The organism is Comamonas sp. MYb69 (assembly GCF_037479315.1).
Lineage (GTDB): Bacteria > Pseudomonadota > Gammaproteobacteria > Burkholderiales > Burkholderiaceae_C > Comamonas.
In genome coordinates, this window is record NZ_JBBGZG010000005.1 from 1 (window position 1) to 226,582 (window position 226,582).

Sequence of the window (226,582 nt, forward strand, 5' to 3'; positions counted from 1 at the left end):
ACAGCCAAAACAATATCCTTGCCCCAATATGAAATTGGGGGAGCGGCAAACGGTAAAAAGCCGTGGCAGGAGTTGAGCCCTTATGAATACACGCAATACTGCAAAAAGTGGAGTAAAAATAAACTCAGCTGCACAGAAAATGATAGAGAGCCAGGTAAAGATGTGAAGTACCCAGCAGACTATATACCTATCGGCATATGGAAATCATCCGAACTTCCGCAAGGATATTCTTGTGATTCCCCACATTATTTTCCTGAAATGCAACGCGCTGGGTCTGCATCGACAGCCGATTTTACAGATTTAGCAGACATTGGCGCCAAAGTCCTAAGAAACAGAGTAGGAGCAAGAAAATGAGGATTGGAAAGTACTTTGTATTTATATTCTTTGCAGCTGCTCTAAATGTATCAGCAAAAATGAAAGATGAATGCGGGGCATTTTTTATAAAAAATGGTGTTATGGCAGCATTTCCAATTAAAAAAAATAGAGATAAATGGATATGGTATAAGAAGGAACGACCCGAATACGCGTGGATTGCTGAAACTGGATTCTATGAAAATGGAGTATTTAAAGGAAATGGCTTTGGGTTTATAGCATCTATTGGGTCAGCGAATTTGAAGAACACGCCAATGCAGCAAGGCACTCTCCAGGAGTTAATTGATTTTTCGGGGAAAAATGCTTTCTTAACAAAAGATTCTACATTTCATAACGTTGAATCATTAAATGATTTAATGATGTATTCATCCCAAATCTCAGCTAAAGTGATTGTCGGGGAATTCATAATGCTTGGTACACAAAATCCAGAGGCCGTTAGAATGGCAAAGCTGAAAAAACCTACCCATATGAAATTGCAGGCTATTCTTCCAGAAAGCATTGAATCATATATGTGCTATCCAGAAATTGAAAGCATTAACTAATGAAATTGAATTTCTAAAATTTTGCTTCCCTATTTATTTAAATATGTTGTTTGAGGTTTTCTCAGAATCTCATTCATCTTCCTTAAATTAATTAAGCTCTGCAAACTTGCGTCTATTCTTTGCGCGGGGAAAGATCGAATAATGAATTAAAATGCATTGCCAATAAATGTTTATTTTGCAGAAAAAAGAAATGCATTCTCCTTGCAGCGAAATTGTGTGGGTTTTGATAATATGTATCGAAATATTCGCGATTTTTTCGCTGTCATTGTTTCAATGCAAAAATGGAAGTTGGCTAGACGGCGAAGTTTGATTTTCGAAGGGGGATTCGGGTGCTGCGTGAGCTGGATGATTTGTACTTCTTAGCTCTAATTTTCGAAGTGCAATATGGAGTAAGTCTTTTGTATCTTTTGCAAAATGAACATTAATATATTTAAATCAATGTTTTATGTAATGGTGTTAATAATATTGTTGGATGGGTGTTCTAAAAGCACTTCAGAAGCTGAATTTATTAAAAAAGCTGAAGTTTTCCATAATAACTTCAATAATGATAGGCATGATATAAATTATGAAATATTAAAGAAAAATTCTGGTATGCCTGCGTCTAAAGACGACTATTTAAAAAACTTTTAGTTTTGTAAAGTCTAGACTGGGTCATTTGAAGAGTGTGAAGCTATTGAATGTGAATTTTTCTCAAACCACCTTCGCAGGTGAAAAATTGGTCAGAGTATCATTTGATAGCTATTTTGACCTTGGAGTGGCAAAGGAATTTTTTTATTTTTCTGAGTCGGGTGATTTGTATCGGCATGAAATTTACTCGAAAAATCTTCTTGATAATGAAATCTGATGTAGCTGAAAGATAGACTTCACATCTAAAGATTTTCACTAAGGGTCGGAGGTCCGAATCTAAAGCTATGGCTTCGCCTATCAGTGCGATAAATTATCTTTCGTCACGGTGGGGCGGAGTTTATGAATTTCTTGATGATTTTACGGCCCAAAAGGTCAAGGCTGTGTCTCAGGCATCCGCACACTATTTTCCATATAATCTTGTGTTGAACAAGGCAAGCCATTATGAAGTGGTTGAAAAAGACAAAGCTAAGGCTCAAGAGTTGTTCAAGCAAGCGCACGTTATGTACGACAAATCACAGGTAGCGCGCGATGGTATTTTGAGAACTTACTGATCGGCGCTTACACAGTGGCTGAAAATCTAGTAGTTGTTTAGACTGGATAAAAGTGCTATCAATAGGTGGATCAGGTTTTGTCTGGTTCATTTTTTCGCGCCTAGAATAAAGAGTTTTTGTTTGATTCGCGATTGAGTTCTGTTTTATTTAAAAAATCTCGAGATGCTGAATGTGCATCAGTAGCTCATTGCTCGCAATGAGTAGATATTTGAGTTAAGGGTATCAAACGCGTTAACCGCGAGTATTAACGGTATCATTGCTGTCGCCCAGAATTTTGCCAGCGCCTTGCTTAATCGGATATACGGGAGACTTAACCCGAATGCATGATGTCTTTAAAGCCTTCCGGGAAGCAGAAGGGGCCACTGCGCGCATATAGATTTGCGATAAGTAAAAAGCGCTGGTGTCGCATGCGGTGATGGCCGTCCATCCCCCGATCTGAGAGCGTGCAGACCCTCTACACGCTGGCATCCCGAGCAATCTATAGGTTGTTGGGCAGAATTCCCGCCGTTGGCCAGACGTGCGCACAACACGCGGTCGAACTGCGCAGACCGGTCGGTGCAATTGACGAGTTCCACCATCTGCGGTGGTCGTTTCATCGCCCAAGCGATGGCGCGGATGAGAGGCCCAAGCGTGGACTGCGAGTTGCTGGCGTAGCACACCTCTGCACCCCGGCAGCAACGCCGTCTGTCTCCAATAGGTTGAATTCTGGCAACAATTCATCCGTTTTTGCGCCATGTTCCCCACGAGTGACACAGGCGCTGGCACAATAGCGATTGTCTATAGATTTAATAAAATTCATAGAAAAATCACGATGAAAAGTTTCATTGCACTTATCGCGGCTTGGATGTTGTCTGGCTGTGCGGGGCCGGCGCCAGTGTTGCCCGCGCCTTACACCGTGGTCATCACTGCCGACGACCAGCTCAACCTTGACCGAAATGGTCAGCCCACGCCAGTGCAGGTCAAGATCTACCGGCTCAAAGGGGTGACGGCTTTCAACAGCAGTGATTTCTTCAGCATGTACGAGAAGGATGAGCAGATTCTGTCCTCTGACTTGGTGTCCAAGGAGAGCTTTATCTTGCAGCCTGGCGAAGCGAAGGTGTTGCTAGGAAAAGCGTTGGCCGAGGAGCGTGTGCTTGGCGTCTTTGTGGCTTACCGCGATCTGGACAGGGCGGTATGGCGCGGTATTGCACCGCTGCCGGCGCCCAAGGAGGCCGGGCGTTTTTCGGTCTTTCATCCGTCGTTTGAATCCTCCTACGTCAAGGTTTACGTTGGGCCCAACAAGGTTTCCGTGAGTTCCAACGTGACCGAGGTGCCTGTGCCCACCAGTGGGTCGGTGCCCAGTATGCCGGGCGGCATGCGGCTGCCGTTTTAACCAAGTCGGGTGCAACCATGTTTATGCGCAAGGTCGTTTGGTCGGAGGGCATGTTTTTGCGCCCTCAGCACTTTCAGCAGCAAGAGCGGTATCTGGAGTTTTTTTCGCATGCCAGGTCGCTCGCTGCTGAACCTTATTTCTGGGGGTTCCGCGAGTTGGTGCTGGATGTCGAAGCCCTGGCACTCGGAAAACTGGCCTTGCTCAAAGCGGTTGGGGTGTTCCCGGATGGCACGCCTTTCAGTTTTCCAGGGCAGGACTCGATGGTCGAGCCGCTGGAGATTGACAAGACATGCAAGGACGAGCGTATCTATCTGGCTTTGCCGATGCGCCGCCCCTTGGCGACGGAATTGAGCTTTGCCGACACCGGCGCATTGGCCCGCTATCTGGCAGAGGATGCGGAACTGGCCGACTCCAACGAGGGCGCGGTGGTGTTGGACGAGCGTTTTATACAGCCATCGATCGCCTACGGACAGAGCCGATTGCTGCATGCCATGGTCGACGATATTGCCGGCTTGCTGCAGCAGCGCGGTGAGGCCTTGGCGCAGCGCGTTTTGCAGCCCGGGCGGGGAGGCATTGCCGAGGTGGGTGATTTCATGATGCTGAACATCATCAACCGCTGGCAGCCCAAGATCACCCATCTGCGTGACCACAAGATATTGCATCCCGAGCGGGTGTATGGCCATTTGCTGGAACTGGCCGGTGAGCTGTCTACTTTTACGCGCGATGATCGCCGGCCAATGGCATACCCGGTCTATGACCATGATGCGCCGAGCCCGCCCTTTACCACGGTGGTGAATGACATTCGCCGCTCGCTGTCCATGGTGTTGGAGCAGAACGCCATACCGATTGAATTGCACGAGCGCCAGTACGGGGTGCGGGTCGGGGTGATTCCGGACCTGGGTCTGGTCAAACAGGCCAATTTTGTGCTCGCTGTATTTGCCGAGTTGCCCACCGATGTGGTGCGAACCCGCTTCCCCACGCAAGTCAAGATCGGCCCGGTCGAAAGATTCGCGACCTGGTCAATCTGCATCTGCCGGGGGTGCGCCTGCATCCCATGCCCATCGCTCCGCGCGAGCTGCCATACCACGCGAACTACAACTACTTCCAGCTCGATACCACCAATGAGCTTTGGGAACAGCTGGAGCGCTCGGGCGGTGTCGCGATGCATGTGGCGGGTGATTTTCCAGGGTTGCGTCTGGAGTTCTGGGCCATCAAGCCCTGATGGGCCGCAACGCAGGCAGCCGTGGCGCGCTGCAGCCAGCCTGGCGGCCAAGTATTTAACAAAGGGAAGCAGTGTCCAATCCCACTTCGTCCAATATCAACCAGATGTTTTCCGAGACAGGGGAGGCCGGTGCCAAGTCGTCTTCTCCCCATCCCCTGGCGGGCGACGCTCCGCTGGTGCTGGACTTGCCTGACGTGGTCAGTGGCTCCAACCCTTTGGTAGTCGCCGCCAATCCGGTCCTCAATCTGGTGCCGCAGATCAGAAACACGGCGCAGCTGAGCGATATCGCCAGCTTGCGGGAGTTCCTGATCAGCAAGGTGCACGATTTCGAGCGCAAAGCCCGAGAGCTTGGCGTTTTGCCGGAGACCATTGTCGGCGCGCGCTACTGCCTTTGCACGCTGATCGATGAATCGGCTGCGCAAACGCCCTGGGGCGGATCGGGGATTTGGGCGCGCCATAGTTTGCTGGTCACGTTCCACAACGAGACCTGGGGCGGGGAGAAGTTCTTTCAACTGCTCTCCAAGCTCGCGCAGAACCCGCAGCATTACCGCGAGCTGCTCGAGCTGATGTATTACTGCATTTCGCTGGGGCTCGAGGGCCGGTTTCGTGTGGTCGATAACGGCCGCGCGCAGTTGGAAACCTTGCGTCAGCGCCTCTGGACCATTCTGCGCGACCTGGGTGTAGGCAGCGATGATCAACTCTCGCCGCACTGGCGCGGCGCCCTCGGTGGCGGCCCGCAGCGTTGGCGGCTGATGCCCGTCTGGGTGGTGGCCTGTCTTGCTGCGCTGATCGGCTTGGGCTGCTACTTCTGGTTTTCGTTCGCCTTGGCGGGGCGCTCGGATGCGCTCTTCAACAAAATCAGCGGTTTGCAGCTGAACCGGCCTGTGGCCGCCACCCCCCGTCCGGGGCCTGCGAGATTCAGCAAGTTCCTGGAGCCAGAGATCCGCGAAGGCCTGGTCAGCGTGCATGACGAGGCCGATCGCAGCACGGTTGTGCTGCGTGGGGATGGGCTGTTTGCATCGGGCTCCAACACCGTGCTGCCCGCCTACCTGCCTGTTTTGCAGCGCGTAGCGGATGCCCTGGTGGCCGAGCGCGGCCATGTAACGGTCACAGGCTATACCGACAACGTACCCATCCGGACTGCGCGCTACCCCTCCAACTATGAGCTGTCGAAGGACCGCGCAGAGCAAGTCGTGGCGTTGTTGCGCAGCCGTGGCGTGGTGGCACAACGCGTGCAAGCGCAAGGCATGGGTGATGCACAGCCGGTTGCCGATAACAAAACCGCAGAAGGACGCGCCCGCAACAGGCGGGTCGAGGTCGTTCTTTTTGCGGCACCAACTGCAGGTGACCAGCAATGATGTACTGGATACGACGGTTTTTCGGCTTCTTGGCAAGCCGTACATTTTGGGTGCTGGTGGGCGTTGTTGCGCTGTCATTTTTTATCTGGTTTGCCGGGCCATTGTTCGCCTTTGCAGATTACCGGCCCTTGGATCCCGAGCGCATGCGCTGGTGGTGCATCGGCATTGTGGCTGCGCTGTATGTGCTGTGGCTGCTGGTGTCGTTCTGGCGTCGGCGCAATATCAACAGCTTGCTGCTTGACCGCATTGGCCAGGTTCGTGATGCCGTGGACGCGCAGCGCAAAAACGGTGATACCAGCGATGAGGTGGTGGAGCTGCAAGGGCGTTTTTCAGAGGCGGCCAAAACACTCAAGTCGCTGCGGGTCGAGGGCCAGTCGCGCAGCGGCATGGGCAGCAAGTTCATCTATGAGTTGCCCTGGTATGTGATCGTCGGTGCGCCGGGTTCTGGCAAGACCACCGCCTTGGTCAACTCAGGCCTGGACTTCCCGCTTGCAGGCCAGTATGGCAAGGCGGCGCTGCAAGGCGTTGGCGGCACACGCAACTGTGACTGGTGGTTCACGGACCAGGCGGTGGTCATTGATACCGCTGGGCGCTACACCACGCAGGACAGTGATGAATCCGTGGACAAACGGGAGTGGGAGGGCTTTCTGGGCCTTCTGAAAAAATACCGCCCCCGGCAACCCATCAATGGCGTGATGCTGACGCTGAGCGCCTCGGATCTGCTGACCCATTCGGAAGATGAACTCATCATTCACCTGACTGCACTGCGCGAACGCTTGAATGAGTTGCAGAATGCGCTGGCCATCGAGTTGCCCGTGTATGTATGGGTCACCAAGGTCGATTTGCTGGCGGGCTTCCATGAGTTTTTTGGGGGCTTCAGCAAAGACCAGCGCAACCAGGTCTGGGGTTTTACCTTTCCATACTCGGAAAAAGCCAAGAGCAACCGCCCCACGCCCGCGCTATTTGGCGAGGAATGGGCTGCGCTGGAAAAAGCGCTGTTCAGCGTGCAAGATGCGCATCTGGCCCAGGAGATGGACCAGCGCCGGCGCAACTACATCTATGCTTTTCCGCAGCAGTTTGCGGGTTTGCGCGGCAGGGTTGCCAAGGCCGTGGACTTTGTTTTTGCCGAATCGCGAATCATGCACCAGCCCCTGCTGCGTGGTGTGTACTTCAGCAGCGGAACCCAGGAGGGGACGGTCTTTGACCGGGTACTGGGCAGTTTGCGCAAAGCCTTTTCTTCGGCCGGCAGCGTGCCCGTGGCCCGCGCCCAGGATGGGGGCAAAAGCTATTTTCTGTACGACCTGCTGGTGAAGGTGATTTTTGCCGAATCCCATCTGGCGGGGCGCAACCTGATCTGGGAGCGCCGGGCCAAGTTTCTCAACTATGTAGGCTATGGCGCGTCGGTGGTGCTGCTGGTCGTTGCGCTGTCTGCATGGCTGATCAGCTATGGCAACAACAACGCCTATATCGACCATGTCAGCCAGAAGGCAGATGAGGTCTCCCAATCGGTGGATGCTTACAACAGCAACGCGGGCGATCTGGCGGGACTGATGGCGCTATTGGGCCAGGTGAAGGAAATAGGGGACATGCCCGCGTTTCCCATCACGCAGCCGCCGCTGGATTACCGCTATGGCCTTTTTCAAGGCGAGAAGGTGGCCGCTGCATCGCAGCTGGCATACCAACGCATGCTCGATAACGGACTGCTACCGGTGGTCGCCAAACGCCTGGAGGCGCAGCTTCAGCATCCCCCGGTCGATTCGCTGGAGTACCTGTATGAGGCGCTCAAGGCCTATTTGATGCTGCAGCAAAGTGCGCATTACTCGCCTGGCTTTTTGCAGCAATGGATGAGCAGCGACTTCAAGCGCTTTGTACTGCCCGATGCCGACCCCAAGACAGCTGCGAGCATCGACCGGCATTTGAGCGCTTTGTTTTCGAGCGACAAGGTGGTCAGCTCGCCATACCCGTTGAACGACGCATTGGTCAGCCAGGTGCGTGGCAGGCTTTCCACCTTGTCTACCGCGCAGCGTGCCTACTACCGTTTGCGCAGCCGCCTGCAACGTAATGAGCTCAGGGAGTTCAACATCCTGGATGTGGCGGGGCCCCAGGCCGCGAATGTATTTATTCGCAAAGGGGGCCAGCCGTTGAACCGTGGTGTTCCCGGTCTGTTTACCTACCAGGGCTACTGGGATCTGTTTGACAAGTCCGTTGGCAGCGTGGTCACCGAAGTGGCCGATGACGAAGGCTGGGTGCTGGGGTTGCCCGCGCCCAGCATCAAGACGCAGCTTGGCGATGCGGCCCGCGGCAAGCTGGTCCGAGAGGTGCGCATGCTCTATCTGCGCGAGTACCAGCAAACCTGGGCACAGTACATCCAGGATGTGCAGCTGATTCCAAGCGGTTCATTGCAAGCGTCGATTCAGCGCTTGAGCGTGCTGTCTGCACCCGATTCTCCGCTGCCTCTTTTCTTGCGTGGGGTCGTGCGAGAGACCACCTTGTTGCGTGAGGCCGAACGGGGGCAGCAGACCGTGGTGGACAGGGTCACGAAGGGCATCAAAAACACCCGTGACGACATCGAGCGCGTCATTGGCCCCGTTCCCGCCGCGCATAGCCGCAAGGAAGACAAGGACGAGCTGATCGTCGACCACTACTTTGAGCCCTTGCGCCGCCTGGTCGGTGCCCCAGGCGCGCAGACCCCTGGCAGCATGCCGATAGATGCCATTATGAAGACCTTGGACGAGTACTACGGAACCTTGATGGCGACGGATGCTGCCGTGCGCTCCGGCGGGATGCCACCACCGCCGGATGCGGCCATTCGGCTGAGGACGGAAGCATCGCGGCTACCTGCTCCATTGGCACAGATGTTAGGGGGCATTGCCACGGCGAGCAGCCAGCAGACCTCGAGTCTTGTGCGCAGCCAGATTGGCGCGAACCTCAATGCCACCGTGGGGGATTTTTGCCGCAAGGCAGTGGCCGGGCGCTATCCCCTCAACCGGGGCGCATCGGAGGATGTGACGCCCCAGGACTTTGCCCGGCTGTTTGGACCGGGCGGTTTGATGGACGATTTCTTCAACCGAACCCTGGCCCCGATGGTGGATACCACCACCTGGACCTTCAAGAAAAACATGGATGGAAGCCATACCGGTGGACATGGCTCGCTCAGCGCTTTCCAAAAAGCCAGTGTGATCCGGAATGTGTTTTTCGCAAGCGGGGAGGCGAGCCCCCGGTTGCGCCTGGAGATCAAGGTGGTCGAGTTGGATCCTTCTGTGTCGAGCATGGCGCTGGATGTAGATGGAACGGTGATTCGCTATGCCCACGGGCCACAGATCAGCCAGAGCGTGGTGTGGCCGGGCCCCCGAGGACGGCAGCAGGTGTCACTGCAGATTTCAGACAAATCGGGAGGCCAAAGTGCGCTGAGCACCGATGGCAGCTGGGCATTGCATCGGTTTTTCGACAAGCTGACGCTCGCGTCGGGTCTGAGGGCCGACTCCTTCACGGCGACCGCCACCGTCAGTGGCAAAAAAGTGGTGTTTGAAGTCCACACCAGCAGCGTACAAAACCCTTTCCGGCTGACCCAGATGCAGACGTTTGCCTGCCCAAGCCAGTTCTGAACAACGTCATATTCGAGGAGCGCAGAAAAGTGAGCTTCATAGGCACAGCATCCATCGACGTGGTTTGGGGCGGAAAGCTCCCAAGCCATGGTGATTTTGTGTGGAGCAATCCAAGGAGCCGCACCAGAGTGGCGCTGGAGGACTGGTTGCAGGCCGGGATGCTGCAAGGCCGCTCGCAGTTGGGAGATGCCTGGGTGGCGCAGCTGGCACAGGCACCGACCTGGAATCTGCTGCTCCCCCGCGCGATAGCAGGAGGTGACAAAGTGATTGTGGGCTGCATGGCACCGAGCGTGGACCGCGTAGGGCGCCGCTACCCCTTTGTGGTGGCCTATGCGCTTTCTGCGTCTGAGCTGATGACGTCAACAGCCGTGCTGATGGAGCTGCCAACACTGCTGAACATGACGGGGCATCAGCTGCATTCCGCGATCCAGCGCGCCTTGCCCCGAAGCGGCATGGACGAGCTCTGGGGCCATGTCATTGCGCAATGGCGTTCCGTATTTCCAGTGGGGGGAGATGCCGTCCCGGCCGCCGGGTCCGAGATCCTGGAGCTTCTGGCGGGTGACATCCATGTCGATAGTGAGGAGCAGCGAACTCGACCGGTCGTGCGTGGCACCTCGTATCCCTGGCCGGACATGGCCAAGTCACTGCGGGAGAAGGACTGCCCCTCATTTTGGTGGACCCACCCTGCAGGAGGCGCCCCGCTCAAAGCATTTTCTTATGAGTCCGGACTGGATGGAACCCTGATGACCTGGCTCGTTGGCCGCAATGTCCGCTGATCAAGCCAGGCTTGATCGTCAACCCTTGACAGAAGTACATGGAACCAGAAATGAATGAAGGCTTGCCGACGGCAGGCACGGCGATGAGCCTTCCGGTAGGAACCCGGATGGGCGAGTTTGAGCTCCTGGGCGTGGTCGGCGAAGGAGGATTCTCGATCGTCTATCTGGCTTACGACCATTCCTTGCAGCGCACCGTTGCCATCAAGGAGTACTTGCCCGGTGCGATTGCCTTCCGGGATGGGGCGGGCACCGTTCGCCCTCGCTTTGAAAAATACGATGCCACCTTCGGGACCGGCCTGCAGAGCTTTCTCAACGAAGCACGCATATTGGCCCAGTTCGAGCACCCCGCGCTGATCCGCATTCACCGCTTCTGGGAGCAGAACGGCACGGCCTACATGGTCATGCAGTACTGCAAGGGCAGAACGCTGCGCAAGGTACTGCAGGACGAGCCAGAAAGGCGCAGCCAGGAGCCATGGATTAAGCAGCAGGTGATCGCGCCGGTTCTGGATGCGCTACGCCTTTTGCATGCCCAAAACTATTACCACCGTGATCTGTCGCCCGACAACATCATGGTGCTCGACACGGGTGCGCCAATGCTGCTCGATTTTGGCGCTGCAAGGCAGGTCATTGGGGATATGACGCAGGCGCTCACGGTGATCCTCAAGCCGGGATTTGCACCGATTGAGCAGTATGCAGATGATGAATCCATGCGCCAGGGCCCCTGGACCGACATCTACGGTGTTGGTGCAGTCCTGTATTTTGTGGTGACGGGGAAGGCGCCGGTGGCGTCTGTGGCGCGGCTGGTAAAAGACCCGCTCAAAAGGCTCCATCTTTCGGCGGATTACCCCATCTCTGCCCCGTTTGCACAGGCCATCGACCACGCGCTGGCTGTATTCCCCAACCACCGCCCGCAATCCATCGACGATTTCCAGGAGGCGCTGAACCCAACATCAGGCAATTTGGATGCATTGCCCGCTGAGCCCCCGCTTGCGGGGGTGAGCGAGGTTATGGATGCAGTTGCTGCTGACCCGCCGGCGCAGCCCGGAGATGCTCTGGTAGGTACGGACCTCCGCACATCAGGCGCCCATGCGCATGCTGATGCAGCAGCCGGTGAGACGCTTCTGGGCAAGGATGCATCCAAGGGTAATGCCGGCCTGCCAACTACGGCCGCAGCCCCAAGCCCAGGGGTAGTAGGCAAGCCTGCAAGCATGCGATCCACTCGCCGCTGGCCCTGGATCGTCGCCAGTGTTGCTGGACTGTTGGTGGTCGGCGCTTTTGTGTCGTGGTGGACGACCCAAGAAGGCGATCCAAAAACCTATGCGGACACCGGCCAGGCCACGCTAAAAACAGATGAGGCTGTGCAGACTGATCCCTATAACAGTCCGCAGCAGGCCCTATCTGTGGCCCCAGAAATGGGCAGTGCGGATGGGGCAGGCAGTGCACATGGCGCAATGGCTGCCCATGCATCCCACCTGGATGAACAAGTGGCACCAGGCGCTTGGGCGGACACGCAGGCCATCGCAGTGAACCGGCAGCCAGTGGCTGGCGTGGAGCTGAGGAACCATGACGTTCTTCCGAACCCGCAAGAGGCGGCAGATGCCGAAAGGGCGAGCTCCGTAAAACCAGTTGAAATCGCTTTGTCTCCCTCAGTGCCCAAAGTCTCGGAGGGCACCGGTGCTGTGGCACTGCCGGTATCAGCCAACAGGACCGCTGAAACTCCGAATAGCCAAAATGCGGTAGTGCAGCTTTTGAATGAAACGATGCCCAACACAGCAAAGGGCGTACCCACGCATCCGGCTGTGGATGTTGAGAGAAAAACTACGACAGAAGCGAAACAGGATAAACCTGGGGCTTACATCAAGCTTTCAGTGCGGCCCTGGGGGCGTGTCATTATCGATGGGCAGGACAAGGGTATTTCCCCGCCGGTTGTGCGTATCTGGCTTGCTGAAGGAGAGCACCATATAAGCATTGAGAATGGTGAATTTGCCAAGTTCTCTCAATCAATCAAAGTGTCTGATAAAAAAGATATAACAATTTCTCATAAATTTTGAGTTCGTGAAGCTAGATAGGAGTTGATATGTCTATAGTTAAATATGTCTCAAGTGCTGGCGTGATCACAGGAATCGCGTTGGCGTTGGCTGCATGCGGAACCACCGAGGTACAACAGAACACCGAGCCGCAACCTGTTGTGGAAACTTCGCCGGTGGAAATGGCTCCCGCAAAGCCCCCTGAGTCGCGTGCCGCCCAAATCTCCAGCGACACCGATACATCCAACACTGGCGTCACTGCGGTAGAGCGCCGCTTTGCCGAAGGTTTATCGAAATACAATGATGGCCAGTATTCTGATGCCATCAAGATTTTCAGGGAACCGATTTTTAAAAGGGCATGGCCTGAACTGCAGGTGCGATCTTTGAAATATTTGGCGTTTAGTTACTGCGTTAATAACAACGCCAGCCAATGCAAGAGAACATTTGCTGAACTCATCAAAATTGAGCCTCATTTTGATTTGAATGATGCAGAGCGCGGTCATCCATTGTGGGGTCCGGTTTTTCAGCAAGCCAAAGCTGAATCGGGAAAGTTCAAGAAATAAAACCATAGGCCTTGATGGCGAAATCTCGGAGGGCTAGCCATCGCCTGTACTGCGAAATCGTTATCAAGGCTTTGAATTAAAAGCGGAATCACAAAAGAAAAAGGCTGCAAACCGAAGCTTGCAGCCTTTTTTGATTCATCAGCCTTTGGAGGCTATTGAATCGGTCATCTGTGGCGGAGAAGGCGGGATTCGAACCCGCGGTGGGCTATTAACCCACACACGCTTTCCAGGCGTGCGACTTAAACCACTCATCCACCTCTCCGCATGTTTTGTACGTTTTATGTCCTGTGGTGGCCAGGAAATAAAAAGCCAAGCGTGGACAGCTTGGCTGACAATTTCACCTGTTGACTGGCGGAGAGGGCGGGATTCGAACCCGCGGTGGGCTATTAACCCACACACGCTTTCCAGGCGTGCGACTTAAACCACTCATCCACCTCTCCAGTCGGTGAAGCGTGTATTCTAGCCTGAAATTTGGCGCCTTCCAGCAAAGCGGGGCCTTGTTTGGCAAAAATGCAGCGCGGCTCAAGGGGCACGTGCTGCATTTGCGTTGGCCAAGCGGTTACTGGCCCTTGCCGGTCTGGATCATGCGCATGGCCGAGGTGATCAGGCTGGAGACCTCGGTCATGTTGCTCGGGACGACCAAGGTGGTGGTCGCGTCGCTGGCCAGCTTGCCGTAGGCGTGCACGGCCTGCTCGGCCACCTTCAGCTGCACGGCTTGCTCGCCGCCGGGCTGGCGGATGGCGGTGGCAATGCGCTCCAGCGCCTGGGCGGTGGCATCAGCCACCGCAGTGATCGATGCGGCCTCGCCTTGCGCCTTGTTGATAGCCGCTTGCTTCTCACCTTCGGAGCGGGCGATGAAGGCCTCGCGCTCGCCGGTGGCGATATTGATCTGCTCCTGGCGGCGGCCTTCGGAGGCGGCAATCAGCGCGCGCTTTTCACGCTCGGCGGTGATCTGGGCTTGCATGGAGCGCAGGATTTCTGCTGGTGGCGTCAGATCCTTGATCTCGTAGCGCAGCACCTTCACGCCCCAGTTGAGCGCGGCCTCGTCGATCGCCGAGACGATCTGGGCATTGATCATGTCGCGCTCTTCAAAGGTCTTGTCCAGCTCCAGCTTGCCGATCACGCTTCGCAGCGAGGTCTGGGCCAGTTGGGTGACGGCCATGATGTAGTTCGATGAGCCGTAGCTGGCGCGCATCGGGTCGGTCACCTGGAAGTACAGGATGCCGTCCACCTGCAGCTGGGTGTTGTCGCGCGTAATGCAGACCTGGCTGGGGACATCCAGCGGAATTTCCTTCAGGCTGTGCTTGTAGGCGACTTTGTCGACAAAGGGAATGATGAAGCGCGGGCCGGGGGCCAGGGTGCCGGCGTAACGGCCCAGGCGCTCTTTGACCCAGGCGTGCTGCTGGGGCACGATCTTGACGGACATCGCAATGAAGATGATGGCGATGACAAATATGATGATGGCGACTTCCATGGGCTCTCCTCATGGACGCACTGCTTTGTGCAACGCGCCCGTTTTTTCAGTGACTGGCTGGGGGCGGGCCCCTGGCTCAAAGGTCCTGGCCATTACACCATTCGGGTGTGACGGGCCAGGCGGGGGTGTGGGGCATGGATTTGGCTGCGCTTGTTATGTTTGCCATGCCCAGGTGATTGGCATCTGGTTGACAGGAACCAGTGGTTAGTGCGCGGCGGGCTCGGTGGGTTCCACCAGCAGGCGGTTGCCCTCCAGCCGCACCACGCGGTAGGCGCCGGGCAGCGCAGGGTGTTGGCCCAGCAATGCAGCCGTCCAGGGCGCACCGCGGTAGCGCACCTGGGCTGTGCGGTCGGCCTCCCAGTGCTCAATCTGGACCTGTTCGCCAATGTCCAGGTGCATGTCCTGCTCGCGCTCACCGGAGAGCAACGAGCCACGGCGCTTTTGGCGCAGGTAGCAGGCCAGCACGGTGGCCGTGCCCACGATGGCGGCGACCAGGATCTGCACCACTTCGTTGGCACCCAGGTGCGCAGCGATGGCAGCGGCAGCCATGCCAATGGCGACCATCAGCAAATACAGCGTGCCGGTGAGCAGCTCGGCGACGACGGCCAGGCCGGTCAGCAGCCACCACACGGTTGACATCTCCATAGCTCCCTCCTTGTTCGATTAGGTTTGTTACCCGATTGTGCGATATGCCGACCAATTTTGCGGCAATTGATGCAGGATACATAAAAAGGGCGTGCAAATTCCGTACACTTCGCGCCTGTTTCGATTGTTTTAGTGAGGCCCGCCCCTGCGGGAACGCCCATGAAGTTTCGCTTTCCCATCGTCATCATTGACGAGGACTTTCGCTCGGAAAACACTTCCGGCCTGAGCATCCGCGATCTGGCACATGCCATCGAGGAGGAGGGCTTTGAGGTGCTGGGCGTGACCAGCTATGGTGACTTGAGCCAGTTTGCGCAGCAGCAAAGCCGCGCCAGTGCCTTCATCCTGTCGATCGACGACGAGGAGTTCCAGCTGGGCGGCGGTGATGACCAGATCGTGCACAACCTGCGTGACTTCATCACCGAAGTGCGCCGCAAGAACCCGGATGTGCCGATCTACATCTATGGCGAGACCAAGACCAGCCGCCACCTGCCCAACGACATCCTGCGCGAGCTGCACGGCTTCATCCACATGTTCGAGGACACGCCCGAGTTCGTGGCCAAGCACATCCTGCGCGAAGCCAAGAACTACCTCGAAGGCATTCAGCCGCCATTCTTCAAGGCGCTGTTGGACTATGCCGAAGACGGCTCCTACAGCTGGCACTGTCCCGGTCACGGCGGCGGTGTGGCCTTCTTGAAAAGCCCGATTGGCCAGATGTACCACCAGTTCTATGGTGAGAACATGCTGCGCGCCGACGTCTGCAACGCCGTCGAAGAGCTGGGCCAGCTGCTGGACCACAACGGCGCGATTGGCGAGAGCGAGCGCAATGCGGCGCGCATCTTCAATGCCGACCACTGCTTTTTTGTGACCAACGGTACCTCGACCTCGAACAAGATGGTTTGGCACCACACGGTGGCGCCGGGCGATGTGGTGGTGGTGGACCGCAACTGCCACAAGTCCATCCTGCACTCCATCATCATGACGGGTGCGATTCCGGTGTTCTTGAAGCCCACGCGCAACCATTTCGGCATCATCGGCCCGATCCATGAGAGCGAGTTCTCGCCCAAGACCATCGAAGCCAAGATTGCGGCCAACCCGCTGCTCAAGGGTGTCGATCCAAAGGCCGTCAAGCCTCGTGTGCTGACGCTGACGCAATCGACCTACGACGGCGTGCTCTACAACACCGAGACCATCAAGCAAAAGCTCGATGGCTACGTGGACAACCTGCACTTTGACGAAGCCTGGTTGCCGCATGCGGCCTTCCACCCCTTCTATGGCAGCTACCACGCCATGGGCAAGAAGCGCGCGCGCCCGAAACACTCGGTGGTGTACGCGACCCAGTCCATCCACAAGCTGCTGGCCGGTATCAGCCAGGCATCGCACGTGTTGGTGCAGGACAGCCAGACGCAAAAGCTGGACTTCAACCTGTTCAACGAGGCGTACCTGATGCACACCTCGACCAGCCCGCAGTACAGCATCATCGCCAGCTGCGACGTGGCCGCTGCGATGATGGAGCCGCCCGGTGGCACCGCGCTGGTGGAAGAGTCGATTCTCGAAGCGCTGGACTTCCGCCGTGCGATGCGCAAGGTCGACGATGAGTTTGGTGAGGACGACTGGTGGTTTCAGGTCTGGGGCCCGGAAGCCCTGGCCGACGAAGGCGTGGGCTCGGCCCAGGACTGGATCATTCGTGGCCCGGACGCATCGCGCAAGACCAAGGGCAAGAACGGCAAGGAGTTCGACAACTGGCACGGCTTTGGCGATCTGGCCGATGGCTTCAACATGCTGGACCCGATCAAGTCCACCATCGTGACGCCGGGCCTGGACCTGGACGGTGACTTTGACGAGACCGGCATCCCCGCGTCCATCGTCACCAAGTACCTGGCCGAGCACGGTGTGGTGGTCGAGAAGACGGGCCTGTACTCGTTCTTCATCATGTTCACCATCGGCATCACCAAGGGCCGCTGGAACACCATGCTGACCGCGCTGCAGCAGTTCAAGGACGACTACGAGAAGAACCAGCCGATGTGGCGCATCCTTCCCGAGTTCTGCCAGCAGCACAAGCGCTACGAGCGCATGGGCCTCAAGGACCTGTGCCAGCATGTGCACCAGCTCTACGCCAAGTACGACATCGCCCGCCTGACCACGGAGATGTACCTGTCGGACCTGACGCCTGCGATGAAGCCATCGGACGCGTTTGCGCACATCGCGCGCCGCAAGACCGAGCGTGTCGAGATCGACCATCTGGAAGGCCGCGTTACCGTGGGTCTGGTCACGCCATACCCACCCGGCATTCCGCTGTTGATTCCTGGCGAAGTCTTCAACAAGAAGATCGTGGACTACCTCATGTTCGCGCGTGAGTTCTCCAAGCTCTGCCCGGGCTTCGAGACCGATATCCATGGTCTGGTGGAGCTGGTGGACGAAGAAAGCGGCGAAGTGCGTTACTACGCCGATTGCGTGGCGCTGGACGCCAGCGACCAGGCCGTGCAAACCCAGGTGGTCTCTGCGCCGGTGGCTTCGTCCAAGAAGCGCAGCCCCATGCTGGAAGGCAAGGCGCCCGCCTCGTCGGCCAAAAAGCGCAGCACCGCTGCGACGAAGAAATCGCTCAAGGCAGAAAAGCCCATGGGTGATGCCAGCGAAGGTGTTGTGTCGCCCGTGGCCAAGACCCCGCAGGCAGCGCCCAAGCCACGCCGCGTGGCCAAGCCGCGTTCGCCCAAGGTCTGACCGGGCAGGCGAGTAGTGGCGGGGGATGTTGAGTCCCCTGCGTCACTCCCGCATCACCACGAAAGCAGCGCATACGCGCTGCTTTTTTTCATGCTCTTTCGTGGCTCAGGGAGTGACAGCAACATCGCCCGCAAGGGAGGGCGGCATGCCTTCTTCCCGCACGCGCCAGAAGGTAGCAAAGCGCGGTATGCCGCTGTCGTGCAGGCCGCGGTAGCGGTAGGTCACCCAGCTGCCAATGGCAGGTGGATCGCGGCGCTGCGCATCGCTCAAACCACTGCCCAGCTTGAAGTCGATGCCCTCGACCGTGCGGACCAAAAGGGCGCCGGTCATGCCTTCGTATTTGCCACGCCCGGGTGCATAGCCCATCACCTGGGCCTCGGCATCCTCATGCGGTTTGAGCTTGAGCACATCGCCGCTGCGCCCACTGCGGTAGACGGCGCTGGCCCTGTGCAGCATCAGCCCTTCACCCCCTTCGCGCACAATGCGCCGCATCTGTGCCATCAGCCGGGCCTCGTCGGTCTCTCGCCATTGCGGTGCAGCCTGTACCCAGGGTTGCTGCACGGCAGCCACAAACTGCGCAATGGCTGGCAGGCGCTCATTAAAACTGCCTGGTGCTGCGGGTGCGTCAAACACCATAAAGCGCAGGCCCTGCCAGTCTGCATCCGCAGGCACGGCTTTGCTGGTGATGGATTGGGCGTGGGCAAACTGGCCGCGCCCGGCCCATAGCTCGCCTTCCATCGGCGTTGCGGGCCAGCCGGCGGTGTACCAGGCGGGTGCGTTGATGGCGGTGCCTTGGCGTGTCGAGAGCGCTTGGCCATCCCAGTAGCCGCGCACGCCATCGTATTTCTCGCTCACCCAGTACTGCTGCAGATCCAGGCCACCGGGGTATTTTTGCGCAAGCCACAAGGCGGGTTTGTTGCTAGCCTGGGCCAGTGCCGCCCAGCAGCAGAGCAGGGCGGCCAGCCAGAGCTGGCGCCACCTGGGTGAGATATGGATATGCATGCAGCCCCCTCCAATAGCGACCGGGATGGTCGTCTATCTGCATGCTAGCGGCGGTAGTGTGAGGCTGTCACCCGCCGCTGTGGTTCTGCGCGGTAAGCAGATGTTGGGGCCTCCTGCTGAGGCCCCCCTTGGTTCAGTGGGGCCGCGATTGCAGGCGCGCGTACAGGCCGCCCAAGTCGATCAGCTGCTGATGGGTGCCTTGCTCGACCACCTGGCCGCGCTCCATCACCACCACACGGTCGGCATGTTCGATGGTGGACAAACGGTGGGCGATGACCAGGGTGGTGCGGCCCTGCATCAGGCGCGAGAGGGCTTCTTGCACCAGGCGCTCGGATTCGGTATCGAGCGCCGAGGTCGCTTCATCAAGGATCAGGATCGGCGCATCTTTGTACAGCGCCCGGGCAATCGCCAGGCGCTGGCGCTGGCCGCCAGACAGCTGGTTGGCATTGTGGCCGACGATGCTGTGGATGCCCTGGGGCTGGCGCTCGACAAAGTCCTGCAGGTTGGCGGCAGCCAGGCATTCGAGCAGGCGCTTTTCATCGATATCCTGGCCCAGCGCCACGTTGGCAGCGATGCTGTCGTTGAACATCACCACATCCTGGCTCACCATCGCAAACTGGCTGCGCAGGCTGTGCAGGTCCCAATCGGCCAGGGCCACACCATCGATGCTGATCTGGCCGTCGCTGGGTTCGATGAATCGCGGCAGCAGGTTGACCAGCGTGGTTTTGCCAGCGCCCGAGGGGCCCACCAGCGCCACCACTTCACCGGGGTGTATGGTCAGGCTCAGGTGGCGCAGTGCCGGGGCCTTGTCTTCGCCAAAGGCCACGCTGACATCCTGCAGCGCAATGGCGCCACGTGCTTGTGCGGTCTTGTAGCCGCCGCCTTGCTCGGCGGGGATCTCTTCGAGCAGGCCCAGGCCGCGCTCCAGCGCGGCAACGCCCCGGGTGAGCGGATTGGCCACATCGGCCAGGCGTCGGATCGGGGCAATCAGCATCAGCATGGCCGAGATAAAGGCCACAAAGCCGCCAACGGTCACATCCTTGGCATTGATGCCGGTGGTGCGGCTTTGCCACAGAGCGATGCAGATCACCGCCGACAGCGCAACAGCGGCCAGCAACTGGGTGAGCGGCGTCATCGCCGCCGATGCGATGGTGGCCTTGATGGCCAACTGGCGCAGCTTGCGGCTCAGAATCTGGAAGCGGCCGGACTGGCTGGACTGGGCGGCGTGGATGCGCACCATGCGGTGCGCGAGCACGTTTTCTTCGACCACATAGGCCAGCTCATCGGTCGCTTGCTGGCTGGCCTTGGTGATGTGGTAGAGGCGCTTGGAGAGCTTTTTCATGATCCACGACACGCTGGGCAGCAGCACGGCAACGATGAGAGTCAGCTGCCAGTTGAGGTAGAGCAGGTACATCAACAGCGCAATGACGGTGAAGCCATCGCGCGAGAGCATCAGCAAGGCCTGCACGATGAGGGTGGAGCCGTTTTGCACCTCATACACCACGGTGTTGGACAGCGCACTGGCCGACTGCTTGGTAAAGAGCCCCAGGTGCGCATCGAGCACCCGGCCAAAGAGGTTCTCGCGCAGGCGCATCATGCCGTCATTGGCGATGCGTGCCAGCGCATACTGGTTGATGAACTGCGCCAGGCCGCGGATGAAAAAGACGCCGACGATGGTCACCGGCACGGCCCACAGCGGCAAGGTGCCGCCGGTAAAGCCCTGGTCCAGCAAGGGCTTGAGCAAGGCCGGGATGGCGGGCTCGGTACCAGCTACAACGATGGTCGCGAGAATGGCGAGCACCCAGGTCCAGCGTTGGTAGCCAAAGTAGGGCGCCAGGCGCGACAGGCGTGCGCGCAGTGGCATCTGCGCAACGCTGCCAGCGGGTTTGGAGCCCTCGGTGCTGGCAGATGCCTCAGATGCACGTGCAGAAGATGGTTTTTCAGTTGTGGACATGTAGAGGTGATTCTAAAATGCACGGCTGTCGACGTTGGACGATAATAAAGAATTTGTGGGGTGTGTAACATCCTGCAGCCTTCAAGGCTTGTCATGCATAGCGCATTTATGATGGTCGGTAATGACTAAAACTCGCTTCCCATCTCTCATCTCGGAGGCGGCCAAGCCGCTATTCCATCGTCGTCACGTACTGGGAGCTGCGCTCGCAGCCCCTGCAGTTCCCGCCCTGGCGCAGTTCCGGGTTGAGATCAGTGGCGTTGGTATCAAGCAAATCCCCATTGCCTTGCCCAAGTTCCGGGGCGAAGATGCGTCGCCGCAAAAGATCTCTGCCATCGTGCAGGCCGATCTGATCCGCAGCGGTCTCTTCAAGCCCGTCGATGCATCGGGCGAGCAGCTGGACGAGAGCTCGCGCCCCGATGTGGCCAAGTGGTCGGCCGCCGGTGCCGAGTACCTGTCGGTGGGCAGTGTGAGCCGTGGCGCCAATGGCTTTGATGTGCGCTTCCGCTTATGGGATGCCGTCAAGGGCGCCGACATGGGCGGTCAAAGCTACAGCGTGCCGCAGGCCGATCTGCGCTTGGTCGCGCACAAGATCTCGGACTACATCTACGAAAAAATCACGGGCGAAAAGGGCGTATTCTCGACCCGTATCGCTTACGTGACCAAGGCCGGCCCCCGCTACACCTTGTGGGTGGCCGATTCGGATGGCGAGAATGCGCAGTCGGCACTGGCCAGCCCCGAGCCCATCATCTCGCCCACCTGGTCGCCTGCCGGCACGCAACTGGCCTATGTGTCGTTCGAGTCGCGCAAGCCCGTGGTCTATGTACACGAAGTCTCGTCCGGCCGCCGCCGCCTGATCGCCAATTTCCGGGGCTCCAACAGTGCGCCGGCCTGGTCGCCCGATGGCAGCACCTTGGCGGTGACCTTGAGCCGTGATGGCGGCTCGCAGCTCTACACCATCCCTTCGAGTGGTGGTGAGCCTCGCCGTCTGATGCAAAGCAGTGGCATCGACACCGAGCCCACCTATTCCAAGGATGGCCGCTATATCTACTTCGTCAGCGATCGTGGCGGTGCGCCGCAGATCTACCGCGTGGGCGCCCAAGGCGGCAGCGCAGAACGTGTGACGTTCAGCGGGTCCTACAACATTTCACCTTCCATCAGTCCTGATGGCAAGACACTTGCTTACATCACCCGCGCCGGTGGTGGATATAAATTGCAGGTGATGGATCTGGCTTCCAGCACCGTGTCGTCGGTGACCGACACCACGAGCGATGAAAGCCCCAGTTTTGCTCCGAACAGCCGACTCATCGTCTATGCAACCCGCGAAGGCGGTCGTGAAGCCCTCATGACCACGACGCTGGACGGCAAGATCAAGGCACGACTGGCAGGGCAGAGCGGAGACATACGGGAGCCCGATTGGGGCCCATACCAGCCCTAAGATTGGTTTTTGGCGAGTCAATTATTTTTATACGAGAAATTCGTTTCGGAGAGTTTTACATGTTGTCATTGAAGAAAGCTTCGCTGGCCCTGGTGGCCGCTGCCGTGTTGGCTGGTTGCAGCTCTGCGCCTCCGCTGGATAACGCACCTGTGGAAGACAAGGGTGCTGCTACCGCCGGTCAAGGCGCTGGTGCCGGTGGTGCTGGCCAAAGCACCGTCGGTGGTGTGGACCTGAACAACAGCGCAGCCAACGGCCAAGGCCCTGTCGGTGTTGCACGCATTGTGTACTTTGACTTCGACAGCTACTCGGTCAAGCCCGATGCGCAATCGATGCTGGATGCACACGCACGCTTCCTGAAGGCCAACCCATCGCGCAAGGTCATGCTCGAAGGCAACACCGACAACCGCGGTGGCCGTGAGTACAACCTGGCCCTGGGCCAAAAGCGTGCTGAAGCCGTGCGTCGTTCGCTGAACGTGCTGGGCGTGAGCGACAGCCAACTCGAAGCCGTGTCTTTCGGCAAGGAAAAGCTGGCTGCTGAAGGTAACTCGGAAGACGCGCACGCCCAAAACCGCCGCGTTGAACTGAACTACCGTTAATAGGGCTCCATGAACCTCACTCGCAGTACTCCCCGTTGGATTGCACTGGCCGCCTTGATGGCCTGTGCAAGCACCTCCCAAGCCGCTTTGTTTGAAGATGGCGACGCGCGTCGCGCCATCATTGAACTGCGCCAGCGTGTCGATCAGCTGACGCAAGGCAACAACCAAAATGGTGAGGACACCTCGCAAGTGCGTCGCAGCCTGCTGGATTTTCAATCGCAGATTGAATCCATGCGTGGCGAGATGAACAAGTTGCGCGGTGAAAACGAGACGCTGCGACGTGAGGTTGCCGATCTGAAGCGCGGTCAGACTGATTTGGCCAAGGGCGTTGAAGCCCGGCTCCAGCAGTTTGAACCCGTTTCGGTCACCGTAGATGGGCAGGAGTTCAAAGCCGATCCTGCCGAAAAGCGTGACTTTGAAGCCGCGCTTGGCGTGTTTCGCACCGGCAAGTTTGCCGATGCAGCCGGCGTGTTCAGCAGCTTCATCCAGCGCTACCCCAAGAGTGGCTATGTGCCATCGGCACGTTTTTGGCTGGGCAATGCGTACTACGCCACCCGCGACTACAAGCCCGCCATCGATAATTTCAAGCTGATCCTGGCCCAGGCGCCCGAGCATATGCGCGCGCCTGATTCGGCACTGTCCATTGCCAACTGCCAGATCGAGCTCAAGGACACCAAGGCCGCCCGCAAGACCTTGGAAGACCTGATTGCTGCCTACCCGCAAAGCGATGCGGCAGCGGCCGCCAAAGAGCGCCTCTCCAAGCTGAAGTGATATGAGTGCACCGTCTCCATCGGCGCCCGATCGGCAGGACGCCGAGGCGGACGTTGACACACAAAGGCGCTTTGGCGGCCTGGACCGCCTGTTTGGCGTAGCGCCTGCCGCGCAAATGCGCGCAAGCTGTATTGCAGTCATCGGCATCGGGGGCGTGGGCTCCTGGACTGCCGAGGCGCTGGCCCGCAGTGGCGTTGCCCGCCTGCGCCTGATCGATCTGGACAATGTGGCCGAGTCCAATATCAACCGCCAGATCCATGCATTGACCGACACCATTGGCATGGCCAAGGTCGATGCGATGCGCGACCGCATCCGCCAGATCAACCCCCATTGTGAAGTCGAGGTGGTGGAGGACTTTCTCACTGCCGAGAACTGCGCCGCATTGCTGGATGGCGTTGACGGCTTTGTCGACGCCTGCGACCAGGTACGGGCCAAGGCCGCGATGGCCAACTGGGGGCGGCGCAACCAGCGGCCTTTTGTCTGCATCGGTGCGGCAGGCGGCAAACGCCTGGCCTGGAAGGTGGAGCAGGCCGACCTGTCGCAGACCACGCATGACCCCTTGCTGGCCCAGGTGCGCTACCGCCTGCGCAAAGAATATGGTGCCCCCAAGGATGGCAAGAAGATGAATGTGGCCTGCATCTATAGCCAGGAGGCTGTTGCCGGCCCTGATCCCTCTTGCGCGGTCGATGGTGATGGCTCGCTGAACTGCCATGGCTATGGCTCGTCGGTGGCAGTGACGGCGACCTTCGGCATGTGCGCAGCCAGCTGGATTTTGGAAAAATTGGCGCATTCCCCAAAATGACAAAAAACCTACGCTATAATCTAAGTCTGTTGTGAGCAAGACCAGTTCTTAAGAATTTGTCAAGCAAACGCGGCGGGTCTTTAGCTCAGTCGGTAGAGCAGCGGACTTTTAATCCGTTGGTCGCGAGTTCGAATCTCGCAGGACCCACCAAATAAAATTTAAAGAAATCAAGCCCCTGTGCGAATAGCGCAGGGGCTTTTTTCTTGGTGGCTGATCCGCAATGCTCGGATCTATTGCGCAAGGCGTTTGCAGCGTTTGATCAGGCGTGTGACGCGGAAAAAAAAGCCACCGGCTGGGGTGGCTTGAATGCCCGCAGGGTAACGGGCGGGAGGGAGCTGTGCAAAGGGCTGATATGGTAGCCAGCCCGATGACTTCAGCTGATCCTATGCATGCGCTTGGGCAGGAGTTTGTCCCGGGTGTGAAGCACCATGTAACTTTTTGAAACTTTGGCAGTTTGCCCGAAGGAGCCCCGTCTCGCCTGTGCATGGGCAAGGTTGCCGTGTTCAATATGGGAAAGTGCGCTAAGCGGAGTCGTGGGCGCTTGGGCGCAGTCAGGAGGGGCAACTGGTACGAGCCCTTGTTCATGAGCATGCCACGCGGAGGGTGGGCGTTGCAGTCCATCGGCGGTATGGAACGGCCGTGATGGAGGCGCAGGGCTTTGCAATAGCCAAAGCCATGGGTGTGATGGCAAGACAAGGGTGCAGGCTTGTAGATATTGGGGCGCGCAAAGCGCCGGTCTGTGCAAGGTCTCCAAGCGCTGTCACCCCAGCGCAGCCTTGGTTACTTGAGGTCGTGCCGCCTCAGGGCATTCTGGGTGCGTCTGAAAAAGGGCAGGGCTTTGGATGGCTGGTCCAGATCGGTCTGCACAACATAGGCCTGCTGGGGGGGCGCATAGCGCTTGCCGGGAAACAGGCTTTCCTCTATTTTTCTAAAGGTTCTGGGGCCCACGCTGGGCATTTGCAGAAGCTTTTCCGGGTAGCTCTGGGCTACCTGTTCAATGGTGGTAATGCCATTTCTTGCGAGCACTCGCCACAAATGAGGCGGAAGCAAGCCTTGCAAGGTAGTAGTCGCATGGAACGATGGGTGTGCAGTGCTGGTATTCATCTCTCGCCATCCAACAAAGTGGAACTGAAACTCAGCAGCCGCCTGCACGCGGAGGTGAAGGGCTGCTGAGTTTGAAGCATAGAGAGAGTGCGTAACAATTGTTATCACTGAAAATAGTGAATTTGTTATTGCCGGCGCAGAAAGACGCAGCACGTCCGGGCTGGGATGGGCACTGCGGACGCAGTGTGGCTGTGAGCACGCTGGAGGCTTTGCGGCGCTTGCCCGCAACGACGGACCGTCCACCACCGGTGCTGCCCAGCCTAAGGTACAGGCCGGCAACCCGCTCAGCAGGGCGGTGCCTAAGGCTCCAGCCTGGCAGATCGGGAGAGCTGGTCGGTCAGGGTCAGCAGCGATGGGATTCTGTGCGCGCCCGCCATGCTGGCGACCCAGGCACTGGCTACCTGCGGGCTGACGCCGATCGCAGTCACAAACAAGGGACGCTGCGACTGGCCACGGCGCACTTGAACCACATCCGGGCAGGATGCAACCCCATGGAAGGCGGTCTTTGCGACGCCGATGACCGGAGCCGCGCCATCGAGGGCCTGGTAAAGGTGGGCACCCAGGCCGGCACGCTTTTCATCACCCAGCCACACATAGCCGTCGATGACGATGGCCTGGGGCAGTGAGGGTAGCGCTTGCAGAACCCTGAGCAAACAAGGAAGCTCGCGCTTGTAAAAGGCGCCAGGTTCATAGTCTTGTATGGCGTCGATGTGGGCGATGTAGTGGTGCAGCGCGGCTGGCGATGACCAGCTGCTCGCTGTGATGCAGGCCGCTTGCGCAGTTTGGCCCTGGTAGTGGACATCCAAGATGGCAATCATCGAACGAGCTCTTAGGTTGCGCTGCGACTATAGCTGATTGCTCGCATGCTTTGGATTGGCTTGAGCGCTGCGGAGCAAGCCCATCCCTTATCCCAGCTCCAGGTCCAGGCGCTGTTGGCCGTGCTGGTACAAGCGGTGCGAGGGGCAATAGGGCGACGATTGGGCGCTTGATCACTGCGGAAGTTCTGCATACCCTGGCCGCAAAAAAAGGCCACCCGAAGGTGGCCAGAGGCGCTGTAAAAAGCCGTTCCTGATCGCTCAGGCATGTTCATGCAAATATAGAGAGGGAGGGAGGATGGTGCATGAATCCGGCAAAATCATTAGATATATTCTATAGATTGATATAAATCGATTTTGCAAGGGTATTCCCTTGGATTGCAAAAAAAAGAGCCTGCGTTCAGCAGGCTCTCAAGGAATGACTAGCTAATACTTCGTTCTGGCACCCTCCCTATATCCATAAAATCATAAGCTATACCTATTGCCAGCGGGCCTTTGCAAAATAAACAACTGTCACGGCAAGCGTGTCAGAGTGTGAACTGGCGGCAGCGCAATGGCCGGCCTCGCGGACATTGGGCTGCTTTGTCCGCTGAGGCCAGCCATTCCGAGGCCCCTTGGCACATCCATGCCGGTGGAACTGGCTAGCGAGCCCTCGTGTACCCCTGGGTGGGTATCAGCTCCTCGGCCTGGCTTGCGCCACCAGCAAACACGGTGCTGGGCAAAAAATCAACCCAGCAGCAAGCTGCCTGCGTCCAGGGCAGGCGGTCGCAAAAGATCGTCGTTGACCCCCATGGCCAGGCTTGCGCGCTCGATGGCCTGCCAGAGGTTGGGGGGCATTTGCAGAATTTCTTCGGGGGAGCTGGACTGGTCAATCCAGGCGCTGATCTCGCCATGTTGGTCGTGGGTAAGCAGGTCCAGGCTCAGCATTTCGTCGATGGTTTTCATAAGGCTCAAGCGGTGTGCATGGCGAGATAACCGGAGTCACTCGCCCGTCGCAATCAAAAGGGAAATCCGGGCGGCGCGGAGAGAGGGCTAGGCCTGCTGCGAGTGCCAAGGAGGTGCTGCGGACGCAGGCTGGTATCCATGTGCTTGCGTGTCCGGGCTTCGGTTGCGTTGCGCTTGGGTGACCATGGAATCCTCCTTGAGCTATGCCCCACTGTAACCGGTTCCGGCTTGCGTGCAGGCGCATTGGCTGCCATGCAACACAATCGGAGGCAGCAAAGGCTGGGAGCACTGTCGCCAGGCGCGATACAGACCCTGCGTTAGCGCAGGGCGATGCCCATGAACGGGAGGCATTTCGCCCGACAATAGCGGCTGTAGAAAGATAAGGAAAAGCTGTGAGCCCTTCCCAAGAACATGCTGCGTTGATGGCCAGTTACCAAAAGCTGGTGGCCGAGGTGAACCAGAAAACGGCCCTGGTGCGTGTCGCATCGCTCAAAGGGCCTCAAGCCATGCGTGCTGCGATGGCGACTGCCGCAAAGGCTGAACGCCGGCGCGATGTGCTGGCCTCCAAGCTGGCAGCGCTCGGGGTGGTGGTGGGTGACTGACGCCAAACTGGCGCGTGCAGCCAAAAATCTGCCTGCGTAGGCAATGAAGGCGGTGCTGCGGCAAAGCACATAGGCGCTTGCCTTGGCGCAGCGATGCGCAAGAGCGGCATGAACCAGGCGCAGCAGACCGGCACTTGCGGCCAGCGCGCAATGCCCGCAGCGCTTAGGCTGGCGTGCAAAACGCCCGGTTGGGGTAGAGAATATCCGTGAGCACATGGTGTCCACGGGTCTGCAGCAGGTAGGTGCCTGGCCCGCCGTCAGCAATGGCCTGCTCCAGCAGTTGCAGAAATTGCTGGCGATGGTGGGCGTCATCGGGCAGCCAGGCAGAGGCGGCCACGGCGTTGTCCGCGCCGCTGCCTTTGGAATTGATCAACCTAATCTCTTTCATGTTGAACAATTCTCCATACGTGATTGACATTGTGCAAGCAGTTTTTGCTTGAGTTAGCAATGGTTAAAGAATCTCCGAATGAAAACATTCACATACTGTCAGGTTGTGGCAGCCCCATAAGCCCCTGTGTATTCAGCGTTTTTTGCGTTTTCTTGGTTTTTGATCAGCTTTCTGGGCAGTGATGATGGTGGTGGATTTTGATTGCGGATGTAACAATAAAATCTGTGGGCTGAACCCGCTATGCCGATCTTGGCTGGGCCTCAATGTGTTTGGGCAGCGCTGAATGCGCGCGCGGCAGGATTTTTCGCGCACAATGCTGCCTCTCGCAATGGCGTGCTTGTATTCTGGGCTTTGTGATGGCCGCTAGGCTGTTGGCAAGGGGGCAAGCACGCGGCGGATGCCGGGGTGCGCAGGGTTCCATCTGATGGATGCAAAAAATGCATCTAAAAGGAGAAGGGCTCAACCACTGCTTGCGGTGGCTTTAGAGGCATTTGCACACATTTGGTGCAAAGATGCCGATGGATGCCTCGCATAGGTGCAAAGGTCACTGTCTGCTAGCACATATGTGACATATTTGGCAATCCTTGGCATCCCTCTTGTGAGAGTTGGTTAGACCTATATGCTGTCTCCGCATCGCACTTGATAGTTGCTCTATTGGCAATGGTTGCGATCCATAGCTTGATTAAAAAAAGGATTCCGATATGAAGGTACCGTTTCGCCTCAACTCGATGGTGGTTGCATTTGGTTTGGCCGGCAGCATGCTGGCTGGCGCCGCCCAGGCTCAAAATATCAAGATTGGCGTGGTGATTCCTGCGACGGGTCCGCTGACCCAGTACGGCGACATGGTCAAGGAGGGTGTGGATACGGCGCTGGAGCAGATCAATGCCGCTGGCGGCATCAACGGCAACAAGCTCGAAGCGGTGATCGTTGACGACGCCTGCGAACCCAAGCAAGGCCCAGTGGCTGCCAACCGCGTGGTCAACGCCAAGATCCATTACGTGGTCGGCCCCGTGTGCTCGGGCGCTGCCATTGCTGCAGCTCCGATCTACAACAACGAAGGTGTGGTGGTCGTGACCCCATCGGCCACGTCGCCCGCACTGACCGAAGGCAAGAACTTCAGCTCGATCTTCCGCACCATTGGCCGTGACGACCAGCAAGGTCCTTTCGCTGCCAAGTTCATTGCCCAGAACGTCAAGCCCAAGAAGGTTGCCGTGCTGCATGACAAGCAATCCTACGGCCAGGGCATTGCCACGGCCGTGCGTGACACGCTCAAGGCCGACGGCGTGAACGTCGCGCTGTTCGAGGGTATCAACGCCGGTGACAGCGATTACTCGGCCGTGATCACCAAGCTGAAAAGCGCCGGCGTGGACTTTGTCTACTACGGTGGCTACCACCCAGAGATGGGCCTGCTGCTGCGCCAGTCGGCCGAGCAAGGCCTGAAGGTCCGCATCATGGGCCCTGAAGGCGTGGGCAATCCTGAAATCAACGCCATCGCCGGCCCTGCCGTGGAAGGCATGCTGGTGACCTTGCCTGCGGACTTCGCTTCCAACCCCAAGAATGCCGCCATCGTGAAGGCCTTCAAGGACAAGAAGCGCGATCCTTCCGGTTCGTTCCAGATGGGTTCGTACACCGCCGTGCAAGTCATTGCTGACTCGATCAAGGCCGTGGGCAATGATGGCGCCAAGGTGGCCAAGCACCTGCATACCGCAACCTTCGAAACCCCACTGGGCAAGCTCGCCTGGGATGCCAAGGGTGACCTGAAGTCCTACGACTTCCAGGTGTTCAGCTGGCACAAGGACGGCAGCAAGTCGCCTGCAACCAAGTAAGTGTTTGGCAAAAGCATGGCTCTAAAACATAGAGCCATGCTTTTTTATTTTGGCGGCCACAAGCGCCAATGGAATTGGGTTGGTACGGTATGAACGATTTTTTGCCCCAATTCATACAACAGTTGTTCAATGGTCTGTCACTGGGCGCGATCTACGCGCTGGTGGCCATTGGCTACACGATGGTGTATGGAATTATCGGAATGATTAATTTCGCCCACGGCGAGATTTATATGATTGCGGCCTATATCGGCCTGGTGACCTTGTCGGCCATCGGCACGCAAAGCGGGCTGCCGGTCTTTGTGGTGATTGGTGCCATGCTGCTGGTGGCCGTGGTGCTCACCGGGGTCTATGGCTATGTGGTCGAGCAGGTGGCCTACAAGCCCTTGCGCAGCAGCCCCCGTCTGGTGGCCCTGATCTCGGCCATCGGTATGTCGATCTTCTTGCAAAACTGGGTGGCCCTGGGCCAGGGTGCGCGCGATATGGCGGTGCCTTCGTTATTGCCTGGTGCATTCAACTTTCACATGGGTGATTTCGAGGTCTTTGTGCCTTACACCCGCGTTTTGATCATTGTGGTGGCCGTGGTGCTGATGGCCGCGCTGACCTTCTACATCCGCCACTCGCGCATGGGCCGCGCCTCGCGCGCCTGCTCGCAAGACATGCAGATGGCCAATCTGTTGGGCATTGACACCAACAAGGTGGTGTCGTTCACCTTCATCCTGGGCGCGGTGCTGGCTGCCGTGGGCGGCGTGCTGATTGCGCTGGCGATTGGCAAGCTCAACCCCTATATCGGTTTTGTCGCGGGCATCAAGGCCTTTACTGCAGCCGTGCTGGGCGGTATCGGCAGCATTCCGGGTGCGATGCTGGGCGGCGTGCTGCTGGGCATTGCCGAGACCATGGCTGCCGCCTATATCTCGTCCGAGTACAAGGACATCGTCGCCTTTGGTCTGCTGGTGCTGATCCTGCTCTTCCGCCCCACGGGCCTGTTGGGCAAGCCTGAAGTGGAGAAAGTCTGATGGTGAAAGCGAACATCAAGAACGCCATCATCTCGGCCGTGCTGGCCGCTTTGGTGGTGGTCCCCATCTTTGGCCTGCACCTGGAGCGCAAGGGCGGCCAGAACTACATTGAGCCGCACTGGAACCTGGTGATCTGGGGCTTTGTCATCGTGCTGGTGCTGCAGCTGGTCAAGCCACTGCTGGGTAAGCATATGGCCCGGGTGCAGGCGCCGCGCCTGCCCGAGGTCAGCGCCCGCATGCGCATGACATTGATGTGGCTGGTGATTGTGGCGGCCATTGCCTGGCCGTTTTTCAGCGGCCGCAACGCGGTCGATATCGCCACCCTGGCGCTGATCTATGTGATGCTCGGCCTGGGCCTGAACATCGTGGTCGGCTTTGCCGGTCTGCTGGATCTGGGCTTTGTCGGCTTTTATGCCGTGGGCGCCTATACCTACGCCTTGCTGTTCCACTGGGCCGGCTGGTCGTTCTGGGAAGCGCTGCCGCTGTCCGGCGCAGCCGCTGCCTTGTTCGGCTTTTTGCTTGGCTTTCCGGTGCTGCGCCTGCGCGGCGATTACCTGGCGATCGTGACCTTGGGCTTTGGCGAAATCATCCGCCTGCTGCTGGTCAACCTGGTGGACTTCACCGGCGGGCCGGACGGCATCTCGAGCATTCCCAAGCCCACCTTCCTGGGCTTTGAGCTGACCCGCTCGGCCTCGCAAGAGGGTGCGCAGACCTTGCAGCAGTTCCTGGGCATCGAGTTCAACACCATGCACATGGTGGTCTTTCTGTACCTGCTGGCGCTGGGCCTGGCCCTGGTCACCCTGTGGATCAGCAACCGCCTGATCCGCATGCCGATTGGCCGCGCCTGGGAAGCGCTGCGTGAAGACGAAGTCGCTTGCCGCTCGCTGGGCATGAATCCCACCAAGATCAAGCTCTCGGCCTTCACCTTGGGCGCCATGTTTGCCGGTTTTGGCGGTGCATTCTTTGCCGCGCGCCAGGGCATTGTCAGCCCCGAGTCGTTCAGCTTCATCGAGTCGGCCCTGATCCTGGCCATCGTGGTGCTGGGCGGCATGGGCTCGCAGATCGGCGTCGTCGTGGCCGCGATCCTGATCACGGTGCTGCCCGAGCTGGCACGCGAGTTCTCGGAATACCGCATGCTGATTTTCGGCCTGGTGATGATCTTGATGATGGTCTGGCGTCCGCAGGGCTTGTTCCCGATGAAGCGCCACCATGAAGAGTTGAAGCAATGACCGTAAACACGGAAAACGCAAACAGGGAGAAGTGTTTATGAGTCAAAGCATATTGAAGGTCGAAGGCCTGTGCATGCGCTTTGGCGGCTTGCTCGCGGTCGACCAGGTCGCGCTCGATGTCAAGCCGCAAGAGGTATTCGCCATCATTGGCCCCAATGGCGCGGGCAAGACCACCGTGTTCAACTGCATCAGCGGTTTCTACAAGCCCACGGCCGGTACCGTGTCGCTGGGCGGGCAGTCGATTGCCGGCCTTGCCAGCCATGAGGTGGCCAACCACGGCGTGGTGCGTACCTTCCAGAACGTGCGCCTGTTCAAGGGCATGACGGTGCTGGAGAACCTGCTGGTGGCCCAGCACCAGCAGATCAAGCGCAATCTGCTGTCGGGCCTGTTCAAGACCAAGGCCTACCGTGCGGCCGAAGAGCACGCCAAGGAGCAAGCGGCCCACTGGCTGGATGTGATGGGCCTGCGTGCCTTTACCAACCGCGAGGCGGGCAACCTGGCCTATGGCCACCAGCGCCGGCTGGAGATTGCGCGCTGCATGATCACCAAGCCCAAGCTGCTGATGCTCGACGAGCCCGCAGCGGGCCTGAACCCCCAGGAAAAGGTGGAGCTGCAGCACCTCATCGACCGCTTGCGCCGCGAATACGGCGTGACCGTGCTGCTGATCGAGCACGACATGAGCCTGGTGATGGGCGTGTCCGAGCGCATCCTGGTGATGGAGTATGGCAAGCCGATTGCACTGGGTGTGCCGGAGGTCATTCGCAATGACGAACGCGTGATCAAGGCATACCTGGGAGAGTCCTGATGCAGCCGATGTTGGAAATCAAGAATATCAGCACGCATTACGGTGCGATTTGTGCAGTCAACGATGTGAGCCTGCATGTCAATGAGGGGGAGATCGTCTCGCTGATCGGCAGCAATGGCGCGGGCAAGACCACCTTGCTGATGAGCGTCTGCGGCAACCCCTGTGCCACCACGGGCTCGATCAAGTTTGAGGGCGAAGAGCTGGTGGGCCAGTCCTCGCACCTGATCATGCGCAAGGGCATTGCGATCTCGCCCGAAGGCCGCCGTGTGTTCAAGGACCTGACGGTCATGGAGAATCTGCAGATGGGCGCGTTCTTCTTGAACAAGCAGGAGATTGCGCACGGTATCGACTATGTCTACGGGCTCTTTCCCCGCCTCAAGGAACGAGCCGAGCAGCGCGCCGGCACCATGTCGGGCGGCGAGCAGCAAATGCTGGCCATTGGCCGGGCGCTGATGAGCAAGCCGCGCCTGCTGCTGCTCGATGAACCTACGCTGGGGCTGGCGCCGCTGATCATTGCGCAGATCTTCGAGATCATCAAGGCCGTGCGTGAGCAGGGCGTGACCGTGTTCCTGGTCGAGCAAAACGCCAACCAGGCGCTGCAGATCGCCGACCGGGGCTATGTGCTGGAGACCGGCAAGGTCACCTTGGAGGACTCTGGCGTCAACCTGCTGCGCAACCAGGACATCCGCAAGGCCTACCTGGGCGGCTGATCCGCGCAGCTACCCAAAGCCAAAACCGCTCCTGGCTGCATGGCCAGGAGCGGTTTTTTATGGGCCGAACGCTGCTTTAGCGCTGGTAGTAGGCCTGGATGATGCGGCAGGCCTCATGCACATCGTCGGTGATGTGGAAGAGCTTGACGTTCTCGGGCGAGATGGTGCCGTACTCGATCATCACATCGAAGTTGAGCATGCGCGACCAGAAATCCACGCCAAACAGCACAATCGGCACGCCCTTGGCCTTGTGGGTCTGCACCAGGGTCAGCACCTCGAACAGCTCATCCATCGTGCCAAAGCCGCCGGGAAACACCACCAGGGCGCGTGCGCGCATCATCAGGTGCATCTTGCGCAGCGCAAAGTAGTGGAACTTGAAGCACAGCGCCGGCGTGATGTAGCGGTTGCCCGACTGCTCATGGGGCAAGGTGATGTTCATGCCGACATTGGGCGCATGCTCTTCGGAGGCGCCGCGGTTGGCCGCTTCCATGATGCCGGGGCCGCCGCCGGTGCAGATATAGAGGCGGTCTTCGAGCTTCTGGGTTTCGCTGAACTTGGCCACCAGGCGCGCAAAGCGGCGCGCGGCATCGTAGTAGCGGCTGGTGGTGACGGCGCGCTGCGCCACGGCAATCGCCTGGGCATCGCCCTGGGCCTGGGCGGCAGCCAGCAGTACCTCGGCCTCTTCGGGCGCGACAAAGCGGGCGCTGCCAAACACCACCACAGTGTTGTTGATGCCCTGGGCGGTCAGCTCCAGATCGGGCTTGAGCATCTCGAGCTGAAAGCGGATCGAGCGGGTCTCGCGGCGGCTCAGAAACTCGGGGTCGGCAAAGGCCAGGCGGTAAGAGTCGCGCTTGGCAGCCTGCTCTGGCGGCATGTCGGCGCCGAACAGGTTCCAGTCATGCGCCATGACTTGTTCGTCGAGTTGGGTGTTGGCGTCCATGGTCTTCTCCAGCTTTCACAATGCCAGTGCCCGGCAGGCACCAGCGTTCACAAAAAACACAAGCAGCGCAAGCGGGGCCTGCGCTGCTACTGAATATAGAGCGATTTGGGCATGCACTAGCGGCAATGCCTTAAAAAATACGCCTTAGGGATTCTCAGCGCCCGCCCCACAGTGCCTGGCCGGTTGCCAGGCCCAGGGCCGTCAAGGCCAGCGAGCCCAGCAGGTGCAGGTTGCACTGCAGCAGCGCCAGGCCGTAGCGCTGGGCCTGCAGCATCGAGACCGTCTCGGCAGAGAAGCTGGAAAAGGTGGTGAGGGCGCCCAGAAAACCGGTGATCAGCACCAGGCGCCAGACCGGGTCGATGCCTGGGGAGTTTTGGAACAGGGCCACCAGCAGCCCGATGGCATAGCCGCCCACCAGGTTGGCTGCCAAGGTGCCCCAGGGCAGCAAGGCATGGGGCTGGTTGAGCCAGCGGCCCAGTTGCCAGCGTGCCAGCGCGCCCAGGCAGGCGCCAATCGATATGCCAAGAACATTCCACATGGCAGGCAGCTTAGCAGGGCGCAGCTGCACTGCGTGAAAAATCGGTGCCAGGCCCGTGATGCTCACCAGCTCAGCGCGTTGGCACAATGTCCTGCCAGGCGGCATAGGCGGCCAGCACCGCAGCGCGTTGAACGGTATGCGCAAAAACCAGCGCGTCGCCCACCACCGTCTGGTCCGGAAACTCGGTGATCAGGCTCACGGGGGTCAGGCCGTGGTTGTCGACCTGCATGGTGCAGGGCGTGCCGTGCCGCAGCTCAAACGGTTGGCGGCCGGAATGGCGTTGGTACAGCGCCAATTGGCGGCGGTTGTATTCTGGCAAACCTGCCACCTGCAGCAGGGCCTGCGCCACCCGTTCGGCGAGAGCCTCTGCCTGCGGCTGCCAGTCTTCCTGGTAGCGCAGAATCAGGAAAAAGCCCTTGGGAATGGTCCAGAGGTCAAAGCCCTGCGGCACATAGCCGGACAGGGGTCGCGTCCATTCATGGGCCGGGTAGCCATGCAGGCTCAGGTGCAACTGCGCGCCACTGGCAGCAATCGCATCACGCCGCAGGGCGCCTTCGTACCAGGGGGCATGGTCGCGGTAGGCCAGGTCATCGCCCAGCGCGGTGTAGCGCGCTGCATGGTGCATCTGCTCGGGGGCATAGCGGCAGTACCACTGGTGCAGGTCGTAGCCGTCGGGGTTCTCGACAGGGATATAGGCAAAGTGGCTGTCCGCCCGCTGCGCCAGTGCCAGCGCACCACGCAGCGCGCCTGTCACGCCCGATATCTCGTTGGCATGCTGGCCGCCACTCAGCACCACCGGGTGCTCGCTGCCCTTTTTATAAGTGGCAGCAATGGGGCGGCCTTGCACGCTCTGGCCCTGGCAGGCGCTGCCATAAGCGGAAAACAGCGGCTGGACCAGCGCATCCATCTGGGCCAGGCTCGGCGCGCGCTGTAGCTGCGCTGCGGCTGCATCGGCCTGGGCCATGCTGTGGGGGCTGAGGGCAGCCGCAGGCAGGCCGTTATCCACCTCGGGCAAAGGCTCGCTCAGGGCCAGTGCGCGGATCTGCAAGCCCACCGTGGACAGCTCCAGCGGGTGCGATTGGGTGGCGATCCGGATGTCCGGCACGATCTGGCCCGGTTGCAGGCGGCGGTCACCGGCTGCGCGGCCTGACAGCTTTTGGAAATGCTCCAGCAGCGAGAAATACAGGTCCTCGTGCATGGCTTCGGGCGTGCTCATGGTCTCGTCCGTGCCGGCAATCGCTTGCTCAAAACCAGGCAGTTGCATGGCGATATGCAGGCGGCCAAAGAAGGGCTCGGTCTTGGGCCAGCCATGCTGCTCAATGGCCTGCATGGCTTGGGCATAGGCCGCTTCATAGTCGGTGAGTACAGCGGTATCGTGCACGATGCGCCCCTGGGCATCATGCGCCTGCTGCCAGCCGCAGGGGGTGATGCCGCTGCTGCCGTGCGCCGATTGGAAAGGCCGGTTGGGCGCGAACACCTGCAGGCTTTGTGTGCGCCCATCCTGGTAGCGCAGCGCCAATGTGTAGCTGCTGTTGTGCTGGCCGGCCTCCATCTGCAGCTCGACACCGGGCGGCAGCATCGCGGCCAGCGGGTAGGCCTCCAGCATGAAACGGTTGGCGGCGGCATCTGCATGCAGCGGGTAGTGCAGCTGCAGGCTTTGCAGCCCGGTGGTGTCCAGCTCTTCCAGCACCGCATGTACCAGCGGCTTGTAGGCGCTGCGGATGCGGGCGCGGATGCCTTGCTTGGCCAGTTGCTCTTCAGCCGCCCGGCGCGCATCCACGCCTTCAAAACACCAGAGCTGCCAAGCCAGCTCGGGCTGCGGATGGGCCAGGCGTTCAGCCAGCCATTGGCTGAGCGTGCGGTTGAGGGTGTGGGAGAGCAAAAGCGTCATGGCGGGGCCTGGGGTGTGGATGCGGGTGGTCCACCAGCATAGAACAAGCGCGCTGTTCCTGCTGTCCCCTGGCGCTTATTCCCCAATGCGCCTCGCCCGCCGTGGTGGCTTAGCCATCTATCGCCATCGCGGGCTCAGGCGTCGTTGCCTTCCGGGTTGGCCGAGACGATGCGGCTCAGGCTGGGCGGCACATCCTTGCCCATGCGCCGGTCGCGGAACAGTGCCGCACGCATCAAGAAGATATTGGTGATGGGGACAGCCACCGACAGCAGCACGGCGATCAGCAAGGTGTGAAAGCTGGGCTTGTGCGACTGCAGGCTGAAGTAAAAGACGGAGCTCCAGACAATCAGCCAGCAGCCGGCGCAGGCGATGATCGACGGGGTGTGCACGCGTTCGTAGTAGCTGGGCAGGCGAAACAGGCTGAGCGCGCCGATCAAGGTGATCAGGCAGCCAGCGAGCACCAGCACCGACACGAGAATCTGCACCCAGATGGGCAGGTCGATTTCCGTCATTCGATCACCTCCCCGCGCAGCAGGAACTTGGCCATGGCTGTAGAGCTGACAAAGCCAAACAGCGCGATGAGCAGGGCCGCTTCAAAGTAATTGACCGATGCATAGTGGATGCCCAGTACCAGCATGGCGAGCATGCCGATCAGGTACATGCAGTCCAGGGCCAGCACGCGGTCCTGGGCCTGCGGGCCCTTGAGCAGCCGGATCATCGCAAACAGCATGGCCAGCAGCAAGATGAACAGGGCTGCCGGCATGGTCCAGGCAAGAATGTTGTTCATTCAAAAATCTCCATGAGGGGCCGTTCATAGAAGGCCTTGATGTGGTCGATGACGCCCTGCGGGTCATCTGCCTCCAGCACATGCAGCAGCAGGATGGAGCGGTCACGCGATATCTCGGCCCAGGCGGTGCCCGGGGTGATACAGACGATCATCGCCAGTACCGCCAGACCATTGGGGTCGCGCAGTTGCAGGGGCACATGCACAAAGCCGGCGGGCTTTTTGCGGCTGCCCGGCATCAGCAGCAGGCGCAGCACGGCGCCATTGGAGCGAATCGAATCGGCCGCCACGCGCAGGCCCAGGCGGATGATGGTCAAGGGCTTTTTGATGCTGACCGAGCGGGGGCGCAGGCCTTGGGTCAGCACCGGGATCAGCAAGCCGAACAGCACGCCCAGGATGATCTGCCCGGGGCTGATGCTGCGGTTGAGCAGCAGCCACACCAGGCACAGCAGCACGGACAGCAGGGGGGCAGGGAAAAGGCGCTTCATCGCTCGCTACCTCCTGCAGGGGCTGCATCTGGCGCCGCTGTAAAGCCTGATTCAGGCAGCACGGTCGGGATCTCGGGCGCAACCACGGGCTTGGCCGTGGGGGAGGGCTTGGGACTGGTCTCCAGCACCGCGCGGATGTAGTTGCCGGGCGAGTGGAGGTTGTCGGCCGCGCGCTGGGTAAAGCGCATCACGCTGGCGCCATGGGTCACCATCAAAATGCAGCAGCCCAGCAAAATGGCCAGGGGCAGGCCTTCGATCACCTTCAGCTCGGGCGTGTTGCGGCTGATGCTGGACCAGAACTCGCGAATGCCGATGCGCACCAGGGCCGTCAAGGCCATCAGGCCCGTGGCGATCAGGATGGCCATGAACAGCCAGCCCAGCCAGCCGATCTGTGTGCCGGCCGACGAGCCCAGACCCAGCGGATTGAGCAGCGCCGAGAGCATCGCGAACTTGCCGATAAAGCCCGACAGCGGTGGCAGGCCGGAAATCACCAAGGTGCAGACCATGAACGACAGGCCCAGGAAGGCCATGGCCGCCGGAATGGCCCGGCCAATCAGCACTTCCTCGTCCTCGTCGAGGTTCAGGCCCTCGCGCGGCAACAGCTCTGCCGTCAAAAACGGCGCCTCCTCATCCTCAAAGCGGACACTGGCGCCGTCGGTCGTGCGCCAACGCTCAATCAGGTCGGTGACCAGGAACAGTGCGGCCACGGCCAAGGTGGAGCTGGGCATGTAGTACAGCAAGGCGCTGGTCATCAGGTTCTGGCCAAAGCCGGCAGCGGCGAGCAAGGTGCCGGCCGACAGAATGGCTGCATAGCCCGCCACATAGCCCAGGCGCTGCGTGCCCAGGATGGAGACGGCCGCGTACAGCATCGTGGCGAGCCCGCCCAGGATCAGCCAGGCGCTGCCAAAATGGGCCGAAGGCCCGGCCTCGCTGCTGAACATCAAGGTCCACAGGCGCACAATCGTGTAGATGCCCACCTTGGTCATCAGTGCAAAAATGGCACCCACCGGCGCGGTGGCCGAGCCATAGGCGGGCACCAGCCAGAAGTTCAGCGGCCAGACCGCCGCCTTGATCAAGAAGGCGGTCGCCAGAATGCCCGCTGCGGTATGCAGCAAGCCCCGGTCCGCGCTGCTGACGCTGGGGATGATGCGCGCCAGATCGGCCATGTTCAAGGTGCCGGTGATGCCGTAGAGCATCGACACGCCGATCAGGAACAGCGATGAGGCCGCCAGGTTGATGGCGATGTAGTGCAGGCCATGCTGCACCCGTGATTTGCCCGAGCCGTGCAGCAGCAAACCGTACGATGCCGCCAGCATGATCTCGAAGAACACGAAGAGGTTGAACAGGTCACCGGTCAGGAAGGCGCCGGCCAGGCCCATCATCTGGAACTGGAACAACGGGTGAAAATGCACGCCCACCCGGTGCCAGCGCGCGCCGGAATACACCACGGCGCAGAGCGCGACCACACTGGTGGTCAGCAGCATCAGGGCCGAGAGCCGGTCGAGCACCAGCACAATGCCAAACGGCGCGGCCCAGTTGCCCGAGAGGTAGACGCTCATCGAGGTGGCCATGCCATCCTGGTTGCTCCATTTGACCAGGGCCATCGCAATGACCAGGCCGATCAGGCAGGAGCTGATGTTCATCAGCAGTTTGGTGCGTTGGTACTTCTCGCCCAAGGTCAGCATCAGCGCTGCGGTCAGCATGGGCAGCAAAATCGGTGCCAGCAGCAGGTGCGGCATCAGGCGCTCAGTCAGCATCATCAGCGACATCAAGGCGCCTCCTGCACATCGTTGGACAGGGAGCCATCCACATGGTCAGTGCCCGTCATGCCGCGCGAGGCGAGCAGCACCACCAAAAAGAGCGCGGTCATCGCAAAGCCGATGACGATGGCCGTCAGCACCAGGGCCTGCGGCATGGGGTCGGCGTAATGCATCAAATCGGTGGGCACACCGGGCTGCAGTATCGGTTCGCGGTCGATCGCCAGGCCCACGCGGCCCATGCTGAAGATAAACAAATTGACCGCATACGACAGCAAGAGCAGACCCATGATGATCTGAAAAGTCCGTGGGCGCAGCAACAGCCAGACGCCGGAGCCGGTCAATACGCCAATGGCAATGGCCAGTACGATTTCCATTTGGTATTGTCCTTAGGGTTGAGAAGCGGAGTCGCTGCGCTCGCCTTGCTGGCGCTCGTGGAAGCGGAATCCCCGGACGGATTGGTGGGCAATGCTGGTGAGCATCAGCATGGTCGAGCCGACCACCAGCGAGAACACCCCAATATCAAAGAACAGCGCGCTGGCCACATGGATCTCGCCCACCACGGGCAAGGTCAGGTGCGCGGTGTGGCTGGTGAGGAAGGGGTAGCCAAAGTACCAGCTGCCCACACCCGTGCCCAGCGCAAACAGCAGGCCGGCGGCGATCCAGCGGCGCGGGTAGATCGGCAGATGCGATTCCACCCAGTGCGTGCCGGAGATGATGTACTGCAGCAGCAGGCCGATGGCCAGGGTCAGGCCGGCCACAAAGCCGCCACCGGGCTCGTTGTGGCCGCGCATGAACAGGTACATCGCCACAATCGCGGCAAACGGCAGCAAGAGGCGCACCAGCACCGCTGGCACCATCAGATAGCCGACAGCCGTATCGGTGGCGCTGCGCGGGTTGAGCAGGTCGGTCTGCAAGTCAGCCGGCAAAAAGCGCTGCTGCTCGGGCACATCCATGGCCTCAGGTGCGGGGCGGAAGCGGCGCAGCAGTGCATAGACGGTGAGCGCCACAATGCCAAGCACGACAATTTCACCAAAGGTATCAAAACCCCGGAAGTCGACCAGCATGACGTTGACCACGTTGGTGCCGCCGCCCTCGGGCAGGGCACGCTCCAGGAAGAAGGTCGAGGTGCTCTCCGGGAAAGGCCGGCTCATCATCGCAAATGACAGCCAGGCCATGCCACCACCGGCCAGCAGCGCAATCGCCAGGTCACGCCAGCGGCGCAATGTGACCAGTGCGCCATGCTGGGAGACTTTCTTGAGCTTCTTGTCGCGCTTGGGCAGCCAGCGCAGGCCCAGCAGCAGCAGCACCGTGGTAACCACCTCGACCACCAGCTGGGTCAAGGCCAGATCGGGTGCAGAGAACCACAGGAAGGTCATGCAGGTGGCGAGACCCGCGCCACCCAAGGTGACCAGGGCCGCCAGGCGGTGGTACTTGACCAGGAAAGCCGCTGCCAGCGAGCAGCTGATACCGATCAGCCACAAAATGCCAAAGGCGGGCGACAGCGGCTGCAGGCCCCGGTTGCCCAGTTGCAGGCCGTGGATCAGCAAGGGCAGGGTGGCGGTCAGCAAGGCGGCCAGCACCAGCCACAGCGCCTGCCACTGCCAGCGGCGCGTGCCCAGCCAGCGGCGCATATGGCGCGCGCCATTGGTGATGATCGCCATCACCGCCTGGAACACCCATTGGCCATTGACGCGGCCAACCAGCGGCGCATCATCGAGGTATTGCTTGGATCGCAACAGGCGCAGCAGCAAGTACAGCAGGATGCCCGCCAGCATCGCGATGATGCTCATCACCAGCGGTGCATTGATGCCATGCCACAGCGCCAGGCTGAACTCCGGCAAATTGCCACCCACCACCGGCGAGGCGGCTGCATCCAGGTAGCTGCCCACAGCCCAGGCCGGGAAAATACCCACCAGCAGGCAGATCAGAACCAAGAGCTCGACCGGCACGCGCATCCAGTGCGGCGGCTCATGGGGCTCATGGGGCAGATCGGTGGCCGGGGGGCCAAAAAATACATCGACCGTGAAGCGCAGCGAATAGGCGACGCTGAAAATGCCGGCCAAGGTGGCGGCCACCGGCAAGGCGGTGGTCAGAAACGGCGTGGTGTTGATGTACACCGTCTCGGCAAAGAACATCTCTTTGGACAAAAAGCCGTTGAGCAGCGGCACGCCGGCCATCGCCGCGCTGGCCACCATCGCCAAGGTGCCGGTGATCGGCATCATCTTTTGCAGGCCGGAGAGGCGGCGGATATCGCGGGTGCCGGATTCATGGTCGACAATGCCGGCGGCCATGAACAGCGAGGCCTTGAAGGTCGCATGGTTCATGATGTGGAACACGGCAGCGACAGCGGCCAGCGGGCTGTTGAGGCCCAGCAGCAAGGTGATCAGGCCCAGGTGCGACAAGGTGGAGTAGGCCAACAGCGCCTTCATGTCATGCTGGAACATGGCGATATAGCCACCCAGCAGCAAGGTGATGGCGCCGGCACCGCCAACGAGCCAGAACCATTCCTCGGTACCGCTCAGTGCAGGCCAGAGGCGGGCGAGCAAAAAGACCCCCGCCTTGACCATGGTTGCCGAGTGCAGATAAGCGGAGACGGGGGTCGGGGCTGCCATCGCGCGCGGCAGCCAGAAATGGAAGGGGAACTGGGCGCTCTTGGTGAGCGCGCCGAGCAGGATCAGCACCAGGGTGACGCGGTAGAGCTCGTGGTTGCGGATCTGGTCGCCTGCGGCCAGCACATTGTCGAGCTCATAGCTGCCCACAATGTGGCCCAGCAGCAGCACACCGCCCAAGAGGCACAAGCCCCCGGTGCCGGTCACGGTGAGCGCCATGCGCGCGCCCATGCGGGCATCCTTGCGGTGGTGCCAGTAGCCGATCAGCAGGAAGGAGAACAGGCTGGTCAGCTCCCAGAAGAACACCAGCTGGATCAGGTTGCCCGAGAGCACCACGCCCATCATCGAGCCCATGAAGGCCAGGAAGAACGAGAAAAAGCGCGGCACCGGATCGGCTTGCGACATGTAGTAGCGCGCATACAGCACGACCAGACTGCCGATACCCAGCACCAGGATGGAGAACAGCCAGGCAAACCCGTCCATGCGGAAGTGCAGATCCAGGCCCAGCTGGCCCAGCCAGGCAACGTTGTGGTGCACGACGCCGTTGTTCTGCGTTTCCGGGAAAAGCATGGCGACCTGAACCACACAGAACACCGCTATGGCCCCAGCCAGCGTGGACTCGGTGTTACGCGCGTTGGCAGGCAACAGCGCTGCAATTGCGCTGCCGATGAAGGGGAGGAGGATCAGGTATGAAAGTGCCATTTCTTTGTAAATTCTACAAGCTGGCCCGATCCCAGCTGCTACTAAAACCCGAGCAAGTTCAGGATATTGGTCATGGCTTATCGATAGTCAATACCCCATGTTAGTGACTGCAAATGCGCGAGCAAAGGTGTTTTCTTGATGCCTGTTTTGGGTATGCGCCCATGCATGCTTTGCATGAATAGCCCGGCGCTTGCCCATAGCACAACACTGCAGGCTTGCTGCAGTGTCGGGTGGCTGGTTCAGGGGGAGGTGATGGCGGCGCCGCAGGCCAAAAACACCGGTTGGGCGTGGCGGAAGCGCATATTGCGCCGCTGCTGGCGCATGGCTGCAGAGCGGTGCGGGCGGGGCTGGGCTGCGTGGGGTCCGGTGCCGTGGCATATCAGGGCTCCTGCGCCCCAGGGCAGGGCGTTTCCGCATCCTAGCAGAAGCAGCAGCGAAGTCCTATCGCTGTTTGGATAGGTTTAGAACAGGCGCTTACTGTTCTTCAACCCGGCGTGGCGGGTAGCTGTCCCAGGATTGGCAGCCGGGGCACTGCCAGAAATGCTGGCGCGCCTCAAAGCCGCAGGCAGCGCAGCGGTAGCGGGTGAGAGGCTTGGCGGCATTGTCCAGTGCGCGCTGAATGGCCGGGTGGTGCTCTTCGTGGCTGAGCGATTCCTGCGCGAGCCAGCGGCCGGCTGCAACCAGCGAGGGCTCATGGCGCAGGTGCTCGATGTACCAGTCGCGCCCCACCGGGCCCTCGGCTTGTTCCACGCCGGCAAATTCGTCCAGCTGCACCAGGCTTTGCATCACATCCAGCGATGGCGCGCTTTGGTAGTTGGCCTCCAGCAGCGCACGCACCTGGGGCTTGCGCTCGTCGCTCTTGACCAGCTCCAGCATCAGCGGTGCGACCAGGGGTACCGATGAGGGCGACACCGAGGCCAGCTCCATCAACGATCCCAAGGCCAGCGCGGGATGGCCGCTCTTGTGCTGCAGGTGGGCCAGCTCGATCCGGGGGCGCGGCGCGTGCGGAGCCTCGGACTGGGCTTGCTGCAGCAAATCCTGCGCGGCGTCGAGCTGTCCTTGTGCCAACTGGCCCAGCGCCTGTTCGCACAGGTAATGGGCAATGCGTACGCTGTAGTCGCCCTGGTTGTGGCTGTGCATCAGGCGCGCGATCTGCACGGCTTGGGGCCAGTCATGGGCGCGCTCATAGATCGCCAGGCGCGAGAGGCGTGCCTCATTCTCGTAGGGGGTGTTCTCCAGCCGGGCCAGCGCATCTTCGGCGCGGTCCAGCAGGCCTGCTTTCATGAAATCCAGGGCCAGCGCATGCTGGGCGCGTTCGCGCTCGGGCTTGCTGATGTCGGCGCGCGAGAGCAGGTGCTCATGCACGCGCACGGCGCGGCTGTATTCGCCCCGGCGGCGGAACAGATTGCCCAGCGCAAAGTGCAGCTCGGCGGTATCGGGGTCGTTCTGCACGGCCTCGATAAAGGCATCGATGGCCTTGTCCTGCTGCTCGTTCAAGAGAAAGTTCAGCCCCTTGAAGTAGGCCTTGGGGGCGCTGCGGTTCTCGCGGCGGATCTGGCGCAGATCAAAGCGCGAGGCCAGCCAGCCCAGTACAAACGCTGCGGGGAAACCCAGCAGGATCCAGGAGATGTCAAATTCCATGAGGTGGCAGCGGGGTGGTCTCGTCCGCAGGGGCGTTGGTGGAAGGGGTGGGCTCGCCCGCAGCGGTTTGCGCTGCCGCTGCACGCTGCGCGGCTTTGCGGTGCTTCCACCAGCGCGGCACCATGCCGATGATGCCGACAATCACGCCCGCGCTGAAGGCGAGCAGCACCACCAGAACCAGCGGCGCCTGCCATTGGGTGCCAAAAAACAGATGCACCACCACATCCCGCTGGTTATTGAGCGCAAATGCAAACAGGGTGAAGAAGATGACAGCTTTGAGCAGCCACAGCAGGTATTTCATGGCAGTGACAGGAATGGCTTGGGCGCCATTCTACGTGGATTCCCACGCCTGGCCTGGAAAAGCAAATGCCAGCGCGAGGCTGGCATTGGTCGAAAGAAGGTGACGAGCCTGACCCCGGCACTGGATCCACAGTTAGGGCTGCTTGGTTCCCCACCTGACCCGGTTGGCCGCTTCCCCATGCGAGGAGGCCCGTCAGCTGTCGATTGTACCTAAAGAATGGGACCCCCTTGGCCAAGCTGGCCAAAAAGTCCTTGTTCGCCTATGCGGCCAGGGCGCAGCGGCCAAAAGTATTGCAAGCTGCGCGCAGCCAGTGCCGCCCATGGCCGTGACTGACCGTAGAATGCGATGCTATGTCTTATCTTGTTCTCGCTCGCAAATACCGTCCGCGAAATTTCTCTGAAATGGTAGGCCAGGAGCATGTGGTGCAGGCGCTGTCCAATGCGCTGGTGCAGCAGCGCTTGCACCATGCCTATCTGTTCACGGGAACCCGGGGTGTGGGCAAGACGACGGTCTCGCGCATTCTGGCCAAGTCGCTCAACTGCACGGGCGCTGACGGCCATGGCGGCATCACCGCTGCGCCCTGCGGCGTGTGCCCGGCCTGTACCGAGATCGACAGCGGACGTTTCCCCGATTACACCGAGCTCGATGCCGCCTCCAACCGCGGCGTCGATGAAGTGCAGGGCCTCCTGGAGCAAGCGGTGTACAAGCCGGTGCAGGGGCGCTTCAAGGTCTTCATGATCGACGAAGTGCACATGCTCACCAATACCGCCTTCAATGCGATGTTGAAGACGCTGGAAGAGCCGCCCGAGTACCTGAAGTTTGTGCTGGCGACGACCGACCCGCAAAAGGTGCCGGTCACGGTGCTGTCGCGCTGCCTGCAGTTCAACCTGCGCCCGATGGCGCCAGAGACCATCCAGGAACACCTGGGCCGCGTGCTGGTGCAAGAGCAGATTGCGGCCGAGCCGCAAGCCTTGCGGCTGCTGTCGCGCTCGGCCCGTGGTTCGATGCGCGATGCGCTGTCGCTGACCGACCAGGCGATTGCCTTTGGTGGCGGCCAGCTGCAGGAAGCCAGCGTGCGCCAGATGCTGGGTGCCGTCGATTCCAGCCATGTGTTTCGCCTGATCGATGCGCTGGCGCGCGGTGATGGCGCCGAGGTGGTCGATACCGTCAACCAGCTGCGCCACCAGGGTCTCTCGGCCGCATCCACCCTGGAAGACATGGCCGTGCAGCTGCAGCGCATGGCCGTGTTCCAGGCCGTGCCGGACAAGGCCCAGGCCGCCGGCGCGCAAGACGATGCCGAGCAGCAGGAGCTGCTGCGCCTGGCCCAGCAGATGCCTGCGGACGAGACCCAGCTGCTCTACAGCATTGCGCTGCATGGCCGGGGCGAGCTGGGTTTGGCACCGGATGAATATGCGGCCTTGACGATGGCGCTGCTGCGGCTGCTGGCCTTCAAGCCTGCGGGCGCGGCTGAAAAAAAAACTCTGAATAGTGGGGCTGTGGCCCCGGTGGCTGCTGCGCCCAAGCCAGCAGCTGCGCCGATTGCTGCGCCTGCCGTGGCTGTTGCTCCGCCCGTGGTGGCGCCGGTTGTAGCATCTCCAGCGCCGCAGGTCGCCACTGTGGTGGATGCGCCCGTAGCCGTTGCGGCGCCTATTGCTGCTGCGCCATCGGCCGCCATTTCTGCGCCTGTTTCTGCACCGGTTTCAGCGCCCACTCCTGTGTTCGCGCCTGTGCCCACACCGGCACCTGTGACCGCTCCAGTGGCCCAGCCAGCAGCTCCGGCTCCGGAGCCTATCGCCGCCACGCCCACGGTGGAAGCCGTCAAGCTGCCGGTGCGTAGCGCAGAAGATTTGATTCCCGCACGCGCCGCTGCCACGGTGGCGCCTGCCGCAGTCGAGCCGCCGACCCCCGCCCAGACCGAGAAGGAGCTGGTGGAAGAGGAGCAGCCGCAGTCCCATGACGACGATGCCCCGTCCGAGCCGGACAGCGATGCCGAGGACGAGACCGCAGCGCCGTACTTTGACGAGGTACCGATGGAGGCCTATGCGGATGACGAGCCAGCAGCGCTGGCCGATCTGCCCGCTGCAGCGCCCGCCGCGCAGCCGCCCGCTGCAGCGGCCCCTGACCGTGCCAGCCTGATCGCCTTGCCGGTGCAAACGCCGCAAGCCAGTGAGCTGGACCGACCAGCGGCCAACTTTGGCGAGAACCTGGGCCGCGTGCCGCCCGAATTCGAGGACACCGAAGAGGGCCGATTCTGGAACGACACGGTTACCGGCCTGGTGCAGGCCGAAGCCATCACGGCGGTGGCGCGCCAGTTGGCGCTGCGCTCCCAGCTCATCAAGCGCGAGGCCGATGCCTGGTGGCTGCGGGTGGACCTGGAGTCGCTCGCCCAGCCCGGCACGATCGAGCGCCTGCGCACCGCGCTGGTGGCCGCCGGTCTGGTGGGCAAGATCGAGGTGTCGGTGGGCGCCGTGAGCGACTGCCCGGCGCGGCGCAAGGCCCATGCCGTGCAGGCCCGCCAGCGCGCGGCCGAGGACACCGTGCGCCAGGATCCCTATGTCCAGTCTTTGATACAGCAATTTGGCGCGAAAATAGTGCCCGGTAGCATTCAGCCTCTATGATGCGGCGTTCGCTGGCAGATGGGCCTCCCCGCCTGCCGCAGGTTTTTATACAAAAGGATTTTCCATGTTCAACAAAGGACAACTCGCTGGTTTGATGAAGCAAGCCCAGGCCATGCAGGACAACCTCAAGAAGGCCCAGGACGACCTGGCCAACATCGAGGTCGAAGGCGAGTCCGGTGCCGGTCTCGTCAAGGTGCTGATGACCTGCAAGCACGACGTCAAGCGCGTGACCATTGACCCCAGCCTGCTGTCCGAAGACAAGGACATGCTCGAAGACCTGGTGGCTGCCGCCTTCAACGCTGCCGTGCGCAAGGCCGAAGAGACCAGCAACGAGAAGATGGGCAAGATCACCGCTGGCATGCCAGGCCTGCCCGGCGGCATGAAGTTCCCGTTCTAAGCTAGTCACTTTGTCGCAAGCTTTTATCGTTACCAAGCCCTTGGCTGCTCTGCACGGCCAAGGGCTTGTCTGTCTGGTGCAGCTGCTGATGGGCCCTGGCCATGTCTGATACCGGCACCCTGGAGGCGCTGGTGCAAGCGCTGCGCCGCCTGCCAGGCGTGGGGGTGAAGTCGGCATCGCGCATGGCGTTTCACCTGCTGCAAAACGACCGCGAGGGCGCCGAGCTGCTCTCGCGTGCCTTGCACGAGGCCAGCAGCCGGGTGCAGCACTGCGAGCGCTGCCACACCTTTACCGAAAACAGCATCTGCGACACCTGCCTGGACGAAGGGCGGGATGCCGCGCGCCTGTGCGTGGTGGAGACCCCGGCGGACCAGGCGGCGCTGGAGCGCACTGGTGCGTACAAGGGCTATTACTACGTGCTGATGGGGCGCCTGTCGCCGCTCGACGGCATTGGCCCGCGCGACATCGGTGTGCAGCAATTGCTGCAGCGCGCGAGCGACGGCGTGGTGCAGGAGGTGATCCTGGCCACCAATTTCACTGCCGAAGGGGAGGCCACTGCCCATGTGATCAGCGAGGCCTTGCAGCGCAAGGGCATTGGCTTTACGCGCCTGGCGCGTGGGGTGCCTATCGGCAGCGAGCTCGAATATGTGGACCTGGGCACCATTGCCCACGCATTGGCCGATCGCCGCTAAGGCCTTGGTGACTGGCGCGGTCAGCGCCTTTTCCCAGTAATTCAGGGGTTTGCGCCGCCTTTGGCGCAGGGCCTCCCGCAGACTGGGAAATGGGGTTTTCCTGCACCGCCGGCAGGGCTAAATCCCGCTGTGGCGCCCGGCGCGCTGCTTGCGACCGATTACAATTCAATGCTGATCTTTATGGTTATTTATGCATTTCATGCATGAATTGACCCCGGTGCAGTCTCTGTTTTCCTGGATTTGCCCGCTTTTCTGTCTCGCACGCCTGCTTCTCTGGCCGCACCGTTGCAAAGATCATTCTCCGTTCTCGTTATTGCATCTAGCCGTGTTGCTGCCGGCTGTGCCTCGTGTTTTTTAGGATTTTTGCGTGCAATCTACTGCTGTATCCAAGCGAAATATTCTGGCCGCTGTCATTGGCAATGCGCTCGAATGGTATGACTTTCTGGTCTTTGCCTTCATGACGCCCATTGTGGCCAAGCTGTTCTTCCCCTCCAACCCCAACGATCCGGGCGATGACCTCAACCGCATCCTGATGACCACGGCCGTGTTTGGCGTGGGCTTCTTCATGCGCCCAGTCGGCGGCATTCTGCTGGGCCTGTACGGCGACCGCAAGGGCCGCAAGGCGGCGATGGTGATGGTCACCGGCATCATGGCCGTGGCCATTGCACTGATCACCTTTGCGCCCACCTACCAGGGTGTGGGCATCTGGGCGCCGATCTTCATCGTGCTGGCGCGCCTGCTGCAAGGTTTTGCCGCAGGGGGTGAGTTTGGCACCTCGACAGCTCTGCTGATCGAGCTGGCGCCCAAGGGCAAGCGGGGCTTTTACGGCTCCTGGCAGATGACGGGCCAGATGGCGGCGCTGCTGATCGGTGCAGCCGTGGGTACCTTGATCACCGACTTCTTTACCCAGGAGCAGCTGATGTCCTGGGCCTGGCGCATTCCTTTCGCCGTGGGCCTGTTGATCGTGCCGGTGGCCATCTATATCCGCCGCCATGTGGAAGAGCCAGAAACCTTTGTGAAGATGCAGGCCGCGCAAAAGGCCGGCACGGTCAAGCAAGTCGGTGTGCTGGAGATGCTGCGCACCCATGCACGTGAGACCCTGGTCGGCATGGGCCTGGTGGTAACGGCCACGGTGTCGATCTACATCACCTTCACCTACCTGGTGACCTATTCGACTGTCACCTTGAAGCTGCCGCTGCACGATACTTTCATGGTGCAGATGGCCGGCGCTGCGCTGATGGTGGTGCTGATGCCCTTCATGGGTGCCTGGTCGGACCGTGTGGGCCGCCGTCCCTTGATGATTGGCTCGCTGCTGGGTTATCTGCTGGTGCTGTACCCGCTGTACGCCTGGCTGACCGATGGCCCGACCATTGCCAAGCTGATGACCGTGCAGGTCGTTGTGTGCCTGTTTGTATCGGTGTTCTTTGGCGTCTTCAGCACGGTGATGGCTGAGCTCTTCCCCGCCAATGTGCGTTCAGTCGGCATGTCCATGGCCTACAACATCGCCGTGATGGTGTTTGGCGGCTTTGCCCAGTTCATCGTGACCTGGCTGATCAAGACCACGGGCTCGACCATGTCGCCTGCCTTCTATGTGATGTTTGGCGTGACCCTGGGTTTGATTGCGGCGTTCTTTATCCGTGAGCGCGCACACGACGACAACCTGGACGGCGAGATGGTCTGATCACCCGGCCCAGCACCCGCTGCGGTGTGGGCAACAGTGCCAAAAAAAAGCCCGGTGCTGCATCAGCATCGGGCTTTTTATCTGGGGGCTATGTAGCCTAGGCCAGCACGGGCAGCAAGGCCTGCCACTCCTGGGCCAGCAGGCACGCCGATGGGGCCAGCGCCCCGGGCAGCAGCTGGTTGGCGGTTTGTGCAACGCCCATGCCCAAAATATGGCCGAGCAGCAAGGCACCGGCCACCAGTTGCAGGTTGCCGGCGGGCACTTGCGGCCACTGCGCCTGGGCCTTGGCTGCCAGCTCTGCGCTCAGGCGTGGGTAGAGCTTTTCGCAGTGCTGGATCTGGGGCAGCTGCGGAATCTTGGCCGCCACGGCCTGCAGCATGGTCTCCCAGGCCTTGAGGTGCTCGGCCGGGTAGGCCTGGACCAGCTCGGGCAAGGACAGGTAGGGCGCGCGCGCCTCCAGGTTTTGCGACTGCGCCATGCGCAGCAGATTGAACAGCAGGGCGGGGCGGTGCTGCAGCAGCTCGACCAGGGTGGCGGTATCGGCCTTGTTGTTCAGCGCCTGAGCCAGTGCGGCGACATCGGCGGTGCTGGGCAGCACGACCCGGGCGGGAATGGGCTCGGGGCGGCTGACCGCATAGCCTTGGAGCAGATGGGCCTTGTTCTCCTGCGCCAATTGCAGCTGTGCAGCGGACTCGATCTTGTCGGCGATCAAGGTGGCCCCAGAGATGCGGCGCGCCCACTGCAGCATCAGTACCGCGCGCTCGGCAGACAGCACCGAGAAATCGATCTTCAGGTAGTTGACCAGGTCGTGCCAGGGCGCGTAGGCCGAATCGAGCACCGAATGGTTGAACGCGAGCGCAAAGCCCTTGGCACGCAAGGCTTCCAGCGCAGGGCGGCGTGCCAGTGCCTCTGACGATGCGGCATGGCCCAGCGACGGGATCTCCAGCACCACCTGGCTTGCAGGCAGCAGATTCAGATAGCTGCCGCGCAGGCTCTCGAACGTGGTGTTCAGAAACAGCAGGCCGTCGCCCAGCAAGGGGGCGGGCTCGATGTGCGAGAGCACGGCATGCGTCAGCGCCAGGTCCGATTCCAGCGTATGGGACGACGCGGTGCGTGAGCGGTTGAATATCTCGTGGCCGATGACGGCACCGTCGGCATCCTTGATCGGCTGCCAGGCAATGGGGGGTGCGGGTGACGTGAACACCATGGCAGCTGCCATGGAGGGGGGTGTTGAAGGAGGCGCGCTCGTGTGTTGCATGTACGGCTGAACCATTGCATGCATCAGTGGTGCCTCACCAGCAACTGGCGCAAGCAATGTCTGCATTTCGTTATCTCGGGATCGACGTGCATTGTCCTTCATATCAGGCATTTCACGCGTCTGTGGAGAGAGTGAACCTGCTGGTTTTGTAGCAAACTGCACACGCTTTTGGCGTATAAAAAGCGTCTGTTTGTTACAGTTGCCCCTGCAGCCAGTCCAACTCGCTCTGGCTGAACCCAGCTTCGCGGCGGGCAGACAGGTTGATCGGCGGGCGGGGGCGAGGTGCCTCGTAGTGGCTCACAAGCCAGCTGTAGTGCCGTTCCGGGTCCAGATCGCGCTGCGCGCAAAGAAATCGGTACCAGTGGTTGCCGATCGCCACGTGACCCACTTCTTCGCGCAGGATGATGTCCAGGATCGCGACTGCCTCCAGGGCGTCTGGCGCAGCCGTTTGTTGCAATTTTGACTGGATCTGGGGAGTTGCATCCAAACCACGGGCCTCCAGGGTGCGGGGCACCAAGGCCATGCGCGCAACGATGTCATCGGCGGTTTTCTCGCACATGGTCCACAGGCCCTGGTGCGCCGGGTAGTCGCCATAGTCATGGCCCCATTTGCGCAAATGGGCGCGCAGCAGCCGGAAATGCTTGGCTTCCTCGCCCGCCACCTGCAGCCAGTCCTGGTAGAAGGCCTCGGGCATGCCGCCATAGCGCCAGATCGCATCGAGCGCCAGGTTGATGGCGTTGAACTCGATATGGGCGATGGCGTGCAGCAAGATGGCGCGGCCCTCGGCCGTGGCGGGCGAGCGCCGGCCCATGGCGGTGTGGACCTTGAGCTCAGGCCTGGCCGGGTGGCCGGGCAGGCTGGTGCCCTCGGGAACAGCCAACTGCGCCTGGGGTGCTATTGAAATAGTGGCTCTTTGCGCATACATGGCAAGGGTGAGCGCGGATTTTTCCTCGGCATCGGCCACACACAGGGCCTGCAAGGCACATTGACGTAATTCCATCCCTACAATTATGAGGCTGGCGCCCCCATGGCGGCGTGCAAGGCAGGCATGGCCCGCGCTGCTGCGAGCACCAAGGGGGTGCTTGACCCAGAACCATAACCCGATGGAGACATGATGGCGAAATATGAACTCGATGGTGTGCAGCCGCAGGTTGCCGCCTCGGCATGGATTGCAGACAGCGCGCAGGTGATCGGCCGCGTGGAGATGGCCGCAGACAGCAGTGTGTGGTTTGGTGCCATCCTGCGTGGGGACAATGACCCGATCCGCATTGGCGAGGGCAGCAATATCCAGGACGGCAGTGTGCTGCACACCGACAAGGGCAAGCCCCTGGACATCGGCAAGCACGTCACCATCGGCCATAACGTCATCTTGCATGGCTGCACGATTGGCGATGCGTCGCTGATCGGCATGGGCGCCATTGTGCTCAACGGTGCCAAAATCGGCCGCCATTGCCTGGTGGGTGCTGGCGCGGTGGTGACCGAGAACAAGGAGTTTCCTGAAGGCAGCTTGATTGTGGGCAGCCCCGCCAAGGTGGTGCGCCAGTTGAGCCAGGAGCAGATCGAGGGGCTGCGGCGCAGTGCAGAGGGCTATATGGCCAATGCGCGGCGTTTCAAATCGGGTCTGCGAAAATTGCCGGATTGAGGCGCTGTGGCCCCGGGTGTGAAGCCCGGGCGCAGCAGGCCTGCATGTATTGAATTGGAAGATTACAGTGTCTGAACTGCATAAATTTTTGTTTGATGGGCTGCCCGTGCGGGGAGCCATTGTTCGACTGACCGATGCCTGGCAAGAGATCTTGCAGCGCCGCGCAGTCAATACCAGTACCGGCCCGTACCCGCTGCCGGTGCAGGAGATGCTCGGCGAGATGACCGCCGCCGGCGTGCTGATGCAGTCCAACATCAAATTCAACGGCGCGCTGGTGTTCCAGATCTCGGGCGATGGCCCGGTGAAGCTGGCCGTCACCGAGGTGCTGACCAACCTGAGCGTGCGCTCCACCGTCACGATGATTGGTGATCTGCCCGCCGATGCGACCTTGACCGATATGGTCAATGTGCATGGCAAGGGCCGCTGCGCGATCACCCTGGACCCCAAGGACAAGCAACCCGGCCAGCAGCCCTACCAGGGCGTGGTGCCGCTGGTCGATGTGGATGGCCAGCCGCTCGAGAGCATGGCCGCCATCTTGCAGCAGTACATGCGCCAGTCCGAGCAGCTCGACACTGTGCTGGTGCTGGCAGCCAACGACAAGGTGGCCGCTGGCCTCATCGTGCAGCGCATGCCGATCAAGGGCGAGGCCAATCTGGCAGCAGGCGCGCAGAACACCGAAGAGGTCGACCAGATCGGCCTCAACGAAGAGTACAACCGCATCGCCCACCTGGCGGCCAGCCTGACCCGCGATGAGCTGCTGAACCTCGACGTCGAGACCATCCTGCACCGCCTGTTCTGGGAAGAAAAGCTGCTGCGCTTTGTGCCCGAAGACGGCGAAGGCGGCCCGCACTTTGCCTGCACCTGCAGCCGCGAGCGCGTGGGCAATATGCTGCGCAGCCTGGGCCAGGAAGAGTCCGACAGCATTCTGGAAGAGCAGGGCATGATCGAGGTGGGCTGCGAATTCTGTGGCCAGCAGTACCGCTTTGATGCGGTCGATGTGGCGCATCTGTTTACCGAGCGCGGCAATGACCCGCCGGCCTCCAACCTGATGCAGTGATGCCGGGCGCCGCTGGCCGCGCGCTTAGCTGGCTGGCGGTGTGATCAGGCCCTGAAACAGGCGCAGCTCGCAATCGGGGTCGCTGCATTTTTCGCAGTTCCAGCGCGCACGCGCGCCTGGGTTGGCCTGGCGCAATGCCGTGCGCAAAGCCTGCAGGCCCGGCGCCAGGGGGAACCAGTTGCACAGTGCCGCAAGTGCTTCCTGCTCCCGCCGGTGCCCCTGGCTGAACAACAATTGAAACGCCTGCCCCTGGGCCACCAGGTGCAGGCGTGCTTGCATCAGCAGGGTCTGCGCCGGATCGGTTTGGCTGGCGCTGTCACGCATTGGTGGCGCCAGCAGCAGCACGGCGTCATGCCGCGCCAGGACAGCGGCTGGCATATCTGACGTTGGCGAGGCGGTGAGTTGCGCAAAGCTGCAGGCCTGCAGCACCCATGCCGGGGGCGATGCCGTATCGCCCTGTGCCAGATAATGCGCCAGTTGCTGCGCGAGTTGTGCTGCATCCTCACAAGCTGCCGAGGCCAGATAGACCGTCGGTGGCAAGCCCTGGGGGCTGGGCATCATGGCAGAGGAGGGCGTCGCAGGCATGGCGGCGATGATACGGCCAAAGCCGGGGGCGGGCGACAAAAAAGCGCCTCCGAAGAGGCGCTTGCTGGGGCTGGGGGCTGCACTGCTTTATTTGCGCGTGTACTGCACAAACACTTCATTGGGCTTGACCATGCCCAGCTCATTGCGGGCCTTGCCTTCGACCATGTCCATGCCCTGCTTGAGGTCGTTGACCTCGGTCTCCAGGCGCACGTTCTCGCGTGTGGCCGCTTCGTTCTCTGTTTTCTGCGTGGCGATTTGCTGCTTCATGTCCTTGACGTAGGGCACGCTGCCGCGCCCACTCCAGAGCTGGGCATGGATGCTGACCAAAATGGCCAGCAGCACAAAGGGAACAATGCGAGAGATCATGGCAAACAGGGCTCGAAAGGGCTGGCGGGGCAGGGCCTGAGGCCATGCCCCGCAGCAGGCTTAGCGCAGATTGTAGAAGGCGGCGCGGCCGGGGTACACGGCCACTTCGCCCAGGTCTTCTTCAATGCGCAGCAGCTGGTTGTACTTGGCCATGCGGTCCGAGCGGCTCAGCGACCCGGTCTTGATCTGGCCCGCATTCAAGCCCACGGCGATGTCGGCGATGGTGCTGTCTTCGGTCTCGCCCGAGCGGTGCGAGATCACGGCGGTGTAGCCGGCGCGCTTGGCCATCTCGATGGCGGCAAAGGTTTCGCTCAAGGTGCCGATCTGGTTGATCTTGATCAGGATCGAGTTGGCGATGCCCTTGTCGATGCCTTCCTTGAGGATCTTGGTGTTGGTCACGAACAGGTCGTCACCCACCAGCTGCACCTTCTTGCCTAGGCGCTCGGTCAGCACCTTCCAGCCATCCCAGTCGCCTTCGTGCATGCCGTCTTCGATGGAGATGATGGGGTACTTGTCGCACCATGCGGCCAGCATGTCGGTCCATTGCTCGGCCGTCAGGCTGATGCCGCCTTCGCCTTCGAGCACGTACTTGCCGTCCTTGTAGAACTCGGAGGCAGCGCAGTCCAGCGCCAGAGCGATCTGCTCGCCGGCGGTGTAGCCGGCCTGGTCGATGGCTTCGAGGATCAGCTGGATAGCGGCTTCATGGTTCTCGACCGATGGCGCAAATCCGCCTTCGTCGCCCACGGCGGTCGGCATGCCACGGCTGTCGATGATCTTCTTCAGAGCGTGGAACACCTCAGCACCCCAGCGCAGCGCTTCGCGGAAGCTCGGCGCGCCCACGGGCACGATCATGAACTCTTGCAGGTCCAGCGAGTTGTTGGCGTGGGCGCCGCCGTTGATGACGTTCATCATCGGCACGGGCAGCTGCACACCGCCCATGCCGCCAAAGTAGCGGTACAGCGGCAGACCGGCTTCTTCGGCAGCGGCGCGGGCCACGGCCATCGACACGGCCAGCATGGCATTGGCGCCCAGGCGGCTCTTGTTGTCGGTGTTGTCCAGGTCGATCAGGGTCTTGTCCAGGAAGGCCTGCTCGGCGGCATCCAGGCCCAGAATGGCTTCGGAGATTTCGGTATTGATGTGCTCGACGGCCTTGAGCACGCCCTTGCCCAGGTAGCGGCTCTTGTCGCCGTCGCGCAGCTCGATGGCTTCACGCGAGCCGGTGGAGGCGCCCGAGGGGACGGCCGCGCGGCCCATCACACCCGATTCCAGCAATACATCACATTCCACGGTGGGGTTGCCACGCGAATCCAGAATTTCGCGGCCAACGATATCAACAATTGCACTCACTTTAGAGCCTTTCAGAGATTGAGAAAAGGGTTGGTGCGCTGCAAACGGGTGGACTGCAACTGCACGGAATCAAGGGGTTTGGCAGGGCGATGCAGCGCTTAAACGCCTTCGACCAGCACCATGCGCATGATGGCAGCGCCGGCACGTGCCTCGCGCGCCTTGCTGTATTCGGGGGAGTCGTAAAAACGGCGGGCTTGCTCGCTGTCCTTGAACTTCAGGATCACGGTGCGGCCAGGGTTCCAGTCGCCCTCGATCACCTCGACCTTGCCGCCGCGCACACAGACCTCGGCGCCATAGGTTTGCATGGCGATGGTGCTGTACTTGCGGTACTCCTCGTACTGCTCGGGGTTGGTGACGGTGACCGATGCAATGATGTATGCGCTTGGCATTTAAGCTCCAAAATTGTTTTCCAGGAAACCGTTCTTCTTGGTGATGCTGTCCAGCGCCACCATGGTTTCGAGCAAGGCCTTCATGTGCTTGAGCGGCACGGCATTGGGGCCATCGCTCAGGGCGTTGCAGGGGTCGGGATGGGTTTCCATGAACACGCCAGCGACGCCCACGGCAATCGCTGCACGGGCCAGCACGGGCACCATCTCGCGCATGCCGCCGCTGGAGGTGCCATTGCCGCCGGGCAACTGCACGCTGTGCGTGGCGTCGAACACCACGGGCGCATTGGTTTCGCGCATGATGGCGAGCGAGCGCATGTCGCTCACCAGGTTGTTGTAGCCAAAGCTGGCACCGCGTTCGCAGGCCATGAAGCTGTCTTCGGGCAGACCCACTTCCTTGGCGGCAGCGCGGGCCTTGTCGATGACATTCTTCATGTCATGCGGGGCCAGAAACTGGCCCTTCTTGATATTCACGGGCTTGCCCGATTGCGCGACCGCACGGATGAAGTCGGTCTGGCGGCACAGGAACGCGGGGGTCTGCAGCACATCGACGATGCTGGCCACGTAGGGCACTTCGGCTTCGGTGTGCACATCGGTGAGGATGGGCACATTCAGCTCTTTTTTCACCTTGGCCAGAATCTCCAGGCCCTTTTCCATGCCGGGGCCGCGAAAGCTCGTGCCCGAGCTGCGGTTGGCCTTGTCAAAGCTGCTCTTGAAGATAAAGGGGATGCCCAGGCTGGACGTCATTTCCTTGAGCTGTCCGGCCACATCCATCTGCAGCTGCTCGGACTCGACCACGCAGGGGCCGGCGATCAGGAAAAACGGTTTATCAAGCCCGATATTAAATCCGCACAATTGCATGGACGGTGTTCCTTAAGGATGGGGTGAGAGCAAAGACGCCATGAAAAACGCAGCGTTGGTGGATGCTTTGTTTGTCATGGCTTCTGTGTGTGCCGCAGCGTGGCCGCAATTTTACTTGGCTGCCTGCTTCTTGCGATCGACTGCCGCCTTGATGAAGGCATTGAACAGCGGATGGCCGGCCCAGGGGGTGGACTTGAACTCGGGGTGGAACTGCACACCGATGAACCAGGGGTGCACCGCCTTGGGCAGCTCGACAATCTCGGTCAGGTGCTCGCGCTGGGTCAGCGCCGAGATCACCAGGCCCGCCTTGCGCAGCTGGTCCAGGTACTGGGTGTTGGCCTCGTAGCGGTGGCGGTGGCGCTCGGTCACTACATCGCCATAGATGCTGTGGGCCAGCGAGTCCTTTTGCACATCGGACGATTGCGCGCCCAGGCGCATCGTGCCACCCAGGTCCGAGTTCTCGTCGCGGGTCTTGATGGTGCCGTCGGCATCCTTCCACTCGGTGATCAGCGCGATCACAGGGTGGGGGGTCTGGCGGTCGAACTCGGTGGAGTTGGCGTTGTCCAGGCCCGCCACATGGCGGGCGTATTCGATGGTCGCCACCTGCATGCCCAGGCAGATACCCAGGTAGGGCACCTTGCCTTCGCGGGCAAACTTGGCCGTCGAGATCTTGCCTTCGACACCGCGCGAGCCAAAGCCGCCGGGCACCAGGATGCCGTCATAGCTCTTGAGCAGCTCGGCCGCATCGCTGTCATGGATGGTTTCCGAATCCACGTGCGTGATCTTGACGCGCACATGGTTTTGCATGCCAGCGTGCTTGAGCGCTTCGTTGACGGACTTGTAGGCGTCCGACAGCTCGACATACTTGCCCACCATCGCGATGGCCACTTCGCCCTTGGGGTGCTCGGTCTCGTAGACCAGGTCATCCCAGCGCTTGAGGTTGGCCGGTGGCGTGTTCAGGCGCAGCTTGTCGCAGATGAGGCCATCGAGGCCCTGCTCGTGCAGCATGCGCGGCACCTTGTAGATGGTGTCCACATCCCACATGCTGATGACGCCCCAGGACTGGACGTTGGTGAACAAGGAGATCTTGTCACGCTCTTCCTCAGGCACCGCATGCTGGGCGCGGCACAGCAGCGCATCGGGCTGGATACCGATTTCGCGCAGCTTTTGCACCGTGTGCTGGGTGGGCTTGGTCTTGAGCTCGCCGGCCGCTGCAATGTAGGGCAGGTAGGTCAGGTGCACAAAGGCCGAGTTGTTCGGGCCGAGCTTGAGCGACAGCTGGCGCACCGCTTCCAGGAAGGGCAGCGACTCGATATCGCCGACCGTGCCGCCGATTTCGCAGATGGCGACATCGACTGCGTGGTCGGTGCCGATGCCGGCGCCGCGCTTGACGTATTCCTGGATCTCGTTGGTGATGTGCGGGATGACCTGCACGGTCTTGCCCAGGTAATCACCACGGCGCTCTTTTTCAAGAACGCTTTGGTAGATACGGCCGGTCGTGAAGTTGTTGGTCTGGCGCATGCGCGTTTCGATGAAACGCTCATAGTGGCCCAGGTCCAGGTCGGTCTCGGCGCCATCGTCCGTCACAAACACTTCGCCGTGCTGGAAGGGGGACATGGTGCCCGGATCCACGTTGATGTAGGGATCCAGCTTGATCAGGGTGACTTTGAGTCCGCGCGATTCCAAAATCGCTGCAAGGGAGGCTGAGGCGATTCCCTTGCCCAGGGAAGACACCACACCGCCAGTAACGAAGACAAATTTGGTCATGTCTTTTAGGGAGGTGGGAAATTCTGATTATAAAGGCGTATGCCCGCCTGTGCGGACAGCTGCGGTAAATGGGCTTCAACGGCCACGGGTTTGCGGCGCAGCAACCGCCGCCAACATAGCCGCTCTGCCACTGCTCTCTTGTCTGCTGCAGTGCAGCGGCCGCGCTGTGCCTCTGCTACATTGGCGGGCATGAACCAGCTCCATGGAAAACATATTGTCCTCGGCATGTCGGGTGGCGTTGCCGCATTCAAGTCTGCCGAGCTGTGCCGCCGATTGACCAAGGCGGGCGCGACCGTGCAGGTGGTCATGACCGAGTCGGCCACCCAGTTCATGACGCCCGTCACCATGCAGGCGCTCTCCAACCGCCCAGTCTATACCTCACAGTGGGATGCGCGCGAGCACAACAACATGCCGCACATCAACCTGAGCCGCGAGGCCGATGCGATTGTCGTGGCGCCTTGCAGCGCCGACTTTATCGCCCGCCTGGTGCAAGGCCGCGCCGATGAGCTGCTGAGCCTGTTGTGCCTGGCGCGGCCCATTGATACCGTGCCCTTGATCCTGGCCCCCGCGATGAACCGCGAGATGTGGGCCCACCCTGCGACGCAACGCAACCTGCGCCAGGTGCAGGCCGATGGTGCCGTGGTGCTGGGCGTGGGCAATGGCGACCAAGCCTGCGGCGAGACTGGCGACGGCCGCATGCTGGAGGCCGCCGAGATTGAGGAAGAGCTGCAGTATTTTTTCAGTGCCAAGGCGCTGGCAGGCAAAAAACTGCTGATCACCGCCGGCCCCACGTTTGAAGCGATTGACCCAGTGCGGGGCATCACCAACCTCTCGAGCGGCAAGATGGGCTTTGCGATTGCGCGTGCGGCGCAGGCGGCTGGCGCCGAGGTCACGCTGGTAGCCGGCCCCGTGCATGTGCCCACGCCGCGTGGCGTGCGCCGCATTGATGTGCAATCGGCGCAAGACATGCTGCAGGCGGTGCTGGCCAGCGTTGAAGGCGCCGATGTGTTTGTCGCCACCGCTGCGGTGGCCGACTGGCGCCCAGCCCGCGCGGCGGATCAGAAGATCAAGAAAGACGGCAGTGGCGAGGTGCCGCAACTGGCCTTTGTCGAGAATCCGGACATTCTGGCCACGGTCGCGCAGCTGCCTCGCGCCAAAAGCGGTGCTCTGTACTGCGTGGGTTTTGCCGCTGAGAGCGAAAACCTGTTGGCTAATGCCCAGGCCAAGCGACTGCGCAAGCAGATTCCGCTCTTGGTCGGCAATATTGGCCCCGCCACCTTTGGCAAGGACGATAACGCCTTGCTGTTGGTGGATGCGCAAGGCCATAAGGAGCTGCCCCATGCCAGCAAGGCAGTCTTGGGCGAGCAGCTGGTCGCCGAGATTGCCAAGCGCATCGCGCGCTAGTCCGGCCACATGCTTCGCAGATTGCAGCCGCCAAGATGGGCGGCTGTTTGCTGTGCATCAGTTCAACAAGGCCAGGATCTCGGCGTGCAGTTGGCGTGGCAGGCGGATGCCTTGCTGCGCACTCAAAGCCCGCGCGGCATAGCGCCGCTCGGAGGGCAGGCGTGCCCCCTGGCCTTTGATCGCGGCAAACAGGGCCTCGGCACGCGCCTGGTGGCCGGGCCAGTCTTCGCCAGCAAAGCGTTCAGGGTCAAAAGCCAGCACCAGGTGGCCATGGCAGGGCATGCCGCCGGCACCGGCGTCCAGCGCCATCGATTCCTGGCTGCCCAGATCTCCAATCAGCATGCCGGCCATCAACTCGACCATGGTGGCCAGGGCCGAGCCCTTGTGGCCGCCAAAGGTGCGCATCGCGCCCTGGGCTACGGCGGCCGGGTCGGTCGATGGCTGGCCCTGCGCATCGATGCCCACGCCTTCGGGCAGCGGGGTGCCGGCGCGGCGGTGCAGGTCCAGATCGCCGCGCGCAATGGCGCTGGTGGCAAAGTCAAATACATAGGGGTAGGGGCCCGGCCGGGGCCAGCCAAAGGCAATCGGGTTGGTGCCAAACACCCCTTTGCTGCCGCCGGCCGGGGCGACCCAGGCATGGCTGGGTGTCATCACCAGCGCGGCCAGGCCTTGGTCGGTGAGCATCTCCACCTCCGGCCACAGCGCCGTGAAGTGGCAGCAGTGGTTGATCACCAAGGCGCCCATGCCCAGCTGGCGCGTGGCAGCCACCAAGGGCGGCAGGCCCACTTCCAGCGCCCAGGGCGAGAAGCCGCGCTGGGCATCGACCCGGGTGATCGCGCCTTGCGTGGGCTGCAGCAGAGGAGGGGCTTGCAGGTCCACCAGGCCGGTGCGGATGGTGTGGGCCGCGCTCAGGATGCGGTAGGCGCCATGGCTTTGGCAGGCATCGCGCTGGCCTGCGACCACGATGCGGGCGATGGCCTGGGCATGGTCTGCGCTCAAGCCCAGGTGCTGCAATACCTGCAGCGCCAAGAGGTGCAGGTCGCTCTCGCTGATCAGCAGGCAGTCTTCTTGTCCTTGATCCATTCTTTTGCCGCCTCAGGCCTTGCTGCGGGGAATGCGGCCCATCAGATAGAACTCGTCATTGGGCTGCATGCCGGCAAAGCTGGCCATGCGGTTGCTCAGGCCAAAGAAGGCGGTGATGGCCGCAATGTCCCAGATGTCTTCGTCATCAAAGCCATGGGTGTGCAGGGCGCTGAAGTCCGCCTCGTCAATCTCCTGCGAGCGGGTGCAGACCTTCATCGCAAAATCCAGCATCGCGCGCTGGCGAGCCGAGATATTCGCCTTGCGGTAGTTGACGGCCAACTGGTCGGCCAGCATCGGGGCCTTGTCGTAGACGCGCACCAGCGCGCCATGCGCGACCACGCAGTACAGGCACTCGTTGTGCGCGCTGGTGACGGTGACGATCATCTCGCGCTCGGCCTTGCTCAGGCTGCTTTCCTCGCGCTCCATCAGCGCATCGTGGTAGGCAAAGAAGGCGCGCCATTCCGCCGGGCGGCGTGCAAAGGCCAAAAACACATTGGGGATGAAGCCGGCCTTTTCCTGCACCTGGGCGATGCGGGCCTGGATGTCCTCGGGCAGGCTCTTGAGATCGGGCAGGGGGTAGCGCGCAGTTGCAGCCATGGTCATGTCTCCACAGGGTTGTTCTGCGGACCATCATAGAGGCAAGCCCTGCGCTGGGCCTGCCTGTTGGTGACTACTGCAGGGGATGGTCAGTTTGCGCTGAAAGGGCGGCCGCGCAGCTTGGTGCCGGGCGCAATGCCCTTTTGCTTGAACCAGCCCTGGTTCATCTCCAGCACATAGCGCACCGGCTTGCTCGAGCAGTGCGAGTCTTCCGTCATCGGCTGCATATCGGCCAGGTTGACGATGGTGCCGTCGTCACTGACAAAGGCGGCGGTCAGCGGCAGGATGGTGTTCTTCATCCAGAAGCACTGGGTGCCGGGGCGGTCAAACACAAAAAGCATGCCTTCGTTGGCCGGCATCTCCTTGCGGAACATCAGGCCGATTTCCTTCTCGCGCGCCGTCTGCGCCACCTGCGCATGGATGCGGTGCATGCCGGCTGTCAGCTCGGTGCGGGCCAGCTGCATCTGGGGCTCCCCGGTGGGCGCCGCCTGCTGCGCCGCAGCCGGCAAGGCCGCAGCCAGTGCGCAGGCCAGGGCCGATGCGGCAAGGCAGCGCTGAGCGAGGCGGGAAGAACGGATGGCCAAGGGGGTGGGGAACATGGTGGTCAGGACTCTCACAAAGCAGGGTGCACGAGATGTGCCGTGGCGGCGCAGCGCGCCATAGCCGGTTTTATACACCATGCCAGCCTTGCTGCGCGTCCGCTGTGCCATGCCCGGTGCCGGGATCAGATGTCACAGTTTGTGCAGCCGGGCCCGGCCGGTATTTGTCGATAGAATCGTTGGCGGTAACACATGCGCCTGGTGCCTGGTGTGGGGCTGGGCGAAGAATCAGATTGGGAGATTTGTGACAATGCGTGCTCAACATATCCAGCAACCCGAGGGCGGGCAGGCCATCACGGCCAATGCGGACCACAGCCTGTGCGTGCCCGACCAGCCCATCATCCCCTTTATCGAAGGTGATGGCGTGGGCCGCGACATCACGCCGGTGATGCGCAAGGTGGTGGATGCAGCGGTGGCCCAGGCCTATGGCGAGGCCCGCCGCATTGCCTGGATGGAAGTGTTTGCCGGTGACAAGGCAGTTGGCCTGTATGGCGAGGGCCAAAGCCTGCCCCAGGAAACCATGGATGCCATCGGCCAGTACCTGGTTGCCATCAAGGGACCATTGAATACGCCAGTGGGCGGCGGCATCCGCTCGCTCAACGTCACCCTGCGCCAAACGCTGGACCTGTATGTCTGCCTGCGGCCGGTGCGCTACTTTGAAGGCGTGCCTTCGCCGGTGCGCGAGCCCCATAAGACGCATATGGTGATCTTCCGCGAGAACTCCGAAGACATCTATGCCGGTATCGAGTTTGCCGCAGGCTCGGACCTGGCCGTCAAGCTGATTGCCTTTTTGCAGCAGGAGATCGGCTCGCAGAAGATCCGCTTTCCGCAAAGCTCGGGCATCGGCATCAAGCCCGTCTCGCGCGAAGGCACCGAGCGCCTGGTGCGCCAGGCCATCCAGTACGCGATCGACCATGACAAGCCCAGCGTGACCTTGGTGCACAAGGGCAACATCATGAAGTTCACCGAAGGTGCGTTCCGCGACTGGGGTTATGCGCTGGCCAAGAAGGAATTCGGCGCCGAGGTCATCGACGGCGGCCCCTGGATGCGCCTCAAAAGCCCCAAGGATGGCTCCGAGATCATCATCAAGGATGTGATTGCCGATGCCTTCTTGCAGCAGGTGCTGCTGCGCCCGGCCGATTACTCGGTGATTGCCACCCTCAACTTGAACGGCGACTACATCTCGGATGCGGTGGCCGCGCAGGTGGGCGGCATCGGCATTGCGCCGGGTGCCAATCTGTCGGACCGGGTCGCGGTGTTCGAGGCCACGCATGGCACGGCGCCCAAGTATGCGGGCAAGGACTATGTCAACCCCGGCTCGCTGATCCTGTCGGCCGAGATGATGCTGCGCCATATCGGCTGGAGCGAAGCGGCGGACCTGATCATTGCCGCGATGGAGGCCACCATTGCCTCCAAGCGCGTGACCTATGACTTTGCGCGGCTGATGGATGGCGCCACGCAGGTCAGCACCTCGCGCTTTGGCGATGAGATGATCAGCAATATGCAAGCTGCCTGACCTTCCACCGGTGGGGCGCGCATCTGGCCGCGCCCCGCCTCTTACCTTGTTGCCCATGGCCATGGACACACCGCACATCATCGACACTGCGCGCCAGGTGCTGGAGATCGCGGCGACGATTGCGTTTGCGCTGTCCGGGGTGATCAAGGCGGCGCACAAGAAGCTCGATGTCGTCGGCGTCTGCGTGGTGGCCTTTGTGGCCGCGTTTGGCGGCGGCACCTTGCGCGATTTGCTGCTGGACCAGCGGCCCTTTTTCTGGGTGCGGCAGGAGACCTTTGTCTGGGTGATCCTGGGCATCAGCCTGCTGGCCATCATTTTTTTGCGGCAGCGCCATTTTGCGCTGACCGAGCGCGCCATGCTCTGGCCCGATATGCTGGGTCTGGGCCTGTTTGCCGCGGTGGGCGTGGACATGGCCGCCGAGCAAGGGCTGCCCGCGCTCATTTGCGTGATGATGGGCGTGATCACCGGGGTGTTTGGCGGGGTGTTGCGCGATGTGATGTGCGGCGAGATCCCGCAGGCTTTCCGTGACCACCAGCCCTATGCGGTCTGCGCTTTTGTCGGCGGCTGGGTAGATCTGCTGCTGCGCAGCTCGCCCGTGCCAGAGATGGCGCCGATGCTCGGCTGCGTGTTCGTCACCGCCGGCCTGCGCGCGATTGCGCTGTGGCGGCATTGGCGGCTGCCGAGCTGGCGGGTGGAATAGGCAAGGTTGTAGCAAGAGGAGTTGTGCAGGCATGGGAAAAAAATTTGCATGGTCACTGCTGGCGCTGCTGGCCTTGGTGGGCGCCGCTGCCATCTGGTACCTGGCGGGCAAGACCTATGAAATCCGCATCAGCCAGGCGCAGCTCGAGCAAAAGCTCGCCGAGCGCCTGCCGCTGACGCAGCGCTACCCGCTGGTCTCCGTCACCATGGCGCAGCCCCGGGTGCATTTGAATGAGGACAGCGAGCGCGTCGACTTCGGGCTGAACATGACCGTCACGACCAACACGAGCGGCAGCCAGCTGCTGGGCGCGCAGATCGATGTGTCTTCCTCCTTGCGCTATGACGCCGAGCGCGGCGCGATCTTTCTGGACCAGCCGGTGATGGACAAGCTGGTGGTGCAGGGCCTCGATGAGCGGCGCACGGCGATGGCGCAGGTGGCGCTGGAGGCCGCCATGGCCTCGTACCTGGCCCAGCAACCGATCTACACGCTCAATGCATCGGACACGCGCCAGCGCGTTGCGCGCATGGCGGTGCGCGATATCAAGGTTGACAAGGGCGTGCTCGTCATCATTCTGGGCCTGTGATGCCGCGCTTTTTCTATATTCTCAAAACACCATAAATTAACAAAAATATATTCGTTTGAGTTTTAAGTACAAAAGTCCACAATTTGCTACATCACTTCATACAAACGGGTAGCAGAACATGAAACTGGGTGGATTGAAATCTTTGGTGGTTGCCGCAGCGGTGGTGGCCAGTGGTTCGGTGCTGGCACAAAACCAGCTGCTCAATGTCTCGTATGACGTGGCCCGCGAGTTCTACAAGGACTACAACACGGCCTTTATCGCCCATTACAAGAAGACCAAGGGTGTCGACATCAAGGTCGACCAGTCCCATGGTGGCTCGAGCGCCCAGGCGCGTGCCGTGTCCGAAGGCCTCGCCGCCGATGTGGTGACCTTCAACACCACGACCGACGTGGAGTTCCTCGCCGAAAAGGGCGTGGTTGCCAAGGACTGGGCCAAGAAGTTTCCCAACGACGCATCGCCCACCACCTCGACCATGCTGTTTCTGGTGCGTAATGGCAACCCCAAGGGCATCAAGGACTGGGATGACCTGATCAAGCCTGGTGTGCAGGTGGTGGTCGTGAACCCCAAGCTGGGTGGCAATGGCCGCTACGCCTATCTGGCCGCCTGGGGCCAGGCCCGTGAAAAGGGTGGGTCGGACGCCGATGCGCAAGCCTACATCAGCAAGCTGTACAAGAACGTGCCGGTGCTGGCCAAGGGTGGGCGCGATGCGACGGCCGCCTTCCTGCAGCGCAATGTGGGCGATGTGCTGATCACCTTTGAATCCGAAGTGGTCTCCATTGACCGCGAATTTGGCAAGGGCAAGGTCGATCCGGTCTACCCATCGGTGAGCATCACCGCTGAAAACCCGGTTGCCGTGGTCGAGCGCACGGTCGAGAAAAAGGGCACGGCCGAGCTGGCCAAGGCCTACCTGGACTTCCTCTACTCCGATGAAGGCCAGGAAATCGCCGCCAACCATGCGATCCGCCCCCGCAGCGAAGCGGTGCTGAAAAAGCACGCCGACGTGTTCAAGCCGATCAAGCAGTTCACCGTGGGCAAGTACTTTGGCAGCCTGGGTGAAGCGCAGAAGACCCATTTCAGCGACGGCGGCTATTTCGACAAGCTGTTCACCGAACCCAAGAAGTGATGAGCCAGCAGCAGCGCCCGCCAGCCGGGCGCTGACTGCGTATTTCCTGTAGATTTTTGCCGATCGGAATCCATGTCAGCTGCCATCACTGCCCCGGCCAACGCCGTGCCCAGTGCCAAACGCCGGAGTGCCAAACGGGTACTGCCAGGCTTTGGGCTCACCCTGGGCTACACCATTTTCTACCTCAGCATCATTGTGCTGATCCCGCTGGCGACCTTGCTGTTCAAGACCTTTGAGCTGACCTGGGACCAGTTCTGGACCACGATCTCCGCCCCCATTGCCGTGGCCGCCTACAAGGTCACCTTCGGTGCCTCACTGATCGCCGCGCTGGTGAACCTGGTGTTTGGCATGCTGATCGCCTGGGTGCTGGTGCGTTACAAGTTTCCGGGCAAGAAGATCGTCGATGCGCTGGTCGATCTGCCTTTTGCGCTGCCCACGGCCGTCGCCGGCATCTCGCTGACCGCCTTGCTGGCCGACAACGGCTGGATTGGCCAGTACTTTGCGCCGCTGGGCATCCAGCTGGTGTTCAACCGCGTGGGTATCGTGTTTGCGCTGATCTTTATCGGCCTTCCGTTTGTGGTGCGCACGGTGCAGCCGGTGCTGGAAGATTTTGAAAAAGAGCTGGAAGAGGCTGCCGGCAGCCTGGGCGCCTCGCGCTGGCAAACCTTTTACAAGGTGATCCTGCCCGCGATCGGTCCCGCCTTGCTGACCGGCTTTGCGATGGCCTTTGCCCGCGCGGTGGGCGAGTATGGCTCGGTCATCTTCGTCTCCAACAACATCCCGATGGAGTCGCAGATCACGCCTTTCGTCATCATGGCCAAGCTGGAGCTGCATGACTATGCCGGTGCCACCGCCATTGCGATGGTGATGCTGGTGATCTCCTTCGTGCTGCTGCTTCTCATCAACGGCCTGCAAAGCTGGCAGCGCAAGCGTGCGGGGATCTAAACCATGCCAACCATGTATCTCGTATTGATTGCCATCGTGGTGGTGGTGCTGGGCACGGTGCTGGCGCGCTACCAGTATGTGGCCCGCCATGTGCCCGAAGTGCAAAGCACCGTGACCGAGCCGCGCTGGGTGCGCTGGACCCTGACCGGTATTGCACTGACCTTCATGCTGCTGTTTTTGCTGCTGCCGCTGGTGGCCGTGTTTGTCGAGGCGCTGCGCAAGGGTTGGGACACCTATGTAGCAGCGCTCACCGAGCCCGATGCCTGGTCGGCCATCAAGCTGACCTTGATCACCGCGCTGATTGCGGTGCCGCTGAACCTGGTATTTGGCGTGGCAGCCGCCTGGGCGATTGCCAAGTTCGAATTCAAGGGCAAGGCCTTGCTGACATCGCTGGTGGACCTGCCGTTCTCGGTGTCTCCTGTGGTGGCGGGCCTGACCTATGTGCTGCTGTTTGGCGCCAATGGCTGGTTTGGCAGCTGGCTGGAGGCCCATAACCTCAAGGTGATCTTTGCCGTGCCGGGTATTGTGCTGGCCACCGTGTTCGTGACCTTCCCCTTCATCGCCCGGGAGCTGATTCCGCTGATGCAGGCCCAAGGCAATGACGAGGAACAGGCGGCCATTGTGCTGGGCGCATCGGGCTGGCAGACCTTCTGGCGTGTGACCCTGCCCAATATCAAATGGGGCCTGTTGTATGGCGTCATCCTGTGCAATGCGCGGGCCATGGGCGAGTTTGGCGCGGTCTCGGTGGTCTCGGGCAGCATTCGCGGCCAGACCAATACCATTCCGCTGCATGTCGAGATTTTGTATGCCGACTTTCAGTCTTCTGCAGCCTTTGCAGTGGCGTCGCTGCTGGCCTTGCTGGCGCTGGTGACCCTGGTGCTCAAATCGATCGCCGAGTGGCGTGCCGAGAAAGAGCACAAAGAGGCAGCCAGCCTGCCGCCCGAGCGGCCGCGCGATGACAGCGCAGCCACGGCATAAACACGGTATTTTCGAGGTCGGATATGAGCATTGAAATCCAAAACATTTCCAAGTCGTTTGGCAGCTTTAAAGCGCTCAATAACGTCAACCTGGACATCAAATCCGGTGAACTCATCGCGCTGCTGGGCCCCTCGGGCTGCGGCAAGACCACCTTGCTGCGCATCATCGCCGGTCTGGAGTCAGCCGACCAGGGCACCATCCAGTTCAGCGGTGAAGACACTACCGATGTGCATGTGCGCAACCGCAATGTGGGCTTTGTTTTTCAGCACTACGCGCTGTTTCGCCATATGACGGTGTTCGAGAACGTGGCCTTTGGCCTGCGCATCAAGCCGCGCAAGGAGCGCCCGAGCGAAGCCCAGATTCGCGAGAAGGTGATGAGCCTGCTTAAGCTGGTGCAGCTCGACTGGATCGCAGACCGCTACCCCTCGCAGCTGTCGGGCGGCCAACGCCAGCGCATTGCGCTGGCCCGCGCGCTGGCGGTGGAGCCCAAGGTGCTGCTGCTCGACGAGCCCTTTGGCGCGCTCGATGCCAAGGTGCGCAAGGAGCTGCGCCGCTGGCTGCGCCGCCTGCACGATGAGCTGCATGTGACCAGCATCTTTGTGACCCATGACCAGGAAGAAGCGCTGGAAGTGGCCGACCGCGTGGTCGTGATCAACAAGGGCCAGATCGAGCAGGCCGGCACGCCGCAGGAAGTCTGGGACAGCCCGGCCAGCCCCTTCGTCTACGGCTTTCTGGGCGATGTCAACCTGTTCCATGGCCGCGCCACCGGCGGGCATACGGTGGTGGAGGGGGGCGTGCAGATCGATTCGCCAGAGTTCGCCTCGGCCAACAATGCCCTGGCACTGGCCTATGTGCGGCCCCATGAGCTGGATGTGGAGCGCTATTCGCCCGGCCAGGAAAAAGACGCCGATGGCCGCCAGCGCGGCATCGTCGCCCAGCTCGACCGCGCGATTGTGGTCGGCCCCATCGCCCGTCTGGAACTTATTGCCATCGGCGGGCACCAAGCCCAGGGTGCCGAGGCTTCGAACAGCGACAAGCTCATTGAGGCGCAGATTTCTGCGCAGCAGTTCAAAGCCATGGGCCTCAAGGAAGGCGAGACGCTGGTGGTGACACCGCGCCAAGCCCGAGTTTTTCTCGATCAAGCAGCCAATATCTAGTGCCCTGACGCTCGCGCCTGCGGCTGAAGCTGTGAGACCCGGTTCTGCCCATGGGGCGGAGCCGGTTTTCTGGTTTCAGGCCCCTGCAGGTCTGTACGCGTAAGATGGCGGGGTTGGCAGCATAAGGACATGACTTGAACTGGATCTGGAACGCACCGCGCCGCACCTTGGCGCTGATTTTTGTGGCCTGTGCGGCCATGATGGCTTTTGGCATGTATTTGCAGCACGTGGTGGGGCTGGAGCCCTGTCCGATGTGCATCGTGCAGCGCTACTGCCTGATTGCGGTTGGTGTGCTGGCGCTGCTGGGCAGCCTGCGGCCCTCGTCGGCCGGCTGGTGGAAGAGCTTTGGCGGCCTGGCGCTGCTGTTCTCGGTCTTTGGCGCCTTCACCGCAGCGCGCCAAAGCTGGCTGCAATGGAACCCGCCAGAGTTCGCCACCTGCGGGCGCGACTTCTACGGCATGATCGAGAACTACCCGATCAGCCGCTCGCTGCCGATGATTTTCCGTGGCTCGGGCGATTGCACGGCCATCGACTGGACCTTCCTGGGTCTGTCGATCGCCAACTGGTCCTTCCTCGCCTTTGCCGCATTCAGCATCGTGCTGCTGCTAGCCTTGTTCAAGGCCAAGCGCTGAGCTGCTGCGATCTGCCGACCAACGCCCCTTTCTAGGGGCGTTTTTTATGGCCGATTTGGGTGGGTGACGGCTTGGCTGCCCTTTATCGCCAATGCGACTGGTGTGCGTGATAGCCAGCTTGTGCAGAAAAACGGCCGCACTAATATGCTGATCTGACAGGCATCGAGACAGGCCCGATGGCCCGGCTCATTACAACGAACAAGCAACAAGGAGATCGCATGATCAGCTATGACGTCACCGGCTTTGGTGAACCCCTGGTGCGCAGCGAGCGCCCAACCCCCGTACCGACCGGAGACCAGGTGCTGGTGCGCATTGAGGCCGCAGGCGTGTGCCACTCGGACCTGCACATCTGGCATGGCGAATACGACCTGGGCAATGGCAAAAAGCTGTCGATGGCCGACCGCGGCATGAAGCTGCCCTTGACCCTGGGCCACGAAATTGCAGGCGAGGTGGTGGCGATGGGCCCGGACGCCAAGGGTGTCGAGATCGGCAAGCGCTATGTGGTCTTCCCCTGGCATGGCTGCGGCGAATGCAAGGTCTGCAAGCGCGGTGATGAGAACCTGTGCCTGGCTGGCAAATCTATGGGCGTGTACCAAAATGGCGGCTACGCCGACCATGTGCTGGTCAACCATGCCTACTACCTGGTGGATATCGGCGACATGCCCGCCGAGCGCGCTGCGCCCTATGCCTGCTCGGGCCTGACCACCTACAGCGCGATCAAGAAGATCTCCCCCCAGGTGTTCAAGGACGAGAAGGTCGTGCTGTTTGGCGCTGGCGGCCTGGGCCTGATGGCCATCTTGCTGATGAAGGCCATGGGTGGCGCTGGCGTCGTGGTGGTCGAGCCCGATGCCAGCAAGCATGCGGCGGCATTGAATGCGGGCGCCGATGTCGTCATCGATCCCAAGTCGGCGGACTTTATCGCGCAGGTCAAGCAGGCTGCCGGTGGTGCCGTCTGGGCCATCATTGACTGCGTGGGCTCGAGCCAGACCGTGCAGCAGGGCATCGACATGCTGACCAAGGGCGGCCACCTGGTGCAGATTGGTCTGTTTGGCGGCCATGTGGATCTGCCCACCCCCACGCATGCGATCCGCGCCATTACCTACCAAGGCACCTATGTGGGCAACCTCGGTGATCTGCGCGAGCTGATCGCGCTGGTGCGCGACAAAAAACTGAGCCCGGTGCCAACGACCTGCATGCATTTCAGCAAGGCGTTCTCGGCGCTGGTGGCGCTGGAGCAAGGCAAGGCCGTGGGACGCCTCATGCTGACCCCCAATGAGGAGGCGGTGGCCTGATTCTCCGGCCGCTGAACCCGATTGCCACGGGCCAGGCCTTGGCCATGCAAAAAGTCCGCGAATGCGGACTTTTTTCGTGGAGCGGCAGGCGCTTATTCTTGCGTCTCCAGGGTCGGCACGGAGCCGGACTTGACGACGATCTGGAAAGGGCCAACGCTGACTTGGTCACCCGCATACAGAACCTGGCGCTTGACGCGGCGGCCGTTGACAAAGATGCCATTGGTGCTGTCATGGTCCTCGACCATCAACAGGCCAATATAGTAGCTAAAGGCCCCATGGTCGCGGCTGATGCTCGGGTCGCTCAGGAAAAGACCGCTGCTCGGACCTCGGCCGATGGCCGTGCAACCGCGTTCCAGCTGGATGGCGCGGGGAGGGGATTGCAGATCAGAGCGAACAAGGATTTCCGGCAACATGGTGAGCTCCTAGAGGAACTGGCTATTAAAAGGTCTGGGCGGATTATGCATCTATTATTCGCTCACAATTGATACACATTGCCAATCATTGTCATAGCTGCGGCCAATGCGCAAAAACTATGAAAAAAACCAAACAAAAACAAAGAATCTAAAAGATGGGTGGGCGATTGTAGGGGTTAGTACCCGTCCTCGGTGCCGGCTTTGTGGCAATCCCTACTGTTTTGCTCGGCGGCCTGGGTCTTGGTTTGGCCCCGGTCCTCGGTAGCTCAGCAGCGAGCACGCATCTGCTGCCTCGATAGGCGGGTGGACAAGCTTGATACTTACGCTGTGCACCATCCGCACCCTTTATCACCATGGCCCAGCAGCCCGCATATGCAAGGAATACGCTGTCCGATAACAGGCGGCTGTAAGCCTTTCCCCACTGCCTGACAAGTGGTGCACCTAACTTTTTCCGGCTCGTCCCACGCTATCGTTGAGCCATCCCAACGTTGCTTTGCAACATCACTGAAGGAAAAAGCATGAATAAGAACCAAGTTGCAGGTGCCGTCAAAGATGCGGCTGGCAAGGTCCAGCAAAAGGTCGGCGAGGCGGTCAACAGCCCCGAGCAGCAGGCCAAGGGCATTGCCAAGCAGGTGGAAGGCAAGACCCAGAAGGCAGCGGGCCATGTGCAAGAGGCGGTCAAGGACGCCGCCAAGCAATAAGGAGCTGACGATGAAATCCAAGTCTATTTTGATGCTGGGCGCATTTGCGGTCACGATGGCTGCAGGCTCCGCCTTTGCGCAGACGCAAGTGCCCGTCGCCGGCGGTGTAAAGCTGGGTGTGGAGCAGACCGAAATCCAGGCCGTTGCCACGGGTTGGAGCCTCAAGAAGTCGGTTCTCGGCAAGAGCGTCTACAACGAAGAAGGCAAGTCCGTGGGCAAGATCGACGACGTGATCGTTGCGCCCGACAAGGCCGTCTCTTATGCCATCATCGGTGCTGGTGGCTTCCTGGGCGTTGGCAAGCATGATGTGGCGATCCCTGTGGGCCACTTCCGCGTGCAAAATGACAAGATCACATTGCCGGGTGCGACCAAGGATGCGCTCAAGGCATTGCCTAAGTTTGAGTACGCCAAGAAATAATTGCTGCGTCGATGATCAGACATGAAAAGCCCCGAAAGGGGCTTTTTTGCATTGCATGACTCTTGCCATCTGACAGCTGCCATTGCCTGACCCATCGCTCCAGCCTTATCAGCGTTTTGGGATGCGATTTTTGGGATTGCGACTGCAGCCTGCCATAGGAGAATATGGCCTGCCCGACTGGGATCGAACCAGTGACCCACAGCTTAGAAGGCTGTTGCTCTATCCAACTGAGCTACGGGCAGATGCTTGATTGATGGAGGTGCCTGCCTTGATGGGCTTAACCTCAACCGAAGATTTGCGGAGCGGTCCGCACTGGTCATCTTTGCTTTTATGACTGGGCGTCATTATGCACTGAATCAACCTCTCCAGACTCGCCACAGAGGCGGTCAAGCCAAAAGAGGGAGAAGGGTTAGATGGCTATGCTTGTTGCTGCCAGCGGGCAGCTCGCCAGCTGGAAAAAGCAATGCCCGCAGTTCCAAAATACTGCGGGCATTTTCTACTCTGGAGGCAGCCATGCACCGGTCAATGTATAGCGCCCAGGGTCGAGTAGCGCTTATTCGGTCTCTTCGTAGACCAGCGAGGGGTTGTTCATCGACCGGGCCACATCGTTGAGGCTGGAGATGATGTGGTTGGCGAAAAAGCTGCTTTGCGTGTCGGGCTCCAGCGCCGCAATCGCCACATTGGCCAGCGACTGGTTCAGCGGCACGTAGTAGCTGCCTTCGGGCACATCGATGGCGACGCGCTCCAGGCCGACCTTGACGCGCTCCACGCTTTGCTGCCCTGGGCCCAATACATCGCTCTTGGCGCTGCTGCTGCGTTCTTGCTCCTGGTAGGTGTCGGCCAGCAGGTTGCCGGGCTCGGCCACGCGCAGCACCTGCAGGCCCAGCGCGCGCAGTTTGTCGACAGCGTCGGTGGCATTGCCCGCCAGCCAGTAGCCGCAAGGGCGTGCGCGCTTGGGGCCGGGGTTGAGCTTGACGGAGGAGTGCCAGTCCACTTCCTGCTGCATCTCCTCACCCGTTTGCGGGTCGAGGAAGACCACGCGGCGCTTTTCCGTGGTTTGTTGCGCCTCCAGCGTGAACTCGCCCCGGCAGGCCTGGGAGGCGATGTCGCGGTTCGCGTAGTTGCGCACCTGCTCGAGCTCCTTGGTGCGCTGGGCGGTGGTCTGCAGTGCAGAGGCGAGCGCCACATACTGGCTGTGTACGCGGCGCTGGATATGCGCGCGGCCAATGCCGACACCTCGCGTCTCGACCAGCATCGTCGCGGCGTTCTTGAGCGCGTTCACATTGCGGCCCGTATCGGGGCGCACACCGCCCATGGACAGCGACAGGTCCTGCGGGTCGCGGGTGGTGGTGTAGTACCAGTTGGTGCTCTGTCCTTGCTCGGTCAGCGCCTTTTGCATGGGCAGCAAATACCATTCGGTCGACGCCTTGGCGATGAACTCATGCACATTGGCGGTGGTCGGCGTTTGCAGCAACGCGTCATAGCGCTGCACGCCCTTGAACTTCTCCAGATAGCGGCCAGCCACGGTGAACTCATGGGCATCAAATACCGCAATGGGGCGGTAGATGCGGCTGAGCTTGGCCAGCGCCTGGGCTTCGGGCGTCTGCAGCAGCAGATGGTCGCGGTTCATGTCCAGGCCGTTGGCGGTGCTGCGCCGGCCAGCCGCCGCTCCATCGGGGTTGGCGCGGGGCACCAGCAGCACATTGATCTTGTCGAGCACCGATGCCAGTGGGCCTTGCTTGAGGTCCTGGGCCAGGGCCAGCAGCGCTTCGCTGCCGGCGGGCTCATCACCGTGCTGCTGGCCAACCAGCAGCACGGTAGGGCGCTGGCTTTGGTCCAGGTCATGCAAGCTGGTGCTGGCAGCGCGGGTCAGCAGCAGCGCCAAAATGGGCTGGCCATCCTGCGAGGTGCCGGCCGTGACCAGCTCGGCCTTGGTGCCGGACTGGCCTGGCGTGGCCAGTTGGCGCAGCCACTGGCCCAGCTCGGCATTGCTGGTGTAGGTGGTGCGGCCTGCGCTCAGTCCTGGCGTGGCGTAGCTGCGCTCGGGATCGGGAAATCGGGCAGCGACTTCGTCGCTCTCCTTCCATCCGCCCAGAGGGCTGCCTTGCAGCGGAACCGTCTCGACCGGGGTGGAGACCACGCCGGCGCTGCCGATGCCCGGGATCTGCACGGGGCTGGGGCCGCTGGCCGGTTTGGTGGTCACCGTCCCGGGCGCTGGCTGGCCGCCCGCGATGGGCGTGCTGTTCCAGGCTGGCAGCGGCGTGCTCGAGCAGGCCGACAGCGCGAGCGCTGCGGCGATGACAGTCAGGCTGGTCCAGCCTGGTATCGCGCGCTGGGTGGATGGGGATACTGCGTCGGGTTTCATCATCGTTGTTGTGCGTGACGAATCACGCCCCTCCTGAAAAATACGTTGCCATTATGCAAAGCCGCGTGGGGCTTTCACGTAGGATGGGTGCGAAACAATAAGTTTCCGTGCGTATCTTGAAACACACTGTGTCGGCGGCATTATCAGCCGCTGCGGTGCCGCCTGGCGGGCGGGTTCCTCGGAGGCCCCCAAGGGTTCAGCTGCGCGTTGCAGCGAGCTAGGCGCCGTCGTTCGACCGCTCGAATGTACCAGCCGAATCCAGGTCGGGCGATAAATCCCCGGCACTTGCGCCGGGTGTCGATGCCCGCATGCGCAGCAGCGCGCGCACAAAACCGTGGTCCGAGCGGCTGCGGTCGCGCCCTTCATGCAGGTGGTCGTTGAAGTAATCCACGCGGCGCACATCGCCCACGGCATGGCGGCTGCGTGGGTCGAATTCCTCGCTGACCAGAATCTGGTCGAGCACTGCGGGCGCCCCTTGGTGGATGTGGGAATAGGCCACATCTTTTTTCAGCGCGGCATCGCCCAGCAGATCAAAGGCATTGAACAGCGCACGATCGCGGGCCTTGCGGTCATAGGCCACTTCGGAGCTGGCAGAGATCATCTGCGTGGTGACGCTGTCGGGCGTGTCATTGAAGTCGCCCAGCACCACCAAGGGCATGCGCGTGTGCCGCAGCAGGTCGATTACCAGGCAGCGCAGCGCCGTGGCCTCCACGCCGCGCATGACCAGCGAGCGCAGGGAGGCCAGCGCGGCGATCTTGGGATTGTCGCGGTCTTCGAGCGGATTGCCATTGGCATCGAGCAGGAACTTGGGGCGCTTGGATTTGAGGTGGCAGGTCAGCACCGTGAGGATCTGGCCGCGCTTCATCTGCAAGGTGGCCACGAGCGGCGGGCGCTCAAAGCGGGTATGGACGCCCAGGCCCGGAATGGGCTGGCCCAGCCCGGCGGGAAAATCGGTGAACGAGCGCATGGCCAGTACCTTCAGCCGCGTAGCCAGCCCCACGCGCGGGGTGCCGCTGGCGCCAGACCGGCCCTCGCTGTTTTCTGCACCGGGCACGGCCGCATAGTGGTAGTGCAGGCCGCTGGCGGCCAGCGCCTCGCTGAAGGCCGCTTCGTCCCACACCTCCTGCACGGCCAAAATATCGGCGTTCAGCGTCTGAAAGCGGCCGCCCAACCACTGCACTTTGCGCTCGTACTGCGCTCTTGTGTAGGGCGCCTGGTTGGCGTAGAACTCCCGCTCGGGCAGCGCAAGATTGAGCACATTGCAGGTGGCGGCCGTCAAGGTGTCGGGAGCCAGGGCGGGCGCTGCAGGGTTGGCAGCGGAAGAGGGCATAGAAAAAGGCCGCATGAAACTCGCTTTCGAATGCGGCCTAACCCTAGCGGAATTGGGCGTCCAAATCAACTGCCATCAGCGATGGCGACAGAAATGCGACGGCCCAGAACGCTGTTGACGCGATTTATCGCGAGAAGGAGTGGTTGCGGCCACCTCGGCCGCCACCACCACCGCCGCCATTGCGGTTGCCACCGCCAAAGCCGCCGCGGCGGCCGCGCTCGGCCATGCTGTCCACGCTGGTGCGCATCGGATCGGGCTGGGCCGCGCCGCTGCGGCGGTGATCACGGCCGTCGACCGTGCCGCCAAACTGCGTGCCCAGGTGGGCATCAGCGCGTGGCTGGCGTTCGTTGTCCTGGCGCGGGCCGCGACCTGCACCGGCGCCTGCTGGGCGTGGGCCTTGCGATTGGCGCTGTGGGCCGCGTGCCTCAGTCGATGGGTGGCGTGGGCCTTGGCGGCCGTCGCGGCGTGGTGGGCGCTGCTCACGGCGTGCCTGGTCCATGCCTTCGCCGCCAAACTCTGCACCGCCTTCGGCGCGCTCAGCGCGTGGGCCGGGGCTGCGCTTGGCGCTGCCGCCGCGCTGGCCACCACCTGCGTTACCGCCACCGGGGCCGCGTGCTACCTTGTTGGTGCGCACGCGTTCCATCATTTCCTGGCGCGCAGCCTTGGCTGCTGCCTGCATCACATCACGGCCAGGGGCCTTGCCTGCGCCGCCCCAGATGGTCTGGCGGCCCATGGCGATGGGCTCGGCCTTCTCGCCTTCTTCGGGGCCAAAGCCTTCGAGCACCTGCACAGGAATGTCCTGCTTGGTAAAGCGCTCGATGTCCATCATGAAGCCTTCTTCATCCATGCACACCAGGCTCACGGCATTGCCTTCGCGGCCGGCGCGGCCGGTGCGGCCAATGCGGTGCACATAGTCTTCCGAGACATTGGGGATCTCGTAGTTGACCACGTTGGGCAGCTCGTCGATGTCGATACCGCGCGCGGCAATATCGGTGGCCACCAGCGCGCGCAGGTCGCCGGACTTGAAGCCTTCGAGGGCCTGGGTGCGGGCGCTTTGGCTCTTGTTGCCGTGCAAGGCCATGGCAGAGACGCCATTCTTGCTGAGGTATTCGGCCACATTGTTGGCGCCGAACTTGGTGCGGGTGAAGACCAGCACCTGGCTCCAGTTGTTCTCCTGCACGATGTGCAGCAGCACCTGCTTTTTCTTGCCGCGGCCCACGGGGTGGATCACCTGCTTGATGCGCTGCACCGTGGTGTTGCGCGGCGTCACCTGGATGGACTGCGGGTTCTTCAAGAGGCCATTGGCCAGCTCGCGGATTTCATCGCTGAAGGTGGCCGAGAACAGCAGGCTTTGTTTGTCCTTGGGCACCAGGGCCAGCACCTTCTTGACGTCGTGGATGAAGCCCATGTCGAGCATGCGGTCGGCTTCGTCGAGCACCAGGATCTCGACCGTGGACAGGTCCAGAAAGCCTTGCTGCTGCAGGTCGAGCAGACGGCCAGGAGTGGCCACCAGCACATCGACGCCCTTTTTGATGCGGTCGATCTGCGGGTTCATGCCCACGCCACCAAAGATGACGGTGGACTTGATGTCCAGATGCGTCGCGTAGAGGCGCACGTTTTCTTCAACCTGGGCCGCCAGCTCGCGGGTGGGGGCCAGAATCAGTGCGCGGATGGCCTTGTTGCCCCATTTGTTGCGGCTGCCTTCGGATTGGGTCAGGCGCTGGAGCATGGGCAGCGTGAAAGCGGCCGTCTTGCCAGTGCCCGTCTGTGCGCCGGCCAGCAAATCGCAGCCTTGTAGCACGAGCGGGATAGCCTGGGCTTGGATAGGGGTAGGCGTGTCGTAGCCTTGTTCGCGCACAGCCTGCACAATGGCAGGTGCCAGATTCAGTTCTTCAAAGTTCATTGGATCAGATGCGTCCAACCTGGACGCTGGGTATCGGCCTCGTCTAAGCAATTTTTTGGAATAATTGCAGCCAGTCAGGTAGGCAGATGGGTTCAAAGAGGGAGCCCGGAACTGTGTCCATCGTCCCCAGCATTAGCGCTGAAGTCCTAGGCAACTGGAGCCTTTGACTGCGGGTATTGTCGCATGCACCGATAATCCCAGGGTGGCCGCGATCAAAAATCGCATATTTTTTTACTGATTTACCAAAAGAACACATGGCTCAATACGTTTTTTCGATGAACAACGTCACCAAGACGGTTCCTCCGAAGCGACAGATTCTGAAGGGTATTTCTCTGAGCTTTTTCCCGGGCGCCAAGATCGGTGTGCTGGGTCTGAACGGTTCGGGAAAGTCCAGCTTGCTCAAGATCATGGCGGGCGTCGACAAGGAGTTCGAAGGCGAAGCCATCCCGATGGCGGGACTGTCGATTGGCTACCTGCCGCAAGAGCCCCAGCTCAACCCCGAGCACACCGTGCGCCAGGCGGTTGAAGAGGCGATGGCCGAAGTCAACAATGCCAAGGCACGCCTCGAAGAGGTCTATGCCGCTTATGCCGAAGAAGACGCCGACTTCGATGCGCTCGCTGCCGAGCAAGGCCAGCTGGAAGCCGTGATCGCCGCTGCTGGCACCGACTCCGAGCACCAGCTCGAAATCGCGGCCGACGCGCTGCGCCTGCCCGCCTGGGATGCCATCGTCGGCCAGCTGTCTGGTGGTGAAAAGCGCCGCGTGGCGCTGTGCAAGCTGCTGTTGTCCAAGCCCGACATGCTGCTGCTCGACGAGCCGACCAACCACTTGGACGCCGAATCGGTGGACTGGCTCGAACAGTTCCTGCACCGATTTACCGGCACCGTGGTGGCCATCACCCACGATCGCTACTTCCTGGACAACGCGGCCGAATGGATTCTGGAACTGGACCGTGGCCACGGCATTCCGTACAAGGGCAACTACTCCGACTGGCTGCTGCAAAAGGGCAACCGTCTGGAGCAGGAACAAAAGGGCGAGGAAGCCCGCGCCAAGGCCCTGAAGAAGGAGCTCGAATGGGTACGCCAGAACGCCAAGGGCCGCCAGGCCAAGTCCAAGGCCCGTATTGCCCGCTTTGAAGAGCTGAGCGATTACGAATACCAGCAACGCAATGAAACCCAGGAAATCTTCATTCCTGTGGCCGAGCGTCTGGGCAGCCGCGTGATCGAGTTCAAGAATGTCTCCAAGGCCTTCGGCGACCGTCTGCTGATCGACAACCTGAGCATGAACATTCCGGCGGGCGCCATCGTCGGCATCATAGGCCCCAACGGCGCGGGCAAGTCCACGCTGTTCAAGCTGATCGCCGGCAAGGAGCAGCCTGATTCGGGTGAGGTCGAGATCGGCCAGACCGTGAAGATGGCCTTTGTGGACCAGCACCGTGATGCGCTGGCCAATGAAAAGACCGTGTGGGAGGATATCTCCGGCGGTCTGGACATCATCAACGTGGGCAAGTTCCAGATGGCCTCGCGTGCCTATGCGGGTCGCTTCAACTTCAACGGCCAGGACCAGCAAAAGAAGGTGGGCAACCTCTCCGGTGGTGAGCGCGGCCGCCTGCACCTGGCCAAGACCCTGATCCAGGGCGGCAATGTGCTGCTGCTGGACGAGCCCTCGAACGACCTGGACGTGGAAACCCTGCGTGCACTGGAAGACGCCTTGCTGGAATATGCGGGTACAGTATTGGTCATTTCCCACGACCGCTGGTTCCTGGATCGCATTGCGACCCATATCCTGGCGGCGGAAGGGGATAGCCAATGGGTATTTTTTGATGGAAACTATCAGGAATACGAGGCAGATAAGAAGAAGCGGTTGGGAGAAGAAGGGGCAGCGCCCAAGCGGATGCGCTACAAAGCCCTGAAGTAAACCCACACCGTACGCCCGTCGCTTTCGCCAAGCGCCGGGCGTTTCAACTGGGAGAGGTGAAGCGTGGAGCAACGGGCCGTATCGGTATTTGACACCTGTCTGGAGCAGGCATTGCATGAGGCCGAGCCTTTGATGGCCGCCATGGGCAATGCAGCTTTGGCGTCTCTGGCTGCGCAGTTGTCGTCTTACAGCAACGCACAAGATCAACAATTGTTGCTGTACGCGCAATCCCAGTTGGCCAGCAAGAAGGCGCAGCTGCCGCTCGCCTACGCACTGCGCCTGCGCCAGGCCGTGTTTGCGATTGCGGAGGGCAAGCGCGAGGACTACCACGCGCAGATGAGCGGCCAGGGCCAGGCCGATGGCTTGCAGGAAGACCGCAACGCGCTGCGGGCCCAGATCGAATGGGGCCGCATGCAGATCAACCTGCTGCAGCAGACCGAGCAGAGCCTGACGGGTTTGGAGCGCGTCTACCGGCCCTTGCGCAAGATCACTCGCTACTGGCGCAATGGCAACCCCTTGCACCACACCGTCTACCTCGACAGCCTGCAGGCCACCTTGAGCGACGTGGAGATTTCTGCCGATGCAACCGCGCTGTTTCTGCCCGACATGGTGGGCGTCATGGCCGACCATCTGCAGACCAGCTACCAGCGCATCATGACCTTGGCGATGAACAGCTATGCCGAGCTGCTGGCCAAGGCCGAGCTCAAGCGCCGCGTCGCCAAAGACAACACCCGCAGCTTTGTGCAGCGGACCAAGACCTTGTTCGACATCCCCGCGCATTGCCCCGTGGGCGCCGTCCGGGCCTACAAAACACTGATTCCGGTGATGGAGCGCATGGCTGCGCAGGACAGCTCGTTCTGGACTGATGCCGACCACCCCGCCCGCATGCTGGTGCAGACCATTGTCGACAAGGCCACCGTGCTCAAGGAAGAGGGCCGTGCGCTGTCCGATCCGCAGTTCCCGCAGCTGGTGACCGAGACGGTCGAGACGCTGTCGGCCCTGGCCCAGCCCAGTGCGGCAGATTTTGCCCAGGCGCTCAGCCGCTTTGGCGTGCGGCTCAAGCCCCGGCTGTCGTCGGCGCTGCAGGATGTCGATGATTCGGGCTACTCCAGCAGCATGCTGCTGGAGAGCCAGTGGGGCGCGTCGGGCCTGATCAGCATCAGCCCTGAATCCGACTGGGCGCAACTGGCCCAGATGCAGGCAGAGCGCGAGGTGCTGGCGCAGCCCGCACCCAAGCCCGGCTATCAGCCCGAGCCTGCGCTGCAGCCAGCCCCAGCGCCGCTGGCAGCCAGCGCCGCCACGCCAGGCCCTGGCGCGTCTGCCAACCTGGAGCAGATCGAGGCCGAAGTGATGCTGCGCCTGGCCACCAGCTTGCACAGCTTTGATGTGGACCCGGCGCTGCTGGCGGCTTTGACGGGCGCCTGGCCCAAGGTGCTGCTGCAGGCGGCCGAGCGCTCAGGCCAGGACTCATCGCATTACCGCGCCTACCAAGAGGCGGTGGACGACGTGTTGGCGCTGGCAGGGGCCAATGCCAGTGCCAGCATGCACAGCGATGCGGACATGCTGATCCCCTCGCTGCTCACGCGCCTGAAGGCCGGCCTGACCAGCATTGGCTGGATGCCCGAGCGCATTGCGCCGGTGCTCACGGCCGTGGCCCAGATGGCGCCCAGCGCGCTGGTGGAGCTGCAAATGGTGCAGGAAGAGGGTCGCCATGCGGTGCCGGCCGTGGCCGCGCCATTGCCCGCTGCGGCGGCGGCCAGTGCCTTGTCACCTGCGCCAACCCCATCGGCCTGGGCGCAGCTGCCCGAGGCGGTGGACGCCATGGGCGAGGATGAGCCCGCCATCATCGTGACGGGCTCCATGCTCGATGCCCCCAAGCCCGACAGCGTGGGGCTGTGGATTGGCGGCAAGCGCCTGGAGGCCGGGGTCTGGCTGGAGTTCCTGGGCCAAGGCGGTGGCTGGGTGCCCAAGCAGCTGAGTTGGACCAATGCGCGCTCGACGATGTTCCTGTTTGTGGCCAGCGGCGGCGCGAGCCAATCGATCACGCGCCGCATGCTCGAGAAGCTGGCCCAGGAGCGGGCGGTACGGCCGGTTTGAGTGCTCGCGGGCAGAGCTCGCAACTGCCCAATCGCCAACCGCTCATCGCCTAAAGGGTATCTGGGTTTCAGGCCTTTTGGCCGTGGCACAATCTTCGCTTTCGGGGCACCAAGCCCCAGGGGCATGCAACCACACCAGGCTGCAGCCACCATAAGCCAATAAGCCAATCGCCTGGATGTGCTCAGCGTCCAGGTGCCAAGGAGACACCATGAGCCCATTCTCGCGCAGCCGCATTGCGGCCGCATGCCTGCCCTCGCGCCGCAACGTTCTGGCCGCCACCTTGCTGGGCGCCGCAGCCCTGCTGCCCCTGGCCTCGCAGGCCGCCGATCCCAAGAAGTACCCCGAGCGCGCCGTGCGTGTCGTGGTGGGTTTTTCTGCTGGCGGCACCACCGATGTGGTCGCGCGCATCATGGCCAAGGAGCTGACGGCCGAGCTGGGCCAGTCGTTTGTCGTGGACAACAAGCCCGGCGCCGGTAGCAACATCGCTACCGAGCAGGTGGCCCGCGCCGAGAACGACGGCTACACCCTGCTGTTTGTCGCGGTGACCAGCGCGATCAACCAGACCCTCTACCCCAAGGTGCGCTTTGACCTGGAAAAGGACTTTGCGCCGGTGGCCCTGGGCGCCAAGGTGCCCAATGTGCTGGTGGTCAACCCCAGCGTGCCCGCCAACAATGTGCAAGAGCTGATCGCCTTTGCCAAGGCCAACCCCGACAAGGTCTCCTACGCGTCTTCGGGCAGCGGCACCTCGATCCACATGGCAGGGGAGCTGTTCAAGCTGCGCACGGGCCTCAAGACCCAGCACATTCCCTACAAGGGCAGCTCGCCGGCACTCACCGACCTGATGGCAGGCCAGGTGCAGTTCATGTTCGACAACATGCCGTCGGCCTGGCCCCATGTGAAGGCCGGCAAGCTCAAGGCACTGGCCGTGACCACCACCAAGCGCTCGCCCACCGCGCCCGATCTGCCAACGATGGAAGAAAGCGGCATCAAGCCTTTTGATGTCTCGTCCTGGTTTGGACTGATCGCCCCGGCCGGCACGCCGCCTGAAGTGGTGGCAAAGCTCAATGCCGCGATGAACCGCGCCTTTGACAAGCCCCAGGTCAAGGAAGCCTATGAAAAGCTGGGCGCTGTGGCCGAGAAGAACACGCCCGAGCAGTTTGGCGCCTTTATCAAGTCCGAAGTGGCGGCCTGGGCGCCGGTAGTCAAGTCCTCGGGCGCGACGGTGGACTGAGGCGGTCCCCGCACCACTTCGCACAGGCAGCTTCGGCTGCCTTTTTTCTTGCCCGCGCCGCGCTGGGTGACGCCAGCAGGCGGTGGCCTGCGTTACAGTCCCAAGCTGGCACATCTCCACCGTTTTTCTCCCTCTGATGCAATCCTCCCCCGTCCATGCGATGACCCCCGGCCTGATGGTGATACACAGCAACCATCCGGAGGCTTTGCGGGACCTGGTCGTGGCCTGGATGCAGCGCTACCCGCTCCGGCCCCTGGAGAGCGAGACGATTCTGGTGCAAAGCAATGGCATCGCGCAGTGGCTCAAGCTGTCGATGGCCCAGCCGGTGGCAGAGGGCGGCTGCGGCATCACGGCTGCTGTCGATGTGCAGCTGCCTGCGCAGTTTCTGTGGCAGGCCTACCGGGCGGTGCTGGGCAAGCACGAGGTGCCCGAGATATCGCCTTTGGACAAGCAGCCGCTCACCTGGCGGCTGATGCGCCTCTTGCCCGATCTGCTGGCCCAGCCCGCGTTTGCCGCGCTGCAACGCTTTTTGGCCGAGGACCATGACCAGCGCCGGCGCTACCAACTGGCCGAGCGCATTGCCGATCTGTTTGACCAGTACCAGGTCTACCGCGCCGACTGGCTGCGCGACTGGGCTGAGGGCCGGGACCAGCTGCGCAGCGCGCGCGGCGACATCCAGCCGCTCGATGAAGAGCAGCGCTGGCAGGCGCAGCTATGGCGCGCGCTGCTGGACGATGTGGGCGCCGCCGGCATGGAGACCAGCCGCGCCGCTGTGCACCAGCGCTTTGTGCAGTACCTGCAGTCGCCGCAAACGCTGCCAACGCTGTCTGTCCCTCAGGCGCGCAACCCCGGCCTGCCGCGCCGCGTGGTGGTGTTTGGCATCTCGTCGATGCCGGCGCAGACCTTGCAGGCGCTGGCCGCCATCTCGCGCAGCTGCCAGGTGCTGCTGTGCGTGCACAACCCCTGCCGCCACCACTGGTCGGACATCGTGGCCGACAAGGATTTGCTGCGCCACCAGTACCGGCGCCAACAGCGCAAGGGCAGCATGCAGGGGCTCATCGATGACGACGACCTGCACCAGCATGCCCACCCGCTGCTGGCCGCCTGGGGCAAGCAGGGGCGCGACTACATCCACCTGATTGACGAGTTTGACCAGCCGGACCAGTACGCCTCGCTGCTGGGCCCCGTCAATGGCGGGCGCATTGACCTGTTTGGCGAGGCCGAGCCCAGCCACATGCTGGCCCAGTTGCAGGACGACATCCTGGACCTGCGGCCGCTGGCCGAAAGCCGCGCGCTGTGGCCGGCGGTGGACCCGGCGCAGGACGGCTCCATCCGCTTTCAGACCGCGCACAGCCCGCAGCGTGAGGTGGAGGTGCTGCACGACCAGCTGCTCGCCCGCCTGGGGGCCGATGCCAGCCTGCGGCCGCGCGACATCATCGTCATGGTGCCCGATATCCAGATCTATGCACCGCATATCGATGCGGTGTTTGGCCGCATCGCCCGCAGCGATGCGCGTTACATCCCCTATTCGCTGGCCGACCAGAGCCAGCGCGGGCGCGAGCCCATGCTGGTGGCGCTCGAGCATGTGCTGGCGATGCCCGAGAGCCGCTTTGCGGTGAGCGAAGTGCTCGATCTGCTGGCCGTCGATGCCCTGCGCCAGCGCTTTGGCATTGACCCGGACGACTTGGCGCTGCTGCAACGCTGGATCGAGGGCGCCGGTGTGCGCTGGGGCCTGGATGCGGCCCAGCGCGCCCGCATTGGCCTGGCGCAGGCGGGAGAGACCAACAGCTGGCGCTTTGGCCTGCGCCGCATGATGCTGGGCTTTGCGGTAGGCCGTGGCGAGGCGCTCGGAGATATCCAGCCCTATGACGAAATTGGTGGCCTCGATGCCGCTGCGCTGGGCGGCCTGGCAGCCTTGCTGCGCGCGTTGGAGCAAGCCTGCGATTTGTTGGCACAGGACCTGCCGCCCAGCACCTGGGTGGCGCGCGCCCGCGCGGTGCTGGCCTTGCTGTTTGACCCCCAGCAAGAGCATGAAAAGCTGCTGCAGATGCAGCTGATCCAGGGCCTGGAGCGCTGGCTGGGCCAGTGCGAGGCGGCAGCGTTTGATGAGGCCCTGCCGCTGTCGGTCGCGCGTGAGGCCTGGCTGGCCGGCATGGATGCCAGCAGCCTGAACCAGCGCTTTATGGCGGGATCGGTGAGCTTTTGCAGCCTGATGCCCATGCGCGCGATTCCGTTTCGCATGGTCTGCCTGTTGGGCATGAATGACGGCGCCTATCCGCGCCCGGTATCGGTGCTGGATTTTGACCTGATGCGCCAGCAGTACCGGCCCGGCGACCGCTCGCGCCGCGATGATGACCGCTACCTGCTGCTGGAGGCCGTGCTGTCGGCGCGCGAGCAGCTCTACATCAGCTGGGTGGGGCGCAGCATCCGCGACAGCACAGCCAGGCCGCCTTCGGTGCTGATCGGCCAGCTGCGCGACCATCTGGCCCAGGGCTGGCAACTGGCTGGTGCCCCTGCTGGCCTGACAGGCCCTGCCGCTGGCGAAGCGCTGCTGCGCGCGCTCACGCAGGAGCACCCGCTGCAGCCCTTCAGCCCACGTTACTTCGCGCAGCCGCCCTCACAGGCCGGCAGCGATGGCCTCTACACCTATGCGCAGGAATGGCATGGCGTGCATGGCGATGGCTTGCAGACCGAGTCGGGCGAAGACGCGCTGGAGGCCTTGCCCGAGATGGGGCTGGAGGCCGCGCTGAACCTGCGCCAACTGCAGGACTTTGCGCAAAAACCGGTGACTGCCTTCTTCCGCCAGCGCCTGCGTGTGTATTTTGAGGACGAGGACCTGACCGGCCAGGACGAAGAGATGTTTGCGCCCGATGGCCTGCAGGCCTGGGCCTTGCAGGCCAGCTTGCTGAGCGCCTTGGAGCCCTGGGTGCGTGACAACCCCGAAGCGGCGGGCGATGCGCCCCGCCTGCGCGCGCAGCTCGATGCCGCTGCCCAGCGGCTGCGGCTGGAGGGGCGCTTGCCGCTGCGCGCCTTTGCCGATTGCGCATTGGAGCCCGCTTGCGATGCCGCCCAGCGTGCCTTGCAGGTTTATGCGGCGGCGCTGCGCTACTGGCCGCAGGCGAGCAGCGCATCGCTGGAGCTGCGCTACAGCGATGGCGCAGAGGGGCCGGCCGTGGCCGACTGGCTGCGCGGTCTGCGCTGGGCCGATGCCGGCCAGCAGCATGCCGCCAAGATCAGCCTGTCTGCCGGCCGCTTGCATGCCGGCGAGCAGCTGCGCTATGACCGCTTGGTGCGTGCCTGGGTCGAGCACCTGGCCTGGCACAACGCGGGCCAGGCGCTGACGACGGTGGTTTGTACCGAATCGGGCATTGCGGTGTTTCCCGCGCTGGCCGCTGGCGCTGCGCAAGCGGCCTGGCGCCAGTTGCTGGTGCTGTGGCAGCAAGGCATGCGCGCGCCCCTGCCGGCCGCTGTGCGCACCTCCATCGCCAGCCTGGCGCCGACGGCATCGGCCGGCCAGCTCACGGCGCTCTATGACGACAGCTACCGGGGCACCGGTGAGCTGCAGCGCTCGGCCGAACTGGCCCGGGTGTTTCCGGATTTTGATGCGCTGCTGGCCGCCGGTCTGCTGGATGTCGCCCAGCAACTCTATGGCGACATGCTGAACCATGTGCAATTGGTCAATGGCCAGCATCCGCAGGCGCTGGCGCGCTTTGCGGAGGGTGATGCGGGCGATGCGGGTGATGGGGAGGGGCCGCGATGAGCGCGATGCCAAGCGATACCACCTTGCCACTCGAGCCGCTGCGCTTTCCGCTCTGGGGCAGCCGCTTGATCGAGGCCAGCGCCGGCACCGGCAAGACCTATACGATCGCCGCGCTCTACCTGCGGTTGGTGCTGCAGCATGGCGGCGAGCAGGCCTTTGGCCGGCCGCTGGCGCCCCCCGATATCCTGGTGGTGACCTTTACCGATGCGGCGACGCAAGAGCTGCGCGACCGCATTCGCCAGCGCCTGTCCGAAGCCGCCCAGCTGTTTGCGCAGAAGCCGGAAGAGACCGGTAGCGAAGCGGCAGCAGACCCCTTGCTGCTGGCGCTGCGCGCCGACTACCCCGCCAGCCGCTGGCCCGCCTGCGCCCGTTTGCTGCACGAGGCCGCGAACTGGATGGACGAGGCGGCGGTGTCCACCATCCACAGCTGGTGCTACCGCATGCTGCGCGAGCATGCGTTTGACAGCGGCAGCCTGTTCCAGCAAAGCCTCATCACCGACCAGAGCGAGCTGCTGACCCAGGTGGTGCAGGACTACTGGCGCCGCCAGTTTTATGACCTGCCCGCCACCTCGCTGCGCAGCCTGCTGCAGGTTGTTGCCACGCCGCAGGCCTTGCAAGAGGCCATCCAGCCCATGCTCAGTCGCCAGGATGCCGACTGGCGCTACGACGGCGCGGCGCTGGCGCCTGCCGACCAGGTCGATCTGGCCGCATTGCTGGCCCAGGCCAGCGAGGCAGCCGCACGCCACACCGCGCTGGAGAACAGCGCACGCCTGCTGTGGCAGCAGCACCGGGCCGAGCTGGAGCAGCTGCTGATTGCGCTCGTGCCGGGTCTCAACGGCGTCACCTATCCGAAGAAGGACGAACCGGGCGTGTTCGAGGCCTGGCTCGCCGCCATGGCGGCCTGGAGCGATGGCGAGCCGGCGCCCGCCAAGATTCGGGCCTTTGGCCAATCGGGTATCAAGGCCAAAAAGGGCGTGACCGTGCCCGCGCATGCGGCCTTTGCCGCCATCGATGCCTGGCTGGAGGCCGTAGCGCAAGACGCAGAGTTGGCCACGCCACTCCAACCGCTGCTGCTGCGCCATGCGATTGCCCATGTGCAGCGCGCACTGGAGGCAGAAAAGCAGCGCCGCGCCGAGCTGGGCTTTGACGACCTGCTGCAGCGCCTCGATAGCGCCTTGCATGCGCCCGGCGGTGAGGCACTGGCGCAGCGCATCCGCAGCCAGTTTCCGGTGGCGATGATCGACGAGTTCCAGGATACGGACCCGCTGCAGTACCGCATTTTTGAGCGCATCTACCGCATTGAATGCAACGACCCGGCGCAGGGCCTGTTCATGATTGGCGACCCCAAGCAGGCCATTTACGCGTTTCGCGGTGCAGATATCTACACCTATCTGCGGGCCCGTGCTGCCACCGAGGGGCGCCATTACTCGCTGGGCACCAACTACCGCTCCACCCAGGCGGTGGTGCAGGCCATCAACCACTGCTTTGTGCATGCCGAGAGCCATCCCAGCGCGGCCTTCCGCTTTCGCCAGGATGCGCAGCACAATCCTGTGCCCTTTGTGGCCGTTGATGCCAACGGGCGCCGCGACGCACTCTTTTTGCAGGGCCAGGCCACGCCGGCGATGACCTTGTGGACCCTGGATGCCGGCACGCCGACGCAGGCCGATGGCGCCGACGAGCAGGGCGATGCTGCGGCATCCGGCAAGAGCGCGCGTACCGGCGTGGCCGAGTCGGCCTACCGCCAGCGCATGGCGCAGTCGGCGGCCAGCCAGATCACGGCCTGGCTCAATGCCGCCCGGGTGGGCCAAGCCGGTTTTGGCCCAGCGGCGGATGCCTTGGCCCGGCCGCTGCGCCCGGCCGATATCGCCATCCTGGTGCGGGGCCGGGCCGAGGCCGAGCTGGTGCGCAATGCGCTCAAGGAGCGGGGTCTGGCCAGCGTCTACCTGTCGGACCGCGATTCGGTGTTCCAGACTGCCGAGGCGGCCGACATGCTGCGCTGGCTGCGCGCCGTCAATGCGCCCGGCCATGACGGACTGCTGCGCGTGGCGCTGGCCACCGCGTCGATGGATTGGTCCTGGCAGGACCTGGAGCGGCTCAACCACGATGAGCAGCATTGGGAGCAGCTGGCGCTGCGCAGCCGCGTGTTGCAGCAGCTGTGGCAGAAAAAGGGCGTGCTGCCGATGCTGCGCCAGTGGCTGCTCGATTTTGACCTGCCCGCGCGCTGGCTGGCCCAGCCGGGCGGCGAGCGGCGCCTGACCAATGTGCTGCACCTGGCCGAATGGCTGCAGCGCGCATCGACCGAGGTGGAGGGCGCGCAGGCGCTGATCCGCCGCCTGGCCGAGCAGATGGACAGCCCCGAGGGCGAGGAAGAAATTCTGCGTCTAGAAAGCGATGCCGATCTGATCAAGGTGGTCACCATCCACAAGTCCAAGGGGCTGGAGTACCCGCTGGTGCTGCTGCCCTTCATCAGCAGCTGGCGCGATTTTGACGGCAAGAGCCGGGGCTATGCGCAGTACCACGATGCCGCATCGGGCGAGTTGGTGGTGGAGCTGAACAACAAGCACCAGGACGCCGTCAGCGCCCATAACGACGAGCGCCTGAGCGAAGACATGCGCCTGCTCTATGTGGCGCTGACGCGCGCCCAGTACGCGCTGTGGCTGGGCGTGGCGCCACTGGCCAAGGGCATGAGCCGCGCGGGCAGCCTGGAGAAAAGCGCCGTCGGCTACCTGCTGGCCGGCGGGCAAAAATTGCCTGACCTAGAACTGCATGCCTACCTGCAGGACTTTGCCAGCAGCTGTCCGCAAATGGCCGTGCAGCCGGTGCCCGAAGTCAGCCCGCAGCGCTACCAGCCCGAACGCCCGCCCGCCGCCTTTGCGGCGCGGCACCCGCGCCGGCAGGCCGATGAGCACTGGTGGATCGCCAGCTTCTCGGCGCTGACCGAGCGGCTGGGCTATGCCGTGCCCGCGCCGAGCCTCTGGATCGAAGACGCGCTGACAGCCGCTGAGCCCGAAACCGCGCAGCAGGACCAGTACCTGGAGCCGCAAGAGCCCGCACCCGATGCTGCCGCACCGGGCCAGCCGGAGCCCGGTAGCCTGCATGCCTTTCCCAAGGGGCCTGACGCCGGCAACTTTCTGCACGGGCTGCTGGAATGGTGCGCGCAAGAGGGTTTTGCCACGGTGCTCAGCAGGCCTGCGGCATTGGATGGCATCATCGCCTACCGCTGCCAGGTGCGCGGCTGGGCCGATTGGGCCGAGCCGCTGCAAGGCTTTGTACGGCAATGGCTGCAGACGCCACTGATCTTGCAGGGCGCGCTTAGCGACACCCCAACCGAGGCAGTTGCGGCACTGCAGTCGCTGGGCGACTACCAGGTCGAGATGGAGTTCTGGCTGTCGATCCACCGGGCCTCGACCGGCCAGCTCGATGCGCTGGTGCAGCAGCATGTGCTGCCCGGCCAGCCCCGGCCCGCGCTGCTGGCCAACCAGCTGCATGGCATGCTCAAGGGCTATATGGACCTGGTGTTCGAGCAGGGCGGCCGCTACTATGTGATGGACTACAAATCCAACTGGCTGGGCGCGGACAGTGCCGCCTACACGGCAGAAGCCATGGCCGCTGCCGTGCTGCAGCACCGCTATGACCTGCAGTATGTTCTGTACACCTATGCGCTGCACCGCCTGCTGCAGCAGCGTCTTCCCGGTTATGACTACGAGCGCGATGTGGGCGGTGTGCGGTATTGGTTTTTGCGGGGCGTCGGTGCGGACCACCAGGGCCTCTACCATGACAAGCCCCCGCGTGCACTGATGGATGCGCTCGATGCGCTGTTTGCGCAATGATGATGAATGCAATGACGACAGAACCCCAGGACGGCCTGCCAGAGAACGGCCAGGCTCAAGATGGCCTGCCCACCCAGCGATCGGCTGCCCGCACGCTGGCCATGCCCGACGGCGCCACCGCCAGCCTGCTGCACACGGTAGAGCGCTGGACCGCCCATGGCTGGCTGCGCAGCCTGGACCAGGCGCTGGTGCTTTTTCTGCACGAACTCGATCCCGCCGCATCACCGCTGGTGCTGCTGGCCGCCGCACTGGCCAGCCACCAACTGGGCCGGGGCCATGTCTGTCTGGATCTGCAGGCCACCCTGGACAACAGCCGTTTTGCGCTGTCGCTGCCGCCCGATACCGTGGCGCAGGGCAGTGGCGCCACCGAGCCCACGCCCTTGCCGCTGCCCAGCGAGCTGCTGGCCCAGGTCAACCTGCTGCAGTGGCAATCGGCCTTGCAGGCGAGCGCGCTGGTGGCCGCGCCCGGCAAGCCCAGCCAGGGCGGCACGCCGCTGGTGCTGCAAGGCGATCGCCTCTATCTGCGCCGCTATTGGCAGTACGAGCAGGATGTGGCGCAGGCGATTGGCCAGCGCATCACTGCCAGCCAGCATCTGCGCCAGGGCCGCAGCGCCGCGCAAGATGCAATGCTGCGCCAGGCGCTGGACCAGCTGTTTGCACCGGCGGGTGACCAGGCTACCGATTCGCCCGACTGGCAGAAAATGGCCTGCGCCTTGGCGGCCTCCAGCGCCTTTTCCATCATCACCGGCGGCCCCGGCACCGGCAAGACCACCACCGTGGTCAAGCTGCTGGCGCTGCTGCAGAGCATGGCGCTGCAGCAGAACGGCCGGCCGCTGCGCATCTGCCTGGCTGCGCCCACCGGCAAGGCGGCGGCACGCCTGTCCGAATCGATCGTGCAGGCCTTGCAGCGCCTGGCGGATGCGCAGCTGCCAGCGGTGCCGCCGGCGCCGGGCAGTGGCGAGGCGCGTAGCTTGAAACCGCTGATCCCGTCCGACGCCCAAACCCTGCACCGGCTGCTGGGCAGCCGGCCCGACAGCCGGCATTTTCGCCATGATGCCCAGCACCCGCTGGCGCTCGATGTGCTGGTGGTCGATGAGGCCTCGATGGTCGATCTGGAGATGATGGCGGCCTTGCTGTCGGCCTTGCCTGCGCAGGCCAGGCTGGTGCTGCTGGGCGACAAGGACCAGCTCGCATCGGTGGAAGCCGGCGCGGTGCTGGGGGAGCTCTGCGCCCAGTCCGAGCGGGGCCTGTATTGGCACGAAACGGCGCAGTGGCTGCAGCAGGTCACCGGCCAGCAGGTGCCCGCTGAGCTGCAGGATATGGCGGGCAAGCCGCTGGACCAAGCGGTGGCCATGCTGCGGGTCAGCCACCGCTTCCATGCCGACAGCGGTATCGGCCAGCTGGCCAGTGTTGTCAATGCCGGGCGGCGCAAGGCGATCAAGCCGCTGCTGAAGGCGGGCTACCCTGATCTGGCCGCCTATGCGGTGCCGGATCTGACGCATTCGTCGCTGGCCCAGCTGGTGCTGGATGGCGGTGGCAAACGCTTTGTCGACAGTGCCGCCAAGCGCGACGCGGGGCCGGTGGGCTATGGCCACTACCTGCAGGTGCTGCGCGAGATGCCGGCCAACCCCAGCCCCGAGGCCTTGAACCAATGGGCGCTGCGCCTGTTGAAAGCGCATGGCGAGTTCCAGGTGCTGTGCGCGCTGCGCAGCGGCCCCTGGGGCGTCGAAGGGCTCAATGAGCGCATTGCCCAGCTGCTGGCCCACCGCGAGCTGATTGCGCAAAGCAGCGGCTGGTATGCGGGCCGCCCGGTGCTGGTGACCCGCAATGACTACAGCCTCAAGCTGATGAATGGCGATATCGGCATCACGGTGCAGATGCCGGCGGGCCAGGCGCTTGACGCTGGCGGGGCCAGTGGCGCCGCGGTAGCGCAGGGCGCGCTGCGCGTGGTGTTTGCCACCAGCGAGGGCCTGCGCTGGGTGCTGCCCAGCCGCCTTCAGGCAGTCGAGACGGTGTATGCGATGACCATCCACAAATCGCAGGGCTCGGAGTTCAGCCATGCGGCCGTTGTATCGCCGCCCAGCCTGTCACCGATCATGACCCGCGAGCTGGTCTACACCGGCCTGACCCGGGCCAAGCGCTGGCTCACGGTTGTGGCCGGCGGCAGCAGCAATTTCGCGGTGCTGGAAGAGGCGACGGAGCGCCAGGTCAGGCGCTCGAGCGGATTGCGACAAGGCGAGTTGTAGCCGTTGGTGCCAGAGCTTGGGGGGTGTTGTCGAGGTCGCAGGCCGGTGCAGCAGGGCAGGGCCGTTTTGAGCAAGGATCGTCGCAGCGGTTGCAGTGGGGAGTGCCCATCGGCTGCGCGGGTTTCATCGAAAAAATGCGTGGCTGTGCGAAAAGATCGTTGGCTGGCCAAAACGACCCTGGAGCTGAACGGGCCCCAAGAGTCGCCCCACGATGAAACAATCACAGTTGCGAGGGCGCTGGGCATGTGTACATGCGCAAGGCCCCTGACAGCGGCGATGGGCGAATAATAACATTGAATGAGAATAATTATCAATACTGATATTGATAAATCCTGCTGACTTGCTTCAGTTGTGTAAGTTTTTGTTTTTGGTTGATTTTTCTTGACCTTTCCCCTGGAAATGGGGATGCAACGTTTAGGAAAATTTGGTAACTTCGCAGTATCGATAAAAAATATTGCGGGAGTTCCAACCATGTCCGGTTCCAGTTACAGCTTCAAATCCACAGCGCTTGCGATGCTGGCGCTCACGGCCTCGGCCTGGGCGCAGGCTGCCTGCTACACGGTCTATGACAGCAAGAACGAGGTGGTGTATCGCAGTGCTGAGCCCCCAGTGGACATGTCCAAGCCGCTGCACCAGACGGCAAGCGAGCTGCCCAGCGGCAGTCGTGTTGTCTTCACGCCCAACAATGCCGTGTGCGTTACCGAGGTGCATGCACTGCCAGGCGGCAAGAAGCTCACATCGAGCAGCGCCAACATGGTCACCGACCAGTTGAGCCTGGGCAGCATGATCACGGCGCAGTAAGCGCATCACCAAATACCGAAGGGCAGCGTGGCTGCCCTTCGGTATTTTCAAGCAGGCATGTACCATGCTGGCCTGCATAGCGCTGTTAGCCCCAGAAGGCGTCTTCTGCGTCCTGGTCCTCGGAGAACAGCCAGACCTCCCTGATGAGTCCGTTCTCAACCCACAGCACATCAATGCCCGACATGGCGATGGCTGCACCTGGCTTTTCAGCGCAGAAGTGCAAGGAGGTGCTGACCAGATCGCCCTGGGCCATCAGCGGGCCGACCTTGTCGATGCGAAAGCTCCCTTGGCTGCGCTGCATGAACTGGCCCAGCAACGCGAAGACCGCAGCCTTGCCTCGGTGCAACCCGGAGAGGGCGCCCTTGCCGGGCTGGTGCCATTCAATATCGTCACTGAAAGCGGCGCCAACGCCGCCGAGATCGCCTCGTGCGACTGCCTCAAAGTAGCGGCGTACGACATCCATGTTCTGTGCTGTGTTCATAGTCATTCCTCGTTGAATAAACGCATGCTGCATTGGGCAGATGCATGAAAAATGATGAGCTTAAAGGTAGCGATAAATAGTTGCAATAAGACACTGAAAAGTGACATAGGAACCAAAAAGTGACCATCGACCGCTGCCGCCCCGCCTGGAACCCCTATCTCGCCACCTGCCCCACCAGGCAGGTGCTGGACTGCGTAGCCGACAAATGGACGGTGCTGGTGCTGGGCCTGCTGCGCTCAGGGCCGTGGCGGTTTGGGCAGTTGCGCAAGGGCATTGAGGGCCTGTCTCAAAAGATGCTGACGCAAACGCTGCGGGCGTTGGAGCGTGATGGCATTGTCCGGCGCGAAGTCTTTGCCTGTTCGCCGCCCAAAGTGGAATACAGCCTGACCCCGCTGGGCCAGTCGCTGGCTGCCACGCTGGATGCGCTGCGCCTGTGGGCCGAGCGGCACATGGATGAGGTGATGCGCCACCGGGACCTGTATGACGAGGCGGCAGCACAGCAAGGCCCGGCATTGGCAAAGCTGATATGGGCTCCACCGTGATTTTTTGCGCTCCCGCACGTCAAATTGCCAGAGGTTGGCCGCAGGCCATTGCCCAGCCTGCGAAAATACCGGGATGAGCCAAGCGCAGACCCCACAGAATATTCCCGAATCCCCCGATGCCGCCGAAGCGGCGCAGTTCCCCGCAGATGCTTTGAAGATCGTGTCCATGGACATGGACGCCCAGGGCGTGGCGCGCCGTGCCGATGGCAAGGTCGTCTTTGTCGATGGCGCGCTGCCGACAGAATGGGTGAGTGCCAAGACCCGGCGCAAGAAAAACAACTGGGAGCAGGCCGATCTGTTGCAGATCCACCGCGAATCGTCGCAGCGCGTGCGGCCCGGCTGCCCCAACTTTGGCCTGCATGCCGGCGCCTGCGGCGGCTGCAAGATGCAGCATCTGCATGTGGGCGCGCAAATTGCCACCAAGCAGCGCGTGCTCGAAGACAACCTCTGGCACCTGGGCAAGGTGGTGGCCGAGACGGTGATGCGCCCCATCGAGGGCCCCAGCTGGGGTTACCGCTTCCGCTCGCGCCTGTCGGTGCGCTATGTCGCCAAGAAGGGCAAGGTGCTGGTGGGCTTCCATGAGCGCAAGAGCCGCTACATCGCCGACATGGAAACCTGCAAGATCTTGCCGCCCCATGTCGATGCCTTGCTGATGCCGATGCGCGCGCTGATCGGCAGCCTCGATGCCCGCGAGACTTGCCCGCAGATCGAGGTGGCCTGCGGCGACCAGGTCACCGCCTTGGTGCTGCGCCACCTGGAGCCTTTGAGCGACGCCGATCTGCAGCGCTTGCGCGATTTCGCCGCAGCCCACAAGGTGCAATGGTGGCTGCAGCCCAAGGGGCCGGACACCGTGCACCTGATGGATGGCGTGGGCGAGCAGCTGTCCTATGCGCTGCCCGATTTCGGCATCACGATGCCGTTCAAGCCCACCGACTTCACCCAGGTCAACCCGCACATCAACCAGGTGCTGGTGACGCGCTCGCTGCGCCTGCTGGATGCGAAGAAGACCGAGCGTGTGATCGACTGGTTCTGCGGCCTGGGCAACTTCACCTTGCCGATTGGCACGATGGCTGGCGAGGTGCTGGGCATCGAGGGCTCGGAGACCCTGGTGCAGCGCTCGCACGAGAACTATGCCGCCAACAATGCGACCCGCCCCGCAGGCAGCGCGCTCGCGCCCACGCGCTTTGTGGCCCGCAATCTGTTCGAGATGACGCCCGAGATGCTGATCGCCGATGGCCAAGCCGACAAGTGGCTGGTCGATCCACCGCGTGAAGGCGCGTTTGCGCTGTCCAAGGCGCTGGCCGACATCCACAAGGCGCGCCACCAGGTGCCTGATACGGCGCCGCTGCCTGACAGCGCCAAGGACTGGACACCGCCCAAGCGCATCGTCTATGTGAGCTGCAACCCCGCGACGCTGGCGCGCGATGCCGGACTGCTGGTGCACCAGGCCGGCTACCGCTGTGTGGCTGCTGGCGTGGTCAACATGTTTCCGCATACCGCCCACGTCGAGAGCATGGCCGTGTTTGAATGGGATGGCCATGCGCCTTCGGTCAAGACCGAGGGGGATGATGCGGCCGACGTGGAGACGGCCACCGTGGAGACGGCCGCCGTGGACACGGCCGACGCTGCCGAGCCGAGCGCTGCAGCAGAAAACGCAGCAGCCTGATGCCGCCGGGGGATTACCCCCGTTTTAGGCACAAATGCTGTGATGCATGTGATTGATTAGCGTGCTGGAATGCCGTTAAGCTGGCAGGCTGAACAACCGGGTTTCCCGATTTTTTTCCAAGGAGTCACCATGAAAACCAAAGCAGTGCTGGAGTTGGCCGACGTCAAGGCGGTGTTGAATGCGGCCGAGGCCGAAGCGGTCAAGAACCAATGGATCGTCAGCATTGCGGTGGTGGACGACGGCGGCAACCTGCTGGGCATGATCCGCCGCGACGGCGCAGCCCCCGTGTCGGCCCACATCTGCGTGGCCAAGGCCCGCACCTCGGCGCTGGGCCGCCGCGAGAGCAAGGGTTTTGAGGACATGATCAATGGTGGCCGCACCGCTTTCCTGAGCGCTCCGCTGATCGACGGCATGCTCGAAGGCGGCGTGCCGATCATCAAGGACGGCGAATGCCTGGGCGCCGTGGGCGTCAGCGGTGTCAAGGCACCGGAAGATGCACAGATCGCCAAGGCGGGTATTGCGGCCCTGGGGCTGTAAGGCATAGCCCTTGCGCCTTGCCAAGGTGCAGAGGGCTCCGGCCCATCAACGACGAAGCGGCCATTGGCCGCTTTTTCGCGTCTGAATGTGTAGCTGGGGCGTCAAACCAGCGCCGGTGCGGGCGCCTGCAGAAAGTGCGTGGTGGGCGCCGCGCTGCCATCGTCGAGCATCAGCACCCGTTCGGGCCAGCGCAGCGCCGCGAGCTTGAAGTCCTGCTCGGGCGGCTGGCCGGCGAGCCGGGCCGTCCAGCGCGCGCCCACGGAGAAGTCCACACAAAACACATTGCCGCGCAGGCCGTGCCAGGCATGCGGGTTGATATCGGCGAACAAATCCTGGTCGCCCTTGCCCAGCACCGAGCGGTCAAGCTCATGGATGCGGCGCCAGTAGTGGCCGACGATGACGGGCGTGTTGTCGGTATACGCATCCCACCAGGCCACACGCTCGACAAAGCGCCATTTGCCGCCGGCATAGAAGGGCTCGCTGCCGCGGCGCTCCACACCGCAGCTGAGCACCTTCAAGGGGTTGTACTGGGATTTGTTCAGCTCGCTGTCCGCATGCGCGGGCATGAACGGCGGGCAATGGGCGCCATCTTCCAGGTGGTAGGGCCAGGCCTGGTTTTCGGCCTTCAGCCGGGCCGGAATGCCCAGGGTCTTGGCGTGCAGGTAGGCTTCTTGCTCCAGGCGGTCATAGTCCTGGGCGACATGGCCGGGCCGCAGCGCGCGGGCCTGGTTGATCTTGTCGTCGATCCAGGCGGCATGAACGATGCGCAGGTCGGGCCGCTCCAGCGCGAGCGGCAGCTGGCGCAAAAAGGGCAGCATTTCGTCGTCAAAGGCCTGGTCCGCGCGCACATAGGGCGCGTATTTGCGGTTGTCGGCCTCGATGCGCTCGTCAAAGTACCAGCCCGAGCCGTCCTTGGCATCTTCGCGCAGCAGGTTGATTTCATGGTTGCCGAGCACCGCGCAGGCATGGCCGTTTTCTACCCAGCGGCGCACCAGGGCCAGCACGCCGGGGCTGTCCGGGCCCCGGTCGCAGAAATCGCCGACAAACACCAGCGTACGGCCTGCCGGGTGGCCGCCATGGTCGTCATAGCCCAGATGCCGAACCAGCGACTCCAGTGCCTGGCGCTCGCCGTGCACATCGCCGATCACATCCAACGGGCCGGCGGGCAACGCTTGTACCAGGCTCATCGTCACAGTGTTCCGTCTTGTTGCAGCGCCCGGTGCTTGGGGCCCGGCGCACCACAGATTGCTATTCGATGAAATCCATTTTGCATGAATTTGCTGCGCCGCACCAGCGTGGTGCCATCGGTGAGCGGCGCGCTCAGGCGGGCTGGCGCTGGTAGCAGACAAACGCAAAGGGCAGGCCGTTGCTGCTGGTGTGGCGCTCACGCGAGGCCTCTTGCCACTGGTCGCCGAGCACCGGCGCATGGGCATCGCCGTCAAAGTCCTGGTCGATCTCGGTCACCCAGACTTCGTCGGCCAGGGCCAGCGACTGGGCATAGATCTGCGCCCCGCCAATCACCCAGACGGGCTGGCCCAGCGCCTGGGCCGTGCTGAGGGCCTGCTCTAGATCAGCGGCGACATGGACGCGTTCGCTGACGGGGCTGGGCTGCCAGCCGCTTTGGCGCGTGACGACCACATTGTCGCGGCCTGGCAGCGGGCGAAAGCGCGGCGGCAGCGAATCCCATGTCTTGCGGCCCATGACGACGGTGCCTCCCGCCGTCTTTTGCTTGAAAAAGGCCATGTCCTCGGGCAGGTGCCAGGGCAGTTGGTTGTCGCGGCCGATGACGCCATTGCGGGCGCGGGCAAAGATCAGATGGATACGGGCTGGGGTCATGGCGTGCGGGCCGCCCAGCGCGCAATGGCGCGCCGGCAGGCCTGGTAAATGGGGTGTTCGATCGCGTGGTAGTACAGGGCCGACAGCGCGACCAAGGCCGCCAGCACCAGCAGCAGGCTGAGCGAGCGGTGGGGAATGTCGAGCGCCATCGATGTGATGGCGCGTTGCACGAGCTGGAACACCAGCAGATGCAGCAAATAGATTGCAAATGAATAGTCGCCGAGCTTGGCGAGCAGCTGCCATGCCCGGTGCTGGGGCATTGGCAGCAGCAAGGCTGCCGCCACCAGGGCGGTGGTGGCGCTGCCCACCAGCAGCGCGCGGTCCGCCCAGTGGTAAAAACCGACGATGCCAGGCGCATACAAAGTGGCGGTGTGGCTGTAGTACACCGCTGTGGCGCCCAGCAGTGCACTGGCCAGCAGCCAGGCGTACCAGCGCTGCTGCGGGTAGCGCTGCAAAAAGCGGTACATGAAGTAGCCGGCAAAGAATTCCAGCACCAGGGGCGCGGCATAGAACCAGATGAGTGGTGTGGTCTGCGCAAACATGTCCGGCCGGTAGCGGCCGGTGGCCGCGTAGTACAGCACCAGCACCACCATGGTCAGGCCCCAGGCAGCGAGGGCCCGGTCGCGCCAGGGCTTGGGCAAGAGCAGGCTGGCGCCAATGAGCAGGTAGAAATACAGCTCAAAGACCAGGGTCCAGGTCACCGCATTGATGTGCAGGCTGAAATTGGCCGGGTAGAGCAGCGCCGACGACAGCAGGTTCACATCCGGCGGCATGGCGCCCAGCGCCTGCAATCCAACGACGTACAGCAGCATCGCCGGCCACCAGCCGGTGTAGATGCGGGAAAAACGGGTGGCCACAAACTGGGCGGAAGGACGCAGGCCGGTGGGTGTGTTGCTGGTGGCCAGCGCCATGATGACGCCGCTGATCACAAAGAAGATATCGACACCGACAAAGCCGCCTTCGGCAATGGCGCGCAGCCAGCCAGGAAGCTCGGGGAAGAAGCTATAGGTCCGCGCATGGTAGAGCGCCACCCACAGGGCGGCAGCAAAACGCAGAATCTGGATGGACTGGATCATGGCACGGTGGTGGGCGCAGGCGGTCAATGCCGGGCAAGCGCTGCAGCGGGCGCTGGGGGGTAGTGCTTGTCACTTGCGTGCCGGCAGGGGCGGTGTCCGCTCAGCGGAACAGCACGCCCGCTTCGTCCGGGTGCCAGGCAGGGTATTTTTCCATCACCTGCTCGAACAGTGCTGAATCGGTCAGACGCAGCAGCCAGGCTTGCAGATGGGGCCAGGGGTGATTCTGCCATGCAGCCTCATCGATGCCGGCAAACTGGCGCACAAAGGGGCGGATGGCCATGTCGGCCAGGCTTGGGTCGCGGCCAAACAGGTAGCCGGTCGCAGCCAGCTGCTGGTTCAGTGCATCCAAAAAGGCCTGGGCAGTGGCCGCTGCGGCAGCGGCGTCTGCTTGCGGGTAGCGGCTGGGGTATTTGCAGCGGTCCAGCGCCGGTTTGAATTCGCTGTCATGGCGGGCGATCAGCGCCTGCATCTCGCCCAGGCTGCCGGCGGTGGGGCTGAGCCACTGATCGGGGTCGTTCTGGCGCAGCGCCCAGAGCATGATCTCCAGGCTCTCTTCGAGCACCGTGCCATCGGCGAGCACCAGCACCGGCACGGTGGCCTTGGGCGATGCATCCAGCAGCGCCTGGGGCTTGTCCTTGAGGACGACCTCGCGCAACTGGCAGGCGATGCCGGCATAGGCCAGCGCCAGGCGGGCCCGCATCGCATAGGGGCAGCGGCGGAACGAGTACAGCACCGGCAGGCCTTGCAAGGCTTCTTGCTGCGCGGCGATCTTTTGCTGGCGCGATTGCTGCGAGCTGGCCTGGGTGTGGCCCAGATGGGTGTCACCGCGCTCCTGCGCCAAGTCCATCTGCCGCTGGCGCTCGGCCAGCGACTGCAGTTGCTCAGGGCTGCGGCTGCCGTGGCAGTAGGGGCAGCTGACGCCGCGCACATAGTGGGCATGGGCCAGCTCGGCTGCGCCCAGCGGCATGCGGCAGCTGCGGCACAGCTGGTGCGGGCCGCGCACCAGGCCGTGGCCGACCGAGACGCGCTCGTCAAACACAAAGCAGTCGCCCCACCACATCGACTCGTCCTCGGCCACCGTCTCCAGGTACTTGAGGATGCCGCCTTCGAGGTGGTACACATCCTCAAAACCCTGGGTCTTCATGTAGGCGGTGGATTTTTCGCAGCGGATGCCTCCGGTGCAGAACATCGCCACCTTTTGCTTACCATGCAGCGCGCCGCCGGGCTGGGACTGCTCAGCCACCCATTGCGGAAACTCGGTAAAGCTCTTGGTGTGCGGGTTGACCGCGCCCTCAAAACTGCCAATGCCCACTTCGTAGTCATTGCGGGTGTCGACCAGCACCACGTCGGGCTGGCTGATCAGCGCATTCCAGTCCTCGGGCTTCACATACTGGCCGGCATTGCGCGCTGGATTCAGTTCGGGCACGCCCAGGGTCACAATCTCCTGCTTGAGGCGCACGCGCATGCGGTAGAAGGGGTTGCTGTCGGCATAGGCCTCCTTGTGCACCAGATGGGTCAGGCGCGGGTCGCGCTTGAGCCAGTCCAGCACCGCATGCACATCGCTGGGTAAACCGGCAATCGTGCCGTTGATACCTTCATGGGCGAGCAGCAGCAGGCCCTTGACCTGGTGCTGGTCACACAGCGCCTGCAAGGGCTGCTGCCACTGGGCAAACTCCGGCAGATCGATGAACTGGTAAAGCGCGGCGGTAAGGTATTGCTGGGACATGGAGAAAATCTGCGAAAAATGCGCGCCCGCAGGCCGTATTTTTCGGGGTAGTGCATAGGAAAAGCCAGGTGGACTGGAGGAGGGCCCTTCGATCCACCAACTTGGGGTGGCCCCATGGGGCTGGCACCGGCAGGGTGGCCTGCGCAGGCATCCCCATGGCGGGCGGGCCGCAGTCCAACGGCTGAACATCGTACTGTATCTGAATCGCCCATTTCTAGACCTGGATCAGCAAAATGGCCCAGCGTGCAGGCGTAAAAAAGCCCGGCAGGGCCGGGCGGTGTTTGCGGCGCTTGCGGGCTTACCGCTTCCTGATCACTTGGGGCTCAGGCCCGTGATGTCGTAGAAGTTGATCTTGCCGCCGCCTTCAAAGACGCGGTCACCGGGGTTGATGCCCGCGGGGCAGGCACCCAGGTACTCGCCCTTGATATTGCGGGTGGTCTCTACCGTGCTGCCATCGGGCATCTGCTGCTTGGTGACCGACAGCACATGGAAGTTGTGCTGGAAGTCGCCGGTGATCTTGCGGCTGCTCTCGATGCGCTGCTCGGTCTGGCCGACCTTGCAGTTGGAGGTGAATTGCCAGCCATTGCTGTCCTTCAGGCTCGCGGTCTTGCATTGCTGCACATCGTACTTGGCCTTTTGCAGCTCACGGGTCTTGTAGAAGGTGTCCTTGTCCATGCAGTCCTGGAACTGGACGGTCCGGCCTTCCTGGTCCGTGGAGCTGATCTGCCAGTGGCCCGACTTGGGGCGGGGCAGGTCTTCGATGTCGCCGGTGGTGGCGCAACCGGCGGCCAGCAAGGCTGCGGCCACGGCGGACAGGGAGGCGAGGTAACGGGTAGAAAGCATGGATGTCCTCTCGGTGGTTGTCATGCCGCATCGCTGCAGCGTGTTTTTGTACAAGAACGCGTCGTTACTTTATATCCTAGGCGGCGCGCTGCCCGCGCATTGTCTGACAAGGGCCGGGCCGCGTGTAGGAGAGCACCCGGCGGCGTGCTAGGGCAGCGCTGCAGCGCGCGTATCGGGGGGCTGCTCCTGCCCGCATTGCGCGAGCAGCCAGCGCTCGAAGGTCTGCATCGCCAACGTGGGGCTGCGCGATTTCAGCTGCGTGAGCCAGTAGCTGCCGGTGTCCAAGGTCTGCGCGAGCGGCGCGACCAGGCGGCCTGCCTGCAGGTCCCGGGAAAACAGGCGCAATGGCAGCAGCGCGACGCCCAGGCCCTGCGCTGCCGCTTCGGCCAGCGTGAGCGATGAATCGAACACGGTGCCGCGCAGGCTGGGGCAGGCGAGCTTGTTCTGGGCGAACCACTGCTCCCACTCGCCTGCGCGGTAGGTGCGCAGCAAGGTCTCGCGCGCCAGGTCGGCCGGCTGCTGCAGGCGTGCGGCAATCGCGGGGGCGCACATGGGCGTGAGCGGCGCCTGCAGCAACTGCCGGGCCGCCGTGCCATGCCAGGCGCCATCGCCAAAGCGGATCGCGCAGTCCCAGCCTTCGCCCGCCAGGTCCACCCGGTTGTTGTGGGTGAACAGGCGCAGGTCGACAAAGGCATGGGCCTCCTGAAAGGCGCGCAGCCGGGGCAGCAACCAGCCCACCGCAAACGTGCCCACGACGCCGACCGACAGCACCTCGTGCGGCCGCCTGTCCTGCACCTGGGCCAAGGCGCGCGACAGGCTGCCAAAGGCCTGGGCCACCGCCGGCACCAGGGCCATGCCTTCATCGGTCAACGCCAGGCCACGCGGCAGGCGGCGAAACAGCGGTTTGCCCAGCTGGTCTTCGAGCTGGCGAATGTGCTGGCTGATGGCGGCCTGGGTCACATGCAGCTCCAGCGCCGCCCGCGTCAGATTGAGGTGGCGTGCTGCGGCATCGAAGGCGCGCAGGGCATTCAAAGGCAGGTGCATAAGCTATAAGTTTTTCTTGTGGGTTTTCTTGGTTTTCATCGTTGGTCAAGCGCGCGGGATCTCGGTAAATTTACGCCTGTCCACCGGATAACAACGAATTTTAAGGATTGAAAGCCATGTACAGAAGAAAGTTTTTCTTGACTATGGGTGCTGCCAGCCTGGTCGCCACCTCCGCACGCGCCTGGGCCGCTGCGCCATCGGCAGACAAGGCGGCAGAGCGCCAGTTTGCCCAGGCCATGCAGGCCCTCGAGCGCGCAGTGGGCGGGCGCCTGGGCGTGTCGGCGCTGAACACCGTGACCGGCGCGGCGCTGGGCTGGCGCCAGAATGAGCGCTTTGCGATGTGCAGCACCTTCAAGATGCTGCTGGCCGCCCAGGTGCTCTCGCGAGTGGATGCCGGCCAGGACCGGCTGGATGCCATGCTGACGTTTGACCGCTCGGTGCTGGTCGAGCATTCGCCGGTGACCGAGAAATTTGCCGGCAGGGCCCCGATGACGGTTGAGGCGCTGTGCGACGCCATCATGACGATCAGCGACAACGGCGCTGCGAACCTGCTGCTGGAGCGCGTGGGTGGCCCGGCCAGTTTTACCGCCTATATGCGCAGCTTGGGTGACCCGACCACGCGGCTGGACCGCATCGAGCCTGCGATGAGCGAATCCAAACCCGGCGATGTGCGCGATACGACCAGCCCGCTGGCGATGCTGAGCAGCATGCGCGCGCTGACCCTGGGCAAGGCCCTGAGCGCCGCCCACCGCGAAAGACTCGTCGGCTGGATGCAAGCCAATACGACGGGCGACCACTGCCTGCGTGCAGGTGCCCCGGGCTGGAAGGTGGCGGACAAGACCGGCTCGGGACCGGGCACCCGCAACGACATTGGCCTGCTGTGGGCGCCCGGTGCTGCGACGCCGATTCTGGTGACCAGCTACTTGACTGAATGCAAGGCCGAGCCCAAGGCGCGCGATGCGGCACTGGCCCGGGTGGCCGCCGAGCTGGTGAAGCTCTGGGGCTAACTGGGGATTGAAAGGAGGGATGGATCGGACGCTGATCGCCCCGCTTCAAACAGAACTGCCCCTTGTCAGGGGCAGTTTGGGTCAAGGGCGCTGCCGGCGCAGGCAGGGCCCCTTGGCGCGTTAGCGCCAGGCGATCACAGGTACTTGACCAGCACCTGGCTCTTGCGGCTCCAGTTGTACTTGGCCTTGCGCTGCTCGGGCAGCCAGTCCGGATCCACCGGCTGGAAGCCGCGCTTGAGGAACCAGTGCATCGTGCGGGTGGTGAGCACAAAAATGCTCTTGAGGCCCGTGGCGCGGGCGCGTTGCTCGATGCGCTTGAGCAGCTTTTCGCCGTCACCCGTGCCCTGGCTTTGCGGCGATACGGTCACAGCAGCCATCTCGGCAGTGCCCGCTTCCGGGTAGGGGTAGAGGGCCGCGCAGCCGAAGATCACGCCATCGTGCTCGATGATGGTGTAGGCGGAGATATCGCGCTCGATCTCGGTGCGGCTGCGCTTGACCAGGGTGCCATCCTTCTCGAAAGGCTCGATCAGCTGCAAAATGCCGCCGACATCATCGGGCTTGGCCTCGCGCAGCTCTTCGAGGCGCTCGTCAATCACCATGGTGCCGATGCCATCGTGCACATAGACTTCCAGCAGCAGCGCGCCGTCGGTCGCAAAGGGCAGGATGTGGCTGCGCTCCACGCCTTCCTTGCAGGCCTTGACGCAATGCTGCAGGTAAAAACCGACATCGGTGGGCAAGGTGGCGGGCGGCAACTGGGCAAGCAGCTTTTGCGCCACATCCAGCGGCAGCTCGGTGTCGACCGGGTTGTCTTCTCCTTCGGGCTCGAGCGGGTTCAGGCGGATGCCGGCCACTTCGGTGAGAAACATCAGCTTGTCGGCTTTGAGCTCAATGGCCACGCGCGTGGCCACTTCTTCCATGCTGAGGTTGAAGGCCTCGCCCGTGGGCGAGAAGCCAAACGGCGAGACCAGTACCATCGCGCCCATGTCCAGGGTGCGGTGGATGCCGCCAACATCGACCTTGCGCACCAGGCCCGAATGCATGAAATCGACGCCATCGACAATGCCGACCGGGCGCGCGGTGACGAAGTTGCCCGAGATCACGCGCACCGTGGCGCCGGCCATCGGGGTATTGGGCAGGCCCTGGCTGAAGGCCGCTTCAATCTCGAAGCGCAGCTGGCCCGCGGCCTCCTGGGCGCAGTCGAGCGCCACCGAATCGGTCACCCGGATGCCATGCGAGTAACGCGGCGCATGGCCCTTGGCCGCCAGCTGCTCATTGACCTGGGGCCTAAAACCATGGACCAGCACGATCTTGACACCCAGCGCCTGGATCAAGGCCAGATCCTGGGCAATCGATTGCAGCTTGCCCGCTGCAATCGCCTCACCTGTCACGCCCACTACAAAAGTCTGGTTGCGAAACTTATGGATATAAGGCGCCACCGAGCGGAACCAGGGCACAAAGGTGAAATTGAATACAGCGGACATGGGGGTGGGGTGTGGGGGTATTTCCTAGAAGCACGCCAGATCGGCGGTTTGCGGCTGCCGCTATTGTTATACAAACATCGCGCGCCTGCATGCAGTTGGCTGCAGATTTGACCTCAGCGCCATGGGAAAAATCCATCAGTGCTGCGCTGTCCATTTTGGCTGGCGCGAAGTGGAGGTTTCGCAATCACAAACGGCGCAGGTGTGGGCAAACCGGCGCGCCGGGCCGATGATGGCGGTTTTGCAAAAAATAGCCTGGAGACAAGCATGACCACCACCATCAACCGCCGCCAGCTGCTGGCGCTGGGCGCAGCGCCCCTGGCCGCCGGCCTGCCTTTGCTGCATGCGGGGGCTGCGCATGCGGCCGACTACCCCAGCAAGCAGGTGAAATTCATCGTTCCCTTCCCGCCCGGCGGCCCGGTTGATACGACGGCGCGGGCTTTTGTGCCGCCGCTGGGCCAGCTCTGGGGCCAGGGCACGTTTATCGACAACCGTGCTGGCGGCGGCGGCATCATTGGCGCGGAGATGGCGTCGCGCCAACCGGCCGACGGCTACAGCCTGTTTGTCGGCGCAATCCACCATTCGGTCAACCCCTCGCTGCATCCCAAGCTGAGCTATGACATCCAGAAGGACTTTGTGCCGGTGAGCTTTGCGGCCATGTTCCCGGTGTTCCTGGTGGTCAACCCCAGCGTGCCTGCCAAGAATGTGCAGGAGCTGATCGCGCTGGCCAAAAAGCCGGGCAGCAACCTGGCCTTTGCCTCGTCGGGCAATGGCGGTGGCACGCACCTGGCCGGGGAGCTGTTCAACATGCATGCCGGCACCAAGCTCTTGCACATTCCCTACAAGGGCAGTGCCCCGGCGATGACCGATGTGCTGGGCGGCCAGGTGGCCATGATGTTCAGCGACGCGCCCACCGCCATCGGCCATATCAAGAGCGGCAAGGTCCGCGTGCTGGGCGTTGCCAGCCCCAAGCGCTCGGCGCTGATGCCCGAGGTGCCCACCATTGCCGAGCAGGGATTGCCTGGCTATGAGGCCTATTCCTGGGCGGCGCTGTTTGCGCCGGCGGGCACGCCCAAGGAGATCGTTGCCAAGGTCAATGCCGATTTCAACCAGGTGATGCGCGCCCAGGAAGTGCGCCAGCGCCTCTATGTGGCGGGCGCCGAGGCCGACCCCGGCACGCCCGAGGAGATGGCGCAGCGCCTGCAGTCGGAGATCGACAAATGGGCGCGGGTGGTCAAGGCCGCGCAGATCCGCATCGATTGAGCGGGAGGCTGCGCGGCTTGATGCGCTCGGTGGTGCAGGCATGCACAATGGAGGGATCTTGTACTTGCAGACCCCCTCTATGGACCTGATCTCTGGCAGCGCCGACCCCCATTTCCAACCGGTGGCGCTGGAAAAAGCCTACCGCCTGCTCAACCACGGCCCCACGGTGCTCGTGTCCGCCACCCATGGCGGCGAGCGCAATGTGATGGCCGCCGCCTGGGCCTGCGCGCTGGACTTCACACCGCCCAAGGTGACCGTGGTGCTGGACAAGGCCACGCGCACCCGCGCGCTGGTCGAGGCCAGCGGCCGCTTTGCGCTGCAGCTGCCCACCGTGCCCATCGCCGCCTTGACGGTAGAGCTGGGCACGATCAGCGCGCTGCAGCAGCCGGGCAAGCTCGCCCAGTCGGGCGTGCAGCTGTTTGATGCCCCCGGTCAGCAAACGCCCTTGGTCGCTGGCTGCGCCGCCTGGCTGGAATGCCGCCTGCTGCCCGAGCCGCACAACCAGCACAGCTATGACCTGTTCATTGGCGAGGTCACCGGCGCCTGGGCCGATGACCGGGTGTTCCGGGAGGGCCACTGGCATTTCGAGACTGCGCCGCAAGACCTGCGCACTTTGCACTATGTGGCAGGCGGCCATTTCTATGCGATTGGCGAGGCCATCGATGTGCCCGCGCCTAAGGCTTGATCGCGCACCTGGCTGCATCCGCGCCAGCTTTGGCGCTGGGTCGGCCTGATGTTTCCGATCTTCCTGGCCATACTTGCGGTCGGCCTGGCCCTGCTGGGTTGGCGCACCCTGCGCAAACGCCGCCAGCTGCGCTTTTTGCAGCAATACCGCTTGGATGCCGCCTACCGCAAGGCGCTCTGGCGTGACTACCCGCATCTGAATGACGCGAGCCTGGCGCAGGCCGAAGAGGCGCTGCGCCAGTTTTTTATCATGCACTGGCTCGCTCCCCGCGCGCAGCTGCAGATGCCCTCACGCCTGGCCGATATGCTCTGGCATGCCTTTATTCTGGATACGCGGCGCTACCAGCAGTTTTGCCAGCAGGCCTTTGGCCATATGTTTCACCACCTGCCCGCGCAGGCCGCCAGCGCTGGGCCATCACAGAGCCAGGCAGCAGCGATGCAGCCGAGCTGGAATGCGGCGATGCACACCCGGCGCTATATGGTGGGCGCACTGCTGGGCGGCATACCGCTGTTGTTTGCGCTCGATGCCGCTGCCGCGATTGACGATGGCTGGCTGTACCCGCCGCAGTTGCTGGGCCAATGGGCCAGCGCATTTGCTGCAGCGCTCGGCGCCGGGGCGGCGGGCAGCAGTGCTGATAACAGTGCTAGCGCCAGCAGCGACAGCGGCAGCCACCGTGGCGACAGCAGCGCAGGCGATAGCGCCGATATGGTGAGCAGCAGCACCAGTGCGGACAGCGAGGGCGGCGCGTCCAGCTGCAGCGGCAGCAGTTGTGGCGGAAGCAGCTGCGGGGGCGGCAGCAGCGATTGAGCGGCAAAGCCTGCGTGGGCCCAAGGCGTTGTTGCGGCTTCGCAACCTGTGGGGGCTTGCTGCGGGGATAATGCTGCCCCTATGTCGCTCAAGATTACGTTTCCCGAATCCCTGCCAGTTTCCGCCCGCCGTGATGAAATCATGGAGGCCATGGACCGCCACCAGGTCATCATCGTCTGCGGCGAGACCGGATCGGGCAAAACCACCCAGCTGCCCAAGATTGCACTGGCCCTGGGCCGCGGCAAGGTCAATGCCACCCCCAATGACAAGGGCGAGGTGCGCGGCCATTTGATCGGCCACACGCAGCCCCGCCGGATTGCGGCCAGCAGCGTGGCCAAGCGCATTGCCGAAGAGCTGCAGACGCCGCTGGGCGATGTGGTGGGCTACAAGGTGCGTTTTCAGGACCGTTTGTCCAAGGACGCCTCGGTCAAGCTGATGACCGACGGTATCTTGCTGGCCGAGACCCAGACCGATCCGCTGCTCAAGCAATACGACACCTTGATCATCGACGAGGCCCATGAGCGCAGCCTCAATATCGACTTTTTGCTGGGCTATCTGCGCCAGCTCCTGCCCAAGCGCCCGGATCTGAAAGTGGTGGTGACCTCGGCCACCATCGATGCCGACCGCTTTGCCAAGCACTTTGCCGGCCCGCAAGGCCCGGCGCCGGTGATCATGGTCTCGGGCCGCACCTTCCCGGTGGAGATGCGCTACCGGCCCTTTGAAGATGCCAAGGACTACGACCTCAACGATGCGATTGCCGATGGCGTCGACGAGTTGTGGACCGGTGGGGCTGGCGGCGACATTCTGATATTTCTGCCTGGCGAGCGCGAGATTCGCGAGGCCGCCGACCATCTGCGCAAGCACCTGCAGCACTCACCGGTGCTGCGCAATGCCGAGGTGCTGCCGCTCTTCTCGCGCCTGTCGCAGGCCGAGCAGGACCGCATCTTTGAAGGCCATACCGGCCGGCGCATCGTGCTGGCCACCAATGTGGCCGAGACCTCGCTCACCGTGCCCGGCATCCGCTATGTGATCGATGCCGGCACGGCCCGGGTCAAGCGCTATTCCTTCCGCAGCAAGGTCGAGCAGCTGCTGGTCGAGCCCGTCAGCCAGGCGGCGGCCAACCAGCGCGCCGGCCGGTGCGGGCGCGTGGCCAACGGTATCTGCATACGTCTCTATGACGAGGCCGATTTCCAGTCGCGCAGCCCCTTCACCGATCCGGAAATTCTGCGCTCGTCCTTGGCCGGCGTCATCCTGCGCATGAAGGCCTTGCGCCTGGGCGATGTGGTGAATTTTCCGTTTCTCGAAGCACCGTCGGGCCGCGCCATTGCCGACGGCTACCAACTGCTCGCCGAGCTGGGCGCGGTCGATGAACAAGGCGAGCTGCTGCCGATGGGCCAGGCCTTGTCGCGCCTGCCGCTGGACCCGCGCGTGGCGCGCATGATTGTCGAAGCGCGCGAGCGCGGCGCGCTGGCCGAGGTGCTGGTGATTGCCTCGGCGCTGAGCGTGCAGGATGTGCGCGACCGCCCATTGGAAGCGCAGCAGCAGGCCGACCAGCAGCATGCCAAGTTTGACGACGAAAAAAGCGAGTTCAGCGGCTACCTGCGCCTGTGGAAATGGCTGCAGGATGCGCGTGGCGGCAAGGTGGTGGCCAAGAGCCGCAAGGACATGGCCCAGCAAGCAGCCCCGGCCAAGGGCCAGGCGATAGGGCGCAATGCCGCCTTTTTGCCGGTGGCCCAGCGCAGCACGGGTGCGGCTGCATCGGTGGAGTCCGCCGCGCCGCTGGCCGCTTTCACGCCGCAAGACAGCGTAGTGGCCGACGAGGCCAGCCACAAGCTCAGCAACCGCCAGTGGGAGCAGCTGCTGCGCCAGAACTTCATCAATATCCGTCGCGTGCGCGAGTGGCGTGACATCCATTCGCAGTTGCTGACGGTGGTCAAGGAGCAGCGCTGGCCGATGAATGAGGAGGCCGCTGGCTATGAGGCCGTGCATCTGTCGATGCTCTCGGGCCTCTTGGGCAATATCGGCTTCAAGACCGAGGAGGGCGATGGCTACCTGGGCGCGCGGGGCATCCGCTTCCACCCGCACCCCGGTGCGCACCTGTCCAAAAAACCCGGCCGCTGGATTGTGGCGGCCGAGCTGGTCGAGACCTCGCGCCTCTACGGGCGCGGCATTGCCGCCATCGAGCCCCAGTGGCTCGAGCAGGTGGGCGCGCATCTGCTGCGCAAGCAGTTGCTGGATCCGCACTGGGAGAAAAAGCAGGGCGAGGTGGCCGCCTATGAGCGCGCTACCCTGTATGGCCTCGTGGTCTACAGCCAGCGCCGCATCAGCTACGGCAAGATCGACCCGCAAGGCGCGCGCGATATCTTTATCCGCCAGGCGCTGGTTGAGGGCGACTGGGAGACGCGCCTGCCGTTCTTGCAGGCCAACCAGAAGCTGATTGCCAAGGTCGAGGAGCTGGAGCACAAGAGCCGCCGCCAGGATGTGCTGGTGGACGATGCGCTGATCTATGCGTTCTACGACCAGCAGATTCCGCAGGATATCTGCACCGGCCGGGCGCTCGAGCGCTGGGTCAAGGACGAGAGCGCGCGCAACCCCGATCTGCTGCGCCTCTCGCGCGACGAGCTGATGCGCCATGAGGCCGCCGGCATCACGACGGCGGCCTTCCCCAAGACCATCAAGATGGGCGGGGTCGATTGCACGGCCAGCTACCTGCACCAACCCGGTGACCCGCGTGACGGCGTGACCGTGACGGTGCCGCTCTTTGTGCTCAACCAGGTGAGCGAGGAACGCGCTGAATGGCTGGTGCCGGGCATGCTCAAGGACAAGATCCAGGCCTTGCTCAAAAGCCTGCCACAGCGCCCGCGCAGCCGCTTTGTGCCACTGGCTGAAAACGCCCAGCGCCTGGCCGAGCTGCTGGGCAGTGCCGAGCGCTTTGGTGCGGGCAGCCTGGTCGAGGTGCTGCTCAAGCAGGCACGCGACGAGACCTCGCTGGACATCAAGCGGGCGGACTTCAAGCTTGACATGCTCAGCCCCCATCTGTTCATGAACTTCCGCATCAGCGACGAGCATGGCCGCCAGCTGGGCCAGGGCCGCAACCTGGGCGCCCTGAAGGCCCAGTGGGGCGCCAAGGCCCGTGGCGCCTTCCAGGCGTTGGCCGAGCTCAAGATCGCGCCGCAGGCCGATGGTGCTGCAGCGCCGGCGCAAGCGCAAGCGCCTGCCGCCCCTGCCAAGCAGGGTGGCAAGGCGGCGCCTGCAGCCAGCGCTGCGGTGCACAGCAAGGCCCAGGGGCCCGTGCATGCGGCCGACAAGCTCTGGACCGATTGGGGCTTTGGCGCCTTGCCCGAGCTCATGGAGATCAAGAAGGGCAACCAGACGCTGATTGGTTTCCCGGCGCTGATCGACCACGGCAACGGCGTCGGCATCGAGGTGTTTGACGAGCCCGAGGTGGCAGCCAACCGCCATGCGCTGGGCCTGCGGCGCCTCTTTGCGCTGCAGATCCGCGATGCGCTCAAGTACCTGGAAAAGAACATTCCCGATCTGCAGAAGATGGCGGTGGGCTATATGCCGCTGGGCACGCAGGAAGAGCTGCGCGAGCAGATCATCAATGTGGCGATTGACCGCGCCTTTTTGCAAGAGCCGCTGCCGGCGGACGCTGAGCAGTTCAAGCAGCGGGTGCAGGAGGGGCGCGGGCGCCTGACCCTGATCGCCAACGAGGTCGCGCGCATGGCCGCTGGCGTTTTGCAGGAGTACATGGCGGCGGTGCGCAAGATCAAGGACACCAAGAACGCGCCTGAGGCCACGGCCGATGCCCAGCAGCAGCTGCAAAAGCTGGTGCCCAAGAACTTTATCGCGATTGCGCCCTGGGCCCAGCTGGGACACTATGCCCGTTACCTGAAGGCGATCACCGCGCGCCTCGATAAGTACCGGGCCGACCCTGCCCGCGATGCCGCCAAGCTCAAGGAGCTGCAGCCATTGGAGCAGCGCTATTGGCGCCTGGTGGCAGAGCGCAAGGGCCAGGTGGATGCGCGCATGCAGGAGTACCGCTGGATGCTCGAAGAGCTGCGGGTGAGCTTTTTTGCCCAGGAGCTGCGCACGCCATACCCGGTCAGCAGCAAGCGGCTGGACAAGGTCTGGCAGCAGTTGCAGCAGTAAGGACTTAGGGATAACCGGCCATGCTGCCTTGCGCAACATGGCCGGCTTTTCTTTGTCAAACCAGGCGTTCCACCACCTCGTCCACCGTCAGCACATCGCCAAAGAACAGCATCCAGTTGTTGAGGCTGTGGACATGCTCATAGGGCGTGACGGCGGCCAGCGCGTCGTCGACCATGATGGTGGCGTAGTCCAGCATCATCGCGTCGCGCGCGGTGGATTCGCAGCAGACATTGGTGACGGTGCCGCCGATCAAGACGGTGCGCACGCCCTGCGCCTTGAGGACGGCGTCGAGATCGGAGGCGCCGGGGGCCAGCGCGCTGTAGCAGCGCTTGACGACAGTGAGGTCGCCAGGCTGTACATCGAGCGCGGGCGGCATCGCAAAGCCGGCGTGGCCGCTGCCCAGCTCCAGCAGCCGGCGCGCGCTGCGCTCGGGCGTGAGCATATGGCGGTGGTGGTGCGACCAGAACTGGTCGGCGCCATCGGCGCTGGTCTTGATCCACACCACGGTGCCGCCCTTGGCGCGCAGCGCGGCTGCCAGCTGGTTGACCTTGGCAAAGATCGCGCGCGCTGGCGCGCATTCGCCCTGGTAGCCGGGCTGGGTGTAGTAGTTTTGCAAGTCCACGACGACAAAGGCGGTGGCCGCGGCGTCCAACTGGTCATAGGGGTGGAGCACCCCCTGGCGGGCCAGCACGCGCTCTTCAATCCAAGGCTCAAACTGCATGGGGCTATCTTTTCTGGTGTGGGTTTCAAAGGGCTCAGGCGTAGCGGTGCTGCACGCTTTTTTCCAGGCGGGTGACGGCCATGTACATCACGGCCGACAGCAAGGCCAGCACGACGATGGACGCCATCACCACATTGAGCTTGAACACCTGGCTGCCGTTGACGATCAAAAAGCCCAGGCCGGCGCTCGAGGACTGGAACTCGCCGACGATGACGCCGATCAAGGACAGGCCAATGTTCATCTTGATCGCGGCAATCACCGCGGGCACGCTGCCGGGGAAGACCACATACTTCATCACCTGGGCCTTGCTGGCGCCCAAGGTGGTGGCCAGCTTGATCTTGTTGGGGTCGATGGCCTGAAAGCCTTCGTAGACCACCATGATGGTGATGAACAGCGAGATGGCCACCGCCATGCCGTAGACCGAGTATTCCGAGCCCAGCCAGATGTAGAAGATCGGCACAAAGGCAATCTTGGGCATGGCATTGGCGATCACGAGGAAAGGATCGAGCACCTTTTTCAAAAAGCTGCTCCACCACAGCAGGGCAGCCATGCCGATGCCCAGCAGCATGCTGACGACAAAGCCGATCACCGTGGCCTTGAAGGTGATCCAGGTGTGGCCCAGCAGGTCGCCGTTGCGGGCCAGATCGACCAGGGTGGGCAGCACGGCAGACGGGTAGCTGGTGAGCATGGGGTTGAGGATGTGGCTGCGCGCGAGCAGTTCCCAAATCAACAGGAATGCCAGCAAGAGCCCTGCGCGGCTCAGTGCCACCAGGCGCTTGCGGCGCTGGATCTGGGCCAGCCACTGGCGGTATTCGGGGCTGCGGGTGTCGGCTTGGGCCGGGGCCGCCGTGTTGGTGGTGTTCATGACGGTGCTCATGCTTAGCCTTCCACGTGGGCGTCGATCTCGTCCCACAGCACATTGAAGTAATCGTTGAATTCAGGGCAGCCTCGGGCCTCAAAAGGCGTGGGCCGTTTGCCGCCCTGCGAGGGGAAGTCCATGTGGTGCACCGATTTGATGCGGCCGGGCCGGCGCGAGAGCACGATGACGCGGTCGGTCATTGCAATGGCCTCGCCGATGTCGTGCGTGACCAGGATCACCGACTTGCCTTCGTCGCGCAGCACATCGACCACCTCATCGGCAATCGACAGGCGGGTTTGCGAGTCGAGCGCCGAGAAGGGCTCGTCGAGCAGCACCACATCCGGGTTGGTGACCAGGGTGCGGGCCAAGGCTACGCGCTGGCGCATGCCGCCCGAGAGCTGGCGCGGGTAGTGGTGCAGGTAGTCGCCCATGCCGCATTTGTGCAGCAGCTGCGTGGCGCGCTTTTCGGCGGCCGCCAGGTCCTTGTTCTGGATCTGGGCGCCCAGCAGGGTGTTTTCCAAAATGGTGCGCCACTCGAACAGGTAGTCCTGCTGCAGCATGTAGCCGATGCGCGGGTTGGGTCCGACGATGGTCTGGCCATCGACCAGCACCGTGCCGCTGGACGGCGGCAAAATGCCTGCCAGGATCGACAGCAAGGTGCTCTTGCCGCAGCCCGACTGGCCAATCAGGCTGATGAATTCGCCTGCCTTGACCGAGAGGTTGATGTTCTGCAGCGCTTGGGTCTCGCCCTGGGGTGTGAAATAGCGCAAGGAGACGTTGTCGACATGGACGCGGTAGGGGTGGGTCATCGCAGCTCCTTATTTTTGCGCCAGGCTCTGCACCAGGCCCATGTCGACAAAGCGGGCGTAGTCGACCTTTTTGCCGGCCTCCAGCACACCGCCTTGCACCAGCATGTCCTGCAGCTGGTCCATCGCCTGCTTCTCGACCATCGGCGTCTTCTTCCACAGCTGCAGCTGCTGGTAGCGCTCAATGGCGCTGACCAGCTCGGCCTTGCTCAGACCCGTGAAATAGCTGCCCACCAGATCGGCCAGCTCGCCCGCCGGTGCAGCAGCGGTGTACTGCTGGGCTTTCGCCACCGCCTGGGTCCAGGCCTGCACGGCAGCACGGTTTTTCTTCAGGTAGGCATCGGTGGTGGTGAACACGGTGTAGTCGACCATGCCCACTTCCTTGCCCACCGCGCCCAGCGGGAAGGCCTTGCCTTGTTTTTCCAAGCTGCTGGCCTCGGGCTCCAGAAAGGTGGCGTAGTCGTTTTGCCCGGCCAGCCAGGCGCCGGTGCGCGCGGCCGGGCCGATATTGCTGACCAGCGTGAGGTCTTTTTTCGGATCGAGCCCCTTTTTGCGCAAGGCCGCCTCCAGAAAGATATCGGGGTTGGAGCCCGGGCGGAAGGACATGATCTTGCTGCCCTTGAGCTTGCTCCAGTCAAAATTGGCATCGGGTTTGCGGCCCATCAGCAAGAAACCGTCGGTGGCAGTCAGTCCGGCAAACACAATGGGTTTGACCGGCGATTCGCTGTTGGCGACATAGATCGAGGCCTCGGGGCCAATCAGCACAATATCGGCGCTGCCCGAGAGCAGGGCGGCCATGCCCTTGTCGGTGCCCTGCGAGGTTTTCATGCTCATCTCGATGCCCGCGTCCTTGAACATCCCCTTCTGGATGCCCACATACATGGGAACATAGAGCACCGAGCGCACGACCTCCTCGTAACGGATCTTGTGCGCTGTCTGCGCCTGGGCATGGGACAGCGGCAGCAGCGCCGCCAGCAGGGAGGCAATAAGGGCCGTACGGCGGCGAAACATGTTCTTCATACCCACTCCTTGTATACAGAAAATAGCGACAGATGAATAAAAACAGCTTCATGCAAGAACAATGCCGAAATAAATGCTGAAATTTTCGGATCAATGTCTTGTTATGTATTCAGTATCCAATTTATCGTGCATGCCGAGGATCGGTGTTAACCATCAGGACTGGAGTCCGGGATTGGGTGTAGGGCGAGGTGTGGTGAGGGCCGATGGCGGCGGCTTTGGGAGCCGGCCTTGATGCCGCGGCGCATGGCTGCGCGATGGGCCCCCAGGCTGCGGCGCGCACTGTTTTGGTCCCGGCCGCTGACGGCCGACGAATGGGTGCTGCTGGCGCGCTATTTTGGCCAGCCGCAGCACCCGGGCTGGTCGCGCATGCGCCTCTACCTGCGCCGGCTGGGCGATACGCGCAGGGCGCTGTCGTTCAACGGCGGCTTTGTGTCGATGCCGGCGCACTGCTTTGCGGCGTCAGACCCGCGCCAGTGCCTGCGGCTGGCTGAGCCGCTGGTTGCAGGATGGCTGGCCCACGAGGCCTTCCACCACTGGCAGCGGCTGCAGGGCAGGGCGGTAACCCGGCAGGCATTGGGCCTGCAATGGCGCTTTTGGCGCCATGGCATCAACCCCTATGCCTATACGCCCAGTGCATCGCCGGCGGAGCTGCTGGCCCAGTTCCAGCAGGCCCAGGTCGAGCAGCAGGCGCAGATGTGGCAAGACGCGGTGATGGCCGATATCGCCTGGCGCCAGGCCGGGCCCGGTGCGGCGCGGGAGCGGCTGGCAGCCGCTGCCCAGCGCTGGCATGCGGTGCTGCACTGGGTGCAACAACAGGGCGCGTCACACCGGGGCTTGCCGGTCCCCTAAGCGACGGGCTGGTGCCTGCGCCGCTGGGCATACTGGACCGCAACTCGCTTTGAATGTTCGGGACCCGCCATGACCGCTGCTGCAGACCTGCCTGCCTCCACTTCCACCTCTGTCCCGGTATCTGCCCCGATATCCGCCCATTGGCCCGGGCGTGTGCCCCGGCAGCTGACCTTGCCGGCCACCTCGGTCTGGGACAACCTGGCCGTCAATGCCCGGCGCTATCCGGACCATGCCGCACTGGTGTTTTTTGACCAGGCCATCAGCTATGGCCAGATGTGCGAACAGACCGAGCGCCTGGCCGCCCATCTGTACCAGCAAGGCGTGCGCAAGGGAGACCGGGTCATCCTGCTGATGCAAAACTGCCCGCAGCTGGTGTTGGCGCACTACGCGATCCTGCGCGCCAATGCGGTGGTGGTGCCGGTCAACCCGATGAATACCGCCGCCGAGCTGGCCCACTACATCAGCGATGCCGATGCGCGCGTAGCGATCACCACCGCCGATCTGGCCCCTGCGCTGTGCCAGGCCAGCAGCAGCCTGCCTTCCGAGCAGCAGCTGGCGCACCTGGTTATCAGCCATCTGTCGGACACCATGCCGGCCGATGCCGCTACGCAGCCGGATTTTCCGCCTGCCTGGCAGCCTTGGTTGCTGGGCGCGCAGCCTTTGCCGGGTGCCGATCTGCTGGGTGCCACCACGGTCAGCCGCTGGCTCGATGCCGTCGAGTGCCGTGCCGAGCCCCCCGCCGGCGAGGTAGCGGCCAGCGATATGGCGATCCTGCCCTACACCAGCGGCACCACCGGCCTGCCCAAGGGCTGCATCCATGCGCACAGCCATGTGCAGCATGCGGCGATGGCGGGCGTACTCTGGGGCCGGCAAAGCACAGAGAGCGTGAACCTGGTCGTGGCGCCGATGTTCCATATCACCGGCATGGTGTCGATCATGCATGTGCTGATCTGCGCCGGAGCCACCTTGGTGATCATGCCGCGCTGGGACCGGCAGCTGGCGGCCGCGCTGATGGCGCGCTACCGGGTGACGCACTGGGCCAATATCCCGACCATGGTGGTGGACCTGCTGGCCAGCCCGAACCTGGCGCAGATGGACACCCGCAGCCTGGTCTACATGGGTGGCGGTGGCGCGGCGATGCCGCAGTCGGTGGCGCAAAGGGTCAAGGAGGTCTGGGGCCTGGACTATATCGAGGGCTATGGCATGACGGAGACCTGTGGTGCCTCCCATGCCAATCCCTATGAGCACCCCAAGCAGCAGTGCCTGGGGCTGCCGCATATCGGCATGCAGTCATTGGTGATCGACCCCGAAACCTGGCAGCCCCTGGCCGACGGTGAGGTGGGTGAGATTGTGGTGCAGGGCCCGCAGGTGCTGCAGGGCTACTGGAAGCAGCCCGCTGCCACGGCCGCCAGTTTTGTCGAGGTGGGCGGGCAGCGCTTTTTCCGCACCGGTGACCTGGGTTACCGCGATGCCGATGGCTACTTCTTCCTGACCGATCGCCTGAAACGCATGATCAATGCCAGCGGCTACAAGGTCTGGCCCGCCGAGGTCGAGAGCCTGATGTACCGCCATCCTGCCATCCTGGAGGCCTGCGTGATCTCCGCCCGCGATGAATACCGGGGCGAGACCGTCAAGGCGGTGGTGGTGTTGCGCCAAGGCCAGCAGGGCCTTGTCAGCGCGCAGGACATTATCGACTGGTGCCGCGAACACATGGCGGTGTACAAGGCGCCGCGCCTGGTGCAGCTGGTAGACCAGTTGCCCAAGAGTGGCAGCGGCAAGGTGATGTGGCGCTTGCTGCAGGAAAAGGAGTAAAGGTGCCGTGGGATGCCTGCAGGCGCATAGGCGGGGAGGGATGCACTACCACCAGCGCATGAGGCGCAGCATCTTGAACCAAAACCCGTCGCCATACTGCACCGCTAGCCAGCCACAAACCACCGGGCAGACAACGCAGAGGATGGCCCAAGTCGTCCAGCTTGGGTAGGTTTTAAAGCCGATGACACCCGCGACAAACAGGCCCAGCAAGATTCCAAAAAAGAGGCGAACATTGCGCTCGGCGCTGTCGCGGGGTGGGTCTTCATGCATGGCGTTCTGAGGCTCGTGGTGAGCCAGCCAGTGTAGGTGGGCGCAGCGGTCTCGGCCCAGCCTGATGTAGGGTGCAGGCTACACGCTTCCGGCCTTTTCAACCACCAAAATCCGCGCCTCGCCCTGCGGGTGGGCCACATGCTCGCAGCCCACGCCGGCGTGGAAGATATCGCCGGCCTGCAGCAGGGCTTGCTTTTCTTCGCCCGCCTCGCGCCAGTGCATCACCACCAGGCCCTGCATCACCGCAAAAACTTCCTCGCCGTCGTTGACATGCCAGATATAGGGCTGGTCCGTCCAGTGCAAACGGACGCTGGTGCCGTTCATCTGGGCAATGTCCTGGGCGCCCCAGGGGCGCTCGGCGGTGAATTCCTGGCTGCGGATGATGCGTTGCATAGTGTCTCAGTGCAAAGGCACGTTAAGCGGTCGCGTTCAACTCCTGGCTGATGGCCTCGATCTGCTCGGACAGCTCCAGCCAGCGCTCTTCGAGCTGCTCGATCTCGCCATTGACGGCGCTCAGCTGCTTGCCGGCTTCGACGATATCGGCACCCGACAGACCCGGGGTCGCGAGCTTGGTCTCCAGCGCATCGCGCTGCGCGTTGAGCTGGGGCAGCTTCTTGTCGATCTGTTCCAGCTCCTTTTTGAAGGGCTTGGTCTTGTCGGCCAGCTGCTGGCGGGCCAGCGCTGCCAGGCGGCGGGCTTCCTTGGGGTCGCCCACGGGCTCGGCCTTGGCGGGCGCAGGCGCAGGGGCTGGCGCGGGTGCCGCAACCGGTGCCGCGACGGGCGCGGCCACAGGGGCAGGCGCTGCATCCTTGCTGCGCGATTGCATATCGGCCTGGCGCGCTTCTTCGCGCAGGCGCTTGGATTCGTCCAGCAGGTAGCGCTGGTAGTCGTCCAGATCGCCATCGAAGGGGCCGACCTGACCACGGCCGACCATCCAGAAGTCCTCGCAGACGGCGCGCAGCAGATGGCGGTCATGGCTGACCAGCATGACGGTGCCGTCAAAGTCGTTGAGTGCCATCGCCAGCGCTTCGCGGGTGGCCAGGTCCAGGTGGTTGGTTGGCTCATCGAGCAGCAGCAGGTTGGGGCGCTGCCAAACGATCATTGCCAGCACCAGGCGGGCTTTTTCGCCACCGCTCATGCTGCCCACGGCCTGCTTGACCATATCGCCGCTGAAGTTGAACGTGCCCAGGAAGTTGCGCAGGTCCTGCTCGCGCGCGCTGTTGCCTTCGCTGCCGATTTCCTTGGCCAGGCGGATCATGTGCTCGAGCGGGTTTTCGCTTGGGCGCAACACGTCCAGCTCCTGCTGGGCAAAGTAGCCGATATTGAGGCCCTTGCCCTCGGTCACGGTGCCGGCCAGGGCCTTCATCTCGCGGGCAATGGTCTTGACCAGGGTCGATTTACCCTGGCCGTTGGCGCCCAGAATACCAATGCGCTGGCCTGCCAGCACCGAGCGGTTGACGCCTTGCAAGATCGTGGTCTGCTTGCCGTCTTCGTCCTCATAGCCAAAGGCCGCGTCGGTGATCGCCAGCATCGGGTTGGGCAGGTTGGCCGGTTCCTTGAATTCGAAGGTGAACTCGGCCTCGGCCAGCACGGGCGCGATCTTCTCCATGCGGTCGAGCTGCTTGACCCGGCTTTGCGCCTGTTTGGCTTTGCTGGCCTTGGCCTTGAAGCGGTCAATGAACTTCTGCAGATGCGCCATCTTCTCTTGCTGCTTGGCAAAGCTGGCTTGCTGCAGCTCCAGCTGCTGGGCACGCAGCTCTTCGAAGCGGCTGTAATTGCCGCCGTAGCGGGTCAGCTGCCCACCCTGGATCTGCAGGGTCACATTGGTGATCGCGTCGAGAAATTCGCGGTCATGGCTGATGGTGATCAGGGTGCCGGGGTAACGTTTGAGCCAGGCTTCGAGCCAGACCAGCGCGTCCAGATCCAAGTGGTTGGTCGGTTCGTCGAGCAGCAGCAGATCGCTGGGGCACATCAGCGCGCGGGCCAGCTGCAGGCGCATGCGCCAACCGCCCGAGAAGCTGTTGACCGGGTGTTCCAGCTCCTGCACCTTGAAGCCCAGGCCCAGGATCAGCGCCTGCGCGCGGGGAACGGCATCGTGGGCGCCGGCATCGGCGAGGTCCGCATAGGCCTGGGCCAGGGCCATGCCGTCGCCGGATGCCTCGGCAGCTTCCAGCTGCGCCTGTACTTCGACCAGGCGGGTGTCGCCCTCGAGCACAAACTGGGTGGCCGATTCGTCGGTTTCGGGCATGTGCTGGGCCACCTGGCCCATGCGCCACTGGGCGGGGATGTGGAAATCGCCACCGTCTTCCGTCAACGAGCCGTTGAGCAGCGCAAACAGCGTGGACTTGCCAGCGCCATTGCGGCCGACCAGGCCCACCGATTCGCCCGGGTTGATGGTGGTGGTGACGCCGTCAAGCAGCACTTTGGTGCCGCGGCGCAGGGTGATATTTTTCAGCGTAATCATGAATGGCCTCGATTATCGCCGCCCTGGGCTTGGCCCAGGGCCATGCAGGGCATAGCGGGCAGTGGTTGGCCGCACGGCTTGCGCCATTGGCGTTCGCCCAGGCGCCTGCTGCAAGCCCAGGTAGGCCAATGCCGCATGCCCTTGTAGGAGGCGGCAGGTGTTGGGCGCTGACACCGGCCTGGGCCTACCCAAGCCCCGGCCACAGGGCCATACTGCAGTGTGCAAACGCCATATTTCAGTGATGGCAATCACAAGGACAGTGCTATGACAACAGCCTCTGAAATGCATGGACGGACTGCCGGTGACCGCCAGCCAGCACACAGCCTGGGCGCGGCTGCAGCGGCGCGGTCCCACTGGCAGCTGGCCGACATTCCCTATGCGCAGATCGACCATGGCGCGGTGGCGAACGACGAAGACATGTTCTACTTGCTGATGAGCGCCTCCTTTGTCGAGACCGGCTCGGACACCTATGCCGCCAACCTGGGCGCGCACTATGCCCGCTACCCGGACATCCAGCATTGGCTGCAAGAGCGCTGGGAGCATGAGGAGCTGCAGCACGGCGCATCGCTGCGGCGCTATGTGGAGGCGGTCTGGCCCAGTTTTGACTGGCAAAAGGCCTATGACAGCTTTTTTGCCGAGTATTCGCTGCTGTGCACGCAAGAGGCGCTATTGGAAGACCCGCGCCTGGAGATGGTGGCGCGCTGCGTGGTGGAGACGGGCACCACGGCCTACTACCACACCTTGCGCGCACTCAGCCAGGAGCCGGTGCTGACCGAGCTGCTGGGCCATATCCGCAATGACGAGGTCGGCCACTTCAAGCATTTTTTGAGCTACTTCAAAAGCCTGCAGGCCCAGGAGCCCGTTGGCCGGCTGCGCATTGCGAAGGCGCTGTACAGCCGCTTGAAAGAACTGCGCGAGAGTGATTCCGATGTCGCGCTGCGCCATGTGTTTGCCCACAAGGGCGCGCTGTTTGCCGACCGGCAGCGCCGCTTTGACGATGTCGCCCAGCGCATCTACCACCTGATCAGCAGCGGCCTGCCGGCCCAGCTGGCGGTGCAGATGCTGCTCAAGCCGATGCTGCTGCCGCCCAGGCTTGAATCCTGCCTGCACCGGCCCATCAGTCGGCTGGCCTGCAAAATGCTGGCCTACTGAATCAACGCTGAACCAGGCTCAAAGCTGCGTGGGTTGTTCCTGCGCCCAGTGCATCAGCGCTTCGCGAGTCAGCAGCAGCACCTGGTCGTCGCCGGCGCTGGTGTCCATCCAGAACACCGGCAGCCCAGGGAAGGCGGCTTCAAAGTAGGCGCGCTCGTTGCCAATCTCCAGCACCAGCACACCGTCTTCGCTCAGGCGCAGGGGCAGCTCCAGAATCAGGCGACGCACAAAGTCCATGCCGTCCTGGCCACCGGCCAGTGCCAGCACGGGCTCGGCCTGGTATTCCAGCGGCAGGCTGGCCATGCTCTGGGCGTTGACATAGGGAGGATTGCAGAGGATCAGGTCCCAGGCGCCACGGGCGTTCGCCATACCGTCTGATTGAACCAGCTGCACGCGCTCTTGCAGCCCGTGCTGGTCCACATTGATGCGGGCCACGGCCAGCGCATCGGCCGACAGATCGGCGCCGGTGACCTGCACATCGGGGTAGGCCATGGCGGCCAGGCAGGCGAGGCTGCCGTTGCCGGTACACAGGTCCAGCACCTGGCGGGTCTTGTCGCTCAGCCAGTCGTCAATGCTGCCATCGGCCAGCAGCTCGGCAATCAGGCTGCGCGGCACGATGGAGCGCTCGTCGATGTAGAAGGGCACGCCTTGCAGCCAGGCCTGCTGGGTCAAGTAGGCGGCGGGCTTGCGGCTGCGGATGCGCTCGGCCACAAGCGCTTCGAGCTTTTGGCGCTGTTCATCGCCGACGGTTTGGTTCGCCACCGATTCAGCGCCATCCGGGCTGGTGTCGCTGTCCACCGGCAGGCCCAGTGACCACAGCACCAGCCAGCTCGCTTCGTCCTGCGCGTTGGTCGTTCCATGGCCAAAATGCACACCGGCAGCGCTGAGCGCTGCTGCGCTGTCATCAATCAGGGTGCGGATGGTGGTCATGGCTCAACTCAGGCAAAAATCAAAGACCGCCATTGTAGGCTTGATGACAGCCGCACGGCGCCAGGCAAGGCTGGCGCCAGGGCTATCTGGGTACTGGCTTAGCGCGCCAGGTTTTCCAGAATACGGCGGTAGATGTTTTTCAGCGGCTCGATATCGGCCACGGCCACGCACTCGTCGATCTTGTGGATGGTGGCGTTCGATGGCCCGATCTCGATGACTTCCGGGCAGATATCGGCGACAAAACGGCCGTCGCTCGTGCCGCCGGTGGTCGACAAGGTGGTCTCGAGCCCCACTTCGTCGCGAATCGCCTGCTGCACGGCCGTCACCAGCACGCCGGGTGTGGTCAGGAAGGGCTTGCCGCCCAGGGTCCACTTCAGGTCGTACTCTAGCGCATGGCGCTCCAGGGTGGACTTGACGCGGGCCTTGAGGTTTTCGGCCGTCGATTCGGTGCTGAAGCGGAAGTTGAAGTCCACCACCATCTGGCCCGGGATCACATTGCCCGCGCCCGTGCCCGCATGGATATTGCTCATCTGGAAGCTGGTGGGCGGGAAGAAGGCATTGCCCTCGTCCCACACGGTGCTGGCCAGTTCGTCCAGCGCGCCCAGGCCCTGGTGGATGGGGTTGCGGGCCAGCTGCGGGTAGGCGATATGGCCTTGCACACCATGGACGGTAAGCTTGCCCGTCAGGCTGCCGCGCCGGCCGTTCTTGACCATGTCGCCGAGCTTTTGCACGGCAGTGGGTTCGCCCACCAGGCAGTAGTCCAGCACCTGGCCGCGCTGGCGCAACTGCTCGACGACGACGGCGGTGCCGTCCACGCTCGGGCCCTCTTCGTCACTGGTCAGCAAGAGCGCAATATCCAGCGGCGCTGCAGCGTTCTGGGCGACAAACTCCTCGGCGGCCACGACAAAGGCGGCGATCGAGGTCTTCATGTCGCTGGCACCACGTCCATACAGCTTGCCATCGCGGTGCGAAGGGGTGAAGGGGTGCGAGTTCCACTGCTCCAGCGGACCGGTGGGCACCACATCGGTGTGGCCGACAAAGACCACGGTCTTGGCACCGGCCACGCCGCTGCGGCGCAGCGCCCAGAGGTTGCTCACCCGAAAGCTGTCGGGGCCGCTGTCCATGCGCTCGCAGGCAAAACCCAGCGGCTGGAGCAGGTCGGAAACCATGTCCAGACAGCCTTCGTCATGGGGCGTCACGGAAGGACGGGCGATCAGTTGCTCGGTCAGTTGCAGGGTGCGGGACATGGCGTCAAAGAAAGTGGGCGGGGAGGTCAACAACAATGCGGCCCGCAGGCCGCATTCAGGGCATATGGCCACGGCGTCGTGGCGCGCTGCCCGGGGGCAACGGCCGCTATCTTACTCTTGGTTCACGTCGAGCACGATTTCGGTGAACGAGGCCGCGTCGTCGAGCTCGGGCTTGGCAGCGACCTGGGCCTTGGCGGCATTGGCTGCCATCTGGAAGTCGTTTTGCAGCCGCCACATCAGGTTGGTTGGCGAGTCGGAGTTGGCCAGGCCTTCTTCGCGGCTGATCTTGCCGCTGTGGATGAGTGCGGCCAGCGCCCCTTCAAAGGTGACCGAGCCTTCGGCCATCGATTTTTCCATCGCCTCGCGCACCGCAGAGAAGTTGCCTTGCTCGATCATCTCGCCCACCAGCTTGGTGTTGAGCATCACCTCGATGGCAGCGGTGCGTTTGCCCGAGACCGTCTTGACCAGGCGCTGCGAGACCACGGCGCGCAGCGCTGATGACAAGTCGCCCAGCATCGTGGGGCGCACCTCGACCGGGTAGAAACTCAGGATCCGGTTGAGCCCGTGGTAGCTGTTGTTGCCGTGCAAGGTGGCCAGGCACAGGTGGCCGGATTGCGCGTAGGCAATGGCCGCCGACATGGTCTCGCGGTCGCGGATTTCGCCAATCATGATCACATCGGGCGCCTGGCGCAGCGCGTTCTTCAGCGCGGTCTGCAGCGAGGCGGTGTCGCTGCCGACCTCGCGCTGGTTGATGATGGAGCGGCGGTTGGAGAACTGGTACTCGATCGGGTCTTCCACCGTCAGGATATGGCCGCTTTGCTGGCCGTTGCGGTGGTCGATCATTGCGGCGAGCGACGTGCTCTTGCCCGAGCCGGTGGCGCCGACAAACAGCACCAGGCCGCGCCGGGCCATGATGAGGTCCTGGAAGATCTCGGGCAGCTCCAGCTGCTCCAGGCTGGGGATGTCCTGGGGCACATAGCGGATGACCACGGCGCAGCTGCCGCGCTGGTGCATGGCGCTGACGCGGAAACGGCCCACGCCTTCGAGCGGCACGCCGATGTTGAGCTCACCGGTTTCGTCCAGCTCTTCGATGCGCTCGGGCGGCACGATCTCGGCGAGCAGGGTGCGCGGCGCATCCGGCGTCAAGGTCTGGTTGTTGAGGGGGATGCATTCGCCCTGGATCTTGACCAGCGCGGGCGCATTGGCTGACAGATAGACATCCGAGGCTTTGTTGTCCGCCATCAGGCGCAAGATTCGCTCCATGGTTCCCATGTCAGTTCCCTCTGTTAATTTGTGCAGAGATTGTAGGCTTAGCTACGCAGTCAATAAACGATGTTGCGTCCTCGCAGCAGCCCAACGTGGCGCAAGCGGCCAGAAAAAAGCCCTGCAGCGCAAGGCTTGCAGGGCTTGTGGATCGCCTAGGCGGCAGATCAGTCGCGCAGCAGGTCGTTGATGCTGGTCTTGGCGCGGGTCTCGGGCGTCACTTGCTTGACGATCACCGCGCAGTACAGGCTGTGGCTGCCGTCCTTGGCAGGCATGGAGCCGCTGACCACCACCGAGCCCGAAGGCACGCGGCCGTAAGTGACTTCGCCGGTCATGCGGTTGTAGATCTTCGTGGACTGGCTGATGTAGACGCCCATCGAGATGACCGAGTTTTCTTCGACGATCACGCCTTCGACGATTTCGGAGCGGGCGCCGATAAAGCAGTTGTCTTCAATGATCGTGGGGTTGGCTTGCAGCGGTTCGAGCACGCCGCCCAGGCCTACGCCGCCCGAGAGGTGGACGTTCTTGCCCACTTGTGCGCAGGAGCCCACGGTCGCCCAGGTGTCGACCATGGTGCCTTCGCCCACATAGGCGCCGATGTTCACGTAGGAAGGCATCAGGATGGCGCCCTTGGCCACAAAGCTGCCGCGGCGGGCCACAGCGGGCGGCACCACGCGCACGCCGGTGGCAGCGATATCGGCCTCGGACATGCCGGCGTACTTGGTGGGCACCTTGTCGTAGAAGTTCAGGTCGCCAGCTTGCACCAGCGCGTTGTCCTTCAAGCGGAACGACAGCAGCACGGCCTTCTTGATCCACTGGTGCACGGTCCACTGGCCCACGCCTTCACGCGTGGCCACGCGCAGCTCGCCCTTGTCCAGGGCGTTGATCACATGGTCGACCGCATCGACGATTTCTTTGGGTGCCGAGGCAGGCGAGAGCGTCGTGCGGGCTTCCCAGGCGGATTCGATGATGGTTTGCAGTTGTTGCGTCATGGTTTAGGCTTTTTTCCAGGATTGAATGAATTGGGCAATGCGCTGTGCGGCTTCCAGGCATTCGGCGGTCTGGGCCACCAGGGCCATGCGGATGCGGCCAGCGCCTGGGTTGCTGCCGTTGAAGTCACGGGCCAGATAGCTGCCTGGCAGAACCGTGACATTGTATTGGGCATAGAGTTCGCGCGCGAACTCGGTGTCGGACAAGCCCATCTCTTGGGGCACGCCGGCCCAGAGGTAGAAGCTGGCGTCGGGCAGCTGCACATCCATCACGGCCGATAGTACGGGAGTGACTTCGGCAAACTTGCGGCGGTATTGCTCGCGGTTGTCTTCGACATGGCGCTCATCGCCCCAGGCCGCAATGCTGGCCGCCTGCACCGGCGGGCTCATCGCGCCGCCCTGGTAGGTGCGGTAGAGCGTGAAGGCCTTGATCAGCTCGGCGTCGCCCGCGACAAAACCGCTGCGCAGGCCCGGCACATTGCTGCGCTTGGACAGGCTGGTGAAGGACACCAGGCGGCGGAAATCGCTGCGGCCCAGTTGCGCCGCTGCCTGCATGCCGCCCAGAGGCGGCTCGTCGCGGAAGTAGATTTCGCTGTAGCACTCGTCAGACGCAATGACAAAGCCATAGCGGTCGGACAGCTCAAACAGCTTTTTCCACTCGTCAAGCGGCATCACGGCGCCGGTGGGGTTGCCCGGCGAGCAGACAAAGATCAGCTGGGTGCGCTGCCAGATGTCCTCGGGCACGCTGGCCCAGTCGACGGCAAAGTTCTTGCTGGCGATGCTGGGCACGTAGTAGGGCGTGGCGCCTGCAAGCAGGACTGCGCCTTCGTAGATTTGGTAGAAGGGGTTGGGGCAGAGCACGACCGGGCCTGGCTTGCTGCTGTCGACCACCGTCTGCGTGAACGCAAACAGTGCTTCGCGGCTGCCATTGACCGGCAAGGTGTGCTTTTGCCCATCCACCTGCAGGCCGTAGCGCGTGGACAGCCAGGCGGCAAAAGCCTCGCGCAGGGCGGGTGTGCCGGCGGTGGCGGGGTAGACCGAGAGGCCGGCCAGGTTGTCCGAGAGCGCTTGCTCGATAAAGGCGGGCGTGGGGTGACGGGGCTCACCGATACCCAGGCTGATGGGCGACTTGTCTGCGGGTGGCGTGACACCGGCAAACAACTGGCGCAGGCGCTCAAACGGGTAGGGCTGCAGTTTCTGGAGCAAGGGGTTCATAAGCCAGCCATTATGGTGCAGCAGCACCGGTTTTTTTGCGCCGTTCTGTCATGCCCGGTAGGGGTTTGGCGGCCTTTTGGCGGTCTTTTAGCGGCCCCCAGGCGCTGTGCAGCCATTAAGACGACGGCTTGCCGCCTTGTTGCTGCTTGGCTTTGGCCAAAATGGCGGCCAGGATTGCCTTTTTGTCGGCAGCGGCCGGCGCCGCCAATGTGGCCTTGCTGGCCGCGTTATTTTGCGCTGCCGCTGCACTGACGGCGGCAGCCTGGGCCGCTTGGGCGCTGAGCCCTGCGGGGGCTGCGCGAGGCGCACTGGTTGCGCTTGCTGCCGGGGCGGATGCCTGCGGGCGGTGGGCGCCGTCCAGGCGCTGCTGGTGCCTGTGGTAGCGCAGCCGCGCCTCATCGGCTTGCGCCGGGCTCCAGGCGGCCCAGCCGGTGGCCTCGCCGCTGGCGTTGTCCAGTTCGATGCAATCGACCGGGCAGACCGGCAGGCACAGCTCGCAGCCGGTGCAGGCTTCGGTAATGACGGTGTGCATGCGCTTGTTCGCGCCCAGGATGGCATCGGTCGGGCAGGCCTTGATGCACAAGGTGCAGCCGATGCACCAGTTCTCATCGATACGGGCAACAACGCGCACGGCTTCGAGGCCGTTGTCCGGGTTCAGCGGCAGCGCAGGCTGGCCGGTGATGGCCGCCAGCCGTGCTACGCCTTCCTGGCCGCCGGGCGGGCATTGGTTGATCTGCGCCTCGCCCTGCGCAATGGCCTGGGCATAGTGGCGGCAGTCGGGGTAGCCGCAGCGCGTGCACTGGGTCTGCGGCAAGGCCGCATCAATGGCGCCAATGAAAACAGCCAGCGCTGAGGCTGGCTGGTCGCTGGTTTTGGGGGTATCGATCACACCGTGTGCAAAGTATTCTGCTTGGAAGTGGCCGATTTTACGCTGCCTGCAGGGCGGTCCTCGATGCGGTTGTTGGCGAGGATGAAATCCTTGAGCATCGGGTAGACCATGGTGCGCCAGCGCTTGCCGCTGAAGATGCCGTAGTGGCCCGCGCCCTTGACTTCGAAGTGCCGGGTGTCGACCGCCTTGAGGCCGGTGCACAGGTCATGCGCGGCCTGGGTCTGGCCCGAGCCCGAGATGTCATCGAGCTCGCCTTCGACCGTCAGCAGCGCGCTGTGGCGGATGTCCTGCGGCTTGACCAGCTCCAGGTTGCCTTCGGGCGAGCGCACCTCCCAGGTGCCCTTGACCAGCGCAAAGTCCTGGAACACGGTCTTGATGGTTTCCAGGTAGTAGGCGGCATCCATGTCGAGCACGGCGTTGTACTCGTCGTAGAACTTGCGGTGGTGCTCGGCGCTGTCTTCGTTGCCCTTGAGCAGGTCCTTGAAGTAGTCGTAGTGGCTCATCGCATGGCGGTCAGGGTTCATGCTGACAAAGCCCATGTGCTGCAAAAAGCCGGGGTAGACCAGGCGGCCGGCACCGGGGAAGTTGCCGGGCACCGAATGGATCACATTCGACTCGAACCACTGCAGATCGTGCGTGGTGGCCAGGTTGTTCACCGTGGTGGGTGACTTGCGCGCATCGATGGGGCCACCCATCATGGTCATCGACAGCGGGGTCTTCTCGCCGCGGCTGGCCATCAGCGAGACGGCTGCGAGCACCGGGACGGTGGGCTGGCAGACGCTCACCACATGGCAGTTGCCATAGATGCCCTGGATGTGGCGGATGAACTCCTGCACATAGTTGACGTAGTCATCGAGGTGGAACACACCTTCGGTCTGCGGCACCAGGCGCGCATTGGTCCAGTCGGTGATGTAGACCTTGTGGTCGGCCAGCATGGTGCGCACGGTCTCGCGCAGCAAGGTGGCGTAGTGGCCCGACAGCGGCGCCACCACCAGCACCACGGGCTGCTGCTTCATCGCCGCCAGGCTGGTCTGGTCGTCGGAGAAGCGCTTGAAGCGGCGCAGTTCGCAAAAGGGCTTGGTCAGCTCGACACGCTCGTGGATCGCGATCTCATGGCCATTGGCCTCGATGGTGTTGATGCCAAAGGCGGGCTTTTCATAGTCCTTGCCCAGCCGGTAGAACAGGTCAAAGCCCGCCGAGGCGCGCTGGGCAGTGTTCGTCTGGCTGATCGGCCACAGCGGATTGCTCAGCATCTTCGAGGTGGCGTGGGCGTATTCTGCAAAGGGCTCCATCAGGGCCCGCTGGGTTTCATACAGTTGGTACAGCATCAAAACTCCGTGATTGTTGCAATGCAATATAGCAGCAGCGCGTGTCAGAAAGTGGGGCCAGGCATGCTCGTAAACACGGGGAGGGGGCGTAACGCGAGGTTAGCGCGCCGCTCCGCGCTGTGCTACACCCGCCTGCAGCCCGCATGCCCGCTGCAATCGAGCCTGGCGGGCGGTGCGTGTTACAAGCATTGATTTTAACTAATGGTTGATAGACTTGCTCGAATATTTTGGGCTGGGGCTATCCCTCAGTCTTCGCTGGTGCTGTTGGCTGACTGGCGCTGCAGCCATTCCTCAAAGGCCTCGCGGGCCGAGTTGCGCAGCGTTTTGCGAAAACGCTGCTTGTCCTCCAGGTAGAGGCAGTGGCGCATCACCGTGAAGGGGTTGAAGCTGCTCGACGGGTAGCGGTGCTGGAAATCGGCCTTGTAGTGGCGCACGGTGGTGACATGCTTTTGCACCACGGCAAACAGCCAGCCTGCGTGGCGCACGGCAAAGTCGTGCAGCAGCTCGTCGAGGAAGAACTCGACCTTTTGCGGATCGAACTCATAGCCGGGAAAGTGCTTGTGGCCAAAGGCGACGAAGCTGAAGGCATCGAGCGGCTCGTTGCTGTCGCCCAGGCCATCGCCAAAGGGGCCGTCGATCTCGTCTTCGGCGCGCGAGAGCGCCAGCGCCTGGCTGGTCTCATTGCGGATCTGCAAGAACTCGCGGTCGGCCAATTCAAACAGCGCAGACAGGATGTTGATGCGGCGCTTAAGGTTGGTCGGGATGGATTTCTTGTACTTGATCTTGTGGTCCAGCTCGCTCCAGGAGTCCTGGATGATGGTGCGGATCTGCAGCTCGAAAGCCTGGTCGGCATAGGCCTGGTGCTCGGTCAGCTGCGCCTGCTGCTGGTTGAGCCGCAGGTCCATGTGAATGCCCTTGTAGCCGAACTCGGACTCCGAGTCCTCCATCGGCGAGGTCTTGTCGGTGATCTCGATCACATCGAAATACTCACGTACCCGGGACATGATGGCCGGTGGCTCGTCCTCATACAGACACACCACGCGCACGCCGATCAGGTCGGTGATGTAGTCCTGGATCGCATAGTCCTCGGACTGGTCCTCGACAAAGTTGCGGTACTTGCGCTTGAACTTGCGCACGCATTCGTCGGCAGTCTTCACCCGGCACTCGAACTTGGCGATGTTGACGCCCTCCAGGTTGCTCAGGATGGCGTGGATCAGCGCATTGAACGAGGCCGCTGCTGCCTTGAGGGTGGGCAACTGGGCGGCGTAGAAATCCAGGAACTCCTGTTTGCGGGATTCAAAATCGCGAGCGGGCATGGGGCAGGGCAGCAAAGAAGGGGCAGGCGCGGCGCGCCCGCCAAAAGAAGAGATTACTTGGCGCTATTGTCCACCTCAGCGGAGTCGCTGATGTGGGCCTGGGGCGCAAAAAGATCCCAGACCGCGATGAACAGCGCGGCAATCAGGGGCCCGATGACAAAGCCGGTAAGCCCGAACAGCGACAGCCCGCCCAGCGTGGAGATGAGGATCAGGTAGTCGGGCATCTTGGTGTCCTTGCCCACCAGGAGCGGGCGCAGCACGTTGTCGACCATGCCCATGATGCCGGCGCCATAGGCGGCCAACACCACGCCTTCGGTGGTGGAGCCGGTGGCAATGTAATAAATGGCAACTGGCGCCCAGACGATGGCCGCGCCCACGGCGGGCAGCAGCGACAAAAAGGCCATCACCACGCCCCACAGCAGCGAAGCCTCGATGCCCAGAATCCAGAAGATGATGCCGCCCAGCGCGCCCTGGGTTGCAGCCACGGCCAGGTTGCCCTTGACGGTGGCGCGCACCACGGTGATGAACTTGGCGCCGAGCTTTTTCTTGTGGGCATCGTCGAGCGGGGTGGCCGCCAGGATCTTGCGGATCAGGGTCTTGCCGTCGCGCAGGAAGAAGAACAGCAGGTAGAGCATGATGCAGAAGCTCACCAGAAAGCCCATGGTGTTCTGGCCAATGGCCAGCACCTTGGTGGCCACATACTGGCTGGCCTGCACCGAGATGCCGGAGATCTTCTCCTGGATCACCTTGGGGTCGTTGAGGTTGAAGCGGGTCAGCAGGTCCAGCACCCACTGGGGCATGGCGTTGTAGATCTGCTGGAAGTACTGGCCGAAATTCATCTCGCCCGAGTGCACGCTCTCATAGATGGTGGCCGCTTCCTTGGCCAGCGAGATCGACAGCAGGATCAGCGGCAGGATCACCAGCACCAGGCAGAGCACCAGCGTAATCAAGGCCGCAATAGTCGGGTATTTGGGGAGGCGGACCAGGATTTTTTTGTGTAGAGGCGTAAACACAACAGCGAAGATCACGGCCCAGAAAACGGCGCCCTGAAAGGGGAAAAGCACGGCAAAAAAAGCAATGCTGACGCCTATTAGCAGCAAGATGAATGCTTTGTCGTGAAGAGAGTGGTTGTTGAACATCAAGCGCATCGGTGTGAATGGATAGCGCAAATGTATATGGTTCCAGCATCCACCTGCGCTATTGAGGGCAGGCAGCGGCAGGCGCCAAGGCCATCGAAGGACAAGCCCGGGCGGAAGTGGCACAATACCGGTTGATCGGCCCTTCCCAGCCACAGTCGCATCCGCCAATCGGTTCAGCCGTGTCGCGGAAGGTTGTTTATATGCACCAGCTAATGCTTTCCAGAGGAAAGCGGAGGTCAGCGGAGAAAATGAGCGATACGAATTCTGTGTATCAAGCCTACCAAGGCAACACCTATCTCTTCGGCGGCAATGCCCCGTATGTCGAAGAGATGTATGAGAACTATCTCGATAACCCAGGCAGCGTACCAGACACCTGGCGCGCTTACTTTGATGCACTGCAAAACGTCCCCGCATTGGACGGCAGCAATGCCAAGGACGTCCCTCATCTCCCCGTCGTCAACGCCTTTGCTGAGCGCGCCAAACAAGGCGTGACCAAGGTGGTGGTCGCCTCCGGTGCTGATTCGGAGCTGGGCCGCAAGCGCACCGCCGTGCAGCAACTGATTGCCGCGTACCGCAATGTGGGCGCACGCTGGGCTGATCTGGACCCCTTGAAGCGCCAAGAGCGCCCCGAAATTCCTGAGCTCGATCCAGCCTTCTACGGCTTCACCGACGCTGACCAGGAAACCGTGTTCAACATCAGCAACACGTTCTTCGGCAAGGAATCGATGACCCTGCGCGAGCTGCTCAATGCACTGCGCGAGACCTACTGCGGCACGCTGGGCGCGGAGTACATGTACACCGCCGAGCAGAACCAGAAGCGCTGGTGGCAGCAAAAGCTCGAGAGCATTCGCAGCAAGCCCGCCTTCAACGCCGACCAGAAAAAGCGCATTCTCGACCGCCTGACCGCAGCCGAAGGCCTGGAGCGTTTCCTGCATACCAAGTATGTGGGCCAAAAGCGCTTCTCGCTCGAAGGTGGCGAGTCCTTCATCGTGGCGATGGACCAGCTGATCAACGCCGCTGGCGTGACCGGCGTGCAGGAAATCGTGATCGGCATGGCCCACCGTGGCCGCCTGAACGTGCTGGTCAACACCCTGGGCAAGATGCCCAAGGACCTGTTTGCCGAGTTCGACCACACCGCCCCTGAAGAGCTGACTGCCGGTGACGTGAAGTACCACCAGGGCTTCAGCTCGGACGTGTCGACCATTGGCGGCCCGGTGCACCTGTCGCTGGCCTTCAACCCCTCGCACCTGGAAATCGTCAACCCCGTGGTCGAAGGCTCGGTGCGCTCGCGCATGGACCGTCGCAACGACCCACAGGGGAAGCAAGTGCTGCCCGTGCTGGTGCACGGTGACGCGGCCTTTGCCGGCCAGGGCGTGAACCAGGAAACGCTGGCACTGTCCGAAACCCGTGGCTACACCACGGGCGGCACGGTGCACATCATCATCAACAACCAGATTGGTTTCACGACCTCCGATCCTCGCGATCTGCGCTCGACCACGTATTGCACGGACATCGTCAAGATGATCGACTCGCCCGTGCTGCACGTCAACGGCGACGATCCCGAAGCGGTGGCGCTGGCCATGCAGATGGCTTTGGACTTCCGCATGGAATTCTCCAAGGACATCGTGGTGGACATCATCTGCTACCGCAAGCTCGGTCACAACGAGCAGGACACGCCTGCTCTGACCCAGCCGCTGATGTACAAGAAGATTGCCCAGCACCCCGGCACGCGCAAGCTCTACGCCGACAAGCTGGCCACGCAAGGCCTGGGCGAGACCCTGGGCGATGACATGGTCAAGGCCTACCGCGCTGCCATGGATGCGGGTAAGCACACGGTCGACCCGGTGCTGACCAACTTCAAGAGCCAGTACGCCGTGGACTGGAGTCCCTTCCTCAAGCAGAAGTGGACCGACAGCGCAGACACCGCCATTCCTGTGGCCGAGTGGAAGCGTCTGGCCGAGCGCGTCACGACCCTGCCTGAATCGGTGAACCCGCACCAGCTGGTCAAGAAGGTCTATGACGACCGCGCAGCGATGGGCCGTGGCGACATCAACGTGGACTGGGGCATGGGTGAGACCATGGCCTACGCCTCGCTGGTGGCTTCGGGCTACCCGATCCGCCTGTCGGGCGAAGACAGCGGACGCGGCACCTTTACCCACCGCCACTCGGTCGTGCACGACCAGAAGCGTGAAAAGTGGGACGAGGGCACCTACATCCCTCTGCAGAACGTCGCTGACAACCAGGCTCCGTTCACCGTGATCGACTCCATCCTGTCCGAAGAGGCAGTGCTGGGCTTCGAATACGGCTACGCCTCCAACGATCCCAACACCCTGGTGATCTGGGAAGCGCAGTTCGGCGACTTCGCCAACGGTGCGCAAGTGGTGATCGACCAGTTCATCGCCTCCGGTGAAGTCAAGTGGGGCCGTATCAACGGTCTGACTCTGATGCTGCCGCACGGCTATGAAGGCCAGGGCCCTGAGCACAGCTCGGCACGCCTGGAGCGTTTCATGCAGCTGTCGGCTGACCAGAACATGCAAGTGACCCAGCCGACCACGGCTGCGCAGATCTTCCATTTGCTGCGTCGCCAGATGGTGCGTCCGCTGCGCAAGCCGCTGATCATCATGACGCCCAAGTCGCTACTGCGTAACAAGGATGCGACCTCGCCCGTGTCGGAATTCACCTCCGGTGGCTTCCAGACCGTGATCGGCGAGCGCGATGAGGCCATCGTCGCCAAGGCCGACAAGGTCAAGCGCGTGATCGCCTGCTCGGGCAAGGTCTACTACGACCTGGTCAAGAAGCGCACCGAAGAAGGCAGCACCGATGTGGCCATCATCCGTATCGAGCAGCTCTATCCGTTCCCGCACAAGGCCTTTGCCGCTGAACTGAAGAAGTACAGCGCCGCCAAGGAAGTGGTGTGGTGCCAGGACGAGCCGCAAAACCAGGGTGCATGGTTCTTCGTGCAGCACTACATCCACGAGAACATGCTCGACGGCCAAAAGCTGGGCTACTCCGGCCGCGCCGCTTCGGCATCGCCTGCCGTGGGCTATTCGCACCTGCACCAAGAGCAGCAAAAGGCGCTGGTTGAAGGCGCATTCGGCAAGCTCAAGGGCTTTGTGCTGACCAAGTAAGCACGACCTCAGCATTTAACGAATACAGAAAGAATTGTTATGGCAATCGTAGAAGTCAAAGTCCCCCAGCTGTCCGAGTCGGTCGCTGAAGCCACCATGCTCACCTGGAAGAAGAAGGCCGGTGAAGCTGTTGCTGTCGACGAAATCCTGATCGAGATCGAAACCGACAAGGTCGTGCTCGAAGTGCCAGCGCCTGCCGCTGGTGTGCTGACCGAGATCGTGCAAGGCGACGGCGCAACCGTCATCGCTGACCAGCTGATCGCCAAGATCGACACCGAAGCCGTGGCCGGCGCCGCTGCAGCTCCTGCTGCCGCAGCACCTGCACCCGCTGCTGCCGCTCCCGCCCCTGCTGCTGCGCCTGCAGCCGCTGGTGGCAACAAGGGCGACGTCGCCATGCCAGCTGCAGCCAAGCTGCTGGCGGACAACAACCTGTCGGTCGGCGCTGTCGCCGGCTCCGGCAAGGATGGCCGCGTCACCAAGGGTGATGTGCTGGCCGCCGTGGCCGGTGGCGTCAAGTCCACCGCCGCCGTGATCCCCACCGGTGCACCGACCAAGTCGCTGCCCCAGGTGGCATCGCCCGCCGCTGCCCAAGACCTGGGCGAGCGTCCAGAGCAGCGCGTGCCGATGAGCCGTCTGCGTGCCCGTATCGCCGAGCGCCTGCTGCAATCGCAGTCGACCAACGCGATCCTGACCACGTTCAACGAAGTGAACATGGCGCCCGTGATGGCCCTGCGCAAGAAGTTCCAGGACGATTTCACCAAGGAACACGGCGTCAAGCTCGGCTTCATGTCCTTCTTCGTGAAGGCCGCCGTGCATGCCTTGAAGAAGTACCCCGTGCTGAACGCGTCGGTCGATGGCACCGACATCATCTACCACGGTTACTTCGACATCGGTATCGCCGTGGGCTCGCCACGCGGTCTGGTGGTGCCCATCCTGCGCAATGCAGACCAGATGAGCTTCGCCGACATCGAAAAGAAGATCGCCGAATTCGGCAAGAAGGCTGCGGACGGCAAGCTGGGCATCGAAGACATGACCGGCGGCACGTTCTCCATCTCCAACGGTGGCACCTTCGGCTCGATGATGTCTACTCCCATCATCAACCCACCGCAATCGGCCATCCTGGGCGTTCACGCGACCAAGGACCGTGCTGTGGTCGAAAACGGCCAAGTGGTGGTGCGTCCGATGAACTACTTCGCGATGTCCTATGACCACCGCATCATCGACGGCCGCGAAGCCGTGCTGGGTCTGGTGGCGATGAAGGATGCGCTGGAAGATCCATCGCGTCTGCTGTTCGACCTGTAATCGGGTCGCCGGGCAGTGATGCTACGCGTTCTGGTGGCTGCAGCGTCCGCACTTGTGCTGGGCGCCTGCGGTACCTTGCCCCGCCCTGCAGCGCAGGATGTGGCCACGCAAAGCTGGAGCGGGGACTACCGCTTCCAGTGGGCAGCAGGCACCCAGGCTGCACGCCGGGGCTTGCCCGCTCCATCACAGATTCGCATCCGCCCGATCACCTCCGCCAAGGAGGTGCCCGGCGCGAAGGCGGACGGCAATGGCCCGCAATGGGCCATTTCGTTTGTCGGCGAGCCCGGCGCGCCGCTGCCGCTCACCCCCTTCAAGGCCCAGGGCTATGAAGAGATGGGCTGGGCGGTGATGCGCGCTGGCGGCAAGATTGCATGTCTGGAGTCCGGCTCCTTCATGTTCGTCTGCCGCACCCATCCCGGCACCACCTTGTCGTTTGGTCGCCAGAACGACGAACAACTGACCACCAAAACGGGCCTCTTCGGTGTGGCATTGCACCAGGGCAGTTTTGAACTAACACCATTGGATTAATCATGAGCAAGCAATTTGATGTCGTCGTGATCGGCGGCGGCCCCGGCGGCTACGTAGCGGCCATCCGTGCAGCCCAACTGGGCATGCAAGTGGCCTGTATCGACGAGTGGAAGAACGCGGCCGGCGGCCCAGCCCTGGGCGGCACCTGCACCAACGTGGGTTGCATTCCCTCGAAGGCCCTGCTGCAGTCGTCCGAGCATTTCGAGCACGCCAACCTGCACTTTGCCGACCACGGCATCTCGACTGGCAAGGTCACGATGGATGTGGCCAAGATGATTGCCCGCAAGGACACTGTCGTCAAGCAAAACAACGACGGCATCCAGTACCTGTTCAAGAAGAACAAGGTCACTTTCTTCCACGGCCGTGGCTCCTTCGTGAAGGCCGCTGATGGCGGTTACGAAATCAAGGTCGCGGGCAAGGAAGAAGAATCCATCACCGGCAAGCAGATCATTGTGGCCACCGGCTCCAATGCCCGCGCACTGCCCGGCGTGCCTTTCGACGAGGACAAGATTCTCTCCAACGACGGCGCACTGCGCCTGGGCGCCGTGCCCAAGAAGCTGGCGCTGATCGGCGCTGGCGTGATCGGCCTGGAAATGGGCTCGGTCTGGCGCCGTCTGGGCACCGAAGTGACCGTGCTCGAAGGCATGGACAAGTTCCTGCCCGCCGTGGACGAGCAAATCGCCAAGGAAGCCAAGAAGTCCTTCGACAAGCAAGGTCTGAAGATCGAGCTGGGCGTGAAGGTGGGCGACATCAAGGCCGACAAGAAGGGCGTGCAGATCAGCTACACCAATGCCAAGGGCGAAGCCCAGCAGCTGGATGTGGACCGCCTGATCGTGTCCATCGGCCGTGTCGCCAACACCATCGGCCTGAACCCCGAAGCCGTGGGCCTGGCCCTGGACGAGCGTGGTGCCATCGTCGTGGACGAGAACTGCAAGACCAACCTGCCTGGCGTCTGGGCCGTGGGCGATGTGGTGCGCGGCCCAATGCTGGCCCACAAGGCTGAGGAAGAGGGCGTTGCCGTGGCCGAGCGCATTGCCGGCCAACACGGCCATGTGAACTTCGCCACCCTGCCATCGGTGATCTACACCAGCCCCGAAGTGGCATGGGTGGGCCGCACCGAGCAGCAGCTCAAGGCCGATGGCGTGGCTTACAAGGCAGGCACCTTCCCGTTCCTGGCCAACGGCCGCGCACGTGCACTGGGTGACACCACCGGTATGGTCAAGTTCCTGGCGGACGCCACGACCGACGAAATCCTGGGCGTGCACATGGTCGGCCCCATGGTCTCGGAGCTGATCTCCGAAGCCGTGGTGGCGATGGAGTTCAAGGCATCGAGCGAAGACATCGCCCGTATCTGCCACGCCCACCCATCGCTGTCGGAATCGACCAAGGAAGCGGCACTGGCCGTGGACAAGCGCACCCTGAACTTCTGATCCTGAAGTTTTAGGCGAAAATGGCCTCTGGTGCAGATTGGTTCTGCGCCAGAGGCTATGTCATTTATAGCAACAAGAGATTGAGACACCCATGGGTACAGCGGTAAGAGATGCATACGAGGCCGAACTCAAGGCCAAGGGTTTTCAGAGTGATCCTGCACAGATGCGTGCGGTGGACGCCTTGCAGCGCTGTGCCGATGAGTGGGAGCAGTACAAGAACAAGCGCTCCAACCCGATCAAGAAGCTGATCAACCACCCCGACATCCCGCGCGGGGTGTACATGTATGGCGGGGTGGGGCGCGGCAAGAGCTTCATCATGGATTGCTTCTTCAACGCCGTGCCGCTGCGCCGCAAGGTGCGTTTGCATTTCCATGAGTTCATGCGCGAGGTGCAGCGCGAGCTGACCTTGCTCAAGGGTACGCAGGACCCGCTCGATGTGCTGGGCGCCAAGATCGCCAAGAAGTACAAGCTCATCTGCTTTGACGAGTTCCATGTGGCGGACATCACCGATGCGATGATCCTCTACCGCCTGCTGCTGGCGCTGTTCAACAACGGCGTGGGCTTTGTCACCACCTCCAACTTCACGCCCGACGGCCTCTACCCCGATGGCCTGCACCGCGACCGCATTCTGCCGGCCATCGACCTGCTCAACGCGCGCATGGATGTGATCAATGTCGACAACGGCACCGACTACCGCCGCCGCGCGCTGGAGCTGGCCCAGCTCTACCACTGCCCGCTGGGCCCGCAGGCCGATGCAGCGATGGAGCAGACCTTTGGCCAGTTGGCCGAGGTGCCCGATGAGAAGCCGGTGTTCAAGATCGAATCGCGCGAGCTCAAGCCGCGCCGCCGTGCGGGTGGTGTGATCTGGTTCGATTTCCATGAGCTCTGCGTCAACCCGCGCTCGCAGAACGACTACCTGGAGCTGGCGACCCAGTTCCACACCGTGCTGCTGTCCAATGTGCCGCAGATGTTCGTCAACATGGCCTCGCCCGCCCGCCGCTTTACCTGGCTGGTCGATGTGCTCTATGACCGCCGGGTCAAGCTCATCATGTCGGCTGCGGTGCCGCCCGAGCAGCTCTACACCGAAGGGCCGCTGTCCCATGAGTTTCCGCGCACCGTCTCGCGCCTCAACGAGATGCAGTCGCAGGAGTATTTGTCGCTGGAGCGACGCGTGGTTGATACCGCGCTGACCTGAGAAGAGAGGGCCCTATGCCTCGTTTGAACACTGTCACCGTGCTGGTGCTGCTGGCTGCCACCAGCCTGGCCCATGCGGCCTCCGGCAAAACCTCGAATGCGCAGGAGCGCACGCAGGCGCGTGCCCAGATCACGCTGGAGCGCAAGGACAGCGAAGCGCGCCTGGCCAACAACGAAAAGATCTGCTACCAGCACTTTGCGGTGACCGACTGCCTGCAGAAGGTGCGCCGCCAGTACAACACCGAAGAGCGCGCGCTGCGCCAGCGCGAGCTGGCCATCAATGCGCAGGAACGCGACGAGAAAACCGCCAACCAGCGCGATGCCCGCGCCAACAAGCAAAGCGATTTTGAGCGCAAGCACCCCACACTGGATGGAGGTGCCCTGAACCAGCCCGATCTGGAGCAGCGCCAGAAAGAGCACGACGAGCAGGCGGCCCAGCGCAGCAGCCATGCGCCCAAGCGCAATGCCGAGAGCATTGCCGAGCAGCAGCAGCGCCGCGAGCAGGATGCCGCCCGCCGCGCCACCAGCCAGGCCGGCAAGTTGGATAGCAAGCAGCGCACCCAGCAGCGCCACAACGAAGAGCGCCCCGACAACATCAGTGCCGCGCAAGAGGAATACGACGCCAAGCAGGAGGCCGCGCAGCGCAAGCTCGAAGCCCATGAAAAGCGCATGAAGGAGCTGGAAGGCAAGCGCAAGGCGGCGCCACTGCCCGTGCCCCAGTAAGGCCGCCAAAACGCGTATCCCGCCTCAGGCTGCCTTGCTCGGGCTCCCCAGGCGCTGTAGTTCAGCCCAAACCCTATAATGGAAGATTCGCGCCCGCACCGCTTCAGGGGAAGCCGGACAGGCGCCACCACTGCATCACACCATGAGTACACCCACTTTTTCCGTCGCTGAGATCCGCAAGACCTTCTTGGACTTTTTCGCGTCCAAGGGGCACACCATTGTTCCGTCCAGCCCGCTGGTGCCGGGCAACGATCCGACGCTGATGTTCACCAACTCCGGCATGGTGCAGTTCAAGGATGTGTTCCTGGGCACCGACAAGCGCCCCTACACCCGGGCGACCAGCGTGCAGACTTGCCTGCGTGCGGGCGGCAAGCACAACGACCTGGAAAACGTGGGCTACACCGCGCGCCACCACACCTTCTTCGAGATGCTGGGCAACTGGTCCTTTGGCGACTACTTCAAGCGCGAATCGCTCAAGTGGGCCTGGGAGCTGCTGACCGAGGTCTACAAGCTGCCGGCCGAGAAGCTGCTGGCCACCGTCTATGAAGAGGACGACGAGGCCTACGACATCTGGACCAAGGAGATCGGCCTGCCCCCAGAGCGCGTGATCCGTATTGGCGACAACAAGGGCGGCCGCTACAAGAGCGACAACTTCTGGATGATGGCCGACACCGGCCCTTGCGGCCCTTGCTCGGAGATCTTCTATGACCACGGCCCGCACATTGCCGGCGGCCCTCCAGGCTCGCCCGATGAAGACGGTGACCGTTTCATCGAAATCTGGAACAACGTGTTCATGCAGTTCGACATGGCCGAAGACGGCTCGGTCAAGCCGCTGCCAGCCCCCTGCGTCGATACCGGCATGGGCCTGGAACGCCTGGCTGCCATCTTGCAGCATGTGCACAGCAACTACGAGATCGACCTGTTCCAGGCGCTGATCAAGGCCGCTGCACGCGAGACCCATATCGACGACCTGGAAACCCCATCGCTGAAGGTCATCGCCGACCACATCCGCGCGACCGCCTTCCTGGTGGCCGATGGCGTGATCCCGTCGAACGAAGGCCGGGGCTATGTGCAGCGCCGCATCATCCGCCGCGCTATCCGCCACGGCTACAAGCTGGGCCAGAAGACGCCGTTCTTCCACAAGCTGGTCAAGGACCTGGTCGCCGTGATGGGCGATGCCTACCCCAAGATCCGCGAGCAGGAAGCGCGCATCACCGAGGTGCTCAAGGTCGAGGAAGAGCGCTTCTTCGAGACCCTGGCCAACGGGATGGACATTCTGGACAGCGCGCTAGCCGGCGGCGCCAAGGTGCTGCCCGGTGATGTGGCCTTCAAGCTGCACGACACCTACGGCTTCCCGCTGGACTTGTCCAACGACGTGGCGCGCGAACGCGGCCTGAGCGTGGACGAGGCAGGCTTTCATGCCGCGATGGAGCAGCAAAAGAGCCAGGCCCGCGCCGCAGGCAAGTTCAAGATGGACCGCGCACTGGAATACACCGGCGCGGCCAATGCCTTCACCGGCTACACGCAGCTGAGCGAGGCCGCCAAGGTCGTGGCGCTGTATGTCGATGGCAGCAGCGTCAACGCGATCAACGCCGGCCAGACCGCCGTGGTCGTGCTGGACACCACGCCGTTCTACGCCGAATCGGGTGGCCAGGTGGGCGACCAGGGTGTGATCTCGACCGGTGCCAACCGCTTTGTCGTGGAAGACACCTTGAAGATCAAGGCCGATGTGTTCGGCCACCATGGCCAGCTCGCTGCGGGCAGCCTCAAGGTGGGCGATGCGGTGCAAGCCGAGGTGGATACCGCCTTGCGCGCCGCCACCATGCGCAACCACTCGGTCACCCACATCATGCACAAGGCACTGCGGGAAGTGCTGGGCGACCATGTGCAGCAAAAGGGCAGCCTGGTCAATGCGGAACGCACCCGTTTTGACTTTGCCCACAACAGCCCCGTGACCGACGCGCAAAAGCGCGAGATCGAAAAGCGCGTGAATGCCGAGATCCTGGCGAACACCGAAACCGGCGCGCGCGTGATGGACATCGAGAGCGCACAAAAGACCGGCGCAATGATGCTGTTTGGCGAAAAGTACGGCGAGACCGTGCGCGTGCTGGACATCGGCTCAAGCCGTGAACTCTGCGGCGGCACCCATGTGCAGCGCACCGGCGATATCGGCCTGTTCAAGGTCGTCGCCGAAGGCGGCGTGGCTGCGGGCGTGCGCCGTATTGAGGCGGTGACCGGCGAGAACGCGCTGGCTTATCTGCAGTCGCTCGAATCAACGGTGGACGAAGCCGCTTCGACCTTGAAGGCCCCAGTGGCCGAGCTCAACCACCGCATCGGTGGCGCGCTCGACCAGATCAAGGCGCTGGAGAAGGAACTGGCCCAGCTCAAGGGCAAGCTGGCGTCGAGCCAGGGCGACGAGCTGGCCGGCCAAGCGGTGGACGTCAAGGGCATCAAGGTGCTGGCGGCCACCCTGGATGGCGCCGATGCGAAAGCGCTGCGCGACACCATGGACAAGCTCAAGGACAAGCTGGGCACCGCTGCCATCGTGTTGGCGGCTGTAGACGGCGACAAGGTACAGCTGGCCGCAGGCGTGACCAAGGACAGCATTGGCAAGGTCAAGGCCGGTGAACTGGTGAACTTTGTCGCCCAGCAAGTGGGTGGCAAGGGCGGCGGCAAGCCTGACATGGCGATGGCTGGCGGCACCAATCCAGCGGGCCTCGCGCAAGCGCTGGCGGGCGTTCAAGCCTGGGTGGCCGAGCGGGTCTGATAGCGGCTTAAGCGGTTTCGCAATCCCCAACGAGCCTCCTGCAGTGCAGGGGGCTTTTTTGCGTCCGCACAGCAGCCAGCACTTCGCCGCTCTGACCATTTCGCATGGCGGTACGTAGTCGCACTTAACGAAATTGACCTTCCCGCATGAGAAGATCGCCGCGCTTTGAAATTAACGCGAGACAGAAAGGTGACTATGTCGGTGCAATTGGAAGAGAGCCGCTCGGCGCGGTTTGCGATGCGGTGTGCGGCCTGGGCCGAGAAGTGGTTTCCCGATTCCTGGGTGTTTGCCGTGGTGGGGATTGCGATTGTGGTGGCAGCGGCGCTGGCCATTGGCGTGCCGGTGCAAGAGACCAGCAAGGCCTTTGGCAAGGGTTTTTGGAGCCTGATCCCGTTCACGATGCAGATGGCCTTTGTGGTGATTGGCGGCTATGTGGTGGCCAGCTCCAAGCCCGCATCGCGCCTGATTGAAGCGCTGGCCAAGGTGCCGGGCAATGGCCGCAGTGCGGTGGCCTGGGTGGCACTGATCTCGATGGTGGCCTCGCTGCTCAACTGGGGTCTGAGCCTGGTGTTTGGTGGCCTGCTGGTCAAGGCGCTGGCCCGCCGCACCGACCTGAAAATGGACTACCGCGCAGCCGGCGCTGCGGCCTACCTGGGCCTGGGCGCTGTCTGGGCGCTGGGCATTTCCTCATCGGCCGCGCAGCTGCAGGCCAACCCGGCCAGCCTGCCGCCGTCGATCCTGGCGATCACTGGTGTGATTCCTTTCACCGAGACGATTTTCCTGTGGCAATCGGGCGTGATGCTGCTGGCCCTGGTGCTGATCTCGCTGCTGATTGCCTATGTGACGGCGCCGGGCGCAGCCAACGCCAAGGATGCGGCCGCCTGCCAGGTGGACATCAGCGCCGAAGCGCAACCGGTGACCAAGCCCACGCGCCCCGGTGAATGGCTGGAGCACAGCCCGCTGCTGATCATTTTTCTGGTGCTGCTGGCAGTCGGCTGGATGGTCGAAGAGTTCTCCAGCAAGCCGGCGATCCAGGCGATCTCGGGCCTCAACACCTACAACCTGATTTTTCTGATGGTCGGGGCCTTGCTGCACTGGCGCCCGCGCAGCTTTCTGGATGCGGTGGCACGCGCCGTGCCCACCACCACCGGTGTGCTGATCCAGTTTCCGCTCTACGGCTCGATCGCCGCGATCATGACCGAGGTCAAGGGCGTTGATGGCCACACGATTGCGCACTATATCTCGACCTTTTTCACCCAGATCGCCACGCATGACACCTATGCGCTGCTGATGGGCGTGTACTCGGCCATTCTGGGCTTCTTCATCCCGTCGGGCGGCGGCAAGTGGATCATCGAGGCGCCGTATGTGATGCAGGTGGCCAACGACCTGCAGTACCACCTGGGCTGGGCTGTGCAGATCTACAACGCGGCTGAGGCACTGCCCAATCTGATCAACCCGTTCTACATGCTGCCGCTGTTGGGGGTGCTGGGTCTGAAGGCGCGCGACCTGATCGGCTTCACCTTTGTGCAGCTGCTGGTGCACATCCCGGTGGTGCTGTTCCTGCTGTGGTTCCTGGGCCAGACCCTGGCCTATATTCCGCCAGTGATGCCCTGAGCATCGTTGGGTGGCAACCCGCCATGACCCGGGCGAGCTACGGCTCGCCTTTTTTGCTGACTTTGCTTACAAAACCAGCGGCCATTTCGGGTTAACCTTGGCCCCCATCGAAGACCATAACGAGGAGAGAGCAATGGCGAAAACAACATGGAGCGGCGCTGCGCTGGGCGCACTGGCACTGGCTTTGGTGGCCATCGCCCCCGCCGCGCAGGCCCAGTATGGGCGCGATGGCGAAGTGACCTGCGAGAGCCAGGATGGACGCACGCGTGAGTGCCGCACGCCGTTTCGTGACCCGGTCGTGAGCGAAACCTTGTCGAGCGCCTCTTGCGTCGAAGGCCGCAGCTGGGGCCACCGCGGAGGCGGTGTGGTCTGGGTGACCGACGGTTGCCGCGCCCGCTTTGCCGATAGCCGAGGTGGCGGTGGCTGGGGCGGTGGCGGCAGCAACCAGCTGGTGCGCTGCGAGAGCAATGACGGCCGCATGCGTGAATGCGCCATTCCGCGTGGTGCCCGGGTCGAGGTTGCCCGCCAGCTCTCCGACGCGCGTTGCGACGAGGGCCGCAGCTGGGGCCAAAGCGGTGATTCTGTCTGGGTCAGCCGGGGCTGCCGTGCCGATTTCGCCATCAGCAGCGGTTACGGTGGCGGCTACGGCGGCGGCCGGCCCAATCCTGGCTATGGCCAGGGCCGGGAGCTGACCTGCAGCAGCGACGACCGCCGCGACAACAGCTGCGACTGGAATGCGCGCTGGGGCCGCCCGGTGCTGCTGGAGCAGTTGTCCAGCGACAGCTGCCGCGAAGGCTATACCTGGGGTTATGACGACCGCGCGCGCCGCATCTGGGTCACGCGCGGTTGCCGTGGGCGTTTTGGCAGCCGCTGAGCCAGGTCAACCACGACGAAGCGGTCAGCAAGCGGTCAGCCTGAGCTGGCCGCTTTTTTCATGGGCGCATCCATCGGCTGCAGAATCAGCAGCGCCCGAAAATCATTCACATTGGTGTGGGTCGGGCCGGTCACCACCAGATCGCCCAGCGGGCCAAAAAAGCCATAGCTGTCATTGCGGTCCTGATAGGCAGCAGGTTTGAGCTGCAGCGCGGCGGCCCGGGCCAGCGTGTCCGGTGTCACCACCGCGCCGGCATTGTCTTCCACCCCATCAATGCCATCGGTATCGGCCGCCAGCGCCCATACACCGGGCACGGCCTGCAGTGCCTGGGCCAGCCCCAGGCAGAACTCGCCGGCACGGCCGCCCCGGCCCCGCGCGGTGCCTTCGGCCGGTTTGCGCAGCGTCACCGTGGTCTCACCGCCAGACAGAATCACGCAGGGCCGGGCAAAAGGCTGGCCATGCAGGGCCACAGCACGGGCCAGCGCGGCATGCACCTTGGCCACTTCGCGGGATTCGCCCTCCATCTCGTCGCTGAGCACATGGCAGGCGATGCCGGCATCGCGCGCGGCAGCGGCCGCTGCCTGCAAGGACTGCTGCGGAGTGGCAATCAGCTGCACCTGGTGGCCGGCAAAGCGTGGGTCGCCGGGCTTGGGGGTTTCCAGCAAGCCGCTGCGCAGCGCCTCGCGCACGGGCTCGGGTACCGCAATCGCATAGCGCTCCAGGATTGCCAGCGCATCGGCGCAAGTGCTGGGGTCTGGCACCGTCGGACCGCTGGCGATGATGGCCGGCGAATCACCGGGTACATCGCTGATCAGCAGGCTGACCACCTGCGCCGGATGGCAGGCGGCACCCAGGCGCCCGCCCTTGATGCGAGAGAGATGCTTGCGCACGCAGTTCATCTCGCCGATGTGGGCGCCGCTCTCGAGCAGCTCGCGGTTGATGCGCTGCTTGTCGGCCAGGGTCAGGCCCTCGGCCGGCAAGGTGAGCAGCGCCGAGCCGCCGCCCGAGATCAGGCAAATCACCAGGTCATCGGCGCTGAGCCCTTCGGTCAAGGCCAGCATGCGCTCGGCCGCTTGCAGGCCGGCGGCATCGGGCACGGGGTGGGCCGCTTCCACCACCTCGATGCGCTGGGCCAGGCCCAGCGGGCGCGGCGGAACATGCCCATAGCGCGTGACGACCAGGCCCGACAGCGGCGCCTCCAAAGGCCAGAGCTGTTCCATGGCCTGTGCCATTGCCGCGCCGGCCTTGCCCGCCCCAATCACCAGGGTGCGGCCCTTGGGCACCGCCGGCAAATGCTTGCGCAGGCCTTCCAGCGGCAGTGCATCGCGCACGGCGACCCGGTACAGGTGCTGCAGAAACTGCAAGGGCTGCAAATGGGGCTCGGGCACCGGCTGGGCATCAGCGCTGCCATGCACATCGAGATGGTGGACCGCAAAGGCAGTGGAGGGGGTAGAGGTCATGGGCTGGGAGCGTGGCAGAGTGAGCCGTTTTGCGAAGGCGCGGCTGGTCGCCCTTGCGGTGGATTGTCGCTGCGCCCCCGGGGTATGGGCAAGCAGCGATAATGCTGCCCTATGTCATCCCCCAAAGTGTTGTTCGGCTTCCATGCCGTTGGTGTGCGCATGAAGATTGCGCCCAAATCGATCATCGAAGTCTATTTCGAGTCCACGCGCCGCGATGCGCGCATGCGCCAATTTCTGGAGCGCGCCAAAGAGGCGGGGGTGCGGCTGATCGAGGCAGATGCACCGCGCATCGCCAAGCTGGCCGGCTCGCACGGCCACCAGGGCGTGGCTGCCCGTGTTGAAGAGATCAAGGACACCCGCACCCTGGATGAGCTGCTTGACGACCTGGAAGAAGCCGGCGTCACCTCGCCACTGCTGCTGGTGCTCGACGGCGTGACCGATCCGCACAACCTGGGTGCCTGCCTGCGCGTGGCCGATGGTGCCGGCGCCCATGCGGTGATTGCGCCCAAGGACCATGCAGTCGGCATCAATGCCACCGTAGCCAAGGTGGCCAGTGGCGCTGCCGAGACGGTGCCATACTTCATGGTGACCAACCTGGCGCGTACCTTGAAAGAGCTCAAGGAGCGCAATGTCTGGATTATCGGCACCAGCGATGACGCCCCCAACACCTTGTACCAGGTGGACCTCAAGGGCCCCGTGGCCCTGGTGCTGGGCGCCGAAGGCGATGGCATGCGCCAGCTCACCCGCAAGACCTGCGATGAGCTGATCGGCATCCCGATGATGGGGGCCGTGTCCAGCCTCAATGTGTCGGTGGCCAGCGGCGTTTGCCTGTATGAGGCGCTGCGCCAGCGCACGCCTGCCAAGGCTGGTTAACAAACCCTTCCCACTGGCAAGCGTCCCAGGCGCTGCACCCAAAAAAAGGCTGAACCCCATCGGGCTCAGCCTTTTGCTTTTGGCCCAATCGACTTAGTCGTCCAGTTTCTCGCGCAGCACCGCACCGGTTTCGGGGTGGATCTTCAGATCGACGCGGAAACCCTGGGCATTGATCGCATCGGCTTCCCAGATACCGTCATCGAGCTCCAGGTCATGGATGTGGGTGTAGCCCGCCTGGGTCAGCAGCTGCTGGATTTGCGCTGCGCTCAAAATGGCGCTGCCCGCACCGGCGCCCGGGGTAGGGGCAGGCTGGCCGGGTTGGGACAGCACATCCAGGCTTACCGGGTGCAGCACCAGCTTTTGCTTAACGCCATTGGCGCCGCGCACCTTGGCTTCCCAGAAGCCGTCGTCAAACTCCACTTCCTTGATCTGGCCGTAACCCATGGCTTGCAGCTTGGCAGCAACCTGGCTGGCGCCGGGGTAGGTGCTGCCCAGCTCGGCCTTGCGCAGGGCCAGCAGGCTGCCGTCGGCATCGCTCACCAGCACATAGGCGCGGCTGCCGTCTGGCTGGGTGGCCTTGGCGGTCCAGTAGCCGTATTGCTTTTCCAGGTCTTGCGGAGCGACCAGGCCGCTGGCGCTGATGCTGTTGAGCACTTCCTGGGCGTTGTAGGCCTGGGCAGCAAATGGCAGGCTGGCAGCGAGGCCGGCGGCACCCAGGATCCAGGCGATGGTGGTCTTCTTCATGGTTCAATCCCTTCAATGATGTGGCATGCAAACCAGCAGCTGGCTGATTCGTCATGGACTGAAGTATTGAAAACCTTGCCTAAACGCAGTGTGAAGTGTTCGTTCATGGTCTGTTTAGTCGCGCTTGTCATAATGCCTGCCATGGCGCAAATTCCCCCCCGCATTTCTCGCATCGCTGCCTGGCCTCTGGCCTGCAGTTTGCTGCTGGGCGGCGTCAGCCAGGCGGCCGAGCATGACGCCGTGCGTGCGGCGGTGGCCACTGGCCAGTACAAGCCCTTGTCGGCCATCCTGAGCGACATTGCCGCCAGCCAGGCCGGCCGTGTGGTGGATGTCGAGACCAAGCGCGGCCCCAAGGGCGAGCTGCGCTACGAGATCAAGCTGGTGGACAGCCAGGGCCTCAAGCAGGAGCTGCTGATCGATGCGGCCAGTGGCCAGACTGTGCAGCGCGTGGCCAAGGACCGCTCGCAGGCGCTGGGCATGCGGGAGCTGGCGCAGTACCTGGCCAAGCTGGCGCAGCAGCACGCGAGCCGCATCACCGATGTGGAGTTTGAGCGCGACAGCCAGGGCCGGGGCGTCTATGAAATCAAGCTCAGCGCAGACCAGCAGGGCTACCGCAAGCTGGTGATGGATGCGGCCACGGGTGCGGTGCTGCCAATGGCCCCGGCCAAGGCCCGCAACCCCGCGCCGCTCAAGCGCGTGGACGAGGTTCTGCAGGCACTGGCACCCCGGTTCTCGGGCCAGGTGCTGGAGGTGGAACTGGAGCACGACGAGATCCAGGCCTCTTATTACGAGATCGAGTTGCTGCAGAGCAATGGCAGCACCTTGGAGCTCAAGGTCGATGCGCGCAGCTTGCAGGTGATCCAACAAAAGCTGGAGGACTGAGCGCAGATGCGAATCCTGGTGGTGGAAGACGATGCCGAGCTGGCCGCGCAAATGGAGCAGGCGCTGGTGCGTGCCGGGTTTTCGGTCGATGTGGAGGCCGATGGCGATGCCGCATCGTTTGCGGGCAGCACCGAGCCCTACGACGCGGCCGTGCTGGACCTGGGTCTGCCCCAGCGCGATGGGCTGACGGTGTTGCGCGATTGGCGCGAGGCGGGTTGCCAGTGGCCGGTGCTGATCCTGACGGCGCGCAACCGCTGGAGCGACAAGGTGGCCGGCTTTGGCGCGGGGGCCGATGACTACCTGACCAAGCCCTTTATGCTCGACGAGGTGGTGCTGCGCCTGCGCGCCATGCTGCGCCGCAGCGCCGGCAGTGCGGCCACGGTGCTGCGCGCGGGCTGCCTGGAATACGACGTAACGGCCGGCCGCTTTTTGCAGGATGGCCAGGGGCTGCAGCTGACGGCGCAGGAGCACAAGATTCTGGCCTATTTGATACACCACCCCAACCGCGTGCTCACGCGCACCGAGATCAGCGAGCATGTCTATGCCCGCGATCTGGACCCGGACTCCAACACGCTTGATGTGCTGATCGGCCGCATACGGCGCAAGCTGCGCCAGTCCGATCTGCTGGTGACCGAGCGCGGCCAGGGTTTTCGGCTGAACGCGCCCAGCTAGCTGTTGCTGAAGCCCCGCCGCACCATGGCCTTGTCCCCCAGATCTGCCCACGAGAGCCCGCCCGCGCGGCGCTCACCTGCGCGGCGCTGGTCGCTGGCTGCGCGCATGGCCGCCTTGGTCATCGTGCCCAGTTTGCTGGTGATGGGGCTGGGCGGCTGGTGGCTGCGTTACGAGGTGCATGCCAGCTTGCTGGGCAGCATGTCGCGCAGCCTGGAGGAAAAATCCGAGCGCATCCACGCGCGCCTGGCGCTGCTGCCCGATGGCCGGGTGCAGGAGGCAGCCGGCGGCAGCGACGAGTTCAGCGCCATTTTCTCGGGCTGGTACTGGCAGCTGCAGGGCCAGGCGCCTGCGCAACTGCGCACGGCTGCTGCGCCGGTCGTGTTGGCGCGTTCGCGCTCGCTGTGGGACCAGCCCGACCTGGTGGTAAAGCGGGCAGGGCTCTGGGGCAACGAGCGCTTGCAGCAGGCCCTGGGCCCGCAGCAGGAGGCGCTGTGGGTGCAGCATTTTTCGCTGCAGCTGGCAGCGGGTGCCGCGCCGATGCACCTGCAGGTCTTTGGCCCGGCTCAGCCGCTGATAGCCAGCCTGCGCCGCATTGACCAGATTCTCTGGATCACCGGCGCCATGCTGCTCTTGTTGATTGGCGCGCTGGTCTGGCTGCAGCTGCGCGTGGGCCTGGCGCCGCTCAAGCGCCTGGTCGATGTGATTGCCGGCCTGGGCAAGCCGCTGCCCGGCGCGGCGCCCGCCACCGAGCAGATTGCCCAGCTGCCGCTGGGCGCTGACCTGCAGCCCTTGCAGCAGGAGCTGGCCGCCTTGCTGGCGCGCAATACCCAGGTGGTGGAACGCTCACGCTCGCACGCGGCCGACCTGAACCATGCGCTGAAAAAACCCTTGTCGCTGCTGATGGCCCATGCCGGCAGTGGGGTAGCCCTGCCGGCGGACCTGGTGCTGCAGCAGACCACGGCGATGGCACGGCTGATTGACCGCTACCAGGCCCGCACCTTCAGCGATGCCACCTTGGTGCACGGCCCAAGCGCCGGCCTGCCTGTGGATGTGCTGGCCTGCGCGCGGCAGATGCTGGCGATGCTGCGCCAACTGCACCAGGCCAGCGACCTGGACTGGCAGCTGGTGGAGGAGGCTAGCCCGCTGTGGTGGCGGGGCGAGCGCGCCGATCTGGAAGAGCTGCTGGGCAATCTGCTGGACAACGCGGGCAAATGGGCCGCCTCGCAGGTGCGGCTGACGGTGCAGCGCAGTGCCAGCCAAGGCCTGGTGCTGCAGGTGGAAGACGATGGCCCGGGCATGACGGCCGCGCAAATGCAGGCGGCTGGCGCGCGGGGCCAGCGTTTTGATGAAACGGTGGCCGGCACGGGCCTGGGCCTGTCGATTGCCCAGCAGATCGTGCAAGGCTACGAAGGCCAGTTGCAATTGCGCAAGAGCGAGGCCCTGAAGGGGCTGCTGGTACATGTGGAGGTGGCCGGCGTAGTGGCCTAATGCGGCGCAGCGGCTCTAGGTGGCCCTAGGTGGTCCAGGTGGTCCAGGTGGCCCGGGTGGCCTTGTCAAGTCCCCAACTGCACGACCGGCGCGAATCCGCCAAAGATCATCCGCTTGGCATCAAACGGCATATTGGCCGGTTGCAGGTCCGCCAGGCGCGGGTCGGCCATCACTGCAGCATTGATACGGTCGCGCTCGGCGCGCGAGGTGTAGACGATCCAGGAAAAGCAGGCGACCTCGTCCGCCTGAAGCTTGACCGCCATCGGAAACGAGGTGACTTCGCCATCGGGCACATCGTCCCCTACGCACTCCCAGTACTGCAGCGCGCCGTGCTCCATCCAGACCTTGCCAGCGGCCTCGGCCATCGCGCGGTAGGCATCGAGATTGGCGCGGGGCACGGGCAGTACAAATCCATCGACATAGGGCATGGTGGTCTCCTGGGCGCTCAACGGCGCCGTTATGCGTGGGCGCTACATCGCAGCGATCGAGCCTTTGCTACAGCGTGGCGGCCAGGGCGACCAGCTGGTCGGTGGCCGTACCCCAACCGGTGTGGAAGCCCATGGCCTCGTGCTGCTTGCGGCTCTCTTCGCTCCAATGCCGCACGGTCGCGGTGTAGCGCGTCTGGCCGCCATCGGGCTCAAACTCGATGATGGCGGTCATAAAGGGTTTGGCGCTTGGCACCCAGCCAGCGGTATAGGCGTCGGTAAACACCAGCCTGCGCTCGGGCACCACCTCCAGGTACACGCCGGCATTGGGGTATTCGTTGCCTTGCGGGTCGCACATGACGATCTGGCTGCCGCCGCCCACGCGTACATCGATGTCGGCGCTGGCAATCGTCCAGGGTTTGGGCACAAACCATTGGGCCAGCAGTGCAGGCTCGGTCCAGCAGCGGTAGAGGGTGGCGGCGGGGGCGTTGATCAGGCGGCTGAGCACCAGATCGTGGAGATGGGGCTGTACGGACATGGTGGCTGGCTTGGTGCGTTTTGCGGGTCTGGCAGTGGGATGGGGAGGGCCTCAGGCCGCGGGCTGCGTTTGGACATTCACCATCCAGGGCGTGCCAAAACGGTCGGTGACCATGCCAAAGCCGGGCGACCAGAAGGTGGCAGAAAACGGCATCGCAACCTGGCCACCATCCGCCAGACCGTTGAAGATGCGCTCGCCATCGGCTGCGGAATCCACACCGATGGAGACCCACATGCCCTGGGGTTTGGCATAGCCGCCGCCGCAGGTCTCGGCGCTGGCGCCGGGCATCGCAGGCATGGTGTCCGAGGCCATGATCGCCTGGCTGCCCACTTGCAGGTGGGCATGCATCAGGCGGGATTGCGCCTCGGGCGGGAGCGGTGGCATGCCTTCGCCAGGCGGCATGTCGCTAAAGCGCATCTGGTGCATGATCTGGCCGCCAAACAGCTGGGCGTAAAAGGCCATGGCTTCGGCGCAATCGCCATCAAAGTTCAGATAGGGGATGAATTGCATTCTTGTCTCCTCGTCGTGGGTCAGCCATTCTGGGCTCGGCCCGACCATCGTGTCCATCTCCAAATCGTGATGACCGTTTCTGAATGTAAATCGCCTAGAGCTCTCCCTGCACGGCGATGCTGGACTGGAGCGGTGGCGCCCAAGCCTTGTCGTATGCTGAGCGCCTGTTCTTCACTGCCGCCTCTATGTCTTTTGATCCCTTGGATACCTCTGCAGCCCTGCCGCTTGCCGATACAGAAATTGCCAGCCTGCGACAGCGCTTGCACAATGCGCGGCATCTGCTGGTGCTGACGGGGGCAGGGGCCAGTGCGGAGTCCGGTGTACCGACCTTCCGCGATGCGCAGACGGGCTACTGGGCGCAGTTCAGCCCCGAGGAGATGGCCAGCGAGGCGGGTTTTCTGGCCCATCCGCAGCGGGTCTGGGACTGGTACCAGTACCGCCGTGATCTGGTCCGCCAGGTGATGCCCAATGCCGGCCATGTGGCGCTGGCCCAATGGCAGGCGCGCCACCCCGGCCGGATGACCCTGGTCACGCAGAACGTCGATGGCCTGCACCAGCGTGCGGGCAGTACGCCAGTGCTGTGCCTGCATGGCAATCTGATGGACAACCGCTGGCTGCTGCCGCCCAAGCCCTGTTGCGATGCCCGCTTTACCGAAGGCGATGCGCCGCCGCAATGCCCTGGCTGCGGCAACTACCTGCGCCCGGCGGTGGTCTGGTTTGGCGAGGCCTTGCCCCATGCCGAGCTGCAGCAGGCGCAAGATGCCGCCAAGGCCTGTGACCTGATGCTGGTGATTGGCACCTCCGGCCATGTCTACCCGGCGGCCGGACTGGCCCATATCGCCGCCCGGGGCGGCGCCCATGTGGTGGTCATCAACCCCGAGCCGACCGCACTCGACAGCGTGGCCGACCGCTGCTGGCGCCTGCCTTCGGCACAGATTTTGCCGGCTCTGCTGGCCTAGGCTTTTCGCTTGCCTTCGCTCAAGCCTCGGCGCTGGCGGCGTTGAGCGTGGCCATCGCCTCGGCATCGAGCTGCAACTGGCTGGCACGGATCAGCGACTGCAGCTGCTCGAGGTTGCTGGCGCTGGCAATCGGCGAGGCAATGGCCGGCTGGCGCATGACCCAGGCCACGGCCACCTCGCCCATCGGGGCGCCCGTGCGGCTGCTCACCTGTTCGAGCGCGGCCAGAATGCGCAAGCCCCGGTCGTTCAGATACAGCTGGGTGGTCTTGGCGCCGCGCGGGCTTTTGCTCGCGTCCTCGGCCTTGCGGTACTTACCGGTCAAAAAGCCGGCAGCCAGGCTGTAGAAATTGATGACGCCCACGCCCTGCGCAACGCACAGCGGCTGCAGCTCTTGCTCGAACACGGCACGGTCGTAGAGGTTGAAAAGCGGCTGCAGGCTCTCATAGCGCGCCAGGCCATGCTGCTCGCTGGTCCGCAGCGCCTGGGCCAAACGCGCTGCGCTGTAGTTGCTGGCGCCCACAGCACGCACCTTGCCTTCGGCGATCAGCTCGCCAAAGGTGCCCATCACATCGGCCAGCGGTACCTGCGCGTCGTCGTCATGCGATTGGTAGAGGTCGATGTAATCGGTCTGCAGGCGCTGCAAGGAGGCATCGACCGCCTGGCGGATGTACTCCGGGCGCAGGCCGACCTTGCCATCGCCCATGTCCTTGCCGACCTTGGTGGCCAACACCACCTGCGCACGCTTGCCCGAGCTGCGCAGCCATTTGCCCAGCACGCGCTCCGATTCGCCGCCGCTGTGGCCAGGCGCCCAGCGCGAGTACACGTCAGCGGTATCAACAAAGTTCATGCCGACATCCAGCCAGGCATCGAGTAGGCGAAAGCTGGTGGCCTCGTCAGCCGTCCAGCCAAACACATTGCCGCCCAGGCACAGCGGCGAGACTTGCAGAGGGGATCGGCCAAGAGAACGCAGGGATGTTGTCATAGCGAATACGCGCGTCAGTGCCCAGCAGGGCGGAGCAAACATTATGCGGCGCGGGCTGGCGCAGTGCTATCGTTGATGCAGCGCAAACCGCTCGCAATTGCCGCATAGGTGGCAGTGCTGCTGGGCCTGCCAGGTTTGCCGGGCCCTGCGTTTTAGAGTAAGTTATGCATGCAACAACAAAAAGGAGTGACACTATGTTCAAACATATTCTGGTGCCGGTCGATGGGTCTGCCACCTCCATGCTTGCCGTCAACAAGGCTGCCGGTCTTGCCAAGGCCTTTGGCAGCCAGGTCACTGCGGTGTATGTGATCGATCCCTATCCCTTCACCGGCGTGGGCGCCGATTTTGCCTATGGCCAGGCGCAGTACCTGTCTGCCGCCACTGCCGATGCGCACACTGCCTTGGATGCCGTCAAAACTGCGATGGAGCAGGCCGGTATTCCTGTGGACACCGTCATGGGCGAGGGCCACTCCGTGCACGACGGCGTGATGGAAGCCGTCAAAACCACGGGGGCCGACCTGATCGTCATGGGATCGCATGGCCGCAAGGGCCTGGAAAAGCTGGTGCTGGGCAGCGTGACCCAGCGCGTGCTGAGCGACAGCCTGATCCCCGTGTTGGTGGTGCGCCAGTAAGGTCTGCGGCGGCACCCCGCTTGCTGCCGTTTTCATTGAGGCGATGGCTACCGGGCAGCGCTGCGGCGCTGCCCAAAGTTGTGTAGCACGCAATGCTTTTGTGACCGCCGTAAGCTCGCCCGCTTGACGGAGTTTTACATGCAGTCCTTTCCTCCTCCTTATTGTGATGCCGACCAGGTGGACGGCACCTTGCGCGCCTATGGCTATGCGGTGCTCAGCCCTGCGGCCGTGGCGCAGTGGGCAGCCTGCCCACCCGATGCGCTGGCAGCACTCAGCAGCCACTGGGAGGCCATGCCCCATGATGCCTACCTGAAAGACGGTGGCCGCTACCGCAAGCGCCGCCATTCCTGCTATGTGGTGCAGGACGACCAGGTGCAGGCGGTGACGCACCGCGCCCACTGGCAGCCGGTGGAATACAACGCCTTGCATGGCGGCATGCAGCGCTGGTTTGAGCCCGTCGCAGCCAGCACCCAGGCGCTGCCCGCCTGGCGCCAGATCATGCGGGCGCTGGGGTATACGGCGCAGGCGCTGTTTGCCAGCACTGGGCAGGCACCCTGGTACACCGAGGCCCACCAGTTCCGCATCGACACGGCCGAGGGCATTGGCCGGCCCACCCCCGAAGGCGCGCACCGCGATGGCGTGGACCTGGTGGCGGTGTTTCTGGTCGCGCGCGAAGGCATCAAGGGCGGGGAGACCCGGGTGTTTGATGCCCAGGGCCCGCAAGGCCTGCGCTTTACCTTGACCGAGCCCTGGTCGCTGATGCTGCTCGACGATGCCCGCATGATTCATGAGAGCACACCGATCCAACCAGTGGGTGAGGAACCGGGCCACCGCGATACGCTGGTGGTGACCCTGCGCCGCGAGGCTTTCCAGGGAGACGGCGCCTGAAGGCTGGCATCGCCATTAGCCATTCGGGCCTTTGGCCTGGCCACAAAAAGGGCACCTGCGAGGTGCCCTTGTCGTATCCCAGCCCTGGGGCTTACTGGATGGTCGCGCCCGAGGCCTCAACAATGGCCTTGGCGTCCTGGAAGTCCTTGTGGAAGAACTTGTCAAAGTCCGATACGGACATGGCCTGGGGCTCTGCGCCTTGGGCCAGGATGGAATCCTGCACTTCCTTTTGGCCCAGCAGTTTGTTGACCTCGGTGTTGAGCTTGCTGACGATGGGCGCGGGCAGGTTCTTGGGGCCAAACAGGCCGTACCAGGTGCTCACATCAAAGCCCTTCATGCCCAGTTCCGCAACGGTAGGCACATCGGGCAGCGAGCTGCTGCGCTTGGCCGAAGTAACAGCCAGCGGACGCAGCTTGCCAGCCTTGATCTGGCCAATGGCCGAGGGCACGGACGACACCAGCAGATCGACATTGCCGGACAGGGTGTCGAGTAGGGCGGGGTTGGAGCCCTTGTACGGCACGTGGGTCAGCTTGACGCCGGCCGCCTTCTCAAACAGCACGCCAGCGATATGGATGCTGGTGCCATTGCCGGGCGAGCCATAGGTGATCTTGCCGGGATCGGCCTTGGCGGCGGCGATCACATCGTTCAAGGTCTTGAACTTGCTGTTTTCCGAGGTGGCGATGATAACCGGCGAGTAGGCCACATGGGCGATCGGGGTCAGGTCCTTGGCGGGGTTCCAGGGCAGGCCCTTGTACAGGTAGTAGCCCAGCACCACGTTGTCCTTCTGGCCCATGACGATGTCATAGCCCGTTGGCTGGGCCTTGGCCACTTCGCTGATACCGATGGTGCCACCCGCGCCGGCACGGTTGTCAGCGACCACCGTCCAGTGGTTTTGCTCGCTGAGCTTTTGTGCAATGATGCGCGAGATGATGTCGGTGCCGCCGCCCGGCGGGAAGGGCACGACCATGCGGACGGGCTTGCTGCCGGGGTAGTCTGCCCCCGCACCCTGTGCCATGGCAGCCGAAGCGGCCCCCACCGTGAGCGCCACTGCGGCGCACTGCAGAATCTGTTTCATCATTTTGTTGTCTCCTTGAGAGTGACACCTTCGCATGGCTTTTGCAGAGTCGGCCAAGGAGGTAGTTGCATAAACGGTCAAAGGGGTGATGATGCATGCCATCACGCCAGGTGGCATATTCTAGGGGCTGTCGTGTGGAGCGATGAGCAGCAGGCACAAAACAGGATCTGTCGCCTATGGCCCAGGCTGGAGGCGTAGGTGGATGACAACAGAAGGATCGACTATGAAATCAAAACTCGTGGGGGCTTTGGCCTCGGTGGTGATGGGCTGCGCGGCCCTGGTGAGCCTGCCCAGCCAGGCGGCGCTGGCCGTTGGTGCCCAGGCACCGATGTTCAGCACGCAGTCAGCATTGGCTGGCAAGGTGCAGCGCTTTGACATGGCCGAGGCCTTGAAGCGCGGCCCCGTGGTCCTGTACTTCTTCCCCAAGGCCTTCAGCCAGGGCTGCACGATCGAGGCCCATGCCTTTGCCGAGGCCACGCCCACTTTTGCGGCCTCCGGCGCGCAGGTCGTCGGCATCTCGCATGACGACATTGCCACGATGCAGCGCTTCTCCAGCGAAGCCTGCCGCGACCAGTTCAGCGTGGCCTCCGACCCCGATGCCAAGGCCATCCAGGCCTATGACGCGGGCTCCGCCGCACGGCCCGGTACTGCGTCACGCATCTCCTATGTGATCGCACCGGACGGCAAGGTGATCTATGCCCACGAGGGCAGCGATCCGCTCGAGCATGTGCAGCAGACCTTGAAGGCGGTGCAGGCCTGGAAGGCACGCCAGAAGTCTTGAGACGCGCTGGCAGCGGGTGGCAGCAGCGCTCGGTCCTCTGCTGAACACTGCCCATGCTGGCGTCTATCGCCTATGATCGGCTGATGCTGGCAAGTCTGCTCCAACCCCAATGGCCCCACCGGACCTGGCGCACGGCGCGCCGCTGGGCGGTGGCCTGGTGGCGCATTTTCTACCTGGGCGCCGTCGTGCTGGTGATGCTGATGTCGCCCAGCAGCTACGGCCCGCAAACCCGCGCGCGACTGATGCGCCGCATGTATGTCGACACGGCGCCCATTCTGCTGGGCTTTACCGCGCTGGCCGCCTTGCTATGCCTGGTGGTGGCGCGCATCGTCTTTGTCACCGCCACCAGCTACGGCCTCTCGCGCGTCGCTGTCGAGATGGTCATCCGTGTGCTGGTGCTCGAGCTCATTCCGCTGACGGCGGCCTTGTTCGTGGCCATGCGCTGCTCCATCCCCGCTGGCGCGTCGCTTGCCAAGATGCGCGAGGACGGGCATTTTGAGCGCCTGCGCCAACATGGCTATGACCCTGTGCGCACGGAGATGCTGCCCCTGGTCGTGGCCAGCATGTATGCCTCCGTCACCTTGGCCGCGCTGTCCTGCGTGGTGTCGCTGGTCATGGTCTACCTGAGCGTCTATGGCCTGAGCTGGGTCGGGTTTGAGCTCTACACGCGCATGTTTGCCAGCGTGTTCACCCCCATGGTGACCTGGCTCTTTGGGCTCAAGACCCTGCTGTTTGGGTTGGCCGTGGCATTGATCCCCACCGCATCGGCGATGAACCGGCCCTACGGCATGCGCCGCGATGAGATGCTGGGCCCTGCCTCCGACCTGGGCGGCCTGGCCCGCATGTTTGCGGTGCTGGTGCTGATTGAGGTTGCGTCACTGCTGGGGAACTACTACTAGCGTGTCCTTGGCCTAAACCACGGGGGCAAAGCAGAGGGCGCCTTGCCTACCTGCGGCACTGCGCTGGTACTTCGCTTAGCGGGCAAACAGCCCCATATAGTGCAAACCGTTGTAGCGCTTGTCCAGGTCTGCCACCTGCCAAGACGGGTCTGAATAGACAAACATGGCGTTGGCCGACGCGAGGTGGTGGCGAGAGCAGGCCTCCATGACGGCAGCGACTGCCGTGTCTGAGCGGAATGCGCCCAAGCCCACGAGACCTGCCACGGGCATGGGTGCGCGCTTGTGGATGACGAGCAGCAGGTCCTCGTCGTACAAATAGCGGCTGCCCATATCCTGGCAGAAGCGGCAACCGGTCAGATCCTCGCTGCTATGCGCCAGGCGCTCATCGTCGATGCTCCAGTAGCCGGGGTCATAGTCAAAATAGCGGTTGAATTCTTGGGCATTGGTGGCGGAGTTGCCGATCCAGACATGCTGCGCAGTAAAGGCCGTGGGTGCCAGGTCGGTGCCAAACTCTGCCACCCAGTCGAACAGGGTGCCCGAGCGCAGGCCATGGCGTTTTTCCAGTACCGAGAATCCGCCGGATGGGGTGCGGTTGAGCGCTTCATGAACCAAATGGCGGCGAAAGGCTTCGGAATGGGTTTTCTTCTTCATGGCAGTTGCGGTCACAAAAGGAGAGCGCCTGACTCAGTGCCTGTGCCCGTGGGTACAGCGATGCAAAGAGAGCGCACGGCCGCATCATTTTTATCTGATTTTTGCCGCTCCTGGATTTTTACCCTCCGAGGTCAAACAGGGTATTGCTGGTGGTTTCAATCCGGCAATCCATCCTTGCACCGAGGCGGCATCTGCAGGCCATTTTTCGTGCTGGCCGGCAGCCTCTTTCGGAAGATTTAAAATAGCCGATTGCCTGCCTATGCTGCCACCACCTGTGCAGGCCACCCATTCTCGGGCCAGCCTTTGGCCGCGCTACCACCATGACCGAATCTCTACCCCACAGCCCTTGGCGCATGTCCGTTGCGCCGATGATGGACTGGACCGACCACCATTGCCGCTATTTTCACCGTCTGCTCACGCGCCAGACCTTGCTCTACACCGAGATGGTGACGACCGGTGCGCTGATCCATGGGGATGTGGCGCGGCACTTGCGCTTTTCTGCAGAGGAGCACCCGGTGGCCTTGCAACTGGGCGGCAGTGAGCCTGCGGACCTGGCCCAATGCGCCAAGCTGGCGCAGGACTGGGGCTATGACGAGGTCAACCTCAACTGCGGCTGCCCCAGTGAGCGTGTGCAGCGCGGTGCCTTTGGCGCCTGTCTGATGAATGAGAAGGAATTGGTGGCCGATGGTGTCAAGGCCATGCGCGATGTGGTGGATATCCCCGTGACGGTGAAGCACCGCATTGGCATCGACAAAAACGAGAGCTATGGCTTTGTGCGTGACTTCATCGGCACGGTGGCCGATGCGGGTTGCGAGGTGTTTGTCGTGCATGCCCGCAATGCCTGGCTCAAGGGCTTGTCGCCCAAGGAGAACCGCGAGATTCCGCCGCTGCGCTACGACGTCGTGGCCCAGCTGAAAAAAGACTTTCCGCAGCTGACCATCGCGATCAATGGCGGCATTGCCGATGATGCCACCGTGCTGGCACAGCTCGAACAGGTCGATGGGGTGATGGTGGGGCGCGAGGCCTACCACAACCCCTGGTGGCTCGCGACCTGGGATGCCCAGTTTTATGGCGCCGAGCCCAACAGCGGCATCAGCCGCGAATCGGTTGAAGAGGCGATGGTGCGCTATATGGAGCGTGAAGCTGCCGAGCACGGGACGCACTGGTACGCCATTGCCCGCCATATGCTGGGCCTGCGCCAGGGCATGCCTGGTGCACGCCGCTGGCGCCAGGTCTGGAGCGACCACCGCATGAAGCATCTGCCAGCGCATGAAGTCATGCAAGCGGCCCGCACCAAGCCCGAGCGCCAAACCGGCGCCCCCGTTTTGGTAAATATTTGATACGGCAATGCCGGCGGCAGCTGGTCGTTGCCGGCCGCTGCCAACGGGTATTGCGCGGCAGCAGCGCAGCGGCTGGCCTCTGTAACGCCCTCGCGCAGGCCTGATTTTCAGGCCCGACACTCCTTGCCAAAACCCTTCGCTGCCAAAGCGGCAGCGGCTCCCAACTGCAGCCCCGCGCCTGCTGGCTGACCTGGCGCAGCCGGTAGCGGTTGCTATACTTCCCGCGATATATGCCGCCTCGGGCAGCGCCAATGCGGTGCATGCCTGGGCGGCAAAGTGCAGACCAAACAAAGCACAAGGGATGAGGGATGGGGGAAAAAAATCCACGATGGGCTCTGGGCCTGTTGTTGGCGGTGGGGTGGCTGGGCGCTCACCGCTTTTATCTGGGGCGCTATGCAAGCGCCGTGGCGCAGCTGGGCATCAGCGTGCTGTGCGCGGTGCTGTGGCTATGGGGAGGCCCCCTTGCACGCTACGCGCCTTACCTGCTGGGACCGGTGGTCTTTTGGCTGCTGCGGGACGGCTTTTGGCTGTTCGACTACTTCCGGGTCGAGGAAGACATGGATTCGCGCCTGTCCGCCTTTGCGCAGTCCCAGCTCGATGCGCAGGCATCGCAGCCAGCAGCCAGCGCGCAGGCTGCCGCAGCGCCGGCGCTTGCCCCTGTGGCCCAGGCCTTGGGAGCCGCAGCCGTCTTGCCGGACGCCAGGCCGCAGCCCGTAGTGGACCTGCAGGCCGACAAAAAGTCGCTGGCCATCCAGATGGCGCAAAAGCATATTGGCGATGCGCTGGCACACCGGGATGTGCAGACCGCGCATGCCAAGGCGGACACCTTGGTCAGGTACCTGGCCCAGCGCAGCCGCAAACCGCAAAGCGATCCCCATTTGGCAATGGCCTATCTGCTGCAGGGGATGACCTTCTACCAAACCGAACACCTCGATGCCGCTCGCAAAAAGCTGCAGATGGGTGTGCATCTGGGCGCGGCTTTTGCCGAGCTGGCGCAACCGGTGCAGCAGGCGCAAGCCTGCTTGCAGCGCCTGCGCTCGCCTAAGATGGCGCCCGGCGCCGCTGCCACCCCTGCACTGCAGCCAGGGCAGTACCCGCTGCTGATGCAAGCGCAGGACTGGGCCCAGGCATTGGCACTGTGTGAGCAGACCATTGCCTTGCAGGCCGCCCAGAGCGGCGATCTGACCGATCTGGCGCAGCACCACCTGCATGCGATGGAGATGGCCCAGCATCTGGGCGATACGGCGCGCCAACGTGGGCATGGCCAGGCCTTGCTGGCGCTGGCCGCGCGCGAGGGGGCTGCTGTGCCCGCCACTCTGCGGCGCCAGGCGCTGGAACGCCTGGGCGATGGATACCAGGCGGAGGCCGACCACCAGCGTGCTGTGCAGCACTATGCGCAAGCGCAGGCCCTGGTCGATGTGCGCAGCGGAGGCAACGCTGCAGCCCAGGCCCTGGCACTGTGTGCGCTGTTGCAGCGCATGGCCGCCAGCCATGCAGCGCTGGGCGAGACGGCGCAGGCGCTGCAATGCTGGCAGCGGCTGGCGCTGTACCTGGACAGCTTTGACCGGCTGGACCAGCAAGGCCAGCGCATGCCCGATCCGGAGGCGGTGTCTGTCATGCTGGCCGGCTACGCCGCGTTTGCCATCCGCCACCAGCCCGCGCGGGTCAAGCCCCTGGTGCAGCAGGCCTTGCGCATACAGCAGCGCAGTTGCCGGGGTTACTCGCTGGCCGCAGCGCGGGCCTATGAGGTGTTTGCCGCATTTCTGGCGGTGCATGGGCAGACCGATGCCCGCCGCAGCTACCTGAAAAAAGCGCTGCTGCTGGTGCAGATCTGTGACCCGGACAACAGCGCGCATCTGCAGCAGTTAAAAACAGCGATCAGGGAGGCGGTATGAGCGTGCAAGGACTTTTTTATGCGCTGCCGCGCCATGGTCTGCGGGGCTTGCTGGTCGAGCCATCGGCGATGGATGACTACCTGCAGCGCAGTGCTGCGCAAGGCGGGCCGCTCGCGATGCTGGACCAGGGCAGCCTGTGGCAGCAAGACATGCAACGCCTGCCCGAGATTGAGGCCGGTGTGGCGGTGGAGGGCAGCTTGGCCCAGCAGTGCTGGGCCTGGCCGGCCGACCTGGTGACGGACAGTGCGCAACGGCTGGCCGCCATCAGCGCAGCCCAGCTGGTGCAGCGCATGCATGCCTGGCAAAAGGCGCAAGATGGCAGCGCGCCCGATCTGGAAGCCCTGCGGCTGTGGGTGCGCCGGCAGGCCGCGTTGCGCGGCTTCTGGCAGGCAGCGGCCCAGCGGCGTGATGCCGTGCTGCTTTATGTGGTGTAGCGCGGGCCGCGCTTAGCCCAACAGCGCCATCAAGTCGGCGGCTGCGGCCTCGGGCTTGTCCGCGTTGACGATGGCGCGCACCACGGCAATCGATCCAACACCGCTTTCGCGCACCTGCGCAAACTCCGCTGCCGAGATGCCGCCAATGGCGACCTGGGGGTAGCTGCGCGTCAAGGCGGCGTAGCGCTGCAGGCGGGCCAGTCCTTGCGGGACGGTGGCCATTTTCTTCAAGGTGGTCGGGAAGACCGCCCCCATCGCGATATAGCTGGGCTGCGCCTGGCTGGCGCGCACCATCTCGGCATAGCCATGGGTGCTGACGCCCAGGCGCACGCCGCTGGCACGCAGCTCGGCCAGCTCTGCTGCGCCGAGCGCATCCAGGTCTTCCTGGCCCAGGTGCACGCCATAGCTGCCCGCCGCAATCGCCTGGCGCCAGTGGTCGTTGATAAAGAGCAGGGCGCCGGTACCTTCAACGGCGGCCACGGCAGCGGCGATCTCTGCAGCAATGGCCTGGGCATCGTCGGATTTGAAGCGCAGCTGCACCGTCGGCACGCCTGCGCGCGCCAGACGGCCCACCCATTCGGCCGTTGGCAGCACGGCATAGAGGCCCAGCCGCTGGGGGCAGGGTGCAAAGGCCTCGGGCCCGCCGCTGGTCAGCAGGCCAAAATCCGCGGCTTGCGTGGGCCAGGCCTGGGGATCGAACTGGCCGGTGCGGGCGGTCTGCGCGCTCCAGGCGCTGGCCAGACATTCGGCATCGATAGCGATAAAGCCCAGTGCGCTGCAAGCGGCCAACGCGCCGGCGTAGACGGCATCGTGCTGGCGTTCTGCGGGCAGCGCAGGCGTGGGTTGGGGCGGAAAGCTGGCAAAGGCGGCCTGGTGGGCAGCGGTGATGGCCTGTGCGATCTGGGCTGGGGTGGTGGCCGTGGTGGTGGCGTGCATGGACATGGCCTTTTAGTTGCTCTGGTGCCAGAACGGCGTGCCCAGCACCGGGGTGCTGGGTTGGGCCATGTCCTGCGCCTGCATGGCGCCGGCGCGGAAGGCGGCGTGGCCAGCGGCGGTGGCATCGGCAAAGGCGCCGGCCATGGCAACCGGGTCTTGCGACAGCGCGACGGCCGTGTTGAGCAGCACGCCGTCAAAGCCCCATTCCATGACCTGGCAGGCATGGCTGGGTAAGCCCAGGCCCGCGTCACAGATCAGCGGCACATCCAGGCGCTCGCGCAAGGTCTGCATCGCATACGGGTTGACGGGGCCACGGCCGGTGCCAATGGGCGCAGCCCAGGGCATGACAGCCTGGCAGCCGACATCGACCAGGCGCTGGCAGAGCACCAGGTCCTCGGTGCAGTAGGGCAGCACCTGAAAACCTTCCTTGATCAGGATGGAGGCGGCCTCCACCAGGTTCAGGGTGTCGGGTTGCAGGGTGTAGTCGTCGCCAATCAGCTCCAGCTTGATCCAGGGCGTCTCGAACACCTCGCGCGCCATTTGCGCGGTGGTGATGGCCTCTTGCAGGCGCATGCACCCGGCGGTGTTGGGCAGCACCGGCACATTCAGGCGCTTGAGCAGCGCCCAGAAATCGCTGCCGGTCTCGGCGGCATTGCTGCCCTGGCGGCGCAGCGATGCGGTCACCATGGCCGGCTGGGCGCGGGCGACCGCTGCTTCCAGCACGGCGGGCGATGGGTAGCGCGAGGTGCCCAGCAGCAAGCGGCTTTGAAAACGCTGGCCATAGAGCACCAGGGCGTCGTCGGAGGAGAGATTGGCGTTCATGGCAAAGGCCTTGGGTAAATACGGGTCAGGGGCGCTGGCGAGGTAGCCCGGGCGGATGGCGCGCGAGCTCAGCCGCCGGTGACGGGCGAGATGACTTCGAGCTTGTCGCCTGCCTGCAGCTGGCGGCTGTCGTACTGTCCCTTGGGTACAAATTCTGTATTGACGGCCACGGCAAAGGGCGGGCGCGGCTGCAGCTGCGCCAGGGCCAGGGCAATGGTGGCGCCTTCGGGCAAGGCCGTGGCCTGGTTGTTCAAGAGGATCTGTATCGTCATCATTCAAGGCTCATCATAGGGCTGCGGGCCATCAGGCCGTCGCGAGCAGGCGCACATCCATGCCAAAGCGTGCTGCCAGGGGGGCCTCGCCCGTCAGCAGCAGCTCGACCGCGCAGTCCAGCACGGCGGGCGAGATCATGAAGCCGTGGCGGTAGAGGCCATTGACCTCCAGCACCCTTGGCCGCACCTGGCGGATGGCTGGCAGATTATCGGGCAAAGTCGGGCGGCACTGGGTGTTGATCTCCAGGATGCGCGCCTCGGCAAAGCCGCTGTGCACGGTGTAGGCGGCGCTCAGCAGCTCCATCGCCGAGCGCACGCTGGCCGGCGACATGTCATCGGACTCGATCTCGGTGGCGCCGATGACAAAGTGGTGGTCCTGCTTGGGCGCGATATAGATCGGGTAGCGCGGGTGCATCAGGCGCGTGGGGCGGCGCAGCTGTACCTCCGGCGCATGCACACGCAGCACTTCGCCGCGCACGCCGCGCAGCTGGCTCCACTGCGGCTTGGCACCCAGGCCACGTGTGTCGATCAGCAGATCGGGCTGGCCCTGCGCGCCGGGCGCAAAGTCATCCAGCTCGCGCGCCTGCTGCCAGTGCAGGCGCACGCCCCGCGCTTGCAGCGCAGGCACCAGCGCGGCCAGCAACTGGCGGTTGTCCAGCTGGCCCTCGCCGGGCAGGTAGTAGGCGGACTGAAAATGCCCGGCCAGCGCTGGCTCCAGCGCGGCGATTTGGGGGGCGCCCAGGGTTTGCAAAGGCGGCAGCTCGGGGATGGCCGCCTGTGTGCGCTGCAAGATGCCATGGAAGCGCTGGGCTTCCGCAGCATCCTGGCGGTGCCAGACCACCATGGTGCCGGCCTGCTGCAAAAACACCGGCGCCTCCAGCTGCGCAAGCAACGCGGGCCAGCGCTGTAGCCCATACTGGCCCATGCGCACTACGCCATGCTCGGTCACGGCCGATTCGGCCAGCGGCGCGAGCATGGCGGCGGCCACACGCGCTGCGGCATGCTCGGCATCCGGCCCGCCCCGGTCATACAGATCGATGGAGAAGCCGCGCCCCGACAGCTCCAGCGCCATCAGCCGGCCCAGCAGGCCAGCGCCCAAAATGGTGATACGGGATTGGGGAGAAATGAAGGGCTGAGAGGGCATGTTTTGTAATTGGCAATAGACAAAACAGTGCGCGCAGCTGCCGAAAACTCCCCACGCCAGCATGACCTGGATCGGGTTGCGGAGCGCTGCCACGGTGGCGCGCTCCAGGGTCTGATCTCAGTCGCGCTGCAGCCAAACTGCTGCAGGGACACCCCTGTTTCGTCTCAGGCTGCATTAAAGCACAGCGCTGCGCCGGGGGCATGGGGCTGCGTCAAGCCGTCGTCACAATCGTGGATAATTTTGCCCAGGCCGGGCCAGTGTTGCCCGGCATTGTTTTTGGACTGCAGCCATGGCCTCACTGAACCCCTCTTCTCCCGTCTCCTTGCCGCGCTATGCACGGGTGCTGTCGATTGCCGGCTCCGACAGTGGCGGGGGGGCCGGTATCCAGGCCGATCTGAAGACCATGTCGGCGCTGGGCTGCTTTGGCATGACCGCGATCACGGCGCTGACCGCGCAAAACACGCAAGGGGTGCGCTCCATCCATGGCGTGCCACCAGTCTTTCTGCAAGAGCAGCTCGATGCGGTGCTGGAGGACATTGGCTGCGATGCCGTCAAGATTGGCATGCTGCATGCGCCCGAGATTGTCGCCGTGGTGGCTGCGGCGATTGACCGCTATGCCTTGCCCTATGTTGTGCTGGATCCGGTGATGGTCGCCACCAGCGGTGACCGGCTGATTGCCGAGGCCACCGTGGGTGAGCTGGTGCGCGAGCTGTTTCCGCGCGCTGCGCTCATCACCCCGAACCTGGACGAAGCGGGTTTGCTGCTGGGCCGCAGCCTGGTGCATGCCGACCAGCTGGAGCAGGCCGCGCAGGACTTGCTGGCCCTGGGCGCCAAGGCGGTGCTGATCAAGGGCGGCCATCTGCCCGGCGATGAGGTGGTGGACTTGCTGGCCACTGCCGACGGTGCGCGCCTGCGCCTGGCTTCGACCCGTATCCACACCCATAACGGCCATGGCACGGGCTGCACCCTGTCATCGGCCATTGCCTGTCAGCTGGCCCTGGGGCAGCCGCTGCCGGCTGCCGTCAGCCTGGCGCGGCAGTACATTCTGGGCGCCATTGAATCGGGCGCCGATGTGCATACCGGCCAGGGCCATGGCCCGCTGAACCATGGTTGGAACCCGCAAAAGCAGGTGATTGTGCGTTGAACACCTGCGTTTGGCGGGTTCTGTAAGCAGCGGTCAGGGTGGCTAGGTGGCCGATTTTTCGTCCGTATTTACGTCTAAATGGCTAAATAATTGACCATTTGAAATCGAAATGACCTGAAATTTGTCGATACTACGACGAAATGCAATATTTATTGAACATCAAATGGCGTTGCTGTTAATTTAAGTTACTTTCTGCGTTTACGATTTAAGCCAATGATATATATCAATAACATGCGAAAAATGTAGCCTGAATCAAGCTTTCGATACATTTTTAAGTGTTGTTTTTCATGGGTTAAATATATTTAAGTAAACCATATGTAAACATGCAAATTTCTGGGGCCTGCTGTCAACCGCCTCGTCAGCCCCGGCGTTTAACACGCATCTTTAGGAGATTGTTCACATGACCACCGCAAATGTTTTCAGCATCTGGCCAGAAGACGAACGTGATCGCAAGCGCTAAGCACTGGCGCCAGTAGCTCTTTTTTCCTGCTTGCCGATACTGAAACCGGCAACCCTCCCCAGTAGACGGCTCCTCCAGGGAGCCGTTACTTGCGAATAGGGCGCGGAAGCTGCACATTCCCGCCCGGGATGGCCCAAAGACCGTCCATCCCCTCTCAATATGCACCTCGCTTTCGTGCCCTCTGGCTGTAGAAAGGCGGGGTGTTTGTTTTTGTGCCGCAGTTTTGGGAGACCAGCCCTCAGACCAGCGCGCCTGGCGCGCTGGTTGGGCCTTTGCAATCGGGTTTATGCGGCAGAGCTGGCCCTGCTGCGGCTTGGCTGGCCCAGCAGGCTGCGCGCTTCCTGGCCTGCATGGGCACGTGAGGCCGACAGGCGCAGCAGGCGCTCCAGCGCCCGGTCCTGGATACCCCGGCTTTTGAGGGCGGTGTAAGTGGACTCGGCGTAATCCAAGGTGGTGCCATAGATGCCGCAGGACTGGGCAAAGATGCGGCGGTAGTCTTCTTCGCTCAAGGTGCCCGTGCAGCGGGGGCTGGATTTGGACAGCGTAAAGGCCAGCGCCTTGACGGGGCCGTCTTCGGTCTGGCAATCGAGCCACTTGGGATCGTAGGAGTCGGTGGCCATTTCGCGCTGCCACAGGCGAGGCATCATCTCGGGCACATGCTGGCGGGCGATGCGAAAGGCCATGCCTCGGCAACTGCCACCGGAGAACATGCCAAACACCAGGCCGGGACACTCGGGCGTGCCCCGGTTGATGTGGCTCCACATCTTGAGCGCGCGGTGCCAGCCAAAGACCCGCGCGTGGCGGCATTCCAGAAATTCGAACTCCGGGCGCCAGATCAGCGAGCCGTAGGCAAATACCCAGAGATCCTCCGCTCCTCCCCATTCCTGCATGGTTTGCGCCAACATCTGTTGTGGGCAACGACTGCGGGATGGAGCGACCAAATTCGTCATAGTGCTATCAACCAACAAAGCAAAGTAACAAGCAATTGTTATAGCGCTCGGCGTGAGCCAGCGCTAGCGTTGCAGGGCCCCGGCATCTAAATTTGCGTTGAAAGCAACAGTCTGGCGGGCGCTGTACGCACAGTGCACAACGCAGGAGGCAGCCGGAGCGATGACAGCGGCCAGGCACGGGCCTGTGCAAAGATTTGCTTAGCAGCCGGCGGCATCGATGGCTGCTGCCGCCATGTGATCGCTGTTGCAGCCTTGTCGCCCGCTGGTGGGCATGGCAGAGTGCTGAGATTATTCAATGCTATGATGTTCATAGCTGATGCGGTACTCAGCGGTGCTCGGAAACCGGTTTTTCGGTGAATGTTGCCAGCGCGCTGCCGTGTACAGGGGGCTTGCGTGGGGCAAAGCCGCCTGGTTGGCGTTCGATGAGAATGGTCTTCCTATGAATATTGTGATCTTGGACGATTATCAGGATGCAGTGCGCAAACTGCAGTGTGCATCCGTTCTCGACGCCTATTCGGCCAAGGTCTATACCAATACGGTCAAGGGTCTGGGGCAACTGTCGGTGCGTCTCAAGGATGCCGACATCATCGTGCTGATCCGCGAGCGCACGCATATCAACCGCCTGCTGCTCGACAAGCTCCCGCGTCTCAAACTGATTGCCCAAACCGGGCGCATCGGCTCCCATGTGGATTTGACAGCCTGCACCGAGCGCGGTGTGGCGGTGGCCGAGGGCGTGGGATCGCCCGTGGCGCCCGCCGAGCTGACCTGGGCGCTGATCATGGCCGCAGCGCGCCGCCTGCCGCAGTACATTGCCAACTTGAAGCATGGCGCCTGGCAGCAGTCGGGCTTCAAGGCGGCCAATATGCCGCCCAATTTTGGCCTGGGCACCGTGCTGCGCGGCCGCACCCTGGGTATCTGGGGCTATGGCCGCATTGGCCAGCTGATTGCCGGTTATGGCAAGGCCTTTGGCATGGAGGTGCTGGTCTGGGGCAGCGATGGCTCGCGCGCCAAGGCGCTGTCCGATGGCCACAAGGTGGCCTCGAGCAAGCAGTTCTTCTTTGCCAACAGCGATGTGCTGACGGTGCATTTGCGCCTGAGCGAGCAGACCAAGGGCTGCATCAGCTTTGACGATCTGGCGCAGATGAAGCCCTCGGCCACCTTCGTCAACACCTCGCGGGCCGAGTTGGTGCAGCCCGATGCGCTGATTGCTGCGCTCAACCGAGGCCGCCCCGGCATTGCGGCCGTCGATGTATTCGAGAGCGAACCCATCCTGCAGGGCCATGCCTTGCTGCGGCTGGAGAACTGCATCTGCACGCCCCATATTGGCTATGTCGAGCAGGACAGCTACGAGCAGTACTTTGGCGTGGCCTTTGACAACGTGGTCAACTTCATCAAAGGGCGGCCATCGAACATCGTCAACCCGGGTGCCTTGCAGGTGCGCCGCTGAAACTGTTTTAGTCACAGAAAAGGGCCCTGCGAGGGCCCTTGGTGTTGCAGCAGCGCGGGTATCACTCCAGCTGCAGTTTCTTTTTCGCAATCAAGGCGTTGTACATCTTGCGGTCGCTGCTGATGCGCGTTTGCAGCGCTGCGGGCGATGCGTCCTCCAAGGTCCAAGCCTGGCGCAGCAGCTGATCGCGGATATCGGCGGTGTTGAGCACCTTGAGCAAGGCCTCGCTCAGCTGGCTGCGGATGGCGGCAGGCATGCTGGCCGGGGCCATTAGCGCGTTCCAGACTTCGATATTCACATCCTGGGCGCCGATTTCGCGCATCGACGGCGTCTGCGGCATCAGCTGCGTGCGCTGGGCGGAGGTGACGGCCAGGGCCGCCAGCTTGCCGCTTTGCACCAGCGGCAGCACCGACGAGATGGGCAGCAGCGCGCAGTCGAGCTGCCCGCCCATCAGCGCGCCGACAACACCGGGCGCACCGGTGAAGGGGATGTGCACGGCATCGAAATGCAGCGCATCTTTGAGCAGCTCCATGCCCAGATGGCCGCCCGAGCCCAGGCCGGTGGAGCCATAGCTGGCGGCATTGCCTTTTTGGCGCAGGCTGGCGAGCGCCTTGTCGGTCTGCGCACCTGCACTGGCCGGCACCACCCAGGCCAGCGGCGATACGCCCACCAGGGCGAGCGGCGCAAAGTCCTTGACCGGGTCGTAGGGCAGCTTGGCATACAGCGCCTGCGACGAGGTCAGCGGGCCATTGCCCACAATGCCAAAGCTGTGGTCATCGCTCGCGCGGGCCACCTGGTCGGCGCCGATATTGCCGCTGGCACCAGGCCGGTTGTCGACCACCACGGGCTGGCCCAGGATCTGCGCCAGCGGCTGAGCGATCATGCGCGCCTGCATGTCGGGCGAGGAGCCCGCCGGGTACCCGACGATAAAGCGCAGGGGTTTGCTGGGCCAATGGGCTGGGGCAGCATGGGCGCTGGTCCAGCCCGCAGGCAGGGCGGCAGCAGCGGCAAATCCCGCCAGGGATTGCAGCAAATGGCGACGGTCGATGGTCATGAAAAACAGGGCAGGGTGATAACTGGCGGCCATCCTACCCCAGTCCAGCCCGCTCCCGGCAGCTCCCGCTGTCTGCCAGGCGGCAGCGGCCGGGCGCCCATGAAGCGCTACAAGCCCGCGCGCACAGGGCAGCGGCGTGGCCCGGGCCATGCCAGTATGATTTATGCTTTGTCACCGGCCGTCGCACAGTTTGCTTGCGTAGGCAAAAAATCCTGATCCATGAGCCGATTACGCACCCGACATCCAGATTCCTCCTCTTCAGCACAGCCCGCAGCTGCCGCGCCGCCGTCACCCTGGCCAGGCGCGCCACTGCCCGCTGGCGGCCCAGGGCCTGTGCGCTCGCCACCCGATGCCAGCCGGCGCACCACCTGGATGCTGCTTGCTATCTGGATTGGCGTGATGTTTGCGATCTACCTGGTGACCGAGGTCTACCGCAAGCCCAGCGAAGGCAAGGTCATGGCCCATGGCGTGCTGGAGATTCCGCGCGACCGCGATGGCCATTTCCGCGTGGCGGGCTCGGTCAACGGCGTGCCGGTGCAGTTCATGGTGGATACCGGTGCCAGCCTGATCAGCATCACCGATGCGGTCGCCGAACGTGCCAACCTGGGCGAGGGCGTGCCCATCAGCTTTCAGACCGCCAATGGCGTGCGCCAGGGCATGATGAGCCGGGCCGAGCGTATCGAAGTGGGGCCGCTGGCCGTCAACGATTTGCGCGTCGGTACGGGCTATACCGGTGAGAGCGCGCGCGATGCGCTGCTGGGGCAGAACTTCTTGCGCTACTTTGATGTGAGCATCTCGGGTAACAGCATGGTGCTCAAGGCGCGCGACAGCGAGTCGGCACGTTGAATTTGGAGGCCAGCTCAGGCCATATCCGGCTTGCAGTCAAATGCGGCCTGCAGGCCATTGTTGCCATCGGGCAGGCGCACGGCAGCCGGTGATTCGCTGGCCTCGTACAGGCCCACGCAGTGCTGGGCTGCCAGCGCACGCGCCAAGGCCAGCGCGGCCTTGGCCTGGGCCGGCTGCACGGCGACAAAAACAATATTGCGGCCAATGCTGTAATCGGCCAGCAGGCTTTTGTCCTCGGGTGGCAGCTCTTCCCGGTAAGGGCCTGATCGGGGGGGAAAGCGCTGCATCATCTCCAGGCACCAGGCTTTGAGCGACAAGGTGGCAGCAGCCGGATCCTCGTAGTCGTGGTGCTCGGGCCATTCGGTCTGGGCCTGGAACCAGAGACCAAAGGCCGCCGCTTCCTTGGGCGCGGCGGAGGGCGCAAAAACCAGCAGATGGTAGCTCATGGTGTGGTCTCCCGGCAGTGATGCCCCGAAGGCCATTTAACCAAAGCTGCTGCATATTGGGTGTGCGATTTGTCCTACGCCCTGCCATGGGCCAGCCGCGGCGGCGTCGGACCTCGCATGCCCAGCGCGTGGTGGGCATGCGGTTTGGCTGGGCTTACTTGGTGCCGAAGATGCGGTCGCCCGCGTCGCCCAGGCCCGGCAGGATGTAGCCGTGGTCGTTGAGCTGGCGGTCCACGGCGGCCGTGTAGATGTCCACATCGGGGTGGGCGGCCTGCATGGTCTTGATGCCTTCAGGGGCTGCGAGCAGGCACATGAACTTGATCGACTTGGGCTGGCACTTGTCCTTGAGCTGCTGCACGGCGGCGGCGGCCGAGTTGCCGGTGGCCAGCATCGGGTCGACGACGATCACATCGCGCTCGCCCATGTTGTCGGGCATCTTGAAGTAGTACTCGACGGGTTGCAGCGTTTCGGGGTCACGGTAGAGGCCGATGTGGCCGATACGGGCGCCGGGCACCACGTTGAGCATGCCGTCGAGAAAGCCATTGCCGGCGCGCAGGATGGAGACCAGGGCCAGCTTCTTGCCGTCGATGACCTTGCCGACCATCTTTTCCATCGGGGTTTCGATCTCGAGATCCTGCAGCGGGAAGTCGCGCGTGATCTCATAGGCCATCAGGGTGGACAGCTCGCCGAGCATGCGGCGAAAGCTGTTGGTCGATGCCTCCTTGCGGCGCATCAGGGTGAGTTTGTGCTGGACCAGCGGGTGGTCGATGAGGTGAACGGTGCTCATGGTAGTTGCCAATGTCATTTTTGGCCGCAATGGTAGCAGTGCCGCTCTGTGGCCGTGCGCTGCTGGTGAATATATTTACCGAATGGTAGGCTTTAGCGCTGCAAATCGCCGCCCATTGCCGCTCAGGCGCTGCCCAGCAATTGCGCGTAGCGCCCCAGGTCCACATTGCCGCCGCTGATCAGCACGCCCACGCGGGCGCCCTGCAGATCAACGCCGCCAAATCGGGCCCCGGCCAGGCTTAGCGCGCCGGTGGGCTCGACCACCATCTTCATGCGCTCGGCATAAAAGCGCATGGAGTCCACCAGCTGCGGATCGCTGGCGGTGACGATATCGGTGACATCGCGGCGGATGATGGCATAGGTCAGATCGCCCAGTGCCTGGGTCTGCGCGCCATCGGCAATGGTGCGGGGCGTGGCGATCTTGACGATCTCACCCTTGCGCAGCGATTGCTGGGCATCATTGCCGGCCTCCGGCTCCACGCCATAGACCTTGCACTGGGGTGCCATGGCCTTGGCCGACAGCAGGCAGCCCGACAGCAGTCCGCCGCCGCCCAGGCAGACAAACAGGTAGTCGAGCTGGGGCACGTCCTGGAACAGTTCCATCGCGCTGGTGCCTTGGCCGGCAATCACATCGGCATGGTTGTAGGGCGGCACCAGGGTCATGCCGCGCTCCTGGGCAATGCGCTGGCTGATCGCCTCGCGGTCTTCGGTAAAACGGTCATAGGTGATGACCTCGGCGCCGTAGCCGCGCGTGGCATCAAGCTTGGCCGCCGGGGCATCTTCAGGCATCACGATGGCCGCAGGCATGCCCAGAATGCGGGCCGACAACGCAATCGCCTGCGCATGGTTGCCCGACGAAAAGGCCAGCGCGCCGCGCTGCGCCTGCTGCGGCGAGAACTGGGCCAGTGCGTTGTAGCCGCCCCGGAACTTGAAGGCGCCCATGCGCTGGTAGTTCTCGCACTTGAAGAAGAACTCTGCCCCCGTCAATTTGTCGAGGGTGGACGAGCGCATCACTGGCGTGCGGTGGGCAACGCCTTGCAGGCGCTGGGCAGCGGCCTGCACATCATCGAAAGTGGGGAGCGGGGTGGCGGTGGCGTTCATGGTCGATCAGGGTGGCAGAGGCGTCGAGGGATTCATGGTAGTGGCTTTTTGGCGATTCGGTGTCGCTCTGGTGGTGCACCCTGGGCGTGTTGCCTGCTGCATTGCGGGTTGCTGCGCTGCCCGGTACCTGGCGGCTCAGGCTGGCTGACAAGCTTGTGCGCAAAGCTTGCCGGGCGCTGGCGGGCTGGCTTTGACAGCCGTTGCCTATAGGCGTTTACGTATAATCTGCCGCTTGTATCGGCTTATGTTGCTAAAGGTTGGGGTATGTGGAACAAAAAATTTGCGCTGGCCATCGGTGCCGCAGCGGTGTCGGTGTTGGCAGCGGGCGCGGCGCAAGCGCAGGGCCGTGATCTGGTGGTGGCCTCGAGCGCGACCTACGCACCTTTTGCGTTCGAGAACAAAGACAAACAAATCGTCGGCTTTGACATCGACATCGTCAATGCCATCGCCAAGCAGCAGGGCATGAAGCTGCGCATCGTCAACACGCCGTTCAGCAGTATCTTTGCCTCGCTCAACAATGGCGATGTGGACTTTGTCATCTCCGGCGTGACCATCAACGACAAGCGCAAGCAGAGCTTTGATTTCTCCCAGCCTTACTTTGATGCCCGCCAGCTGATCGCTGTGCCCAAGGACAGCACGGTGGCCTCGCTCAAGGACCTCAAGGACAAGAAGGTGTCGGTGGTCAGCGGCTCGACCGGTGACGATGTGATGAGCCGCGAAGTGGGCAAGACCAGCGCCAATATCCGCCGCTTCGAGAGCACACCGCTGATCATCTCCGAGCTGGCCGCCGGCGGCGTGGATGCCGCCATTGGCGACAACGGTGTCATCGCCTACCGCGTCTCGCAGTACCCGGCGCTCAAGACCGTCGATGATGCCAGCTTCCCCAAGGAGCATTTCGGCATCGTCGTGCGCAAGGGCGACAAGGCCTTGCAAGACAAGATCAACGCCGGCCTGGCCGCCATCCGCGCCGATGGCAGCTACAACGTGATCTACAAGAAGTGGTTCAACCAGGACTACAAGCCCCAATAAGGCAAGGCTTGGCGCAGTTGCAATGACGGCCCTGTGGCCGTCATTTTGTTTGAAGGAATGGATTGATGGACAACAACACCCCCGTAGAGTGGTTCGGCTGGTTCCGCCCCGACATCCTGGTGGAATACAAGCAAATGTTCTGGCAGGGTGCCATGGTCACCATTGGCATGACGGTGGCCTGCGTGATCATGGGTTGCGCGCTGGGCCTGATGCTGGCCCTGGCGCGCCTGGCCGACACGCGCCACCAGCCCTGGAAGGGCGTGTGCAAATACCTGCTGCGCTGGCCATCGACGGCCTATGTCAGCTTTTTCCGGGGCACGCCGCTCTTTGTGCAGATCTTGCTGATGCATTTTGCGGTCATGCCCTTGTTCGTGCACCCGGTCAACGGGCTGTTCATCAGTGGTGACCTGGCGCGCACGCTCAAGCAGGACCATGGCGCGCTGATGTCGGGGGTCGTGGCCTTGACGCTGAACTCGGCGGCCTATATCTCCGAAGTGTTCCGTGCCGGCATCCAGTCGATCGCGATCGGCCAGAAGCAGGCGGGCATGTCCCTGGGCATGACGCATGGCCAGATGATGCGCTATGTGGTGATTCCGCAAGCCTTCCGCCGCATGCTGCCGCCGCTGGGCAACAACATGATCTCGCTGCTCAAGGACACCTCGCTGGTCTCGGCCATCGGCCTGGCCGAGATGGCCTATGCCGCGCGCACCGTGGCCGGCGCCTATGGCCGCTACTGGGAGCCCTACCTGGCCGTGGCGCTCGCCTATTGGCTGATGACCTTCATGCTGACCCTGGGCCTGCGGGCGCTGGAAAACCACCTGGCACGTACCGATCGCACTTGACTGCGCAGCGCACCAGCGAAAAAGCCGGCAGTTCAAATGCCGGCTTTTTCTTTGCCTGCGGCCTGCCAGGTCTGCCAGGTCACGCAGACGGGCAGTCTTATTTTTTGCCGCCCATGATGCTGCCCAGCACGCCGCGCAGAATCTGGTTGCCCAGCTTGGTGCCAAAGGAGCGGGCGGTGGACTTGGCCATGGACTGCACGATGCCGTCCTTCTTGCCGCCACGCGGGCCGGTGGTGCCAAAAAGAATGTCGTTGATGCTGCCCATCAGGCCGCCATCCTCAGGGGCTGCAGCGCCGCCTGCAGCGCCCGCACCGGCCTTGCCGCCTTGTGCCTCGGTGGCCTGGCCGGCCCGCGCCTTCAGGATCTCATAGGCCGACTCGCGGTCCACCGGCGTGTCATAGACGCCAGCGACCAGCGAATTCTTCAGCAAGGCCTGGCGCTGCTCGGTGCTGATGGGGCCGATCTGGCTGCCGGGTGGCAACACATAGACGCGCTCTGTCACGCTGGGGCGGCCTTTTTCGTCGAGAAAGCTGACAAGCGCCTCACCGACTGCCAGCTCGGTGATGGCCGCTTCGATGTTGAGGCCCGGGTTGGCGCGCATCGTGGTGGCCGTGGCCTTGACGGCCTTCTGGTCGCGCGGCGTGAAGGCGCGCAGCGCATGCTGCACGCGGTTGCCCAGCTGGGCGAGCACGCTGTCGGGAATGTCCAGCGGGTTTTGCGTGACGAAATACACGCCCACGCCCTTGGAGCGCACCAGGCGCACGACCAGCTCGATGCGCTCTTGCAGCACCTTGGGCGCGTCATTGAACAAGAGGTGGGCCTCGTCAAAGAAGAAGACCAGCTTGGGCTTGTCCGGGTCGCCAATTTCCGGGAGCTTCTCGTACAGATCGGACAGCATCCACAGCAAAAAGGTGGAATACAGGCGCGGCGAATTCATCAGCTTGTCGGCTGCCAGGATGTTGATCACCCCTTGTGTGCCCACGGTCTGCATCATGTCGTCGATGTTGAGCATGGGCTCACCAAAGAAGCTGCCGCCGCCTTGCTGCTCGATCTGCAGCAGGCCGCGCTGGATGGCGCCCACGCTGGCCGAGCTGATGTTGCCGTAGTCGGTGGTGAACTGCTTGGCATTCTCGCCCACGTAGGACAGCATGGCGCGCAGGTCCTTCAAGTCCAGCAGCAGCATGCCGTTGTCATCGGCGATCTTGAAGACCAGGTTGAGCACGCCCATCTGCGTATCGTTCAGGTCCAGCATGCGGCCCAGCAGCAGCGGGCCCATGTCCGAGATGGTGGCGCGCACCGGGTGGCCTTGCTCGCCAAACACATCCCACAAGGTGGTGGGGCAGGCCTTGGGCGTGGGCAGGTCAATACCACGGTCTTGCAAGGTGGCAGCGAGCTTTCCGCCAATCTGGCCTACCTGGCTGATGCCGGTCAAATCGCCCTTGATATCGGCCATGAACACTGGCACGCCAATGCCCGAGAATCCCTCGGCCAATGTCTGAAGGGTTACAGTCTTGCCCGTGCCGGTCGCGCCGGTGATCAGCCCGTGGCGGTTGGCGAGGCCAGGAAGTAAAAAACACTCCGTTGTGCCATTTTTGGCAACCAGTAGGGGTTCAGCCATCGTAGGTTTCCTCTCCAGCATCAAAGTCAAAAGTAAAATCGCAGTCTAGCTAGATAAAACAATAGCAAAGGAAATTCTGTGGCAGGACACAGCAAATGGGCCAATATTCAACACCGCAAGGGTCGTCAGGACGAAAAACGCGGCAAGGTATGGACCCGCATCATTCGTGAAATTATGGTCGCTGCGCGGCAGGGCGGTGCGGATTTGAGCGCCAACCCGCGTCTGCGTCTGGCGATCGACAAGGCCAAGGCGGCCAACATGCCGGCCGACAACATCAAGCGCAACATCGACAAGGCCACTGGCAACCTCGAAGGCGTGACCTACGAGGAAATCCGCTACGAAGGCTATGGCATCGGTGGCGCGGCCATCATTGTTGACACCATGACGGACAACCGCGTGCGCACGGTGGCCGATGTACGCCATGCGTTCAGCAAGCACGGCGGCAACATGGGCACCGAAGGCTCGGTGTCCTTCCAGTTCCGCAACCTGGGGCAGCTGGTGTTTGCCCCTGGCGCTGACGAGGACAAGATCATGGAAGTGGCGCTCGAAGCGGGCGCCGAGGATGTGATCACCGACGAGGAGGGCGCCGTCGAAGTGCTGACGCCCCCGTCAGAATTTGAAGCGGTGCGCAATGCGCTGGAGGCAGCGGGTTTCAAGCCCGAAGTGGCCGAGGTGACGATGCGCCCCGAAAACACCGTAGATCTGGATGAGGAAGGTGCGGCCAAGATGCAAAAGTTGCTGGACGCACTGGAAGATCTGGATGATGTTCAAGATGTTTACCATAACGCGGCGCTATGAAGGTACTTGTGATTGGTGGCGGCGGCCGTGAACACGCAATGGCCTGGAAGTTGGCGCAATCGCCCAAGGTCTCCAAGGTCTATGTAGCCCCGGGTAACGCAGGCACCGCACGCGACAAGCGTCTGGAAAACCTGCCGATCACCGATGTGGTCCAACTGCGCGAATGGGCGCAGGACAACAGTGTGCAGCTGTCCGTCGTGGGCCCCGAGGCGCCTTTGGCCGCCGGCGTGGTGGACGAGTTCCGCGCGCATGGCATGAAGATCTTTGGCCCGACCAAGGCCGCAGCGCAGCTGGAAAGCTCCAAGGCTTTCTCCAAGGATTTCATGGCACGCCATGGCATCCCGACGGCGCAGTACGAGACCTTCAGCGACCCGGTGGCGGCCCATGCCTACATCGACAAGCTGGGCGCGCCCATCGTCGTCAAGGCCGACGGCCTGGCTGCCGGCAAGGGCGTGGTGGTGGCCACCACCGCCCAGGAAGCGCACGATGCCGTGGACTTCATGCTGGTGGACAACAAGTACGGCGTTGCCCATAACGACGGCGGCGCCCGCGTGGTGATCGAGGAGTTCCTCGACGGCGAAGAGGCCAGCTTCATCGTGCTGTGCGATGGCAAGAGTGTGGCGGCCATGGCGACCAGCCAGGACCACAAGCGCCTCAAAGACGGCGACCAGGGCCCCAACACCGGCGGCATGGGTGCCTACTCGCCCGCCCCAGTGGTGACGGCTGATGTGCATGCCCGCGCGATGCGCGAGATCATTCTGCCCACCATCCGTGGCATGGAAAAAGACGGCATTCCCTACACCGGCTTCTTGTACGCGGGCCTGATGATCGACAAGGCGGGGCACCCCAAGACCTTGGAGTTCAACTGCCGCATGGGTGACCCGGAAACCCAGCCGATCATGATGCGCCTCAAGAGCGATCTGGTCGATGTGATGCAGGCTGCCACCGACGGCAAGCTCGACCAGATCGAGCTGCAGTGGGACCGCCGCACCGCGCTGGGCGTGGTGATGGCCGCCCATGGCTACCCGGACGCTCCCCGCAAGGGCGATGTGATCACCGGCCTGCCCGAGGACGAAGAAGAAGTGATGGTCTTCCACGCCGGCACCACAGTGCAGGATGGCAAGCCCGTCACCAGCGGTGGCCGCGTGCTGTGTGTGACCGCCTTGGCCGACAACGTCAAGCAGGCGCAGCAGCGCGTGTATGCCGCTGCCGCCCAGGTGCATTTCGATGGTGCGCAATACCGCCACGACATCGGCTACCGCGCGGTCAAGTGACTGCCCGCAAGCCCACAGAGAGCCAGGCCCGTGCTGTCCTCGTCCGTTGACCAACTGAACGCCGGGGCCCAGGCCCAGGCGGTGGCCGCCTACCTCCAGTCGCTGCAGGCCTCGATCACTGATGCCGTTGAAGCGCTAGAGCAGGAGGCGGGCAGCGCCGTGCGCTTTCTGGCCGATGCCTGGCACAAGGCGCCCGGTGAGAAGCTGCAAGGCCAGGGTCTGACCAAGATCCTCGAAGGCGGAGCGGTGTTTGAGCGCGCAGGCGTGGGCTTCTCGCAAGTGCGGGGCCCGCAGTTGCCACCCTCGGCCACCCAGCACCGGCCCGAGCTGGCAGGTGCCCCTTTCACGGCCATGGGCGTGTCCTTGGTCTTCCATCCGCGCAACCCCTATGTGCCCACGGTGCATATGAATGTGCGCATGATTGCAGCAGGCCACCCCGGCCAGCCCGCCACCTGTTGGTTTGGTGGCGGTATGGACCTGACGCCGTTCTACCCGTTTGCGCAGGACGCGCAGCATTTTCACCAGGTTTGCCACGATGCGGTGGCGCCTTTTGGTGCTGACTTGTACCCGCGCTTCAAGCAGTGGTGCGACAGCTATTTTTTCCTCAAGCACCGCAATGAGGCGCGCGGCATCGGCGGCATCTTCTTTGATGATTTCTCCGAGCTGGGCTTTGAAGGCAGCTTTGCAATGCTGCAGTCGGTGGGCGATGCCTTTTTGCAGGCTTATCTGCCCATCGTGCAGCGCCGCAAGGACGAGGTCTATGGCGAGCGCGAGCGGGACTTTCAGCTCTACCGGCGCGGGCGCTATGTGGAGTTCAACCTGGTCTGGGACCGGGGCACCCACTTTGGTTTGCAGTCGGGTGGGCGCACGGAGTCGATCCTGCTGTCGATGCCGCCCTTGGCGAGCTGGAGCTACCAGCGCCAGGACCCTGAGGGCTCGCCCGAAGCGCGTTTGCTGGCGGACTTTTTGCAGCCGCGTGATTGGCTCTAAACACCGGGCCCCTCGGTCTGCCGGCGCCCTTGTGCTGGGGCTTGGCGGGGCTTGCCGTCTGCACCGCAAGGCCCTATCTGGGCGCCATTTGGCGCAGCTTGCGTATAATTGACTTTCCGCTGACCGTATTCATGCCCCATCGCAGGCTGTGCGGCAGTATCTCTTGAAGGCCTTGCCCTTTTGCCACGGCGTGTTGACGCGATCAACAATAACTGCAACACGCGCTATAGTACAAACACTTTCATCCATCACCGACTGATGACCACCGCCAAAAAATCCGAATCCACTGCCAAGAAATCTGTGCAATTGCTGCAGCGTGCCATCGTTGATGGGCTGGAAGATGTGAAAGCACAAGATATCCAGGTTTTCAATACCGAGCACCTCTCGCCGCTGTTTGAGCGCGTGATCGTCGCTGCCGGTACCTCGAACCGCCAGACCAAGGCCTTGGCTGCCAGCGTCAAGGACGCCGTCAAGGAAGCGGGCTTTCCCAAGCCACGCACCGAAGGCGAAGACAACGGCGAATGGATCATTGTCGACTGCGGCCCGGTTGTGGCCCACATCATGCAGCCGATGATCCGCCAGTACTACCGCCTCGAAGAGATGTGGGGCGATACGCCCGTGCGCGTCAAGCTGGGCGCTGCCAAGCCCAAGGCCGCCAAGCCGGCCAAGGCCAAACCAGAAGCCGCTGCCGACACCGCTGCTGACAGCAAGAAGAAGCCCGCTGCACGCAAGCCTGCTGCTGCCAGCGCTGCCGATGCACCGGTGAAGAAGACCGCTGCGAAGAAGCCAGCGGTCAAGAAGATCTCGGGCACCGTGGCTAAAAAGCCTGCGGCCAAGAAGACCAGCGCTGCTGCCACCGTCAAGACCGTCGTGGTCAACAAGCCCAAGCCCAAGGCCAGCAAGCCCGCAGCCAAGTCGGCCGTCGCCAAGCCTGCAGCCAAGAAGCCAGCGGCCAAGCGCGCGACCAGCAAGGCCAAGTAACGCCCCTCAACCTGCGGGTTGCAAAGAGCTGTACTGCCGAGCAGGACAGCTCTTTTTCATTGGAGATTTCACATGAAGATTTTCATTGTTGCGGTGGGCCAGCATGTACCTGATTGGGCGCAGACCGCTTATGACGACTATGCCAAGCGCTTCCCGCCCGAGCTGAAGGTGGAGCTCAAGGCGGTCAAGACCGAGCCGCGCGGCTCCAAGACGGTGGAGACCCTGTACGCCGCCGAGCGCAAGCGCATCGAGGCGGCCATCCCGCGCGGCACACGCATTGTGGTGCTCGATGAGCGCGGCACCAACCTGACCACCAAGGCACTGGCCCAGCGGGTCAAGGGCTGGCAGCTCGAAGGTGACGATGTGGCGTTGATCATCGGTGGCCCCGACGGGCTGGACCCCGAGTTCAAGGCTGCTGCGCACGAGCGCATTCGCCTCTCGGACATGACCTTGCCCCATGCGATGGTGCGGGTGCTGCTGATCGAGCAGCTCTACCGCGCCTGGTCGGTCAATGCCGGCCATCCTTACCACCGCGAGTAGGCCCAGAGCGCCTGCGCTCGGGTGGGCGAGAGCAGGGCAATATCCCCGCTTGCCAGCGGGCTGCCGGATGCGTTATGCTGCAAAAATAATAGCTGCTTGTGCTGGATTGATGGGCGCAGGCGCTTTTTTCAAATCTTGGCCTCGCTTCCCACCATGCATCCCTTCGTCTACCTGGCGTCACAGTCCCCGCGTCGCAGTCAACTGCTCGAGCAGATCGGTATCGCCCACCGCTTGCTGGTGGCCCAGGACGGCGATCCCGAGCCCCAGGACCCCGAAGCGCTGGAGCTGGTGCTGTCGCGTGAATCGGCCACCGACTACGTGCAGCGCGTGACCGGGCTGAAGCTCGATGCCGCGCTGGCCCGCCTGCAGCGGCGCGGCTTGGACCCAGCACCGATTCTGTGCTCTGACACCACGGTGTCGCTGGGCCGGCATATTCTGGGCAAACCCGAGACGCCGCAGCAAGCGAGCGAGATGCTGCAGGCACTCAGCGGCAAGACGCACCGGGTATTGACCGCTGTGGCCCTGCAAAGCGGGCGCAAGCGTTTGACGGCCTTGTCCGTCTCTAGCGTGCAGTTTGCGCCTATCGATGCCGCGCAGATCGAAGCCTATGTTGCCAGTGGTGAGCCCATGGGCAAGGCGGGCGCCTATGGCGTGCAGGGGCGGGCGGCCGCATATATTGCCAAGATCAGCGGCAGTTATTCCGGCATCATGGGGCTGCCCGTGTTCGAGACAGCGAATGTGCTGCGGGCTGCAGGGTTTGCCATCTAAGGCCCTTTAAGAATGACTTCTATGCAAAATGATATATTGATCAATTGGGCGCCGCAGGAGACGCGGGTGGCCATCATTGAGGGTGGCGCCGTGCAGGAGCTGCACCATGAGCGCACCCTGGAGCGAGGCCTCGTGGGCAATGTCTACCTGGGCAAGATATCGCGCGTGCTGCCCGGTATGCAGTCGGCCTTTATCGACATTGGTCTGGAGCGCGCCGCATTCCTGCATGTGGCGGATGTCTGGCAGCGCCAGGAGGGTGGCCTGGCGCCGATGTTTGCGCGCAAGGGTGAGCCCCAGGTACCGATTGAAAAGCAGATCTTTGAAGGCCAGTCGATCATGGTGCAGGTCATCAAGGACCCGATCGGCACTAAGGGCGCACGGCTGTCCACCCAGATCAGCGTGGCCGGGCGCTTGCTGGTCTTTCTGCCCCAGGACGACCATATCGGCGTCTCGCAAAAAATCCCCCAGAACGAACGTGATGCGTTGCGCGCCCGCCTGCAGGCACTGGTGGGCACGGCGCAAACGGGCGGTGGCGGCGGTTTTATCCTGCGCACCAATGGCGAGGATTCCAGCGACGAGGAACTGGCCGAGGACATCAGCTACCTGCGCAAGGTCTGGAAGCGAATCAAGGACAGCGCGGCCAAGCAGGCCGCCAAGAGCTTGCTGCACCAGGACCTGAGCCTGATGCAGCGCGTGCTGCGCGACATGGTCACGGAAAACACCCAGTCGATCCGCATCGATTCGCGCGAGCAGTTTGTGCTGCTGCAGCAGTTTGGCCAGGAGTTCATGCCGGCAGCGCTCCCCAAGCTGCAGCTCTACAAGGGCGAACGCCCGATCTTCGACCTGTACTCGGTCGACGAGGAGATCGCCCGCGCGCTGGGCCGGCGTGTGGACCTCAAGTCGGGCGGCTACCTGATCGTGGACCAGACCGAGGCCCTGACCACCGTCGATGTGAACACTGGCGGCTATGTGGGTGCGCGCAATTTTGACGACACCATCTTCAAGACCAACCTGGAAGCGGCCCATGCCATTGCCCGCCAGCTGCGGCTGCGCAACCTGGGCGGCATCATCATCGTGGACTTCATCGACATGGTGCACGAGGACCACCAGGCGCAGGTGCTGCACGAGCTGCGTAAGCAGCTGCAGCGCGATCGCGTCAAAACCATGTGCGGCGAGTTCTCCCAGCTGGGCCTGGTGGAGATGACACGCAAGCGCACGCGCGAGTCCCTCGCGCACATGCTATGCACCTCGTGCCCGGTCTGCAATGGCGTCGGTGAAGTCAAGACCGTGCGCACGGTCTGCTACGACATCCTGCGCGAGATTCTGCGCGAGGCACGCCAGTTCAACCCCAAGGAGTTCCGCGTGCTCGCCGCCCCTCCGGTGATCGAGATGCTGCTGGACGAAGAGAGCCAGCACTTGGCCGGCCTGTCCGATTTCATCGGCAAACCGATCTCGCTGCAGGCCGAAGGGCGGGATGGTTCGGACCAGTACGACATCGTGCTGCTTTGATCTACCGCGTCTCTCGGACACTGTTTGATAAAAAATGAAATTATTCTTCACTTTTTTATCTATAAATATAAAAATATTTTCTCTTTTCCTAGGTGAAGCGGCATTGGTCCAGCGTTCGCGCTGGTAGATGGCCTTGAATAGTGCTAATATTATTTCATCGGTGATTGAAAAATGATGAAATATTAGCGCTATGGCGAAGAAGACTGCTCCTCTTTTGCCCGCTACCACCAAGCTCCTTGTCGAGTTTGGAGAGCGGCTCAAGCTTGCGCGCCTGCGCAGGAAGCTGACAGCCAAGCAGGTGGCTGAGCGTGCTGGCATGACCCCGATGACCTTGCGCTCCTTGGAAGCCGGTGGATCAGGCGTGACGATGGGAGCCTATTTGTCGGTAATGCAGGTCCTTGGACTTGCCAATGATTTGGCCATGCTTGCCACGGAGGACCAGCTGGGCCGCCAACTACAGGATGCACGCTTGGTCAAAAGCGAGACTGCGCAGCACGTCGTTAGCGAGCCGGTGAAACGTCGGTCATCACGCAAATCGCAGACGGCACCGGCCAGGAAAGACATGCCGACCACCGTTTTACCCTTGCCCCTCAGTGGCTCTGCAGCGGATGCTTTGGGAGAGACCAAAAGCACAGCAGCGCTGAGCGCTCTGCTGAAAAAGAGCACAGAACCATGAGCAAGATAGCGGTCTATGCGGACTGGGAGGGGTTGCCAGGGCCTCGGCGCTTGGGTTTTCTGCACAGTCGCCGAACGCGCGCGACGGAGTTGTTTGAATTCGAATACGACACCAAGGCGCTGGCAGAGCCGCTTCTTGCCGGTGTGCACCTGGATCCGAACCTTCAGGCGTTCAGCGGGCCGCAGTATCCTCCTGCGCCCAGAGACAAGTTTGGCATCTTTGATGATTCAAGCCCGGATCGTTGGGGACGCAAGCTGATGGATCGGCGGTTCGAGCGTGAGAAGCGGGCAGGGCTGTGGCCGGCCGAGGCCCGCCTCTACGAATCCGATTACCTGTTGGGTGTGCATGACCAGTACCGCGTGGGGGCCTTGCGCTACCGGCTGGAGGACGAGGGCAGCTTCCTTGACGACCGTATCGACATGGCAGCGCCGCCTTTCACGGAAATTCGCGCGCTGGAGCAGGCCAGCCGTGGCTTGGAGCAAGACCCAGACAATATGGCGGCGCAGGGGCAGGACTGGCTGCGGATGTTGATCGCACCGGGTGGCTCGCTAGGCGGTGCCCGGCCAAAGGCCAGCGTTGTGGACGATGCGGGGCGCCTGTACATCGCCAAGTTCCCCAGTATCAGAGACAGCTATGACGTTGGTGGCTGGGAAATGGTGGTGAATGCGCTCGCGCATGGCTGCGGCCTTCAGGTTGCTACGGCGCAGGCGCGTAAATTTGCCAGCGATTACCACTGCTTCATGGTGAGCCGCTTTGACCGGACGGACGGCGGGAGGCGGCTGCATTTTGCGTCGGCAATGACGATGACCGGCCGCAACGACGGCGATGATGCGTCCACGGGTGTGAGCTATCTGGAGCTCGCGGAAGTCATTATGCGCCAGGGCGCGCAGCCCAATCAGGATCTGAAAGAGCTCTGGTCGCGGATCGTCTTCAACCTGCTGGTCTCCAACACGGACGACCATCTCCGCAACCACGGCTTTATCCTCGTGCCTGGCAGGGGCTGGAAACTGTCACAGGCTTACGACATGAACCCGGTCGCCTATGCCGATGGCCTGAAGCTCAACATCACCGATGCAGACAATGCGCTGGATCTTGAACTGGCGCGGGAAGTTGCAGCTTATTTCCGTGTGAGCCTGAAAGACGCAGACAAGACCATTGACGCATTTCGAGGCATCGTCAGTCAGTGGCGGGTGGTCGCCACGCATGTCGGTCTGTCAGCCAGTGAACAGGGCCGAATGGCGGGCGCCTTTGCGCTTGCCGAGGAAGACTGAGGCCGACATGGCCATCTGTCAGCGCGCTCCGCGTCTGCAGACCAAGTCCAGCCAACATGCGGCTCAACATTGATCGCGCTGATCGTCTGGAATGGCTGGGGTGCTGCAACTCCAGCTGCCCCAATCCAAACCAGATCAACCCTGCATTAGAGGGCGGTTAAAGCTTGCGCAGACGCTCCAGCGCCGCCAGCAGGGTTTCATCCTTTTTTGCATAGCAAAAGCGCACCACCTGCTGGTCAAAGCCGTTGCCATAAAAGGCAGACAGCGGAATGGCTGCAACGCCCAGGTCCTTGACCAGTTGCTGGCAGAACTCGGCCTCGCTGGCATCGGTCACGGCCGAGATATCCACGCACTGGAAATAGGTGCCGGAGCTGGGCAGGAGCTTGAGGCGCGAGCCTTCGAGGCCTGCGCGGAACAGGTCGCGCTTCTTTTGGTAGAAGGCCGGCAGGTTCAGGTAGGGCGCAGGGTCCTTCAGGTACTCGGCCAAGCCCACCTGCATGGGGGTGTTGACGGTGAACACATTGAACTGGTGCACCTTGCGGAATTCGGCGGTCAAGGGCGCCGGTGCGGCCACGGTGGCCACCTTCCAGCCTGTCACATGGAAGGTCTTGCCAAAGCTGCTGACCACATAGGCGCGCGCGGCCAGGCCTGGGTAGCGCGATGCGCTTTCGTGGCGCTCGCCGTCGAACACCATGTGCTCGTAGACCTCATCGGCCAGCAGCAGGATATTGGTCGGGGCCAGCAGGTCTTGCAGTTGCTGCATTTCCTGCGCGGTCCAGGTGGTGCCGCTGGGGTTGTGTGGGGTGTTGATCAGCAGCAGTCGCGTCTTGGGGCTGATGGCTGCGGCGATCTTGCCGAAATCCGGACGGAAGGTCTTGGGCGTCAGCGGCACGCGCACCGGCACGCCGCCGGCCAGCTCGATATTGGGCACATAGCTGTCGTAGCAGGGGTCCAGCACGATGACCTCGTCACCAGGGCTTACGCAGCTCAGGATCACGGTCAGGATCGCTTGGGTGGCGCCGGCGGTGATGGTGATTTCGCTGTTGGCGTCATAGCGCTTGCCATAGAGTGCCTCGATTTTCTGGGCCACCACCTCGCGCAAGGCGGGCACACCGGTCATCGGCGGGTACTGGTTGTGGCCGGCCTGCATGGCGCGGCTGACGCTATCGATCAGAGCCGGATCACAGCCAAAGTCCGGGAAGCCCTGGCCCAGATTGACGGCCTTGTGCTCGGTGGCGAGCGCCGACATGACGGTGAAAATGGTGGTGCCCACGTTGGGCAGGCGGCTGGGGAACGATGGGGTCAGGGCAGAAGCGGACATGGTGGACAGGGCGGGACACAAGACCCCTGCCGGCAAGCGGGGTGGTGGTCTATGCATCCGTCGATCAATAAGCGGTGTGGAAAGGGTTGCGGATCAGAGTTCGTAGTCAGCCACATGGCCGACCATCGCTCGGCCGATCAGATCACGGTTCAAACGGTCGCTGATCAGCTCGGCAAATTTGTAGACAAAATTGCGCATATAAGCGCCGCGCTTGAAGGCCACGCGCGCCACGCTCTCGCCAAACAGATGGCCCATGGGCCGCACGGCCAGATCCTTGATCGGGTCGTCGCGCATGGCCATCTCGGCCACAATGCCAATACCCAGGCCCAGGCGCACATAGGTCTTGATGACGTCGGAGTCAATGGCTTCGAGCACGATCTTGGGCGTGAGCTGGCGGGCTGCCATCGCCGAATCGATCTTGCCCCGGCCGGTGAAGGACGGGTGGTAGGTGATCAAGGGCTCGCCGGCGATGTCCTCCAGATTGATGCGTTCTTTTTGCGCCAGCGGGTGCTGGTGCGGCATGACCAGCACATGCTGCCATTCGTAGCAGGGCAGGGTCACCAGCTCGGGATAGTCGGCCAGCGACTCAGTGGCCATGCCCAGGTCGGCCTGCTCATCGATCACCATGCGCGCGACTTCGGCGGGCGTGGCCTGGTGCAGGCTGACCGTCACCTTGGGGTAGTGCTCACGCAACCGCGCCACCGGGGTGGGCAGCACATAGCGCGCCTGGGTGTGGGTGGTGGCGATGGAGAGCGTGCCGCTGTCCTGCGCGCTGTACTGGTCGCCAATGCGCTTGAGGTTGCCGACCTCGCGCATGATGATCTCGATGCTGCGCAGCACCTGCTGGCCGGGCTCGGTGATGCGTTTGAGGCGCTTGCCGTGGCGCGCAAAGATGTCGATGCCGAGCTCTTCTTCCAGCTCGATGATGGCCTTGGAGACGCCGGGTTGCGAGGTGTGCAATGCCTTGGCCGCCTCGGTCAGGTTGAGGTTGCGGCGCGCGGCCTCTTGCACAAAGCGGAACTGATGCAGGTTCATACAATGATGCGGAATATGAATTTACATCATTATGCTTGATTGGAATATAAAAAGCAGCCCTTAGACAGAAACCCAAGCGGCGGGGCGGAATTTTGGCACGCCGCGCTTGCCGCGCATCGCCATAGGCGCGGCGTCTAGGCTCAGATAGTTCGGCGATGGGACTCGGGCCCCTAGCCCTGCAGCTTGCCTTGCAGATAGCCGCCAGCCATGTCTGCCAAGAGCTGGATCACCCTTGCATCCTCGCCCATTGCCGGGGCGATGCGCAGCTGCACCTGGGGGTAGCGCGGGGCGAGTTCCTCGACCAGCGCAGGAATGTCTTCGCTGGCATGCTTGCCCACGCCAAAGAGCAGGGGCCAGATGGTGATATGGGTCAGCCGCGGGTGCGACTGCAGCAGCTGGGCCACGGCCGGGCCCAGCGGCGGCTCGCACCAGTCCAGGTAGGCGCAAGCGACGGCAGCGTCAGGCCGTGCATGCTGTACCTGAGCGAGCAAATGCTCGGCATTGCGGCGCCAGACGGGGTCTTTGGAGCCGTGAGACAGCAGGATGAGACCAGTGTCAGAGGAGGGTGATGGCATGGGGCGATGGTGGTGGTCGAAGGTGGAGAGGTGTTTGCGGCTGTAAAGCTTGGAACCTTTGAACATTATCGCTTTCCCATAGATGGGCGCGATTCGGCGCCCGCGCTGATACCGCATGTAGCAAAATGTACAGCTTGCGCGCCTGGGTGCGAAAAAGCAGCCCATCCTGTGCAACGCTTTACACTGCCTACATATTTAGCTGTAAAAATAGTAGTTTGCTGTACCTGAAGCCAAAACCGATGATGCCGGATGTTTCCAATTTTTCGCGCCAGTCTCTGGCAACGTTTCAATCTTTGGCAACTGTCGGAAAGCTTTCCCCTCCCTGTACGTTCAGCCAGCTCGCCCGGGTTGGAGCGGTGGTCGCGGCGCTGGGGCTGCTCGCCGCCTGCTCGGACAAACCCGCGCCCACGGCTGCTGCGCCACAGGCCCCAGAGGTGGGCATCATCACCGTGCAATCCGCATCGCAGCAGCTGACTGCCGAGCTGCCGGGCCGCACCAATGCCTTCATGATTGCCGAGATTCGCCCCCAGGCCAACGGCATTGTCGAAAAGCGCCTGTTTACCGAAGGCGCCTCGGTCAAGGCCGGCCAGGCGCTCTACCAGCTGGACGACCGGCCCGCGCGGGCGGCCGTCAACAGTGCCGAGGCTGCTTTGGCCAAGGCCAAGGCCACGGCGCAGACCGCCCGCAGCAACGCCGCGCGCAACAGCGAGCTGGTCAAGATCGATGCCATCAGCCGCCAGGTGTTTGATGACAGCCAGGCGCTGGTCGCACAGACCGCCTCCGATGTGGCCGTCGCCCAGGCCGCGCTGGACAATGCGCGCATCAATCTGCAGTACACCCGCATCAGCTCGCCCATCAGTGGCAAGGTCAGCACCTCGGCCGTCACGCCCGGTGCGCTGGTCACCGCCAACCAGGCGACGGCACTCACCACCGTGGTGCAGCTCGATCCGATGTATGTGGACTTCACCCAATCGAGCACCGAGATGCTGCAGCTGCAGCGCGACCTGAAGGCGGGCCGCTTTCAACGCCTCGAAGGCGATCAGATTCCGGTGCGCATTCGCCTCGACGACGGCACCGAGTACAGCCACGAAGCCAAGCTCAAGTTCTCCGGCGTGATCGTCAGTGCCACCACGGGCACGGTCACCTTGCGCGCCCAGGTGCCCAACCCCGATGGCGTGCTGATGCCCAATATGTATGTGCAGGCCTTGCTGCCCACGGCCGTGGCGCCCGATGCGTTGCTGGTGCCTCAGCAATCGGTGGTGCGCGATTTGACCGGCAAGCCGACCGTCTTGGTGGTCACCGCCGAGGACAAGGTGCAAAAGCGCACCTTGCAGCTTGACCGCGCGGTGGGCAGCCAGTGGCTGGTGGGCAGTGGGCTCAAGTCCGGTGAGCGCGTGGTGGTCGATGGCTTTCAGCGTGTGAAGGACGGTGACAAGGTGCGGGTGGCCGAGGTGGACCTGAAGGCGCAGGCCGAGCGTGTGCGCAGCCCGGGACGCGTGCCCGGCCAGGCCGCAGCGCCGGCAGCAGCCCAGTAAGTCACCCAGAACCCGAGGCTGCATCCATGGCACAGTTTTTTATCCAGCGCCCCATTTTTGCGTGGGTGATCGCCATCATCATCATGCTGGGCGGGGCCCTGTCCATCTCCAAGCTGCCGCTGGAGCAATACCCCGAGATTGCGCCACCACGCGTCACCATCGGCACCCAGTACACCGGCGCATCGGCCGAGACGGTGGAGAACTCCGTCACCCAGATCATCGAGCAGCAGCTCAAGGGCATTGACAACATGCTCTACATGAGCGCGACCAGCAATGCCTCTGGCCAGGCACGCATCACCTTGACCTTTGCGCCCGGCACCAATGTGGACGTGGCCCAGGTGCAGGTGCAAAACAAGATCCAGGGGGCGCTCAACCGCCTGCCCGAATCGGTCAAGAGCCGGGGCGTGTTCATCAACAAGGGCGGCCAGGATTTTCTGGTCACCTACAGCTTCTACTCGCAAGACCCGACGATGACCGAGGTCGACATTGGTGACTACATCAATGCCAGCCTGGTCGATGTGATCGGGCGCCTCGAGGGCGTGGGCGACATCAATGTATTTGGTACGTCCTACGCCATGCGCATTTGGATGGACCCGGCCAAGATGGAGAAATTCGGCCTGATGCCGTCGGACCTGGCCAATGCGCTCAATGCGCAAAACGCCCAGGTCTCGGCCGGCCAACTGGGCGCGCTGCCAGCGGTGAACAACCAGCAGCTCAATGCCACGATCACCGCGCGCACCAAGCTCAAGACCGTGGACCAGTTCGAGGACATCGTGCTCAAGGCTGCGACCGATGGCTCGGTGGTCACCATCAAGGATGTCGCCCGGGTAGAGCTGGGCGCGGAAAACCTCAACGTGCAGGCCAAGCTCAATGGCATGCGCGGCGCGGGCATGGGCATCATCTTGGCCGACGGCGCCAATGCGATGGCGGTGTCGGATGCCGTTGCGGCCAAGCTGGCCGAGATGAAGCCGTATTTCCCCAACCAGATCGACTACTTCGTCAGCTCGGACTCCACCCCCTTTGTGCGCGCCTCCATCCACGAGGTGGTCGCCGCGCTGGGCGAGGCCATGGTGCTGGTGGTGATCGTGATGTTCGTGTTTCTGCAGAACCTGCGCGCGACCTTGATCCCGGCCATTGCCGTGCCGGTGGTGCTGCTGGGCACCTTTGGCGTGCTGTCGATTGCCGGTTACTCCATCAATACCTTGACGATGTTTGCGATGGTGCTGGCCATCGGCTTGTTGGTGGACGATGCCATTGTGGTGGTGGAAAACGTCGAGCGGGTGATGCACGAGACAGGCATGTCCGCCAAGGAGGCAACCAAGGTCTCGATGCGCGAGATCACGCCGGCGCTGGTCGGCATTGGCGTGACCTTGTCGGCGGTGTTTGTGCCCATGGCTTTTTTTGGCGGATCCACCGGGGTGATCTACCGCCAGTTCTCGATCACCATCGTCGCGGCCATGGCGCTGTCGGTGTTTGTCGCGCTGACCTTGACCCCCGCGCTGTGCGCCACCATCCTGAAGGCGCCCGAGCATGCCGGCGGCCATGAGCGGGCCATTCGCAAGGGCCTGTTTGGTATCAGCGATCGGTTCTTCCGCTGGTTCAACCGCAATTTTGACCGCACTGCCAGCCGCTACCAGGGCATCGTCGCCCGCAGCCTGCGCCGCGCCAAGCGCATGATGCTGATCTTTATCGCGGTGCTGCTGGGCGTGTGGCTGTTGATGCACAAGCTGCCCACGTCCTTCCTGCCCGATGAGGACCAGGGCTTTCTGTACGTGAACGTCAACCTGCCCTCGGGCGCGGCAGATGCGCGCCTGCAGGATGTGCTCGACGAGGTGCGCGAGTACCTGCTCCAGCAACCCGACATCATCAGCTTCAACCAGGTCTCGGGCCTCAACGGCGACCAAAGCTCGGCGCGTGGCTTTATCCGCCTCAAGCCCTGGGATGAGCGCAAGCTTCCATCGCAGTCGTCGGCAGCCATCGCCAACAAGGCCACCAAGGACCTGTCGCGCATCCGCGATGCACGCGTCTTGGTGATTCTGCCGCCGGCCGTGCGCGGCCTGGGTGCCAGCTCGGGCTTTAACTTCATGGTCAAGGACATGAACAGCATCGGCCACGATGGCCTGCTGGCCGCCAGCAACCAGGTGCTCGCCGCGATGCGTGCCAACCCGAATCTGACTGCGGTACGCACCACCAACCTGGACGATGCGGCCGAGCTGCGCGTCGATGTGGACGACCGCAAGGCCGCAGCGCTGGGCTTGTCTTATGCCGACATCAACAGCGTGCTGTCCAGCGCGATGGGCGGCACCTATGTGAACGACTTCTTGAACAACGGCCGGGTCAAGCGCGTCTACATCATGGGCGACGCGCCGCACCGCATGCTGCCCCAGGACATCGCCAAATGGACCGTGCGCAACAAGAACGGCGAGATGGTGCCCTTCGGTGCCTTCTCGGACAGCCACTGGGCCTATGGCTCGCCCCAACTGCTGCGCTACAACGGCAGCCCGGCCTATGAGTTTGAAGGCCGCGCGGCACCCGGCATCAGCTCGGGTGCAGCGATGCAGGAGGTCGAAGCCATCCTGGCCAAGCTGCCATCCGGCCTGGGCTATGAGTGGACCGGTGCCTCGCTGCAAGAGCGCCAGTCCGGTGCGCAGGCGCCCATGCTCTATGCGATCTCGATCCTGTTCGTGTTCCTGTGCCTGGCCGCGCTCTATGAGAGCTGGACCGTGCCGCTGTCGGTGATGCTGGCCGTGCCGCTGGGCGTGATTGGTGCGCTGGCCGCCACCTACACCCGGGGCCTCACGAACGACGTCTACTTCCAGGTGGGCCTGCTCACCACGGTGGGCCTGGCGGCCAAGAATGCCATCTTGATTGTGGAGTTTGCCGTGCAATTGCAGGAGCAGGGCAAGAAGCTGTTCGACGCGACGGTCGAAGCCGTGCGCCTGCGCTTGCGTCCCATCCTGATGACCTCGCTGGCCTTTGGCTTTGGTGTGATTCCGCTGGCCATTGGCACCGGCGCAGGAGCGGGCGGGCGCAATGCCATCGGCACGGCGGTGCTGGGCGGTATGGTGGCCTCGACCGTGCTCGGCATTTTCATGGTTCCGGTCTTCTTCCTGCTCATCCGCAGCTGGTTCCGCTCCCACAGCCGCCATGACGAGGCGCCCGCGCAGGCCAGCCCCGCGCAGGAGACCGCGCCATGAGCCGTTTTGATACTTTTTCCATGACCCGTGCTTATCGTTTGCCGCTGTCGCTGTTGGCAGCGGGCCTGTTGTCCGCCTGCAACCTGGCGCCGCAATACCAGCGCCCTCCAGCGGCAGTGCCCGCCACGCTTGACGGCGTGGCCCAGACCTTGCCTGCCGACTTTGTCGTTGAACCCGCTGCCGCCGACACCCTGGAGCTGCTGCCCTGGCAGCAGTGGGTGGAGAGCGCAGGCCTGCGCCAGTTGATCGAGCAAGGCCTGCAGAACAACCGCGATCTGCGCGTGGCCATCGCCAATATCGAAAAGGCGCGTGCGCAATACGGTGTGCAGCGTGCCGACCAACTGCCCAGCCTGAACGCCAATGCCCAGGGCAGCCGCACCCGCACGGCAGATGATCTGCGCTCGTCGACGGCGCCATCCTCCGTCGCCAACCAGGTCAGCGTGCAGCTGGGCCTGGCCAGCTATGAGCTCGATTTTTGGGGCCGGGTGCGCAACCTGAGCGAGGCGGCCTTGCAGCAGTACCTGCTGGTCGAAGAAAACCGCCGCAGTGTGCAGCTGGGCCTGATCACCGATATTGCCAATGCCTGGGTGGCCCTGGCCAGCGACCAGCAGCGCCTGCAACTGGCGCGCGATACGCTGGCCACGCGCGAGCAGGGCTATGGCCTGGTGCAGCGCATGCACCAGCTGGGTGCCACCAATGGCCTGGTACTGGCCCAGAACGAGACGGCGGTCGAGACCGCCCGCAACGATGTCGCCGCCTACGAGTCGCAGGTGGCGCGCGATCGCAACGCGCTGCAGCTGCTGGTGGGCGGGCCGGTGTCGGGCGATATGCTGCCGCCGGCGCCCAGCGCATCGCTCAGCAGTAATGAGGTCAAGAGCGCGGGCTCGGGCCAGTTGCTCGACGGCGCAACGCCGCAGGTCAAAGCGCCTGGCGTCGCCACCGCGATGACCGTGGTGCCAACTGGCCTGTCATCGCAGGTGCTGCTGGCCCGGCCCGATGTGGCCGCTGCCGAGCACAGCCTGCAGGCCCAGTACGCCAGCATTGGCGCGGCGCGTGCGGCCTTCTTCCCCACCATCAGCCTGACGGCCAATGCCGGCACTGCCAGTGATGCGCTCTCGGGTCTGTTCGATGGCGGCAACCGCGCCTGGAGCTTTGTGCCGCAGATCCGCTTGCCGATTTTTGACGGCGGCCGCAACCAAGCCAACCTCGATATCGCACAGGCCAACCGCGATGCGGCACTGGCCCAGTACGACAAGGCCATCCAGGTCGCATTCCGCGAGGTGAGCGATGCGCTGGCCGACCGCGCCACAATGCAGCGGCGCCTGAACTCGCAAGTGGCCTTGGTGCAGGCGGCCAGCCGCGTGCTGCAGCTGTCGCAGGCGCGCTTCAAGGCCGGGGCCGACGATTTTCTGACCGTGCTCGATGCACAGCGCAGCCTCTACGCGGCCCAGCAAACCCAGATCACCTTGATGCAGGCCGAGCAGGTCAACCGCATCAGCCTGTACAAGGCGCTGGGCGGGGGTATCGACAAGCTGTAGTGAGGTCGCAGGCGCTGGGACCATCGCAGACTCAAGCGCTAGCTCAAACGCGAATGCAAACGCGCAATGCTGCGAGGGCAATGCGCGCTGCACTACCATGGCGGTATGACTGATACCTTGCCCACGCCTGCTGACAGCACTGCCTTTTCCGAGTTTGACGAATCCCAGGCGCAGGCGGTGGATGCGCTGATTGTGGGTGCAGGGCCCGTGGGCATGTTTGCCGCCTTCCAGCTGGGTTTGCAGGGTGTGCAGGCCCAGCTGTGCGACAGCCTGCCGCAGATGGGCGGGCAGTGCATTGCGCTCTATGCCGACAAGCCCATCTACGACATCCCCGGCATTGCGCTGTGCACCGGCCGCGAGCTGGCCGCGCAGCTGCAGCAACAGATCCAGCCCTTCCATCCCGTATTCCATGGCCACACCCAGGTCGCGCAACTGCTGCCCCATGGCGATGGCCGTTGGCGTGTGCAGCTGCAGGCCATCGATGGGCTGCAGACCCGCTGGCTGCTGGCCCGTACCGTGGTGGTGACTGCCGGCGTGGGGGCCTTTGTGCCCAAGCAGCTGCGCCTGCCCGGGCTGGAGGCCTGGTTGGGCAGCCAGGTCTTCTACCATCCCGCTTTCGATGATGCCTGGCTGGAGCCGGTACTGGCGCGCCACCCTGCGCCGCGCATTGTGATCCATGGCGGCGATGAGCCGGCTGTCGAGGCCGTGCTGGCCGCCGCAGACCATGCCGGGCTACAAGCCGCGCAGCTGGTGCTGATGCACCGGCGCGACCAGTTCAACGCCCCTGATGCGCTGCTGCAGCGCCTGGCGCAGCTGCGTGCCAGTGGCAGGGTGGAGGTCGTCATTGGCATGCCCCAGGCTATCGATGCGGGGGAACATCTGCAGGCTATCGACTATGTCGATGCCGATGGCGCCGACCAGCGCCTGGCCTGTGACCAGCTCTGGGTGTTCCAAGGCCTCTCGCCCAAGCTCGGGCCCTTGCTGGACTGGAACCTGGCACTGGAGAAAAAGCAGCTGCAAGTGGCTACCGACACCTTCCAGACCAGCGCCGTTGGTATCTATGCCGCAGGGGATATCGTCAGCTACCCAGGCAAGCGCAAGCTGATTCTGAGCGGCTTTTACGAAGCGACGATGGCCGCGATGGCCGCCATAGAATATCTGCGTGGCGAAAAACTGCTGCTGGAGTACACGACCACCAGCAAACGCCTGCATGAACGTCTGGGTGTGTCGCACCCGGACTGAGACCTGACTTGTTGATACCAATCCCGACTGATGCCTGATCTAGCCATTCGCCACGCCCGTTTTCCTGAAGATCTGCAGGCGGTGCTGGCCATCTTTCGCGAGTACATTGCAAGCCCCCAGGCCGACCTGGGTTTCCAGAACTATGAGCCCGAACTGGTGGCACTGCCCGGCAAATATGCAGCGCCCCAGGGGCGCTTGCTGCTGGCCTGGCAAGGCGATGCGGTGGTGGGCTGCGCGGCGTTGCGCGATGTCGATGGCCAATGCTGCGAGCTCAAGCGCGTCTATGTGCGGCCAGCGGCGCGCGGCCTCAAGCTGGGCCGGCGCCTGGTCGAGCAGATGCTGCAGGAGGCCCGCGCCGCCGGTTACCAGCGCATGGCGCTCGATGTGCTGCCGGAATTTGTCGCGGCCCAAGCGCTGTACCGGGATCTGGGCTTTGTCGATGCGCCGCCGGTGAGCACCAACCCGGTGCCGGGCACAGCTTTTCTGGCGCGTGTGCTGTAGCGCGGCATTGCGCTGCCGGCACCCTGCATGCGTCCTTTGGATTCGCGGCGGTTTGGGCAAGGCGCTCCTGGGCGACGAGGCAGTCGCTGTGCAGCGGCGATAATCGCCGCCGGGTGTGATCAACAAAGGGCGATGCAGCGATGGCGGTGATGGTGTCTTTGATTCCCGTGGTGCTGTTCATTGCACTGGGGTATGGTGCAGGGCGCATGGGCTGGGTCAAGGCGGCATCGGTGCGCGATCTGTCCAATATCGTTTTTCTGATTCTCACGCCGGCCTTGCTGTTTCGTACGATGAGCACGGTGCGTGTGCAAGAGCTCAACCTGCAGACCATTGCGGTCTATTTCAGCGCCGCAGGCCTGCTGTTTGTCAGCACCTTGCTGCTGCAGGGCTTCACCACCTTGGGCGCGGCGCGGGCGCTGGCCCACTGTTTCAGCAACAACATCATGATCGGCGTGCCGCTGGTGGGCATGGTGTTTGGGCAAGAAGGCCTGGTGACCTTGTTCACCATCGTCTCGGTCCATGCGCTGATCCTGATGACCTCGGCCACCATCGTGTTCGAGCTGGCCGTCATGCACCAGCAGCAGGCGGCGCAAGGCGGCGCGCGCAGCTACCGCGCAATGGCCATTACCGTGGGCCGGGCGCTGAAAAACGGCATCATCCACCCGATTCCCTTGCCCATCCTCTGCGGTCTGCTGTTTGCGCAGACGGGTCTCAAGATGCCCGAGGTGATCGATACCTCGCTGCAGATGCTGGCCCAGGCGCTGGGCCCGATCGCGCTGATGCTCGTGGGCATCACCTTGTTCTACAGCGCAGTGGGCCGCTACTGGCTGCCTGCCAGCCGCATCGCAGCCGTCAAACTGCTGCTGCACCCGGTGCTGCTGCTGGCCATTGGCTGGCTGTGGGGGCTGCGCGGCCTGCCCTTGGTGGTGCTGGCCACGGCCGCATCGCTGCCGGTGGGGGCCAATGTGTTTCTGTTTACCCAGCGCTATGAAGTGGGGCGCGAGGAGGTCACCGCCAGCATCGCGGTATCGACCAGCCTGGCCCTGGTGACGATACCGCTGATCTTGCTGGGACTGGCCCAGCTGCTGCAGACGGTTTAGGCCACAGGCCATGCGGCAGGATGCAAGCGGTGCTGCATCAGCAACTCATCGTGCAGCGCGCCATCGACCAGCAAGGCCGCGGGCTCGGTGCCATAGGCTTGGAAGCCCGCTTGTTCGTAAAGGCGAATCGCGCTGGCATTGGCGGCGTTGACGCTCAGGTGGATCTGCACCGCACCGGGCACCTGGCGGGCAAAGGCAACGGCTTGCGCCAACAAGGCCTGCGCAATGCCCTGGCCGCGAAAGGCTGGCTCTACATACACGCCCCACAGGGCCATGCGGTGCCGGGTCTTGAGGCCATCTTGGCGGCGAATGCCCAGCATGCCCACCAGCTGGCCGCCGGCAAAGGCGCCCAGCACACCCTGGTCAGCGCTGGGCGCCAGGCGCGCCTCTATCAGAGCCAAAGCGCGGTCTTTTTCTTCTTCGTAGCTGGAGCCAAAGGCGCTGGGCGATGCGCGCAGGCCTGCCAGGCGCAGGGTCTGGAACGCACGGGCATCGGACGGGTTCAGCCAACGGATCTCATAGGCAGCGGCAGCCATCAGTATCAGGGCGCCAGGCGCTCGCGGATCCAGTCGGCGCTGTTGGGCGCTGCCTGGCGGTAGCGCAGGCGGTCATGCAGCCGGCTCTTGCGGCCCTGCCAGAACTCCCAGGTATCGGGCACCAGGCGAAAGCCACCCCAGTGCGGCGGGCGGGGGGGCTTGAGCAGGAACTGCGCGCCATACTTGGCGGCATTGGTCACCAGCACGGTGCGGCTGTCGATCACCTGGCTTTGCGGGCTGGCCCAGGCACCAATGCGCGAGTCGAGCGGGCGGCTGTTGAAGTAGGCATCGCTCTCCTCGTCCGAGACCTTCTCCACGCGCCCCTCGATGCGCACCACGCGCTCGAGCTCCACCCAGTGGAACATCAACGCGGCAAACGGGTTGCCGGCAATCTCGCGGCCCTTGCGGCTGTCGTAATTGGTGTACCAGACGATGCCGCGCGCGTCATAGCCCTTGATCAGCACGATGCGGGTGCTGGGCCGGGCATCGGCCCCCACGGTGGCCACCGTCATCGCATTGGGCTCGGGCAGCTGCGCGGCAACGGCCTCGTTCATCCAGCGGTCGAACTGGTCAATGGGTGCGGCGCAGGAGGCTGCATCGTTCAGCTCGGCGCGTTCATAGCTTTTGCGCAAATCGGCAATGGAGTGGGAGAGTTCGCTCATGGCCCGATTGTGCATCGCTTTGGCGCGCTGCAGCGACAAAAAAGCCTGTGGGCCGCTGGGCGCCACAGGCTGGGGGGGAGCGCAGGGGCTTACTGGATCACGCCGCAGCCCAGACGCGCGCCGGAGTTGCCGGTGGGTTGGGTGGTGTAGTCGTCCTTGTCCTTGTGCACCACCACGGCGCGGCCCTTGATGTCGCTGGGCTTGCCGGTGCCGATCGACAGGTCCTTGGTCTCCCAGACCAGGAAGGCGGTGCCCGCGGCATCGGCCATCAGGCTGGGCAGATCGCCGACATGCGCTTGTGGGCCGGCCTTGCCATGCTGGTGGCCGTTCGGGTTGTAGTGGCCGCCAGCGCTCATCGCATCGGGCGAGGAGCAGTTGCCGTTCTCATGCACATGGAAGCCATGCTCGCTGCCCGGTGCCAGGCCCTTGACCTGTGCCATCACGCGCACGGTGTCGCGGTTGACCTCGTAGACGCGGAAATAGCCGCTGATGTTGTTGCCTTCGGTCGGGTTGATGGTTGCCTCGGCAATCGGGGTGGCGCGGTCGGTGGTGGCGCAGGCGCTCAAAACGACGGCCACGGCAGCAGCGGCCGCGAGTTTGGCGATAGATGGGATGCGTTGAATCATGCGAACTCTCCTGGTGCCTTGGAATAAGGGGTTGTTGTCACAAGCCACCGTTTTTAGCATGCATGCGGGGCCTGTTTTGTAGTCTGATTGCCAGCAATCGAGGCGGCATGCTTACTGCGGGGGCAGCGTGGTCAGACGCTTGGCGACCAAATCCCAGACCGCTTGCGCAGCAGCGGGCAGGCTGCGCTGGCGGCGGCGCACCAGCATGATGGCCCTTTGCACCTGGGGCCGCAGATCGCGCACCTGCAGGCTGCTCAAGCCATGGGCCGGAATGGCCAGGCCCGGCATGATGCTGATGCCAATGCCGGCCTCGACCATGCGAAAGGCGGTGGTCACATGGCCGACCTCTTGCACGACGGGGCTGTGCTCGGGGCCGCAACCGCTGGCCAGCAGCGCAGCGTCCATCAACCGTCGACTGCCCGATGCGTGGTCGAGCAGCACCAGCGCTTCGCCGCGCAGCTGGTCCCAGCGCAGGCTGGTGGCGTCCTGCGCCTGCTGCACCAGCGCATGGCCGGGCGGCAGCACGGCGACAAAGGGATCCAGCTGCAGATTGATGCAGTCCAGGTCACCCAGCTCGGGCGGCTCCACGACCAGCCCAAAATGCACATCACCGCTGCGCACCTGGGCCAGCACCTCTTGCTGCAGGCGGTCCACCAGCTGCAGCTGGACCTGCGGCAGCTCGCGGTTGCAGGCGGCAATGCAGGCGGGCATCAGCGCGGCAGACAAGGTGGGGCTGCTGGCCATGCGCACCTGGCCGCGCGCCGCATGACCGACATCGGCCACTTCGGCCAAGGTATCGGCCAGCTCCTGCAGCAAGGGTGCGGCTTTTTGGGCCAGCAGCTGGCCGGCATCGGTCAGCAGCACTTCGCGCGTGGTGCGGTCCAGCAGCCGCACATGGAGCTGGCCCTCCAGCTCGACCATCGCGCGGCTCACGGCCGACTGGGTCAGGCCCAGGGTCTGGCCGGTCTGGCTGAAGCTGCGGCACTGGGCAACGCAGAGGAACACCTGGAGCTGGCGGAGGCTGACATGCATGGCTGGACGGATGATTGGGAGATATATGACTTTAAATCATTAATCAATCTTATAAATTAATTTTACTTTCGCTAGAGAACGGCGTCCAATGGCGCTCATGAAATTCCGTCCCGACAACTTCACCCTGATGCTGGTGGCCACTGTGCTGCTGGCCAGTTTTTTACCTGCCACCGGCCAGGTGGCGAGTGCCTTTGAGACCTTGACGACCGCGGCCGTGGCCTTGCTGTTCTTTCTGCATGGCGCCAAGCTCTCGCGCCAGGCGATTCTCGCGGGCATCATGCACTGGCGGCTGCACCTCTTTATCGTGGGCAGCACCTTTGTCGTGTTTCCGTTCCTGGGCTGGGCGCTCAAGCCGCTGCTCACACCCCTGGTCTCGCCCGAGCTATATGTGGGCGTGATGTTCCTGTGCGTGCTGCCGTCCACCGTGCAGTCCTCGATCGCCTTTGTGTCGATGGCGCGGGGCAATATCCCGGCGGCCATTTGCAGCGCATCGGCCTCGACCTTGCTGGGGGTGTTCATCACGCCGCTGCTGGTGAGCGTGTTCGTCACCGCCCATGGTGCCAGCGGCTCCTTTGTCGATGCGGTGGTCAAGATCCTGCTGCAGCTGATGCTGCCCTTTGCGGTCGGCCATCTGCTGCAGCGCTGGGTGGGCCCGTTTATCAAAAAGCACGGCAAGCTCACCAAGGTGGTGGACCAAGGCTCTATCTTGCTGGTGGTCTACACCGCCTTCAGTGCCGCCGTTGTGCAGGGCATCTGGCGCCAGGTGTCGCTCAGCACCTTGGTCGGACTCTTGGTGATCAGCGCCATCATCCTGGCACTGGCGCTGTTCCTCACCACGTTCCTGTCGCGCCGCCTGGGCTTTAGCAAGGAGGATGAAATCACCGCCGTGTTCTGCGGCAGCAAGAAGAGCCTGGTCAGTGGCGTGCCCATGGCCAAGGTGCTGTTTGCCAGCAGCACGGTGGGCATGATGGTGCTGCCGCTGATGCTGTTCCACCAGATGCAGCTGATGGTCTGTGGGGTGTTGGCCGCCAAGTACGCCAAGCGCGCGCAGCAGCTCGAGGGCGACAAGGCCCTGGGCACAGCGGCTGCGGGCAAGTAAGCCGCAGCGACAGGCATCAAAAACGGGCCGGGCGCATCAAGCCCCGGCCCGCATCACTTGAGCGCCGGGCTGAAGCGGATGCTGTATTTCTCCAGCGCCGGGCCCACTTCGAGCTGCATGGTGCGGCGCTTGGCCGCGGGCTTGCCGCCGGTGACCTGGGCCGTAATCACAATGCCTTTGCCATGGGCCTTGCAGCGCAGCTCCTGCAAGCCCAGATCGGCGTTGTCGTCATTGATCTCGGCAAAGCCCTGGGTATGGGCGGCCACCCCGCGCCAATGGGGCGTTTCTTCGGGCTGGTTCATCCACTGCACAAACAAATAGGCCTGGCCGTTTTGCTCGCCCTGCACCACGCGGTAGGGCTGCTCCGCCTTGTTGCTGCCCTGGTTGCGGTTGCCACACAGCTGCACGCTGGTGACGCTGTCGCTCACGGTGAAACGGTTGGCACGGGTCTCCGCCGCCTGGGCGCTGAGAGAAGAGGCCAGGCCGGCACAAACGGCTGCCAGGCTGGCAAATTGGCACAAAGTGCGGTAACGCATGGGTTCCATCGCTAATGGGGGAGTGGGTGCGGCGGTCGCCCGGAATGGCACTGCGCTGCGCACCCGCAGGGCAACCATCATAGGCCTGCACCAGACTGCTTCGGCGCAGATAACGGGGCGGCAGCGGCAAATTTGCGCAAAACATCGCAAGCGATTGCAATCAGGCCGGGCTGGGGTTTTCAGATTTTTTCAGTGCGGCAATCGCCTCTGCCAGCCGCACAATGCTGAGCGGGCCGCAGCCCTCGGCCTCGTTGCTGACGGTGACATAGGCGGGCTGCCCCTTGCCGCAGACGCCAGCCAAGGTGCTGGCCAGCAGGGCCAGCGTCGCGGGGTCGGGCTGCTGGATGCGGTCAAACGGCGCCAATTGCTTTTCGGCATCGGCATAGCCATAGGGGCCAAAGACGGGGTTCACATTCCAGCGGCAGACCAGCGGGCCGGGCCACAGGGCACGCAGCAGTGGCAGTTGCTCGGGCATGCGCGGCATCTTCGCATGCAGGCCCAGGCAGTAGGTGGCACCGGCCTGGCGCAGAATCTGGGCCAGTTGCGGTGCGATCTCGGGGCGCAGCCAATCGGCATCGCGCACTTCAAAAGCCACAATCGGCCGGCGCTCTGCGGGCAATCCGGCCAGCTCGGTCTGCACGGCCAGCGCCAGTTGCGCAAGCGCTGCCAGGGTGGGCTGCAGGTTCAGCAGCCGGCCCAGCGGCAGGGGGCTGAGCTGGAACAGCAGCACGCCCAGCTTGTCCAGCAGTCCTTCGCAGGCGGGCCGTACATAGCTACTGAGGGCCAGCTCCACATTCAAAAAGGCCGGGTTGGGCTCTTTGCCGCGGCCTTCTTCACTGCGCACCTGGGCATCGCAGACGAGCGCCGGCGCCTTGACGACAAAGCGAAAATCTTCTGGCACCTGGGCGGCATAGACCGCGTACTCGGACGCTGCCAGCGGGCGGTAAAAGCTGCGGTCAATGCTGACGGTGCGCAGCAACGGGTGCTCGGCATAGGCGTTCAGGCCGCGCTGCGCAAGAATGCGCTCGCTGTAGGCCTTGTCCCAGACTAGGCCCTGCCAGCCGGGGTAGGACCAGGAAGAGCCGCCCATGCGCAGTAGCGCGGGCATGGCCGGGGCCAGGTCCTCCCCCAGCAAGGGGTAGGCCGCGCCTACGGCCTGCGCACGGCTGCGCGCTTTGGCGGCAGGAGCGGGTGGCGTGGCGGGTGGAGGAGGGGAGGCTTCGCTGTCTGGCGCGTCAGCGGGCGGTGCAGCCGGGCTGGGCGCAGCAGCAGCCGGCGCGGGCTCGGCGCCAAACAAATCCAAATTCGAATCGGGCTCTGGGGACATCGCGGCCCAGTATGCCACCGCTCGCGCTGCGATTCGCATTGTTTGACGATTGGCGCCGAAGGCCGCCTGCGACACGCATCCCCCGTGTAGAGGCACTACCGATCGCTATAAAAATTACATTTTTCAAATCCGGCAACTGTTCAAATCCCCAGTGGCTGCCAGCAGCTATGGCACACTGGCTCTTTTGCCAGAGAAGCATTGGAGCGAGCGTAGAGCATGCAAAAAATCATTGCGCAGATTGCAGCTGAGCTGAAGGTTGCCGAATCGCAGGTGACATCGGCCGTGGAATTGCTGGACAGCGGGGCGACGGTGCCCTTTATTGCCCGCTACCGCAAGGAAGCCACCGGTGGTCTCGATGACACCCAGCTGCGGGATTTGGCAGAGCGCCTGACGTATCTGCGGGAGCTGCAGGACCGGCGCGAGACAGTGCTCAAAGCCATCGACGAGCAGGGCAAGCTGACCGATGCGCTGCGCCTAGCCATTGCCCGCGCGCCGACCAAGCAGGAGCTTGAAGACATTTACCTGCCCTTCAAGCAAAAGCGCCGCACCAAGGGCCAGATCGCCAAGGAGTTTGGCATTGAGCCGCTGGCCGACAAGCTGTTTGCCGACCCGAGCCTCGATCCGCAGCAAGAGGCCCAGGCCTTTTGCAAGCCCGCCACGGTGCTCGACGATGGCAAGCCCGGTCCGGATTTTTCCACCCCGCTGGCCGTGCTCGATGGCGTGCGCGACATCCTCTCCGAGCGCTGGGCCGAAGACCCGGCGCTGGTGCAAAAGCTGCGTGAATGGCTCTGGGCCGAAGGCCTGCTGCGCTCCAAGAAGGTGGACGCCAAAAACGAAAACGACCCCGAGGTCGCCAAGTTCCGCGATTACTTTGACTATGACGAGCCTATTGGCCGCGTGCCATCGCACCGTGCGCTGGCCGTGTTCCGCGGCCGCGCGCTCGAAGTGCTCGAAGCCAAGCTGGTGCAGCCCGAGCTGCAGCCTGGCGTGGCGCCCGAGCCGGGTCAGCCGAGCCTCGCCGAGGGCAAGATTGCGCTGCACCTGGGCTGGAGCCATGCCAAGCGCGCCAGCGATGACCTGATCCGCAAGTGCGTGGCCTGGACCTGGCGCGTTAAGCTCAGCCTGTCCACCGAGCGCGACCTGTTCTCCCGCCTGCGCGAAGACGCCGAAAAAGTGGCGATCAAGGTGTTTGGCGACAACCTGCGCGACCTGCTGCTGGCAGCGCCTGCCGGCCAGCGCGCCGTGCTGGGACTGGACCCGGGCATCCGCACTGGCGTGAAAGTGGCCGTGGTGGACCATACCGGCAAGCTGGTGGACACCACCACCGTCTACCCCCATGAGCCGCGCCGCGACTGGGAGGGCTCGCTGGCCGTGCTGGCACGCCTGGTGGAAAAGCACCAGATCAACCTGATCGCAATCGGCAACGGTACCGCCAGCCGCGAGACCGACAAGCTGGCCGCCGACCTGATCCGCATTGCTGAAAAAGCAGACAAGAAGATCGAGAAGGTGGTGGTGAGCGAGGCGGGTGCCTCGGTCTACTCGGCCAGCGAATTTGCGGCGCTTGAGATGCCCGATGTCGATGTCAGCCTGCGCGGAGCGGCATCGATTGCCCGCCGCCTGCAGGATCCGCTCGCCGAGCTGGTCAAGATCGACCCCAAGAGCATTGGCGTGGGCCAGTACCAGCATGATGTGAACCAAAGCGAGCTGGCCCGCCAGCTCGACGCCGTGGTGGAAGACTGCGTGAACTCGGTGGGCGTGGACCTGAATACGGCCTCTGCGCCACTGCTCAGCCGTGTCTCCGGCCTGTCGGGCACGGTGGCCAAGTCGGTGGTGCGTTGGCGCGATGCCAATGGCTCGTTCAAGAACCGCAAGCAGCTGATGGATGTGGCCGGCCTGGGCGCCAAGACCTTTGAGCAGGCAGCAGGCTTTTTGCGCATCCGGGGTGGTGACAACCCGCTGGACATGACCGGCGTGCACCCGGAAACCTATGCGGTGGTCGAGCAGATCATTGCGACGACCGGCAAGCCGGTGGACCAGCTGATGGGCCGGGGCGAGGTGCTCAAGAGCCTCAAGGCCGAGCGCTTTGTCAGCGAAAAGTTTGGCGCGCTCACGATCTCCGACATTCTGGGCGAGCTGGAAAAGCCCGGCCGTGACCCGCGCCCCGACTTTGTCGTGGCCCGCTTCAACGAAGGCGTGGAAGACATCAAGGACCTGCGCGAAGGCATGACCTTGGAAGGCACCGTGAGCAACGTCGCCCAGTTTGGCGCCTTTGTCGACCTGGGCGTGCACCAGGATGGCCTGGTTCACGTCAGCCAGATGAGCTACAAGTTCATCGAAGATGCCCGCGAAGCCGTCAAGACCGGCCAGATCGTCAAGGTCAAGGTGCTGGAAGTGGATGTGGAGCGCAATCGCATCAGCCTGACGATGAAGCTGGACGCCGCGCCCCCGCGCCGCGACGGCCCGCGTGACAACCGCTTTGAAGCGGCTGGCCGGGGCCAGGGCGGTGGCGGCCGGGGCGGCTACACCCAGCCCGCGCGCGCCAACCAACCTGCGCAGCAAAACGCAATGGCCTCGGCCTTTGCCAAGCTGCAGGGCCTCAAAAAATAAGCACGGGCTGATGGCCTGCGCGGACCGCAAGTGCCATTCGGCCTTGCGGTTTTTTATTGAGCGCGGCTAGCGCTTCAAAAATCGGCCAAAGATGACATCCGCCCGCCCGGAAATTGGATGTAATAGCAGCTGCGTAGTCCCTCCCCTCTGAGCCCTTGCCCCCATGCCACCCGACCACCCCGCGCCCGACGATGAGCCTGTAGCCCAGCCTGTTCCTGGGCCCAAGCGCCCGCTGGGCGAGACAGAACGCAGCGGCAGGCGCGCTGCGGGGCGCCGCCGCGCCGGGCTGTCCACCCAGGACACCCTGGCGCCGCTGTTGGCAATCGTGCCCGGCTTGCGTCTGATGGTGGGCATGGTCATCGCGGCGGTGGTGATTCTGGGCCTGTATGTGGGCCGGGATGTGCTGCTGCCGGTGGCCTTGGCAGCGCTGCTGGGATTTTTGCTGGACCCGGCGGTCAGCCGGCTCAAGCGCTGGGGCATGCCCCGGGTGCTGTCGGTGGCGCTGGTGATGGTGCTGGCCTTGGGCGCGCTGGGCGCGGGCGCTATCTATGTGGGCGGCCAGGTCACCAGCCTCAGCGCCGAGCTGCCCACCTATCAAAACACCATTCGCCAGAAGCTGCGCCATGTCAAACCCTATTTCAATGGCCCGGGTGTTTGGGATGGCGCCGTCAAGGTGCTCAACACCGTGGAGACGGAGATCGGGCAGGGCGATGCGCGCACGCGCCGGGTGCAGAAGGTGGAAGTGCAGGAGCCTGCCGTCAAGCCCATCCAGAAGGCGCTGGAGCTGCTGAGCAAGGTGGCCGAGCCGCTGGCCACCACCGGCATCGTGTTCTTGTTTGTCGTCTTGATCCTGCTGGACCGCAGCGGCCTGCAGGACCGGCTGCTGCGCCTGATGGGCCCCAACACCCATATGGCATCAGACGCGCTCGACGATGCCGCCACCCGCATTGGCCAGTATCTGCGCATGCAGCTTTTTGTGAACCTGAGCTATGGTGTGCCGATGGCTTTGGGGCTGTGGTGGATTGGCGTGCCTGGCGCGATTCTCTGGGGCATTTTGGCTGCGGTGCTGCGCTTTGTGCCCTATATCGGCCCGATGGCGTCGGCGGTGTTCCCGCTCACCCTGGCTTTTGCGGTCGACCCGGGCTGGAGCCTGCTGCTGTGGACCTTGGCCTTGATTCTGCTGTTGGAGCTGCTGAGCAACAACATCATCGAGCCCTGGCTGTATGGGGCCAGCACGGGCCTGTCGACCTTGTCCATCATTTTGGCAGCGACCTTCTGGACCGCGCTGTGGGGGCCTGTCGGCCTGATCTTGTCGACGCCGCTGACGGTCTGCCTGCTGGTGCTGGGCCGCTATATCCCGGGGATGGGCTTTTTGGAGATCTTGCTGGGTAGCCAGGCCGTGTTTGACCCGCCCGAGAAACTGCTGCAGCGCCTGTGGCGCGGCGATGTGGACCAGGCCATTGATGTGGCTTCGGAAAACATCGACCAGGCGCTGTCCCCCAAGCCCAGCCAGCATGAACAGGCCTTGGCTGTCACCCAGTTCTATGACCAGGTGGCCGTGCCCGCGCTGCTGATTGCCGCGCAGCAGTACCGCCATGCCGCCAGCCCGCCACAACGCCAGCGCCTCTCTGAGGCCGTGGCCATGCTGCTCAGTGGCCTGCAGCGCCACTACCGGCCCACCGCGCTTGCCCCGGTAACCGAGGGCAAGCCACCGGCACAGACCGTGGTCTGCGTGGGCATGCAGTGGGATATTGACAGGCATGCCGCCACCATGGCCGCCCATGCGCTGCGGCTGCACGGCGTGGACAGCAGCACCCGCGCGGTGTCGATCGAGACGGTTCTGCGCCAGGGCGATCTGTCCCTCTATGACGGGGTGCGCCACCTGTGCATCTGCAGCTTTCACTCCAATCCGCTGGGCAAGCTCAGCCAGATGTGCGAGAGCCTGCGCCTGCGCTGCCCGCAGTTGCACATCACCGTGATGCTGTTGGGCGCCCCGGGCCGTGGCCCCTTGCGGCCTGCAACGCTGGACAGCATGCAGGCCGATAACGCCGTCTACCAGATCAGCGAGCTGACGGCGCTGGTGGTGGGCCAAGGCCCATCGAATGAGGAGGCTCACTGATGGGCGCGCCCCAGCCGGGGAGAGCAGGGCAGCGCTGCAAAACTGGGGCGGCGCAGCTCAGTCGCTAAAGGGCTGCGCTCCCAGCGCGCCAATCACATGGTCGACAAAGCAGGTGATGCGCGAGGCCAGCGCCGTATTGCGGTAGTACACCGCATGGATGGACTGGCGCACATCGAGCAGCTGGTCGCCGAACAAGGGGACCAGCTGGCCGCTGTCGCGGTCTGCCCGGGTCATGAAGTCGGACAGGCAGACGATGCCAAAGCCCGCCAGGGCCATATGGCGCAGCGTCTCGCCGCTCGAAGATGCGATAGCGGGCTGGATGCGCAGCAGCTCGCCGCTGGCATCACGCAGCGGCCATTCATTGAGCGAATCGGGCTGGGTGAAGCCCAGCAATACATGCTGGGCCAACTGCTGGGGGCTGCTCGGGGTGCCATGGCGCGCCAGGTAGCCGGGGCTGGCCAGCACCCGGATGCGGCTGATGCCGACGGGCCGCGCATGCATGCTCGAATCCTTGAGCGCCCCAATGCGAAAGGCCACATCGCTGCGCTTTTCGATCAGGTCCACAATCCCTTCGTGCGAGTGCAGCTCCAGCTCCACCTCCGGGTACTTGGCGCGAAAGCTGTGGACCAGGGGCACCAGCACATGCAGCATAAAGGGCGTGGCCGCATCCACGCGCAGGCGCCCGGCGGGCCGTACACGCCGGGCGGCCATCAGCTCTTCGGCCTCATCCACCGACACCAGAATCGCGCGTGCCCGCTGCAAGAAGGCGCTGCCTTCTTCGGTCAGCTCCAGGCGGCGTGTCGTGCGGCGCAGCAGGGTGGTTTGCAGCTTTTCTTCCAACCGGCCCAGGGTGCGGCTGGTGGCGGACACCGTTTGGTCCAGCAACTCGGACGCTGCGGTGATCGAGCCGGTATCGACCACGGCCACAAAGGCCTGCAATTCATCGAGCGTGGTCTTCATTGTTGCCCTGGCGTCAAAAGATTTTGGTGGCGATCGTACTTAATCTGCAAATATTAGCAGGGCACACTAGAGGCTATGAAGTCTTCCGCTGTTTTGTTCGCCTTGGCCATTGGTGCGTTCGCCATTGGCACGACCGAGTTTGCCCCGATGGGGCTTTTGCCCGTCATCGCCCAGGGTGTCGATGTCAGCATTCCCACGGCGGGCATGCTGGTGTCGGCCTATGCCGTGGGCGTGATGCTGGGTGCACCGGTGATGACCTTGCTGTTCAGCCGCTTTGGCCGGCGCGCTGCACTGGTCACCCTGATGCTGATTTTCACCGTGGGCAATCTGCTCTCGGCACTGGCCCCTGGCTACACCACCTTGCTGCTGTCGCGCCTGGTGACCAGCCTCAACCATGGGGCTTTCTTTGGCATTGGCGCCGTGGTGGCGGCCAGCGTGGTGCCCAAGGACAAGCAGGCCAGCGCCATTGCGGCCATGTTCATGGGCCTGACGGTGGCCAATATTGGCGGTGTGCCCGCTGCCACCTGGATCGGCCAGCAAGTGGGCTGGCGGCTGGCCTTTGCCGGCACCGCTGCGCTGGGCCTGATCACCATTGCCGCACTGTGGATGGTGCTGCCCAAGGGCGAGGCCGGCACACGCCCTGATGTGCGCCGCGAGCTCAAGGTGCTGACGCGCCCCGAGGTGCTGCTGGCCATGGGCACCACGGTGCTGGGTGCCGGCTCGATGTTCACGCTCTACACCTATGTGGCCCCGGTGCTGACCGAGATCACCCATGCGAGCCCCGGCTTCATCGCCTTTGCGCTGGTGCTGATTGGTGTGGGTTTCACCATCGGCAACAGCCTGGGCGGGCGCCTGGCCGACTGGTCGCTCGATGGTGCCACGCGCCTGATTCTGCTCGCCCTGGCCCTCATCATGCTGGTGCTGCCCTGGGCGCTCGGCAGCCATCTGGGCGCAGGCATTGGCCTGGTGGTGTGGGGTGCAGCCGCCTTTGGCATGGTGCCTCCGGTGCAGATGCGGGTGATGCAGGCCGCCGCCGAGGCGCCGGGCCTGGCCTCGTCCGTCAATGTCGGCGCCTTCAACCTGGGCAATGCCGTCGGCGCCGCCTTGGGTGGTGCTGTGATCGGCCAGGGCCTGGGCTATGCAGCGGTGGCCTGGGCAGGCGCGGCGCTCGCGGCGGGCGGGCTGGGCCTGGTGTTGATCCAGGGCCGCATGCGCCGTGGGCAGGCTGGTGCTGCAGCGGCGGCGGGCCATATCTAAACATTGCTATGTGGGCCTACGGCTCCTCGTGCAGACCACAGGCTGCGCGAGGAGCTTTTTTGCTTTCTAGGCCTGGTGAAGCCGCGCAAGGAGCAGGGTAGGGCTTGATAGTTGATATTTCTTCAAAAGAATATTGTTGGTCCAGGGCTTTATCTGCAAGGATGAAAAGCGCAAACTGGCCGCCAATGCGATCAAGACCTGGTTGCTGATCCAAGCGCTGCAGGTCTGCCGCAATTTTCTTCCCGAATTTTTCCCAAGGAGTTTTTCATGTCTATTCCTCGATTTGGCGTTGGTACTTTCCGTCTGCAAGGGCAGGTAGTCGTCGATTCCGTGCGCAATGCGCTGGAGCTGGGTTACCGGGCGGTCGATACCGCGCAGATCTACGGCAACGAAGCCGAAGTGGGCCAGGCTATGGCCGACAGCGGAATTGCGCGCGAAGCGCTGTTTGTCACCACCAAGATCTGGACCAACAACTACAGCCAGGCCAAGCTGATCCCTAGCCTCAAGGACAGCCTTAAAAAGCTGCGCAGCGACTATGTGGACCTGACCCTGATCCACTGGCCCGCCCCCGGCAATGGTGTGGAATTGCAAGAGTTCATGACCGCGCTGGCCGAAGCCAAGGCCCTGGGCCTCACCCGCCAGATCGGTATTTCCAACTTCAATATCGACCTGACCCGCCAGGCCATTGCCGCCGTGGGAGCAGGGGAGATCGCCACCAACCAGATCGAGCTCAGCCCCTACCTGCAAAGCCACAAGTTGACCGCTTTCCTCCAGGAGCAAGGCATTGCCGTGACCTCGTACATGACCCTGGCCTACGGCAAGGTGCTGAAGGACCAGCTGCTGGCCGAGATCGCCAACAAGCACCAAGCCACCGTCGCCCAGGTCGCCCTGGCCTGGGCGCTGCAACTGGGTTACGCCGTCATCCCGTCTTCGACCAAGCGCGAGAACCTGGCCAGCAACCTGCTCGCCCAGCAACTGGTGCTCGATGCCGAGGACATGGCCCGCATCGCGCAGCTGGAGCGCAATGGCCGTGAGGTGAATCCTGAGGGACTGGCTCCGATCTGGGATTGAGGCCGTAATAGCGCTACTACTCAAAGGCCTGCCTAAACGCAGGCCTTTTTTCATCTAAATCCTCCATGGTCAATTCCCTAAAACTATGATTGATTTAATTCTCATAGCGTATATTCTTTGGACTGAATGATCAAAAGGGGTATGTCATGCCATTTTTTAAAATTCCGGGGCCTCTCAACGGCATCGCACCAATGCGAAAATTTTCAAGAGGGGGAAGTATAAATTTGGATCAGTCACCAGTTTGGCACCAAGCACCTCAGCTGGGTTGGCATGATCATTTGCTTATTCATGAAAACTATAGTGTAGCAAATATTGCATATAAGAAGCCGGGTACCCACGAACTCCCTCAAGATGCAGCACCTCGATTTACAGCGCTTGGAAGTGATAGTCTTGAAGACGAGCGCTTTGCGGAGCACATCATGGGTCTGATAAAAGAGGCCATCGCTTTCACAGAAATACGCCACTCAAGTTTGAGTCGCTGGGATTCTGAGGCAAAAGCATTGACCCAGTACTGGTTTGGTAGCGCTGAAGGCGACATCCGAGACTATCTGCTTCCGATTGTAAGCTCTGTCCTCCGAGTGCTTCGTGGCTTGAGGGTAGAGGATTTCCTTCCCTACGACACGGCCCATACTAGACTAGTAGGATGTTCTGGTCATATAGATCCAAGCGCCGATGCTGCTGTCTGCCCGATAGATACCATGGGCCACAGAATTCTCTTAGCATCTGAGTTCTTTAAGAAAGATCCTTTCAATAGGATCTATGGTACTCAAGAGTTTCTCCCGAGAGATTCTCAGCTATCAATTTTGCTGCACGAAATAACCCATTTTCGTGACGTGGCTGCATCAAATGATAGTTATTATGGGATTCGAAATGCGAAATCTATTTCAGATAAAACGAACCAGGCTAAGATTAATGCTGACTCGCTCGCAGCTTATATTCTTGGAATCAAAATTAAATAACAGACATTTAAATGAATAATTGTTCCAAGATATCCAAATTAGCCATAGGTCTATTGCTTTGGGTATCGACCTATGCAAGCGCATGCAGTCTCGGCGACCGGATGGTCACTCTGCAGTTAGACGAATCTAGCTCGGGTATAGGAGCTAAAAATGCCCGTGCTTTGGCCGAGTGGTTTATCAAGTGGCGTGACGGTTTGGGTATTGAATCGATGATCGTGGTTGCGCCAGCAATGAAGGCCCATCGGGAGCTAGCATTAGCACGTCTACACAACATCGAACTAGTACTTACTCTCCTAAATACAGGAAACGCTCAAATCACTTACGAAGTGGAACCGAGAGAAGACGGATTTTCGGACGAAAAATACCTGAATTCGGTCGATCTCAGCGTACAGCCGGCTTGTATTAAGACCGGCACATGCTGTCACGACTATCGGGCCGAGCAGTCGGTGGAAAAAGAGTCTGGGCAAGTCAAAGCAGGGCGCCCATGAATCAGATGCGAAGCGGGGCTATTGGTCAGTGGACAGCACGATGGCTCGAAGGCCTGATCAGTCGCAGGCCTTTTTCTATGCGGGGAGCAGGGCGACTCGCTAGGATGCGCGTCAAGAATGCGTAAGGAGATGTATGCGATTTTTGATCGTGCTGGGCCTGCTGCTGGCAGGCTCAGCCGGTGCCCAAGAGGTCTACCGCTGCGGCAATAGCTATAGCTCCGAGCCCTGCAAAAATGCCAAAACCATTGATGTCACGCCCGCAGTCAGCAACCCGGATGGACCACTGACCCGGCTGATCTACCTCTGTAAACGACCCGACAAATCCGAGCTGTGGTGGATCGACCGGCCATGTTCCCAGGAGCGATGGGACCTGGTCGAGAGCGTCAGAGTGCCGAGCAATATGGACTGGAAGACCCAAATGGCCATCGCCCAACGAAAACGGGCGGACGATGCTCGCCGAACTAGCCAGGCCCGTCATCACTACCATTCGGCTGCGCCTGGCAGCGGACGATCGAACGAAGCGCGTTGCGAGGAATTCAAGCAAAGGGTGGAATATCTGGATTCCGCCGCCAGAGTTGGCGGTACCGCGCGCAAAATGGAATGGATCCGAGAGGAACGGCAACGCGCGCGGGACGAGCAATTCCGGGCCCGGTGCTGAGGTTCCTGTTACAGCGCTTGCATGCGCTGAAGGGTTTCAGACCCGCACGCAGCTACACTGCGCGGCAGGAGGAACGGCCATGGATTGGGCAAGACTGCAGATGGAGATAGACCGACAGCTCGCTTGGATGCTTTTCTGGTCATTGATCGCTACCGTGATCTCGTTGTGGGTCGGTTATGAGCTGTTGAAGGCAGCGATCAAGAACGGCATCAATGCCTCAAACCTGGGCGACCGCCGTAGATTGATGCAAACAGCGCAGCCGCCGGTGGCGCCGGCTGGCTACCGCTGGGTGCTGGTGAAGGATGACAAGTCGGGGGCTGACATACGGCCAGAGCGCTGAGACACAGAGTTTGCGCGTGTCCAGGCAATGGTGCTGGTGTTGCTGCCACGATGCCTTCTCATCAATACCTAGCTAATTGATACGATGTATATTATGTTAAGTCACATTTCTGCCTAGCCAACAGACCAGCACCGAACCAGGAACCTCTCACCGGCCCCGCCGGGGCAAGGCGGTCAATTTGTTGCCAAACCGAGGGTTAACCACGGCTTATACAGCGTCTCGATGATTCGTTTTGCTAAGACAATTTCCTGTCAATTGATCCAAGGAAAAGTTATATGAAAAACGAAAAATCGCTGCGCGCCGTACCTGCGCGCTACAGCATGGCGGCATTGGCGGCGATCGTCGCGCTGACGATGACCGCCTGCGGCGGCTCCAGCCATAACGACCAAGACGATCTGGTGAGCACGGCTTGCGAGGCTGGCACGTCGGACGGATCGGTAGTGGTGGGCTCCGGTCTGCCGGGCGATCCTTCGTTCCCTGAGCTGGCTTCGGGCTACCGCACTGGCAAGAAAGTGGTCGAGGGCCATAAGTACATGGTGGTGACGGCCAATCCTCTGGCCTCCAAGGCCGGCTGTGAGGTGCTGAAGTCTGGTGGCTCGGCGGTGGATGCAGCGGTGGCCGTGCAGATGGTGCTGGGTCTGGTGGAGCCCCAGTCCAGCGGTATTGGCGGCGGCGCCTTCATGCTGTACTACGATGCTGCGACCAAAAAAGTGACGGCCTATGACGGCCGCGAAACCGCCCCTGCGGCCGCGACCCCAGATTACCTGCGCTACATCGACAGCGGCACGCAGACCACGCCGCTGCCCAGCGCCCGTGCCAGCGGCCGCTCCATCGGCACGCCGGGCGCCGTGCGCATGCTGGACCTGGCCCACAAGGACCACGGCGCCAAGCCCTGGAAGGACCTGATCCAGCCGGGTATCGACCTGGCCACCAATGGCTTCAAGATCAGCGGCCGCATGTCCGATGCTCTGGCCGGTGCCAAGACCGCGCTGCAGGCCGATGCCGATGCGCTGGCCCTGTATTTCAACGCCGACGGCTCGACCAAGGGCCTGGGGGAGACCTTCAAGAACCCCGCTTACGCAGCTACGTTGACCAAGATGGCGACCGGCGGTGCGGATGCGTTCTACACCGGATCCGTGGCACAAGGCATTGTCGACAAGATCGCCGTGACCCAGAACGTGACCACAGGCGCGCCTATCACCCCTGGCGTGACCACGATGGCTGACCTGGCTGGCTACCAGGCCAAGAAGCGCGATGCCGTCTGCACCACCTACCGCGCCAAGTACGTGATCTGCGGCATGCCACCACCCTCGTCCGGCGGTATTGCCGTGGCGCAGGCCATGGGTGTGCTGGAGAATTTTGACCTGGCCCCGCACAAGCCCACCGCGCTGGATCTGGAAGGCGGCAAGCCGACCGCCATGGGCGTGCACCTGGTGAGCGAAGCCGAGCGCATGGCCTACGCCGACCGCGACATGTATGTGGCCGACACCGATTTCACCCCCCTGCCCGGCCCGCTCTACAGCACCTTGCTGGACAAGAGCTACCTGAAGTCGCGCGCCGCGCTGATCTCTACCACCCAAAGCATGGGCACCGCGACCGCCGGCCAGTTTGGCAACACCCGTCTGGGTGTAGGCAAGGTGGCTGAAGCGGGCACCACGCACATGACCATCGTCGATGGCAAGGGCAACGTGGTCAGCATGACCACGACGGTGGAGGCCGGCATGGGCTCCTACCACATGACCCAGGGCTTTGTGCTGAACAACCAGCTGACCGACTTCTCCGCCGCGCCAACCTCGGCCGATGGTCTGCCGATCGCCAACAAGGTGGAAGCGGGCAAGCGCCCACGCAGCTCGATGGCGCCCACGCTGGTGTTTGACGCCACGGCGGACGGCCAACCTGGCGCTTTCAAGATGGCCACCGGCTCGCCTGGCGGCGCCACCATCATCCAGTTCGTGACCAAGACCCTGGTCGGCGCACTGGACTGGGGCCTGGATGCCCAGCAAGCCACCAACCTGGTGAACTTTGGCGCCTCCAACAGCCGCACCACCAACCTGGGCGGCGAGCACCCCAACATCAATGCCACCAACAGCGGTGACAACGATCCGCTGGTGCTGGCGCTGCGCGCCATGGGCCACACCGTGTCGGTCAATGCGCAATCCAGCGGTGTGGGCACGGTTATCCGTACCGCCAATGCGGCAGGCGAAGCCCGCCTGAGCGGTGGCGCCGATCCACGCCGTGAAGGTGTGGTGCTGGGCGATACCTACAAGGCCAAGTAAGCCTCGGGTTTCAGCAACGTCAAAGAGCCGCTGCGGGTTGATGCCTGCAGCGGCTTTTTTGCTGGTCGGCGCCCTGCTCTTGGCGCTTATCTGTTTAGCGCATCAAGCGGCAGCTTGGGCGGGCAGCTCCTGGCGCTGCAGGTGCTGGTTGATCTGCTCAATCACCGGCAGCAGGTCGGCCACGCTGTCGATCACAAAATGGGCGCCGGCGCTGCGCAGCTGTTCGCTGGCGCTGCTGCGGATGTCGGCTTGCTCATCCGAGCTCAGTGCTTGCCATTCGGGCAAGGACAGGCCATTGGCATTGCCGCTGACTGCCACACCAACCGTCCAGCAACCGGCATTCAGCCCTTCGGCAATGCCGACGCCGGTGTCGTCCACCTTGACCACGGTCGAGGCAGGCCAGACACCCAGATCGGCAAAACAGCGGTACATCATCAAGGGGCTGGGGCGGCCAGCGGCCAGGTCGCCGGCGCAGACGATGTTGTCTGGCGCGTAGCCGGCGCGGGCGGCGATGGGTTCGAGCACATCCATGATTGGGCGGTTGTAGCCGGTGGTGCTGCCGATCTTGATGCCGTCGAGCCGCAGGCGGTTGACCACTTCCAACGCGCCGGGGATGAAGTCGGTAAAATCACCGACCACGCGGGCGTTCATCGGCGTGAACACCTCGTAGAGATGGTCGATATCGTTGTTGGCCACCGGCTTGCCATAGCGGCGCTCCCACTGCGCTGCCACCTCGGGCAGCTGGCACAGCGCTGCAATATGGTCCCATTTGGCAGAACCCATTGGGCCCCGGGCCTGGGCAATGCTGATCTCGATGCCGAAATCCTGGAACAGCTGCACAAAGGCGCCCATCGGCGCGCGTGAGCCAAAGTCGACAATCGTGCCGGCCCAGTCAAAAACAACGGCTTGTACGCGTTGGGGGTTGTGAAAATTCGTCATGGTGTCCTCTGCCCCTTGGCCCGGCCACTGGCCAGGGTCCGTGTAGGGGCTGTCTATATAAGAGATGTGTCGTTCCGCGTGCCCGGCAACCCTTACCAATGGGCAAAGGTGTCGTGTGCCACGCCAAAGCCGGTGCTCGCGCCCGTGCCGCTGGTGACGATCGCCACGCGGGTGGCGGCGTCCGGCGCCTCGATAAAGCAGTCCGTGTGTGGGGCCGAGGGGTAGATGCCTACCCAGCGCTCGGTGACGCGGTAGTCGCCAATGTTCAATGCTTCGCGCATATGGCGCAGCATCAGCGCATCAACCTCGTCCTGCGCAAAGGGCTGGACGGAGGCGCCATAGTGGTGCGAATCGCCGACCACCAGGCTGCCGTCAGCGCTTTGCACGGCGATCAGGTGGATGCCATGGGCAAGGCTTTCGCCCTCTTCCTGCTGCAGTTGCTCGAGCAAGGCGCGCGCCTCGGGCAGCTTGCTGTAGCCGTGGTAGCGCACCAGGCTCAGGTCGCCCATCACCGATGCGTTCAGGCGCAGATTGCCAGCGGGCTGTACGCGCAGCATCTGCAGCTGGCACAGCTGCACCTTGTGTTTGGCAAACAGCGCGCTGTAAAGGCCATGGATGTCGGCATTGGTGCAGACCACCACGCGCTCGGCATGCAGTTGCCCCTTGGCCGTCACGACCTTGGGCGTGGCCACCTCCAACACCGCTTCGCCAAAGCGGAAGGTGACTTGCATCTGCTCGGCCAGCCAGCGCGTCAGCTGGGCGATCGCGTCGCGCGATTCGACCCGCAGGTCAATGGGGCTGTGCAACACGGCCTTGGCCTGGTCCAGCCGCAGCTCGGGCGCGTGGCGGGCGGCCTCTTCGGGGCTCCACAGTGTGCAATTCACACTCTGGGCCATCTCGGTGTGCATAAAGGCCTGCAACACATCCAGCGCCTTGTCGCGTGTCGCCACCAGGTTCAGGCCCTGGTGCTGCACCGTTATACCGGCCTTGGGCGCAAGCTCGGCCCAGACGTCGCGCGCATGGCGGGCGCGGCGCCAGGTGTCCCCTGCCCCCTGGCCGGTCACCGTCACAAAGCCAAAATTGCGGATCGACGCGCTCACGCAGGCGGCATCCCGGTCGACCACGCAGACCGTAAGGCCCCGGCGTGCCGCCTCATAGGCATGGGCGAGGCCCACAATGCCTGCACCCACCACAATCACATCAAAACTAGTGCTTCCCACCGTCATTCCTGTCTTTCCTGGTTCTCAAATCATCTTGTCCATCAACGCAATCAGCGCTTGCGCCAAGCCTGCGTGCGCTTGTTCAACCACCAGCCCAGCGCCTGGTAGAGCACGGTCACCACGCAGCTGATCGCGGCAATCATCACCGCCATCGCAGCGGCAGCGGCCATGTCGCCGGCCTCATCCAGGTTCAGGATCGCAACCGCGCCCAGGCGGGTTTCTGGCGAGTAGAGGAAGACGACGGCCGAGATCGTGGTCATCGCGGCCACAAAGAAGTAGCGCGAGACCTCCAGCAAGGCCGGCAGGCACATCGGCAGGGTCACCTTCCACAAGGTGCGGTAGAACGGCACCTTGAGCGAGGCGCTGACCGATTCAAACTCGCCATCAATTGACTTGAGCGCCGTCACCAGGGTCATATGGCCGGTGGTGTAGTAGTGCATCACCGTGCACAGCACCATCAAGGGCATGGTCTGGTACAAAAAGTTCAGCGGGTTGCCAGGGGCGTTGAAAAAGAAGATATAGCCCAGGCCCAGCACCAGGCCGGGCACGGCCATGGGCAGCATGGCCAGCATGCGCAGCACCGGGCGCAGCGCGGGCATGCCCTTGGTTTTTTCCAGCAGATAGGCGCCCATGAAGACCACGATGGGCCCGGCCACCGCAGCGCTCGCGGCCATGGTCAGGCTGTTGAAGACGGCGGTATCGACACCGGCATCGACCAGGCCGCTGGTGTAGTGGCTCAGGGTCAGGTCCAGTTGGTAGGGCCAGAACTGCACCAGAGATGCAAAGATGGCCATGCCGAACATGGCCAGCATCAGCGCGGCCAGCGTCCAGCACAGCAGGCTGCAAAAGCGGTCGGTCGCGGCATGGCGGCTGGGCTGCAGCACCACGGCGCGCGCGGTCAGCACCGCGGTCTGCTTTTTCTGCACCTGGCGGTCAATCGCATAGGTGATGACGGCAGGCAGCAGCAGCAGCAAGGCCACGACGGCGCCACGCTGGAAATCCTGCTGGCCGATCACCAGCTTGAACACATCGGTGGCGAGCATGTTGAAATTGCCGCCGATCACCTTGGGGATGCCGAAATCGGTGATCACCAAGGTAAACACCACCAGCGCGGCCGAGACAACGCCATAGCGCGCCGCGGGCAAGGTCACAGTCAGGAACTGGCGCGTGCGGCTGGCCCCCAGCGCGGTGGCGGCCTCGTAGAGGCGCTGGTCGCCCAGGGCCAGTGCGGTGATCAGAATCATCAGCGCATGCGGAAACGTGGCAAAGCACTGGGCCAGCACAATGCCGGGCGCGCCGTAGATGGTGTCAAACCCCAGCGCATTGAGCACGGACTTGAGCACGCCCTGGTTGCCAAACCAGTAGATCAGCGAGATGGCGGACAGCAGCGAGGGTGCCAGCAAGGGCAGCAGGCTGATGCTGCGCAGCAGGCCCTTGGCGCGGATGCCCGAACGCGTGATGGCATAGGCAAAGCCAAAGGCCAGCGGGATGACCAGGGCGGTGACCACCAGCGATACCCAGAGGCTGTTCCAGAGGCTGCCCAGCAGCGCGGGCGACTGGAAATAGCGCACAAAGCGCATGAAGACCGAGCCCTCGTCGCCCGAGGTGGGCGCAAAGGCCTGGCCCAGCAAGGCGGCCAGCGGTGCCAACAGGCCAAGCAGCAGCAGCGCGGTGATGGCGACCAGCGCCAGTTGCGCGATGCGGTCACTGGGCGCGGCATGCAGGCCGGTATGGCGGGGGAGCGCTGCGGGCGCTGAAACGGATGAGGTCATAGTGTGTCGGTAAGGCCCCGTGACCGGGGACATGGCCGCGAGCGGCCCCTGCCCCGGCGCTTGCCAGGGCAACGGCCGGGCTCAGGCGGCCTGGGCAAAAATCTTCAACTGCTGCGCATGGATGGAAAACTGCAACCAGCGCCCCACCTGGATATCGAGCTGCAGACACTGCGCCGGGCTCAGCTGCAGCTGCACATGGCGCTCGGGCAGACGCTGCACATCGACATGGACGATGCACAGCGCTCCGAGAAACTCCAGCTGCTCGACGACACCGGTGAGCACCGGCGCGCCATTGGGCGCAGGCGCGCTGCCGATGGGCGGCATGGCCGTGCAGTCATGCACGCTGCAGTCTTCTGGCCGCAGGTAGACATGCAGGCTTTCGCCGGGGCTCATGCGCGGCGCCTGCGGGCAGTACAGCTTGTGGCCTGCCAAGGTGATGCCGCCATTGCCGGCGGCCAGGGCCTGCAGCTTGTTGGCCTTGCCGATGAACTCCGCCACAAACGGGGTGGCCGGGCGTTGGTAGATGTCGCGGGGCGTGCCCACCTGCTCGACCACGCCATGGTTCATCACCACGACGCGATCGGCCATGGCCATCGCCTCTTCCTGGTCATGCGTGACCATGATGGTGGTGACATACAGGCGCTGCTGCAGCGCCCGGATCTCGTTGCGCAAGTGCACGCGCACGGTGGCGTCCAGCGCGGACAGCGGCTCATCGAGCAGCAGCAGGCCGGGTGACATCGCCAGCGCACGGGCCAGGGCCACGCGCTGCTGTTGGCCACCCGACAGCTGGGCCGGGTACTTGCCCCCGCTCACCGACAGGCCCACGGTGTCCAGCAGGCTTTGCACCTTCTGGGCCACCAGGGCCTTGGGTTGGCGCTGGCTGACGAGGCCATAGGCCACGTTGTCAGCGACCGTCAGATTGGGAAACAGCGCATAGGACTGGAAGACGATCCCGTAGTCCCGCTGGGAAGCGGGCAGTTGGGAGATGTTCTTGCCGTCCTGCCAGATCTCGCCGCTGGTCTGGGCTTCGAGCCCGGCAATCGCGCGCAGCAAGGTGGTCTTGCCGCAGCCCGAGGGGCCCAGAAAACATACCAGCTCACCACGGCGAATCTGCAGGTTGATCGACTGCAAGGCGGTAAAGCTGCCGTAGGACTTGTGCAGATGGCGAATCTCCAAAAAGGGCGGGCCACTCTCTTCGTTGCCACGGCGCAAGCCCTGCTCGGCGGACTCGAATGCATACGAGGTATCGCGCACGGGCGTGGTCTGCGCCGCCTGGCCCTGCGCTACTGGCAAACGCGCTGTCTCCCTGTCACTCACTTCTTGGCCTCGCTCTTGGCGTCGTAACGCTTGGTCCATTCGGCCAGCACGCGATCGCGGCTGTCGGCCATCTTGGAGAAGTCCAGCGGAATCAGGCGCGACTCATAGTCGGCAGGAATATTGGCCAGCTTGGGTGCAACGCCGGGCATGGCG

Annotated in this window: 199 protein-coding genes, 4 tRNA genes, 1 other RNA gene and 2 pseudogenes (1 of these 206 cut by a window edge); 111 read left to right on the top strand and 95 right to left on the bottom strand. The window is 63.0% G+C overall.

Features of this window, described 5'->3' with window-relative positions; translation table 11 throughout:
* The 11 genes and pseudogenes from WH303_RS08270 to WH303_RS08320 form a co-directional block, all read left to right on the top strand.
* The coding region (locus tag WH303_RS08270; RefSeq protein ID WP_339517918.1) for a hypothetical protein at window positions 1-354 on the top strand (354 nt) is incomplete at its 5' end.
* Window positions 351-914: a hypothetical protein gene (locus tag WH303_RS08275; RefSeq protein WP_339517919.1), complete on the top strand. Its 564-nt coding sequence runs from the start codon at window positions 351-353 to the stop codon at window positions 912-914. The genes WH303_RS08270 and WH303_RS08275, both read left to right, overlap by 4 nt.
* A 679-nt stretch (window positions 915-1,593) precedes the next feature.
* A complete protein-coding gene (locus WH303_RS08280; RefSeq protein ID WP_339517920.1) occupies window positions 1,594-1,758 on the top strand; it encodes a hypothetical protein in 165 nt (54 codons plus the stop codon).
* A gap of 67 nt (window positions 1,759-1,825) precedes the next feature.
* On the top strand, window positions 1,826-2,092 hold the full coding sequence (locus WH303_RS08285; protein ID WP_339517921.1) for a hypothetical protein: 267 nt from the start codon (window positions 1,826-1,828) through the stop codon (window positions 2,090-2,092).
* An 811-nt stretch (window positions 2,093-2,903) separates the two neighbouring features.
* On the top strand, window positions 2,904-3,464 hold the full coding sequence (tssJ, locus tag WH303_RS08290) for a type VI secretion system lipoprotein TssJ (protein ID WP_339517922.1): 561 nt from the start codon (window positions 2,904-2,906) through the stop codon (window positions 3,462-3,464).
* A 17-nt stretch (window positions 3,465-3,481) separates the two neighbouring features.
* A pseudogene (gene tssK / locus WH303_RS08295) lies at window positions 3,482-4,686 on the top strand (type VI secretion system baseplate subunit TssK).
* 104 nt (window positions 4,687-4,790) lie between these two features.
* The gene (locus WH303_RS08300; RefSeq protein ID WP_339518214.1) at window positions 4,791-6,044 is read left to right on the top strand and encodes a DotU family type VI secretion system protein; all 1,254 of its coding nucleotides are present in this window, start codon (window positions 4,791-4,793) and stop codon (window positions 6,042-6,044) included.
* Between the two features lie 29 nt (window positions 6,045-6,073).
* A complete protein-coding gene (gene tssM, locus WH303_RS08305; protein WP_339517923.1) occupies window positions 6,074-9,649 on the top strand; it encodes a type VI secretion system membrane subunit TssM in 3,576 nt (1,191 codons plus the stop codon).
* A 29-nt stretch (window positions 9,650-9,678) separates the two neighbouring features.
* The gene (gene tagF / locus WH303_RS08310; protein ID WP_339517924.1) at window positions 9,679-10,425 is read left to right on the top strand and encodes a type VI secretion system-associated protein TagF; all 747 of its coding nucleotides are present in this window, start codon (window positions 9,679-9,681) and stop codon (window positions 10,423-10,425) included.
* Window positions 10,426-10,475: 50 nt separating this feature from the next.
* Complete coding sequence (locus WH303_RS08315) at window positions 10,476-12,476, top strand: serine/threonine protein kinase (RefSeq protein ID WP_339517926.1); 2,001 nt, start codon at window positions 10,476-10,478, stop codon at window positions 12,474-12,476.
* A 26-nt stretch (window positions 12,477-12,502) separates the two neighbouring features.
* The gene (locus WH303_RS08320) at window positions 12,503-13,015 is read left to right on the top strand and encodes a TssQ family T6SS-associated lipoprotein (protein WP_339517927.1); all 513 of its coding nucleotides are present in this window, start codon (window positions 12,503-12,505) and stop codon (window positions 13,013-13,015) included.
* Window positions 13,016-13,186: 171 nt separating this feature from the next.
* Here the strand turns inward: WH303_RS08320 and WH303_RS08325 are convergent.
* From WH303_RS08325 to WH303_RS08340, 4 genes are all read right to left on the bottom strand, one after another.
* Window positions 13,187-13,277, bottom strand: a tRNA-Ser gene (locus WH303_RS08325).
* 87 nt (window positions 13,278-13,364) lie between these two features.
* Window positions 13,365-13,455, bottom strand: a tRNA-Ser gene (locus WH303_RS08330).
* Window positions 13,456-13,574: 119 nt separating this feature from the next.
* Window positions 13,575-14,489 carry an SPFH domain-containing protein gene (locus WH303_RS08335; RefSeq protein ID WP_021028801.1) on the bottom strand — a complete coding sequence of 305 codons (915 nt, stop codon included), beginning with the start codon at window positions 14,487-14,489 and terminating at the stop codon, window positions 13,575-13,577.
* A 204-nt stretch (window positions 14,490-14,693) separates the two neighbouring features.
* A complete protein-coding gene (locus tag WH303_RS08340) occupies window positions 14,694-15,134 on the bottom strand; it encodes an NfeD family protein (RefSeq protein WP_339517929.1) in 441 nt (146 codons plus the stop codon).
* A 159-nt stretch (window positions 15,135-15,293) separates the two neighbouring features.
* Between WH303_RS08340 and WH303_RS08345 the strand changes: the two genes are divergently transcribed.
* Window positions 15,294-17,852 carry an arginine/lysine/ornithine decarboxylase gene (locus WH303_RS08345; RefSeq protein WP_339517930.1) on the top strand — a complete coding sequence of 853 codons (2,559 nt, stop codon included), beginning with the start codon at window positions 15,294-15,296 and terminating at the stop codon, window positions 17,850-17,852.
* A gap of 105 nt (window positions 17,853-17,957) precedes the next feature.
* On the opposite strand, the gene WH303_RS08350 is transcribed toward WH303_RS08345, so the two are convergent.
* Together WH303_RS08350 and msbA are read right to left on the bottom strand one after the other, a co-directional pair.
* Window positions 17,958-18,854, bottom strand: coding sequence for a DNA ligase (locus WH303_RS08350; RefSeq protein WP_339517931.1), 897 nt, complete (start codon window positions 18,852-18,854; stop codon window positions 17,958-17,960).
* A gap of 133 nt (window positions 18,855-18,987) precedes the next feature.
* Window positions 18,988-20,718, bottom strand: a complete 1,731-nt coding sequence (gene msbA / locus WH303_RS08355; protein ID WP_339518215.1) for a lipid A export permease/ATP-binding protein MsbA — start codon at window positions 20,716-20,718, stop codon at window positions 18,988-18,990.
* A gap of 211 nt (window positions 20,719-20,929) precedes the next feature.
* On the opposite strand from msbA, the gene tolB reads away from it, so the two are divergent.
* From tolB to WH303_RS08385, 6 genes are all read left to right on the top strand, one after another.
* On the top strand, window positions 20,930-22,243 hold the full coding sequence (gene tolB / locus WH303_RS08360) for a Tol-Pal system beta propeller repeat protein TolB (RefSeq protein WP_339517932.1): 1,314 nt from the start codon (window positions 20,930-20,932) through the stop codon (window positions 22,241-22,243).
* A 59-nt stretch (window positions 22,244-22,302) separates the two neighbouring features.
* Window positions 22,303-22,839 (top strand): peptidoglycan-associated lipoprotein Pal, encoded by a 537-nt coding sequence (pal, locus tag WH303_RS08365; protein WP_312989465.1) that lies wholly within the window; start codon window positions 22,303-22,305, stop codon window positions 22,837-22,839.
* A gap of 9 nt (window positions 22,840-22,848) precedes the next feature.
* Window positions 22,849-23,610 carry a tol-pal system protein YbgF gene (gene ybgF, locus WH303_RS08370; RefSeq protein ID WP_027011353.1) on the top strand — a complete coding sequence of 254 codons (762 nt, stop codon included), beginning with the start codon at window positions 22,849-22,851 and terminating at the stop codon, window positions 23,608-23,610.
* 1 nt (window position 23,611) lies between these two features.
* Window positions 23,612-24,412: a tRNA threonylcarbamoyladenosine dehydratase gene (locus WH303_RS08375; protein ID WP_339517934.1), complete on the top strand. Its 801-nt coding sequence runs from the start codon at window positions 23,612-23,614 to the stop codon at window positions 24,410-24,412.
* A gap of 74 nt (window positions 24,413-24,486) precedes the next feature.
* A tRNA-Lys gene (locus tag WH303_RS08380) sits at window positions 24,487-24,562 on the top strand.
* Window positions 24,563-25,051: 489 nt separating this feature from the next.
* Window positions 25,052-25,585 carry a hypothetical protein gene (locus WH303_RS08385; protein WP_339517936.1) on the top strand — a complete coding sequence of 178 codons (534 nt, stop codon included), beginning with the start codon at window positions 25,052-25,054 and terminating at the stop codon, window positions 25,583-25,585.
* Window positions 25,586-25,815: 230 nt separating this feature from the next.
* Here WH303_RS08385 and WH303_RS08390 read toward each other — a convergent pair whose 3' ends face one another.
* Window positions 25,816-26,334 carry an endonuclease V gene (locus tag WH303_RS08390; RefSeq protein ID WP_339517937.1) on the bottom strand — a complete coding sequence of 173 codons (519 nt, stop codon included), beginning with the start codon at window positions 26,332-26,334 and terminating at the stop codon, window positions 25,816-25,818.
* Window positions 26,335-27,057: 723 nt separating this feature from the next.
* Window positions 27,058-27,276, bottom strand: coding sequence for a hypothetical protein (locus tag WH303_RS08395; protein ID WP_021028274.1), 219 nt, complete (start codon window positions 27,274-27,276; stop codon window positions 27,058-27,060).
* Window positions 27,277-27,668: 392 nt separating this feature from the next.
* Here WH303_RS08395 and WH303_RS08400 point away from each other — a divergent pair, with 392 nt between their 5' ends.
* Window positions 27,669-27,878 (top strand): hypothetical protein, encoded by a 210-nt coding sequence (locus WH303_RS08400; RefSeq protein ID WP_021028273.1) that lies wholly within the window; start codon window positions 27,669-27,671, stop codon window positions 27,876-27,878.
* Window positions 27,879-28,041: 163 nt separating this feature from the next.
* Here the strand turns inward: WH303_RS08400 and WH303_RS08405 are convergent, their stop codons facing one another.
* Window positions 28,042-28,251, bottom strand: a complete 210-nt coding sequence (locus WH303_RS08405) for a hypothetical protein (protein WP_339517939.1) — start codon at window positions 28,249-28,251, stop codon at window positions 28,042-28,044.
* A gap of 716 nt (window positions 28,252-28,967) precedes the next feature.
* Between WH303_RS08405 and WH303_RS08410 the strand changes: the two genes are divergently transcribed.
* The 5 genes from WH303_RS08410 (at window position 28,968) to WH303_RS08430 (ending at window position 33,849) form a co-directional block, all read left to right on the top strand.
* Complete coding sequence (locus WH303_RS08410; RefSeq protein WP_021028271.1) at window positions 28,968-30,092, top strand: branched-chain amino acid ABC transporter substrate-binding protein; 1,125 nt, start codon at window positions 28,968-28,970, stop codon at window positions 30,090-30,092.
* A gap of 89 nt (window positions 30,093-30,181) precedes the next feature.
* Complete coding sequence (gene livH, locus WH303_RS08415; protein ID WP_027011204.1) at window positions 30,182-31,105, top strand: high-affinity branched-chain amino acid ABC transporter permease LivH; 924 nt, start codon at window positions 30,182-30,184, stop codon at window positions 31,103-31,105.
* A complete protein-coding gene (locus WH303_RS08420) occupies window positions 31,102-32,334 on the top strand; it encodes a high-affinity branched-chain amino acid ABC transporter permease LivM (RefSeq protein ID WP_373604934.1) in 1,233 nt (410 codons plus the stop codon). Before livH ends, WH303_RS08420 begins: the two co-directional genes overlap by 4 nt.
* Window positions 32,335-32,371: 37 nt before the next feature.
* Complete coding sequence (gene livG / locus WH303_RS08425) at window positions 32,372-33,139, top strand: high-affinity branched-chain amino acid ABC transporter ATP-binding protein LivG (protein WP_260719483.1); 768 nt, start codon at window positions 32,372-32,374, stop codon at window positions 33,137-33,139.
* 8 nt (window positions 33,140-33,147) lie between these two features.
* Window positions 33,148-33,849 carry an ABC transporter ATP-binding protein gene (locus WH303_RS08430; protein ID WP_116927423.1) on the top strand — a complete coding sequence of 234 codons (702 nt, stop codon included), beginning with the start codon at window positions 33,148-33,150 and terminating at the stop codon, window positions 33,847-33,849.
* A gap of 76 nt (window positions 33,850-33,925) precedes the next feature.
* On the opposite strand, the gene WH303_RS08435 is transcribed toward WH303_RS08430, so the two are convergent.
* The 12 genes from WH303_RS08435 to ffs form a co-directional block, all read right to left on the bottom strand.
* Complete coding sequence (locus tag WH303_RS08435; protein ID WP_021028266.1) at window positions 33,926-34,789, bottom strand: LOG family protein; 864 nt, start codon at window positions 34,787-34,789, stop codon at window positions 33,926-33,928.
* A gap of 154 nt (window positions 34,790-34,943) precedes the next feature.
* On the bottom strand, window positions 34,944-35,327 hold the full coding sequence (crcB, locus tag WH303_RS08440) for a fluoride efflux transporter CrcB (RefSeq protein ID WP_339517944.1): 384 nt from the start codon (window positions 35,325-35,327) through the stop codon (window positions 34,944-34,946).
* A 70-nt stretch (window positions 35,328-35,397) separates the two neighbouring features.
* Window positions 35,398-37,218: a peptidase M14 gene (locus WH303_RS08445; protein WP_339517946.1), complete on the bottom strand. Its 1,821-nt coding sequence runs from the start codon at window positions 37,216-37,218 to the stop codon at window positions 35,398-35,400.
* A 134-nt stretch (window positions 37,219-37,352) separates the two neighbouring features.
* Window positions 37,353-37,730, bottom strand: a complete 378-nt coding sequence (gene mnhG, locus WH303_RS08450; RefSeq protein ID WP_021028263.1) for a monovalent cation/H(+) antiporter subunit G — start codon at window positions 37,728-37,730, stop codon at window positions 37,353-37,355.
* Window positions 37,727-38,005, bottom strand: coding sequence for a K+/H+ antiporter subunit F (locus tag WH303_RS08455; protein ID WP_021028262.1), 279 nt, complete (start codon window positions 38,003-38,005; stop codon window positions 37,727-37,729). Before WH303_RS08455 ends, mnhG begins: the two co-directional genes overlap by 4 nt.
* A complete protein-coding gene (locus WH303_RS08460) occupies window positions 38,002-38,490 on the bottom strand; it encodes a Na+/H+ antiporter subunit E (RefSeq protein WP_339517949.1) in 489 nt (162 codons plus the stop codon). The genes WH303_RS08455 and WH303_RS08460 overlap by 4 nt, the downstream gene beginning before the upstream one ends.
* Window positions 38,487-40,259, bottom strand: a complete 1,773-nt coding sequence (locus WH303_RS08465; RefSeq protein ID WP_021028260.1) for a monovalent cation/H+ antiporter subunit D — start codon at window positions 40,257-40,259, stop codon at window positions 38,487-38,489. Before WH303_RS08465 ends, WH303_RS08460 begins: the two co-directional genes overlap by 4 nt.
* A complete protein-coding gene (locus WH303_RS08470; protein WP_021028259.1) occupies window positions 40,259-40,624 on the bottom strand; it encodes a Na+/H+ antiporter subunit C in 366 nt (121 codons plus the stop codon). The genes WH303_RS08465 and WH303_RS08470 overlap by 1 nt, the downstream gene beginning before the upstream one ends.
* A gap of 12 nt (window positions 40,625-40,636) precedes the next feature.
* Window positions 40,637-43,561, bottom strand: a complete 2,925-nt coding sequence (locus WH303_RS08475) for a monovalent cation/H+ antiporter subunit A (RefSeq protein ID WP_339517950.1) — start codon at window positions 43,559-43,561, stop codon at window positions 40,637-40,639.
* A 474-nt stretch (window positions 43,562-44,035) separates the two neighbouring features.
* On the bottom strand, window positions 44,036-45,202 hold the full coding sequence (lapB, locus tag WH303_RS08480; protein WP_339517951.1) for a lipopolysaccharide assembly protein LapB: 1,167 nt from the start codon (window positions 45,200-45,202) through the stop codon (window positions 44,036-44,038).
* Complete coding sequence (locus WH303_RS08485; protein ID WP_312988353.1) at window positions 45,192-45,503, bottom strand: LapA family protein; 312 nt, start codon at window positions 45,501-45,503, stop codon at window positions 45,192-45,194. Before WH303_RS08485 ends, lapB begins: the two co-directional genes overlap by 11 nt.
* A 98-nt stretch (window positions 45,504-45,601) precedes the next feature.
* Window positions 45,602-45,697, bottom strand: an RNA gene (ffs, locus tag WH303_RS08490) — signal recognition particle sRNA small type.
* A gap of 156 nt (window positions 45,698-45,853) precedes the next feature.
* Between ffs and dnaX the strand changes: the two genes are divergently transcribed.
* From dnaX to WH303_RS08510, 4 genes are all read left to right on the top strand, one after another.
* Window positions 45,854-48,121, top strand: a complete 2,268-nt coding sequence (gene dnaX, locus WH303_RS08495) for a DNA polymerase III subunit gamma/tau (RefSeq protein WP_339517952.1) — start codon at window positions 45,854-45,856, stop codon at window positions 48,119-48,121.
* A 64-nt stretch (window positions 48,122-48,185) separates the two neighbouring features.
* The gene (locus WH303_RS08500; protein ID WP_021028254.1) at window positions 48,186-48,518 is read left to right on the top strand and encodes a YbaB/EbfC family nucleoid-associated protein; all 333 of its coding nucleotides are present in this window, start codon (window positions 48,186-48,188) and stop codon (window positions 48,516-48,518) included.
* A gap of 101 nt (window positions 48,519-48,619) precedes the next feature.
* The gene (recR, locus tag WH303_RS08505) at window positions 48,620-49,210 is read left to right on the top strand and encodes a recombination mediator RecR (RefSeq protein WP_021028253.1); all 591 of its coding nucleotides are present in this window, start codon (window positions 48,620-48,622) and stop codon (window positions 49,208-49,210) included.
* Window positions 49,211-49,577: 367 nt separating this feature from the next.
* Window positions 49,578-50,891: an MFS transporter gene (locus tag WH303_RS08510; RefSeq protein WP_339517953.1), complete on the top strand. Its 1,314-nt coding sequence runs from the start codon at window positions 49,578-49,580 to the stop codon at window positions 50,889-50,891.
* Window positions 50,892-50,988: 97 nt separating this feature from the next.
* Here WH303_RS08510 and WH303_RS08515 read toward each other — a convergent pair whose 3' ends face one another.
* Together WH303_RS08515 and WH303_RS08520 are read right to left on the bottom strand one after the other, a co-directional pair.
* On the bottom strand, window positions 50,989-52,110 hold the full coding sequence (locus WH303_RS08515) for an EAL domain-containing protein (protein ID WP_339517955.1): 1,122 nt from the start codon (window positions 52,108-52,110) through the stop codon (window positions 50,989-50,991).
* A gap of 232 nt (window positions 52,111-52,342) precedes the next feature.
* Window positions 52,343-53,149 carry a ferritin-like domain-containing protein gene (locus WH303_RS08520; protein WP_339517957.1) on the bottom strand — a complete coding sequence of 269 codons (807 nt, stop codon included), beginning with the start codon at window positions 53,147-53,149 and terminating at the stop codon, window positions 52,343-52,345.
* A 114-nt stretch (window positions 53,150-53,263) separates the two neighbouring features.
* Between WH303_RS08520 and WH303_RS08525 the strand changes: the two genes are divergently transcribed.
* Both WH303_RS08525 and hslO read left to right on the top strand, forming a co-directional pair.
* A complete protein-coding gene (locus tag WH303_RS08525; RefSeq protein WP_339517958.1) occupies window positions 53,264-53,791 on the top strand; it encodes a gamma carbonic anhydrase family protein in 528 nt (175 codons plus the stop codon).
* Between the two features lie 67 nt (window positions 53,792-53,858).
* Window positions 53,859-54,848 (top strand): Hsp33 family molecular chaperone HslO, encoded by a 990-nt coding sequence (hslO, locus tag WH303_RS08530; RefSeq protein ID WP_339517959.1) that lies wholly within the window; start codon window positions 53,859-53,861, stop codon window positions 54,846-54,848.
* Window positions 54,849-54,872: 24 nt separating this feature from the next.
* Here hslO and WH303_RS08535 read toward each other — a convergent pair whose 3' ends face one another.
* The 6 genes from WH303_RS08535 to WH303_RS08560 all read right to left on the bottom strand — a co-directional run bounded on the left by WH303_RS08535 (window position 54,873) and on the right by WH303_RS08560 (window position 60,160).
* Window positions 54,873-55,472: a hypothetical protein gene (locus WH303_RS08535; protein ID WP_339517960.1), complete on the bottom strand. Its 600-nt coding sequence runs from the start codon at window positions 55,470-55,472 to the stop codon at window positions 54,873-54,875.
* 48 nt (window positions 55,473-55,520) lie between these two features.
* Window positions 55,521-55,799, bottom strand: coding sequence for an FtsB family cell division protein (locus tag WH303_RS08540; RefSeq protein WP_021028246.1), 279 nt, complete (start codon window positions 55,797-55,799; stop codon window positions 55,521-55,523).
* Between the two features lie 60 nt (window positions 55,800-55,859).
* The gene (gene eno / locus WH303_RS08545) at window positions 55,860-57,146 is read right to left on the bottom strand and encodes a phosphopyruvate hydratase (protein WP_021028245.1); all 1,287 of its coding nucleotides are present in this window, start codon (window positions 57,144-57,146) and stop codon (window positions 55,860-55,862) included.
* 98 nt (window positions 57,147-57,244) lie between these two features.
* Entirely contained in the window at window positions 57,245-57,535 is a 291-nt protein-coding gene (locus WH303_RS08550; RefSeq protein WP_021028244.1) for a DUF1330 domain-containing protein, read from the bottom strand.
* Window positions 57,536-58,393, bottom strand: coding sequence for a 3-deoxy-8-phosphooctulonate synthase (gene kdsA, locus WH303_RS08555; RefSeq protein WP_339517963.1), 858 nt, complete (start codon window positions 58,391-58,393; stop codon window positions 57,536-57,538).
* Between the two features lie 111 nt (window positions 58,394-58,504).
* Window positions 58,505-60,160 (bottom strand): CTP synthase, encoded by a 1,656-nt coding sequence (locus WH303_RS08560; protein WP_021028242.1) that lies wholly within the window; start codon window positions 60,158-60,160, stop codon window positions 58,505-58,507.
* Between the two features lie 189 nt (window positions 60,161-60,349).
* Between WH303_RS08560 and coaBC the strand changes: the two genes are divergently transcribed.
* Window positions 60,350-61,564: a bifunctional phosphopantothenoylcysteine decarboxylase/phosphopantothenate--cysteine ligase CoaBC gene (coaBC, locus tag WH303_RS08565; RefSeq protein WP_339517964.1), complete on the top strand. Its 1,215-nt coding sequence runs from the start codon at window positions 60,350-60,352 to the stop codon at window positions 61,562-61,564.
* Window positions 61,565-61,621: 57 nt separating this feature from the next.
* Here the strand turns inward: coaBC and WH303_RS08570 are convergent, their stop codons facing one another.
* From WH303_RS08570 to WH303_RS08580, 3 genes are all read right to left on the bottom strand, one after another.
* Window positions 61,622-62,647: an Ldh family oxidoreductase gene (locus tag WH303_RS08570; RefSeq protein ID WP_339517966.1), complete on the bottom strand. Its 1,026-nt coding sequence runs from the start codon at window positions 62,645-62,647 to the stop codon at window positions 61,622-61,624.
* Window positions 62,648-62,659: 12 nt separating this feature from the next.
* Window positions 62,660-63,244 carry a peroxidase-related enzyme gene (locus WH303_RS08575; protein ID WP_339517967.1) on the bottom strand — a complete coding sequence of 195 codons (585 nt, stop codon included), beginning with the start codon at window positions 63,242-63,244 and terminating at the stop codon, window positions 62,660-62,662.
* Between the two features lie 89 nt (window positions 63,245-63,333).
* Complete coding sequence (locus WH303_RS08580; protein ID WP_021028239.1) at window positions 63,334-63,843, bottom strand: DUF192 domain-containing protein; 510 nt, start codon at window positions 63,841-63,843, stop codon at window positions 63,334-63,336.
* Window positions 63,844-64,093: 250 nt separating this feature from the next.
* On the opposite strand from WH303_RS08580, the gene icd reads away from it, so the two are divergent.
* The 9 genes from icd (at window position 64,094) to WH303_RS08625 (ending at window position 72,769) form a co-directional block, all read left to right on the top strand.
* A complete protein-coding gene (icd, locus tag WH303_RS08585) occupies window positions 64,094-65,359 on the top strand; it encodes an NADP-dependent isocitrate dehydrogenase (protein WP_021028238.1) in 1,266 nt (421 codons plus the stop codon).
* Window positions 65,360-65,420: 61 nt separating this feature from the next.
* Window positions 65,421-66,059, top strand: a complete 639-nt coding sequence (locus tag WH303_RS08590) for a trimeric intracellular cation channel family protein (protein ID WP_312988337.1) — start codon at window positions 65,421-65,423, stop codon at window positions 66,057-66,059.
* Window positions 66,060-66,090: 31 nt separating this feature from the next.
* Window positions 66,091-66,642 carry a DUF1439 domain-containing protein gene (locus WH303_RS08595; RefSeq protein ID WP_021028236.1) on the top strand — a complete coding sequence of 184 codons (552 nt, stop codon included), beginning with the start codon at window positions 66,091-66,093 and terminating at the stop codon, window positions 66,640-66,642.
* A gap of 118 nt (window positions 66,643-66,760) precedes the next feature.
* Window positions 66,761-67,765, top strand: coding sequence for a sulfate ABC transporter substrate-binding protein (locus WH303_RS08600; protein ID WP_021028235.1), 1,005 nt, complete (start codon window positions 66,761-66,763; stop codon window positions 67,763-67,765).
* 72 nt (window positions 67,766-67,837) lie between these two features.
* Window positions 67,838-68,710 (top strand): sulfate ABC transporter permease subunit CysT, encoded by an 873-nt coding sequence (cysT, locus tag WH303_RS08605; protein ID WP_021028234.1) that lies wholly within the window; start codon window positions 67,838-67,840, stop codon window positions 68,708-68,710.
* Between the two features lie 12 nt (window positions 68,711-68,722).
* Entirely contained in the window at window positions 68,723-69,688 is a 966-nt protein-coding gene (gene cysW, locus WH303_RS08610; protein ID WP_312988335.1) for a sulfate ABC transporter permease subunit CysW, read from the top strand.
* Window positions 69,689-69,711: 23 nt separating this feature from the next.
* The gene (locus tag WH303_RS08615) at window positions 69,712-70,845 is read left to right on the top strand and encodes a sulfate/molybdate ABC transporter ATP-binding protein (protein WP_339517970.1); all 1,134 of its coding nucleotides are present in this window, start codon (window positions 69,712-69,714) and stop codon (window positions 70,843-70,845) included.
* Window positions 70,846-70,979: 134 nt separating this feature from the next.
* Complete coding sequence (locus WH303_RS08620) at window positions 70,980-71,477, top strand: disulfide bond formation protein B (protein ID WP_021028232.1); 498 nt, start codon at window positions 70,980-70,982, stop codon at window positions 71,475-71,477.
* Window positions 71,478-71,695: 218 nt separating this feature from the next.
* The gene (locus WH303_RS08625) at window positions 71,696-72,769 is read left to right on the top strand and encodes an alcohol dehydrogenase (RefSeq protein ID WP_021028231.1); all 1,074 of its coding nucleotides are present in this window, start codon (window positions 71,696-71,698) and stop codon (window positions 72,767-72,769) included.
* Between the two features lie 92 nt (window positions 72,770-72,861).
* On the opposite strand, the gene WH303_RS08630 is transcribed toward WH303_RS08625, so the two are convergent.
* Window positions 72,862-73,182, bottom strand: a complete 321-nt coding sequence (locus WH303_RS08630) for an FHA domain-containing protein (protein ID WP_084635905.1) — start codon at window positions 73,180-73,182, stop codon at window positions 72,862-72,864.
* 518 nt (window positions 73,183-73,700) lie between these two features.
* Between WH303_RS08630 and WH303_RS08635 the strand changes: the two genes are divergently transcribed.
* Both WH303_RS08635 and WH303_RS08640 read left to right on the top strand, forming a co-directional pair.
* Window positions 73,701-73,883, top strand: coding sequence for a CsbD family protein (locus WH303_RS08635; RefSeq protein WP_339517971.1), 183 nt, complete (start codon window positions 73,701-73,703; stop codon window positions 73,881-73,883).
* A gap of 31 nt (window positions 73,884-73,914) precedes the next feature.
* Window positions 73,915-74,301, top strand: a complete 387-nt coding sequence (locus WH303_RS08640) for a PRC-barrel domain-containing protein (protein WP_445228270.1) — start codon at window positions 73,915-73,917, stop codon at window positions 74,299-74,301.
* Between the two features lie 165 nt (window positions 74,302-74,466).
* Here WH303_RS08640 and WH303_RS08645 read toward each other — a convergent pair.
* The 4 genes from WH303_RS08645 to WH303_RS08660 all read right to left on the bottom strand — a co-directional run bounded on the left by WH303_RS08645 (window position 74,467) and on the right by WH303_RS08660 (window position 79,899).
* Window positions 74,467-74,543: transfer RNA gene (locus tag WH303_RS08645), tRNA-Arg, on the bottom strand.
* 311 nt (window positions 74,544-74,854) lie between these two features.
* Window positions 74,855-76,669 (bottom strand): M14 family metallopeptidase, encoded by a 1,815-nt coding sequence (locus WH303_RS08650; RefSeq protein ID WP_339517975.1) that lies wholly within the window; start codon window positions 76,667-76,669, stop codon window positions 74,855-74,857.
* A gap of 214 nt (window positions 76,670-76,883) precedes the next feature.
* On the bottom strand, window positions 76,884-77,996 hold the full coding sequence (locus WH303_RS08655) for an endonuclease/exonuclease/phosphatase family protein (protein WP_339517977.1): 1,113 nt from the start codon (window positions 77,994-77,996) through the stop codon (window positions 76,884-76,886).
* 124 nt (window positions 77,997-78,120) lie between these two features.
* The gene (locus tag WH303_RS08660; protein ID WP_339517979.1) at window positions 78,121-79,899 is read right to left on the bottom strand and encodes a DEAD/DEAH box helicase; all 1,779 of its coding nucleotides are present in this window, start codon (window positions 79,897-79,899) and stop codon (window positions 78,121-78,123) included.
* Between the two features lie 254 nt (window positions 79,900-80,153).
* Here WH303_RS08660 and ettA point away from each other — a divergent pair, with 254 nt between their 5' ends.
* From ettA to WH303_RS08695, 7 genes are all read left to right on the top strand, one after another.
* A complete protein-coding gene (gene ettA, locus WH303_RS08665; protein WP_027010548.1) occupies window positions 80,154-81,815 on the top strand; it encodes an energy-dependent translational throttle protein EttA in 1,662 nt (553 codons plus the stop codon).
* A gap of 63 nt (window positions 81,816-81,878) precedes the next feature.
* Entirely contained in the window at window positions 81,879-83,912 is a 2,034-nt protein-coding gene (locus tag WH303_RS08670; RefSeq protein WP_339517981.1) for a DUF1631 family protein, read from the top strand.
* 208 nt (window positions 83,913-84,120) lie between these two features.
* Window positions 84,121-85,143 carry a tripartite tricarboxylate transporter substrate binding protein gene (locus tag WH303_RS08675; RefSeq protein WP_021025452.1) on the top strand — a complete coding sequence of 341 codons (1,023 nt, stop codon included), beginning with the start codon at window positions 84,121-84,123 and terminating at the stop codon, window positions 85,141-85,143.
* 136 nt (window positions 85,144-85,279) lie between these two features.
* Window positions 85,280-88,903: an exodeoxyribonuclease V subunit gamma gene (gene recC / locus WH303_RS08680; RefSeq protein ID WP_339517983.1), complete on the top strand. Its 3,624-nt coding sequence runs from the start codon at window positions 85,280-85,282 to the stop codon at window positions 88,901-88,903.
* Window positions 88,900-92,733: an exodeoxyribonuclease V subunit beta gene (gene recB, locus WH303_RS08685; RefSeq protein WP_339517985.1), complete on the top strand. Its 3,834-nt coding sequence runs from the start codon at window positions 88,900-88,902 to the stop codon at window positions 92,731-92,733. Before recC ends, recB begins: the two co-directional genes overlap by 4 nt.
* Before the next feature lie 11 nt (window positions 92,734-92,744).
* Window positions 92,745-94,979 carry an exodeoxyribonuclease V subunit alpha gene (gene recD / locus WH303_RS08690; protein ID WP_339517987.1) on the top strand — a complete coding sequence of 745 codons (2,235 nt, stop codon included), beginning with the start codon at window positions 92,745-92,747 and terminating at the stop codon, window positions 94,977-94,979.
* A gap of 471 nt (window positions 94,980-95,450) precedes the next feature.
* Window positions 95,451-95,780, top strand: coding sequence for a hypothetical protein (locus WH303_RS08695; protein ID WP_021026027.1), 330 nt, complete (start codon window positions 95,451-95,453; stop codon window positions 95,778-95,780).
* 85 nt (window positions 95,781-95,865) lie between these two features.
* Here WH303_RS08695 and WH303_RS08700 read toward each other — a convergent pair whose 3' ends face one another.
* Window positions 95,866-96,261: a nuclear transport factor 2 family protein gene (locus WH303_RS08700; protein ID WP_339517989.1), complete on the bottom strand. Its 396-nt coding sequence runs from the start codon at window positions 96,259-96,261 to the stop codon at window positions 95,866-95,868.
* Between the two features lie 119 nt (window positions 96,262-96,380).
* Between WH303_RS08700 and WH303_RS08705 the strand changes: the two genes are divergently transcribed.
* The 3 genes from WH303_RS08705 to WH303_RS08715 all read left to right on the top strand — a co-directional run bounded on the left by WH303_RS08705 (window position 96,381) and on the right by WH303_RS08715 (window position 99,006).
* The gene (locus WH303_RS08705) at window positions 96,381-96,803 is read left to right on the top strand and encodes a winged helix-turn-helix transcriptional regulator (protein ID WP_339517991.1); all 423 of its coding nucleotides are present in this window, start codon (window positions 96,381-96,383) and stop codon (window positions 96,801-96,803) included.
* 73 nt (window positions 96,804-96,876) lie between these two features.
* Window positions 96,877-98,469 carry a 23S rRNA (uracil(1939)-C(5))-methyltransferase RlmD gene (rlmD, locus tag WH303_RS08710; protein ID WP_339517992.1) on the top strand — a complete coding sequence of 531 codons (1,593 nt, stop codon included), beginning with the start codon at window positions 96,877-96,879 and terminating at the stop codon, window positions 98,467-98,469.
* A gap of 129 nt (window positions 98,470-98,598) precedes the next feature.
* Complete coding sequence (locus WH303_RS08715; RefSeq protein ID WP_116925544.1) at window positions 98,599-99,006, top strand: GlcG/HbpS family heme-binding protein; 408 nt, start codon at window positions 98,599-98,601, stop codon at window positions 99,004-99,006.
* Window positions 99,007-99,107: 101 nt separating this feature from the next.
* Here the strand turns inward: WH303_RS08715 and WH303_RS08720 are convergent, their stop codons facing one another.
* From WH303_RS08720 to WH303_RS08750, 7 genes and pseudogenes are all read right to left on the bottom strand, one after another.
* On the bottom strand, window positions 99,108-100,193 hold the full coding sequence (locus tag WH303_RS08720) for a metallophosphoesterase (protein ID WP_339517996.1): 1,086 nt from the start codon (window positions 100,191-100,193) through the stop codon (window positions 99,108-99,110).
* Window positions 100,194-100,326: 133 nt separating this feature from the next.
* Window positions 100,327-100,842 (bottom strand): dihydrofolate reductase, encoded by a 516-nt coding sequence (locus WH303_RS08725; RefSeq protein ID WP_339517998.1) that lies wholly within the window; start codon window positions 100,840-100,842, stop codon window positions 100,327-100,329.
* Window positions 100,839-101,918, bottom strand: a complete 1,080-nt coding sequence (locus WH303_RS08730; RefSeq protein WP_339518000.1) for an acyltransferase family protein — start codon at window positions 101,916-101,918, stop codon at window positions 100,839-100,841. Before WH303_RS08730 ends, WH303_RS08725 begins: the two co-directional genes overlap by 4 nt.
* Window positions 101,919-102,018: 100 nt before the next feature.
* Window positions 102,019-102,666: a glutathione S-transferase gene (locus WH303_RS08735; RefSeq protein ID WP_339518216.1), complete on the bottom strand. Its 648-nt coding sequence runs from the start codon at window positions 102,664-102,666 to the stop codon at window positions 102,019-102,021.
* Between the two features lie 321 nt (window positions 102,667-102,987).
* Window positions 102,988-103,833, bottom strand: a pseudogene (trhO, locus tag WH303_RS08740) (oxygen-dependent tRNA uridine(34) hydroxylase TrhO); the annotation flags it as partial.
* A 123-nt stretch (window positions 103,834-103,956) separates the two neighbouring features.
* On the bottom strand, window positions 103,957-104,487 hold the full coding sequence (locus WH303_RS08745; RefSeq protein ID WP_339518002.1) for a DUF3617 domain-containing protein: 531 nt from the start codon (window positions 104,485-104,487) through the stop codon (window positions 103,957-103,959).
* A gap of 147 nt (window positions 104,488-104,634) precedes the next feature.
* A complete protein-coding gene (locus tag WH303_RS08750) occupies window positions 104,635-105,531 on the bottom strand; it encodes a LysR substrate-binding domain-containing protein (protein ID WP_312987552.1) in 897 nt (298 codons plus the stop codon).
* A gap of 116 nt (window positions 105,532-105,647) precedes the next feature.
* Between WH303_RS08750 and bla the strand changes: the two genes are divergently transcribed.
* On the top strand, window positions 105,648-106,538 hold the full coding sequence (gene bla, locus WH303_RS08755; RefSeq protein ID WP_445228267.1) for a class A beta-lactamase: 891 nt from the start codon (window positions 105,648-105,650) through the stop codon (window positions 106,536-106,538).
* Between the two features lie 134 nt (window positions 106,539-106,672).
* On the opposite strand, the gene argA is transcribed toward bla, so the two are convergent.
* Window positions 106,673-108,019: an amino-acid N-acetyltransferase gene (gene argA / locus WH303_RS08760; protein WP_021026037.1), complete on the bottom strand. Its 1,347-nt coding sequence runs from the start codon at window positions 108,017-108,019 to the stop codon at window positions 106,673-106,675.
* Between the two features lie 264 nt (window positions 108,020-108,283).
* On the opposite strand from argA, the gene WH303_RS08765 reads away from it, so the two are divergent.
* From WH303_RS08765 to hrpA, 4 genes are all read left to right on the top strand, one after another.
* A complete protein-coding gene (locus WH303_RS08765) occupies window positions 108,284-109,279 on the top strand; it encodes a tripartite tricarboxylate transporter substrate binding protein (RefSeq protein WP_312987554.1) in 996 nt (331 codons plus the stop codon).
* A gap of 79 nt (window positions 109,280-109,358) precedes the next feature.
* The gene (locus tag WH303_RS08770) at window positions 109,359-109,964 is read left to right on the top strand and encodes a flavin reductase family protein (protein ID WP_339518004.1); all 606 of its coding nucleotides are present in this window, start codon (window positions 109,359-109,361) and stop codon (window positions 109,962-109,964) included.
* 48 nt (window positions 109,965-110,012) lie between these two features.
* Window positions 110,013-110,771, top strand: coding sequence for a glycine-rich domain-containing protein (locus WH303_RS08775; protein WP_339518006.1), 759 nt, complete (start codon window positions 110,013-110,015; stop codon window positions 110,769-110,771).
* An 81-nt stretch (window positions 110,772-110,852) separates the two neighbouring features.
* The gene (gene hrpA, locus WH303_RS08780) at window positions 110,853-114,923 is read left to right on the top strand and encodes an ATP-dependent RNA helicase HrpA (RefSeq protein WP_339518007.1); all 4,071 of its coding nucleotides are present in this window, start codon (window positions 110,853-110,855) and stop codon (window positions 114,921-114,923) included.
* A 55-nt stretch (window positions 114,924-114,978) separates the two neighbouring features.
* On the opposite strand, the gene WH303_RS08785 is transcribed toward hrpA, so the two are convergent.
* From WH303_RS08785 to WH303_RS08800, 4 genes are read right to left on the bottom strand one after another with little or no spacing between them, the layout of a single operon-like run.
* Window positions 114,979-115,644 (bottom strand): isochorismatase family cysteine hydrolase, encoded by a 666-nt coding sequence (locus WH303_RS08785; RefSeq protein ID WP_021024937.1) that lies wholly within the window; start codon window positions 115,642-115,644, stop codon window positions 114,979-114,981.
* A 34-nt stretch (window positions 115,645-115,678) separates the two neighbouring features.
* Window positions 115,679-116,521 (bottom strand): ABC transporter permease, encoded by an 843-nt coding sequence (locus tag WH303_RS08790; protein WP_339518008.1) that lies wholly within the window; start codon window positions 116,519-116,521, stop codon window positions 115,679-115,681.
* Window positions 116,522-116,523: 2 nt separating this feature from the next.
* Complete coding sequence (locus tag WH303_RS08795; RefSeq protein WP_021024935.1) at window positions 116,524-117,312, bottom strand: ABC transporter ATP-binding protein; 789 nt, start codon at window positions 117,310-117,312, stop codon at window positions 116,524-116,526.
* A 9-nt stretch (window positions 117,313-117,321) separates the two neighbouring features.
* On the bottom strand, window positions 117,322-118,329 hold the full coding sequence (locus WH303_RS08800; RefSeq protein WP_021024934.1) for an ABC transporter substrate-binding protein: 1,008 nt from the start codon (window positions 118,327-118,329) through the stop codon (window positions 117,322-117,324).
* A gap of 243 nt (window positions 118,330-118,572) precedes the next feature.
* On the opposite strand from WH303_RS08800, the gene WH303_RS08805 reads away from it, so the two are divergent.
* Both WH303_RS08805 and WH303_RS08810 read left to right on the top strand, forming a co-directional pair.
* Window positions 118,573-119,178, top strand: a complete 606-nt coding sequence (locus tag WH303_RS08805) for a hypothetical protein (RefSeq protein WP_339518010.1) — start codon at window positions 118,573-118,575, stop codon at window positions 119,176-119,178.
* Window positions 119,179-119,247: 69 nt separating this feature from the next.
* Window positions 119,248-120,990: a long-chain fatty acid--CoA ligase gene (locus WH303_RS08810; RefSeq protein ID WP_339518011.1), complete on the top strand. Its 1,743-nt coding sequence runs from the start codon at window positions 119,248-119,250 to the stop codon at window positions 120,988-120,990.
* 45 nt (window positions 120,991-121,035) lie between these two features.
* On the opposite strand, the gene WH303_RS08815 is transcribed toward WH303_RS08810, so the two are convergent.
* From WH303_RS08815 to WH303_RS08825, 3 genes are all read right to left on the bottom strand, one after another.
* Entirely contained in the window at window positions 121,036-121,260 is a 225-nt protein-coding gene (locus WH303_RS08815; protein WP_339518013.1) for a hypothetical protein, read from the bottom strand.
* A gap of 78 nt (window positions 121,261-121,338) precedes the next feature.
* The gene (locus tag WH303_RS08820) at window positions 121,339-121,653 is read right to left on the bottom strand and encodes a cupin (RefSeq protein ID WP_339518014.1); all 315 of its coding nucleotides are present in this window, start codon (window positions 121,651-121,653) and stop codon (window positions 121,339-121,341) included.
* A gap of 22 nt (window positions 121,654-121,675) precedes the next feature.
* A complete protein-coding gene (locus WH303_RS08825) occupies window positions 121,676-123,724 on the bottom strand; it encodes an ABC-F family ATP-binding cassette domain-containing protein (protein WP_339518016.1) in 2,049 nt (682 codons plus the stop codon).
* 264 nt (window positions 123,725-123,988) lie between these two features.
* Between WH303_RS08825 and WH303_RS08830 the strand changes: the two genes are divergently transcribed.
* The gene (locus WH303_RS08830; RefSeq protein ID WP_339518017.1) at window positions 123,989-124,876 is read left to right on the top strand and encodes a ferritin-like domain-containing protein; all 888 of its coding nucleotides are present in this window, start codon (window positions 123,989-123,991) and stop codon (window positions 124,874-124,876) included.
* 18 nt (window positions 124,877-124,894) lie between these two features.
* Here the strand turns inward: WH303_RS08830 and prmB are convergent, their stop codons facing one another.
* The 9 genes from prmB to WH303_RS08875 all read right to left on the bottom strand — a co-directional run bounded on the left by prmB (window position 124,895) and on the right by WH303_RS08875 (window position 135,192).
* Window positions 124,895-125,806, bottom strand: coding sequence for a 50S ribosomal protein L3 N(5)-glutamine methyltransferase (gene prmB, locus WH303_RS08835; protein WP_339518019.1), 912 nt, complete (start codon window positions 125,804-125,806; stop codon window positions 124,895-124,897).
* 98 nt (window positions 125,807-125,904) lie between these two features.
* A complete protein-coding gene (gene dapE / locus WH303_RS08840; RefSeq protein WP_339518021.1) occupies window positions 125,905-127,053 on the bottom strand; it encodes a succinyl-diaminopimelate desuccinylase in 1,149 nt (382 codons plus the stop codon).
* Between the two features lie 111 nt (window positions 127,054-127,164).
* Window positions 127,165-128,325, bottom strand: a complete 1,161-nt coding sequence (locus WH303_RS08845; protein WP_339518022.1) for a PilT/PilU family type 4a pilus ATPase — start codon at window positions 128,323-128,325, stop codon at window positions 127,165-127,167.
* 158 nt (window positions 128,326-128,483) lie between these two features.
* Window positions 128,484-129,308, bottom strand: coding sequence for a 2,3,4,5-tetrahydropyridine-2,6-dicarboxylate N-succinyltransferase (gene dapD, locus WH303_RS08850; protein ID WP_339518024.1), 825 nt, complete (start codon window positions 129,306-129,308; stop codon window positions 128,484-128,486).
* Between the two features lie 3 nt (window positions 129,309-129,311).
* The gene (gene dapC / locus WH303_RS08855) at window positions 129,312-130,520 is read right to left on the bottom strand and encodes a succinyldiaminopimelate transaminase (RefSeq protein ID WP_339518026.1); all 1,209 of its coding nucleotides are present in this window, start codon (window positions 130,518-130,520) and stop codon (window positions 129,312-129,314) included.
* A gap of 115 nt (window positions 130,521-130,635) precedes the next feature.
* Window positions 130,636-131,406, bottom strand: a complete 771-nt coding sequence (locus WH303_RS08860) for an RnfABCDGE type electron transport complex subunit B (protein ID WP_339518218.1) — start codon at window positions 131,404-131,406, stop codon at window positions 130,636-130,638.
* Complete coding sequence (locus tag WH303_RS08865; protein WP_021028490.1) at window positions 131,406-132,737, bottom strand: polyhydroxyalkanoate depolymerase; 1,332 nt, start codon at window positions 132,735-132,737, stop codon at window positions 131,406-131,408. Before WH303_RS08865 ends, WH303_RS08860 begins: the two co-directional genes overlap by 1 nt.
* 245 nt (window positions 132,738-132,982) lie before the next feature.
* The gene (locus tag WH303_RS08870) at window positions 132,983-134,053 is read right to left on the bottom strand and encodes a GTP pyrophosphokinase (protein ID WP_339518027.1); all 1,071 of its coding nucleotides are present in this window, start codon (window positions 134,051-134,053) and stop codon (window positions 132,983-132,985) included.
* Between the two features lie 53 nt (window positions 134,054-134,106).
* Entirely contained in the window at window positions 134,107-135,192 is a 1,086-nt protein-coding gene (locus tag WH303_RS08875) for an AI-2E family transporter (RefSeq protein WP_043341593.1), read from the bottom strand.
* A gap of 248 nt (window positions 135,193-135,440) precedes the next feature.
* On the opposite strand from WH303_RS08875, the gene WH303_RS08880 reads away from it, so the two are divergent.
* The 9 genes from WH303_RS08880 (at window position 135,441) to WH303_RS08920 (ending at window position 148,752) form a co-directional block, all read left to right on the top strand.
* A complete protein-coding gene (locus tag WH303_RS08880) occupies window positions 135,441-138,320 on the top strand; it encodes a 2-oxoglutarate dehydrogenase E1 component (protein WP_312987576.1) in 2,880 nt (959 codons plus the stop codon).
* A 39-nt stretch (window positions 138,321-138,359) separates the two neighbouring features.
* Window positions 138,360-139,622 carry a 2-oxoglutarate dehydrogenase complex dihydrolipoyllysine-residue succinyltransferase gene (gene odhB / locus WH303_RS08885; protein WP_133857256.1) on the top strand — a complete coding sequence of 421 codons (1,263 nt, stop codon included), beginning with the start codon at window positions 138,360-138,362 and terminating at the stop codon, window positions 139,620-139,622.
* A 15-nt stretch (window positions 139,623-139,637) separates the two neighbouring features.
* A complete protein-coding gene (locus tag WH303_RS08890; RefSeq protein WP_148293268.1) occupies window positions 139,638-140,150 on the top strand; it encodes a hypothetical protein in 513 nt (170 codons plus the stop codon).
* Between the two features lie 2 nt (window positions 140,151-140,152).
* Window positions 140,153-141,580 carry a dihydrolipoyl dehydrogenase gene (gene lpdA / locus WH303_RS08895; RefSeq protein ID WP_339518032.1) on the top strand — a complete coding sequence of 476 codons (1,428 nt, stop codon included), beginning with the start codon at window positions 140,153-140,155 and terminating at the stop codon, window positions 141,578-141,580.
* Window positions 141,581-141,671: 91 nt separating this feature from the next.
* Complete coding sequence (gene zapE, locus WH303_RS08900) at window positions 141,672-142,775, top strand: cell division protein ZapE (RefSeq protein ID WP_021028483.1); 1,104 nt, start codon at window positions 141,672-141,674, stop codon at window positions 142,773-142,775.
* Window positions 142,776-142,789: 14 nt separating this feature from the next.
* A complete protein-coding gene (locus WH303_RS08905; protein WP_339518033.1) occupies window positions 142,790-143,497 on the top strand; it encodes a hypothetical protein in 708 nt (235 codons plus the stop codon).
* A gap of 142 nt (window positions 143,498-143,639) precedes the next feature.
* Entirely contained in the window at window positions 143,640-146,264 is a 2,625-nt protein-coding gene (gene alaS / locus WH303_RS08910; RefSeq protein WP_339518034.1) for an alanine--tRNA ligase, read from the top strand.
* 195 nt (window positions 146,265-146,459) lie between these two features.
* Entirely contained in the window at window positions 146,460-147,878 is a 1,419-nt protein-coding gene (locus WH303_RS08915; protein ID WP_021028480.1) for a short-chain fatty acid transporter, read from the top strand.
* 133 nt (window positions 147,879-148,011) lie between these two features.
* Complete coding sequence (locus tag WH303_RS08920) at window positions 148,012-148,752, top strand: DUF3011 domain-containing protein (protein WP_339518035.1); 741 nt, start codon at window positions 148,012-148,014, stop codon at window positions 148,750-148,752.
* Window positions 148,753-148,787: 35 nt separating this feature from the next.
* On the opposite strand, the gene WH303_RS08925 is transcribed toward WH303_RS08920, so the two are convergent.
* Window positions 148,788-150,212: a glycerate kinase type-2 family protein gene (locus tag WH303_RS08925; RefSeq protein ID WP_339518037.1), complete on the bottom strand. Its 1,425-nt coding sequence runs from the start codon at window positions 150,210-150,212 to the stop codon at window positions 148,788-148,790.
* Between the two features lie 111 nt (window positions 150,213-150,323).
* Between WH303_RS08925 and rlmB the strand changes: the two genes are divergently transcribed.
* Window positions 150,324-151,085 carry a 23S rRNA (guanosine(2251)-2'-O)-methyltransferase RlmB gene (gene rlmB / locus WH303_RS08930; protein ID WP_021028477.1) on the top strand — a complete coding sequence of 254 codons (762 nt, stop codon included), beginning with the start codon at window positions 150,324-150,326 and terminating at the stop codon, window positions 151,083-151,085.
* Between the two features lie 93 nt (window positions 151,086-151,178).
* On the opposite strand, the gene WH303_RS08935 is transcribed toward rlmB, so the two are convergent.
* A complete protein-coding gene (locus WH303_RS08935; protein WP_021028476.1) occupies window positions 151,179-151,829 on the bottom strand; it encodes a PepSY domain-containing protein in 651 nt (216 codons plus the stop codon).
* Window positions 151,830-151,970: 141 nt separating this feature from the next.
* Between WH303_RS08935 and WH303_RS08940 the strand changes: the two genes are divergently transcribed.
* The 3 genes from WH303_RS08940 to WH303_RS08950 are packed head-to-tail and all read left to right on the top strand — an operon-like array spanning window position 151,971 to window position 154,871.
* On the top strand, window positions 151,971-152,711 hold the full coding sequence (locus WH303_RS08940; RefSeq protein ID WP_027011269.1) for a PepSY domain-containing protein: 741 nt from the start codon (window positions 151,971-151,973) through the stop codon (window positions 152,709-152,711).
* 6 nt (window positions 152,712-152,717) lie between these two features.
* Window positions 152,718-153,383, top strand: a complete 666-nt coding sequence (locus tag WH303_RS08945) for a response regulator transcription factor (protein WP_021028474.1) — start codon at window positions 152,718-152,720, stop codon at window positions 153,381-153,383.
* A gap of 24 nt (window positions 153,384-153,407) precedes the next feature.
* Window positions 153,408-154,871 (top strand): sensor histidine kinase, encoded by a 1,464-nt coding sequence (locus tag WH303_RS08950; RefSeq protein ID WP_339518039.1) that lies wholly within the window; start codon window positions 153,408-153,410, stop codon window positions 154,869-154,871.
* Between the two features lie 65 nt (window positions 154,872-154,936).
* Here WH303_RS08950 and WH303_RS08955 read toward each other — a convergent pair whose 3' ends face one another.
* From WH303_RS08955 to WH303_RS08965, 3 genes are all read right to left on the bottom strand, one after another.
* Window positions 154,937-155,299 (bottom strand): DUF1428 domain-containing protein, encoded by a 363-nt coding sequence (locus WH303_RS08955; RefSeq protein ID WP_339518040.1) that lies wholly within the window; start codon window positions 155,297-155,299, stop codon window positions 154,937-154,939.
* 67 nt (window positions 155,300-155,366) lie between these two features.
* Window positions 155,367-155,834 (bottom strand): SRPBCC family protein, encoded by a 468-nt coding sequence (locus WH303_RS08960; protein WP_339518042.1) that lies wholly within the window; start codon window positions 155,832-155,834, stop codon window positions 155,367-155,369.
* 51 nt (window positions 155,835-155,885) lie between these two features.
* Complete coding sequence (locus WH303_RS08965; protein ID WP_339518043.1) at window positions 155,886-156,344, bottom strand: VOC family protein; 459 nt, start codon at window positions 156,342-156,344, stop codon at window positions 155,886-155,888.
* A 185-nt stretch (window positions 156,345-156,529) separates the two neighbouring features.
* On the opposite strand from WH303_RS08965, the gene WH303_RS08970 reads away from it, so the two are divergent.
* The gene (locus WH303_RS08970) at window positions 156,530-157,303 is read left to right on the top strand and encodes an SIR2 family NAD-dependent protein deacylase (RefSeq protein WP_021028469.1); all 774 of its coding nucleotides are present in this window, start codon (window positions 156,530-156,532) and stop codon (window positions 157,301-157,303) included.
* A 19-nt stretch (window positions 157,304-157,322) separates the two neighbouring features.
* Here the strand turns inward: WH303_RS08970 and WH303_RS08975 are convergent, their stop codons facing one another.
* Window positions 157,323-158,285 carry an aldo/keto reductase gene (locus WH303_RS08975; RefSeq protein ID WP_339518045.1) on the bottom strand — a complete coding sequence of 321 codons (963 nt, stop codon included), beginning with the start codon at window positions 158,283-158,285 and terminating at the stop codon, window positions 157,323-157,325.
* A 194-nt stretch (window positions 158,286-158,479) separates the two neighbouring features.
* Between WH303_RS08975 and WH303_RS08980 the strand changes: the two genes are divergently transcribed.
* Window positions 158,480-158,917 (top strand): universal stress protein, encoded by a 438-nt coding sequence (locus tag WH303_RS08980; protein ID WP_021028467.1) that lies wholly within the window; start codon window positions 158,480-158,482, stop codon window positions 158,915-158,917.
* 138 nt (window positions 158,918-159,055) lie between these two features.
* A complete protein-coding gene (locus WH303_RS08985; RefSeq protein ID WP_339518047.1) occupies window positions 159,056-159,805 on the top strand; it encodes a 2OG-Fe dioxygenase family protein in 750 nt (249 codons plus the stop codon).
* 91 nt (window positions 159,806-159,896) lie between these two features.
* Here the strand turns inward: WH303_RS08985 and WH303_RS08990 are convergent, their stop codons facing one another.
* Window positions 159,897-160,883 (bottom strand): Bug family tripartite tricarboxylate transporter substrate binding protein, encoded by a 987-nt coding sequence (locus WH303_RS08990; RefSeq protein ID WP_339518049.1) that lies wholly within the window; start codon window positions 160,881-160,883, stop codon window positions 159,897-159,899.
* A gap of 220 nt (window positions 160,884-161,103) precedes the next feature.
* On the opposite strand from WH303_RS08990, the gene WH303_RS08995 reads away from it, so the two are divergent.
* Window positions 161,104-161,661: a peroxiredoxin gene (locus WH303_RS08995; RefSeq protein ID WP_339518050.1), complete on the top strand. Its 558-nt coding sequence runs from the start codon at window positions 161,104-161,106 to the stop codon at window positions 161,659-161,661.
* 83 nt (window positions 161,662-161,744) lie between these two features.
* Window positions 161,745-162,560: an MlaE family ABC transporter permease gene (locus WH303_RS09000; protein WP_027011264.1), complete on the top strand. Its 816-nt coding sequence runs from the start codon at window positions 161,745-161,747 to the stop codon at window positions 162,558-162,560.
* Between the two features lie 75 nt (window positions 162,561-162,635).
* Here the strand turns inward: WH303_RS09000 and WH303_RS09005 are convergent, their stop codons facing one another.
* Window positions 162,636-163,211, bottom strand: a complete 576-nt coding sequence (locus WH303_RS09005; RefSeq protein WP_339518051.1) for an immunity 22 family protein — start codon at window positions 163,209-163,211, stop codon at window positions 162,636-162,638.
* A gap of 320 nt (window positions 163,212-163,531) precedes the next feature.
* Between WH303_RS09005 and dusA the strand changes: the two genes are divergently transcribed.
* From dusA to WH303_RS09020, 3 genes are all read left to right on the top strand, one after another.
* Window positions 163,532-164,551: a tRNA dihydrouridine(20/20a) synthase DusA gene (gene dusA, locus WH303_RS09010; protein WP_339518053.1), complete on the top strand. Its 1,020-nt coding sequence runs from the start codon at window positions 163,532-163,534 to the stop codon at window positions 164,549-164,551.
* Window positions 164,552-164,859: 308 nt separating this feature from the next.
* Window positions 164,860-166,446 carry a TM2 domain-containing protein gene (locus WH303_RS09015; RefSeq protein WP_339518054.1) on the top strand — a complete coding sequence of 529 codons (1,587 nt, stop codon included), beginning with the start codon at window positions 164,860-164,862 and terminating at the stop codon, window positions 166,444-166,446.
* Window positions 166,443-166,880: a hypothetical protein gene (locus tag WH303_RS09020; protein WP_339518056.1), complete on the top strand. Its 438-nt coding sequence runs from the start codon at window positions 166,443-166,445 to the stop codon at window positions 166,878-166,880. Before WH303_RS09015 ends, WH303_RS09020 begins: the two co-directional genes overlap by 4 nt.
* A gap of 12 nt (window positions 166,881-166,892) precedes the next feature.
* Here WH303_RS09020 and WH303_RS09025 read toward each other — a convergent pair whose 3' ends face one another.
* The 4 genes from WH303_RS09025 to WH303_RS09040 form a co-directional block, all read right to left on the bottom strand.
* The gene (locus WH303_RS09025; protein ID WP_339518058.1) at window positions 166,893-167,816 is read right to left on the bottom strand and encodes a thiamine phosphate synthase; all 924 of its coding nucleotides are present in this window, start codon (window positions 167,814-167,816) and stop codon (window positions 166,893-166,895) included.
* 12 nt (window positions 167,817-167,828) lie between these two features.
* The gene (locus tag WH303_RS09030; protein WP_339518059.1) at window positions 167,829-168,638 is read right to left on the bottom strand and encodes a thiazole synthase; all 810 of its coding nucleotides are present in this window, start codon (window positions 168,636-168,638) and stop codon (window positions 167,829-167,831) included.
* 68 nt (window positions 168,639-168,706) lie between these two features.
* Window positions 168,707-168,904 (bottom strand): sulfur carrier protein ThiS, encoded by a 198-nt coding sequence (gene thiS / locus WH303_RS09035; protein WP_312987620.1) that lies wholly within the window; start codon window positions 168,902-168,904, stop codon window positions 168,707-168,709.
* 37 nt (window positions 168,905-168,941) lie between these two features.
* Window positions 168,942-170,054, bottom strand: coding sequence for an FAD-dependent oxidoreductase (locus WH303_RS09040; RefSeq protein ID WP_339518060.1), 1,113 nt, complete (start codon window positions 170,052-170,054; stop codon window positions 168,942-168,944).
* A gap of 289 nt (window positions 170,055-170,343) precedes the next feature.
* Between WH303_RS09040 and thiD the strand changes: the two genes are divergently transcribed.
* Window positions 170,344-171,198 (top strand): bifunctional hydroxymethylpyrimidine kinase/phosphomethylpyrimidine kinase, encoded by an 855-nt coding sequence (gene thiD, locus WH303_RS09045; protein WP_339518061.1) that lies wholly within the window; start codon window positions 170,344-170,346, stop codon window positions 171,196-171,198.
* A gap of 744 nt (window positions 171,199-171,942) precedes the next feature.
* Here the strand turns inward: thiD and WH303_RS09050 are convergent.
* Complete coding sequence (locus tag WH303_RS09050) at window positions 171,943-172,608, bottom strand: gamma-glutamylcyclotransferase (RefSeq protein WP_339518063.1); 666 nt, start codon at window positions 172,606-172,608, stop codon at window positions 171,943-171,945.
* Between the two features lie 439 nt (window positions 172,609-173,047).
* Between WH303_RS09050 and WH303_RS09055 the strand changes: the two genes are divergently transcribed.
* On the top strand, window positions 173,048-174,055 hold the full coding sequence (locus tag WH303_RS09055) for a D-2-hydroxyacid dehydrogenase family protein (RefSeq protein WP_339518064.1): 1,008 nt from the start codon (window positions 173,048-173,050) through the stop codon (window positions 174,053-174,055).
* Window positions 174,056-174,116: 61 nt separating this feature from the next.
* Here WH303_RS09055 and WH303_RS09060 read toward each other — a convergent pair whose 3' ends face one another.
* Window positions 174,117-175,109 (bottom strand): Bug family tripartite tricarboxylate transporter substrate binding protein, encoded by a 993-nt coding sequence (locus tag WH303_RS09060; RefSeq protein WP_339518065.1) that lies wholly within the window; start codon window positions 175,107-175,109, stop codon window positions 174,117-174,119.
* Between the two features lie 372 nt (window positions 175,110-175,481).
* On the opposite strand from WH303_RS09060, the gene WH303_RS09065 reads away from it, so the two are divergent.
* Complete coding sequence (locus WH303_RS09065; RefSeq protein ID WP_339518066.1) at window positions 175,482-175,955, top strand: retropepsin-like aspartic protease family protein; 474 nt, start codon at window positions 175,482-175,484, stop codon at window positions 175,953-175,955.
* Between the two features lie 14 nt (window positions 175,956-175,969).
* Here WH303_RS09065 and WH303_RS09070 read toward each other — a convergent pair whose 3' ends face one another.
* From WH303_RS09070 to WH303_RS09080, 3 genes are all read right to left on the bottom strand, one after another.
* Entirely contained in the window at window positions 175,970-176,401 is a 432-nt protein-coding gene (locus tag WH303_RS09070) for a hypothetical protein (protein ID WP_339518067.1), read from the bottom strand.
* A 154-nt stretch (window positions 176,402-176,555) separates the two neighbouring features.
* Window positions 176,556-177,188 carry a uracil phosphoribosyltransferase gene (gene upp, locus WH303_RS09075; RefSeq protein WP_021028434.1) on the bottom strand — a complete coding sequence of 211 codons (633 nt, stop codon included), beginning with the start codon at window positions 177,186-177,188 and terminating at the stop codon, window positions 176,556-176,558.
* A gap of 122 nt (window positions 177,189-177,310) precedes the next feature.
* The gene (locus WH303_RS09080) at window positions 177,311-178,288 is read right to left on the bottom strand and encodes a threo-3-hydroxy-L-aspartate ammonia-lyase (RefSeq protein WP_021028433.1); all 978 of its coding nucleotides are present in this window, start codon (window positions 178,286-178,288) and stop codon (window positions 177,311-177,313) included.
* 264 nt (window positions 178,289-178,552) lie between these two features.
* Here WH303_RS09080 and WH303_RS09085 point away from each other — a divergent pair, with 264 nt between their 5' ends.
* Window positions 178,553-179,317, top strand: a complete 765-nt coding sequence (locus tag WH303_RS09085) for a basic amino acid ABC transporter substrate-binding protein (RefSeq protein ID WP_021028432.1) — start codon at window positions 178,553-178,555, stop codon at window positions 179,315-179,317.
* A gap of 65 nt (window positions 179,318-179,382) precedes the next feature.
* Window positions 179,383-180,159: an amino acid ABC transporter permease gene (locus WH303_RS09090; protein ID WP_339518071.1), complete on the top strand. Its 777-nt coding sequence runs from the start codon at window positions 179,383-179,385 to the stop codon at window positions 180,157-180,159.
* Between the two features lie 97 nt (window positions 180,160-180,256).
* Here the strand turns inward: WH303_RS09090 and WH303_RS09095 are convergent, their stop codons facing one another.
* The gene (locus WH303_RS09095) at window positions 180,257-181,777 is read right to left on the bottom strand and encodes a helicase HerA-like C-terminal domain-containing protein (protein WP_339518072.1); all 1,521 of its coding nucleotides are present in this window, start codon (window positions 181,775-181,777) and stop codon (window positions 180,257-180,259) included.
* Between the two features lie 78 nt (window positions 181,778-181,855).
* Here WH303_RS09095 and WH303_RS09100 point away from each other — a divergent pair, with 78 nt between their 5' ends.
* The 9 genes from WH303_RS09100 (at window position 181,856) to WH303_RS09140 (ending at window position 190,584) form a co-directional block, all read left to right on the top strand.
* The gene (locus WH303_RS09100) at window positions 181,856-182,575 is read left to right on the top strand and encodes a YebC/PmpR family DNA-binding transcriptional regulator (protein ID WP_021028429.1); all 720 of its coding nucleotides are present in this window, start codon (window positions 181,856-181,858) and stop codon (window positions 182,573-182,575) included.
* Window positions 182,572-183,849: a phosphoribosylamine--glycine ligase gene (gene purD, locus WH303_RS09105; protein ID WP_339518074.1), complete on the top strand. Its 1,278-nt coding sequence runs from the start codon at window positions 182,572-182,574 to the stop codon at window positions 183,847-183,849. Before WH303_RS09100 ends, purD begins: the two co-directional genes overlap by 4 nt.
* Window positions 183,850-183,879: 30 nt before the next feature.
* Window positions 183,880-184,839: an oxygen-dependent coproporphyrinogen oxidase gene (gene hemF / locus WH303_RS09110; protein ID WP_021028427.1), complete on the top strand. Its 960-nt coding sequence runs from the start codon at window positions 183,880-183,882 to the stop codon at window positions 184,837-184,839.
* Between the two features lie 258 nt (window positions 184,840-185,097).
* Entirely contained in the window at window positions 185,098-185,820 is a 723-nt protein-coding gene (gene rsfS, locus WH303_RS09115) for a ribosome silencing factor (RefSeq protein ID WP_339518075.1), read from the top strand.
* Window positions 185,821-185,892: 72 nt separating this feature from the next.
* Entirely contained in the window at window positions 185,893-186,360 is a 468-nt protein-coding gene (rlmH, locus tag WH303_RS09120) for a 23S rRNA (pseudouridine(1915)-N(3))-methyltransferase RlmH (protein ID WP_116925617.1), read from the top strand.
* Window positions 186,361-186,513: 153 nt separating this feature from the next.
* The gene (locus tag WH303_RS09125) at window positions 186,514-187,128 is read left to right on the top strand and encodes a Maf family protein (RefSeq protein WP_339518076.1); all 615 of its coding nucleotides are present in this window, start codon (window positions 186,514-186,516) and stop codon (window positions 187,126-187,128) included.
* Window positions 187,129-187,149: 21 nt separating this feature from the next.
* Window positions 187,150-188,637 (top strand): ribonuclease G, encoded by a 1,488-nt coding sequence (rng, locus tag WH303_RS09130; RefSeq protein WP_021028423.1) that lies wholly within the window; start codon window positions 187,150-187,152, stop codon window positions 188,635-188,637.
* Window positions 188,638-188,827: 190 nt separating this feature from the next.
* On the top strand, window positions 188,828-189,313 hold the full coding sequence (locus tag WH303_RS09135) for a helix-turn-helix domain-containing protein (protein ID WP_021028422.1): 486 nt from the start codon (window positions 188,828-188,830) through the stop codon (window positions 189,311-189,313).
* Entirely contained in the window at window positions 189,310-190,584 is a 1,275-nt protein-coding gene (locus tag WH303_RS09140; protein ID WP_339518077.1) for a type II toxin-antitoxin system HipA family toxin, read from the top strand. The genes WH303_RS09135 and WH303_RS09140 overlap by 4 nt, the downstream gene beginning before the upstream one ends.
* Window positions 190,585-190,741: 157 nt before the next feature.
* On the opposite strand, the gene WH303_RS09145 is transcribed toward WH303_RS09140, so the two are convergent.
* The 3 genes from WH303_RS09145 to WH303_RS09155 form a co-directional block, all read right to left on the bottom strand.
* Window positions 190,742-191,905: a pyridoxal phosphate-dependent aminotransferase gene (locus tag WH303_RS09145; protein ID WP_339518079.1), complete on the bottom strand. Its 1,164-nt coding sequence runs from the start codon at window positions 191,903-191,905 to the stop codon at window positions 190,742-190,744.
* Between the two features lie 93 nt (window positions 191,906-191,998).
* Entirely contained in the window at window positions 191,999-192,940 is a 942-nt protein-coding gene (locus WH303_RS09150; RefSeq protein ID WP_021028419.1) for a CysB family HTH-type transcriptional regulator, read from the bottom strand.
* Window positions 192,941-193,110: 170 nt separating this feature from the next.
* A complete protein-coding gene (locus WH303_RS09155; RefSeq protein ID WP_339518080.1) occupies window positions 193,111-193,515 on the bottom strand; it encodes a sirohydrochlorin chelatase in 405 nt (134 codons plus the stop codon).
* A 293-nt stretch (window positions 193,516-193,808) separates the two neighbouring features.
* Here WH303_RS09155 and WH303_RS09160 point away from each other — a divergent pair, with 293 nt between their 5' ends.
* The 6 genes from WH303_RS09160 (at window position 193,809) to WH303_RS09185 (ending at window position 202,628) form a co-directional block, all read left to right on the top strand.
* Window positions 193,809-195,050, top strand: coding sequence for an efflux RND transporter periplasmic adaptor subunit (locus WH303_RS09160; protein ID WP_312988606.1), 1,242 nt, complete (start codon window positions 193,809-193,811; stop codon window positions 195,048-195,050).
* Window positions 195,051-195,076: 26 nt separating this feature from the next.
* Window positions 195,077-198,247 (top strand): efflux RND transporter permease subunit, encoded by a 3,171-nt coding sequence (locus WH303_RS09165; protein WP_339518082.1) that lies wholly within the window; start codon window positions 195,077-195,079, stop codon window positions 198,245-198,247.
* 20 nt (window positions 198,248-198,267) lie between these two features.
* Window positions 198,268-199,785, top strand: coding sequence for an efflux transporter outer membrane subunit (locus WH303_RS09170; RefSeq protein ID WP_339518083.1), 1,518 nt, complete (start codon window positions 198,268-198,270; stop codon window positions 199,783-199,785).
* A 105-nt stretch (window positions 199,786-199,890) separates the two neighbouring features.
* Window positions 199,891-201,027: an NAD(P)/FAD-dependent oxidoreductase gene (locus WH303_RS09175; RefSeq protein ID WP_339518084.1), complete on the top strand. Its 1,137-nt coding sequence runs from the start codon at window positions 199,891-199,893 to the stop codon at window positions 201,025-201,027.
* Between the two features lie 30 nt (window positions 201,028-201,057).
* Complete coding sequence (locus WH303_RS09180; protein WP_339518086.1) at window positions 201,058-201,528, top strand: GNAT family N-acetyltransferase; 471 nt, start codon at window positions 201,058-201,060, stop codon at window positions 201,526-201,528.
* A 149-nt stretch (window positions 201,529-201,677) separates the two neighbouring features.
* Window positions 201,678-202,628 carry an AEC family transporter gene (locus WH303_RS09185; RefSeq protein WP_373604935.1) on the top strand — a complete coding sequence of 317 codons (951 nt, stop codon included), beginning with the start codon at window positions 201,678-201,680 and terminating at the stop codon, window positions 202,626-202,628.
* Here WH303_RS09185 and WH303_RS09190 read toward each other — a convergent pair.
* The 4 genes from WH303_RS09190 to WH303_RS09205 form a co-directional block, all read right to left on the bottom strand.
* Entirely contained in the window at window positions 202,625-203,164 is a 540-nt protein-coding gene (locus tag WH303_RS09190; RefSeq protein WP_339518088.1) for a GNAT family N-acetyltransferase, read from the bottom strand. The two genes, WH303_RS09185 and WH303_RS09190, sit on opposite strands and share 4 nt — an antisense overlap.
* A gap of 5 nt (window positions 203,165-203,169) precedes the next feature.
* Entirely contained in the window at window positions 203,170-203,841 is a 672-nt protein-coding gene (pdxH, locus tag WH303_RS09195) for a pyridoxamine 5'-phosphate oxidase (protein ID WP_192817000.1), read from the bottom strand.
* A gap of 74 nt (window positions 203,842-203,915) precedes the next feature.
* Entirely contained in the window at window positions 203,916-204,452 is a 537-nt protein-coding gene (locus tag WH303_RS09200) for a superoxide dismutase family protein (RefSeq protein WP_339518090.1), read from the bottom strand.
* 111 nt (window positions 204,453-204,563) lie between these two features.
* The gene (locus WH303_RS09205) at window positions 204,564-205,484 is read right to left on the bottom strand and encodes a LysR family transcriptional regulator (RefSeq protein WP_021028408.1); all 921 of its coding nucleotides are present in this window, start codon (window positions 205,482-205,484) and stop codon (window positions 204,564-204,566) included.
* 88 nt (window positions 205,485-205,572) lie between these two features.
* Between WH303_RS09205 and WH303_RS09210 the strand changes: the two genes are divergently transcribed.
* Window positions 205,573-206,583 carry a bile acid:sodium symporter family protein gene (locus tag WH303_RS09210; RefSeq protein WP_021028407.1) on the top strand — a complete coding sequence of 337 codons (1,011 nt, stop codon included), beginning with the start codon at window positions 205,573-205,575 and terminating at the stop codon, window positions 206,581-206,583.
* Window positions 206,584-206,636: 53 nt separating this feature from the next.
* On the opposite strand, the gene WH303_RS09215 is transcribed toward WH303_RS09210, so the two are convergent.
* Together WH303_RS09215 and WH303_RS09220 are read right to left on the bottom strand one after the other, a co-directional pair.
* Complete coding sequence (locus tag WH303_RS09215) at window positions 206,637-207,119, bottom strand: hypothetical protein (protein ID WP_339518092.1); 483 nt, start codon at window positions 207,117-207,119, stop codon at window positions 206,637-206,639.
* Between the two features lie 160 nt (window positions 207,120-207,279).
* Entirely contained in the window at window positions 207,280-208,446 is a 1,167-nt protein-coding gene (locus WH303_RS09220; protein ID WP_339518093.1) for a DUF72 domain-containing protein, read from the bottom strand.
* Window positions 208,447-208,662: 216 nt separating this feature from the next.
* On the opposite strand from WH303_RS09220, the gene WH303_RS09225 reads away from it, so the two are divergent.
* The gene (locus tag WH303_RS09225) at window positions 208,663-211,053 is read left to right on the top strand and encodes a Tex family protein (RefSeq protein WP_339518095.1); all 2,391 of its coding nucleotides are present in this window, start codon (window positions 208,663-208,665) and stop codon (window positions 211,051-211,053) included.
* Between the two features lie 163 nt (window positions 211,054-211,216).
* Window positions 211,217-213,172 carry an AI-2E family transporter gene (locus tag WH303_RS09230; RefSeq protein ID WP_339518097.1) on the top strand — a complete coding sequence of 652 codons (1,956 nt, stop codon included), beginning with the start codon at window positions 211,217-211,219 and terminating at the stop codon, window positions 213,170-213,172.
* A 57-nt stretch (window positions 213,173-213,229) separates the two neighbouring features.
* On the opposite strand, the gene WH303_RS09235 is transcribed toward WH303_RS09230, so the two are convergent.
* Entirely contained in the window at window positions 213,230-214,132 is a 903-nt protein-coding gene (locus tag WH303_RS09235; RefSeq protein ID WP_339518098.1) for a LysR family transcriptional regulator, read from the bottom strand.
* A 75-nt stretch (window positions 214,133-214,207) separates the two neighbouring features.
* Between WH303_RS09235 and WH303_RS09240 the strand changes: the two genes are divergently transcribed.
* The 7 genes from WH303_RS09240 to ggt all read left to right on the top strand — a co-directional run bounded on the left by WH303_RS09240 (window position 214,208) and on the right by ggt (window position 221,181).
* A complete protein-coding gene (locus WH303_RS09240; RefSeq protein ID WP_339518100.1) occupies window positions 214,208-215,389 on the top strand; it encodes an MFS transporter in 1,182 nt (393 codons plus the stop codon).
* A 267-nt stretch (window positions 215,390-215,656) separates the two neighbouring features.
* Window positions 215,657-216,460: a 2,5-didehydrogluconate reductase DkgB gene (dkgB, locus tag WH303_RS09245; RefSeq protein ID WP_339518101.1), complete on the top strand. Its 804-nt coding sequence runs from the start codon at window positions 215,657-215,659 to the stop codon at window positions 216,458-216,460.
* Window positions 216,461-216,606: 146 nt separating this feature from the next.
* A complete protein-coding gene (locus WH303_RS09250; RefSeq protein WP_084635920.1) occupies window positions 216,607-217,419 on the top strand; it encodes a M35 family metallo-endopeptidase in 813 nt (270 codons plus the stop codon).
* Between the two features lie 11 nt (window positions 217,420-217,430).
* Complete coding sequence (locus WH303_RS09255) at window positions 217,431-217,907, top strand: hypothetical protein (protein WP_339518104.1); 477 nt, start codon at window positions 217,431-217,433, stop codon at window positions 217,905-217,907.
* Window positions 217,908-218,040: 133 nt separating this feature from the next.
* Window positions 218,041-218,565 carry a hypothetical protein gene (locus WH303_RS09260; protein ID WP_339518105.1) on the top strand — a complete coding sequence of 175 codons (525 nt, stop codon included), beginning with the start codon at window positions 218,041-218,043 and terminating at the stop codon, window positions 218,563-218,565.
* A gap of 79 nt (window positions 218,566-218,644) precedes the next feature.
* Window positions 218,645-218,905 (top strand): hypothetical protein, encoded by a 261-nt coding sequence (locus WH303_RS09265; RefSeq protein ID WP_043341505.1) that lies wholly within the window; start codon window positions 218,645-218,647, stop codon window positions 218,903-218,905.
* A gap of 275 nt (window positions 218,906-219,180) precedes the next feature.
* Window positions 219,181-221,181 (top strand): gamma-glutamyltransferase, encoded by a 2,001-nt coding sequence (ggt, locus tag WH303_RS09270; protein ID WP_339518107.1) that lies wholly within the window; start codon window positions 219,181-219,183, stop codon window positions 221,179-221,181.
* Between the two features lie 102 nt (window positions 221,182-221,283).
* On the opposite strand, the gene phnX is transcribed toward ggt, so the two are convergent.
* From phnX to WH303_RS09295, 5 genes are all read right to left on the bottom strand, one after another.
* Complete coding sequence (phnX, locus tag WH303_RS09275) at window positions 221,284-222,120, bottom strand: phosphonoacetaldehyde hydrolase (RefSeq protein WP_339518109.1); 837 nt, start codon at window positions 222,118-222,120, stop codon at window positions 221,284-221,286.
* 92 nt (window positions 222,121-222,212) lie between these two features.
* Complete coding sequence (locus tag WH303_RS09280) at window positions 222,213-223,346, bottom strand: TIGR03364 family FAD-dependent oxidoreductase (protein ID WP_339518111.1); 1,134 nt, start codon at window positions 223,344-223,346, stop codon at window positions 222,213-222,215.
* 44 nt (window positions 223,347-223,390) lie between these two features.
* Window positions 223,391-225,112, bottom strand: coding sequence for a putative 2-aminoethylphosphonate ABC transporter permease subunit (locus WH303_RS09285; protein ID WP_339518112.1), 1,722 nt, complete (start codon window positions 225,110-225,112; stop codon window positions 223,391-223,393).
* Window positions 225,113-225,193: 81 nt separating this feature from the next.
* A complete protein-coding gene (locus WH303_RS09290; RefSeq protein WP_198424372.1) occupies window positions 225,194-226,288 on the bottom strand; it encodes a putative 2-aminoethylphosphonate ABC transporter ATP-binding protein in 1,095 nt (364 codons plus the stop codon).
* A gap of 137 nt (window positions 226,289-226,425) precedes the next feature.
* Window positions 226,426-226,582, bottom strand: partial view of a putative 2-aminoethylphosphonate ABC transporter substrate-binding protein gene (locus tag WH303_RS09295; protein WP_339518113.1) — the 3' portion only. Its footprint extends 878 nt past the window's final position; 157 of the gene's 1,035 nt are visible here — the last part of the coding sequence; its start codon lies off the right edge, out of view — the gene reads right to left on this strand; it ends in the stop codon at window positions 226,426-226,428.

What these genes read in the sequence shown, in the direction of transcription:
- WH303_RS08275 (WP_339517919.1), top strand. Translation starts at nt 351, where the DNA reads ATGAGGATTGGAAAGTACTTTGTATTTATATTCTTTGCAGCTGCTCTA.
- WH303_RS08285 (WP_339517921.1), top strand. Translation starts at nt 1,826, where the DNA reads ATGGCTTCGCCTATCAGTGCGATAAATTATCTTTCGTCACGGTGGGGC.
- tssJ (WP_339517922.1), top strand. Translation starts at nt 2,904, where the DNA reads ATGAAAAGTTTCATTGCACTTATCGCGGCTTGGATGTTGTCTGGCTGT.
- WH303_RS08300 (WP_339518214.1), top strand. Translation starts at nt 4,791, where the DNA reads ATGTTTTCCGAGACAGGGGAGGCCGGTGCCAAGTCGTCTTCTCCCCAT.
- WH303_RS08315 (WP_339517926.1), top strand. Translation starts at nt 10,476, where the DNA reads ATGAATGAAGGCTTGCCGACGGCAGGCACGGCGATGAGCCTTCCGGTA.
- WH303_RS08320 (WP_339517927.1), top strand. Translation starts at nt 12,503, where the DNA reads ATGTCTATAGTTAAATATGTCTCAAGTGCTGGCGTGATCACAGGAATC.
- WH303_RS08335 (WP_021028801.1), bottom strand. Translation starts at nt 14,489, where the DNA reads ATGGAAGTCGCCATCATCATATTTGTCATCGCCATCATCTTCATTGCG.
- WH303_RS08340 (WP_339517929.1), bottom strand. Translation starts at nt 15,134, where the DNA reads ATGGAGATGTCAACCGTGTGGTGGCTGCTGACCGGCCTGGCCGTCGTC.
- WH303_RS08345 (WP_339517930.1), top strand. Translation starts at nt 15,294, where the DNA reads ATGAAGTTTCGCTTTCCCATCGTCATCATTGACGAGGACTTTCGCTCG.
- WH303_RS08350 (WP_339517931.1), bottom strand. Translation starts at nt 18,854, where the DNA reads ATGCATATCCATATCTCACCCAGGTGGCGCCAGCTCTGGCTGGCCGCC.
- msbA (WP_339518215.1), bottom strand. Translation starts at nt 20,718, where the DNA reads ATGCCACTGCGCGCACGCCTGTCGCGCCTGGCGCCCTACTTTGGCTAC.
- tolB (WP_339517932.1), top strand. Translation starts at nt 20,930, where the DNA reads ATGACTAAAACTCGCTTCCCATCTCTCATCTCGGAGGCGGCCAAGCCG.
- pal (WP_312989465.1), top strand. Translation starts at nt 22,303, where the DNA reads ATGTTGTCATTGAAGAAAGCTTCGCTGGCCCTGGTGGCCGCTGCCGTG.
- ybgF (WP_027011353.1), top strand. Translation starts at nt 22,849, where the DNA reads ATGAACCTCACTCGCAGTACTCCCCGTTGGATTGCACTGGCCGCCTTG.
- WH303_RS08375 (WP_339517934.1), top strand. Translation starts at nt 23,612, where the DNA reads ATGAGTGCACCGTCTCCATCGGCGCCCGATCGGCAGGACGCCGAGGCG.
- WH303_RS08390 (WP_339517937.1), bottom strand. Translation starts at nt 26,334, where the DNA reads ATGATTGCCATCTTGGATGTCCACTACCAGGGCCAAACTGCGCAAGCG.
- WH303_RS08395 (WP_021028274.1), bottom strand. Translation starts at nt 27,276, where the DNA reads ATGAAAACCATCGACGAAATGCTGAGCCTGGACCTGCTTACCCACGAC.
- WH303_RS08410 (WP_021028271.1), top strand. Translation starts at nt 28,968, where the DNA reads ATGAAGGTACCGTTTCGCCTCAACTCGATGGTGGTTGCATTTGGTTTG.
- livH (WP_027011204.1), top strand. Translation starts at nt 30,182, where the DNA reads ATGAACGATTTTTTGCCCCAATTCATACAACAGTTGTTCAATGGTCTG.
- livG (WP_260719483.1), top strand. Translation starts at nt 32,372, where the DNA reads ATGAGTCAAAGCATATTGAAGGTCGAAGGCCTGTGCATGCGCTTTGGC.
- WH303_RS08430 (WP_116927423.1), top strand. Translation starts at nt 33,148, where the DNA reads ATGTTGGAAATCAAGAATATCAGCACGCATTACGGTGCGATTTGTGCA.
- WH303_RS08435 (WP_021028266.1), bottom strand. Translation starts at nt 34,789, where the DNA reads ATGGACGCCAACACCCAACTCGACGAACAAGTCATGGCGCATGACTGG.
- crcB (WP_339517944.1), bottom strand. Translation starts at nt 35,327, where the DNA reads ATGTGGAATGTTCTTGGCATATCGATTGGCGCCTGCCTGGGCGCGCTG.
- WH303_RS08445 (WP_339517946.1), bottom strand. Translation starts at nt 37,218, where the DNA reads ATGACGCTTTTGCTCTCCCACACCCTCAACCGCACGCTCAGCCAATGG.
- mnhG (WP_021028263.1), bottom strand. Translation starts at nt 37,730, where the DNA reads ATGACGGAAATCGACCTGCCCATCTGGGTGCAGATTCTCGTGTCGGTG.
- WH303_RS08455 (WP_021028262.1), bottom strand. Translation starts at nt 38,005, where the DNA reads ATGAACAACATTCTTGCCTGGACCATGCCGGCAGCCCTGTTCATCTTG.
- WH303_RS08460 (WP_339517949.1), bottom strand. Translation starts at nt 38,490, where the DNA reads ATGAAGCGCCTTTTCCCTGCCCCCCTGCTGTCCGTGCTGCTGTGCCTG.
- WH303_RS08465 (WP_021028260.1), bottom strand. Translation starts at nt 40,259, where the DNA reads ATGTCGCTGATGATGCTGACTGAGCGCCTGATGCCGCACCTGCTGCTG.
- WH303_RS08470 (WP_021028259.1), bottom strand. Translation starts at nt 40,624, where the DNA reads ATGGAAATCGTACTGGCCATTGCCATTGGCGTATTGACCGGCTCCGGC.
- WH303_RS08475 (WP_339517950.1), bottom strand. Translation starts at nt 43,561, where the DNA reads ATGGCACTTTCATACCTGATCCTCCTCCCCTTCATCGGCAGCGCAATT.
- lapB (WP_339517951.1), bottom strand. Translation starts at nt 45,202, where the DNA reads ATGGAATTTGACATCTCCTGGATCCTGCTGGGTTTCCCCGCAGCGTTT.
- WH303_RS08485 (WP_312988353.1), bottom strand. Translation starts at nt 45,503, where the DNA reads ATGAAATACCTGCTGTGGCTGCTCAAAGCTGTCATCTTCTTCACCCTG.
- dnaX (WP_339517952.1), top strand. Translation starts at nt 45,854, where the DNA reads ATGTCTTATCTTGTTCTCGCTCGCAAATACCGTCCGCGAAATTTCTCT.
- WH303_RS08500 (WP_021028254.1), top strand. Translation starts at nt 48,186, where the DNA reads ATGTTCAACAAAGGACAACTCGCTGGTTTGATGAAGCAAGCCCAGGCC.
- recR (WP_021028253.1), top strand. Translation starts at nt 48,620, where the DNA reads ATGTCTGATACCGGCACCCTGGAGGCGCTGGTGCAAGCGCTGCGCCGC.
- WH303_RS08515 (WP_339517955.1), bottom strand. Translation starts at nt 52,110, where the DNA reads ATGGCAGCTGCCATGGTGTTCACGTCACCCGCACCCCCCATTGCCTGG.
- WH303_RS08520 (WP_339517957.1), bottom strand. Translation starts at nt 53,149, where the DNA reads ATGGAATTACGTCAATGTGCCTTGCAGGCCCTGTGTGTGGCCGATGCC.
- WH303_RS08525 (WP_339517958.1), top strand. Translation starts at nt 53,264, where the DNA reads ATGGCGAAATATGAACTCGATGGTGTGCAGCCGCAGGTTGCCGCCTCG.
- WH303_RS08540 (WP_021028246.1), bottom strand. Translation starts at nt 55,799, where the DNA reads ATGATCTCTCGCATTGTTCCCTTTGTGCTGCTGGCCATTTTGGTCAGC.
- WH303_RS08550 (WP_021028244.1), bottom strand. Translation starts at nt 57,535, where the DNA reads ATGCCAAGCGCATACATCATTGCATCGGTCACCGTCACCAACCCCGAG.
- kdsA (WP_339517963.1), bottom strand. Translation starts at nt 58,393, where the DNA reads ATGCAATTGTGCGGATTTAATATCGGGCTTGATAAACCGTTTTTCCTG.
- WH303_RS08560 (WP_021028242.1), bottom strand. Translation starts at nt 60,160, where the DNA reads ATGACCAAATTTGTCTTCGTTACTGGCGGTGTGGTGTCTTCCCTGGGC.
- coaBC (WP_339517964.1), top strand. Translation starts at nt 60,350, where the DNA reads ATGAACCAGCTCCATGGAAAACATATTGTCCTCGGCATGTCGGGTGGC.
- WH303_RS08570 (WP_339517966.1), bottom strand. Translation starts at nt 62,647, where the DNA reads ATGGATCAAGGACAAGAAGACTGCCTGCTGATCAGCGAGAGCGACCTG.
- WH303_RS08575 (WP_339517967.1), bottom strand. Translation starts at nt 63,244, where the DNA reads ATGGCTGCAACTGCGCGCTACCCCCTGCCCGATCTCAAGAGCCTGCCC.
- WH303_RS08580 (WP_021028239.1), bottom strand. Translation starts at nt 63,843, where the DNA reads ATGTTCCCCACCCCCTTGGCCATCCGTTCTTCCCGCCTCGCTCAGCGC.
- icd (WP_021028238.1), top strand. Translation starts at nt 64,094, where the DNA reads ATGCGTGCTCAACATATCCAGCAACCCGAGGGCGGGCAGGCCATCACG.
- WH303_RS08590 (WP_312988337.1), top strand. Translation starts at nt 65,421, where the DNA reads ATGGACACACCGCACATCATCGACACTGCGCGCCAGGTGCTGGAGATC.
- WH303_RS08595 (WP_021028236.1), top strand. Translation starts at nt 66,091, where the DNA reads ATGGGAAAAAAATTTGCATGGTCACTGCTGGCGCTGCTGGCCTTGGTG.
- WH303_RS08600 (WP_021028235.1), top strand. Translation starts at nt 66,761, where the DNA reads ATGAAACTGGGTGGATTGAAATCTTTGGTGGTTGCCGCAGCGGTGGTG.
- cysT (WP_021028234.1), top strand. Translation starts at nt 67,838, where the DNA reads ATGTCAGCTGCCATCACTGCCCCGGCCAACGCCGTGCCCAGTGCCAAA.
- cysW (WP_312988335.1), top strand. Translation starts at nt 68,723, where the DNA reads ATGTATCTCGTATTGATTGCCATCGTGGTGGTGGTGCTGGGCACGGTG.
- WH303_RS08615 (WP_339517970.1), top strand. Translation starts at nt 69,712, where the DNA reads ATGAGCATTGAAATCCAAAACATTTCCAAGTCGTTTGGCAGCTTTAAA.
- WH303_RS08625 (WP_021028231.1), top strand. Translation starts at nt 71,696, where the DNA reads ATGATCAGCTATGACGTCACCGGCTTTGGTGAACCCCTGGTGCGCAGC.
- WH303_RS08630 (WP_084635905.1), bottom strand. Translation starts at nt 73,182, where the DNA reads ATGTTGCCGGAAATCCTTGTTCGCTCTGATCTGCAATCCCCTCCCCGC.
- WH303_RS08635 (WP_339517971.1), top strand. Translation starts at nt 73,701, where the DNA reads ATGAATAAGAACCAAGTTGCAGGTGCCGTCAAAGATGCGGCTGGCAAG.
- WH303_RS08640 (WP_445228270.1), top strand. Translation starts at nt 73,915, where the DNA reads ATGCTGGGCGCATTTGCGGTCACGATGGCTGCAGGCTCCGCCTTTGCG.
- WH303_RS08650 (WP_339517975.1), bottom strand. Translation starts at nt 76,669, where the DNA reads ATGATGAAACCCGACGCAGTATCCCCATCCACCCAGCGCGCGATACCA.
- WH303_RS08655 (WP_339517977.1), bottom strand. Translation starts at nt 77,996, where the DNA reads ATGCCCTCTTCCGCTGCCAACCCTGCAGCGCCCGCCCTGGCTCCCGAC.
- WH303_RS08660 (WP_339517979.1), bottom strand. Translation starts at nt 79,899, where the DNA reads ATGAACTTTGAAGAACTGAATCTGGCACCTGCCATTGTGCAGGCTGTG.
- ettA (WP_027010548.1), top strand. Translation starts at nt 80,154, where the DNA reads ATGGCTCAATACGTTTTTTCGATGAACAACGTCACCAAGACGGTTCCT.
- WH303_RS08675 (WP_021025452.1), top strand. Translation starts at nt 84,121, where the DNA reads ATGAGCCCATTCTCGCGCAGCCGCATTGCGGCCGCATGCCTGCCCTCG.
- recC (WP_339517983.1), top strand. Translation starts at nt 85,280, where the DNA reads ATGCAATCCTCCCCCGTCCATGCGATGACCCCCGGCCTGATGGTGATA.
- recB (WP_339517985.1), top strand. Translation starts at nt 88,900, where the DNA reads ATGAGCGCGATGCCAAGCGATACCACCTTGCCACTCGAGCCGCTGCGC.
- recD (WP_339517987.1), top strand. Translation starts at nt 92,745, where the DNA reads ATGACGACAGAACCCCAGGACGGCCTGCCAGAGAACGGCCAGGCTCAA.
- WH303_RS08695 (WP_021026027.1), top strand. Translation starts at nt 95,451, where the DNA reads ATGTCCGGTTCCAGTTACAGCTTCAAATCCACAGCGCTTGCGATGCTG.
- WH303_RS08700 (WP_339517989.1), bottom strand. Translation starts at nt 96,261, where the DNA reads ATGAACACAGCACAGAACATGGATGTCGTACGCCGCTACTTTGAGGCA.
- rlmD (WP_339517992.1), top strand. Translation starts at nt 96,877, where the DNA reads ATGAGCCAAGCGCAGACCCCACAGAATATTCCCGAATCCCCCGATGCC.
- WH303_RS08715 (WP_116925544.1), top strand. Translation starts at nt 98,599, where the DNA reads ATGAAAACCAAAGCAGTGCTGGAGTTGGCCGACGTCAAGGCGGTGTTG.
- WH303_RS08720 (WP_339517996.1), bottom strand. Translation starts at nt 100,193, where the DNA reads ATGAGCCTGGTACAAGCGTTGCCCGCCGGCCCGTTGGATGTGATCGGC.
- WH303_RS08725 (WP_339517998.1), bottom strand. Translation starts at nt 100,842, where the DNA reads ATGACCCCAGCCCGTATCCATCTGATCTTTGCCCGCGCCCGCAATGGC.
- WH303_RS08730 (WP_339518000.1), bottom strand. Translation starts at nt 101,918, where the DNA reads ATGATCCAGTCCATCCAGATTCTGCGTTTTGCTGCCGCCCTGTGGGTG.
- WH303_RS08745 (WP_339518002.1), bottom strand. Translation starts at nt 104,487, where the DNA reads ATGCTTTCTACCCGTTACCTCGCCTCCCTGTCCGCCGTGGCCGCAGCC.
- WH303_RS08750 (WP_312987552.1), bottom strand. Translation starts at nt 105,531, where the DNA reads ATGCACCTGCCTTTGAATGCCCTGCGCGCCTTCGATGCCGCAGCACGC.
- bla (WP_445228267.1), top strand. Translation starts at nt 105,648, where the DNA reads ATGTACAGAAGAAAGTTTTTCTTGACTATGGGTGCTGCCAGCCTGGTC.
- argA (WP_021026037.1), bottom strand. Translation starts at nt 108,019, where the DNA reads ATGTCCGCTGTATTCAATTTCACCTTTGTGCCCTGGTTCCGCTCGGTG.
- WH303_RS08765 (WP_312987554.1), top strand. Translation starts at nt 108,284, where the DNA reads ATGACCACCACCATCAACCGCCGCCAGCTGCTGGCGCTGGGCGCAGCG.
- WH303_RS08770 (WP_339518004.1), top strand. Translation starts at nt 109,359, where the DNA reads ATGGACCTGATCTCTGGCAGCGCCGACCCCCATTTCCAACCGGTGGCG.
- WH303_RS08775 (WP_339518006.1), top strand. Translation starts at nt 110,013, where the DNA reads ATGTTTCCGATCTTCCTGGCCATACTTGCGGTCGGCCTGGCCCTGCTG.
- hrpA (WP_339518007.1), top strand. Translation starts at nt 110,853, where the DNA reads ATGTCGCTCAAGATTACGTTTCCCGAATCCCTGCCAGTTTCCGCCCGC.
- WH303_RS08785 (WP_021024937.1), bottom strand. Translation starts at nt 115,644, where the DNA reads ATGCAGTTTGAGCCTTGGATTGAAGAGCGCGTGCTGGCCCGCCAGGGG.
- WH303_RS08790 (WP_339518008.1), bottom strand. Translation starts at nt 116,521, where the DNA reads ATGAGCACCGTCATGAACACCACCAACACGGCGGCCCCGGCCCAAGCC.
- WH303_RS08795 (WP_021024935.1), bottom strand. Translation starts at nt 117,312, where the DNA reads ATGACCCACCCCTACCGCGTCCATGTCGACAACGTCTCCTTGCGCTAT.
- WH303_RS08800 (WP_021024934.1), bottom strand. Translation starts at nt 118,329, where the DNA reads ATGAAGAACATGTTTCGCCGCCGTACGGCCCTTATTGCCTCCCTGCTG.
- WH303_RS08805 (WP_339518010.1), top strand. Translation starts at nt 118,573, where the DNA reads ATGGCTGCGCGATGGGCCCCCAGGCTGCGGCGCGCACTGTTTTGGTCC.
- WH303_RS08810 (WP_339518011.1), top strand. Translation starts at nt 119,248, where the DNA reads ATGACCGCTGCTGCAGACCTGCCTGCCTCCACTTCCACCTCTGTCCCG.
- WH303_RS08815 (WP_339518013.1), bottom strand. Translation starts at nt 121,260, where the DNA reads ATGCATGAAGACCCACCCCGCGACAGCGCCGAGCGCAATGTTCGCCTC.
- WH303_RS08820 (WP_339518014.1), bottom strand. Translation starts at nt 121,653, where the DNA reads ATGCAACGCATCATCCGCAGCCAGGAATTCACCGCCGAGCGCCCCTGG.
- WH303_RS08825 (WP_339518016.1), bottom strand. Translation starts at nt 123,724, where the DNA reads ATGATTACGCTGAAAAATATCACCCTGCGCCGCGGCACCAAAGTGCTG.
- WH303_RS08830 (WP_339518017.1), top strand. Translation starts at nt 123,989, where the DNA reads ATGACAACAGCCTCTGAAATGCATGGACGGACTGCCGGTGACCGCCAG.
- prmB (WP_339518019.1), bottom strand. Translation starts at nt 125,806, where the DNA reads ATGACCACCATCCGCACCCTGATTGATGACAGCGCAGCAGCGCTCAGC.
- dapE (WP_339518021.1), bottom strand. Translation starts at nt 127,053, where the DNA reads ATGTCCCGCACCCTGCAACTGACCGAGCAACTGATCGCCCGTCCTTCC.
- WH303_RS08845 (WP_339518022.1), bottom strand. Translation starts at nt 128,325, where the DNA reads ATGGGAACCATGGAGCGAATCTTGCGCCTGATGGCGGACAACAAAGCC.
- dapD (WP_339518024.1), bottom strand. Translation starts at nt 129,308, where the DNA reads ATGACGCAACAACTGCAAACCATCATCGAATCCGCCTGGGAAGCCCGC.
- dapC (WP_339518026.1), bottom strand. Translation starts at nt 130,520, where the DNA reads ATGAACCCCTTGCTCCAGAAACTGCAGCCCTACCCGTTTGAGCGCCTG.
- WH303_RS08865 (WP_021028490.1), bottom strand. Translation starts at nt 132,737, where the DNA reads ATGCTGTACCAACTGTATGAAACCCAGCGGGCCCTGATGGAGCCCTTT.
- WH303_RS08870 (WP_339518027.1), bottom strand. Translation starts at nt 134,053, where the DNA reads ATGCCCGCTCGCGATTTTGAATCCCGCAAACAGGAGTTCCTGGATTTC.
- WH303_RS08875 (WP_043341593.1), bottom strand. Translation starts at nt 135,192, where the DNA reads ATGTTCAACAACCACTCTCTTCACGACAAAGCATTCATCTTGCTGCTA.
- WH303_RS08880 (WP_312987576.1), top strand. Translation starts at nt 135,441, where the DNA reads ATGAGCGATACGAATTCTGTGTATCAAGCCTACCAAGGCAACACCTAT.
- odhB (WP_133857256.1), top strand. Translation starts at nt 138,360, where the DNA reads ATGGCAATCGTAGAAGTCAAAGTCCCCCAGCTGTCCGAGTCGGTCGCT.
- lpdA (WP_339518032.1), top strand. Translation starts at nt 140,153, where the DNA reads ATGAGCAAGCAATTTGATGTCGTCGTGATCGGCGGCGGCCCCGGCGGC.
- zapE (WP_021028483.1), top strand. Translation starts at nt 141,672, where the DNA reads ATGGGTACAGCGGTAAGAGATGCATACGAGGCCGAACTCAAGGCCAAG.
- WH303_RS08905 (WP_339518033.1), top strand. Translation starts at nt 142,790, where the DNA reads ATGCCTCGTTTGAACACTGTCACCGTGCTGGTGCTGCTGGCTGCCACC.
- alaS (WP_339518034.1), top strand. Translation starts at nt 143,640, where the DNA reads ATGAGTACACCCACTTTTTCCGTCGCTGAGATCCGCAAGACCTTCTTG.
- WH303_RS08915 (WP_021028480.1), top strand. Translation starts at nt 146,460, where the DNA reads ATGTCGGTGCAATTGGAAGAGAGCCGCTCGGCGCGGTTTGCGATGCGG.
- WH303_RS08920 (WP_339518035.1), top strand. Translation starts at nt 148,012, where the DNA reads ATGGCGAAAACAACATGGAGCGGCGCTGCGCTGGGCGCACTGGCACTG.
- WH303_RS08925 (WP_339518037.1), bottom strand. Translation starts at nt 150,212, where the DNA reads ATGACCTCTACCCCCTCCACTGCCTTTGCGGTCCACCATCTCGATGTG.
- rlmB (WP_021028477.1), top strand. Translation starts at nt 150,324, where the DNA reads ATGTCATCCCCCAAAGTGTTGTTCGGCTTCCATGCCGTTGGTGTGCGC.
- WH303_RS08935 (WP_021028476.1), bottom strand. Translation starts at nt 151,829, where the DNA reads ATGAAGAAGACCACCATCGCCTGGATCCTGGGTGCCGCCGGCCTCGCT.
- WH303_RS08940 (WP_027011269.1), top strand. Translation starts at nt 151,971, where the DNA reads ATGGCGCAAATTCCCCCCCGCATTTCTCGCATCGCTGCCTGGCCTCTG.
- WH303_RS08945 (WP_021028474.1), top strand. Translation starts at nt 152,718, where the DNA reads ATGCGAATCCTGGTGGTGGAAGACGATGCCGAGCTGGCCGCGCAAATG.
- WH303_RS08950 (WP_339518039.1), top strand. Translation starts at nt 153,408, where the DNA reads ATGGCCTTGTCCCCCAGATCTGCCCACGAGAGCCCGCCCGCGCGGCGC.
- WH303_RS08955 (WP_339518040.1), bottom strand. Translation starts at nt 155,299, where the DNA reads ATGCCCTATGTCGATGGATTTGTACTGCCCGTGCCCCGCGCCAATCTC.
- WH303_RS08960 (WP_339518042.1), bottom strand. Translation starts at nt 155,834, where the DNA reads ATGTCCGTACAGCCCCATCTCCACGATCTGGTGCTCAGCCGCCTGATC.
- WH303_RS08965 (WP_339518043.1), bottom strand. Translation starts at nt 156,344, where the DNA reads ATGCAATTCATCCCCTATCTGAACTTTGATGGCGATTGCGCCGAAGCC.
- WH303_RS08970 (WP_021028469.1), top strand. Translation starts at nt 156,530, where the DNA reads ATGTCTTTTGATCCCTTGGATACCTCTGCAGCCCTGCCGCTTGCCGAT.
- WH303_RS08975 (WP_339518045.1), bottom strand. Translation starts at nt 158,285, where the DNA reads ATGACAACATCCCTGCGTTCTCTTGGCCGATCCCCTCTGCAAGTCTCG.
- WH303_RS08980 (WP_021028467.1), top strand. Translation starts at nt 158,480, where the DNA reads ATGTTCAAACATATTCTGGTGCCGGTCGATGGGTCTGCCACCTCCATG.
- WH303_RS08985 (WP_339518047.1), top strand. Translation starts at nt 159,056, where the DNA reads ATGCAGTCCTTTCCTCCTCCTTATTGTGATGCCGACCAGGTGGACGGC.
- WH303_RS08990 (WP_339518049.1), bottom strand. Translation starts at nt 160,883, where the DNA reads ATGATGAAACAGATTCTGCAGTGCGCCGCAGTGGCGCTCACGGTGGGG.
- WH303_RS08995 (WP_339518050.1), top strand. Translation starts at nt 161,104, where the DNA reads ATGAAATCAAAACTCGTGGGGGCTTTGGCCTCGGTGGTGATGGGCTGC.
- WH303_RS09000 (WP_027011264.1), top strand. Translation starts at nt 161,745, where the DNA reads ATGCTGGCAAGTCTGCTCCAACCCCAATGGCCCCACCGGACCTGGCGC.
- WH303_RS09005 (WP_339518051.1), bottom strand. Translation starts at nt 163,211, where the DNA reads ATGAAGAAGAAAACCCATTCCGAAGCCTTTCGCCGCCATTTGGTTCAT.
- dusA (WP_339518053.1), top strand. Translation starts at nt 163,532, where the DNA reads ATGACCGAATCTCTACCCCACAGCCCTTGGCGCATGTCCGTTGCGCCG.
- WH303_RS09015 (WP_339518054.1), top strand. Translation starts at nt 164,860, where the DNA reads ATGGGGGAAAAAAATCCACGATGGGCTCTGGGCCTGTTGTTGGCGGTG.
- WH303_RS09020 (WP_339518056.1), top strand. Translation starts at nt 166,443, where the DNA reads ATGAGCGTGCAAGGACTTTTTTATGCGCTGCCGCGCCATGGTCTGCGG.
- WH303_RS09025 (WP_339518058.1), bottom strand. Translation starts at nt 167,816, where the DNA reads ATGCACGCCACCACCACGGCCACCACCCCAGCCCAGATCGCACAGGCC.
- WH303_RS09030 (WP_339518059.1), bottom strand. Translation starts at nt 168,638, where the DNA reads ATGAACGCCAATCTCTCCTCCGACGACGCCCTGGTGCTCTATGGCCAG.
- WH303_RS09040 (WP_339518060.1), bottom strand. Translation starts at nt 170,054, where the DNA reads ATGCCCTCTCAGCCCTTCATTTCTCCCCAATCCCGTATCACCATTTTG.
- thiD (WP_339518061.1), top strand. Translation starts at nt 170,344, where the DNA reads ATGGCCTCACTGAACCCCTCTTCTCCCGTCTCCTTGCCGCGCTATGCA.
- WH303_RS09050 (WP_339518063.1), bottom strand. Translation starts at nt 172,608, where the DNA reads ATGACGAATTTGGTCGCTCCATCCCGCAGTCGTTGCCCACAACAGATG.
- WH303_RS09055 (WP_339518064.1), top strand. Translation starts at nt 173,048, where the DNA reads ATGAATATTGTGATCTTGGACGATTATCAGGATGCAGTGCGCAAACTG.
- WH303_RS09060 (WP_339518065.1), bottom strand. Translation starts at nt 175,109, where the DNA reads ATGACCATCGACCGTCGCCATTTGCTGCAATCCCTGGCGGGATTTGCC.
- WH303_RS09065 (WP_339518066.1), top strand. Translation starts at nt 175,482, where the DNA reads ATGCTGCTTGCTATCTGGATTGGCGTGATGTTTGCGATCTACCTGGTG.
- WH303_RS09070 (WP_339518067.1), bottom strand. Translation starts at nt 176,401, where the DNA reads ATGAGCTACCATCTGCTGGTTTTTGCGCCCTCCGCCGCGCCCAAGGAA.
- upp (WP_021028434.1), bottom strand. Translation starts at nt 177,188, where the DNA reads ATGAGCACCGTTCACCTCATCGACCACCCGCTGGTCCAGCACAAACTC.
- WH303_RS09080 (WP_021028433.1), bottom strand. Translation starts at nt 178,288, where the DNA reads ATGAACGCCACCGCCACCCCGCTCCCCACTTTCGATGATGTGCAGGCC.
- WH303_RS09085 (WP_021028432.1), top strand. Translation starts at nt 178,553, where the DNA reads ATGTGGAACAAAAAATTTGCGCTGGCCATCGGTGCCGCAGCGGTGTCG.
- WH303_RS09090 (WP_339518071.1), top strand. Translation starts at nt 179,383, where the DNA reads ATGGACAACAACACCCCCGTAGAGTGGTTCGGCTGGTTCCGCCCCGAC.
- WH303_RS09095 (WP_339518072.1), bottom strand. Translation starts at nt 181,777, where the DNA reads ATGGCTGAACCCCTACTGGTTGCCAAAAATGGCACAACGGAGTGTTTT.
- purD (WP_339518074.1), top strand. Translation starts at nt 182,572, where the DNA reads ATGAAGGTACTTGTGATTGGTGGCGGCGGCCGTGAACACGCAATGGCC.
- rsfS (WP_339518075.1), top strand. Translation starts at nt 185,098, where the DNA reads ATGACCACCGCCAAAAAATCCGAATCCACTGCCAAGAAATCTGTGCAA.
- rlmH (WP_116925617.1), top strand. Translation starts at nt 185,893, where the DNA reads ATGAAGATTTTCATTGTTGCGGTGGGCCAGCATGTACCTGATTGGGCG.
- WH303_RS09125 (WP_339518076.1), top strand. Translation starts at nt 186,514, where the DNA reads ATGCATCCCTTCGTCTACCTGGCGTCACAGTCCCCGCGTCGCAGTCAA.
- rng (WP_021028423.1), top strand. Translation starts at nt 187,150, where the DNA reads ATGCAAAATGATATATTGATCAATTGGGCGCCGCAGGAGACGCGGGTG.
- WH303_RS09135 (WP_021028422.1), top strand. Translation starts at nt 188,828, where the DNA reads ATGGCGAAGAAGACTGCTCCTCTTTTGCCCGCTACCACCAAGCTCCTT.
- WH303_RS09140 (WP_339518077.1), top strand. Translation starts at nt 189,310, where the DNA reads ATGAGCAAGATAGCGGTCTATGCGGACTGGGAGGGGTTGCCAGGGCCT.
- WH303_RS09145 (WP_339518079.1), bottom strand. Translation starts at nt 191,905, where the DNA reads ATGTCCGCTTCTGCCCTGACCCCATCGTTCCCCAGCCGCCTGCCCAAC.
- WH303_RS09150 (WP_021028419.1), bottom strand. Translation starts at nt 192,940, where the DNA reads ATGAACCTGCATCAGTTCCGCTTTGTGCAAGAGGCCGCGCGCCGCAAC.
- WH303_RS09155 (WP_339518080.1), bottom strand. Translation starts at nt 193,515, where the DNA reads ATGCCATCACCCTCCTCTGACACTGGTCTCATCCTGCTGTCTCACGGC.
- WH303_RS09165 (WP_339518082.1), top strand. Translation starts at nt 195,077, where the DNA reads ATGGCACAGTTTTTTATCCAGCGCCCCATTTTTGCGTGGGTGATCGCC.
- WH303_RS09170 (WP_339518083.1), top strand. Translation starts at nt 198,268, where the DNA reads ATGACCCGTGCTTATCGTTTGCCGCTGTCGCTGTTGGCAGCGGGCCTG.
- WH303_RS09175 (WP_339518084.1), top strand. Translation starts at nt 199,891, where the DNA reads ATGACTGATACCTTGCCCACGCCTGCTGACAGCACTGCCTTTTCCGAG.
- WH303_RS09180 (WP_339518086.1), top strand. Translation starts at nt 201,058, where the DNA reads ATGCCTGATCTAGCCATTCGCCACGCCCGTTTTCCTGAAGATCTGCAG.
- WH303_RS09185 (WP_373604935.1), top strand. Translation starts at nt 201,678, where the DNA reads ATGGTGTCTTTGATTCCCGTGGTGCTGTTCATTGCACTGGGGTATGGT.
- WH303_RS09190 (WP_339518088.1), bottom strand. Translation starts at nt 203,164, where the DNA reads ATGGCTGCCGCTGCCTATGAGATCCGTTGGCTGAACCCGTCCGATGCC.
- pdxH (WP_192817000.1), bottom strand. Translation starts at nt 203,841, where the DNA reads ATGCACAATCGGGCCATGAGCGAACTCTCCCACTCCATTGCCGATTTG.
- WH303_RS09200 (WP_339518090.1), bottom strand. Translation starts at nt 204,452, where the DNA reads ATGATTCAACGCATCCCATCTATCGCCAAACTCGCGGCCGCTGCTGCC.
- WH303_RS09205 (WP_021028408.1), bottom strand. Translation starts at nt 205,484, where the DNA reads ATGCATGTCAGCCTCCGCCAGCTCCAGGTGTTCCTCTGCGTTGCCCAG.
- WH303_RS09210 (WP_021028407.1), top strand. Translation starts at nt 205,573, where the DNA reads ATGGCGCTCATGAAATTCCGTCCCGACAACTTCACCCTGATGCTGGTG.
- WH303_RS09215 (WP_339518092.1), bottom strand. Translation starts at nt 207,119, where the DNA reads ATGCGTTACCGCACTTTGTGCCAATTTGCCAGCCTGGCAGCCGTTTGT.
- WH303_RS09220 (WP_339518093.1), bottom strand. Translation starts at nt 208,446, where the DNA reads ATGTCCCCAGAGCCCGATTCGAATTTGGATTTGTTTGGCGCCGAGCCC.
- WH303_RS09225 (WP_339518095.1), top strand. Translation starts at nt 208,663, where the DNA reads ATGCAAAAAATCATTGCGCAGATTGCAGCTGAGCTGAAGGTTGCCGAA.
- WH303_RS09230 (WP_339518097.1), top strand. Translation starts at nt 211,217, where the DNA reads ATGCCACCCGACCACCCCGCGCCCGACGATGAGCCTGTAGCCCAGCCT.
- WH303_RS09235 (WP_339518098.1), bottom strand. Translation starts at nt 214,132, where the DNA reads ATGAAGACCACGCTCGATGAATTGCAGGCCTTTGTGGCCGTGGTCGAT.
- WH303_RS09240 (WP_339518100.1), top strand. Translation starts at nt 214,208, where the DNA reads ATGAAGTCTTCCGCTGTTTTGTTCGCCTTGGCCATTGGTGCGTTCGCC.
- dkgB (WP_339518101.1), top strand. Translation starts at nt 215,657, where the DNA reads ATGTCTATTCCTCGATTTGGCGTTGGTACTTTCCGTCTGCAAGGGCAG.
- WH303_RS09250 (WP_084635920.1), top strand. Translation starts at nt 216,607, where the DNA reads ATGCCATTTTTTAAAATTCCGGGGCCTCTCAACGGCATCGCACCAATG.
- WH303_RS09255 (WP_339518104.1), top strand. Translation starts at nt 217,431, where the DNA reads ATGAATAATTGTTCCAAGATATCCAAATTAGCCATAGGTCTATTGCTT.
- WH303_RS09260 (WP_339518105.1), top strand. Translation starts at nt 218,041, where the DNA reads ATGCGATTTTTGATCGTGCTGGGCCTGCTGCTGGCAGGCTCAGCCGGT.
- WH303_RS09265 (WP_043341505.1), top strand. Translation starts at nt 218,645, where the DNA reads ATGGATTGGGCAAGACTGCAGATGGAGATAGACCGACAGCTCGCTTGG.
- ggt (WP_339518107.1), top strand. Translation starts at nt 219,181, where the DNA reads ATGAAAAACGAAAAATCGCTGCGCGCCGTACCTGCGCGCTACAGCATG.
- phnX (WP_339518109.1), bottom strand. Translation starts at nt 222,120, where the DNA reads ATGACGAATTTTCACAACCCCCAACGCGTACAAGCCGTTGTTTTTGAC.
- WH303_RS09280 (WP_339518111.1), bottom strand. Translation starts at nt 223,346, where the DNA reads ATGACGGTGGGAAGCACTAGTTTTGATGTGATTGTGGTGGGTGCAGGC.
- WH303_RS09285 (WP_339518112.1), bottom strand. Translation starts at nt 225,112, where the DNA reads ATGACCTCATCCGTTTCAGCGCCCGCAGCGCTCCCCCGCCATACCGGC.